Annotated in this window: 189 protein-coding genes, 6 tRNA genes and 2 pseudogenes; 113 read left to right on the forward strand and 84 right to left on the reverse strand. The window is 44.5% G+C overall.

Annotation, left to right across the window (positions count from 1 at the left end; translation table 11 throughout):
* Window positions 1-716 precede the first annotated feature (716 nt).
* From ACYQ4O_RS01120 to ACYQ4O_RS01130, 3 genes are all read right to left on the reverse strand, one after another.
* Complete coding sequence (locus ACYQ4O_RS01120) at window positions 717-866, reverse strand: hypothetical protein (protein ID WP_460174466.1); 150 nt, start codon at window positions 864-866, stop codon at window positions 717-719.
* Window positions 867-1,206: 340 nt separating this feature from the next.
* On the reverse strand, window positions 1,207-1,515 hold the full coding sequence (locus tag ACYQ4O_RS01125; protein WP_460174467.1) for a hypothetical protein: 309 nt from the start codon (window positions 1,513-1,515) through the stop codon (window positions 1,207-1,209).
* Window positions 1,516-1,771: 256 nt separating this feature from the next.
* Window positions 1,772-2,104: a hypothetical protein gene (locus ACYQ4O_RS01130; protein WP_460174468.1), complete on the reverse strand. Its 333-nt coding sequence runs from the start codon at window positions 2,102-2,104 to the stop codon at window positions 1,772-1,774.
* A 547-nt stretch (window positions 2,105-2,651) separates the two neighbouring features.
* On the opposite strand from ACYQ4O_RS01130, the gene ACYQ4O_RS01135 reads away from it, so the two are divergent.
* From ACYQ4O_RS01135 to ACYQ4O_RS01270, 28 genes are all read left to right on the forward strand, one after another.
* Window positions 2,652-2,882 carry a hypothetical protein gene (locus ACYQ4O_RS01135; protein ID WP_460174469.1) on the forward strand — a complete coding sequence of 77 codons (231 nt, stop codon included), beginning with the start codon at window positions 2,652-2,654 and terminating at the stop codon, window positions 2,880-2,882.
* 660 nt (window positions 2,883-3,542) lie between these two features.
* Window positions 3,543-4,016: a Panacea domain-containing protein gene (locus ACYQ4O_RS01140; RefSeq protein ID WP_460174470.1), complete on the forward strand. Its 474-nt coding sequence runs from the start codon at window positions 3,543-3,545 to the stop codon at window positions 4,014-4,016.
* A complete protein-coding gene (locus ACYQ4O_RS01145) occupies window positions 3,997-4,317 on the forward strand; it encodes a hypothetical protein (protein ID WP_460174471.1) in 321 nt (106 codons plus the stop codon). Before ACYQ4O_RS01140 ends, ACYQ4O_RS01145 begins: the two co-directional genes overlap by 20 nt.
* Before the next feature lie 17 nt (window positions 4,318-4,334).
* Complete coding sequence (locus ACYQ4O_RS01150; protein ID WP_460174472.1) at window positions 4,335-4,613, forward strand: hypothetical protein; 279 nt, start codon at window positions 4,335-4,337, stop codon at window positions 4,611-4,613.
* A gap of 149 nt (window positions 4,614-4,762) precedes the next feature.
* Window positions 4,763-5,080, forward strand: a complete 318-nt coding sequence (locus ACYQ4O_RS01155; RefSeq protein ID WP_460174473.1) for a hypothetical protein — start codon at window positions 4,763-4,765, stop codon at window positions 5,078-5,080.
* Window positions 5,081-5,328: 248 nt separating this feature from the next.
* Window positions 5,329-5,742, forward strand: a complete 414-nt coding sequence (locus ACYQ4O_RS01160; protein ID WP_460174474.1) for a DUF2513 domain-containing protein — start codon at window positions 5,329-5,331, stop codon at window positions 5,740-5,742.
* A gap of 1 nt (window position 5,743) precedes the next feature.
* A complete protein-coding gene (locus ACYQ4O_RS01165; protein ID WP_460174475.1) occupies window positions 5,744-5,980 on the forward strand; it encodes a hypothetical protein in 237 nt (78 codons plus the stop codon).
* Between the two features lie 256 nt (window positions 5,981-6,236).
* The gene (locus tag ACYQ4O_RS01170; protein WP_460174476.1) at window positions 6,237-7,196 is read left to right on the forward strand and encodes a Rha family transcriptional regulator; all 960 of its coding nucleotides are present in this window, start codon (window positions 6,237-6,239) and stop codon (window positions 7,194-7,196) included.
* Between the two features lie 109 nt (window positions 7,197-7,305).
* Complete coding sequence (locus tag ACYQ4O_RS01175; protein ID WP_460174477.1) at window positions 7,306-7,515, forward strand: hypothetical protein; 210 nt, start codon at window positions 7,306-7,308, stop codon at window positions 7,513-7,515.
* A gap of 11 nt (window positions 7,516-7,526) precedes the next feature.
* Complete coding sequence (locus ACYQ4O_RS01180) at window positions 7,527-7,787, forward strand: hypothetical protein (RefSeq protein WP_460174478.1); 261 nt, start codon at window positions 7,527-7,529, stop codon at window positions 7,785-7,787.
* Between the two features lie 61 nt (window positions 7,788-7,848).
* Window positions 7,849-8,514 (forward strand): DEAD/DEAH box helicase family protein, encoded by a 666-nt coding sequence (locus ACYQ4O_RS01185; RefSeq protein ID WP_460174479.1) that lies wholly within the window; start codon window positions 7,849-7,851, stop codon window positions 8,512-8,514.
* Window positions 8,515-8,554: 40 nt separating this feature from the next.
* On the forward strand, window positions 8,555-9,277 hold the full coding sequence (locus ACYQ4O_RS01190) for a hypothetical protein (RefSeq protein ID WP_460174480.1): 723 nt from the start codon (window positions 8,555-8,557) through the stop codon (window positions 9,275-9,277).
* A gap of 52 nt (window positions 9,278-9,329) precedes the next feature.
* Window positions 9,330-9,812, forward strand: coding sequence for a siphovirus Gp157 family protein (locus tag ACYQ4O_RS01195; RefSeq protein WP_460174481.1), 483 nt, complete (start codon window positions 9,330-9,332; stop codon window positions 9,810-9,812).
* A 43-nt stretch (window positions 9,813-9,855) separates the two neighbouring features.
* Complete coding sequence (locus ACYQ4O_RS01200) at window positions 9,856-10,581, forward strand: hypothetical protein (protein WP_460174482.1); 726 nt, start codon at window positions 9,856-9,858, stop codon at window positions 10,579-10,581.
* 2 nt (window positions 10,582-10,583) lie between these two features.
* Window positions 10,584-10,982 carry a DNA cytosine methyltransferase gene (locus ACYQ4O_RS01205; RefSeq protein ID WP_460174483.1) on the forward strand — a complete coding sequence of 133 codons (399 nt, stop codon included), beginning with the start codon at window positions 10,584-10,586 and terminating at the stop codon, window positions 10,980-10,982.
* Window positions 10,983-11,124: 142 nt separating this feature from the next.
* Window positions 11,125-11,691: a DNA cytosine methyltransferase gene (locus tag ACYQ4O_RS01210; RefSeq protein WP_460174484.1), complete on the forward strand. Its 567-nt coding sequence runs from the start codon at window positions 11,125-11,127 to the stop codon at window positions 11,689-11,691.
* The gene (locus ACYQ4O_RS01215; protein ID WP_460174485.1) at window positions 11,672-12,115 is read left to right on the forward strand and encodes a hypothetical protein; all 444 of its coding nucleotides are present in this window, start codon (window positions 11,672-11,674) and stop codon (window positions 12,113-12,115) included. Before ACYQ4O_RS01210 ends, ACYQ4O_RS01215 begins: the two co-directional genes overlap by 20 nt.
* Entirely contained in the window at window positions 12,116-12,427 is a 312-nt protein-coding gene (locus tag ACYQ4O_RS01220; protein WP_460174486.1) for a hypothetical protein, read from the forward strand.
* A gap of 36 nt (window positions 12,428-12,463) precedes the next feature.
* A complete protein-coding gene (locus ACYQ4O_RS01225) occupies window positions 12,464-12,742 on the forward strand; it encodes a hypothetical protein (RefSeq protein WP_217983822.1) in 279 nt (92 codons plus the stop codon).
* The gene (locus tag ACYQ4O_RS01230) at window positions 12,732-13,019 is read left to right on the forward strand and encodes a hypothetical protein (protein ID WP_460174487.1); all 288 of its coding nucleotides are present in this window, start codon (window positions 12,732-12,734) and stop codon (window positions 13,017-13,019) included. Before ACYQ4O_RS01225 ends, ACYQ4O_RS01230 begins: the two co-directional genes overlap by 11 nt.
* A gap of 39 nt (window positions 13,020-13,058) precedes the next feature.
* On the forward strand, window positions 13,059-13,532 hold the full coding sequence (locus ACYQ4O_RS01235) for a hypothetical protein (RefSeq protein ID WP_460174488.1): 474 nt from the start codon (window positions 13,059-13,061) through the stop codon (window positions 13,530-13,532).
* Entirely contained in the window at window positions 13,529-13,984 is a 456-nt protein-coding gene (locus ACYQ4O_RS01240; RefSeq protein ID WP_460174489.1) for a hypothetical protein, read from the forward strand. The genes ACYQ4O_RS01235 and ACYQ4O_RS01240 overlap by 4 nt, the downstream gene beginning before the upstream one ends.
* Complete coding sequence (locus ACYQ4O_RS01245) at window positions 13,985-14,137, forward strand: hypothetical protein (protein WP_460174490.1); 153 nt, start codon at window positions 13,985-13,987, stop codon at window positions 14,135-14,137. It abuts the gene before it with no gap.
* A 132-nt stretch (window positions 14,138-14,269) separates the two neighbouring features.
* Window positions 14,270-14,530: a hypothetical protein gene (locus tag ACYQ4O_RS01250; RefSeq protein ID WP_460174491.1), complete on the forward strand. Its 261-nt coding sequence runs from the start codon at window positions 14,270-14,272 to the stop codon at window positions 14,528-14,530.
* Window positions 14,523-14,888, forward strand: a complete 366-nt coding sequence (locus ACYQ4O_RS01255) for a nucleoside triphosphate pyrophosphohydrolase family protein (RefSeq protein WP_460174492.1) — start codon at window positions 14,523-14,525, stop codon at window positions 14,886-14,888. Before ACYQ4O_RS01250 ends, ACYQ4O_RS01255 begins: the two co-directional genes overlap by 8 nt.
* A complete protein-coding gene (locus tag ACYQ4O_RS01260; RefSeq protein ID WP_460174493.1) occupies window positions 14,878-15,372 on the forward strand; it encodes a DUF3310 domain-containing protein in 495 nt (164 codons plus the stop codon). The genes ACYQ4O_RS01255 and ACYQ4O_RS01260 overlap by 11 nt, the downstream gene beginning before the upstream one ends.
* A gap of 42 nt (window positions 15,373-15,414) precedes the next feature.
* Entirely contained in the window at window positions 15,415-15,711 is a 297-nt protein-coding gene (locus ACYQ4O_RS01265; protein WP_460174494.1) for a hypothetical protein, read from the forward strand.
* 80 nt (window positions 15,712-15,791) lie between these two features.
* Window positions 15,792-16,061 (forward strand): helix-turn-helix transcriptional regulator, encoded by a 270-nt coding sequence (locus ACYQ4O_RS01270; protein WP_460174495.1) that lies wholly within the window; start codon window positions 15,792-15,794, stop codon window positions 16,059-16,061.
* Here the strand turns inward: ACYQ4O_RS01270 and ACYQ4O_RS01275 are convergent.
* The 4 genes from ACYQ4O_RS01275 to ACYQ4O_RS01290 form a co-directional block, all read right to left on the reverse strand.
* Window positions 16,058-17,125 (reverse strand): tyrosine-type recombinase/integrase, encoded by a 1,068-nt coding sequence (locus tag ACYQ4O_RS01275; protein ID WP_460174496.1) that lies wholly within the window; start codon window positions 17,123-17,125, stop codon window positions 16,058-16,060. The two genes, ACYQ4O_RS01270 and ACYQ4O_RS01275, sit on opposite strands and share 4 nt — an antisense overlap.
* A gap of 143 nt (window positions 17,126-17,268) precedes the next feature.
* Window positions 17,269-17,343, reverse strand: a tRNA-Val gene (locus tag ACYQ4O_RS01280).
* A gap of 45 nt (window positions 17,344-17,388) precedes the next feature.
* Window positions 17,389-17,862, reverse strand: coding sequence for a ribonuclease HI (rnhA, locus tag ACYQ4O_RS01285; RefSeq protein WP_460174497.1), 474 nt, complete (start codon window positions 17,860-17,862; stop codon window positions 17,389-17,391).
* Window position 17,863: 1 nt separating this feature from the next.
* Complete coding sequence (locus ACYQ4O_RS01290) at window positions 17,864-18,649, reverse strand: class I SAM-dependent methyltransferase (protein WP_308512839.1); 786 nt, start codon at window positions 18,647-18,649, stop codon at window positions 17,864-17,866.
* A gap of 103 nt (window positions 18,650-18,752) precedes the next feature.
* Between ACYQ4O_RS01290 and ACYQ4O_RS01295 the strand changes: the two genes are divergently transcribed.
* The 7 genes from ACYQ4O_RS01295 to ACYQ4O_RS01325 all read left to right on the forward strand — a co-directional run bounded on the left by ACYQ4O_RS01295 (window position 18,753) and on the right by ACYQ4O_RS01325 (window position 27,128).
* Window positions 18,753-20,462: a lytic transglycosylase gene (locus tag ACYQ4O_RS01295; protein WP_308512838.1), complete on the forward strand. Its 1,710-nt coding sequence runs from the start codon at window positions 18,753-18,755 to the stop codon at window positions 20,460-20,462.
* Between the two features lie 79 nt (window positions 20,463-20,541).
* Complete coding sequence (locus tag ACYQ4O_RS01300) at window positions 20,542-21,330, forward strand: enoyl-ACP reductase FabI (protein ID WP_460174498.1); 789 nt, start codon at window positions 20,542-20,544, stop codon at window positions 21,328-21,330.
* Window position 21,331: 1 nt separating this feature from the next.
* On the forward strand, window positions 21,332-21,724 hold the full coding sequence (locus tag ACYQ4O_RS01305; protein ID WP_308512836.1) for a DUF423 domain-containing protein: 393 nt from the start codon (window positions 21,332-21,334) through the stop codon (window positions 21,722-21,724).
* Between the two features lie 11 nt (window positions 21,725-21,735).
* The gene (locus ACYQ4O_RS01310; protein WP_308512835.1) at window positions 21,736-22,431 is read left to right on the forward strand and encodes a hypothetical protein; all 696 of its coding nucleotides are present in this window, start codon (window positions 21,736-21,738) and stop codon (window positions 22,429-22,431) included.
* Window positions 22,412-23,329, forward strand: a complete 918-nt coding sequence (locus tag ACYQ4O_RS01315; protein ID WP_308512834.1) for an NAD(+)/NADH kinase — start codon at window positions 22,412-22,414, stop codon at window positions 23,327-23,329. The genes ACYQ4O_RS01310 and ACYQ4O_RS01315 overlap by 20 nt, the downstream gene beginning before the upstream one ends.
* Complete coding sequence (recN, locus tag ACYQ4O_RS01320; RefSeq protein WP_460174499.1) at window positions 23,326-24,984, forward strand: DNA repair protein RecN; 1,659 nt, start codon at window positions 23,326-23,328, stop codon at window positions 24,982-24,984. Before ACYQ4O_RS01315 ends, recN begins: the two co-directional genes overlap by 4 nt.
* A gap of 344 nt (window positions 24,985-25,328) precedes the next feature.
* Complete coding sequence (locus ACYQ4O_RS01325; protein WP_460174500.1) at window positions 25,329-27,128, forward strand: C69 family dipeptidase; 1,800 nt, start codon at window positions 25,329-25,331, stop codon at window positions 27,126-27,128.
* A 456-nt stretch (window positions 27,129-27,584) separates the two neighbouring features.
* Here ACYQ4O_RS01325 and fur read toward each other — a convergent pair whose 3' ends face one another.
* Window positions 27,585-28,043, reverse strand: coding sequence for a ferric iron uptake transcriptional regulator (gene fur / locus ACYQ4O_RS01330; RefSeq protein WP_460174501.1), 459 nt, complete (start codon window positions 28,041-28,043; stop codon window positions 27,585-27,587).
* Window positions 28,044-28,115: 72 nt separating this feature from the next.
* On the opposite strand from fur, the gene ACYQ4O_RS01335 reads away from it, so the two are divergent.
* From ACYQ4O_RS01335 to ACYQ4O_RS01355, 5 genes are all read left to right on the forward strand, one after another.
* Window positions 28,116-28,631, forward strand: a complete 516-nt coding sequence (locus tag ACYQ4O_RS01335; protein WP_460174502.1) for an outer membrane protein assembly factor BamE — start codon at window positions 28,116-28,118, stop codon at window positions 28,629-28,631.
* Window positions 28,631-29,437, forward strand: coding sequence for a 4-hydroxy-tetrahydrodipicolinate reductase (gene dapB, locus ACYQ4O_RS01340; RefSeq protein ID WP_460174503.1), 807 nt, complete (start codon window positions 28,631-28,633; stop codon window positions 29,435-29,437). The genes ACYQ4O_RS01335 and dapB overlap by 1 nt, the downstream gene beginning before the upstream one ends.
* 50 nt (window positions 29,438-29,487) lie before the next feature.
* Complete coding sequence (locus ACYQ4O_RS01345) at window positions 29,488-29,685, forward strand: hypothetical protein (RefSeq protein WP_308512828.1); 198 nt, start codon at window positions 29,488-29,490, stop codon at window positions 29,683-29,685.
* A complete protein-coding gene (locus ACYQ4O_RS01350; protein WP_460174504.1) occupies window positions 29,682-29,987 on the forward strand; it encodes a hypothetical protein in 306 nt (101 codons plus the stop codon). The genes ACYQ4O_RS01345 and ACYQ4O_RS01350 overlap by 4 nt, the downstream gene beginning before the upstream one ends.
* A 311-nt stretch (window positions 29,988-30,298) precedes the next feature.
* The gene (locus ACYQ4O_RS01355) at window positions 30,299-31,300 is read left to right on the forward strand and encodes a 2Fe-2S iron-sulfur cluster-binding protein (protein ID WP_460174505.1); all 1,002 of its coding nucleotides are present in this window, start codon (window positions 30,299-30,301) and stop codon (window positions 31,298-31,300) included.
* Here the strand turns inward: ACYQ4O_RS01355 and lgt are convergent.
* From lgt to mdcA, 7 genes are all read right to left on the reverse strand, one after another.
* Entirely contained in the window at window positions 31,297-32,091 is a 795-nt protein-coding gene (gene lgt, locus ACYQ4O_RS01360) for a prolipoprotein diacylglyceryl transferase (protein ID WP_460174506.1), read from the reverse strand. The genes ACYQ4O_RS01355 and lgt overlap by 4 nt on opposite strands.
* Window positions 32,092-32,105: 14 nt before the next feature.
* A complete protein-coding gene (sbcB, locus tag ACYQ4O_RS01365) occupies window positions 32,106-33,575 on the reverse strand; it encodes an exodeoxyribonuclease I (RefSeq protein ID WP_308512824.1) in 1,470 nt (489 codons plus the stop codon).
* A 213-nt stretch (window positions 33,576-33,788) separates the two neighbouring features.
* Window positions 33,789-34,580, reverse strand: a complete 792-nt coding sequence (gene mdcE / locus ACYQ4O_RS01370) for a biotin-independent malonate decarboxylase subunit gamma (RefSeq protein WP_460174507.1) — start codon at window positions 34,578-34,580, stop codon at window positions 33,789-33,791.
* On the reverse strand, window positions 34,573-35,424 hold the full coding sequence (locus ACYQ4O_RS01375) for a biotin-independent malonate decarboxylase subunit beta (protein ID WP_460174508.1): 852 nt from the start codon (window positions 35,422-35,424) through the stop codon (window positions 34,573-34,575). Before ACYQ4O_RS01375 ends, mdcE begins: the two co-directional genes overlap by 8 nt.
* Complete coding sequence (mdcC, locus tag ACYQ4O_RS01380) at window positions 35,405-35,710, reverse strand: malonate decarboxylase acyl carrier protein (protein ID WP_460174509.1); 306 nt, start codon at window positions 35,708-35,710, stop codon at window positions 35,405-35,407. The genes ACYQ4O_RS01375 and mdcC overlap by 20 nt, the downstream gene beginning before the upstream one ends.
* A 10-nt stretch (window positions 35,711-35,720) precedes the next feature.
* Window positions 35,721-36,563: a triphosphoribosyl-dephospho-CoA synthase gene (locus tag ACYQ4O_RS01385; RefSeq protein ID WP_460174510.1), complete on the reverse strand. Its 843-nt coding sequence runs from the start codon at window positions 36,561-36,563 to the stop codon at window positions 35,721-35,723.
* Entirely contained in the window at window positions 36,563-38,215 is a 1,653-nt protein-coding gene (mdcA, locus tag ACYQ4O_RS01390; RefSeq protein WP_277040335.1) for a malonate decarboxylase subunit alpha, read from the reverse strand. Before mdcA ends, ACYQ4O_RS01385 begins: the two co-directional genes overlap by 1 nt.
* A 202-nt stretch (window positions 38,216-38,417) precedes the next feature.
* Here mdcA and ACYQ4O_RS01395 point away from each other — a divergent pair, with 202 nt between their 5' ends.
* Together ACYQ4O_RS01395 and ACYQ4O_RS01400 are read left to right on the forward strand one after the other, a co-directional pair.
* Window positions 38,418-39,080 (forward strand): malonate decarboxylase holo-ACP synthase, encoded by a 663-nt coding sequence (locus ACYQ4O_RS01395; RefSeq protein ID WP_460174511.1) that lies wholly within the window; start codon window positions 38,418-38,420, stop codon window positions 39,078-39,080.
* Between the two features lie 4 nt (window positions 39,081-39,084).
* A complete protein-coding gene (locus ACYQ4O_RS01400) occupies window positions 39,085-39,987 on the forward strand; it encodes an ACP S-malonyltransferase (protein ID WP_460174512.1) in 903 nt (300 codons plus the stop codon).
* Window positions 39,988-39,990: 3 nt separating this feature from the next.
* On the opposite strand, the gene ACYQ4O_RS01405 is transcribed toward ACYQ4O_RS01400, so the two are convergent.
* Window positions 39,991-40,938, reverse strand: a complete 948-nt coding sequence (locus ACYQ4O_RS01405) for a LysR family transcriptional regulator (RefSeq protein ID WP_304702799.1) — start codon at window positions 40,936-40,938, stop codon at window positions 39,991-39,993.
* A 262-nt stretch (window positions 40,939-41,200) separates the two neighbouring features.
* On the opposite strand from ACYQ4O_RS01405, the gene ACYQ4O_RS01410 reads away from it, so the two are divergent.
* The 3 genes from ACYQ4O_RS01410 to thiE all read left to right on the forward strand — a co-directional run bounded on the left by ACYQ4O_RS01410 (window position 41,201) and on the right by thiE (window position 43,543).
* Window positions 41,201-42,016 carry a sulfite exporter TauE/SafE family protein gene (locus ACYQ4O_RS01410; protein ID WP_308512818.1) on the forward strand — a complete coding sequence of 272 codons (816 nt, stop codon included), beginning with the start codon at window positions 41,201-41,203 and terminating at the stop codon, window positions 42,014-42,016.
* Window positions 42,017-42,120: 104 nt separating this feature from the next.
* The gene (thiM, locus tag ACYQ4O_RS01415) at window positions 42,121-42,915 is read left to right on the forward strand and encodes a hydroxyethylthiazole kinase (protein ID WP_460174513.1); all 795 of its coding nucleotides are present in this window, start codon (window positions 42,121-42,123) and stop codon (window positions 42,913-42,915) included.
* A complete protein-coding gene (thiE, locus tag ACYQ4O_RS01420) occupies window positions 42,908-43,543 on the forward strand; it encodes a thiamine phosphate synthase (protein WP_460174514.1) in 636 nt (211 codons plus the stop codon). The genes thiM and thiE overlap by 8 nt, the downstream gene beginning before the upstream one ends.
* On the opposite strand, the gene ACYQ4O_RS01425 is transcribed toward thiE, so the two are convergent.
* Complete coding sequence (locus ACYQ4O_RS01425; RefSeq protein WP_308512815.1) at window positions 43,540-43,890, reverse strand: hypothetical protein; 351 nt, start codon at window positions 43,888-43,890, stop codon at window positions 43,540-43,542. The genes thiE and ACYQ4O_RS01425 overlap by 4 nt on opposite strands.
* 189 nt (window positions 43,891-44,079) lie before the next feature.
* Between ACYQ4O_RS01425 and ACYQ4O_RS01430 the strand changes: the two genes are divergently transcribed.
* From ACYQ4O_RS01430 to murI, 8 genes are all read left to right on the forward strand, one after another.
* Window positions 44,080-45,000, forward strand: a complete 921-nt coding sequence (locus ACYQ4O_RS01430; RefSeq protein ID WP_460174515.1) for a hypothetical protein — start codon at window positions 44,080-44,082, stop codon at window positions 44,998-45,000.
* A 131-nt stretch (window positions 45,001-45,131) separates the two neighbouring features.
* The gene (locus tag ACYQ4O_RS01435) at window positions 45,132-46,025 is read left to right on the forward strand and encodes a phosphoribosylaminoimidazolesuccinocarboxamide synthase (protein ID WP_460174516.1); all 894 of its coding nucleotides are present in this window, start codon (window positions 45,132-45,134) and stop codon (window positions 46,023-46,025) included.
* A 62-nt stretch (window positions 46,026-46,087) separates the two neighbouring features.
* Entirely contained in the window at window positions 46,088-46,588 is a 501-nt protein-coding gene (purE, locus tag ACYQ4O_RS01440) for a 5-(carboxyamino)imidazole ribonucleotide mutase (protein WP_308512812.1), read from the forward strand.
* Window positions 46,589-46,596: 8 nt separating this feature from the next.
* Window positions 46,597-47,766 (forward strand): 5-(carboxyamino)imidazole ribonucleotide synthase, encoded by a 1,170-nt coding sequence (locus tag ACYQ4O_RS01445; protein WP_460174517.1) that lies wholly within the window; start codon window positions 46,597-46,599, stop codon window positions 47,764-47,766.
* A gap of 88 nt (window positions 47,767-47,854) precedes the next feature.
* On the forward strand, window positions 47,855-48,850 hold the full coding sequence (locus tag ACYQ4O_RS01450) for an L-threonylcarbamoyladenylate synthase (protein WP_460174518.1): 996 nt from the start codon (window positions 47,855-47,857) through the stop codon (window positions 48,848-48,850).
* A gap of 2 nt (window positions 48,851-48,852) precedes the next feature.
* Window positions 48,853-49,725: a pseudouridine synthase gene (locus ACYQ4O_RS01455; RefSeq protein ID WP_460174519.1), complete on the forward strand. Its 873-nt coding sequence runs from the start codon at window positions 48,853-48,855 to the stop codon at window positions 49,723-49,725.
* Window positions 49,703-50,605, forward strand: coding sequence for a DMT family transporter (locus tag ACYQ4O_RS01460; protein WP_308512808.1), 903 nt, complete (start codon window positions 49,703-49,705; stop codon window positions 50,603-50,605). Before ACYQ4O_RS01455 ends, ACYQ4O_RS01460 begins: the two co-directional genes overlap by 23 nt.
* Window positions 50,590-51,384 (forward strand): glutamate racemase, encoded by a 795-nt coding sequence (gene murI / locus ACYQ4O_RS01465; protein ID WP_460174520.1) that lies wholly within the window; start codon window positions 50,590-50,592, stop codon window positions 51,382-51,384. The genes ACYQ4O_RS01460 and murI overlap by 16 nt, the downstream gene beginning before the upstream one ends.
* Here the strand turns inward: murI and ACYQ4O_RS01470 are convergent.
* Entirely contained in the window at window positions 51,381-51,983 is a 603-nt protein-coding gene (locus tag ACYQ4O_RS01470; protein ID WP_460174521.1) for a cyclase family protein, read from the reverse strand. The two genes, murI and ACYQ4O_RS01470, sit on opposite strands and share 4 nt — an antisense overlap.
* A gap of 106 nt (window positions 51,984-52,089) precedes the next feature.
* Here ACYQ4O_RS01470 and ACYQ4O_RS01475 point away from each other — a divergent pair, with 106 nt between their 5' ends.
* The 5 genes from ACYQ4O_RS01475 (at window position 52,090) to purB (ending at window position 56,199) form a co-directional block, all read left to right on the forward strand.
* On the forward strand, window positions 52,090-52,650 hold the full coding sequence (locus tag ACYQ4O_RS01475) for a nitroreductase family protein (RefSeq protein ID WP_308512805.1): 561 nt from the start codon (window positions 52,090-52,092) through the stop codon (window positions 52,648-52,650).
* Window positions 52,651-52,687: 37 nt separating this feature from the next.
* Entirely contained in the window at window positions 52,688-53,296 is a 609-nt protein-coding gene (locus ACYQ4O_RS01480; protein WP_308512804.1) for a LemA family protein, read from the forward strand.
* The gene (locus ACYQ4O_RS01485; RefSeq protein ID WP_308512803.1) at window positions 53,274-54,254 is read left to right on the forward strand and encodes a TPM domain-containing protein; all 981 of its coding nucleotides are present in this window, start codon (window positions 53,274-53,276) and stop codon (window positions 54,252-54,254) included. Before ACYQ4O_RS01480 ends, ACYQ4O_RS01485 begins: the two co-directional genes overlap by 23 nt.
* The gene (locus tag ACYQ4O_RS01490; protein WP_460174522.1) at window positions 54,254-54,748 is read left to right on the forward strand and encodes a TPM domain-containing protein; all 495 of its coding nucleotides are present in this window, start codon (window positions 54,254-54,256) and stop codon (window positions 54,746-54,748) included. The genes ACYQ4O_RS01485 and ACYQ4O_RS01490 overlap by 1 nt, the downstream gene beginning before the upstream one ends.
* An 86-nt stretch (window positions 54,749-54,834) precedes the next feature.
* Window positions 54,835-56,199: an adenylosuccinate lyase gene (purB, locus tag ACYQ4O_RS01495; protein ID WP_460174523.1), complete on the forward strand. Its 1,365-nt coding sequence runs from the start codon at window positions 54,835-54,837 to the stop codon at window positions 56,197-56,199.
* A gap of 125 nt (window positions 56,200-56,324) precedes the next feature.
* Here the strand turns inward: purB and ACYQ4O_RS01500 are convergent, their stop codons facing one another.
* The 4 genes from ACYQ4O_RS01500 to tsaE all read right to left on the reverse strand — a co-directional run bounded on the left by ACYQ4O_RS01500 (window position 56,325) and on the right by tsaE (window position 59,772).
* Complete coding sequence (locus ACYQ4O_RS01500) at window positions 56,325-56,720, reverse strand: diacylglycerol kinase (RefSeq protein WP_460174524.1); 396 nt, start codon at window positions 56,718-56,720, stop codon at window positions 56,325-56,327.
* 3 nt (window positions 56,721-56,723) lie between these two features.
* Window positions 56,724-57,791 (reverse strand): class II fructose-bisphosphate aldolase, encoded by a 1,068-nt coding sequence (gene fba / locus ACYQ4O_RS01505; protein ID WP_282195894.1) that lies wholly within the window; start codon window positions 57,789-57,791, stop codon window positions 56,724-56,726.
* 59 nt (window positions 57,792-57,850) lie between these two features.
* Window positions 57,851-59,206, reverse strand: coding sequence for an N-acetylmuramoyl-L-alanine amidase (locus ACYQ4O_RS01510; protein WP_460174525.1), 1,356 nt, complete (start codon window positions 59,204-59,206; stop codon window positions 57,851-57,853).
* Window positions 59,207-59,280: 74 nt separating this feature from the next.
* Complete coding sequence (gene tsaE / locus ACYQ4O_RS01515) at window positions 59,281-59,772, reverse strand: tRNA (adenosine(37)-N6)-threonylcarbamoyltransferase complex ATPase subunit type 1 TsaE (RefSeq protein WP_460174526.1); 492 nt, start codon at window positions 59,770-59,772, stop codon at window positions 59,281-59,283.
* 244 nt (window positions 59,773-60,016) lie between these two features.
* On the opposite strand from tsaE, the gene ACYQ4O_RS01520 reads away from it, so the two are divergent.
* Window positions 60,017-60,092 (forward strand) — tRNA-Thr (locus tag ACYQ4O_RS01520).
* A gap of 443 nt (window positions 60,093-60,535) precedes the next feature.
* Here the strand turns inward: ACYQ4O_RS01520 and ACYQ4O_RS01525 are convergent.
* Window positions 60,536-60,910: a hypothetical protein gene (locus ACYQ4O_RS01525; protein WP_460174527.1), complete on the reverse strand. Its 375-nt coding sequence runs from the start codon at window positions 60,908-60,910 to the stop codon at window positions 60,536-60,538.
* A gap of 278 nt (window positions 60,911-61,188) precedes the next feature.
* Here ACYQ4O_RS01525 and ACYQ4O_RS01530 point away from each other — a divergent pair, with 278 nt between their 5' ends.
* Window positions 61,189-61,374: a hypothetical protein gene (locus tag ACYQ4O_RS01530; protein ID WP_460174528.1), complete on the forward strand. Its 186-nt coding sequence runs from the start codon at window positions 61,189-61,191 to the stop codon at window positions 61,372-61,374.
* 422 nt (window positions 61,375-61,796) lie between these two features.
* On the forward strand, window positions 61,797-62,045 hold the full coding sequence (locus ACYQ4O_RS01535) for a hypothetical protein (protein WP_460174529.1): 249 nt from the start codon (window positions 61,797-61,799) through the stop codon (window positions 62,043-62,045).
* Between the two features lie 429 nt (window positions 62,046-62,474).
* Here ACYQ4O_RS01535 and ACYQ4O_RS01540 read toward each other — a convergent pair.
* Window positions 62,475-62,559, reverse strand: a tRNA-Leu gene (locus ACYQ4O_RS01540).
* A 174-nt stretch (window positions 62,560-62,733) separates the two neighbouring features.
* Here ACYQ4O_RS01540 and ACYQ4O_RS01545 point away from each other — a divergent pair.
* Window positions 62,734-63,597, forward strand: coding sequence for an ion channel (locus ACYQ4O_RS01545; protein ID WP_308512791.1), 864 nt, complete (start codon window positions 62,734-62,736; stop codon window positions 63,595-63,597).
* A 43-nt stretch (window positions 63,598-63,640) separates the two neighbouring features.
* Here the strand turns inward: ACYQ4O_RS01545 and ACYQ4O_RS01550 are convergent, their stop codons facing one another.
* On the reverse strand, window positions 63,641-64,129 hold the full coding sequence (locus ACYQ4O_RS01550) for a GNAT family N-acetyltransferase (protein WP_460174530.1): 489 nt from the start codon (window positions 64,127-64,129) through the stop codon (window positions 63,641-63,643).
* A gap of 165 nt (window positions 64,130-64,294) precedes the next feature.
* Between ACYQ4O_RS01550 and ACYQ4O_RS01555 the strand changes: the two genes are divergently transcribed.
* A complete protein-coding gene (locus ACYQ4O_RS01555) occupies window positions 64,295-64,972 on the forward strand; it encodes a DUF6710 family protein (RefSeq protein WP_308512789.1) in 678 nt (225 codons plus the stop codon).
* A 226-nt stretch (window positions 64,973-65,198) separates the two neighbouring features.
* Here the strand turns inward: ACYQ4O_RS01555 and ACYQ4O_RS01560 are convergent, their stop codons facing one another.
* Window positions 65,199-67,640, reverse strand: coding sequence for a DNA translocase FtsK (locus tag ACYQ4O_RS01560; protein WP_308512788.1), 2,442 nt, complete (start codon window positions 67,638-67,640; stop codon window positions 65,199-65,201).
* A 93-nt stretch (window positions 67,641-67,733) separates the two neighbouring features.
* Here ACYQ4O_RS01560 and trxB point away from each other — a divergent pair, with 93 nt between their 5' ends.
* Both trxB and ACYQ4O_RS01570 read left to right on the forward strand, forming a co-directional pair.
* On the forward strand, window positions 67,734-68,696 hold the full coding sequence (gene trxB / locus ACYQ4O_RS01565) for a thioredoxin-disulfide reductase (protein ID WP_308512787.1): 963 nt from the start codon (window positions 67,734-67,736) through the stop codon (window positions 68,694-68,696).
* 7 nt (window positions 68,697-68,703) lie between these two features.
* Window positions 68,704-69,348: a Smr/MutS family protein gene (locus ACYQ4O_RS01570; protein ID WP_308512786.1), complete on the forward strand. Its 645-nt coding sequence runs from the start codon at window positions 68,704-68,706 to the stop codon at window positions 69,346-69,348.
* A 45-nt stretch (window positions 69,349-69,393) separates the two neighbouring features.
* Here ACYQ4O_RS01570 and ACYQ4O_RS01575 read toward each other — a convergent pair whose 3' ends face one another.
* The 5 genes from ACYQ4O_RS01575 to ACYQ4O_RS01595 all read right to left on the reverse strand — a co-directional run bounded on the left by ACYQ4O_RS01575 (window position 69,394) and on the right by ACYQ4O_RS01595 (window position 74,513).
* On the reverse strand, window positions 69,394-69,732 hold the full coding sequence (locus ACYQ4O_RS01575) for a P-II family nitrogen regulator (protein WP_066590876.1): 339 nt from the start codon (window positions 69,730-69,732) through the stop codon (window positions 69,394-69,396).
* Between the two features lie 26 nt (window positions 69,733-69,758).
* Window positions 69,759-71,375: an NAD+ synthase gene (locus ACYQ4O_RS01580; protein ID WP_460174531.1), complete on the reverse strand. Its 1,617-nt coding sequence runs from the start codon at window positions 71,373-71,375 to the stop codon at window positions 69,759-69,761.
* A 75-nt stretch (window positions 71,376-71,450) separates the two neighbouring features.
* Window positions 71,451-72,203, reverse strand: a complete 753-nt coding sequence (locus ACYQ4O_RS01585; RefSeq protein ID WP_308512784.1) for a uroporphyrinogen-III synthase — start codon at window positions 72,201-72,203, stop codon at window positions 71,451-71,453.
* Window positions 72,204-72,480: 277 nt separating this feature from the next.
* Window positions 72,481-73,413 (reverse strand): hydroxymethylbilane synthase, encoded by a 933-nt coding sequence (gene hemC, locus ACYQ4O_RS01590; RefSeq protein WP_308512783.1) that lies wholly within the window; start codon window positions 73,411-73,413, stop codon window positions 72,481-72,483.
* Between the two features lie 134 nt (window positions 73,414-73,547).
* Window positions 73,548-74,513 carry a manganese-dependent inorganic pyrophosphatase gene (locus ACYQ4O_RS01595; protein WP_308512782.1) on the reverse strand — a complete coding sequence of 322 codons (966 nt, stop codon included), beginning with the start codon at window positions 74,511-74,513 and terminating at the stop codon, window positions 73,548-73,550.
* Window positions 74,514-74,995: 482 nt separating this feature from the next.
* Between ACYQ4O_RS01595 and ACYQ4O_RS01600 the strand changes: the two genes are divergently transcribed.
* From ACYQ4O_RS01600 to ACYQ4O_RS01610, 3 genes are read left to right on the forward strand one after another with little or no spacing between them, the layout of a single operon-like run.
* The gene (locus ACYQ4O_RS01600; protein ID WP_308512781.1) at window positions 74,996-75,955 is read left to right on the forward strand and encodes a DUF362 domain-containing protein; all 960 of its coding nucleotides are present in this window, start codon (window positions 74,996-74,998) and stop codon (window positions 75,953-75,955) included.
* A gap of 32 nt (window positions 75,956-75,987) precedes the next feature.
* Window positions 75,988-76,314 (forward strand): flavodoxin, encoded by a 327-nt coding sequence (locus ACYQ4O_RS01605; protein ID WP_460174532.1) that lies wholly within the window; start codon window positions 75,988-75,990, stop codon window positions 76,312-76,314.
* 21 nt (window positions 76,315-76,335) lie between these two features.
* Window positions 76,336-76,566, forward strand: coding sequence for a hypothetical protein (locus tag ACYQ4O_RS01610; RefSeq protein ID WP_460174533.1), 231 nt, complete (start codon window positions 76,336-76,338; stop codon window positions 76,564-76,566).
* Window positions 76,567-76,667: 101 nt separating this feature from the next.
* Here ACYQ4O_RS01610 and ACYQ4O_RS01615 read toward each other — a convergent pair.
* The 5 genes from ACYQ4O_RS01615 to rpsU form a co-directional block, all read right to left on the reverse strand.
* Window positions 76,668-76,744: transfer RNA gene (locus ACYQ4O_RS01615), tRNA-Ile, on the reverse strand.
* Window positions 76,745-76,980: 236 nt separating this feature from the next.
* The gene (gene rpoD, locus ACYQ4O_RS01620; RefSeq protein WP_308512779.1) at window positions 76,981-79,482 is read right to left on the reverse strand and encodes an RNA polymerase sigma factor RpoD; all 2,502 of its coding nucleotides are present in this window, start codon (window positions 79,480-79,482) and stop codon (window positions 76,981-76,983) included.
* 271 nt (window positions 79,483-79,753) lie between these two features.
* A complete protein-coding gene (gene dnaG, locus ACYQ4O_RS01625) occupies window positions 79,754-81,682 on the reverse strand; it encodes a DNA primase (protein WP_308512778.1) in 1,929 nt (642 codons plus the stop codon).
* 69 nt (window positions 81,683-81,751) lie between these two features.
* Window positions 81,752-82,198, reverse strand: coding sequence for a GatB/YqeY domain-containing protein (locus ACYQ4O_RS01630; protein ID WP_066590867.1), 447 nt, complete (start codon window positions 82,196-82,198; stop codon window positions 81,752-81,754).
* Between the two features lie 20 nt (window positions 82,199-82,218).
* A complete protein-coding gene (gene rpsU / locus ACYQ4O_RS01635; RefSeq protein ID WP_008811706.1) occupies window positions 82,219-82,431 on the reverse strand; it encodes a 30S ribosomal protein S21 in 213 nt (70 codons plus the stop codon).
* A gap of 247 nt (window positions 82,432-82,678) precedes the next feature.
* Between rpsU and tsaD the strand changes: the two genes are divergently transcribed.
* A complete protein-coding gene (gene tsaD, locus ACYQ4O_RS01640) occupies window positions 82,679-83,695 on the forward strand; it encodes a tRNA (adenosine(37)-N6)-threonylcarbamoyltransferase complex transferase subunit TsaD (RefSeq protein WP_308512777.1) in 1,017 nt (338 codons plus the stop codon).
* Here tsaD and ybaK read toward each other — a convergent pair whose 3' ends face one another.
* From ybaK to ACYQ4O_RS01655, 3 genes are all read right to left on the reverse strand, one after another.
* A complete protein-coding gene (gene ybaK, locus ACYQ4O_RS01645) occupies window positions 83,696-84,187 on the reverse strand; it encodes a Cys-tRNA(Pro) deacylase (RefSeq protein WP_308512776.1) in 492 nt (163 codons plus the stop codon).
* A 70-nt stretch (window positions 84,188-84,257) separates the two neighbouring features.
* Window positions 84,258-85,217 (reverse strand): 4-hydroxy-3-methylbut-2-enyl diphosphate reductase, encoded by a 960-nt coding sequence (gene ispH, locus ACYQ4O_RS01650; protein WP_308512775.1) that lies wholly within the window; start codon window positions 85,215-85,217, stop codon window positions 84,258-84,260.
* A gap of 551 nt (window positions 85,218-85,768) precedes the next feature.
* Complete coding sequence (locus ACYQ4O_RS01655; RefSeq protein WP_460174589.1) at window positions 85,769-86,032, reverse strand: hypothetical protein; 264 nt, start codon at window positions 86,030-86,032, stop codon at window positions 85,769-85,771.
* Here ACYQ4O_RS01655 and ACYQ4O_RS01660 point away from each other — a divergent pair.
* The 7 genes and pseudogenes from ACYQ4O_RS01660 to rpmG form a co-directional block, all read left to right on the forward strand.
* A pseudogene (locus tag ACYQ4O_RS01660) lies at window positions 86,025-86,393 on the forward strand (PhnD/SsuA/transferrin family substrate-binding protein); the annotation flags it as partial. The gene ACYQ4O_RS01655 and the pseudogene ACYQ4O_RS01660 overlap by 8 nt on opposite strands.
* A gap of 261 nt (window positions 86,394-86,654) precedes the next feature.
* Window positions 86,655-87,479, forward strand: coding sequence for a sensor histidine kinase (locus tag ACYQ4O_RS01665; protein ID WP_460174586.1), 825 nt, complete (start codon window positions 86,655-86,657; stop codon window positions 87,477-87,479).
* Complete coding sequence (locus tag ACYQ4O_RS01670; RefSeq protein WP_460174534.1) at window positions 87,466-88,077, forward strand: response regulator transcription factor; 612 nt, start codon at window positions 87,466-87,468, stop codon at window positions 88,075-88,077. Before ACYQ4O_RS01665 ends, ACYQ4O_RS01670 begins: the two co-directional genes overlap by 14 nt.
* Window positions 88,074-89,564, forward strand: coding sequence for an FAD-dependent oxidoreductase (locus ACYQ4O_RS01675; RefSeq protein WP_460174535.1), 1,491 nt, complete (start codon window positions 88,074-88,076; stop codon window positions 89,562-89,564). Before ACYQ4O_RS01670 ends, ACYQ4O_RS01675 begins: the two co-directional genes overlap by 4 nt.
* 96 nt (window positions 89,565-89,660) lie before the next feature.
* Complete coding sequence (locus tag ACYQ4O_RS01680) at window positions 89,661-91,184, forward strand: FAD-dependent oxidoreductase (RefSeq protein WP_460174536.1); 1,524 nt, start codon at window positions 89,661-89,663, stop codon at window positions 91,182-91,184.
* A 305-nt stretch (window positions 91,185-91,489) separates the two neighbouring features.
* The gene (rpmB, locus tag ACYQ4O_RS01685; RefSeq protein WP_066590859.1) at window positions 91,490-91,723 is read left to right on the forward strand and encodes a 50S ribosomal protein L28; all 234 of its coding nucleotides are present in this window, start codon (window positions 91,490-91,492) and stop codon (window positions 91,721-91,723) included.
* Between the two features lie 15 nt (window positions 91,724-91,738).
* Window positions 91,739-91,906, forward strand: coding sequence for a 50S ribosomal protein L33 (gene rpmG / locus ACYQ4O_RS01690; RefSeq protein ID WP_066590853.1), 168 nt, complete (start codon window positions 91,739-91,741; stop codon window positions 91,904-91,906).
* A 101-nt stretch (window positions 91,907-92,007) separates the two neighbouring features.
* Here the strand turns inward: rpmG and ACYQ4O_RS01695 are convergent, their stop codons facing one another.
* Together ACYQ4O_RS01695 and purN are read right to left on the reverse strand one after the other, a co-directional pair.
* On the reverse strand, window positions 92,008-93,573 hold the full coding sequence (locus tag ACYQ4O_RS01695; RefSeq protein ID WP_460174537.1) for an RsmB/NOP family class I SAM-dependent RNA methyltransferase: 1,566 nt from the start codon (window positions 93,571-93,573) through the stop codon (window positions 92,008-92,010).
* A gap of 7 nt (window positions 93,574-93,580) precedes the next feature.
* The gene (gene purN / locus ACYQ4O_RS01700) at window positions 93,581-94,225 is read right to left on the reverse strand and encodes a phosphoribosylglycinamide formyltransferase (protein WP_460174538.1); all 645 of its coding nucleotides are present in this window, start codon (window positions 94,223-94,225) and stop codon (window positions 93,581-93,583) included.
* Between the two features lie 217 nt (window positions 94,226-94,442).
* Between purN and ACYQ4O_RS01705 the strand changes: the two genes are divergently transcribed.
* The 5 genes from ACYQ4O_RS01705 to dut are packed head-to-tail and all read left to right on the forward strand — an operon-like array spanning window position 94,443 to window position 100,464.
* Complete coding sequence (locus ACYQ4O_RS01705; RefSeq protein ID WP_460174539.1) at window positions 94,443-95,387, forward strand: bifunctional riboflavin kinase/FAD synthetase; 945 nt, start codon at window positions 94,443-94,445, stop codon at window positions 95,385-95,387.
* A gap of 42 nt (window positions 95,388-95,429) precedes the next feature.
* On the forward strand, window positions 95,430-98,300 hold the full coding sequence (gene ileS, locus ACYQ4O_RS01710) for an isoleucine--tRNA ligase (RefSeq protein ID WP_460174540.1): 2,871 nt from the start codon (window positions 95,430-95,432) through the stop codon (window positions 98,298-98,300).
* Window positions 98,301-98,303: 3 nt separating this feature from the next.
* Window positions 98,304-98,798 (forward strand): signal peptidase II, encoded by a 495-nt coding sequence (gene lspA, locus ACYQ4O_RS01715; RefSeq protein ID WP_308512766.1) that lies wholly within the window; start codon window positions 98,304-98,306, stop codon window positions 98,796-98,798.
* Between the two features lie 18 nt (window positions 98,799-98,816).
* Window positions 98,817-100,034: a bifunctional phosphopantothenoylcysteine decarboxylase/phosphopantothenate--cysteine ligase CoaBC gene (coaBC, locus tag ACYQ4O_RS01720; protein WP_308512765.1), complete on the forward strand. Its 1,218-nt coding sequence runs from the start codon at window positions 98,817-98,819 to the stop codon at window positions 100,032-100,034.
* On the forward strand, window positions 100,018-100,464 hold the full coding sequence (gene dut / locus ACYQ4O_RS01725) for a dUTP diphosphatase (RefSeq protein ID WP_460174541.1): 447 nt from the start codon (window positions 100,018-100,020) through the stop codon (window positions 100,462-100,464). Before coaBC ends, dut begins: the two co-directional genes overlap by 17 nt.
* A 46-nt stretch (window positions 100,465-100,510) precedes the next feature.
* On the opposite strand, the gene ACYQ4O_RS01730 is transcribed toward dut, so the two are convergent.
* Window positions 100,511-102,823, reverse strand: coding sequence for an AAA family ATPase (locus ACYQ4O_RS01730; RefSeq protein WP_460174542.1), 2,313 nt, complete (start codon window positions 102,821-102,823; stop codon window positions 100,511-100,513).
* Window positions 102,816-103,130, reverse strand: a complete 315-nt coding sequence (locus ACYQ4O_RS01735; protein WP_460174543.1) for an ATP-dependent Clp protease adaptor ClpS — start codon at window positions 103,128-103,130, stop codon at window positions 102,816-102,818. The genes ACYQ4O_RS01730 and ACYQ4O_RS01735 overlap by 8 nt, the downstream gene beginning before the upstream one ends.
* Window positions 103,131-103,524: 394 nt before the next feature.
* On the opposite strand from ACYQ4O_RS01735, the gene ACYQ4O_RS01740 reads away from it, so the two are divergent.
* On the forward strand, window positions 103,525-103,728 hold the full coding sequence (locus ACYQ4O_RS01740; RefSeq protein ID WP_308512762.1) for a cold-shock protein: 204 nt from the start codon (window positions 103,525-103,527) through the stop codon (window positions 103,726-103,728).
* Window positions 103,729-103,778: 50 nt separating this feature from the next.
* Entirely contained in the window at window positions 103,779-104,192 is a 414-nt protein-coding gene (locus tag ACYQ4O_RS01745; protein WP_308512761.1) for a DUF192 domain-containing protein, read from the forward strand.
* A 47-nt stretch (window positions 104,193-104,239) separates the two neighbouring features.
* Here the strand turns inward: ACYQ4O_RS01745 and ACYQ4O_RS01750 are convergent, their stop codons facing one another.
* Together ACYQ4O_RS01750 and xseA are read right to left on the reverse strand one after the other, a co-directional pair.
* Window positions 104,240-104,824 (reverse strand): superoxide dismutase, encoded by a 585-nt coding sequence (locus ACYQ4O_RS01750; protein WP_308512760.1) that lies wholly within the window; start codon window positions 104,822-104,824, stop codon window positions 104,240-104,242.
* A 47-nt stretch (window positions 104,825-104,871) separates the two neighbouring features.
* On the reverse strand, window positions 104,872-106,704 hold the full coding sequence (gene xseA / locus ACYQ4O_RS01755; protein WP_460174544.1) for an exodeoxyribonuclease VII large subunit: 1,833 nt from the start codon (window positions 106,702-106,704) through the stop codon (window positions 104,872-104,874).
* Window positions 106,705-107,141: 437 nt separating this feature from the next.
* On the opposite strand from xseA, the gene lpxK reads away from it, so the two are divergent.
* From lpxK to galE, 5 genes are all read left to right on the forward strand, one after another.
* Window positions 107,142-108,182 (forward strand): tetraacyldisaccharide 4'-kinase, encoded by a 1,041-nt coding sequence (gene lpxK, locus ACYQ4O_RS01760; protein ID WP_460174545.1) that lies wholly within the window; start codon window positions 107,142-107,144, stop codon window positions 108,180-108,182.
* Window positions 108,182-108,373 (forward strand): Trm112 family protein, encoded by a 192-nt coding sequence (locus tag ACYQ4O_RS01765; protein WP_066590826.1) that lies wholly within the window; start codon window positions 108,182-108,184, stop codon window positions 108,371-108,373. The genes lpxK and ACYQ4O_RS01765 overlap by 1 nt, the downstream gene beginning before the upstream one ends.
* On the forward strand, window positions 108,370-109,128 hold the full coding sequence (gene kdsB, locus ACYQ4O_RS01770; RefSeq protein WP_460174546.1) for a 3-deoxy-manno-octulosonate cytidylyltransferase: 759 nt from the start codon (window positions 108,370-108,372) through the stop codon (window positions 109,126-109,128). Before ACYQ4O_RS01765 ends, kdsB begins: the two co-directional genes overlap by 4 nt.
* Before the next feature lie 80 nt (window positions 109,129-109,208).
* A complete protein-coding gene (adk, locus tag ACYQ4O_RS01775; protein WP_277036426.1) occupies window positions 109,209-109,862 on the forward strand; it encodes an adenylate kinase in 654 nt (217 codons plus the stop codon).
* 54 nt (window positions 109,863-109,916) lie between these two features.
* Window positions 109,917-110,936 carry a UDP-glucose 4-epimerase GalE gene (gene galE / locus ACYQ4O_RS01780; RefSeq protein WP_308512756.1) on the forward strand — a complete coding sequence of 340 codons (1,020 nt, stop codon included), beginning with the start codon at window positions 109,917-109,919 and terminating at the stop codon, window positions 110,934-110,936.
* A 68-nt stretch (window positions 110,937-111,004) separates the two neighbouring features.
* Here the strand turns inward: galE and alaS are convergent, their stop codons facing one another.
* On the reverse strand, window positions 111,005-113,632 hold the full coding sequence (gene alaS, locus ACYQ4O_RS01785) for an alanine--tRNA ligase (RefSeq protein ID WP_460174547.1): 2,628 nt from the start codon (window positions 113,630-113,632) through the stop codon (window positions 111,005-111,007).
* A gap of 159 nt (window positions 113,633-113,791) precedes the next feature.
* A complete protein-coding gene (gene hemN / locus ACYQ4O_RS01790; protein WP_308512754.1) occupies window positions 113,792-115,192 on the reverse strand; it encodes an oxygen-independent coproporphyrinogen III oxidase in 1,401 nt (466 codons plus the stop codon).
* Between the two features lie 123 nt (window positions 115,193-115,315).
* Between hemN and ACYQ4O_RS01795 the strand changes: the two genes are divergently transcribed.
* The 9 genes from ACYQ4O_RS01795 to ACYQ4O_RS01835 all read left to right on the forward strand — a co-directional run bounded on the left by ACYQ4O_RS01795 (window position 115,316) and on the right by ACYQ4O_RS01835 (window position 127,006).
* Window positions 115,316-116,050: a helix-turn-helix domain-containing protein gene (locus tag ACYQ4O_RS01795; RefSeq protein WP_308512753.1), complete on the forward strand. Its 735-nt coding sequence runs from the start codon at window positions 115,316-115,318 to the stop codon at window positions 116,048-116,050.
* Between the two features lie 252 nt (window positions 116,051-116,302).
* On the forward strand, window positions 116,303-117,232 hold the full coding sequence (locus ACYQ4O_RS01800) for a Bug family tripartite tricarboxylate transporter substrate binding protein (protein WP_460174587.1): 930 nt from the start codon (window positions 116,303-116,305) through the stop codon (window positions 117,230-117,232).
* A gap of 48 nt (window positions 117,233-117,280) precedes the next feature.
* Complete coding sequence (locus ACYQ4O_RS01805; protein ID WP_460174548.1) at window positions 117,281-117,745, forward strand: tripartite tricarboxylate transporter TctB family protein; 465 nt, start codon at window positions 117,281-117,283, stop codon at window positions 117,743-117,745.
* Between the two features lie 9 nt (window positions 117,746-117,754).
* On the forward strand, window positions 117,755-119,263 hold the full coding sequence (locus ACYQ4O_RS01810) for a tripartite tricarboxylate transporter permease (RefSeq protein WP_460174549.1): 1,509 nt from the start codon (window positions 117,755-117,757) through the stop codon (window positions 119,261-119,263).
* A 148-nt stretch (window positions 119,264-119,411) separates the two neighbouring features.
* Window positions 119,412-121,496 (forward strand): glutamine--tRNA ligase, encoded by a 2,085-nt coding sequence (locus ACYQ4O_RS01815; protein ID WP_460174550.1) that lies wholly within the window; start codon window positions 119,412-119,414, stop codon window positions 121,494-121,496.
* Between the two features lie 110 nt (window positions 121,497-121,606).
* Window positions 121,607-122,209: a thioredoxin fold domain-containing protein gene (locus ACYQ4O_RS01820; protein WP_460174551.1), complete on the forward strand. Its 603-nt coding sequence runs from the start codon at window positions 121,607-121,609 to the stop codon at window positions 122,207-122,209.
* Between the two features lie 274 nt (window positions 122,210-122,483).
* On the forward strand, window positions 122,484-122,930 hold the full coding sequence (locus ACYQ4O_RS01825) for a DUF3597 domain-containing protein (protein WP_308512747.1): 447 nt from the start codon (window positions 122,484-122,486) through the stop codon (window positions 122,928-122,930).
* 53 nt (window positions 122,931-122,983) lie between these two features.
* Window positions 122,984-123,271, forward strand: coding sequence for a lysine transporter (locus tag ACYQ4O_RS01830; protein ID WP_308512746.1), 288 nt, complete (start codon window positions 122,984-122,986; stop codon window positions 123,269-123,271).
* Between the two features lie 180 nt (window positions 123,272-123,451).
* Window positions 123,452-127,006 (forward strand): sbcc family protein, encoded by a 3,555-nt coding sequence (locus ACYQ4O_RS01835; protein WP_460174552.1) that lies wholly within the window; start codon window positions 123,452-123,454, stop codon window positions 127,004-127,006.
* Here the strand turns inward: ACYQ4O_RS01835 and ACYQ4O_RS01840 are convergent.
* The 6 genes from ACYQ4O_RS01840 to ACYQ4O_RS01865 are packed head-to-tail and all read right to left on the reverse strand — an operon-like array spanning window position 127,003 to window position 132,301.
* The gene (locus ACYQ4O_RS01840) at window positions 127,003-127,647 is read right to left on the reverse strand and encodes a YigZ family protein (RefSeq protein WP_460174553.1); all 645 of its coding nucleotides are present in this window, start codon (window positions 127,645-127,647) and stop codon (window positions 127,003-127,005) included. The two genes, ACYQ4O_RS01835 and ACYQ4O_RS01840, sit on opposite strands and share 4 nt — an antisense overlap.
* A gap of 10 nt (window positions 127,648-127,657) precedes the next feature.
* Window positions 127,658-128,569, reverse strand: a complete 912-nt coding sequence (locus ACYQ4O_RS01845) for a M14 family metallopeptidase (RefSeq protein WP_460174554.1) — start codon at window positions 128,567-128,569, stop codon at window positions 127,658-127,660.
* A 20-nt stretch (window positions 128,570-128,589) separates the two neighbouring features.
* A complete protein-coding gene (locus ACYQ4O_RS01850; RefSeq protein WP_460174555.1) occupies window positions 128,590-129,537 on the reverse strand; it encodes a M14 family metallopeptidase in 948 nt (315 codons plus the stop codon).
* A gap of 4 nt (window positions 129,538-129,541) precedes the next feature.
* Window positions 129,542-130,312, reverse strand: a complete 771-nt coding sequence (locus tag ACYQ4O_RS01855) for a transglutaminase family protein (RefSeq protein WP_460174556.1) — start codon at window positions 130,310-130,312, stop codon at window positions 129,542-129,544.
* 13 nt (window positions 130,313-130,325) lie between these two features.
* The gene (locus tag ACYQ4O_RS01860) at window positions 130,326-131,003 is read right to left on the reverse strand and encodes an alpha-E domain-containing protein (protein WP_460174557.1); all 678 of its coding nucleotides are present in this window, start codon (window positions 131,001-131,003) and stop codon (window positions 130,326-130,328) included.
* A complete protein-coding gene (locus ACYQ4O_RS01865) occupies window positions 130,985-132,301 on the reverse strand; it encodes a circularly permuted type 2 ATP-grasp protein (RefSeq protein ID WP_460174558.1) in 1,317 nt (438 codons plus the stop codon). Before ACYQ4O_RS01865 ends, ACYQ4O_RS01860 begins: the two co-directional genes overlap by 19 nt.
* 246 nt (window positions 132,302-132,547) lie before the next feature.
* On the opposite strand from ACYQ4O_RS01865, the gene ACYQ4O_RS01870 reads away from it, so the two are divergent.
* Window positions 132,548-132,634: transfer RNA gene (locus ACYQ4O_RS01870), tRNA-Leu, on the forward strand.
* Between the two features lie 302 nt (window positions 132,635-132,936).
* On the opposite strand, the gene ACYQ4O_RS01875 is transcribed toward ACYQ4O_RS01870, so the two are convergent.
* Window positions 132,937-133,131 carry a hypothetical protein gene (locus ACYQ4O_RS01875; protein ID WP_460174559.1) on the reverse strand — a complete coding sequence of 65 codons (195 nt, stop codon included), beginning with the start codon at window positions 133,129-133,131 and terminating at the stop codon, window positions 132,937-132,939.
* A 327-nt stretch (window positions 133,132-133,458) separates the two neighbouring features.
* Here ACYQ4O_RS01875 and ACYQ4O_RS01880 point away from each other — a divergent pair, with 327 nt between their 5' ends.
* The 4 genes from ACYQ4O_RS01880 to ACYQ4O_RS01895 all read left to right on the forward strand — a co-directional run bounded on the left by ACYQ4O_RS01880 (window position 133,459) and on the right by ACYQ4O_RS01895 (window position 137,673).
* Window positions 133,459-134,688, forward strand: a complete 1,230-nt coding sequence (locus tag ACYQ4O_RS01880) for a M20 metallopeptidase family protein (RefSeq protein ID WP_460174560.1) — start codon at window positions 133,459-133,461, stop codon at window positions 134,686-134,688.
* A 66-nt stretch (window positions 134,689-134,754) separates the two neighbouring features.
* A complete protein-coding gene (locus tag ACYQ4O_RS01885) occupies window positions 134,755-136,023 on the forward strand; it encodes an amidohydrolase (RefSeq protein WP_460174561.1) in 1,269 nt (422 codons plus the stop codon).
* A 40-nt stretch (window positions 136,024-136,063) separates the two neighbouring features.
* A complete protein-coding gene (gene dinB, locus ACYQ4O_RS01890; protein WP_460174562.1) occupies window positions 136,064-137,176 on the forward strand; it encodes a DNA polymerase IV in 1,113 nt (370 codons plus the stop codon).
* Between the two features lie 269 nt (window positions 137,177-137,445).
* Window positions 137,446-137,673 carry an AbrB/MazE/SpoVT family DNA-binding domain-containing protein gene (locus ACYQ4O_RS01895; protein WP_308512732.1) on the forward strand — a complete coding sequence of 76 codons (228 nt, stop codon included), beginning with the start codon at window positions 137,446-137,448 and terminating at the stop codon, window positions 137,671-137,673.
* A 92-nt stretch (window positions 137,674-137,765) separates the two neighbouring features.
* On the opposite strand, the gene clpB is transcribed toward ACYQ4O_RS01895, so the two are convergent.
* From clpB to ACYQ4O_RS02035, 28 genes are all read right to left on the reverse strand, one after another.
* On the reverse strand, window positions 137,766-140,357 hold the full coding sequence (gene clpB / locus ACYQ4O_RS01900; protein ID WP_460174563.1) for an ATP-dependent chaperone ClpB: 2,592 nt from the start codon (window positions 140,355-140,357) through the stop codon (window positions 137,766-137,768).
* Window positions 140,358-140,670: 313 nt separating this feature from the next.
* A complete protein-coding gene (gene moaE, locus ACYQ4O_RS01905; protein WP_460174564.1) occupies window positions 140,671-141,126 on the reverse strand; it encodes a molybdopterin synthase catalytic subunit MoaE in 456 nt (151 codons plus the stop codon).
* A 14-nt stretch (window positions 141,127-141,140) separates the two neighbouring features.
* Entirely contained in the window at window positions 141,141-142,334 is a 1,194-nt protein-coding gene (locus tag ACYQ4O_RS01910; RefSeq protein ID WP_460174565.1) for a molybdopterin molybdotransferase MoeA, read from the reverse strand.
* Window positions 142,335-142,850, reverse strand: a complete 516-nt coding sequence (gene mobB / locus ACYQ4O_RS01915; protein WP_460174566.1) for a molybdopterin-guanine dinucleotide biosynthesis protein B — start codon at window positions 142,848-142,850, stop codon at window positions 142,335-142,337.
* Between the two features lie 81 nt (window positions 142,851-142,931).
* On the reverse strand, window positions 142,932-143,468 hold the full coding sequence (locus ACYQ4O_RS01920; RefSeq protein WP_308512727.1) for a phosphoribosyltransferase: 537 nt from the start codon (window positions 143,466-143,468) through the stop codon (window positions 142,932-142,934).
* A gap of 42 nt (window positions 143,469-143,510) precedes the next feature.
* Window positions 143,511-144,806 (reverse strand): adenylosuccinate synthase, encoded by a 1,296-nt coding sequence (locus tag ACYQ4O_RS01925; RefSeq protein WP_460174567.1) that lies wholly within the window; start codon window positions 144,804-144,806, stop codon window positions 143,511-143,513.
* Between the two features lie 12 nt (window positions 144,807-144,818).
* Window positions 144,819-145,982, reverse strand: a complete 1,164-nt coding sequence (locus ACYQ4O_RS01930) for an ATP phosphoribosyltransferase regulatory subunit (protein ID WP_066590672.1) — start codon at window positions 145,980-145,982, stop codon at window positions 144,819-144,821.
* A gap of 10 nt (window positions 145,983-145,992) precedes the next feature.
* On the reverse strand, window positions 145,993-146,181 hold the full coding sequence (locus ACYQ4O_RS01935; protein ID WP_066590670.1) for a DUF2065 domain-containing protein: 189 nt from the start codon (window positions 146,179-146,181) through the stop codon (window positions 145,993-145,995).
* Window positions 146,182-146,199: 18 nt separating this feature from the next.
* Window positions 146,200-147,078: a protease modulator HflC gene (gene hflC / locus ACYQ4O_RS01940; RefSeq protein WP_308512724.1), complete on the reverse strand. Its 879-nt coding sequence runs from the start codon at window positions 147,076-147,078 to the stop codon at window positions 146,200-146,202.
* A 16-nt stretch (window positions 147,079-147,094) separates the two neighbouring features.
* Window positions 147,095-148,591 (reverse strand): FtsH protease activity modulator HflK, encoded by a 1,497-nt coding sequence (hflK, locus tag ACYQ4O_RS01945; RefSeq protein ID WP_460174568.1) that lies wholly within the window; start codon window positions 148,589-148,591, stop codon window positions 147,095-147,097.
* A 123-nt stretch (window positions 148,592-148,714) separates the two neighbouring features.
* Complete coding sequence (gene hflX, locus ACYQ4O_RS01950; RefSeq protein ID WP_460174569.1) at window positions 148,715-149,872, reverse strand: GTPase HflX; 1,158 nt, start codon at window positions 149,870-149,872, stop codon at window positions 148,715-148,717.
* A complete protein-coding gene (gene hfq / locus ACYQ4O_RS01955; RefSeq protein WP_066590654.1) occupies window positions 149,873-150,109 on the reverse strand; it encodes an RNA chaperone Hfq in 237 nt (78 codons plus the stop codon).
* Between the two features lie 87 nt (window positions 150,110-150,196).
* Window positions 150,197-151,528, reverse strand: a complete 1,332-nt coding sequence (gene der, locus ACYQ4O_RS01960) for a ribosome biogenesis GTPase Der (protein ID WP_308512721.1) — start codon at window positions 151,526-151,528, stop codon at window positions 150,197-150,199.
* Between the two features lie 5 nt (window positions 151,529-151,533).
* Window positions 151,534-152,649 (reverse strand): outer membrane protein assembly factor BamB, encoded by a 1,116-nt coding sequence (gene bamB / locus ACYQ4O_RS01965; RefSeq protein ID WP_460174570.1) that lies wholly within the window; start codon window positions 152,647-152,649, stop codon window positions 151,534-151,536.
* 12 nt (window positions 152,650-152,661) lie between these two features.
* A complete protein-coding gene (locus ACYQ4O_RS01970; protein WP_460174571.1) occupies window positions 152,662-153,288 on the reverse strand; it encodes a YfgM family protein in 627 nt (208 codons plus the stop codon).
* Window positions 153,289-153,303: 15 nt separating this feature from the next.
* On the reverse strand, window positions 153,304-154,587 hold the full coding sequence (hisS, locus tag ACYQ4O_RS01975; protein WP_460174572.1) for a histidine--tRNA ligase: 1,284 nt from the start codon (window positions 154,585-154,587) through the stop codon (window positions 153,304-153,306).
* 2 nt (window positions 154,588-154,589) lie between these two features.
* Complete coding sequence (gene ispG / locus ACYQ4O_RS01980; protein WP_460174573.1) at window positions 154,590-155,819, reverse strand: flavodoxin-dependent (E)-4-hydroxy-3-methylbut-2-enyl-diphosphate synthase; 1,230 nt, start codon at window positions 155,817-155,819, stop codon at window positions 154,590-154,592.
* Window positions 155,820-155,825: 6 nt separating this feature from the next.
* Window positions 155,826-157,022 (reverse strand): RodZ domain-containing protein, encoded by a 1,197-nt coding sequence (locus ACYQ4O_RS01985; protein WP_460174574.1) that lies wholly within the window; start codon window positions 157,020-157,022, stop codon window positions 155,826-155,828.
* A gap of 17 nt (window positions 157,023-157,039) precedes the next feature.
* Entirely contained in the window at window positions 157,040-158,185 is a 1,146-nt protein-coding gene (gene rlmN / locus ACYQ4O_RS01990) for a dual-specificity RNA methyltransferase RlmN (protein ID WP_308512715.1), read from the reverse strand.
* A gap of 11 nt (window positions 158,186-158,196) precedes the next feature.
* Window positions 158,197-158,622 (reverse strand): nucleoside-diphosphate kinase, encoded by a 426-nt coding sequence (gene ndk / locus ACYQ4O_RS01995; protein ID WP_066590642.1) that lies wholly within the window; start codon window positions 158,620-158,622, stop codon window positions 158,197-158,199.
* Window positions 158,623-158,882: 260 nt separating this feature from the next.
* A complete protein-coding gene (locus tag ACYQ4O_RS02000; RefSeq protein ID WP_460174575.1) occupies window positions 158,883-159,407 on the reverse strand; it encodes a hypothetical protein in 525 nt (174 codons plus the stop codon).
* A 12-nt stretch (window positions 159,408-159,419) separates the two neighbouring features.
* Complete coding sequence (locus tag ACYQ4O_RS02005; protein WP_066590640.1) at window positions 159,420-160,022, reverse strand: hypothetical protein; 603 nt, start codon at window positions 160,020-160,022, stop codon at window positions 159,420-159,422.
* Between the two features lie 49 nt (window positions 160,023-160,071).
* Complete coding sequence (locus ACYQ4O_RS02010) at window positions 160,072-160,632, reverse strand: hypothetical protein (RefSeq protein WP_460174576.1); 561 nt, start codon at window positions 160,630-160,632, stop codon at window positions 160,072-160,074.
* Between the two features lie 22 nt (window positions 160,633-160,654).
* Entirely contained in the window at window positions 160,655-162,109 is a 1,455-nt protein-coding gene (gene rlmD, locus ACYQ4O_RS02015; protein WP_460174577.1) for a 23S rRNA (uracil(1939)-C(5))-methyltransferase RlmD, read from the reverse strand.
* Between the two features lie 210 nt (window positions 162,110-162,319).
* Window positions 162,320-163,072, reverse strand: coding sequence for a LysM peptidoglycan-binding domain-containing M23 family metallopeptidase (locus ACYQ4O_RS02020; protein WP_308512711.1), 753 nt, complete (start codon window positions 163,070-163,072; stop codon window positions 162,320-162,322).
* Between the two features lie 89 nt (window positions 163,073-163,161).
* Window positions 163,162-163,911 (reverse strand): 5'/3'-nucleotidase SurE, encoded by a 750-nt coding sequence (surE, locus tag ACYQ4O_RS02025; protein WP_460174578.1) that lies wholly within the window; start codon window positions 163,909-163,911, stop codon window positions 163,162-163,164.
* Window positions 163,912-164,236: 325 nt separating this feature from the next.
* Complete coding sequence (locus ACYQ4O_RS02030; RefSeq protein ID WP_460174579.1) at window positions 164,237-164,407, reverse strand: hypothetical protein; 171 nt, start codon at window positions 164,405-164,407, stop codon at window positions 164,237-164,239.
* Between the two features lie 103 nt (window positions 164,408-164,510).
* Window positions 164,511-165,287 carry a radical SAM protein gene (locus ACYQ4O_RS02035; RefSeq protein ID WP_460174580.1) on the reverse strand — a complete coding sequence of 259 codons (777 nt, stop codon included), beginning with the start codon at window positions 165,285-165,287 and terminating at the stop codon, window positions 164,511-164,513.
* A gap of 116 nt (window positions 165,288-165,403) precedes the next feature.
* Between ACYQ4O_RS02035 and ACYQ4O_RS02040 the strand changes: the two genes are divergently transcribed.
* Window positions 165,404-165,778 (forward strand): DUF4186 domain-containing protein, encoded by a 375-nt coding sequence (locus ACYQ4O_RS02040; RefSeq protein ID WP_460174581.1) that lies wholly within the window; start codon window positions 165,404-165,406, stop codon window positions 165,776-165,778.
* A 28-nt stretch (window positions 165,779-165,806) separates the two neighbouring features.
* Here ACYQ4O_RS02040 and ACYQ4O_RS02045 read toward each other — a convergent pair whose 3' ends face one another.
* Window positions 165,807-166,232 (reverse strand): hypothetical protein, encoded by a 426-nt coding sequence (locus tag ACYQ4O_RS02045; RefSeq protein ID WP_460174582.1) that lies wholly within the window; start codon window positions 166,230-166,232, stop codon window positions 165,807-165,809.
* A gap of 270 nt (window positions 166,233-166,502) precedes the next feature.
* On the opposite strand from ACYQ4O_RS02045, the gene thrS reads away from it, so the two are divergent.
* The 9 genes from thrS (at window position 166,503) to ACYQ4O_RS02090 (ending at window position 174,207) form a co-directional block, all read left to right on the forward strand.
* Window positions 166,503-168,425: a threonine--tRNA ligase gene (gene thrS, locus ACYQ4O_RS02050; RefSeq protein WP_460174583.1), complete on the forward strand. Its 1,923-nt coding sequence runs from the start codon at window positions 166,503-166,505 to the stop codon at window positions 168,423-168,425.
* Window positions 168,426-168,441: 16 nt separating this feature from the next.
* Window positions 168,442-168,963 (forward strand): translation initiation factor IF-3, encoded by a 522-nt coding sequence (infC, locus tag ACYQ4O_RS02055; RefSeq protein ID WP_084081390.1) that lies wholly within the window; start codon window positions 168,442-168,444, stop codon window positions 168,961-168,963.
* A gap of 209 nt (window positions 168,964-169,172) precedes the next feature.
* On the forward strand, window positions 169,173-169,370 hold the full coding sequence (gene rpmI, locus ACYQ4O_RS02060) for a 50S ribosomal protein L35 (RefSeq protein ID WP_066590622.1): 198 nt from the start codon (window positions 169,173-169,175) through the stop codon (window positions 169,368-169,370).
* A gap of 15 nt (window positions 169,371-169,385) precedes the next feature.
* Entirely contained in the window at window positions 169,386-169,742 is a 357-nt protein-coding gene (gene rplT / locus ACYQ4O_RS02065) for a 50S ribosomal protein L20 (protein ID WP_066590620.1), read from the forward strand.
* A gap of 116 nt (window positions 169,743-169,858) precedes the next feature.
* On the forward strand, window positions 169,859-170,875 hold the full coding sequence (gene pheS, locus ACYQ4O_RS02070) for a phenylalanine--tRNA ligase subunit alpha (protein ID WP_066590618.1): 1,017 nt from the start codon (window positions 169,859-169,861) through the stop codon (window positions 170,873-170,875).
* A 17-nt stretch (window positions 170,876-170,892) separates the two neighbouring features.
* On the forward strand, window positions 170,893-173,310 hold the full coding sequence (gene pheT / locus ACYQ4O_RS02075) for a phenylalanine--tRNA ligase subunit beta (protein WP_460174584.1): 2,418 nt from the start codon (window positions 170,893-170,895) through the stop codon (window positions 173,308-173,310).
* Between the two features lie 18 nt (window positions 173,311-173,328).
* Window positions 173,329-173,703 (forward strand): integration host factor subunit alpha, encoded by a 375-nt coding sequence (locus ACYQ4O_RS02080; protein WP_084081389.1) that lies wholly within the window; start codon window positions 173,329-173,331, stop codon window positions 173,701-173,703.
* Between the two features lie 4 nt (window positions 173,704-173,707).
* The gene (locus ACYQ4O_RS02085) at window positions 173,708-174,103 is read left to right on the forward strand and encodes a MerR family transcriptional regulator (protein ID WP_460174585.1); all 396 of its coding nucleotides are present in this window, start codon (window positions 173,708-173,710) and stop codon (window positions 174,101-174,103) included.
* A 27-nt stretch (window positions 174,104-174,130) separates the two neighbouring features.
* A tRNA-Pro gene (locus tag ACYQ4O_RS02090) sits at window positions 174,131-174,207 on the forward strand.
* A gap of 129 nt (window positions 174,208-174,336) precedes the next feature.
* On the opposite strand, the pseudogene tnpA reads toward ACYQ4O_RS02090, so the two are convergent.
* A pseudogene (gene tnpA / locus ACYQ4O_RS02095) lies at window positions 174,337-174,770 on the reverse strand (IS200/IS605 family transposase); the annotation flags it as partial.
* A 53-nt stretch (window positions 174,771-174,823) separates the two neighbouring features.
* Here tnpA and ACYQ4O_RS02100 point away from each other — a divergent pair.
* Window positions 174,824-174,913, forward strand: a 90-nt coding sequence (locus ACYQ4O_RS02100; RefSeq protein ID WP_460174588.1) for a helix-turn-helix domain-containing protein, incomplete at its 3' end; no start/stop codon positions are given.

The following is a 174,913-nucleotide window of genomic DNA, read 5'->3' on the forward strand; positions in this document are numbered from 1 at the left end:
GGGCAAAACCCTTATATTTCTTTTTTAATAACATATACGACCCCGTTACTTTCCAAGAAATAATTAACGCTAGGTGGTAACCCTAAATCTTTCTTAACAAAACCGCTTATTCAAGCGGTTATTTTTTTGCCTGTTACAAATTAAATTAGGTTTTCCTAAATTAAATATTCAATTTACCGAATTTTTACCTTATAATTTGCCTTATAGAAATTAAGGAAAACCTAATTTAAATAATTATCCGATTACAACAATTCGGGGTTACTGAACAGACTAAGGTAACGCAGGCGAACCAAACGGGTTGGAAGCCGGAAGCGAAAAATCCCAAAACGCCGATTGCGGGCGTGCCGAAACGATAATAAGGAATAGGCAGTTGCGAAGTATGTTAATGACCACAACGAATTTCAAAGCAATTGATTCATAGCGATATAGAAGAACGTTATTGAGCCTAAAAAATTAGCTAGACGCTCAGAGAGAGAAGAAAGTTAGTTTTTATCTGCTAGGCAAGAGTAGGAAGGCAGACGGTTACTAGTTACGATAAAAGCTAGTTGAGTTAATACGCACTTGCAAGAGCAAGAATAGTGCGTTAATCAAAGCTCGTTGGAAACTGATTGTTTTTTAACTGAATTAATTCTTGAATTTTTATCTCCTCTTTGGAACCGAGGGGGTCGATGTTTTCAGCGAGCTTTGATTAAACTTGAGTCTCATCCCTAATTAATTTAGGCTTCATCGTCGCAGAAAGATGAGTACATGTTACGCGGCAGCTGGTCGCTAGCGTAATGGGCAGGCATAGCCGTTTGACCAGTTAATCTTTCCTGACCGCTCGGAAAGACGAGCATTTTAATTAAAGCCAGTTGAACTGTTTCCATTCTAGAAATAGTTGAAATATGTAATCAGCTGGCTTCAATTATTTATAGCCTCAGCCGTAATTTTTTACGTGGCTATCTGTCGCAGAATGTTGAGTACATGTGGCACCCATGGCGCGTTGGAGAAATCAAGGTACTACAAACCTAGTCGCGTTTGAGAAGTAGTGACGCCTCGGAATAGACGAGGATTAACCATTTTACGCATATCAGTAAAATGGTGGGTTAATCAGTATCTCACTAGGGTTGACTGGAGCTTGTATGAAAGAAATTATGCATGATAGCGATTGCGCCGTTCACAATGAGCCAGCATATCCAGCCGGCCCATGTGACTGTGGGGCTGAAGCTAGAGCGAAGCGTCAATACGTGAAAATGATGTATCAGATGGGAAATATCCGGGCAAGGAGATGCAAGAATATCGTTCGCCTAAAGATACTTCATTCATTTCTGAAAGCAAGAAATTCCTCCATACGGGCGTTCTACCTGAATCTGTTTTGCCTTCTATTTGGTAGGCACGAACGGCAAGATTTCCTTCGTTGGTCAGTCCGAGTAAGGCGCATACAACGACTCTATCCAGACTCTGATAGTTAAAGGAGACGTACCGTCTTTCTTTTATCGCTCTTACTAACAGACAATGAATATCGGTTACAGACAAAATTTTCCTCCTTGAAATTGAGATTTAGAACACTTCAATTTTAAGAGGTGACACCTCGGAAAGACGGGGATTTTTATTTTGGAGCTGAGAATGCCAGAGATAAGCGCAAAAGAGTATCAGGATTATCTGAATTACTCCGTAAAAAAGAAGAAAGAATTGATTGAAAGCAAGGTAAGGAGGTTAGGCAACAATTGCATCGCTCCTTACCTTATTGAGAATCTGATAAAAGATCTTGAGGAGTTAAAGGAATGTCTTGTTAAGGCCGATTCGCTTCGGACGGACCGTGATTTGAGGCGTTGTTGTTCTCTTTGTATATTTCAAACCCGCTGTGAAAAAAATCGGACAAACTCGAGATGGCTAGAGAGGAGCACCCGCACGGAATCCTTCTCTGACTGTAGTATTCAAAAACTAGATCTTCCAGCTGGTCTAGGACATCAAAGTTGAAGCATACAGTTCTAACAAATTCTCTTGTACCTTCCTCTGTATTTGGGTCTTTGGCATAATCGGCCTGTTCTAGTTTTAAGGTTCCAGATTGGAGCATGGCTAAGAGGATTTTTCTTATTTCCTCTCGACTTATTAACTCTTTCATAAATTTCTCCTAAAAGTAAGACTCAGAAACTTAATTTTAGAAGGATGACGCCTCGGAAAGACGGGGGCTTTAGCTTTTTTTCTTCCCTGACCTTAAGACTTGTTTTAGGGGAATATGAAGGGATGTTTTTTTTAGCATTAAAGGTCTAGAAACAGTTTCTTTGCGCTGCAGTGGAAGCCGTCAGAACTGGTTACTGTAAGGTTAGCTGGTTCTCTCAGGAGAGCGACTAAAACAATGAAGTACACGTTTTAGCCTAACGTGAAGTACAAGGCAGTTGCACTAGAAACCCGCAAGAAAGCGACTTGCTTGGAAGAGACTGTGAAGAAAGCGCCATTTCTCATTACCAATTTAGGAGTCGGTTAGTGGGAATAAGGAAAAACGAGGAAAGCCGACACGATAAGCAGGTAAGACGTAAAAAATCTTACCTGCGTTATCAATTCAGATTAACAAATTAAAGGGCATTCCTTCCAAAACTATTGAGGCTTGTTTTTGGACGTGCAAAAAACGGAGTGCCCTTCAGTTTGTTTTCAATTCACCGGAGAAAATCATGAGCAATAACACAGATATGTCTTATCGAAGCCAAGGCCAATTCGATGCCCGTTTAGATGTTGTTTTGGACAGCTTGAGAGTTGCAATTTTTTATGCAAAGTACAGCGTAAAAAAAGAAGGGGTCGAGTTGATTCCTCAATCGGATATAGATGATCTGGAATACATGCAAACAAAGTTAAAAGCAATACAGGATAGGTCCTTTGTCCATTTCTTAGATCAAGATGATTAAACCTTTCCCTCCGGCGTTTCAGTTGAGTTTCAGTTGAAGGATGTAAGTTTGTAGATTTGAACCTTAACTCTGCGGGAATAATTGGAGCTCGAGTCAAAAATGAGAAGTAAAAAGCTCCAATCGCAAGTCCTACCTTCTTTCTTTTGCACAAACTGGGCAAGAACCTTGTTGAGGAGATAAGGGTTTTCCTTTAATATTCGCACCGTGCGTGGCAGTAACGCACTCCATATAGGCCTCTCGGTGGGCCAAAGCACCGAGCCATATTTTCTCCGCTTGCCCTCCTCGTGAGGGCGTTTCTTCTCCTCCAAAACTAAAGCCTCCCTCTGCTATAAGCTTAATTAACCGAGGTGAGTTCATTTTTGCAAGGAGCTAACTATTGTTTCTGTCATACTTAGCAGTAGTACTTCACATTTTAGTGATATTGCTTGAATGATTAATTCCACACATCAAACGGGCCATATTTGTAAAGAGTTTTACTTATTTTTCCTTTATTTTCTTTAATTTTCTATGTGTTTCGGGTTATCCTAAACAATGGAATTAGCATTTTGATAACTAAAACTACACAAAAATAAAGGCAAGATTTAACTTTAGGATGCGCAAAAGTACTAATAAGAGTGCGTAGATGCATGTGCACCCAAGGAAACTTTAAAGGAGAAAGAAATGGCAGAGTTCGACAGCAAGGATGTCATGGCTTACATCCTCACAAAGTGCGAAAACGAAAATATTTTTGTAAATTTGACGAAGCTCGAAAAGCTTTTGTATTGTTGTTATGGAGCGATTCTTGCTAAATATGATGCTCGTTTAACCTCTGAACATCCTCAGGCATGGCCTTATGGTCCGGTGTTTCCTCAGACGTTTATTGCTTTTCGCAATGGAGAAATAACTGCCGGACAAGACAATAGTTTTCGCCAAAACTGTCCGCCAGAGTGGTTGAGTCTGATAGATGAGGTTATTGCCGTATTTGGTAAATATAAAGCTAGCCAACTAAGTGCTTGGTCTCACAAAGAAGGATCTCCTTGGTACAAAGCTTCATCCGGGGGCCGCGTTATGCAAGCTCCTTTGGATGACTTCCAAATAAGGCAATATTTCAGGGAGAACGTACTAGAAGAACCAAATGAATCAACTAAAAATTAATCCAGTTTCTGAGCCAGAAAACAAAGACAATCAAGATCCTGATAGAGATAACTACGAAAGTATTAAAAAATCACACAAGAGAACCGAATGGAGTTGTTTGCATTGGATAAAGATAATTGGGATGTTTTTGGTCGTGGGTGTAGCTATTGCAGTGGTAGTTATTTACTTTTTTCACTTATTAGCTCCAAGCGAGTGGTGTTGGTTGGAAATTGATAGGTTAGAAGCATTGAAGAGCCACTCATTATCTATTGTATCTGGGTTAGTAGTTGGCTTGGCCACCACATTTATTCACGAGCTGTAAGAAAGGGAAGTTCTAAGATGAAAAAAATAATTTTATTTTTAGCATTATTGGCTCTGAATGGTTGTGCTACTGTAAATACCTATGAAGTTTTTCAAGTATTGGACGATGGGAATGCTTTAGCGAGAGAGTGCGAACCATTTGGATCGCTCTGTTTAGGCAAAATAGTGCTCCTTACTCGAAGGGAGTCGTCCTTTTACGATGGACTTAAAGTAAAAATTCAAAATCCAACTATAGAAGGAACTTTTCGTTATGAATCACGAGATCATTTAACAAGAACAGTTCCAGTTTTACACTGAAATTCCTACTTTGACGATAAAAAATTCTTAACTTTGACTAGCACTTGGCTTCACAGCTCAAAGTCTGACAGTAGAAATTGTGATCCTTCTTATATATCTGTCGATGAAAACTAATTTTGTCATCATAAAAAAATAACATTAAGCATTTTATGAAAAAAGAAGCAAAATATTTCGAAATCTACAAGAGCAAGACTGATCGTTTAAGAGTTACGAACATTAGTACTACAGCTGGTGGAAATATTAAAAAGCCGTACAAGAATAATTACTCAATCTTCGTTGAGATTGCAACGAAAAAGAAGAAAACTGAAAAAGCTTACTGCATCAATTTTAATGAAAAGCAGTTTTTCAACTTTCTAGCGGATCTCGTTGATCTTTATGACTGCATGCATAAAAAAACATTGAAACTAAAGAAGGTGTACAGATTTCTAGAAAATTGTCGCAAAAAGAATAAAAAGGAATATAAATGAACGGAGTTTGGATTGTATTCACAATTTTTTGTGTTGCGGTTTCGGCCTTCGGCTTCTATTTGGCCTATTCCTTGAAACATAAATAAGACGGAATTTCTTTTTGATAGCCTGCTACGTGCGGGCTTTATTTTTGCCCTTTACAAATCGTCATGAAAGTAGCTATACTATCCCTGTCTGGAAACAGACGCGGGATTGCAGTCCAGTGGTTTAGATAGTCGCGAGAGCGGCTTTTTTCGTATCTGCTTCTGATGAGAAGAAATATTAAAACTTTAGTTTCTACACTGAGAGCTCTTGAAAATGGAAAAATCAGAGCATTTATCTCAGACGTTGAAAATGAAGGGGTAAATACACAATATCGACTTTTTCATTTACTCCTTCTAAAAGAAGCTGGCTATTGTTCTGGTCTAGATGTCAAAGTCACGTCAGAAGGATTTGAACCTGAGTATTGGCAACCACGTTTAACCAACAAAGGTTGTGATTTTCTTGATATGACAAGAGCTCCAAAACTCTTCAATAAAGTTAAGGAAATTGTTCAAAAGAGTGGAGTTCCTCTTACGACGTTTACCATGCAACAGATAGTTCATGAAAGTATTGAAGCATTGCTTTGGGAATATAGTAAGGAAAGATTAAAGGAAAAAGAAAGTTTTAAGAGGGGAAAATAAAATGAGTAAAGAAGGGCTTCCCACACACGTCATTACAGACGCACAATTTAAGGTATTGATAAAAATGGCGTCTTTTCAATCAAAAATAATGGCTCATATTCCGCCGGAGGTGAGAGAGAAAGCATTTAAAGATGCCATTCAATCTGGAGAACTTAAGATTGAAGAGGTGCCTACTCCCGAAGAACTAACTTCTCTAAATGAAAGTTTGGGCTGGTTTACAAGTTCAACTCCAAATTAATTTTTGTACCTCAAGAGACGCTTCACGGCGTCTTTTTTATTTTCATGAAATGTTTTATACTGTTCGCAAGTGCTGAAAACACTTGTGATAAGCGGTAGAAATCCGCCCCGTTAGCTTGCGGGATTTTTTATGCCGAGCGTGCAGAGAATACAAGACCCGCAAGGGGAATAATCTCGCCTGACTTATCACAGGTTTTCAGCACTCGGCTCCCTCTGAAAAAGGGATTAATTGAAAATATTTGATAAGGGGATAGTCTATGACTACTCAAAATCCATGCGCAATTGCGCCCGTTGTTTCTATCGTAAACAACTCCGTTACAGCACTTTCTACAGATATTGCAAAATTCTTTGGGAAACGTCACGACAATGTTGTACGTGATATTGAGAATCTTCTTAGCAAATTGCCAGCCTCCCGAGTCCTCAATTTTGAGGAGACGAAGATAGAGATAGCAACTAACCTAGAAAATATCGCTTCTAAGTTAATCAAAGCCTACAGAATGACCAGAGACGGTTTTACTCTACTGGTGATGGGCTGGACTGGAGAAAGAGCGCTCCAATTCAAACTGGCTTGGTTGGACGCTTTTAATGCGATGGAAAAGCAGTTGTACGAAAGAAACGTACAGCAGACAACAGAACAAGACAACTCATTAATCACCAGCGAACAGCAGTACGAAATCTCAAGTCACGTAATGCGCAAAACTCATGCGTTGTTTGGCAATCGCAACTACAGTGCAGTTTACCGAGCACTAAAGAGAAGGTTTCGCATTCCTCGCTATACCTGCTTGCTTAACCGGGATTACGAAACGGCTTTGAAGTTTATCGACAGTCTGACAAAGGATGATTTCAATGTGCCGGATGTTTCAGAAGAAAGCGAACCGGCTACTCCTGTAGTTCTGGCCAAGAATGCCAAATTTGTGACTCAAGCTTGCAAGTTCTCGTTCAATGCTTTTTCAACTTGCGAAAAGTCATTGACAACTGTTCCGGCTATTCCTGCCATTCCGGCTCCAGCTTCGTATTCAATTACGGAGTCTGAGATGAAAGCTATCAAGGCGATGGTGTATTACTTCGATGACTTGTTTAAGCCCCTCATCAAGTGGGCTGAGCACGAAGCCTTTAAACAGAATCATCCTCTAGCTAGTCGATTCTATGACGTGTGGCATGAACCGCAATGGTTCCTAGGCCGGATGAAGCGAATTATCGAGCGTAACAACGCTTAAATCAATTTCCAACTAGCCCGCTTTACCTCCGGTAAGCAAATCTCAACTGAACCTCTTGAGGAGGTACAGCGGGCCTTCTATTACTCAATGAACGCTTAGGAGCTTAATCATGTTATTAGGCGGTTTATCTATTTTGATTGTTTCTTTAGTCGTTTTCTGCTGGATTACAAAGCCTGTAACGGCTTACAAACTTGCATTAAGGGAATGGCAAGAAACGCCTTCTGATGAGCGTGTGGGCATTGTTTTATGCGGTTTAGCCGTGACAATTTTCTTCATTGTTATCCGCTGCGCTCCGAGCGTTTACCAATACTTTAAATAACGGTGGTAACAATGGCTTATCAAGATTTAAGCAAGTTTGAGGCTCGCTGGTTAGAACCGCCGGACGATACCGAAGAGGAAATTGAACTTGAGCGGTTCATTGAGGAATACACCGATCCACTTTATGAAGAATTGCTAGATACAGCAGAAAAGGAAGGACGGGAATTAACCGCCGAAACCGAAACTTATTTTTTAAGCAAATGGGCACGTGAAGCCGAAAAGTTATTCCGAGAACGATTACAGCTTGAAAAATCGTTTTTGCTTGGTGCCTAACCAAACCTTCAAAAATCTTCAAAAACCTTCAATTTTTATCAACATTTTTTAGGAGTTCGTTATGTCGTATGCCACCTTAATCATCGGCGAAAGCGGAACAGGTAAAACCTGCTCGCTTAGGAATTTAGACCCCGGCAAAACGTTGTTGATTCAACCAACCCGCAAACCTTTGCCATTCCGAAATACAGAGTGGAAAGAAAGATTAAGCGCAAAATCTGGAGGCAATATTTTTGTTACCTCCGACTCAAACAAGATTATTAGAGCTATGTTTAAATCAACCGCTGAAATAATCATTGTTGATGATTGGCAGTACATTCTTGCCAATCAGTTTATGGCAAGACGAACTGAAAAATCTTACGATAAGTTCTCGGACATTGGCGGTGCGGGTTTTGATATTGCCAAAGCAGCTAGTGAGTTAGCACCTCACAAACGTGTTTACATTCTGGCGCATTCGAATACTGATGAATTCGGTAAGACTCGTATTAAAACCCTTGGGAAATTGCTAGACGATAAAATCGTTATCGAGGGTATGTTTACCACCGTTTTACGTACTCATGTAGAAAACAATGAGTACTTTTTTAGTACACATAACAACGGACATGACACCGTAAAAAGTCCGTTAGGTATGTTTTCCAGCGACCTAATACCAAACGATTTAGCAGAAGTCGATAAGACTATCTGCAATTATTACCAGATTGAATTACCTCCTACTTTTACTAATTTTTAACTCTTTTACTATCTTTTAATTGTTTTAATTGGAGAGAATTATGATTACCAATTTCAAGTTAAACGTTGCCAATGCCAAGGCCGTTGGCGATACTGGTTACATTAGCAAATCCGGCCCTTACACTGGTGTAATCAAGTTAGCAAGACTTTACGACACTGCAAACGGTGCGACTATGTTAGTTCTTGAGTTCGTTACTGACGGCTCAGAACACGCCACAATCAGTATGCCCTTAACGAAGATTAACGGTGAAGAAACATTCAACCGCAAAATTGTTGACTCTTTGATGACGGTTCTAAAGGTTAGAGAAATGAATGTAACACAAGGACAGTATCTTGACCAAAAAGAAAACGTTATGAAACCGGGATACTTGCTAACTGATCTCATGAATAAACCCGTAGGTTTATTATTGAGGAACGAGCCGGAAGAATACGAAGATAGACAAACAAGAGCTATTAAAGTAGCTAACAGAATGAATCTTCTTACTCCATTTGATCCGCAGACTATGCAGACAGCGAAAGAGATTCTTGAAAAGAGAAAAGCCACTTATGTAGAGAGTAAAGCGGCAACATTAAAAGACAAAGAAGTTAAGAAGTTTGTTCCTAACAACTACTCAGCAGGTTTTGAAAGACCTCCTCAGGCTCCAATGAGTCAAAGTGGTTATCAACAAGCACCGCAAAGCTATCAACAACCGGCACAAGGCTATCAGCAACCGCAACAATCAGCCCCGGCCATGTATGGCAGTGAAGAAGATATCCCTTTCTAAACTCTGATAACTAACACATAGTGATAGAGCTAATAACTCTATCGCTTTTTTTATGAAACTTTATGAAATATCACATGAGTACCGCAAAGCACTTGAGGCGGTGCAGGTTGATGAAGATACCGGAGAGATTCTAGGACTGGATCAACTCCAGTTAACCGGAGAGGAAGCCAAGGAAAAAATCTGTGCTGCCTTTTGCGTAATTAAGGAAATTGAAGCAGACATTAGCTCATTGAGAGACCATTTAGCCAATATCTCAAGACGAAAAAAATCCTTAGAGAACAAACAAGAACGGCTTAAATCTTTCGTTATGGAGGCCATGGCCGGGCTTGGAGTTGAAAAAGTCAAAAATACTGTTATTTCTGGATACCTGCGTAAGTCCGAAGTAATCGTTGTTGATGACATTAAAGAAATTCCAGAGGGCTATTTGAAGATTGAATACAACCCGGACAAAGCATTAATTAAAGACGCTTTAAAACGAGGTTTGAATATTCAAGGTACGCACCTTGAAGCTAATCAATCCTTGATTATTAGATAACAAGAACCCCCGTATTACGGGGTTTTAATGTGAGTAAGCAAACATGAGGAAAAAAGATCCGCTAATTACTCAGCAAGAGTTAGATTCAAGACTTGTGAACTTGTTTCTTTTACAAAAAAATAAAAAAATAGATGGAATACCGAAAGTTAGTTTCTTAGGCGGTTCGAATATGGTTGTTTCCATATCTCGAAAAAATTGTTTCCCGGTTAATATCAGCATAGGAAGTAAATGGTTTCGGTTAGGACTATATACCTCCGAAGAACTGGAAACTAATCCACGGATCAAGCTAGATTTCCCCCAAACTGCATATGTAACTTTTCAAGATTTAAAAACAATTTACGAAGAAGTTCAAAAGTTGAAAGTTGAATACGGACTATTAAGTACTGTACTTGTTGCGCAATATTACGATCAGCTTCCTAAGAATTTCACATTAACTCTTGACTACATAAAAGAAATATTTAGTAGTTGCACAATGCAGACTTGGAAACAAAAGCCTAAGACTTTACTAAATAAATTAATAAACATACCAAAAGAAGAAAAACCTCAAATACCGCCCAAAAAAGCAAAATTTATTGAAGTTAAAGAGGACAAAGAAGTGAAGCTAACCGAACAAGAACTTAACCAGCAGATTAATTTAGAACCGGAAAAACGTTCTAAGAAAGAGATTGAAGAAGAGCTTGAAGATTTAGACATTCAAATGCGACTCCTAAGTCTTGAAAAGCAACAAATCATGTTGCAACAGAGAATAAATAAACTTAAACGGGCGTAAAAATGAAATTTGGCTCAGTCTGTAGCGGAATAGAAGCTGCCTCCGTTGCTTTTAATCCTCTTGGCTGGAAGGCCGTATGGTTCTCTGAAATAGAAAAATTCCCAAGCGCAGTACTAAAAGAGCGGTTTCCAGATATTCCAAATTTAGGAGACCTTAGGAAACTACCAACACTCATTAAAACAGGTGCAATAGAAGCACCTGAATTTTTATGTGGTGGTACACCTTGCCAAGCCTTCTCAGTTGCCGGACTTAGAAAATCCTTAAATGATGACCGTGGCAATTTGTCCTTAACTTTTTGTGAGTTAGCAGATGAAATACAAACAGTTAGACTTATTCAACACTTACCCCCCCCCAATTATCCTATGGGAAAATGTCCCCGGAGTGCTCAGCACAAGAGATAACGCATTCGGATGTTTGCTGGCTGGATTATGTGGATCAGACATTCCCATTGCAATATCGTACAAGCGATGGCCGGACGCTGGTATTGTTATCGGACAAAAACGAACGGTTGCATGGCGAGTATTCAACTCTAAATATTTCGGAGTGCCCCAACAACGTAAGAGAATCTTTCTTATCGCAAGTTCTAGAAAAGAACTTAATCCCGCAAAAGTACTTTTTGAGTATACGGGCATGTGCCGGGATTTTGGCAAGAGCGCACAAGAGGAAGAAAGTATTACCTCCTTTATTGAGGGAAGTTTTGGAGGATACAGTCAATCAGAATCAGCCGGAACATTAAGAGCCTCGGGCGGCACTAACGGGGGTGGTTCGGAAACACTGATAATAGACACTAGCCATGCGAATGAAGTTATCCGAGAAACTAAAAACATAGTCCCAACATTAAAAGCACGAATGGGAACGGGCGGGAATAACGTACCTATGCTTATAGATAACAAAAGACTTAGGAAACTAACACCGCTGGAATGCGAACGGTTGCAAGGTTTCCCGGACAACTGGACACAAATAGCCTACAGAGGAAAAGCAGCCGCAGATTGTCCAGATTCACCAAGATATAAGGCCATAGGAAACTCTTGGGCGGTTCCTGTTGCGAGGTGGATCGGAGAAAGAATACAACACGCATTAAGGAGTAGAAATGAAAACCACGGTCAGTAAAACAGGCTACACAAGTTTTAATTGCAATCTCTTGTTTGATGATCCATTTGGAGATTTGACTATTGAACAAGTAAAAGACTTAGATCTAATTTTCGGCGGACTGATTGAAGAGATTTATCTTTTTAACAGTAAATGTTATTCACTTGATGATTTGCTAGCAGATTATTCAATACGTTTAGACATTGACGGTTTCGGTACGGATGATTATTACTTGTTTGCTATTCCAGATGAATTAAATGGGTGTTCGATTGTTCGCTATTTTCTTTTAAACGCAGAATTTGGGTTTGGGGATTTTTATGTTTACGGAGGGAAAGAAGTGTATCCAGCTTACAATTTCAAGAATGGCGTTCTATCCTTTTCTGCAGAGAATCTTGAAAAGATAAATAAAGAAAGAAGTTCATGCTCCAAAAAGGAGAACGAATAAATGAAGCTCGAATTTACCCCCGAGTACTTAGAAGAATTAGAAAAGTTTAGAAAAAAGTACTCGGTAAGCAAAAAATTACTTCTCCAGAGAATAGATGAAGCACTTGAAAAAGCGGATGAATTTGATATTTCGTATGCTTTAGAAAATGGCCTTTTTACTTGTGATTCTTCCGAGTATGAAGCAGCAGAAGTTGATGATGAAGGCGCAGGTTTTCAAATGTTTGTTACCTTCAATTGTCTATATAGAAGTAACTGCACCAATTGGGAACAGTACTTCACGCATAGGTTAAAAGAGTTTAAAGATAAAGAATAACAGCCCCGCTAAGGGTTTTTTTATTGGGTAAAAAATATGAAAGAACAAGGTGCATCTGGAATGCTTCCCGCTTCGCCGTTTGACCCGGATGTTAAGTGGCAAGACGGAGACAAGCTATTTATTAGAGCTATTCAGGATGACGGTCATCATCTGAGCTGGCATGAATTCTATTTCAACAAGTTTCGTCATGAATGTAGCTGTGAACCTATCAGCAAGAAAGAACTAGAGGAGAAACTTTCCGAGCTTAGTAAAGTAAGCCATTCGGTTTACTGGGAACAACAAACCGATAATCGGAGGCTGTTTTATGATGAATAAAAAACTCAAACCAGAATTCGTTGCCTATCTCAAAAAATGCATTGAAGATCATTCAACGTCCAAAACTGACGAGCTCGATCGCAAGCAGATATTGAAGAGGTCAGTAAGAGAACTTGAACGAATGAAAAACGGGAATGAAGTATCAGAGTGCAGCTACGCTTATTTCAAAAAAGAAACGGACGACAAAGAGTTTTCTGCCTGCATCATCTTAAAAATCAAGGTTGATGTGCAGAGCTTCTGGATAGCTGCTATGCCGGAAGACTTTACGGAAAGATAAGACAACGCCCCGCAAGGGGCTTTTTTAATAGGTAACACTATGAAGTACAGAATTAAGAATGAAACATTGAAGAAAGCGATATTTGCTTTTTTCGATGAGGAGTCAGTAATGCAGAGCATTGCTGAACAAATGAACGATGGATCGAATTTCATCCAACTAACCAATCGTTCAGCCTCATGGAAAAACGCTTTTTTAAATAGAGAACTCTCAGATATTTGCAGTTTAGAAACAAGATTCTATTTCAATAAAACAGAGATTGAGACGGTTGCTGAGTTCAATCCCGGCCGATGGAATCCTTTTCCGGCTGTTCGTCCGCCAAAGTACAAGAATTATCTGGTTCAACTTTTGTACACAACCGGTGAGAGGATATTAGTCACAGCAAACTGGACGCCTCTAGGTTACTGGGTCCGTCACGCTGGCAAGCACGACCCGGATCCTGCTTATGCCGAGGATGGAGAGATCGTCGCATTCAGAGAGTTGCCTGATTTTTATGAATCGGAGAAGCAGGAATGAAATACAGAATTAAAAATGAAACATTAGCGAAATTAGTTTATTCGATCTTCGATGAAGAAGATGTTCAAAGTCAAATCGAAGAACAGATTGATGAAGATTGGTATAACGTTAAATTAAGTTCTTCTGATTTTGACAAAACTGAACTTTGTGCAACAAAAATGAACCCTGACTATGAAGATCTAAATGAGGATCATGGTTCGATTTCGATTTTCATTAGAAAAGAGGTAATTGAAAGAATACCAGAATACAAACCGGATAAATGGAATTTTTATCCTCAAATTAAACCTCCAAAAGAAGGTAGGCGGTATTTAATTCAACTGAGAGACGGTAATGAACCGTATTTCCAAATTGGGAATTGGGAAGAAGAAAATCCTTGGCATGGTGAATTTGTTTTTCGTGAACTTCCCGAACCTTATGTATATGTGGATTTAAAAGAAGAGGATATTTGGTAAATGAAATACAGATACAAATTTAAAAATCCTCGAATAGAAAAAGCGGTTTTTGCTTTATTTGATGAAAATTCGATTAAAGCAGCCATTGATAGGCAAATGAATAATGATTCAAACATTATTTCTTTAGCAAATTGTTGGCCAAAAGAAAAATGAACAAAAACGACACAAGAAAATCTTAAACAAGAAATTTTTCGATTAGCCAGTGCGAATGTTGCACCTCGAGAGATAGAACAGACCTTAGAGCTTCCGGCTTACAAGATTCATATTCAATTTCACAACGACCTTATGAGAGGTTATGTAGAAGCCTACAAAGCCGGATTACTGAATACGCTCGGAAACAAATCGGAAAAAACTAAAGAATTAGAAGAGAAACGTAAAAAATTACTTGCTATTAAACGAGAAAAAGAACGAGAACGATCCCGCAAATACAGGGCAAATCACCGGGAGAAGATAAGAGAAATGCAGAGGAAATATAAACAAAGAAAAGCAGCAGAGAAAAGAGAAGAAAACCAAAAAATTAAAGTAACCGGAGCAAAAAATGAATAAAGAGTTAGAGACAAAATTAAAAACAATTGCAGACCATTACGGCCTTGAAATTCAAAGCATTAAGTTATCGGAAGAAGCAGCTGAATTTTGTGCTTCGTTAATCAAGGTAGTTGGTTTTGATAGATTAAGTTTTGATGAATTTATTAAAGACGGGAAAAACGAAGGATATTTTGATCGTTTGTCAGATGAAGCAAGAGAAAAAATGGTAGAGGAGTTGGTAGACGTTATCGTTGTTGCTGAACAAGTCAAGTATTTGCTCGAAAAAGAACCTGAATTTAAAACAATCGAACGCTTAATGACCGAAAAAGTAAATAGACAATTAACCAGAATCGAACAGGAAAAAAATCATGGAAAATAAAAATAAAGAAGATTTAATCAATCATCCGGCACATTACGCAAATCACAAAATAGTGCTTGAGCCTATTGATGTTTTGGAAACATTGCCCTTTGGCATTGCCAATATTTTTAAGTACATTGTTAGAGCTAAAGATAAAGGGAATGAATTACAAGACTTGGAAAAATCGGCCTGGTATTTAGAACGCACGATAAAAACTTATACATATGAAAGATTAAATTACCTTTTATCTCCTTTGTATATTTTTAGATATTCGGAAAATTTACTTTTAAGAACTTTTGGAAATTTGCTTGTTAGGGGTTGTTGTCCGGCTGACGCATTAAATGAATTAAATACTGAAATACATACTAAGATATTCCTTCTTGAGTTTTTAAAAAACGAAATGGATAAGGAACCACCGAAAGAAAATACTCCCGAAGGAAGTAATCAAAATGAAGATTTAAAACAAGATGACAACGAAGAAAAAGAACAAGACATTAAGAACTAAACCCGCTAAATAAAGCGGGTAATTTTTTATCTGGATAAAGCAATGAAAACAATCATCTTGAATAATCAAACAAGAGTCTTAGTGCCTGATGACGCAATGGCAGTGCGTATCTATGTTGATACTATTGAGCCATACAGTCAAAAACGGTATGAGTCACTATCAAAGAAAGCTCAAAAGAAAATCTACTTTGGCAAAAACTCAAGACTAAGTGCAGACGCTAAGGCGAGCTTGAATCTAATAGTGAGATTCAACCGACCGCATGAAGATATGTATGTAGAGATTAAAGAATCCTGCGATTACAACCGAATCGGCAAACATTGGGGAACAAATAGTATCTAAACAAACATTAAACAAGCACTAAACAAAACCGAAACCCGTTAGAAAAAAAACGGGTTTTAATTTTTGTGGGAATTAAGAATATGACAATTGAAATTGACTATGAAAAACTGGCTGAATTAGTGGCCGGAGAAATTACTAAAGAGTTTCTTAACCGAGATGAAGTTTGTAAATTACTCGGTTACGGAAAACAATCAAGCGCATTTTCTCGTTTATTGATTCAAGATAAAACTTTCCCGAGACCGTTTGAACTTTTGGACTCGGGACGTAAGAAATGGTACAAAAAAGACGTTTTGGCGTGGATTGAAAGACTAAGAAATAACAGAGCAAAAATGGCTTTAGAAGTTAGTTAATCTAGCCGTTTAGCTATATTCTTCGCACTCTCTCTATAGTAACGTTGCAACATCTTTAAATTCTTGTGGCCTGTTTGTCTGGCAAGTGCCAAAACATCCAAACGAGGCGCACCAGTTTTTGGATCGGGTGAAGCTGCCCAAGTTGCAAATGTTGCACGTCCATCATGAAAATTTAAACCTTCTTTTAATAATCTTCCTTCGGAATCGAAAACAGGACTTAAACCTGCTCGATCTCTTATCTTACGAAACAAGACATCACGATTGTGTTCGTTCAATACGCCTCCAAATATTTTGGCGGATTTGTCTTGTTTCGCTTCAATCGCTAGATTCAACAATCTTAATGCGTCACTTGATAGTGCTACATCTCTCTTAGAAGCAGTTTTTGTGGCTTCTTTTGGGAGGTGTATCACCCTATCTTCTATCCAAGAAAATTCAATACTTAAAATCTCACCTGAGCGCATACCGGTACGGCAAGAAAAAATAAAAGCTAAGCCCACTAATTGCGTAGTATTAACCGGAGGACTTATGCCGTCCCAACCGCTAGAGATAATAATTGCTTGTTGTTCCTCCTCGCTAGCTACTCTTTCTCTATGTTCCGGAGGTTTAGGCAATTCAACACCTTTTGCCGGATTCTTTTCTAGAAAACCTTTTTTGACCGCATAATTTAAGGCGGCGGCGATAGAGGTAAATTCTCGAATAACAGTAGCGGGAGAAATTGTCCCGCCTGTTGGAGCTGGAGAAGCTAACCTTTCTTCTACTAATTTTTGAAAATGTTTTGTTGTCAAATCGCTTAATAATACTTTTGCTATCGGATAAGTCATTAAGCGATTAAGGCGTAAGGTTTCCGTTCGTGCACCACGTTTTTTAATTGTTTCTTTGTCTCTGTAATCTGCTAAGAGTGCTCCGAAAGTAATTGAACTCGCTTTGTCTTTTGGAGCGATTCCAATCGTTAACGAAAACTCTTTAGCTTCTTTTCTAGTTTTGAAATTTTTACTTTTACGTTTTTTGTCTTCATACCACTGAACTTGATATGTACCACACCATGTTTTTCGAATCGAGGCCATGTAAAACTTCCTAAGATATTTTTTTCTACTGCTATTGCTACTGCTTTTTTACTGCTATTTGTGCTGGATTGTGCTTAATTATGCAGAATTTTCTCTTGGAAAAATGATGAATGCTGGCTTTGGCTGTAGTATGCCTAAAAGTTTGGTGCGCGGTGTTGGTTTCGAACCAGCGACCCCTGCCGTGTGAAGGCAGTGCTCTACCCCTGAGCTAACCGCGCGAAGAAGTCAGGATTGTACACTAGAGAATTCGAATTTGGCGAATATTATTTTTTCGCTTTTTTCAAAGCCTCTTCGACACCTCGGTTAGCAAGCATATCTGCCATCTCATTGCCCTCAATGCCTGCATGACCTTTGACCCATTTCCACTCAATTTCATGTTCATGGGTTTCTCTCTCTAATTCTTTCCAGAGTTCCGCATTTTTTACCGGCTCTCCCGCTTTTGTTCTCCAGTTATTCTTTTTCCATCCGTGAATCCACATAGTGATTCCTTTCTGAACATACTGAGAATCGGTATGAAGAATAACTTTGCACGGCCTTTTCAAAAGCCTTAACGCTTCCGTCGGGGCGGTTAATTCCATTTGGTTGTTGGTGCAGCTGATGTTGCCGCCGCAAAGCTCTTTTGTAAAGACTCGAGTCTTTCCCTGCCACTTCAAAAAAGCGCCCCAGCCTCCCGGACCAGGATTCCCTTTGCTGGCACCGTCAGTCCAAATTTCAACCAGATCTTTTTCTTGTTCCATATTATTCCTTTACCGCCTGTTTGTTGCTTTTGACCCCGGCTTTAGCTCCCGCAAAAAAATAATTCTTCTTTAATACTTTTCCGACAAAAACACCGCTGTTAACGGTCTTCACTGCACTCAGAGCAAATAAAGAACCGCACTGCGGCCACCACCGGTCGCCGGCTTTTTCTATCCAAGCAGGGTGTCGAGCGCATTTATTCGTTTTATACCAACCATACCTTCCGAATGCTCCTCGGTCTACATTGAAAGACAAAAGCTGCAGCCAGTCCCTGATCTGAGGAACCGTCATAAAGTTACGCGCCGGCAAGAACTGAGGGAGACCGAATTTCTGCATACCGACTCTTAGTCCCCAAAGACTGGCTAAATTAAAGCCCGTCAAAATCACTCTTCCGCCCGGAATTAAAACACGGGCGGTTTCTCTGAGCACACTGTGAGGATCTTCGGCTAGTTCCAACGTATGAGGCAGCAAAACAAGATCAATAGACTCAGATTCAAACGGCAATGTTTCGGGTTGTAACCTCACTCTTGCCGAGGCTTCATCAGGAACATGAGTCAGATTTCTCATCTCTCTGTCCCCTGCTATCTTCAAGGCAATCCTGTTGTTGCGCAGGAAGTCGATGCTGGAAGCGCCGAGCTGCAGGGCATTGTACCCAAAACAGTCGGAGACCAATTTGTCAAATTCGTTCTGTTCCCAGGCCAAGCAATACTGGCCAAGGGATGTCCGATAAAAACTATCTAAATCGTATATCGCATCCATACCTGCTGGTCTGACTAGTCGGTTATTCAAAAACTTTGCGTAATTTCCATTAAAGTAATCGCTATTCTAATGTGAGTCGATTTAAATAAGAATGTTCTCCCGGTTTAAGCTAACCCTTCTTGCGTTGTCTTTTATGACGGCCGCCGTATGTCATGCCCAAGAGCCGAAGGTGCCTGACGTTATCGAGACCGCTGCGGCCCAAGACGACGATTTTTATACGGTATGGAGCCGCATCCGCGACGGGTTCAAGATACCCAACATGGACAACCCGGTCGTTAAAGAAAATCTCCAGAAATACTTGAAGCGGCCGGACTACATTCATCGAATGGCAAACCGCTCTTCTCAGTACCTCTACCACATCATCGAAGAAGTCGATGCCAGGGGAATGCCGACTGAAATCGCATTGCTTCCCTTTGTGGAAAGCGCTTTTGTCTCTAATGCAAAATCCCGAGCAAAGGCAGCCGGACTTTGGCAGTTCATGCCGGCCACCGGACGCCACTACGACTTAGACCAGTCTTTGTGGAAGGACGAACGTTATGACGTTCTTGAAAGCACGGGCGCGGCACTGACTTACTTGCAAAGATTGTATGACGAATTCGGCGATTGGCAGTTGGCGTTAGCCGCCTACAACTGGGGTGAGGGCAATATCCGCCGCCAGATTAAAAAGAATCAAGCCGCCGGAAAACCGACCGACTATATGTCGCTGAAAATGCCTGCAGAAACCAGAAACTACTATCCGAAACTGCAGGCGATTAAAGAAATCGTGATGAATCCCGACAAATACGGGATCAAACTGCCGGTCATCTATAACGAACCTTCTTTCATTCAGATCTTCAAAGAGCAGGATATCGACGTTAAAAAAGCTGCTCATCTGGCGGGAATGAAAGAACAGGAATTCACGGAACTGAATCCTTCTTTCAACCGTCCCGTCATCGTAGCTTCTCACCACCATTCTATGCTGGTGCCCTCAGACAAGATCGATACCTTCGTTGAGAACTTGGTAGCCTTCCGTACTTCCGGAAAACCGCTTTCCAGTTGGACCACTTACCGAGTAGGCCCGAACGAGAGCTTAGCTGCGATTGCTCAAAAAGCTCACATGACCGAAGCCGAGCTGCGAGAAGCTAACCAGATTCCTGCGGGACGACGAGTTAAGCCCGGTTCTCTCCTTTTAGTCAGCCGTGCAATCGGCATTGGAGATGCTGAGGACATCTCTTCGGATACCATCGGTGCAACTTTTAGTTTGGCACAGGACTACCGAAGAGTCTCCTACCGTGTCCGTAAAGGCGATACTTTGGCCCGTGTTGCTAAACGTCTCGGCGTAAGTCCGACAGCGATCGTTAAGAGCAATAAACTGAAGTCAAGAAGATTGAGGGTTGGTCAAACATTGGTTGTCAATGTACCGATCAGAAATCGTCAAATGGCTGAACACCAACCGTCAAAACCGGTAGAATCCGCCTCTTCGACTTCAAACACTTCACGTTTTTATGTTGTCCGCAGAGGCGACACACTCTATAGTATTGCCTCGAGGTTCGGAGTGCCGGTTTCTGCCGTAAAAGCTGCGAATAATCTTACAAGTAATAATCTTTCTGTAGGCACGCGCTTGGCCATCAACCAGGAAGGTACCCCGACGAAACGAAATGTTGTTCTGGAAAAACTTCCTCCTTCCGTGAAGAAGACTGTGGCGCAACGGCCTTTGAGCAACCAGACTTATCACAAGGTCAGAAAGGGAGATACGCTGTTTTCCATTGCAAGCTCAGCCAATATCTCGGTAAACCGGTTGAAAGCTTTAAACAACTTGCGTTCCAACAATTTAACTATTGGACAAAAATTAAGACTTAAGTAGACTGTGCTAATAACTTTCATACCAAGACTGCAAAAGTCGCTTAATATCTAACAATTGGTTTTATTTATCTTTTCCGACTATGACTTTATTAAAAGACAAAAAGATTCTTCTTACCGGCGTCCTTTCAAACCGTTCTATTGCCTACGGTATTGCTAAGGCCTGCCATAGAGAAGGAGCCCAATTAGCTTTCACTTATCAGAATGAAAGATTTTTGGACAGAATCACAGAATTTGCCAAAGAATTTGACAGCGACATCGTGATTCCGCTTGATGTGGCAGAAGACAGTCAATTGGAGCAGATGGCAGCGACCCTCAAAGAAAAATGGGGTTATATCGACGGTGCTGTTCACTCAATCGGTTTTGCACCACGCGAAGCCATTCAGGGAGATTTCTTAGACGGTTTATCCAGAGAATCCTTCAAAATTGCCTTAGATATCTCTGCTTATTCTTTCCCGGCGATGGCTAAAGCTCTTCTGCCGTTAATGGAAGGCCGCTCTTCTTCCCTGCTTGCTTTAACTTATATCGGCAGTGAAAGAGTTGTTCCTAACTACAACACCATGGGCGTTGCCAAAGCTGCTCTTGAAGCCTCTACCCGTTATTTAGCCGCTTCTTTGGGACCGAAAGGCATTCGTGCCAACGCAATCTCTTCGGGCCCGATTAAAACATTAGCTGCCAGCGGCATTAAAGATTTCGGCAAGCTTCTCAAAGAAATGGAACACATTGCTCCGCTCAAGAGAACCGTCACTATCGATGAAGTTGGCAATGCAGCAGCATTCCTCCTCTCAGACTATGCTTCGGGCATTACCGGCGATGTCCTCTATGTAGATGCCGGCTTCCATGCTATCGGCGTTGCGGTTGCTGGAGAATAATATGAAACATTTTTGGTCATTCATCGGCGCTTTAATGCTGGCTTCCGGAGTCGCTCTCGGAGCTTACGGAGCACACGGACTGCATAACGTCGTTACGGTGCAGCGCTCTATCGATGCATTTGAATATGCCGTGCTTTATCAATTAATCAGCGGCCTTGGCTTTTTTGCTATTGCTTGGGGCCTCAATCACTTCAGAGAAGGCCTTGTTAACCTGGCAGGACTTTGCCTTTTGATTGGTTCTTTAGGCTTTTCCGTTAGCCTTTACCTTCTCGTCCTGATTGAGTGGCGTCCTTTCCCATTGATTACGCCAATCAGCGGCGGATTCATGATTGCGGCTTGGGTAATTTTTGCCATTGCCTCTCTGACTAGCCATCCAAGAAGAAGTATTTTTTAATTAGGCACTAAATGTCTGCTCTGCTGCCTCCGCCCATTATTTACGTTGCTGACTATACGGTCCCGGTACCGGAAGATGTCTCTCACAAGTATTTAACCCTTGATGTCGTTGAATATTCAGAGCTGCTTCCGGAAGAAGAGTCAAAGGCGTTCTTGTGGAGCAGACTTATACTTCAATCTGTCACCCAACAATTTCAGCCCTCAATGGGCCGAACTCTAAAGGTTGTTGAGAATTACACGAATTCTCTAACCCTTGAAGGCGGTTTCTACAACTATTGTTCCATCGACATCAGAGAAAAATATGTAGCTCTTGCTCTGTCGATTCTTCCGATCAATATTTGCCTGACTTTATTTAAAGATACGCATTTTTGGGAAGAGCTCAGCACAGTCCGTTTTCCGCCGATTTTCCTTAATTGGATTGAAAGACAGCCTGATCCTCGCCTCGCTTTCAGCCAATTGTGGGCGGCAAAAATTTGTCTCTTTAAGAGAAATGATCCTACGATCCGATTGACGATTAGTCCAGAAGACACTCTCATGGTTGAAGGCGCTTGCGCATCTCTCCATGAATCCCTCTCTTTTTGGCAAGTAGATAACTGGCTTGCCACTGTTCAGGGTCCGGCTCTAAACTCTGTACTGACTGAGATTAGAACACCTGAAAAGACGATTGGATTACTGAAAGGCACATACGTTGAAGCAAGTATTGAATAGCGGTTCCGCAGAAGAACAAGTCACAGAATTTAAAAAAGTTGCTATTTTCAGCCGCAGAGGAAAGGTTCTTGTTGAACCAATGAAAAAATTGGCTGAAATCTTTACGAAAACCGGAAGAGAAGTTCTTCTGGAGCATGAAGCTGCCGAAGTTTTAGGATTTGAAAAAGGCTACACGCTCCCGGAAATCGGAAAACTCGCAGATTTAGCCGTAATCTTAGGCGGAGACGGCACTATGCTCGGCATCTGCAGAAAACTTGTCTCTTACCGAGTTCCGGTCATCGGCATCAATGCAGGACACTTAGGTTTCATCACCGACATCTGCTTTGACAACATGGAGTCAGAAATCAAGGAAGTCCTGGACGGTCATTACTTCATTGACTCGCGTATTTTCTTGAAAGCCGATCAGGTTCGCGACGGAAAGACTATTTATTCCGGAATAGCTTTAAATGAAATCTGTGTCAGCCGTGGAATTTCCGGCGGTATGATTGATTTTTCCGTTGCTGTCAACAAACTGCAATTAAGCGCGCAGCGTGCAGACGGCATTATCTTCTCAACACCGACCGGCTCTACGGCTTATGCATTAAGCGTCGGAGGCCCTCTGATTGCCCCTACCGTGCCCTGCATTCTGATGATTTCAGTTGCTCCGCATACTTTGAGCAATCGTCCTTTGATTCTCGCTCAAGAATCTTTAATTGAGCTGGATATTCTTGACATCCGAGATGCCGGCCTCTACTACGACATGCAGGACTTCACCGAGGTTAAAGTCGGAGATAAAATCGTCATCAAACCTTACGAGCATCCGCTCCATATTTTGCATCCCAGATCTCATAATTTCTTCGATACAATTAACAGAAAATTACACTGGAATTTGATGCCGACCACGCGCACGCCGTCATGATTACCTCTCTGAATATAAGAAATTTTGTAATTGTCGAACATTTAGAACTTGAACTTCCCATGGGGTTCACTGCCTTAACAGGGCAAACAGGAGCTGGAAAATCTATTTTGATAGATGCATTACAGCTCCTTTTCGGTGCTCGTTCGGACACTGAATTCATTCGTCAAGGATGCGATAAAAGCGATCTTTCGGCCTCTTTCTCTGTTTCTCCGGAAATTAAAGAATGGTTGGATGACAGAGAACTCGATAACGGTGAAGAAGAATTAATTATTCGCCGCACTTTAGATATTTCCGGCAAAAGCAGAGCATGGATTAACGGTTATCCTTCCACGCTGGCTCAGCTCAAAGATTTGAGCAGTCTGCTGGTACTTATCCATGGTCAGCATGCTCACCAATCGCTCTTAAGACGCGGTGCTCAGCTTCAAATGCTTGACGGCTACTGCAAGCTCGGCCCCAAACTTTTCGAGATAGGCCGTGCTTGGGATGCACTTTCTACTGCCCAAGCAAAGTTAAGAAAAGCCAAAGAAGAAGCTTCTTTGAATGCCGAACGGCTGGAAAGAATCCGCTGGTTCTTGGAAGACATGAAAGACCTTGGTCCTTCCAAAAATGAATGGGCTTCGATTAATGAAGAACACACACGTCTGTCTAGAGCAACAGATATTTTGGAAGCTTGTCAGAGCAGCCGAGGACTGTTGACTGAAGAAGACTCCAGCGTCCTCAGTATGATTGACACGGCCTTAGACAGGCTCAGTGATGTTATCGACACTGATCAAAAACTGGAAAAGATTTACAACGCTCTGACAGATGCCCGAGAAATTGTTGATTCTGCGTCAGACGATATTGAACATTATCTTTCCCGCACAGACTTTGACGAATCCAGATTTGCAGAATTAGATACACGTCTTTCCGACTACATCAGAATGGCTTCCAAATACCATCTGGAACCGGAACAACTTTACAACGAATACATAACAGCTAAAAAGAAAGCTCATGAATTCGAAGAACTCGGTGATTTAACCGCTCTGGAACAAAAGGTTAAGGAAGCCAAAGAAATCTATGACGCCTTGGCTGCGGAACTTTCAAAATGCCGTAAAAAAGGTGCGCAAAGCATGGAAAGGCAGATTACAAAAGCCATGCAGACGCTGGCAATGGAAGGCGGTAAATTCGAGATTTCCGTACAAAACACGGAACATCCCGGTCCTAGCGGAACGGACTCCGTTGAATTTTTAGTAGCCGGCCATGCCGGGGTTGCTCCGCGTCCTTTAATTAAAGTTGCTTCCGGCGGCGAACTTGCTCGAATCAGCTTAGCGATTGCAGTTACTGACTCCAGTACAGCAACCGTTGATACTTTGATTTTTGACGAGGTTGACACCGGCATAGGCGGAGCGGTCGCAGAAACCGTAGGAAGACTGCTGAAGTCTCTGGGTTCCCATCAACAAGTATTGTGCGTGACGCACCTTTCCCAAGTTGCAGGATGCGCAGAGAATCATTTCAGGATTGAAAAAGTTCAATCAGATAAGGACAAAGCACCTACTTCTCGTATTACTTTGCTGACTCCGGAAGAAAGAGTCGAAGAAATATCCCGAATGATGGGTGGATTGAAGATTACGGAAGTGACCCGAGAACACGCGAAAGAAATGCTTCATCAAGGATAATTAACTGATTTTTCTGTTCTTTTGCAGTAAAAAGTAATGATGAGTGCCGGTTTGAAGATTCTTCAGCCGGCTTCTTTCTTTTTAGGCATTTCCTGTTCTCGTCATTTCCAAGCGAAGAAAAGACAAAACCCAGAATCAAACAATTTTTAGACTATCCAATTCTACTTTCGGCATATCTGATATTTGGTCGAAAGGCAATATATTTCTCGGAGTCGATTTTTCCTTCCAAATTTTCTCGAGAAGCGGTAGGATGAGCGTGTGAATGGAGGATAGAAAATAGGAATCCTTCGCTCATTGGGAATCAAAGAATTTCCATCAAATCACTTCAATCTCAAGGAGGAACTATGTTTTCAAAGACTTTAGTCTCAGTTGCGATTGCATCAGCAGCTATTGCCTTCGGCGCTAATGCTCTCGCCTGCTCTACTATCATCGTCGGAAAAGACGTTAGTAAAACCGGGACCGTGATTATCGGGCATAACGAAGACAACGGCGGTCGAATCATCGCTCAGCAGCATTGGGTACCGGCTCAAACTCATAAAGCCGGCGAGATGATTAAGTTCGAAAAATCTGCCGCTGAAATTCCTCAGGCAGAAAAAACTCTCGGCTTCTATTGGACTCAAACCTTTTCTCCGACAGGAGCTTCTTTCTCGGACGGGTTTGTCAATGAAAAAGGCGTAACTATCGTTTCCAATGCTTGCTCTCAAATCTTCCCGGAAAACAAAGAAAAAGTTAAAGACGGCGGTGTCGGCTACGGCATTCGAAGAATTATGGCTGAAAGAGCAACAACAGCCAGAGAAGCTATCAAGATTGCCACTGACTTGCTCGATAAATACGGCTACTTTTCCAATGGACGTACTTACACCATTGCTGATCCTAACGAAGTGTGGCAATTGGCTATCCACCAAGGCAACAAATGGGTCGCACGCAAAGTCAAAGACAATGAAGTTGTCTACATCCCGAACAATTTCATGATGAACAAAGTCGACGTCACGGACAAAGACGGCGTCATGGTGTCTCCGGGCTTAGTTGAAAAAGCCATCAAAGACGGCAAATACAAACCAGCCGTGGAAGGCCAATGGACAGACTTCAATTTCCGTGAGGCCTATCAGCCTGCGAAGCTGAGAGAAGCCCAATACAATTTCTCCAGAAATCAGATCGCTTGGAAGAAAATCACAGGAAAGACGTTCAACTCCGCTGATGAGTTCCCCTATAGCGTAGTGCCGACCAAGAAGTTCGGTGTTGAAGACGTTAAGAAGATTCTTCGTGCCGATTCCAAAGAAGACGGAAAAGCCGGAGAGTGGTACCACGAAAAAGGCTTCGGAATTTCCAGACCGACGACTCACGAATCCGTTGTGTATGTCATGGACTCAAATCCTCTTTTCATCCAGGCATACAAAACGTTAGCCAGACCAAGCGAAACACCGTATGTTCCGCTTTATCCGGTAGCAAAACCGGCTCAGGCGACAGCCTTCTTGACTTGGGATGAAGCGACAAAACAGCATTTCAATGCCAAACCGGAAAGCTTCAACTACAATCCGGATTGGCCTGTCTGGTCCTTCATCAATACTTCCAATGCTGTCGAATACATTCATCCTGCCTATGAAAAGAATATGAAGCAGGTCCGTTCTTTAGAGAAAGAACTCGGCAAAACAGTTGCAAAAGAATTAGAGACAGCAAAAGAGTTGGCCAAGATTTCTCCTCAAAAGGCACAGGAATGGCTTCATGCTAAGAATGTTGAAAAATTTGAGAAAGCCCAGCAAGCCATGCAGGAAGCTTTCGAAAAGCTTTCTCCTCATGACGTCTTAGTCCTCGCGGATTCAATCAATTCAAAAGGTGATGAAAACGTAACTATTGCGCTGCTTGGCGATAAGAAGCTCAAGGTTAAAGATGTTAATCTTGCCAAGACTGTTGCTGGTCCGGGACGTTCTTCCGTTGGCGGCAAAGTCAGCTTAACTTCTCTGGCAAAGCCGACTTCTTCCGAAATCAAAGATGTTAACGGTGACGGCGTTGAAGATATCGTCTTTACTTTCACAGCTAAAGATGTAGCCAAAGATATGCTTCCAGGCGCTGTTTACGACGTGTGGCTTTATTCCGAAGCCAAAAACAAACCTATTGCAGGTTTTGGCACAGCTATGATTAAGTAATCAAGCTCATTTCTTTGCGGCTCATTGTTTTGCACGATGAGCCGCTTCCAGAGTATTTTTCTTAATATATCTGTTACTCCAGTTCAAACAGTATTTGATTATCTCCTCTTCTACAGGAGACAAAGTAGTACTCTTTTGTTCATAATCTTCCTCAAGACTGAGGCGAACTCTTTCGTGTTCATCCAAATGAACCTCCAGATCATATTTTCTAATCTTAAGTTTATTTCCTAGCCGACCGGAAGAATTTCTGAGCATTATCAGATCTTTTCCTGAGAGTTCACATTCCGTTGTGCTCTAGGCTCGCACGTTGAAAGGTCAGCAACTGTTTTCCTGAAAGCTGAACTCTTTTGATGTGAAGATATGCAGTTTCAAAAAATTGGAGGAGCGTGAGAAGACAACTCTCCTCGCCCCGCCCCTCTAATCTTTCTGCAAATCAAAGAATGTTATTTTGACTTTTTACTTGGCCTCTTTCTTCTGGCAGTCTGAACATAGTCCGTACAGAGCCATAGAGTGATGCACTAAACTGAAACCGTGTTTCTTGCTAATCTCTTTTTGCTTCTCTTCAATCTCCGGATCCACAAACTCTTCGACTTTGCCGCAGCTGACGCAAATCAAATGATCGTGGTGATGATTGTCGTTAAGCTCAAATAAAGCGTTGTCTTTATCAAAAGTACGGCGTACAAGAATGCCTGCAGTTTCAAACTGTGCCAGTACGCGGTACACCGTTGCTAAGCCGACATCTTCGCCTTCTTGAACGAGAGTACGGAAAACCTCCTCCGCGCTCATATGGCGTTTCTTACCGGAGTCTGCGTTCTTAATAAAAAGATCTAAAATTTTTAATCTTGGCCCGGTCGCCTTCAATCCTAGATCTTTAAGATCAAAGGGATTTGCCGGATTGAATGTTTTCTTTATCATTTAGCCTTTCCATTTCTATCCTTAGTTAGCTATCATACAGCCTGTTACTATATTGTCCATTAAATTCAACTCATGAAACGATTTTTTGCAGTTGCGGCTATCTCATCCGTATGTTTAATTAGCGGTTGCTCTACTGACAGCCTTCCAGGTTATTTGAAACCATACCGCCCTGACGTTCATCAGGGAAACGTGGTGACTAGCGAAATGCTCGAGTCTCTTCATGAGGGTATGACTAAAAATCAGGTAATTTTTCTTCTCGGTACACCGACCCTGATAAGTTCTTTCCACAAAAATGAATGGGACTACATCTATTACCTGAATCCGCGAATCGGAGAAACTCAGATCCGTAAACTTCAGGTCTATTTCGATGATGATGGAAGAGTCGAAAGCTTCAAGGCCGATAAAATGCCGGACGAAACAGACGCTGATCTCATGATCTTGGGCGAAAGAGCCCGCGAAAGCTCCATCAAGCGCAACGAGGACATGAAAAAAGAAAAAGAGGCTGCCGCCGACTCCTCTGCACAGGCTCAACCAGTAATCCAAGAACAAGATTCATCAGTCTCCTCCACTGATAAGGAAGCTCAATAATGATTAAAACCGCAATCTCAGGGGCCAGCGGCAAAATGGGCAAAATGCTCATCGAAGCGGTCATGAATAATCCCGAATTCGAACTTGTCGCTGCATTGGATCATGCCGGCTCCTCTTCTATCGGACAGGATGCCGCTGCTTTCTTAGGAAAAGAAAGCAACGTAAAAGTCACCGCTGATACAGCTTGCCTTAAAGCCTCCGGAGCTCAAGTTCTGATTGACTTCACCCGACCTGAAGGAACCGTCGGTTATCTCAAAGTCTGCGGTGAGGACAAAATAGCAATGGTTATCGGTACCACGGGTTTTTCTGCTGAACAGAAAAATCTGATCGATGAAACCGCTAAAGTCATCCCAATCGCTTTTGCCCCGAACATGAGCACCGGAGTAAATGTTACTTTCAAATTCCTTGCTGAAGCAGCTAAGCTCATGCCGGATTACGATTGTGAAATCGTGGAAATGCATCACAGCCGTAAGGTGGACGCTCCTAGCGGTACAGCCGTTGAAATGGGCCGTGTAATCGCTGAAGCCCGCGGGCAGAAACTTGAAGATGTTGCAGAATGGGCTCGTCACGGACACACCGGTCCCCGCGTTAAAGGTTCCATCGGATTTGCCGTTCTTCGCGGCGGCGATGTCGTAGGCGACCACCGCGTTATCTTTGCCGGTAAAGGTGAGAGAATCGAAATCGCTCACCTTTCCGCTTCCCGTGAAGGCTACGCTCAAGGAGCTTTAAAAGCCGCAGCATTTTTAATCGGCAAGCACAACGGCCTCTACAACATGGCCGACGTTCTTGGCTTAAAGGATAACTAATCCTGATGGTTTCTGATACGGTCCGGAAACTGGAGGAGGCGGTCCACCAAATGGCAATCCGCCTCCAACAGCTGCAGCTGGAAAACCAAAGACTGTTTGAAAAAGCTGCAAGACAGAGTATCGAAATTCAAAAACAAAATGATGAGATAGTCTCGCTGCGGGAAAAGATCGATATCGCAGTACAGGATATCAACGCCAACATTAAGAAGATCGATTCCATCATTGAGTCAGCCAAGAAAACCTCATGACTTCCGTACCTAAAACATTCAATATCCAAGGCGTCCAGCTCGCACTGCAGCTGGAGCCGGAAGATCTGCCCTTAATCGAAAAAGCTGTCAACGAAATTAATCAGGCAGTTCGAAATGTAAATCAAGGTAAAGACCTCGTCCTCACTCCCAATAAGCAAACTCGCATCTTGCTTTACGCCATTCTTCAGCTCATTTATTCAAGGGATTCAACGCCTGCAGCCGTGCCCCCGGATGTTGAAAAGAAGCTGGAATCGCTGCTGGTTTTCTGCCAGGATACTCTTAAGCGTTCCCAGTCATACTGAAACCAAAAGTTATCAAAAGCTCAATTAGAGGCTTCATCTATTTACTTCTAAAAGTTTCACTCATACAATACATCCATCCCCTGCGGAATACGATTAGCGACTGGTTGTTCTTTGAACCAATACTAAATCGTATGGATGCTAACTTGGCTTCCTCTCTGTTGAGCGGCACGCGCTGCTGCTCCTAAGACTAGTCAGAGGCGTCCACCCTGAACCTTCGGTTCAGGACACAAGTCGGACGGTTCAAGCGGGGGACCTAACAAACGCTTTGGTATAATCCAGAGCGTTTATTTTTTGCATGATAAGTGACTAGTATGTCTCATAAAATTCAAATTGCAGATTCCAATATTATTTTTGCGGCCGAAGATGGAGAAACCGTCAGCCAGGCTGCTGAAAAAAATGGAGTCTTACTGACTTTAGGCTGCAGAATGGGTGCTTGCGGTGCTTGCAAGAGCAAATTGTGCACCGGCGAAGTCAGCTACTCAAAAACGCCTCTTGCCCTGACTGAAGAAGATAAGAAAAACGGCATGATTCTTCTTTGTACCGCGGTCCCGGCAACTGACCTTGTAATCGAAGCTAAAAACGCCAGAAGAACAAAGAAATCAGCAAAACAGTTCGATGTAAAAATTGTCAAGATCGTTAAGGTGAGCGACGATATCCTGAGCATGACCATTGAACGCGTTGACGGTCAGAAATTCGACTTTGAGGCCGGTCAGGTCATCAATATTCTTTTGCCCAACGGCGATTCCAGAAGCTACTCTTTTGCCTCTCCGGCTGTTCAGCAAACTACAGCTGACCTTTACATTCGTCATGTCAGCAACGGCTTATTCACAGGACTTCTCTTCAACGGTGCCGTCAAGGAAGACAACGTCCTGAAAGCAGAAGCACCGTTCGGAACTTTCACTTTTAATACTCCGAAAGATAAGAAAGCCGTCTTCTTAGTAACAGGCACAGGAATTGCTCCGGTAATGAGCATTCTTCGTACACTTAAAGCTAACGATGACTTGGAAGGCAGAGATATTTCTCTCTTCTGGGGTGTTCGTCACGCCAAGGATTTGGCATTCTTATCTGAACTGGAATCTTTAGCAGAAAGCTATCCGGCCTTTAAGTTCTATCCGGTCGTCTCCAAAGATGAAAACTGGCCCGGACTCAAGGGCAGAATCACCAAGCACGCTGCTGAAATTATCGGCGACTTCACTGACTGCGATGCTTATTTGTGCGGAAGCACACCGATGGTTAACTCCGTCACTGACTACTTGTTTGTCAGATGCGGCCTCAAAGAAGACCGCACCTTCTCTGATGCTTTCGGCGGTTAAGCCTTCTCTTTCTTAAGGTAGGCATAGGCCATCAAACCGATGCCGGCAGCAATCAAAGGAATACACAGCCACTGTCCTCTCGACAAGGACAGTGCCTGCAGTCCGAGATAGCTGTCGGGTTCTCTGAAGAACTCAACGATAAATCTGCCAACCCCATAAACCAGGAAAAACAGCCCGGAAACAGCGCCTCTCGGCCTTGGTTTAATCGAATAAATCCAAACAATCAAAAATAAAATCAAGCCTTCAGCGGTAGCCTCATAGAGCTGCGAAGGATGACGCGGAATGTTGTCTTCTGCTTGAGGAAAAATCATCGCTAACGGAAAATTCGGATCCGCAGCCCTTCCCCACAATTCCCCGTTGATGAAGTTTCCTAAACGACCGAAGAAAAAACCCAGCGGAACCAGCGGTGCAACAAAATCTCCGACAGTCAAAGGAGACTTCTTTTTGCTCCAGGCAAAATAACAGATAGCTAAAATCACGCCGATAAAACCGCCGTGTGCACTCATGCCGCCTTGCCAGACCGCAAAAATTTGCAGCGGATGACTGAAGTAGTATTCCGGCTGATAAAAAAGAACGAACCCCAGTCGTCCGCCGAGAATGACGCCGATCATTCCAAGAAATAACAGGTCTTCCAGGTTTTCTTTGGTAATGTCTCGCCAAGCCTGGCGGCTTCTATAGAGACCGAGGGTATAAAAAAGCGCAAATCCGATAAGGTACATCAAACCGTACCAATGAATGCCGAATGAGCCGATATGGAAGGCAATAGGATCAAATTCTGGGTGCACTAACATCGCGGATTGTTCCTTTACTGTAAATCTTCTTGAAGACCTTCTCCGTACTCTCTCAGTTCCTCAATGAGTTCCATATTGACGTTGGGTCTTTCAGCAAGTTCATCAAGAAGTTTGAAATACTCTTCAAAGGTTCGGCTGCCGTTTGCCCCGCGAATCAAATGCTGAGATTTATATAAATACCAATCCGCAGAATCCTGCTCGGTCATCGCTTCCGGATAATTCCTGGAAATAAAGCGGCGGATTAACTTATCCATGCCTTTGTACTGAAAATCTTTGGTTAAAGATTTCTCGGACAATTCAAACTCATTCATTGCTCTGAGCTCATCAAGAACTCTTCTGTCTTGATCGCCGACAAAACCGCCGGAATAAAGTGCCGTTTCAATATCTTCATCCTTCGGTTGAGTTCCTTCGAAATGTTCCCGACGAATTTCGTTGAGCTTCAAATAAAGATTGCTGACAAAACTTTTATCCATCTCTTTTAAGAATTTTGTTCTCTCTGCCAGTTCTGTTCGGCTTATGCCGAACATCTGTTCAAATTCGTTTTTATAGAAGGGAGAGGCTTTGACGACAAAAGGATATTTATTGGCTGAGAGGCTCACAAACGGAAGAGGCTTTTTGCCCGCTTCCCTATCTTCTGCAGTTAAATTCGTTCTGGCTTCTAAATCTGAATCTTTAAGCTGCGGCAGTTCAGCCGGATCGGCAGTTAAATCCCAGCATAAATATTCTTTGCCTGATTTCAGAATCGGGAAAAGCAAACGCAGGTTCTTTGTCGCGGGAATGGAATAATCGGCGACAGCTAAGAGGGCGGTCTGAGAGTCCAGCAATTTCTGCACATTCTCTTTATTAGACAAACTGACGGCGTAATCCCAAAACTTCGGCTCCGTATCTTTAATCTTCTTGGCCAGTAAAGCCGTTGCCCGCGCATCAGACAAAGCATCGTGAGCATGGTCGTGGACTAAGCCGTTTGCCTTGGTCAGCTCTTCGAGCTTCATCGAAACGGAACCGTTTTCTTTATGCGGCCAATTCAAGGTTCCCGGTTTAAAGGCATAAAGCGCTTTAATCACGGTAAACATATCCATTCTGGCGCGTCCTTCTCCGAACTCCCTGTCATACGGGTTGATGAGATTTCTCCAGAACATGAATCTGCTGACTTCATCATCAAACTTTAAATTGTTATAGCCGAGAACAATAGAATTCGGTTCTTTAAACTCTTTATAAATTTTGTTGGCAAAAACAGCCTCGGGCTCGCCTTCCGTTAGACACATAAGAGGCGTAATCCCCGTTAAAAGACACGCTTCCGGGTGCGGAAGATAGTCATCGGCAGGAGAACAGTAAATCAGCATATCCTTGCTTTTGCGGCGGAAGTTTGCGTCCGTCCTGAAACCGCCGAACTGCGCAGGCCGGTCCCGTTTCTTATCGGTACCGAAAGTTTCGTAGTCGTACCAATAAAAAGTTACGTCTGATGCTGTGCCTTCCTGGGCCATTTATTTCTCCACTTTCCGCGCAACTCAGGTGTCCGTCCTTATGCGCGTCTATTGCTGTTTTTCGATATCAAATAGAAGATTTTAACGTCAAAATGAAATTTTGATTAAGAGAAGAAAAGAGTGATCTCATTTCGCCGCATTGTTAATATGCAAAAAAACACTCAGCCTCAAAAAGAAATGACTGAGTGTTCTAGCTAAGAAAGAAAGGATTTTTTACCAAGCTTCTTTGACTAAGCGTCTGACTTCTGATGTTGCTTTACGGTTCGGACTGCCCAAGCGATTTCTGAGATCACGCGGACTTTCTTTAGCCTTCTGAATGGCAGCTGCAATTTCGTCTGCTGCCTGTTTAACATCTGCTTCACTCGGATCGTCAGCAGACGAAACCTTGAGAAGTTTTTCCAAGAGACCTAATTCCGCATAGTGCTTAATGTCATAGGCCATCGGAGGAACCTTGGCGGCAAATTTATCAAGTTCGGCTACGCTGCGCAGTGTAATTCTGGCGGCGGATTCTTTTCCCATCGCATGAATTAAAACTTTAGGATCGTCTAAGGCCAAAATACGGTTGGCTTGGTAGCCGTGAGCTAAGAAGGCCCCTGACATCGCTTTTCCTACGATCAAGGAAACAATCGGATGACCGGCCTCACGCGCCTTGGCATAAGCCGCCACCGAGCCGGCTAAAGCCTGATGAATACCGAAGGCCTCTTCTCTTCTGCCGTAAGCCTGGCTGGTTACGTCAACAATAGCAACGATTGGACGCTTTTCTGCCTTATCAGCATCTTCCTTAACGATGGTGCTGATGGTTTTAGCCAAAGTCCAGCCTTCTAAAAGTCCAACTTCTCCGGTTCTTGCACGAGGATAATGATTATTCGAATCAGGGACGACGGCGACATAAATCACACCGTCCTGTTCTACTGCCTTGACGGAATCTATCAAAGGAAGGAATGGGACGCCGGCCGGCGCAAGCTTCTCTAACCAAACGGCACCGCGGGTTTTTGCATTAGTCATGTTTAAATCCTCCTTCATAGAGTTTTTCGGCGGTTCCCGGCTGAGCTTGCTCAGCAGTGTCATAGGCAGAAAGTTTTTCTAAGAAATAATCAATACATCCGGTCCTGAAATGTTCAGGAACGCCCTTTTCTGCACATTCTTCAACGGCCTTTCTGATTTCCGGAACATCATCTTTAACTAATTTGTCCACAAAGCCGCATCTGGATCTGACTTCACCGCCAGTCATCTGCCAAATAAACGGTTTGTCTTTAGAGTTGTACTCACGGATGCCGGCTTCCTGCTCAATTACCTGAGGGCCGTTTAAACCAAGACGAGCTTCTTTGGTCACCACAAGGTAGCTGCACAATGCGGCTGCAATAGACATACCGCCGAAGCATCCGACGGTGCCGGCTATAACGCCGATAACCGGTGTAACTTCTCTTGCTCTGACAATTGCAGCATGAATATCTGCGATGGAGGCCAGACCTAAGTTGGCTTCCTGCAGACGTACTCCGCCGGTCTCTAGGCACAGCACCACGGTAGTCGGTTTGCCTGCCAAGCAGTCTTCTGCTGCTAAGTCAATGGCCGCCGCCATTTTTGCGCCCGAGACTTCGCCCATGCTTCCGCCCTGGAAAGAGCCTTCGATAGCAACGACAACGGCGTTCTTGCCCTGTATTGTTCCCTTAGCAATGACCATGCCGTCATCTGATTGAGGAACGATCCCTTGCGGTTCCAACCACGGAGATTCCACGCCGTCAAAGGGTCCGAGAATTTCACGGAATGAACCGGAATCTAAAATGGCTTTAGCTCTTTGACGAGCGCCTAATTCAATAAAACTCTCTTTGTTATGCATGTTCGGCCTCATCTAAAACTTGTTCAACTCTTAAGCGCACAACTCCGGGAGATGCTCCGAAATCGTTAATCCGCATGCGGCCTGCAGGCAGCGAATTGAATTGTTGGATGCGGGAAAATAATGCCTTCCAGCGTTCTGCACTGTTATCTACAGAACTCTTAATAATCACGGTCAAAGTATCGCCGTCAGAAGATTCAAACACTACTTCCAGATCGCCCGAACTCACTACGCCGTTTTGTAATTGGACGTTCTTATCCAATGTCTTCGGCGCCTGAAGGGTTAAGGTAACTTTTTCCATAATAGTCGACCTAATTAATCCTAATTGAACTAAATTTATCTATAAACAATGTGGTAGCCAGCAGATCCGCGGCGCCTCCGGGAGAGACTCTCCGCGCTCTGCTCCAGACATCAAGTTCTTCCAGTATTCTTTCTCCGTCTTTACTTTCAAAGCCTCCGGCCTGAAGAAACTCACGGCTCTTTTTCTGCAGCCCTCGTAGAGCTTCCATTCCTCCCCGGTAGGCAACGCAAGTGTCATTAAGAGAAGCCGTCAAAGCCAGCAGGCTGTTGATTCTGGCGCTTTCTTCCGAACAGCCTCTCTTGCGAGAATGATGAAGCATCGGTAAGGAAGCATAGACAATATGAGGGAAACCTCCCTGAGCTTCTTCTTTTGCTCCCGTCAAACCATGAAGCTGCTTAACCGTTTGACCGTGTGTCGGTTTATGAGAGGATGCCTTTCTGTCTTCGGTGGAGGCCAATTTGGCAATGTCTTGGAAGAATCGTCTCTTTGACGTATTCATCTGATGCGATGCCAGAACGGAACTGCAAAGTCCTAACGACCAGATTGCTCCTTTGTGCGTATTCACGCCTCCGGTCACAGAAAGCATCTGGGCTTCCGCCTCTCTGCCGATAAGGCCAATCTCTTCTCGAAGAACCGCATCAACTTCCCTTCCCCAAGAGACTTTTGCCATCTCCAGGAAGAAGGGTTCGAGACACTGAGCGGACCTCTCCATCAAGGTCAAATCCATATCGGAATGGCTGCCGCTGCTTCTCCTGTCTACTAATCCGGGCTTAGGGGCCAAGAACGCTTCTTCTATCAAAGCTAAAGAAGCATTTGCAGCCAGAAAGTGAAGATCAGAGAAGGAAGAATTCATTACCAGCTCCGGAATTTTGCCGGTGGTTCATACAAACCGCCGGACCACTCAACCAAATCAGCAATGCTCTTGGCTGCAAGCATGGAGCGGGTAGCTCTAGACTTATCGATTCCCAAATCAGATGGGAAGGCCACCTTACCGGACTGACGCAGTTTTTCGACATCCTTCGGGTTTGCTCTGAGACCGATATCGGTAATGCCTGCGACTGCTGCAATCATCTTTTTCCTCTCTTCCATGGAATCAGCCATGTACAGATAAGCGATTCCTTCTTCTGTCAGAAGATGAGTGACGTCATCAGCGTAAATCATGATCGGGGCAAGAGGCATTCCGGCGTCCTTAGCAACCTGAACGGCTTCCAAGTTTTCGACGAATGTCGGTTTAGCCTTAGCCTGGAATGTTTCAACCATCTGAACAACCAGCTTGTGGCCGCGGGCAGTTGGACTTGGTTCTTTGATCATGTCAAGCCATGCTTTTGTGGCATGCCGTCTTCCGTGAGGATCGTGGCCCATGTTCGGAGCTCCGCCGAAACCCGATAAGCGTCCCTTGGTAACGGTAGAGGAGTTGCCTTCAGCATCAATCTGCAGAGTGGAGCCGATAAACATGTCGGCTGCATATTGGCCGGCCATTTGGCAGAAAGCTCTGTTAGAACGCATACTTCCGTCAGCGCCGGTAAAGAATACATCCGGGCGTGCAGCCATGTATTTTTCCATGCCGAGCTCACCGCCGAATGAGTGAACGCTTTCAACCCAGCCGCTTTCAATAGCCGGGATTAGCGTCGGATGCGGATTCAAGCACCAGTTTTTGCAAATCTTGCCTCTAAGACCCAGTTCTTCACCGTAAGTAGGAAGAAGAAGTTCAATAGCTGCCGTATTAAAACCGATACCATGGTTCAAAGACTGAACCATGTGGCGCCCATAGATCCCCTTCAAGGCCATCATCCCCATCAAAACATGTTGGTTCTTAATCTGGCGTGGATCGCGGGTAAACAACGGTTCAATAAAGAAGGGCTTATCGCTCTTCACGATTAAATCAACCCAAGAACCTGGAATATCAACGCGTCTCAAATCTTTGGGATCGTCAACAATCTCATTGACCTGGGCAATCACGATACCGTCATGGAAAGCTGCGGCTTCGAGCAGTGCCGGAGTGTCTTCCGTGCTCGGACCGGTGTAGAGATTACCTTCTCTGTCTGCTGCATAAGCAGCAACCAATACAACGTCGGGGATGAGATCGACGTAGAGACGGGAATAAAGTTCGATATAAGTATGAACGGCACCGATTTCCAATGCACCGTCTTCAAGAAGCTGTGAAGTTCTAAGGCTTTGTGCGCCGGAGTAGGAAAAATCTAACTTTCTGGCGATGCCTTTTTCAAACACGTCCAAATGTTCCGGAAGACTCATGCTAGGGATAATCATGTGCAGATCATGGACTTTATCCGGATTGACTTCGCACAAAGATCTGGCGAGAAAATCTGCCTGTTTCTGATTATTACCTTCAAGAACGACCTTGTTGCCTGGTTCAATAACGGCCTCTAAGGCTGCAACGATATTTTCAGTTGGAATAACCTTACCGTCTTGTTTTAAGCGGGACAGCCGCTCTTTTTTCAAGCGGCGGCGTTTGTCCCAAATTTTAGGCTCTGAGCCAAACTGCATTTATTGCTCCTTTGGGAATGTGATTGCTTTTCTAAATTATGAAAATTCAGGCTGCCTCTTTCAATAAGTATTCACGTCACTTCATTAACTTTAATTTAATGAAATTTTTGATTCAAAACCCTTTTAATTCATCTTAACCATATGTATTTAAAAAATTATCGAGATTAACTTTCGTTTCAATAACCGTTTCACTTTATTTATTTTGAATCTGACCGTTTTCTCAGACTCCTTTATCATTGACGGCATGAACCTCAAAGCTTTTCTTCCGCACGATCTTCTTTTTCTGCGTCCGCAGACTCTTCTGCCGGATGATGCACCCGCCTGGGCGCAAGATTCGATAAAAGAAGGTCTTCCATGCGTTGTCAGACGAGACTTCTTCTCATTAGAAAAAATTCCGGTCGGTTTCCGAGGAACGCAGAGACGTCAACGATACGGTAGTTTTATTTCAAGTCAGGATGTCTTAAAGAAATTCTCTCCGGAAGACGCAGTTGCACTTCTATCATCGACCGACCTTCAGTCTTCCCAGATCGACTATTTAAAGGAATTCTCAGAATTGATTCAAGCAAATGAAGAACTAAAAAATTCAGTGAAATGGGGAGTTTCAGGTTCTTTCGGTTTTTCTTTAGCAGTCGGAAGGCAATATTTTCGAGACACAAGCGATATTGATTTAGTTGTCAGAGCCAATAATGAAGAAGAGCTGAAGTGTTTAGCTTCGTTGAAATCTTGGATTCTGACGCCCAAATTCCAACTTGATATTCAGATTCAAACTTCTAAAGGCGGATTCTCTTATAAAGAGTGGCTTAAATCGAAGAAGGTTCTTCTTAAAACAAATACCGGTCCGCTCTTAACCGATAATCCTTGGTGATCTTATGCGTAAAATCCTCTTCTCTTTTCCAGGTCAAGGTTCTCAGTATCCCGGCATGCTAGACGGGATTGCAAACCGTGATTTCTACGAAGATCTCTGCGTCCGAACCTTGAACAAAAGCTTGGACGAACTCACAACCGAAGATGCGCTCCAACACAATGCCAATGTTCAGGCTGCCCTGCTTATTTGCGGCGTCAGTTGGGCCAATGACTTCATTCAAAAAGGTCTAAAACCGTCTTTTACTGCAGGACTGTCCATCGGCGCCTTTCCCGCCGCCGTGATAGCAGGTGCTTTGCCGATACAAACCGCGCTAAAAATGGTTTATAGAAGAGGAACCCTGATGCAGGAAGCCTATCCAACCGGATACGGTTTGACTGCCGTCGTCGGATTGACTTTAGGAACGGTTGAGCAAATTTGTACTGATACCGGGTGCTTCATCGCCAATTACAACGCAGAAGATCAAATCGTTATCGCGGGCAGCGATGAAAACATGAGCAATGCCTCTGCAAGCGCCCTAAAAGCAGGGGCAGTCAAATGCGTACGCATTAAGATTACGGTCCCCTCACACTGTGAACTCCTTAACGGCGCCGCAAACGCCTTAGCAGAAGAATTCTCCAAGGTAGAGCTATCCAGACCCCGCATTACTTACATCAGCTGCTCTACCGGCCGGGCGATTTTTGATCCTGCAAAACTCAAAGAAGACCTTCTCTTTAATATGTGCCGCCGAACCCAATGGCATGAAGCGATGGTCAGTGTTTTCCAAAGAGGCTGCAATGTTGCAATTGAAATGCCTCCCGGAGAAACGTTGACAGGACTAACTAAAAAAGCTTTCTTGGAAAGTTTATGCGTCAGCGCCCAAACCATGGGTGTGGAAGAAATCTTCGACCAGCTCGAATTTATGCAGTAAGGCCTATTTGTTTCTTAGACTTCGCGCAAACATTCTTCCTTCGGCTACCAAGGCCAAGATATTCGGCTCATGCTGTCTGCTGCGCTTAAACACCATTGTGATGGATTGACTTCTGCGGCATGGAGGCTGAAGCGGAATAAATTTAACGGTATCCGGATAAACTGCAGCCATTCTTCCGGGAAGAATGGAAACCCCCACGCCTGCGTTTACTAAACTCAATGCAGAGAAAATGTCCTTAACTTCGGTTATGTGTTTAGGAGCAATATCAGCCTTCTTAAACAGCTGTCGAAAATCTTCATACGTGGCAAAGCCCGGTGCCAAAGTGATGAACCGTTCGTTTTCAAAGGCAGACAAAGGAACCGCCTCTTGAGTGTGGATTTTCATCCAGGCAGGAGTGGCGAGAAATAGTTCATCAACAAAAAGGGGCAGGATTTCAAAATGACTTGGCAAATCACTTTGCTCATCTAAAGCAATGACAATGAGGTCAAGCTCGTTTCTGTCAAGCTTAGACAACAGCTTCTCATTTGAACCCATCGTTAATTCAAATTCAATTCCCGGGCGGCGCAATTTCGAAGCATTAATCAAATGCGGAAGTGTACGGATAGTAAGAGAATATAAAGTTCCTACTTTCACCAAGGGACTGCCGACGCCGCCCGCAATTTTTGTGAGTTCAACCGCATGGGTCAAATGATCGATTACTTCTTGGCAATGAGATTGAAAAAGCTTGGCCGTCTCCAAAGGACGCAGGAGCCGTCCGCGGTGAGAAAACAGTGGACAGCCCAAACCGTCTTCCAGAGAATGAAGTGCACGATGAATACTGACCGAACTCATATTTAAAGCTTCAGCTGTTTTTCCCAAATTACCCGTCTCCATGAAAGACAAAAAGATCTCTATCTTCCTTAAGGTAATTTCTTCGTTTAACCGAAAACCTTCAAAGTAGTCTTTATCCATCTATACCTTCCAAATTTATCAATCGCGAAGCTGCGCCGACACACCGGCACAGCAAAAGCCGGTTTCGAGTTCCTGATTTTTCAAAAATTCACCCGCTCCAAGAAGAGGTGATAGCACTTCGAAGGCAAAGAGGAAATCCGATTTTTCCCGAATCTTGTCCTTTCAGTCCTGTAATCATCGGTATCTAAGCGTTATATTCCCGATTTGTTTTCTATTACTAAAACTTTCCCAAGACACAAGTTACACAAGAAAAGAGGTTCAAGTGGAATTACAAACAATTGCGCTCCTCGCTGCACTAGGATGCTGCACCGGATTTTTAGCAGGCCTTTTAGGAATCGGAGGCGGAATGATTATGACGCCTTTCTTGATCATGCTCATCCCTGCTTCGCTCATTCCCCAAGATCATATTGTTCATGTTGCCATCGCTACTTCCTTGGCAACCATCACTTTTACTTCACTTTCCTCAGTTAGGGCTCACCATAAAAGAGGAGCTGTTCTTTGGAATGTAGTTGCATCCGTTGCACCGGGAATTTTGCTTGGCGCTCTCCTTGGTGCGCAAATTGCCAGCCTGCTTTCTACATTTTGGATCTCTCTGATTTTCAGCTGCTTCGTCGGTTTTTCTGCTTTCAAGATGTTCATGAATAAGCGTCCGAAAGCTGACAGAGAACTTCCCGGAAATATCGGCCGCATATTTGTCGGTACCATTATCGGTATCCTTTCGGCCTTAGTGGGTGCCGGCGGCGGCTTCATTTCCGTCCCCTGGATGATTTGGTGCAATGTCAAAATGCACAATGCTGTGGCAACCAGCGCCGCTTTAGGATTTCCAATCGCTTTATTCGGTACCATGGGCTACATCATCAGCGGATGGAACGTCCAAGGACTTCCGCAATGGCCTGTTGATATTGGCTATATCTGCATCCCGGCTTTATTCGCTTTAGCTATCCCCAGCGTCCTTTTCGCACCTCTCGGAGCAAAGGTCGCCCACTCTATCGACGTGAAGCCTCTCAAAAAATGCTTTGCCTGCCTGCTTTGCTGCCTTTGCGTTTATATGCTTAGACAAGCCTATTTGGCCTGGTAAAAGTTTTCTGCCTACCTAATTGAAGCACCCTGTTGCTCGGTTTCGTTTTTTATTAAAAACTTAGCCTTAAACTTGGTGCTTTATTATTTAATCTGCTAAAAGTAATGACCGCTGTCCAGTTCATTCCCGGCTCTTCAGTAGCTGAATATTTGAGTCTCCTTAGAAGAAAGAATCCTTTGATTCATTGTGTGACCAATGAAGTAGTCCAAGAAATTACCGCAAATGTTTTGTTAGCTGCGGGCGCTTCTCCTGCTATGGTTGTCGGAGAAGGCGAAGCTGAAGACTTTGTCGGCATCTGCGATGGTCTGTCCATCAATGTCGGAACGCCGTTTTCAATGCGCGTCCAAATCATGAAAGCCGCCGCCCGAAAAGCCAGAGAATTAGGAAAACCATGGGTCTTGGATCCGGTAGCTGCGGGGTCTCTCGTTTGGCGTGACAAAATCATCTTTGAATTGATGAGAACCGGTCCTGACGTAATTCGCGGCAACGCTTCTGAAATCAAATTTCTCGCCGGTCAAGGCTCAGGCGGAAAAGGCGTAGATAGTACAGACTCTTCTGATTCCGCCGTTCAGGCTGCCGTCGAATTGGCCGAACACTATTCTTCTATTGTGGTCGTCACGGGCAAAACAGACTATATCACTGACGGCACTTCCACCTATTCAGCTGAAGGTGGGAACCCCTTGATTACGAAGGTTGTCGGCACGGGGTGCTCTCTGTCCACTTTAATTGCCGCTTTCATCAGCAGCACGGATAACAAGCTTGAAGCTGCAGCCGCCTGCTGCGCCTATGTTAAAAAGGCTTCCGAAAAAGCTGCGGCTGACTCTCACGGCCCCGGTTCTTTCCATGTCGCCTACCTGGACGCCCTGTACAACTTAAAACCGGAAGACTTTAATGCCTAATCCAATCGATCTGTCTTTATATCTGGTTTTGGATGCCAATCTGTGTCCGACACCGGAACAGATGGTTGAAACCGCCTTAGAGGCTGTTCGCGGTGGTGCCACCGTCGTCCAGCTGCGTGCCCCCGAATGGAAAAAACGCAAACAGCTTGATGCCGCTCTTCTGTTAAAGAAGGCCCTTTGCGGAACAGGTGTGCCTTTAATCATTGACGACCATCTCGATATCGCTTTAATTTGCCGAGCCGACGGTGTTCATGTGGGTCAAGCAGATTTGCCTGTGAATGAAGTAAGAAGGCTGATGGGAAAAAATGTCATCATCGGTCTTTCCGTCGGCAGCCAAGAAGAAATGCAGACGGTAACCGAGGATGTTGACTATTTGGGCATCGGTCCGGTTTTTGCGACGGCCACTAAAAAGGACGCCGGCAAAGCTATCGGGCTCCAAGAGCTCAAGGCACTCAAAAAGCAAACTTCCTTACCGGTAGTGGCTATCGGCGGAATTAATGCGTCTAACGCTAAAGAGACGATGCTGACCGGCGTAGACGGTATCGCTGTCGTCTCTGCTATCTGCGGAGCAGCTTCTCCCTACGAAGCTAGCAAAAAGCTTCGGGAAGAAATCAAAGACGGTGATTAATTAGATTTCTTCTTGTTCTGATTTCTGTTGATGAACTTCATCGCGCCGAAACAGACAAGAAGAATGGCTATCCAGCAGCCGATAAACTGAAAAGTCAGCCGAATGCTGGCTTTTCTTGCTTGAGTTTGAACAAACAGCCCGTAAGAAGCTTTTGCTTGCTCTAAAGTCGGAGAACAAAACAAAGGATTTTCATCGGAAAAAGGAGCCGCGGTATAACCGGCAGGTTCTTTTGCAGTCGAGGTTAAACCTTTTTTCTGACAGAAGGCTTCCAAGGACGGAAAGTCTTGTTTGACGGCATATTCCCAGTTGGCTTGCCCCAGTTCTTCTCCTTCTCCGTACGAATTCATAGAGTTGTACAAACTCCAGGAGGCCACGGCCAGGAAAGAAATCAAAAACCAAATTTGCCAGCGGAAAACCATTGAAAAGACCTTTAACAAAAAACGATTCGGAGTGTTCTTTTTGAGAGTCGAACTTCGAAGCTTCAGCCAAGAACGTGTACTCTTCTCTTATCCGATTAATAAAAAGGAAATTTTATTATGTATCAGAAGACTTTGCTTGCAGTGCTTGCAGCCGCTGCACTTTCTTCAGTTCAGGCCCAAACCGCTTCCGATGCGCCGGCAGCAGTCCAAAATGCTCCTGCTGCAGAAAGCTTCGGCCAGAAAGCAACCTCTTTCTTTGATTCCATAACGGATACCGTAAAGGATTGGGCAGATAAAACCCCGGGAGAAGTCGACAAGTATTCTCAGGAATTGAAAGAGAAGTGGCCCGGCATCAAAGACCAATTTAAAGAAAAATGGCAGCAGGGACTTGAGAAAGGCGGCGAAGCTAAAGACCAAGTCACCAAATGGATGAACGATACTTTCAGTAAAGAAAGAATGGATAAGGCGGAAGCTTGGATTAACAACTTCAAGGCCGGTACCGAAGAAAAAGTTATCGATCCGCTCGTCCCCTACCTCCTCTCCATGCGTTATCCAAACCCGATGGACGAATGGCAGGCCGGTTACCGCAAGATGGTCAATGTCCAAGTCAAAGGCTTGGAAACACCTTTGACCCTCCAGCTTCCGATTTCATGGGATGTCAGCCAAGATCTGAATGCTAACGGAACCACGCTAATGACATGGAGAAGCGAATCCGGCGACGGCCCATACGCAGTCTCTCTGATCAGCACTCCGGAGGGCGCAACCGTTGACAGCATTATGGCTGGTTTGGAAAAAGACAAACCGGGCCTCACGGCAAAGAAATTGGAAAATTCTCAGATTAAATATCTGGAGTATCCTGTGACTTCCGAGTCTAAAAACGCCGTGACCTACTATGCCGTTCCTCTCGAAGGCAAAACGATTTTGTTAGCCGCCGAAATCACCAAGAAGTCAGGACAAACCGAGCTGCAGCTTCAGGAAGCCATGCAGAAAGCTCAACCTTTCTTTGCCCTTCTGGTCCAAAGCGCTTTTGTAAAATAGCAGTAATCTGTCGGAAAAGTACGGAAATTTAAAGCTTTGAGCTGGTTATAGACGAGTTGGTTTAATTAAAATGTGCACCAAAGACGGTGCACTTTTTTTACCGTCATTTTCAATTCCACCGAGGACTTTAAATGGCCGAAATTGTTAAAACCTCTATTAAATCTCTCCCCTTAGTCTATAGAGGAAAAGTTAGAGACAGCTACGCTGTCGGAGAAGACAAACTTTTGATCGTAGCCAGCGACAGAATCTCTGCTTTCGACGTGATTCTTGACGACCCTATTCCTAACAAAGGAAAAATTCTCACGGGATTAACGGACTTCTGGTTCAAAGAATTGGACGGTATCGTTCCTAACCATTTGACAGGTATTGATCCTGAATCTGTGGTTGCTCCTGAAGAAAGAGACCAGGTTAAAGGACGTGCCGTTGTCGCTAAGAGACTCAAACCAATCCTCGTTGAATGCGTCGCCCGCGGCTATTTGGCAGGCAGCGGCTGGAAAGAATATCAGCAAAACGGTACAGTCTGCGGTGTTAAGCTTCCCGCAGGCTTAAAGCAAAGCGAAAAACTTCCTGAACCAATCTTTACTCCGGCAGCTAAAGCAGAAGCAGGCCATCACGACGAAAACGTCTCCTATGAACAAGTCGTTGAATTGGTCGGTCCGGAAATTGCCGAAAAAATCCGTGACTATACTTTGAAGCTTTATAAGAAAGCCGCTGATTACGCTGCCACTAAAGGCATCATCATTGCCGATACAAAATTCGAATTCGGCTTGGACGAAAACGGCACAGTTGTCTTGATGGACGAAATTCTCACTCCCGACAGCTCCAGATTCTGGCCAGCTGATCAATATAAAGTCGGTCAGTCTGAACCAAGCTTCGACAAGCAGTTCATCCGTGATTGGCTTGAAACTCAGCCGTGGAACAAGAAAGCCCCGGCTCCGAGAGCCCCGGCCGAAATTCTTCAAAAGACCAGCGAAAAATATGAAGAAGCCTTGAAGCGCTTAACAGGCAAAGGCGTAGAAGCTTAATTTAGAATCTCGAAGACAAGGCGCACTCGTGCGCCTTCGTCGCTATCTAGAGGAAAAAATTCATGTCAGAAAAAATTGAATCTCCGGTGGTAGGCGTTTTGATGGGTTCCAACTCCGACTGGGAAGTCATGGGCAACGCCGTCGAAATGCTGAAAAATTTCAATGTGCCTTTCGAAGCAAAGGTTGTTTCCGCACACCGTATGCCCGATGAAATGTTCAAATATGCCGAAACTGCCAGAGAACGCGGCATTAAAGTCATCATCGCCGGTGCCGGCGGTGCAGCTCACTTGCCCGGAATGCTCGCCGCTAAAACAACGCTTCCGGTTCTCGGTGTTCCCGTCCCTTCCCGTTATTTAAAGGGCGTCGACTCTTTGTACTCTATCGTCCAAATGCCTAAAGGCGTTCCTGTCGGCACATTTGCTATCGGCGAGGCCGGTGCAGCCAACGCAGCTCTTTTTGCCGTAGAGATTCTCGGCACAACTTGCCCGGGATTGGCCGAAAAGCTTGCAGAATTCCGCAAAGCACAAAACGCCAAAGCCCGTGCAATGGAACTTCCCGCTTAAGGATCGTTATGAGTCATGAACCAATTTTGCCGGGCGCCTGGCTCGGCCTTCTTGGAGGCGGCCAGCTAGGGCGCATGTTCGCACAGGCTGCCGCTACGCTTGGGTACAGAGTCTGCGTTTTGGAAAAAGATCCGCACGCACCGGCCGCAGCCGTCAGTGAAATGCACCTCTGCGCTGCTTACACGGATCGCTCAGCCTTGGAAAAATTAGGAGAGAAATGTCTTTCCGTCACGACTGAGTTTGAAAACGTTCCGGCCGATAGCTTAGAAATCCTAGCTGAGATGACGCAGGTTTCACCTGCTGCCAAGGCTGTTTCCATCACTCAAGATCGCTTGGACGAAAAGTCTTTCTTGAGTTCCATCGGCGCGCCCGTCGCTCCTCACTGCTTAATTGCATCTGCTCAGGATATTGAAAACGTCGATGAAAACCTTTTCCCGGGTATTCTGAAAACAGCCCGCTTGGGCTATGACGGCAAAGGTCAAGTCCGCGTCAAAAATAAAGCCGAATTGAGTGAAGCATTCAATACCCTCGGTAAAGTTAAATGCGTACTCGAGAAAATGCTTCCTCTCTGGAGAGAAGTATCCGTGATTTCAGCCCGCAACGCCATGGGCGAAGCAACAACCTTCCCGGTTTCGGAGAACGAACATCGTGACGGTATCTTGGCAGTATCCATCATGCCGGCAAGAATCAGCCAAGAACAAGCAGACAAGGCTCGTTCTATCGCTAAACACATTGTCAATAGTCTTGACTATGTCGGTGTTCTTTGCGTTGAATTTTTTATTCTCGAAAACGGCGAAATCATTGTTAATGAATTAGCGCCTCGTCCTCACAACTCCGGCCACGCCACTATCGAAGGCTGTATCAGCAGTCAATATGACCAGCAGGTTCGGGCCATGACAAATATGCCTTTGGGCGATACCACCCAAATTCAATATACCGTCATGCTTAACATCCTCGGCAATCTGTGGTTTAAGGCCGACGGCAATAAGTTTGAGCCGGATTGGGATAAGGTCTTAGCCTTCCCTCATGCCAAACTGCACTTATACGGCAAATTAGATGCGAGAAAAGGCAGAAAGATGGGACACATTACTTGTGTAGGCTCCACTCCCGAAGAAGCAATGAAGTGCGCTCTTCAGGTCTGCGATGCGATCGGTCTTCCAAAGCCTGAACACATATAGTTTAATGCTCTCAAATCAAACGGCCGGTGAACTTAACCGGCCGTTTGAACATTAAAATTAGCCATTCTGATTTTGTACATAACCGGATATGCTCGATAACGATCTGCTTCAAAAAGCAATAAAAATTTTGGACAACGGAGGCCTCGTCGGCATTCCGACGGAAACTGTTTACGGTTTGGCTGCGGATGCTGAGAATCCAGAGGCAGTAGAGTCCATCTATAAAGCAAAAAATCGGCCGTCCAATCATCCTTTGATTGTTCATTTAGCCAACGCCAAGGCGATTCCTCGTTGGGTCAGCGACTTTAACGAAGATGCAAAAAAGTTAACGGATGCCTTCTGGCCCGGTCCTTTGACAATCATTCTAAAAAAATCAGATGTTGCTAAAGACTTTGTAACCGGAGGACAGGACACGGTAGCTTTACGTTGTCCCTCTCACCCGATTGCTCACCGCCTCTTGGAAATCTTTGACAGGGGACAAGGGAAAGGATTGGCTGCTCCGAGTGCTAACTCTTTCGGACGGATCAGCCCTTCCACTGCTCAGCACGTTCGCGATGATTTAGGTGAGAAGCCTGAAGGCAAGGTTGACCTTATCATCGATGGCGGTCCGTGCGAGGTGGGCATTGAATCCACTATTCTGGATCTTTCCGGCGATACCCCGAGAATCTTGCGGGAAGGAGCGATTGACTCTGACCAGATCTCCTCTGTTATCGGCAAGCCTGTCATGCACGGCACCGTGTACAACTCTCCGAGAGTCTCAGGAACTTTAAAGAGCCACTACGCTCCGAAGCACAAGATGGAAATGGTCTCAGCCGAAGATTTGCCCGGTAAGACTCAATTTCTGGCAAGACAATTCAAAACATTTGGGTTAATTGCACCGGAAAAAATTGCCCATCGATTTAAACCGATATCGGAAAAAACATTTGCCTACTGTTCCGTACCGGAACTTTCTGCTCATCTTTATCAATGGATGCATGACCTGGATAAAGAAGATATTGACAGAATTTTTGTTGTTCCCCCTGAGTATTCTCCGTCCTCGGCAGGCGTTTTGGATCGTCTGACAAGAGCTTCGGCTAAAAAGGAATAATTATGTCTGAACAAGAGAATTCCCCCGGCGCCGGCATGGTTCGTCTCTCTAAGAGAATGGGAGAACTCGGCATTTGCTCACGCCGTGAAGCAGATTCTTGGATTGAAAAAGGCTGGGTAAGCGTCGACGGCGTCAAAATCACTGAGCTCGGCACCAAAATACGTCCTGATCAAAAAATAACTATCAATAATGCGGCAAAAACCGAACAGGCCGAAAAAGTCACTATCCTGCTTAATAAACCGCTCGGTTATGTCAGCGGACAAGCAGAAGACGGCTATGAGCCGGCGAAGGTCTTGATTACTGATGAAAATCATTGGTCGGAAGATCCGGTAAAAAAAGTCTTTAAACCTTTCCAAAGAAAAGGTTTAGTACCCGCAGGACGTTTGGATATCAATTCCACAGGACTTCTCGTTCTCACGCAGGACGGCAGAGTTGCTAAAAAGCTCATCGGCGAAGAAAGCAATGTAGACAAAGAATACATTGTGCGGGTCACTCCGGCGGACGGCACTTCTAATGCTGACTTCCCGGAAGAAAAGCTTCAGCTCTTGAACTTCGGACTTGAAATTGACGGTAAAAAACTTCTTCGTGCCAAAGTCGAATGGATTAATGACAATCAGCTTCGATTTGTCCTGCGCGAAGGCAGAAACCGCCAGATTCGTAAGATGTGCGAAGCCGTAGGCTTGAAAGTTCTTCAATTAAAGCGAGTCCGAATCGGCGGCATCAATCTTGGAAAACTGCCCGTCGGTAAATGGCGTTATCTGCAGGAAAACGAATCTTTCGAAGCTTCCTCTCATCACAAAAAAACAAGTTTTTCTTATTCAAAAAAATCTATAAGTCCCAAGAGAAACGTAAATGGAAATAGGAAAAAGTCTTAAACATATTTCGCCGGAATGGGGGCTCGTCTCCGTCTGCTTTCTTTGGGGCAGCTCCTTCATTCTTATTGCTACAGCCCTGGAAAGCATTTCTCCGGGGCTTTTAGTCACGTCTAGATTTATCTTAGGAGCTTTGCTCACGGCTCTCATCATGGGCAAAGAATTAAAAAACATTACCCGGGTAGACTGGATGGGCGGACTCTGGGCCGGCACCTGCATCTTCTTCGGATATTTTCTTCAGACGGTCGGCCTTCAAACAATTCCGAGCTCTATCTCGGCCTTTCTAACCGCTCTGTATGTGCCTTTTGTCCCTTTGCTGCAGTTAATTCTGTTCAGAAAAGTTCCTGAATTAACGGTTGGCCTTGGTATCGCCGTTGCTTTCGGGGGGATGCTGCTGATTCTTGACCCAACGAAACTTTCTTTTTCCGGGAGTTTCGGCGAATGGCTGACGATTGCCTCGGCTTTGGCTTGCGCTTTAGAAATTATTGTTATCGGAAAATTCGCAACTCAATGCAATCCAAAAGCCTTTTGTTTAACTCAGCTGACCGTGGTAGCAGCCTGGAGCACAGCTTATACCATTGCGTTTGAAGACATTTATGTCAATTGGAATCCGACTTTGATTGTCTGCATAGCCATTCTGGCCGGAATGATTGCTTTCAATCAAATCGTTATCAACTGGGCTCAAAAGACAGTCTCCCCGACAAAGGCCGTCCTCATTTATACGTTAGAACCTGTGTTTGCCGGGATTATCGGTTGGCTCGTCGGAGAGAAAATCGGACTGATGGCAGCCTTCGGCGGCGTCCTAGTGGTAGCCAGTGTCATTATCAGCTCTTGGCTGCCCAGATATATTCAAGAGAGGAAACTTGCGTGCAAAAAGGAATAATTGGTATTTTTGACTCCGGGTTGGGAGGTCTCTCAATTGCCCGAGAAGTTCGCACAATTCTGCCTTCCGAGAATATCCTCTATGTTGGAGATTGCGGAAATGCCCCTTACGGAGATAAAACCGAAGCCTTTGTAATTGAAAGGGTTCTCAAGATTTCGGACTTTTTCCTCAAACATAATGCCAAAGCCATCGTCGTGGCCTGCAATACCGCAACAGCTGCCGCTATAGATATCCTCAGAACAAAAGTGTCTATTCCCGTAATTGGCGTAGAACCGGCTTTAAAGCCTGCCGTTCTGAACACTAAGACCGGAGCGGTTGGGGTCATGGCAACAACGCGAACAATTTCCAGCAAACGTTATCAAAAATTATTAAATACCTACAACCCGGACAATAAAGTCAAAGTAGTCTCCATGAAATGTTCCGGGTTGATGAATTGCGTCGAAAACGGCGCTTGGGACGCTCCTGAAACCATTGAATTAATCGAGAAGTACACAAAGCCTATCAAAGAGGCCAACGCTGACTTTACGGTTCTGGGATGCACTCACTATCCGTTTCTAAAAAAACAAATCTCCAAGGCTTTGGGACCGAATGTGACGGTCTACGACCCCAGCCCGGCCGTGGCTAAGCAAGTCTTACACCAACTGGAAAAACAAGGCAGCTTGGAACTCGGAAAACAAGGAACGGAAAGATTTTTGATTACGAGTTTGACTCCTAAAACTCAGCAGATTATCTCTCTGCTCTGGGGCAAACCCGTTTCAGCAGAGAATTTGGAAATCTAGTTTTTAGCTATTTTTTTTATAAGGTAAGCACGAACCGGAGACGCTTCGGCCTTGAGCCATTTAATCGGAGCAGCACTCAGAAAGTAAACTCCCGGTTCGACCTTATCAAGTACCAGGTTTTCCAAAGCGCAAAGGCCGTGACTTAATGCAAATCGATGATTAGGAAAGTCATGGCTTTTTTCGTCATCAATAGACGGAGTGCTGGTACCGATCAAAACAAATTTTTCTTCAACCAAAAGCTCAACGACTTCCTCTGCAATTCCTTGTTCCTTGTCTTCAAACTTGAAAAGAATCCTTCCGCAAGCTTTGTATTTCTGAAACACTGCCCATGCCTCCAAGGACTTTGCGTTCAGCGCGAATTCAGAAGCCGCCACGATACAGTCACCGACAAAGGTCGATAAAGGAACCTTTCCGATACCGTTTTGTGAGCAAGAAAAATGCATCGGAGAATCGACATGAGTTCCAACGTGCGGAGTGACTTTGATTTCTGAAGTTTTAACTTCGTCATTGCAGATCCATTGCAAAGTTAACGGCGTATCTCCGTAATAGGCCGGCGTGTTCTCGTCAACCGCTTGAGAAATGTCAATAATCTCACTCATACTCATCTTTTATTAGTTCAATGTTATTGCCCGACTTTGGGCCCATTTCTTACCAAGCCCTTCGCAGGCATTATGCTTAAAGCTTCAGTATATAAGGAGAAAAGGCATGGCAGAAGCAACACCGCTGTGGCAAAAATTAGCTCAACGTCATTCCATCGGAGCAAAATATCTGACCGATCCGGTCCCGTCAGAAAAGGATTATTCAGAAGCAATTAGCGCAGCAATAGCAGCTCCGAACCATTTACGGGATAACCAATGCCGGATGGTACTAATCAATGATAGAGAAAAGCTGGCTGACTTTTTTGAAGCCGGAGCTATCCAAAGCGGGGCAACGCAGGAAGAAGCATTAAAAGCCCGCTCAAAAGCTGTAAAAGCCCCTGCTCTTCTGGCAATGATCGTCAAAATTGAAGAAAACAATTCACGAGTCCCGGTCTACGAACAATGGATGACCGCCGGTGCATTCCTAATGCAATTTATGGATGTTCTTGAAAACAAAGGATTCGGATTAAAAGTTGTCAGCGGTTCGAGCACGGAGTATCCGGACGTTGTCAAAGCTCTTTGTAAAAAGGATGAAAAAGTTGCCTGCTGGATTATGATCGGTACCTCAACACAAGTGCCGGAAGGAGCAAAACGGGCTAATCCTGCTGATTTCTTCTCGGCCTATTAACTAGAATTTGTAAATAAACCTTCTTAGAGTCTTAGCTATGAAACGACTAATACTTTTATTCGCCAGCTTGGTGCTCTCTTGCTCTCTTTTGTCCGGCTGCGGATATAACGAACTGCAGTCCATGGATGAATCGGTAAATGCAGCATGGAGTGAAGTTATCAACCAATATCAGAGAAGAACTGATCTGATTCCTAATGTCGTGAACTCCGTTAAAGGTGAAGCAGATTTCGAAAAATCTACTTTGACTCAAGTAATTAACGCCAGAGCAAAAGCGACCTCCATTCAAGCAACACCTGAACTGCTGAATAATCCGGAAGCTTTCCAAAAGTTCACACAGGCTCAAGGCGAAATCGGCAATGCTCTTTCTCGATTACTCGTTACTGTTGAACGCTACCCGACCCTTCAGTCCAACAAAGCATTCCAGGAATTGAGAGTCCAATTGGAAGGCTGTGAAAACCGTATTGCTATTGCCCGCAACAACTACATTAAGACGGTTCAGACTTACAACACTTGGATCCGCCAGTTCCCGCAGCTGATTTGGGTAAAAATCTTAGGTTATAAGCAGAAACCGCAGTACAAGGTAGCTGATGAAGCAGCTGTAACAACTCCTCCGGTGGTCGATTTTGGAACAAGTACTCAAAAATAACTTCAGCCGTTGGTTCCTAGGTCTTTTCCTGGGACTAACGCTGCTGTTCGGCTCTTTGGCACAGGCAAACCTATTGCCGGTGCCGAAGTTTGATTACGTCACGGATACCGCGGATCTATTTACAGAACAGCAGAAACAGGCTTTAGAAACCAAGCTTCAAGACTTTGAGAAGAAAGTCGGGAGCCAGATTTGTGTCATTGTGGTTCCTTCTACGAACGGAGAACCTATTGAGGACTACGCTCATCGAGTGGGAGCTGAATGGAAACCGGGCAGAAAAGGTGTGGGCGACGGCCTGCTGTTTGTTGTTGCTCTCAATGACCATAGAGTCAGAATTGACGTCATGAGGGCTCTTGAAGGGGCAATCCCGGATGTCACTGCCTACAGAATCCTGCAGGAAGCTGTGCTGCCTGCATTTGCAGCCAACAACTACTATGAAGGCATCAATAAAGGTCTTGATCTCATCTTTAAAAAGATTGAAGGCGAAGATCTTCCTCCTCCTACAGCTAAAAATCCCGGCTCGCAGTCCGTTTTTGAAATGGAAGGCGATCCTCTTTGGGATCAGCCCTGGGTAGCCATAATATTCATCGGGTTTGTAGCTACGATGATGATGCGTCAGCTCCTCGGCAGAAAATCCGCTCCGGTAGCAGGTGTCCTCGTAGGAGCTTTTGGAACCTTTGTCATGCAGTCCATTGTCGCCGGCATCATAATCGGTGTGATCGTGATGGTTGCTAGTCTGCTCATCCCAACTTCTGTTCTGGAAGCGGGTGCACGACGAACTGCCAGAATGAATAATAGAACCAACCGCAGATTTAGAAATTCCGGCGGGTTCGGAGGATTCGGAGGCGGATTTGGCGGCGGCTTCGGTGACGGAGGATTCGGCGGAGGCGGTTTCGGAGGCGGTCCGTCTTCCGGAGGCGGCGGAGATTCAGCCGGCGGCGGCGCTAGCGGAGGTTGGTAATGACAATTCTACGTACCCTTAAACATTGGGCCCTTTCTCCGATTCCGGTGAAATATTCTTTCCCGGAAGAAGCTTTGGGAGAGATTACGCAATGCATTGAAAAAGCAGAAACCACGACCTCCGCAGAGTTTGAGGTCATTATTGAAAGAAGCCTTCCGTTAGATATCTTGAAATCCAACTCCGTCGCTCACACTCGAGCCGAACAACTCTTTGCTCAGTATCGAGTTTGGGATACGGAAGACAACAATGGAGTATTGATTTACTTAAATCTCTCCGACCACGCGATTGAATTGGTTTTAGATAGAGCTGCGGCGCGCTTATTTACGCAACAGCAGCTCGATGTCATCGTTCATAAAATGAGCGAGATGTTCCAGCAAAAATTATTTGCAAAAGGAATTTGCGAAGCCATAACCGAACTGGCAAAAGTTCTATCAGCGCATTTCCCGAATAAACCGGTAAATGATCCTTTGCCGAACAATCCAATTCTCCTCTAAATCTTTTTGTTGCCAAGCCAGTCTTCTGCCGACTGGCTTGTTTTTTTCTAGAATATGACATCTTTTAATGTTTTCTGGAAAACAACATGGAAATTTCCTCTTTGATGGCCTTGTCTCCTCTTGACGGCCGCTACGCTAAGCAAACTGAAGTTCTTCGTGATATCTTTTCTGAATTCGCTTTAATGCGCGCCCGCGTTACTGTTGAAATTGAATGGATTATTGCCTTATCCGAATTCAAACTCCCCGAATTAAAAGAACTCTCAGCAGAGAACAAAGAATACTTAAGAAGCCTTGTTTCTAATTTCTCTTTGAGCGACTGTGAAGATATCAAGAAAATCGAAGCAACTACTAACCACGACGTTAAAGCCGTAGAGTATTGGATCAAGGGCAAAATGGAAAAGAACGCAGAACTGGCTGCCGCCAGCGAATTCGTTCATTTCGGATGCACTTCTGAAGATATCAATAACACATCGCACGCCTTGATGCTGTCTTCCGGCCGTCAAGTCATCTGCTCTTATCTTCAGGCAATTACAGACAAATTAAAGACATTTGCTCACGACTGGGCTTCCGTCTCTATGTTGTCCAGAACTCACGGACAGCACGCCAGCCCGACAACCGTCGGCAAAGAAATGGCCAACGTTGCCTTCAGACTGGAAAGAGCCATCAACAGCATTGAAAAAGTTCACTTGCTGGCCAAGATGAACGGCGCCGTCGGCAACTTCAATGCTCATTACATCGCCTATCCGGACAAAGATTGGCCAGCTTTTGCTCAAGACGTCATCACCAACAAGCTCAATCTTGAATACAACAAGTACACCATTCAGATTGAACCTCATGACTACATGGCTCAATTGTTCGATGCCATCGTCTGCGCAAACACTATTTTGATCGACTTAGACAGAGACATCTGGGGCTATATCTCCTTGAACTACTTCAAACAGCAGTTGAAAGAAGGCGAAGTCGGCTCCTCCACAATGCCGCATAAGGTCAATCCGATTGACTTCGAAAATTCCGAAGGCAACCTCGGTATGGCTAATGCATTCTTGACTTTCTTAGCTCAGAAATTACCGATCTCTCGTTGGCAGAGAGACTTAACTGACTCCACAGTCCTCAGAAACATGGGTGTTGCCTTCGGTTATTGCGTTGTCGGCTACACTGCTCTAACAAGAGGCATGGGCAAGCTTCAGCTTAATGAGCAGGCCGTCTCCGCTGACTTGGATAACTCTTGGGAAGTTTTAGCTGAAGCTATTCAAACAGTGATGAGACGCTATGGAGTTCCTCATCCATACGAACAGCTCAAAGCTTTGACCAGAGGCAAAGGCATTACGCCGGAATCGTTGCATGAATTCATCGCCAAGCTCGATATCCCTGAAGATGCGAAGCAGAACCTTCAGAAACTGACTCCTCATACATACATCGGTATCGCTGATGTATTAGCAAAAGAAATTTAATTTTCAATAGAGGTATCAACGGCAGCCGAGGCTGCCGTTTATTTTTTGATTCGTTAAAAATCCGACCTCGCGAAACAACAAGAGGAGCCCGAAAGCTCCTCTCGACTGTTCTTCCTAAGGAAGAATCACAAAAAGTTGTGTACTAATATGCTAACCCAGACAATCGCACAAAGAATAAGTGCCAACAGGACGGCCAAACTTCCTAAATCTTTGGCTTTGCCGGAGAGCGGATGAATTTCAGTACCAAATCTGTCAACCACGGCTTCAATTGCTGAATTTAAAACTTCCGTAATAAGGACAATAAACACGGAGGCAATCAGAAAGATCTTCTCCAAATAATCAATCGGCAGAATGGCTGCGGTTGGAACCATCACACAGGCCAAAATGATTTCCTGTCTCAAAGCTTCTTCACTTTTCCAACCTGCGACTAAGCCTTGTTTGGAGTACTTGGTTGCATTGATAAGTCGGGTAATGCCCGACTTACCTTTTAAATCAGATGCGTTTTTAGGCTGATTATCCATTTATTAGAAATTAACTTTCTGTTTTAACACGCCTTCAGAATAAAGCTTTGCCATTTCCGGCAACGGCAACGGTTTAATCTTGGAAGCCTGACCTTCGCAGCCGAAAGCAAGATAGCGGGACTTGCACATATCTACGGATGCCTGCTTAGCAACTTTCAAATAAGCGCGCGGGTCAAATGCTTCCGGATTTTCTACGAAGTACTTACGGATAGCAGCTGTCATTGCTAAGCGAATATCCGTGTCGATGTTGACCTTGCGGACACCGTACTTGATAGCTTCAACAATTTCTTCGACCGGAACGCCGTATGTTGTCTTAAACTGACCGCCGTACTTTCTGATTTCTTCAAGATATTCTTGAGGAACGGAAGAAGAACCATGCATCACTAAGTGAGTATTCGGGATTCTGGCGTGAATTTCTTTGACGCGTTGAATGGAGAGAATATCTCCTGTCGGCTTACGGGTGAACTTGTAGGCGCCGTGGCTTGTACCGATAGCGATGGCCAAAGCGTCAACCTGAGTCTGTTCAACGAATTCAGCTGCTTGGTCCGGATCAGTCAAGAGCTGGTCTTTAGTCATTGTAGCGTCTGTTCCGTGACCGTCTTCTTTGTCGCCTTTCATAGTTTCCAAAGAACCTAAGCAGCCAAGCTCGCCTTCCACGGAAACACCGACCTTATGAGCCATGTCAACAACAGTCTTAGTGACATCGACGTTATAGTCAAAAGTCGAAATGGTCTTGCCGTCGCTCATCAAAGAACCGTCCATCATGACGGAAGAGAAACCGAGATTAATAGCACCTTCGCAGACCTTAGGACTTTGGCCGTGATCTTGATGCATACAGACAGGGATTTCCGGATAAGTTTCAATTGCGGCCTTGATAAGGTGTTCAAGGAATCTTTCTCCGGCATACTTTCTGGCACCTGCAGAAGCCTGCATGATAACAGGAGCATTGACTTCGCTGGCGGCCTGCATAATTGCTTGAACCTGCTCAAGATTGTTGACATTGAATGCAGGAATACCGTAATTATTTTCAGCTGCGTGATCTAACAATTGGCGCAACGAGACGAGAGCCATACTTATCTCCAACTCTAAAAGAAAATGATCGTTTGATTGTAAACTAAAACATCCTTAGCTTAAGACAAAGTTCCCGAACGTCCGAAACCTTTCAAAATTCCGTTTCCGATAGCGCAAGCAACCTTCCTCTGGAAAGCGCGTGTTCTGAGCTTCTGCTCTTCCTGCGGATTAGAAATGAAGGCGGTTTCCACCAGGACCGAAGGAATATCAGGAGCCTTCAGCACGGCAAAATTAGCCTGCTCAACACGGGACTTATGCAGAGTATTAATCTTGGCAATTTCAGTCAGGATTTTTTTACCGTAGGCCAAACTGTCAGATACCTGTGCGGTGAAAGACATATCCAACAAAATCTTTGCAATCTGCTTATCGTGACGTGTGACATTGACGCCTCCGATAAGGTCAGCGTTGTTCTGGTTGCGGGCAAGCCATTTATTTTGAGTTGAAACACGTCCGCGGGTGTCTAAAGCAAAAATGGAGGATCCCCTTGCAGTGGGCTTCACCCAAGCGTCCGCATGAACGGAAACAAAGAAATCTGCTTTGGCTGCTCTAGCTTTTTGAACTCTTCTGTTCAACGGCACGAAGTAGTCGCGATCTCGGGTAAGCATAGCTTTGAAGCCTTGAACTTTGTTTAATTCAGCCACTAGGATGCGGGAAATAGACAAAACCACTTCTTTTTCTTTCGTACGGTAACGCTTTCCAACTGCGCCAGGATCCTCACCGCCGTGGCCCGGATCGACCATTACGACTAGAACTCTCTCTCTGCCTCTGCGTTGAGTTGTCTTGGGTTGTTCTTTCTTGGGCTGTTTAGTTACAGGAGCCTTCGAAGATTTCGGCTTTTCCTTAGACGGCTGTTCCGTGTAACCCAGATCGCCGGGTTTCATGGGCACGATATTGCCTGAAGTAATACCGGCAATTAAATCACCGATAGAATCCTGCTCTGCTTCCGCGCGGTTTTCTTCCATTCTCTGCTGCCCTTCGGCAACCTGAGCAAGGATTCTTCCGATGGCATCCGGTTCGCTTTCCTCCTTACGGATAAGCGCCATAATCGGATCCTTTTCGACTGCCGGGTAAAGGTCAAAAACGAGTCGGTACTTGTATTCTCCAAAAGGTTTCAAAGAGAACACCTGCGGATCAACATCCTGCTTGAAATTAATAACCAACTGGACTGTCTTCGAACTGTACTGAGAGGCTGTAATCCCGGAAATATAGGGATCATTCGGCTGCTGCTTGCTCACTAAGTTTTTCAGCTTAGTCGTCAGAGTCAGTCCTTCAATAAGGACGACCATTTTCACTGATGAACCGTTGCGAACCATGGTGTACTTAAAAGGGATTGGTACATCATGTTCAAGCGTAATACGCGTGTATTCAGGAGATGGCCAAATTCGAAGGTCAACGAGCTGAGCTGCCTTTGCCATGGAAATAGGCAAAAAAGAAAACAAAATCAGACCGCCGACCTCATTTACTAGTGTTCTTCGACTTATTCCACTCATTATTTAATTTTTGCTAGAAGGTTTTGACCAACTTCACTACATGCAGAAATTTTGACCTCTCTGGTCTGCTCGTCTGCTCCCTGGGTGATGTCGATTTCAACATCTGCTTCCGGAACGAAAGGTTCTGCTTTAGAAGTCCATTCTGATATTGTTACTTGTCCGGGACCATAGTTTTCACGGAATCCGGCATCTTCAAATTCTTCTGGTGTCTCGAATCTATAGAAATCAAAATGATTAAGAGTAAACGCCTCAAGTTTATAAATTTCCAATAAAGAAAATGTAGGACTTTTCACTCTTCTTTGATAACCCAGGCCCCGCAAAATAGCTCGAGTCAAGGTAGTCTTCCCTGCTCCTAGATCTCCGTTTAATCGTATGGTCAGACCTTTTTCTTTAATCAGATCTGTCAGGCTGTCTAAACCTCTGGCTAGATCTTGCCCAAGCAGTTCCATTTCATGTTCATTGGAGAGATTTTTTAAAAGAGGCGCACACATAATTAACTACAGATTGGACATCGTTTCACAATGATAATAGTTAGAAAAACTTCCTTCTTAAGAATTACAATTTTTTAAGTTTTTTTAGAAGCCTGTATCGGCAAATGGAAAAGAGTGAGCTTTTTGCGACGTGGATTTACACTTTTGGTCAGTTCTTCATACAGATTAAAAATAAAGAAGATTTCCTTCGTATTTTTTATTTGCCAATGGAAAAATTCCTACGATATAATTATTCTTCTTTGGCGCCGGTGTAGCTCAGTTGGTAGAGCAGCGCATTCGTAATGCGAAGGTCGGAGGTTCAAGTCCCCTCTCCGGCACCAAAAACACTCCACACTCATCACTAGGCAATTTCTAACTCACCTCTATAATTCAAGGCAGGTTACGCATATAACCATATTTAATCAATACTGGCGTATTAATTACTTGTGGTTTTCTGCACAGAATTTAATAGCAGAAATAAGTCTAAAGTAGTGATAACTCTTCTTAGAAACTAACCCATAATTTGTTAGGATTGTGCCAATAGTACCCCGGACACCTCTCTGCGATGTGCAACAGCTGGGGTCTTTCTATTTTTCCTAATACCATATGGGACTAAAAAATTTAATAAGCCCGAAGAAACATGGGGAATAGATTAGGATATCTTGTTTCTTTTCCTCCTGATCGGCAACGCAATTGTATGGGATTTTCTTTTGACTTTATGCAAGATGATCTTTTTCGACCGATCAACCGATTAACTTTAAACTTTGTCCGTCTTTTTTGCTATTTATTTGTGATTCTGTCGGCAGAATTTAACGGCCCTTGTAGCTCTTTCGGGAGCATCTTGACATCTGACTCCAAACGCGAGACGTCGATCACGCTCTCGATCGGCATCGCTTTTGGTCTTTCGTTCAAGCTTTGAGAGCTGACAGCGCATCCGGTCAAGTTTACTCCGGCGAGCAGACGCATCATCGCGAAGCTGAGCCAGAGCAACAAAGTCGCTTGCCAGCTTGGTTTTAAATTCCTGAATCATGGCATTGAGTGCTGATATTTCAAGATTGAAATGTTTAACTTCCTCGGAATTTTCCCCATTAGCTAAACCTAGCCAGTAGGCAAAAATAGGAGCGACAATAACTGTTCCGGATTTAATCAAGTTAAGCATTCCGGAGTATTCTTATGTTAAGGGACACTCAAAATTTTGTTTGGGAGACGATTTAGACAGCTAAAGGCTAAGTAAATTTTCATTTTTTGCCGCCCCTTGAGAGAGCGCCTGTATATCACCTAATGCCATGCGGATATTGCTAAACGCTTTTTTTAAAACTATTGGCAAATTTGCTCCCTGCCTCCGCCCCGATCGTGAAGGTTACCTCGTATTTGTAACCCTTTTTTCATTTACCTGTGACTATGTGTTTGTTAAAATGAAGGAAAAGGAGGGCGCTAATGTTCTGTCCAATTGTCCCGACACCAGAAGAACAGCAAAGAATGGATGAGGGCGCGCGTAAGTTTGACGAAGAATTCAAGGTAAACCATCCTTTCCTATCGACTTTTGTCGGTCTGGTTTCAGTTCTCGCCCAGCTTGCATTTTGGATCACCGGACTGTTTATCGTTATCTTTTTCCTTTTCTGAATTCCGGAATCTTTTTTTCATTTCTTTTTCAATTTGCTTCCGGAGGTCCGTCATGACAGAGCCTCATCCAAACATCTCAAGACATATTCCTCTACTCTGAGACGCCCACGCCTGTAACAGCTGAAGCTAGAGCGTACGGATAGTCCATTAAGAAACATTTCTGACTTTGAGTTTTCTTTTGTTGTACTTCCATGTTTGCTTGGTCTGCTTCTGAGAAGCATAAAGCGAGAAAAAATATATGGCTGCCGCCGCGTCGCGCCCCGTGGGCTGCTTCTATCGGGATAGCTCTTATTTCGGTACCGACTTCGGCTTTATAGCCCGAGTCCTCAAAGTACCGGAAAGTGTTTTTTCCCTGAAAAGGATCAGAAACGACAAAAGCCCGGGTAGGATCCGAGCCTGCGTCTAACTAATGAGGTATCGAGATGGTGACTACACTTTTATCCTCGTGGGAGATTATGCCGCAGCTTGTGATAGTTTGGAACGGTTATTTAAAAATTGATACCGTTTTGGCTATCGCGGTCTTGTTATGCTTAGTCCGCAGACGTCGTACTGATGGGCCAGTTATCCGCAAAAAACTGGCTCTGTACGCGTTATTCCAAAATATCGAGGAAAGGTTACCCCGTATTTTCATCAAGAATTCTTCCCACTGTTTCGCTGCTTATGCGTTTTAAAACGCAGCCACCCCATTTTTTTATACCTGAGAACTTAAGAAGATTTTTGGGTTTTCTGAACTAATCATGGAAGAAGTTCATTTAAAAGGGTTTGAAAAAGCATAGGGTGAGTTACATTAGATATAGAAATTTATCTATAGAAACAAAGACATATCTTCAAAAAAAAACGGCTAAAGCCGGCTCTGGATAAGGGGGTTGAGCGATCCGGCTAAAAGATTTTGGGAGATAGATCAAACTTAGTAAAGTTCAGGATAAAACTCTCTCTAAAAATTATTTTTAGTACTGCTATTCCTACTGCTTTTCTACTGCTTTTCTACTGCTTTTCTACTGCTTTTCTACTGCTTTTTGCGCAGGATTATGCAGAATGATGCCTAATTTTTTCTTGGAAGGGCTTGATTTACAGGCTTGTGTGAGATATGCGTAAAGGTTTGGTGCCCGGGGAGAGACTCGAACTCTCACGCTTGTTGGGCGAGGGATTTTGAATCCCTTGTGTCTACCATTTCACCACCCGGGCAACGATTCGAGAATTCTATCAACGTAAAATTAAAATTGCAACTTATTTGGCCATTTTTATATTTTTTGTTGCAAAAACACAACTTCCCGTTTAAGTCACATCAGAGACCCGCTTTTTTTTCCCTTTGTTATTCTGTCCATAGTTAGTGCTCAAGGGACTCTAGGCTTCGAGGATATGGCAATTAATTGGACTAAATTTGAAGAAAAAAGATTGAACTTTCAGGGTGTCCTGAGGATCTTCATCCTAATTTTGTCTCTGATTCTCATTGGCTCCATCTCTTACGATACCTTTGAGTTCAACGACCCCTTCTATGCAAGCCCAATCTATATGGAAATTCAGTTTTGGGTTTGTATTTTTTTCCTCATTGACTTGAGTATTGAGTTCTTTCTAACTAAACATAAGGGCCGCTATCTTTTTCGATACATCTTACTTTTCTTGGTATGTATTCCGTATCTGACCGTCTTCTCATGCTTTAACTGGCAGATCCCAAGCGAATTATCTTATGTTTTTAGATTTATTCCTCTTATCCGCAGCGTTTATGCCTTAGTAATCGTTGTTGGATGGTTTACTTTCAGCAGAACATCAACAATCTTCGTCACTTACTTAGTAATTCTCGTGACTTGCGTATATCTGGGAAGTCTTGTGTTTTATGTTTGTGAAGTAAATATTAACCCTCTTGTCAAAAACTTTAGCGACGCTCTTTGGTGGGCAACGATGGAAGCAGTCACCGTCGGTTCCAATATTCAGGCTGTAACCCCTATTGGAAAAATTCTCTCGGTTTTTGAAGCAGTCTTCGGAATGCTGATGATCCCGATGTTCACCGTCTACGTAACCAATATCGTCGGTACGTTCCAAAAAGTCACAACCGATGTCTCCGGTGAGGCTTATGTCAAACAGCTTGAGTCCACCCCATCTCAGTCTGACTCTAACCAAAAGACTGACGACAAGCACAAAGACGATAAGGCAGATAAAGATAAGGCAAACTCAGACCCGACAAAAGATAAAAAAGACACTAGTGGAGAAACGTCAAAAAATTAAGCTCACTGCCATATAGGAAAGTGAGCATGAAAGTCAAAGGTAACTATCTGGAAAATACCAAACGCATCTGATACCACTTGTCTCCGCCGTGGGTAGAAACTGAAACGCCTTCATCAACAAAGTCAAAACGAGAATAAAAGTCTCTGAGTTTGTCCTTACATGTCAAAATAACGCCGGTCTTTCCCCTCTTCTTCGTATCCTCTAAAACTTTTTCCATAATTCTAGAAGCAATCTTTTGATGACGGAAAGCAGGATCTGTGACCACGCTGAACAATAAAAGCCATTTGCCGTCCGGATTATGAAAAGAAGTATCCGCAAACATATCGTCCACTAATATTTCCTGATCAGAAACTAAGCCGCATATAAAACCTTTAGTTGAACCATCCTCTTCCATCAGCCAAAAATAATCCGGATACACGGCGACTCTGGAACGGATTCTTTCCTCTGAAGCTGCTTCGGCTGCGGGGTAGGATGCGCCTTCAATCCTGGCAAGTTCCGGAACATCATTGATAGTTGCGTGACGAATAGGCATTATTTCCCTCATTTACACATTCTTTAAAAAGTGAGGGAAATTATAGAGTACGCAAAATAGTTACAACCGGTTTCGTATTGTTCACCAGTCTGCAACACTGACGCCTGCTGATTTGTCGAGTTCTTGGAATGACATTTATACTTGCTGAGAATAAAGAGGTTTTGAATGTTTCAGAAGATTTGGCAAAAAATTGGAGAACCCCAGGAGAAAAAAGCTTTCGATAGCGTTCTGAGGACCATCAATACCATTTGTATGGATAAAAATGGAGATGCCCGTCGGGAAGCTCTTTTAGACTTTCAAAAAATTTTGCTCCGGCCGGTTCAGAATTTGACTGTTCGGTCCTGCTACCTTTTTGAAGATTCTGCAGAGTCCGTTCCGTTCGATTTCAATACCACATTCGGTTTGAGTCAGACTATTTTGGAAGAAAACGGTGCCAAACTCTGCACTCCTTCTGATTCTTTATCTCTGCAAACTTGTGCCGATTTGCTGTTCTTCTTGCCGCATCCAAGCTTAAATTTGCTGAAAATGCTTGGTGAAATCGGCAAAGACAACAGACCGCTTGGAAGTTTTCAGCAAACGGAAAAACAATCTATTCTCTGGATCGAGCCTTTAAATATCGGTTTTGCAGTTGGTGAAACATTGCCAATCTGTATTTCTGAATTAAACGAAAACGCTTCTCTGCGCCCTCAGGAAGTCCTCGATATCCAATCTTGCCTGGAAAAAATTCGCTTTAACGGAGCTCACTGGATCGACGAAAACAATGATGTCCTAGGTAAGCCGGTTTTTCCGGAATTCGGTTGGATTTGGGAGATCCATAGAAAAAGCTTGTTCGAATTCCAATGAGCATTAACAAGGAACCGGCACAAAGTTCGCTTGAACTCCATGAGAGCCGTCGATTCCTTCTTTACGTATTCAGTAATCGAGCGCACTCAAAAAAATCGACGGACTTAATGGTAAACAGAGAGCCCAAAGCTCTCTGCCTTCCGTGAGAAAGCCGTCTCCAGCAAAGACGGCTGCCAAGATTCATTTCAACTTTTTCTTCTCAAGCCTTCAGAGCATCTTATAAAAACTACTCTCGGCCTCTGAGAATCGAACGTTTTCCGGTACTTGTAGGTTTGGATACGATACCGGCTTCTTCCATCGCTTCGATAAGCTTAGCCGCGCGGTTATAGCCGACACCCAGCTTTCTCTGAAGATAAGAAATCGAGGCTTTGCCGTCCTCTAGGACAATCTGCACGGCCTGATCGTAGAAAGGATCCCCTTCGCCTCCGGGCGGTCTTGCCGCAATTTCATCCTCAGGCATTCCTTCTTCTTCCGGAGCATCTGTCACGCCGTCGGTATATTCAGGTTCTCTCTGAGCTTTGATGAAGCTTGTTACAGCATCGATTTCTTTATCTGTTACATTCGCACCGTGCACTCTCTGAAGCGGCGTACTTGGATTCATGTAGAACATATCGCCGCGGCCTAACAGTTCCTCGGCACCCGGTTCGCCGAGAATTGTCATAGAGTCATAGCGGTTAGAAACCTGGAAGCTAATGCGCGACGGACAGTTCGTTTTAATAATCGGCGTAACAATGTCAGTACTCGGTCTTTGAGTAGCCAAAATCAAATGCATGCCCGCAGCCCTGGCCTTCTGGGTCAAACGCATAATAGAACCTTCAACCTGCTTGCCGTTAGTCATCAACAAGTCAGCCAACTCATCGATGATAATGACGATGTAGTGCAGTTTCTTCAGAGGCTCAGGCTGCTCAGGTGTCAGGCTGAACGGATTGGGAATAAATGTACCGTCCTCTTTTGCCTGATCAATCTTTTCATTAAAGCTTGCAAAATTTCTTACGCCCACTGCCTTCATAAGCTTGTAACGCTTGTCCATCTCACGGACGGCCCAGTCCAGAGCGTGGGCAGCCTGGATCATGTCAGTAATAACCGGTGTAAGAAGATGCGGAATCTTTTCGTACGGCGCAAATTCAACTTCTTTCGGATCGATCAAAATCAGTTTCAGCTCATCCGGCGTATTCTTAAACAGCATCGACAGAATCATGGCATTGATGCCGACGGATTTACCGGAACCTGTAGTACCGGCAACAAGCAAGTGTGGAGCTTTGCCCAGATCAATAGTGACCGGGTCACCTTGTACGTTCTTACCCAAGGCTAATGTTAAGTTTGATTTTCCAAGCTTAAAGGTGTTGCTGCCGATAATTTCACTAAGATAAATCATCTGCACGGCGCCGGGTGGATTCGGAACTTCCAAACCCAGACAGTCGACTTCACGCAAGTTCTCAATAACACGGATGCTCGGCTGTCCCAATCCTCGAGCCAAGTCCTTAGAGACCTTAACGAAACGGCTTGACTGGATGCCGACACCGGGCTGCACCTTGAAGCGCGTAATGACAGGGCCTCGCATCGCAGATAACACTTTGGCTTTAATCTTGTAAGTAGCCAAGATATGTTCAATTCTGTCAGAGGTAAACGTAACTTCTTCCTCGCTGATTTGCGGGCGATCGTAGGGCGGCACTTCCAGCAAATTGGAAGTCGGAAGAACAAAGTCTTCTTTTTGTTCTTGTTCGGGAGGAACCTGACCAGCCAGCAACGCGTCAGTATTTGGAGTCTCTTCAAACTCGAGTTTTGTTTGTTCGGGCTCAGGAGGAATTGGTTCAGTAACGGAGTGATGAGTAATGATGATCGGGTCTTTTTTAATCTCTCTAATAGAACTGCGTTCCACCTTATTAGGAATTGTAGGAACAGGGACTTTACGAGGTGCCAATTTCTCGGCCGGAGCGGTCTCACGGCTGTGACTGAGTTTTTCCTCTCTGAGTTTGCGCTGAGCAATCCCCTCCTCTTCGTCCTCTTTTGTCTCTTGTGTCTTTCTAAACCGCATCAAGACAGATTCGCATCCTTTTCCGATACCTTCCATCAGCTCTATCCAAGAAAAATTGAAGAAGATTCCGAAACTCAGTACGACTAAAACGGCTGCGATAATTGTGCTGATATTAAGGCCCACTGCAGTTAAAAGAGCGGTCCCGATGGCACTTCCGATTGCACCCCCTGAAGTACCCGGCAAATCAGAAGAAAAAGAATGAAGCCTTAAAAAAAAGAGAGTGCTGCTCGCGACGATAAGCAGAAAAAAAGCAATAACTCGCAAGCCGTTGGGATACTTATACGGATAAATGCCGTTAAAAAACATCTGTCCGGAACGAATCAAGGTAAAAAGAGCCCCGGCAACAAGCAGCCAAGCCGACCAGCCGAATAGCAAATACAACAAATCTGCAACCCAAGCGCCGACTACTCCGAAAACGTTGCTGATTCGAGAAAAACTGTTGGCCATGGAAAATCCCGGATCCATACCGCTGAAGGTGGCCAAAGACAGCGTAAGAAAAACTGTTCCTACAAGTGACAGAATAAACAGGACGGAACCGAAAATTTTCGAAACATTTGAGGGTTCGTCTTTACCTTTACGGCGAAAAACCTCAATGCCTGAAGGCGGGAAACTCTGACTTATCGAATTACTCATTGCGTGCTACCTGCTGTCTGTCCATTTATTATTTCTATCGACAGTACTTATAATCTCGTTCCTATAAAGTTTACATCTTAAAGGAACAAATCAATGTCCACCATTGTTGAACACTCCAAAGTATTAGTTCTCGGTTCAGGTCCTGCCGGTTATACCGCTGCTATTTACGCTGCCAGAGCCAATTTGAAACCTACTCTCATTACAGGTATGGAACAGGGTGGCCAATTAATGACCACCACAGAAGTTGATAACTGGCCCGGAGATCCTGCAGGAGTTATGGGACCGGCCCTCATGCAAAGAATGCTTGAGCAAGCAGAAAGATTTGAAACAAAGATTGTTTTTGATGAAATTCACACTGCTCACCTCAACGAAACTCCGATCCGTTTATCCGGCAATAATGGTGATTACACTTGCGACGCCCTCATTATTGCAACCGGCGCCAGCGCTAAATACTTAGGTCTTCCAAGCGAAGAAACTTTCAAAGGCAAAGGCGTTTCTGCTTGCGCAACATGCGATGGCTTCTTCTACAAAAACCAGGAAGTTGCTATTGTCGGAGGCGGCGACTCTGCTATTAAAGAAGCCATTTATTTGTCCGGTATCGCTTCCAAGGTTCACATGATCCACCGCCGCGATAAGTATCGTGCCGAACCGATCATGGTCGACAGATTGAAGAAAGTAGCCGCTGAAGGCAAGATCGTCCTCCACGAGTTCTGCACTCTCGATGAAATTTTGGGCGATGCTACAGGAGTTACTGCCGTCCGCATCAAGAATGTTCAGACCGGCCAGACTGAAGATATTCCGGTTATGGGTGTCTTTATCGCCATCGGTCATAAACCAAACACTGACTTGTTCGAAGGCCAATTAGAACTTCAAAACGGCTACATCGTTACTAAGGGCACTGCTACTAAGACTTCTCAGGCCACTAGCGTTCCTGGCGTCTTTGCTGCCGGCGACGTGCAAGACCAGACATACAGACAGGCTATTACTTCCGCAGCTTCCGGCTGCATGGCTGCCCTTGATGCCTTAAACTTCCTGGAATCTAACGGAAAGGCATAAAACAACGATGAAAGGTAAAGATCTATCGTCCCTTCTTTCACTGAAGGACGAATTGAAGAAGCAGGCTGAAGAAAGAGAACGGCTGCGTCTCGAAGAAGAAAAACGTAAGAAAGAACGCCATGCACAGCAAGTGTTCTTTGAAAAGGAAATGTCAAAGTTAGGTGTTTCCAAACAGACTTACGCTAAAAACTTAGCAGACATTAATCGTCCGAAGCCTGCTCCTTTACCTTTACAGACTCACAAGGATAATCAGGCAGTGCTTGAAGACTCTTTGTCAGATCAAATCGGTATTGAACATCTTTTAGCCAGCGACGATCGGATTTCTTATTACCAGAAAGGCGTGGCTCCGAATGTCCCGAAGCTTCTTCACCAAGGCAAATGGTCCATAAAAGGTTCTCTTGACCTTCATGGCTATACCTCGGATGAGGCCAAACAGCTTTTAGTTTTATTTCTGAATGAGCAAAGAAAGGCCGGCCATCGAGCCGTTCGGATCATTCATGGAAAAGGCTTCGGTTCTGTTGGAAGAAAACCTGTCTTGAAAGAGAAAGTTCCCGTCTGGCTCGTTCAGAAAAAAGAGGTTTTGGCTTTTGTGCAAGCCCCTGAACATGACGGAGGTGAAGGTGCGCTGCTTGTCTTGCTGTCCGCACCTTAATTCGTGAAAGATATTGAAAAGTCCGCGAGATGCGGACTTTTTCTTTTAGATAGCGGCGTTTCCTGTTTCGCCTGTTCTGATGCGGATAACTTCTTCAACCGGCATCACAAAAATCTTGCCGTCGCCAATCTTGTTTGTACGGGCGGCCTTCATAATAGCGTCAATAGCTAAATCCACAAGAGCGTCATCCACTACGCACTCAATCTTCATTTTTGGAAGGAAATCAACTACGTATTCTGCACCGCGGTAAAGCTCAGTATGACCTTTTTGTCTTCCGAAACCTTTAACTTCCGATACTGTCATCCCTTGAACGCCAATCTCTGCAAGGCTTTCACGTACTTCATCAAGTTTAAAAGGCTTAATAATGGCTACTACCTGTTTCACTGTGGACTCCTATTTGATTTCTAAAGTTATTCTTCATATTTATTGGTGATGGGATATCTCCAATCTCTCCCAAAAGCCATACCTGTCATTTTAGGACCAATTGGGCCTTGACGACGCTTATATTCGGCTCTTTTCACCATCCTAATAATCTTTTTAACGGTTTCTTCTTCAAATCCTTGCTGAACGATCTCCTGAAGAGCCTTCTTCTCTTCCAGATAAAGCTTTAAAACCGCATCTAATGTCGGATAATCGGGAAGACTATCTTGATCCTTTTGGTTTTCTCTGAGTTCAGCCGAAGGGGCTCTCGTAAGAATGTTCTCGGGAAATACCGGGTTCGGAGAAACCTTATTGATCCAATGGCAAATGGCATAGACCTCCGTTTTGTAGACGTCTTTAATCACGGAGAAGCCGCCTGCCAAATCACCATATAGTGTTGAGTATCCTACGGCCATTTCACTCTTATTGCCCGTTGAAGCAAGCATTAAACCTTTTTTATTTGAGATGGCCATTAAAATAACGGCTCTAATACGAGCTTGAAGGTTCTCTTCGGTCAAGTCTCTGCCGTATCCCTTGAACTCCTCTTTTAGAGCGTTTTCAAAAGCCAAGTACATTGGTTCGACGGAAATAACGGAGTACTTAACTCCTAAGCGGGAAGCTAATTCAGCGGCATCCGTCTTGCTCATATCCGAAGTAAATTTGGACGGCATCATTACGGCTTCAACCTTATCGGCACCAACCGCATCTACCGCAATTTTCAGGACCAAAGCCGAGTCAATTCCTCCTGACAGCCCTAAAACAACACCCTTGAAGGAGTTATTCTCTATATAAGATTTAAAGCTCAAGACCAAGCCGGAATACAGATCAGCGATTCCTTGAGAAATCTCAAAGGAGGAGGTTTCTAAGAGTCCTCCGTGCTCGGCTTCCGCAAGCATAGAGGACGCTTCAAAGCCGGACATTTCTCTGCCCTTACCGTCTTTGGCACGGGTAAAGGAGAAACCGTCGAAGATAATTTCATCCTGGGCACCGCATGCATTGACATATACGGCATCCATCCCTTGAGCGCAGACATTCTTTTCTACGCATTCAATTCTTTGCTCCCTTTTGTATTTCTCAAACGGAGAAGCATTGAGGATCAAAAGGACTTCACTTCCGCCTTTCTTTGCCAACGCCGGAGCTTCCGCATGCCAAATATCTTCACAGATATTGACTCCGAACCTGGTTCCATTTACATCAAACACGAGAGGTTCGCTGTTTTTTCCTGCGGTAAAGTATCTTCTTTCGTCAAAAACACCGTAGTTAGGTAAATTGCGTTTTTTATAGCAGCCTAATAATTGTCCGTTCTTGATGAGGAAAGCTTCATTGAAGATTTTTTCTCCTTCCTGAACCGGAAGACCAACTAAAAGATGAATATTCGGAAATTCTTTTGAGCTCTCCACTAATTGTTGAGCTGTCTCAAAACAAGAAAGGAGAAAGCTCTTATGGAAAATGAGATCTTCCGGAGGATAGCCGCATAACGATAACTCTGGGGTTACAACGATATCGCAGTCTTTATGCGATAGACAAAAACTAAGAATTTTGTTTTTATTTCCTTCAAAGTCTCCCAAGACGGAGTTCATTTGAAACAATGCAATGGAAGTTTTCATCTTTTCTTATCCAAAAGAATATCCGTTTATTTTAGAGACTGAGCCTTCTTCTCAGGATTTTTTAGTTGGAATCTTTCAAGAAGCTGTATCTGCAATAAGCTGAACAATATTATCTTTAGCTGAATCATAAATCGTGATTTTCTCAGCACCCAGGCTCTTAAGGCGTTCGGCAATCCGATGGTGAATTGTAAAATAGACTGCCTTTTTTAAAGAGTCCACAAATTCTTGTCCCAAGTTTTCCCATAAATGATTGACTGCATCCGTACTGGTAACCAAAACAATAAGAGCATCCGATGGAGAAACTTTTGCTTTTTCCGAGACTGAAAGTTGAAAAGGAACCCGTTCATAAATAACCGCCTTACTTACTGAGACTCCTCTTTTCTGTAAAGCTTCGTAGAGATATTCTCGGCCGGTTTGTCCCCGAACTATCACGACCCTTTCAGGCAAACCCATAGCCTCGAATACTTCGAACAGCCTTTCACTGCCGCTCACGTCGACGCTTCCAGACGGAAAAATTACGGGTTTAATAGGTTTATAAAGTGCTTCGATTTTCTTAGCTGTGGGCTCTCCAACAGCCGCAAATTGAGAATCCTTAGGCAAATTTGGAAGTTGGTCATACAGGAATTGAGCCGCCGTCGGACTAACGACGACAAGGACAGCTCCTAAGTCTGCCTCTTTGAGAATAGTTTTCGTGTCAGGAGCGTCAGGCTTACGAAAAGAAAAAGCAGGCCAAACTAATAGCGCATCTTTTGGCAAACCAGCCTTTTCCAGCTGTTTAGAAATCTCTTTTGAAGCATTTCCAGGTTTAGTCAAAATAACTTTCTTCATCGAGAATCTCCCAAAACAACTTCTAAGTCAATCGGATAATCGAGGATCTAGGTCAGCTTGTCTTTCGGTATCGGAATGCTGATCCTGTTTCAGCGCTCTGCCTGCTTTTAATACACAACGGAACTTCCTTGGAGAGAAAGCATACAGAAAAGCCGACTTTAGAAAACTTTGAGAACAGCTCAGGCAAGTTCAGAACTTGGAAACTGAAATGTTCTCAATTCTTTAGAACAGGAAAGAACTTTTCTTCCTTCTATCAATCGAGAAGGAAAAAACAATTTTATTTTTCTTCTAAAACTTCTTTCAAAAGTTCTTCAGCACCATTTTCTCTAAGGATGCGCAGTGCTTTCTGAGCATTCTTTTCCGGTTCATTTGCCGGACCGAAGACATCGGCCTTTATGTGTTCTCCGGTCTTGTGATTGCCCACCAAAGCGCGTAGGTGCATTTGGTCTCCATCGATTGTTGCATAGGCAGCCAAAGGAACCTGGCAAGAACCGCCCAAGGCGCGAGAAACTTCTCTCTCAGCTCTGGTGCAAAGACGTGTTTCTTCGTTGTTAAGGAAGGATATCAATTCAGCAGTTTCCTTATCCCCTTTTCGGATTTCAATGCCGATAGCACCTTGTCCGGGAGAAGGTAAAGACAATGGAGCAGGAATAATTGTCTTAATTCTGTCAGTCATGCCAAGGCGCTTGAGACCTGCCGTTGCCATAACAAGAGCATCAAATTCGCCGTTATCAAGTTTGGCAAGTCTAGTGCCCACATTTCCTCTGATAGTTTTAACTTTCAAGTGAGGAAATCTAGCACGAAGTATCAGCTCTCTTCTCAAACTGGCTGTGCCGACAACGGCGTTGTAAGGCATCTCTTCAAGGCTGTTATATTTCGAGGAAACAAATGCATCTCTCGGATCTTCCCTTTTAAGAACGGCTCCGAGTTCAAATTCTTCCGGAAGTACCATCGGTACGTCTTTCAAACTATGAACGGCAAGATCTGCCTTTTTCTCAAGCATTGCGACTTCAAGTTCTTTAACAAAGAGACCTTTGCCTCCGATCTTGGAAAGTGTCACATCGAGGATTTTGTCTCCTTTTGTGGTGATGCCTAATAATTCAACATCCAGATCAGGATATTTTTCTTTGAGGAGTGATTGAACAAACTTGGTCTGCCAAAGAGCCAATGGGCTCTCTCTAGTAGCAATAACGCATTTTTTTGAAGTCATATTTCTTTTCTCTATCAAAGTTGACCAAGTCTAGCCAACCGATTTTAACTACTGCTTAATCTTTTTCGAAGATTGACAACATTTCCGCTCTTCGAAAAAGACCTGCACGGAGGCAGGCCTTAAGCTAGAAATGATTAAGCGAATTTTTTCTGCAATGGTGGAACAATCTGTTTCTTACGGCTCAAAACACCATCCATCCACATATCAGCATCTGCGCCTAAAGTTTCTGCGATGGAAGCAGCGTCAGGTCCGACAACCATTAATCTGGAACCTTTCTTGAGAATGTCAGTGATGACCAAAACAACGTCATCTCTTCCTTCTTCTTTAGCCTTGTCCATTTCTTCAATGAGTTTAGCTTTAAGTTCAGGAGTAACCATATCTTCAGCAATGAGTTCCAACTGACCGATGCCAATCTTCTTTTCACCCATTTCGAAATCTTTGAAATCGCGGTTAAGAAGTGCCTTTGGAGTGTCATTGAGATTGCTCTTTGCCTTGAACATTTCCATGCCAAGAGCTTCAATATCTTCAACTTCAGCAATCTTAGCCAACTCTTCAACAACTTTTTTGTCCAATGGAGTAGCTGTCGGGCTGTTAAAAATCAAAGTATCGGAAAGAATGGCGCACAACATTGCACCGGCGATGTTCTTTGGAAGCTCAACTCCATAGAAGTCATGCATGACTTTGAGGATAGTGTTGGATGATCCAACCGGCCAAATCCAGCATTCCAAAGGAGAATCGGAACTTACATCACCAAGTTTATGATGGTCAACGATTCCAAGAAGTCTTCCTTCTTTGAAGTCTTCAGGAGCTTGTTTGAGGTCTGCGTAGTCAACCAAGAAGAAATCTTTGCCTGCAACGCTGGAAATAACTTCAGGAGCTTCTAAATTAAACTTTTCTAATACGAAAGCTGTTTCAGGAGCTGGTTTTCCTTGAGCAACCGGCTTGACATCATAGCCTCTGCCTTTGTAAAGATTAGCAGCAGCAATTGCACCGACGATTGAATCTGTATCGGGGTTCTTGTGGCCTAATACGTAGATAGGACCATTTTCACTTTGAATAGGGGCTGTAAAAGCTCCGGGAAATTTAGTTAATTCTGACATTGATTTTTCCAAATTTATAGGTGTCTTATAAAGGCAGACAATCTAAAAATTTTAGCAGAATTGGATATTTAGTTGAACAAAGGAAACGGCTCTGACGGCTCTTCTAATTAAGGTTACTGCTCATGAAATCAAGGAATCAAGAAAGTGTGTAAGCGAAAGTTCTTTCAAGCTCAAAACAAGCTCGTCCTTTAGCCTTCTGCTAGGACAGTTATTTATGCGTTTTAGGTATGAATGCTTATGAAAACAAATCATTGGATATTTTTCTCACGGTTCCATAAGATAAGTCCAAACAAGGACTGAAGATTTCATCTTCTTTCAAATGATTTGAATTCAGTTTGGAGATAAAACGGTAATTCAGCAATCCTTCCTTCAGCTGCCTACTGTTTCACTATCCTCGTTAGGAAAATCTTCAACTTTTGAATAGAAGAGACGCAACCTTTTTCATTTCCTTGAGGCTAAATCATTTTGGAAGGACGAATGTCATGAAAGAAAACCAGGGAATATCGCGTAGAACTTTACTCTTAGCCACTTGCACTCTCCCTATCTTAGAAAGGTCAGTATTTGCCGCAGATACTTCACATTCAAATACTCAAGACTTGCCTGTTGTGTACTTTGCAAAAAATGTCAGCTCAAACAACTTCATCGACATTTATGACCGATTAAGAAAGGATGCCGGAATTCCTGACCGTGGGGGCCTTACAGGAATCAAGCTTCACGGTGATGATGTCGACAATAATCGAGAACTATGGAAAGCGCTCCAAAAGCATATTCCTAACAGTAAGTTCGTAGAGTGCAACTATGCTTCTCTTTATCCGTCGGGAAGAGGCAATACCCCTGGAAATATTCGAGCCATTACTTCCCAAGGCATATCTCCTACTCAGCTTGATATCCTTGACCGTAACAGTGAATTTACTTTCGTTCCAATTGATGGCGGTAAAGAGCTGAAAGAGATCTCAGTTCCAACAGCACTTTTGAAAGAATACGGTTGCGTAGCCGTCACGGCTAACTTTAGGATTCCTAGCTTCGCCGGATTCTCCGGAGCATGCAAGAACGTAGGTATTGGTCTTGCAAGCGGAGAAGGAAAGACTCAAGTTCACAGTCATAGCGTTCAGCGCGATCCGGGCTTTTTTAGGAGGTTAGCGGATGCCTCCAAAGGCATTCATGATGCGATGGGGAACCGTCTTCTTTTCATCAATGTGTTATCCGACATTTCAGTACAACCTCTGGAAGGAACAAAGGTCAACAACGGCTCTCTTGGCATAGTTGGTTCATTAGACCTTCTGGCGGCAGATCAGGCAGCTGTCGATCTCATTTACGGGCTAGAACCGGAAAAATATGACCGGTACTCAACAAAAGTCAAAATCGACAGAGGATTCCTCCAGCTGGAATACTTATCTTCAATTGGAGCAGGAAACAGAAAATATCTCGTTAAAGAAATCTAATTTTTTTACTCTTATGACTGTGAGATTAATCTATGAAAAAATTATTAATTACCGCATTGTTAGGTTTAAGTACGGCTGTCTCTTATGCCGAAGCCAAAACTTTGATGATCTTCTATAGTTTCAGCGGAAATATTGAAAAGATTGCCGAAACTGTTAAGGCTGAAACAGGAGCTGATCTGGTTAAGGTCGAACCAATGCAAAAAGGACTTAATTATGCCGCCAATAACTATTCACTCGGAAGTGATTTAATCGATAGAATTCGTCGAAATCCAAATGATTCAAAATCCTATCCTCCCATTGAACCTACAAAAATAGATTTTTCTTCCTATGAATTCATCATTATAGGAACGCCTCTCTGATGGAGTCAGATGGCAGCGCCTATGCAAACTTTTTTATATAACAATGCCAATGAGTTGGAAGGAAAAAAGTTGGGACTTATTGTCTCGAGTGCCAGCAGCGGAATATCCGGAGTTGAACGCGATGCTCACCGACTGATTCCAAAAGGTGACTTTCTTCCACGCAGTTTGTGGATCCACTCCTCTCAAACATCGTCAGCTCCCAGGCTCATTTCAAATTGGCTCAAAGAAGTCGGATATACAGAAAAGAAGTAGATCGAAACCGAGATTCTCACAAAATTTACGACTTTTTTTCTTATTGCCTTTTCTACTGAGTGATATTCAGGAGTGATGATGAATGGAGAAAAGTGGGAGAGTGGTGGCCCCAACTGGACTTGAACCAGTGACCAATCGATTATGAGTCGACTGCTCTAACCAACTGAGCTATGGGGCCTGAGAAAAGTTGATCTTTTCTCGAAAGAGCGTGAATTTTATCAGAAGTCACCGATTCATTCAAATCCAACATTCTGACTGATGGACTGACTATGGGTAACATTTGAGTGAATCTTTCCGACCTGTCTGTCAGAAAAATTCGACCTCCTCTTCTTGACTGCCTAAGTAATACTCGAACCGCCGGCAACAAAAAACCGAGAGTTTGATGTCTCGGTTTTTTGTATTTAAGAACAATGATTATGAATCACTGCCGCCTTCTAAGAAGCTCTTGAGCTTTTCAGCGCGGCTTGGGTGACGAAGCTTGCGAAGTGCTTTAGCTTCAATCTGACGAATTCTTTCACGAGTAACGTCAAACTGTCTGCCGACTTCTTCGAGAGTGTGGTCAGTATTCATTTCAATACCGAAACGCATTCTCAAAACCTTGGCTTCTCTCGGAGTCAAAGAATCCAAAACCTCTTTGGTGATTTCCTGAAGGCTGGAATGCTGAGCTGCTTCGGCAGGTGCAACAGTTCCAACGTCTTCAATGAAATCGCCAAGATGTGAATCCTCGTCATCACCAATCGGAGTTTCCATAGAAATTGGTTCCTTGGCGATCTTAAGGATCTTGCGGATCTTATCTTCCGGCATATCCATCTTCTCAGCCAGTACTGACGGATCCGGCTCAACCCCGGTTTCCTGCAGAATCTGGCGGGAAATTCTGTTCATCTTGTTGATGGTCTCAATCATATGAACAGGAATACGAATGGTTCTAGCCTGATCGGCGATGGAACGTGTAATAGCCTGGCGAATCCACCATGTGGCATAGGTAGAGAACTTATATCCGCGGCGGTATTCGAACTTGTCCACAGCCTTCATCAAACCGACGTTGCCTTCCTGAATCAAGTCCAAGAACTGAAGACCTCTATTGGTGTACTTCTTAGCAATAGAAATAACCAATCTAAGGTTAGCTTCTGTCATCTCTCTCTTGGCCTTTCTGGCTTTTGCTTCGCCGGTGGCCATTTGATTGTAGACATCCTTGAGATCCTTCAAAGGAAGGGTAACTTGGTTCTGAACGGTAGCCAGCTGAGACTGCAGCTGCTGGATTTCCGGAAGATTGCGCTGCAGCACTGAAGCATAAGGCTTACCGGAATTGGCTTCCGCGGTCGTCCATTCCAACTGAGTTTCTTTGCTGAAGAAGTTGTCAAGGAAGTAGTCTCTCGGCATCTTGGCTCTGTTAACCATGATGTCGTAAATACGAGATTCAACCTTCCTTACCCCTTCAACCTGTGTCTTCAGAAGAGTGCACAAACGCTCAACGGTGTTGGCTGTAAAACGTAAGGTAAGAAGTTCTTCCTGGATTTCATTCTGAGCTTTGATGTAAGCTTCGGAGCGATATCCGTCTTTCTGATAGGCTTCTTTAAGCTTCTCATACAAAGCGGTGCAGTGGTCCAGCTTTTCGAGAACTCGTGTCTTGAGTTCGTCAAGCTGACCTGCAGTCATACCGGAAGCACCGATATCGGTACTTTCGTCATCGTCTTCAGGCTGATTGATTACTTCATCATCAAGACCGTCAACCAAACCGTCTACGATCTCGTCAATCTGAATCTGACCGTCACGAACCTTTTGTCCGATTTCAAGAATTTCCGCAATGGTAGTCGGGCAGCCGGAAATCGCATGAACCATGTGCTTGAGACCATCCTCAATTCTCTTTGCGATTTCAATTTCGCCCTCACGAGTCAGCAATTCAACGGAACCCATTTCTCTCATGTAGAGACGGACCGGGTCAGTTGTTCTGCCGAATTCCGGGTCAACGGTAGCCAATGCAGCTTCTGCTTCTTCTTCAGCAGCATCGTCCGTTGCTGTCGGAACAGAATCTCCGATCAACAAATCATCAGCAGTCGGTGCCTGTTCGTAAACCTGAATACCCAAGTCAGCCAGAGTGGAAACAATCTGGTCAATCTGTTCCGGTTCAACAATATTTTCCGGCATGTGGTCATTGACTTCAGAGTAAGTCAAATAACCTCTTTCTTTACCCATGCGGATAAGTGCACGAAGCTTGTTGAGTCTGTTTTCCTTACTGTCTTCGTCATGATGACTGAAGCTTCTGGAAATAGCCTCTTTCATGGCTTTGTCTTTTGCACCTTTTCCACGGCCGCGGCGTGATGTTGGAGGCACGTAAGCTTCTGCAATCGCAACCTCTTCATCATAGGCGTCATCATCGGCTTCTCCAACTAAATCGTCTTCGTTGGATTTGGAAGCTCTTGATGTCTTAGAAGCTTTGGCAGAATCAGCTTTCGGCTTTCTGCCCCGTGTGGATTTTTTAACTACCGGCTCTTCAGCGGCTTCAACATCCTCTGCAGGCGATTCCTCCTTAACAGCTTTCTTGCGTCCGCGTGTGGACTTCTTCTCGGCTGCTTCTGCAGGAGCTGCCTCAGCTGTCTTTACTGCCGGCTTGCGGCCGCGAGTCTTCTTTGGAGCTGCTTCTGCAGCTGTCTCAGGTGCTGTTGTAGTTTCGGCTTCAGCAGTTTTTACTGCTCTCTTACGGGTAGACTTAGCTGGTGTTGCTTCAACTGCTGCTGCGGTCTCTTCTTCCTTAACGGCTTTTTTAGTGGTTCTTCTTTTAGGTTTAGTTTCTGCAGCTGCTGCGGTTTTTACGGCCTTTGCAGCCTCAACTTTCTCTGCGTTGTCTTCAGCTGCTTTTGTTGTAGTTGATTTTGTTGTAGTTGATTTAGTAGAAGTAGATTTTTTGGCAGTCGCCATTCTTTCACCTTCAATTTGACTAATTGTCTTTGCATAACAAGTTTCTTTTCTAAACGAACACTTGCAGCAATACCTTAATTCCATTCTTTGTCAAAGCTAATACGCATACCTGCTGCCTTTCTCGGCCTTTACTGCTTTGCTCAAGAACTTCCTTAAGGGTTAAAATGCCTCCGATCTTTCGCGATCTCCTGGGCGACAATACTCAGAGATTACCTCTGAAACTTCTAATTATATCACAAACAAGAATTCATTTAGTAACAAAATATTTCTACTATTGCAAATCCTTGCTGATCTTTTTCGTTAAATCTTGGATTTGCGCTTTAAGAAGCTTGGCTTTGTTTTGATAAACCCTCAAAAGATCCTTATCCTCTTCCGTCAATTCCCCGGAGAGCAAGTTCTTCTTTTCTTCCTCTATGTGTTCTAACTCAAATTTATAAAATATTGTTTGAGTCTCTTTTTCAGCCGCAAAATAATTGGTGCCCAAATCTCTTCCGCGGATTAATTCTTCCTGAATCATTTCTTTGCCTTCTTCCAGCGAAACAATCGTCAGAATCAAAGATCTTGCGGCTTCAACCGTCTCTTCAAATTGAGGAGATAACGGATCCGGGATTGAAATCAAAGAGTTTTGAATTGAATAGCCGTCTTCGCTCTCCTTGAAAATAATCGCTATGAGACTGAGAATGGTTTGAGCCGTCTCATTTTCTATAGTAGAAAACAATTCTGTCGCTGCTTTTTCATAAAGCACTGCCAGCTGAGGAAAGAGAACAAAATTTCTCAGTACCGTTCTCAGAAGACGGTTCTTTTCCGGCGCTACTCTTCTTTTTTGAAATCCGTAGTTCGAGTGGGCTGCATTTTGAGGAATCCAAGGCTGGAAACCTCCTCCTCGAAACCTTCTTTCCGGGGCCGCAGCTGCCGCAGGCAAAGAAACTCCCAGCTGTGCAGCAAGAACTCGTACATCATTGACGCCCGCGGCCTTGGCGATATTACTCAGAACCGCACTGCGGTACAAAGAATTAGATATCGAACGAACCAGGGGCGCGGCTGCCGATAAAAACTCACTCTTATCTTCCGGAACTTTCAGATCAAGCCCCTCGGAGAGGTTATCAATTAGATACGACGATAACGGCTGGGCCTGAGAAAGCAATTTCTCAAATTCGGGAGCCCCGTAATTTTTGACATAGCTGTCCGGATCCTCTCCTTCGGGAAGAAACAAAAAGGACGCTTTCTGCGCTTCTTTAAGTAAAGGCAGAGTCAGTTCCATTGCTCTTCGGGCCGCCTTTCTTCCGGCATTATCGCCGTCAAAAGAAAAAATAATATGATCCGTTACCTTCAGCAGTCTTTCGACATGCTCCGAGCGAATAGCCGTTCCAAGTGGAGCACAAGCTTCTTTGAATCCGGCCTGAGAAAGTTGAATGACGTCCATTTGGCCCTCAACCACAATCGCACGATTCTTTTCTCGAATAAAGCGCTGAGCCTCGTACAGACCAAAAACTTCACTTCCTTTTTTAAAAATAGGAGTCTCACCGGTATTGATGTACTTCGGCTCTTCGCCCGTCATGGTACGGGCACTGAAAGCAATAACTTGTCCCCGCACATTGCGGATCGGGAACATCAGCCGATTACGGAAAAAATCGTACGGTTCGTTGCCGTTCTTTCCTTCTCTTTGCAGACCTGCTTCGATTAAATATTTAGTATTGGCCGAGCCAAAGATTTCCGAAAGATTGCGCCAGTTGTCAGGAGCAAATCCAATTCCGAATTTTTCAATAGTTTCCGCCGTCAATCCGCGGTCAGTTATGTATTTAAGAGCTGATGGGTTGGTTTGAAGCTTCGAGCGGTAATACTCTTGAGCTTTACCCATGAGATCCACTAAGCGAGGAGCTTCCGGATTTCTCTTTACCGGATTACCTTCATAGCGGACTTGCAAACCGTTTTCTTGAGCAAGTTTCTCAACGGCCGAGGTAAAGTCCAAGCCCTCGTACTTCATCAGGAATGAAATTGCATTCCCGTGTTCTCCGCAACCGAAGCAGTGATAGAACTGTTTCTGCCTGCTGACGGAAAAGCTGGAGGTTTTTTCGTTATGAAAAGGACAGCATGCCCATCCGTTCTCGCCTTTTACTTTGAGAGTAATTCGGCGATTAATCGTATCAAAGATATCTACTCTTTCAAGCAAATCTTTTATAAACGATTGAGCAATGAACACGGTGCGTCCTCTGAAAGAAAAGCCTCGAAGGCGTTACCCAACGAGGCTTGTATAGGTGTAAGAAAGAAACTACTGAGCTAATTTCGCTTTGACTAAAGCGCTTACTTTACCCATATCAGCTTTTCCAGCTACTTTAGGTTTAATTAAGCCAATTGCCTTTCCCATGGCAGCCATACCGCTGAGTCCGTTTTCTTTGAGCACTTCATCAACAACAGCAGCGATCTCTTCATCGCTCATCTGCTTAGGAAGATAAGCACTTAAAACTTCAATCTCAAAGGCTTCCTTATCTGCCAAATCATCTCTGCCGCCGGCTCTGTATTGCTCAACAGAATCACGTCTTTGTTTGATAAGTTTAGCGATAATTTGTTGGATAGCTGCATCATCAGCAACGATGCGTTCGTCAACTTCTTTCTGCTTAATAGCAGCCATCAGAAGACGGATCGTACTAAGACGTGCTGCTTCATGAGCACGCATAGCAGCTTTCATATCAGCTGTAATTTGATCTTTTAAACTCATCGTAGATCTGCGAAAAAAGATTAGTAAAGCTTCTTAGGAAGCATCATGCTGCGGAGACGCTTGTAGTGACGCTTGATAGCAGCGGCTTTTTTGCGCTTGCGTTCTGCAGTTGGCTTTTCATAAAACTCACGGGCGCGGAGCTCTGTGAGCAAGCCGCTCTTTTCAATAGTGCGCTTGAAGCGGCGGAGAGCAACTTCAAACGGTTCGTTTTCTTTAACGCGAATAGTGGGCATCTAGCACCTAAACTAAAATTAATTAACTAAAAAGTGTACTTGTTTGAGTCAACTATAGAAATTCAAACTGACTTCTATATGACTCGAAAGTTTGCAATTGTAATCCAAATTCAGAATTTTTTCCTTTGATTCTTTTGAGAATATGTATTTTTTATGTAACGAAGAAGAAATTCACCTTTTGAGATTATTCTGTTCCTTGGACTTTCTTAGAAGATTAGAATTGACTCTCTTCTTATAAGGCAAAAACATGATTATTTTAGGAATTGAATCCAGCTGTGATGAAACCGGGGTAGCGCTTTATGATTCCGAAAAAGGACTGCTCGGCGCAGCTCTTCACTCACAAATTGATATGCACAAACTCTATGGAGGTGTCGTTCCCGAACTCGCCAGCCGTGACCATATCAGACGAATCATTCCTTTGCTTGATCAAGTTCTTGCCGAAGCTAACATCTCCAAAAAAGATATTGACGCAGTCGCGGTAACCGAAGGACCGGGACTTGCGGGTGCTCTTTTGGTGGGAACCTCCGTAGGTTATGCTATCGGTTTGGCGTTAAACATCCCCGTCATCGGGGTCCACCATATGGAAGGGCATCTTTACTCTTGTCTGCTCGCCGGAGAAGATCTTAAATTCCCATTTATTGCCCTGCTCGTCTCGGGAGGACACACCCAAATTATGAAGGTTGCTTCTCCCGGTAAATATGAACTGCTTGGCGAAACATTAGATGATGCCGTCGGGGAGGCATTCGATAAAACCGCTCAGGCGCTTGGAGAATGCTATCCGGGAGGCCCAGCCGTGTCTCGCTTTGCGGAACAAGGGACTCCGGGTGCCATTAACCTTCCGCGACCCCTGCTTCATGCCGACAACCTTGATTTCAGTTTTTCCGGCTTAAAAACCGCAGTCATGAATACCATTAGATTGGCTGAAGATCCATCAGCTCAATCCTTTAAAAATGACCTTGCCAGAGCTTTTGTTGATTCCGTCACTGAAGTTCTCGTCAAGAAAACCGTTAAAGCTCTTAAGAAAACCGGCTATAAGTCTTTAGTCGTTGCGGGCGGCGTCAGTGCAAACAAACAACTGCGCGAAGGATTAATTAAAGCCTGTAAGAAAATCGGCGTTAAGGTCTACTTTCCTCCTCTGGCTTTATGCACGGATAACGGCGCCATGATTGCAGCTGCAGCCGCAAGTCATCTTCAAAACATCAAAACCCTCCCGAAGGAGGGCTTCTCAATTAAACCGAAGTGGCAGCTTGAAGGTTTCCAATGATTACTTCGGATTGGCGCAATTGACCGGCGTTGCGCCTAAAGCATCCACCAAAATCTTCGGATCGAGTTTGACGTTGAATCCTCTTCTGCCGCCGTTGATGTAAATGAAGGGCAAGCTGAGAATGCTTTCCTCTACATAGATCGGCATATTCTTCTTCGTTCCGAAGGGAGAGGTTCCTCCGACCTGGTAACCGGAATTTCTTTGGGCAACTTCGGGTTTGCAGGGCTGAATATGCTTTTTACCGATTTCTCGAGCTAGATTCTTTGTCGAGACTTCACAGTCTCCATGCATCAAAACTACTAACGGTTTTTCGTGTTCATCCTGCATGATTAAGGTCTTGACGACATTATGCTCATCTACTCCGAAACATTGTGCCGCTTGGCTAGTGCCGCCATGTTCGACGTATTCGTAAATACCTTCTTCATAAGGAACTTTCTTTGCTTTAAGCCAAGCCGTAGCAGGAGTCTCAGAAACTGTTTTCTTTTTAGTCATGTTGAACTCTTGATTTGGAGAATGTTTTTTAAACCGTGAACTTATTCCTTTTCGCTTCTTTTACGCCAAATTACACCTTATTTTGAGATTTTGCTTCCTCAAGATCTTTTTTCCATAGGCCTTTGGGAAGCGGGAATTCTACGTTCTCCTCTACGCCTTCCATTGCGATTACTTCACAAGGTTCAAATTCTTTGAGTCTTTCAATAATTTCTTCAACCAAAATCTCCGGAGCACTTGCACCGGCTGTAATTCCGATACTTTCTACACCTTTAAGCCAACCCGGATCAATCTCAGAAGCGTCATCAAGCAAATAAGCCTTGGTGCCTACCCCTTCGGCTACTTCACGCAAGCGATTGGAGTTCGAACTTGTTTTGCTTCCTACAACTAAAATCAGATCAGAACGCTTAGCCAGTTCTTTTACGGCATCTTGACGGTTCTGAGTGGCATAGCATATATCCGCTTTCTTGGGCTCTAGCACCTTTGGATATTTCCTCTTCAACGCATTAATAACAACTTTAGAATCGTCGCAGGAAATAGTAGTCTGACTGACATAGGCAACTTTCTCAGGATTCTTGAGTTGAAGGTTTTCGACTTGTTCGGCTGATTCCACTACTTCGACATGTTGATCAACCTGACCTACGGTTCCTTCCACTTCCGGATGGCCAACGTGGCCGATCATAATGATTTCATAACCGGCTTTATGCATTTTTGAGACTTCTGCATGAACCTTTCTTACTAAGGGACAAGTGGCATCGTAGATAACTAAATCTCGAGAAGCTGCCTTTTCCGCTACCTTTTTTGGAACTCCGTGGGCAGAAAAAATTAAAACGGAGCCATCGGGTACTTCGTCAATTTCATTGACAAAAATCGAGCCCTTTTGCTTTAGAGCATTAACGACATATTTGTTATGAACGATCTCATGGCGTACATAAATAGGAGCCCCATGGACTTCAAGTGCTCTTTCAACAATTTCTATGGCCCTTTCTACTCCGGCACAAAATCCGCGTGGCTGAGCTAGTATTATCTTCATTGGTCTCTCCGAGTGAATCCTCGATTTTAGTCCAGACACGGTAATCTTAAATTTTTATGGCTACTGTAAGTATGTAACATGTCTTCTTATGACAGTCTTTTCCATCTAGTTGCATAGAAATTTTAAATAGTGAACTCTTTTTCGATCTTCATTAATGAGCAAACGTACGATGAAAAGTTCATTAATCACTTATTTGTTTTAGTAAGCTTCCTTGTGCTGTTGGTATTTTCTTCTAATTCCACTTAAATTGACGACCTTTTCAGCTTTTAGTTTTTTCTTTTAAAGCCGTTCTAAACCTTTACTCTCTTTAGAAATAAATTGACAGAGCATCTTTCCCATAGAAAATATGGAATGAATCAAGCCCCATAGAAATAGCATGGCGAACATTTTGCAGAAAAAGACGAAAACAAAAACCGCCCTCCTCTTTAAAATTAAATCATGTGCCTCTTTTCTAGAATTTTCTAAATGAGAATTTTGCTTGTGCTTTTTCTTTCCTTACCTCTTTTAGCAAGGGGAGAGAGTTCTATCCGCATAGGTCTAGTTGATTACTTTCATTCTGGTCTTTCATCCTCTTTTACACTAGCAACAGTGGAAAGCTTACGAAAGGCTTTTGCTCCTAGAAAAGTTGAAGTAGAAAACGCCCCTGATTCCGAGATTCTGAGTTCTGGTTTATCAGAAAAGTTTGATTTTTTAATTGCACCGCCGTCTTTTTCACTTTCGAAACCAGAGATAAAAGAACGAAGGATTGCCGTTAAAACAAAAGCAGGAAAGACAGAAAAGCACGGTCTTTCCGTTGGCGGTTTAGCTATTACCAAGAAAGATAGAAATGACATTGAGGATTGGAAAAGCTTAAAAGGAAAGATTGTTGCAACAACATTACCCACGGACTTGGGAGCTTGGCTCGCGGTGATCGGAGAAATTAAAAGAGAAAATGGAGTTGAAGATCCTTATAAATTCTTTAAAGAGGTCAAGTTTCTCCAACACGATACACCTAATGTATTAAACACACTTTTAAATGACAAGGCCGATGTTGGATTCATAAATATTTGCCGTTTAGAGGAAGCTGAAAGCGTCGGACTTATACCTGCAGGAAGATTCAAGCCGGTGGGAAAATTAAAAAATACGGAATCTGCTTGTCTCAGGTCAACCGAATTATTTCCAGGCCTTACACTTCTAGCTACTCTAAAGTGTACCCAGGAAGATGCAAAGATTGCAGCTAAAGCCGTTCTCTCAATGCCAGAGGTCGAAGGATATGAATGGTCTAATCTATCTGACTTTACTTCTTTGGATGATCTATTGAAAACTCTAGAAATAGGACCATATTCCTATCTTCGAGATCAAGGAATACGAGGTTTATGGAAAAACTACAAAAATTGGTTCATAAGTGGTCTCGTTCTTCTGTGCCTCCTTTTACTTAACGAGAGAAGATTGCAGAAGATGGTTGAGAAAAAAACAAAAGAAGTTCGAGACCTGAGCCAAGAAAAAATCAAATTACATCAAAATCTGATGGAAACTAGAGAAAGAGTCAACATTCTCGAACACAACAATGTTGTGTCGGGGCTATCTCGTTTGGTCGCTCACGAACTCAAACAACCCTTAACAGTTTGCGCTAATCATATGGCAGTGCTGAAATTACGATTAAATGAACTTTTAAATGAAGACGAACAAAGTGCCGATTCAATTGAAGCACAAGAAAATGCACTGAAAAGAATATCCACAATTGTTGACAGAGTTCGAAACTATGCAAAAAATGAGGCGCTTCCACATGGCGTTTTCAAACTAAATGACATCGTTAGAGGAGCCGTTCAAGATTTCCAAGATGACCATGCGGAAAATCCTGCCTCAATTAAATTGGAATTCTTTACAGAAGCAGACGTCGTTTGTTCGGATATTGAAATTCGTTTAATGTTTTTGAATCTGATTAAAAATGCCGTTACAGCATCGACTCAAGAAGGCAAAGGCTCTGATGTGGTAATTAGGATTGAAAACAATAATATAGAAAGAGATCCAAAAGTAGAGGTTCACGTAACAAACGCAGGAAAAATCCTAGATGATTCTTTTCTTCAGCTCTTAAATTCCTCTATGCCCTCCCTTCCTTCCTCTTCAGGAGGATTAGGATTAGGAGTTTCTTTGATCAAATCTATTGCGGAAAATAATAATGCTGCCGTTGTATATAAAAAAATAGATACTGGAGGCATCAAAGTGATCATCACTTTCGAGGTTGCTTCAATTGACGAGGTTCAAAGAAATGACAAAAACTAACTCAATAAGAATAATTCTTGTAGACGATGACAAAGAAGTGAGATCCAGTGTAGCTGCCTATTTAAGAACCCTTAATTGGGAAGTAAAAGAATTTGCAAGCGCAGAAATGTTTTTACACGCCGGATCATGGGATTCCCCTGGCTGTATGGTGGTGGATCTCACAATGCCAGGGATGGATGGCCTCCAATTACAAAAAGTCCTCCGCCAGAGAGGTTGTAGGTTGCCGATAATTTTTCTTTCAGGGACAGGAACAATTCCCAAAGTGGTTCAGGCCATGTCCGCAGGGGCCGAGACTTTTTTGGAAAAACCTGTCGATCCAAATACTCTTAGAGAATCCATTGTTCAAGCTGTGGCCAAGAGTTTATCTCCCACGCAAAAAAGCCGTGAAGAGGACGAAATAAAGAAAAAGTTTTTATTGCTTACAGAAAGAGAAAAAGAAGTAGCCTTGTTAGTTAGTCAAGGAGTACTGAACAAAAACATTGCGGACAAATTGAACGTCTCTTTGAACACCGTTAAAACACATAGATCGAACTGTTTTGCAAAATTAGGAGTAAAGACAGCTGTTGAGTTAACTCATTTATTGATGAAATTGAAATGAAGCGTCGTAGTTTTAATGGACTATTTCTGTCACCGGCGATACTTGAATTTTCATTGTCTAACTCTGCCTTCTCGAGAGAGGTACCAATTAAAAAGCAGAGATCAGAGGCCGTTCATGCAGATTTACCTGATGAAGTTTCACTTATTGTCGCGGGAACTGGAGGAGCAGGTCTTTGCGCTGCCATATCAGCGGCAGAAAACGGAATTAGAGATTTGATTGTTATTGATAAGGCACCCATTGTCGGAGGCCATACAATTACAAGTACTGGAACGGTAGCTGCGGTTTGGCCAGAATTACAGAAAAAGCAATTAATAGAAGACTCTCCGGAATTAATGTTTTCTCAAATAATGGCCATAGGTAAGAACAATAATGCACAGCTTGTGAAAACCTTAACGGAACAAAGCGGTTCGGCTCTAGAGTGGATGAGAACGTTAGGGGTTAAATGGAGACCAAAAGTCGGGGCAATTTATGGTTGTCCTCATATTCGGGGCTTCAAAAGTTTAAATCCAAAGAGCGGATACGATTACGTTATGGCTCCTCTAAGAAAGTTAAAAGAGAAAAATGTACCGATCTATCTGGAGACCTCTCTTAAAGATTTTATTATCGGAAAAGATGAAAGACTGGAAAGTGTTTTGATTGAACAAAATACTCCCGAAGGCAAGCTCCTCAAACAAGTTAGAGCAAAAGCTTTGGTCATAGCTACCGGAGGTTTTACAGCTAATGCCGAATTACTGGCTAAATATGCCCCTGGCCAAACCGAAGGGATGATTTCTAATTTTAACCCCCTTGGAAATTTATATGACGGAGCTACAGGCGATGCAATCACAATTGCTGAGAAACACAATATTGCTCTATCCCATATGGATTCAATTCAGTGCATTCCAAATGTCGGAGGAAGAACGATTTTGGAGTCCGGCTGGGATATCTTCGTTGACCCCAGAGGAAAAAGGTTTGTAAGGGAGGGATGCTCGTGGCAGGAGCTCCGAAAAGCTGTTCAGAAAATACCTGAGAAGTATTATTGGGTTATCACCCCTCAGCATGGGGAAGAAACTGAGAATATTGAATACAAACTTTTGACGGGCTTATTGAAAGTTGTTAACGACTATAAAGAATTAGCTCAAGAACTTAACGTTCAGTTAGAAGAAATTCGAAAAACTATAGATAGATACAATAGAGCTGTGACAGGGGAAGTTGATGATGAAATAGAAATAGCTCAGAATGCCAGAATTCTCCCGCCTCCTCCATATTATGTAGGAAAAGAACAACTTGGTATTCATTCAACACTTGGAGGAATCACGATAAATAATCACTCTCAGGTTTTGTCCAAATCCGGAAAACCTATACCAGGACTCTACGCATGCGGTGAAGTAGTTGGAGGACTCCATGGAGAGGATAAGGTTGCGGGAACAGAAATGACAGGAAACTTTGTTTTTGGACGGATTGCAGGACGTGAAGCTGCAGAATATCTACTGACTTACAAGCGATAAAAATCAACTCTCTGTCTCACCCGCTGAGGTGAGGTAAAAAAAACAGGAAAGTTCAGAATACTTCTTGAGTTAAATGACTTAACCAAGGAGAAAAAAATGTCTCAACTTTCAAGGCGTAGCTTTATTTCAACATCTGCAGTTTTTATTGGCACTGCTTTAACAACAAAAAAAACCTTAGCTGCCACAGCACCCACAAAATGGAGTGATACTTGTGATGTGCTTGTACTTGGAGGGGGCGCAGCAGGAATGGCCGCTGCAGTTTCAGCAAAAGAAGCCGGAGCAGGCAAAGTCATAGTTGTAGAAAAGAATCCCACTTTATTCTTAAACTCAACAACTTATTCTATGGGACAATTCAGCGCATCTGGATCCCGAGTTATGAAGGACAATGGAGTTAAAGATCCTGGAGCAAAAGTCTTTGCAGAGGAGATCATGAAAGGAGGACATCAAAAGAATGATCCACTTCTGGTCAAAATTTATGCGGAACACTCTGGTGAAACCATCGATTGGTTAAGTGGAATGGGTTTACCATTCCGCCTTATGCCCAACCCTGCCTATGGTGTTTTAAGAACTCACGACCTAGGAGTCCCCCAGACGGGAGCTCGTCACATTGAAGCTCTGAAAAAACGTGCGGATGCTTTAGGAATTCAAATCGTTACCTCTTGCCCCGCCAAAGAGCTCATTACTAATGAAGATAGAAGCGAAGTCCTAGGAGCTGAATGTATCAAAGATAAGAAACCGTTTTTCATTAAGACTACCAAAGGAGTGATCATTGCCACTGGTGGTTTTATGAGTAATGGAAAACTAGTTGATAACTATCTGCCGGACTTTAAAGGTGCCTTGAGTTGTGCCGGTCCATCTGCGCAGGGAGACGGCCTGAGAATGGCTCAGAAGATCGGTGCTCAAACACAGTTCATGGGTAATGGAGCGGTATACTGCTATGGGGTGCCAGTCGACAAAGAAAAACGCCGTGGATTAATTTTCCGTGGCCACATTATGAATATATACGGCTCTATTTCTGTCGGACCCGATGGAAAGCGTTTTGTACGGGACGAACTAGGTGCTACTACAGCAGGAATTGCAGCCTCACGCAAAGGCTACGACAAAACATTTGTTATAGCAACTGAGGCCCAACTAAAGAGCTTCATGGACAAAGACAAGACTCAAGTTATTGGGTGGAGCCAGGAACGGTTCAATAAAGAACTTGAAGAAAATAAAATCTTTGCGAAAAAGGCAGACACCATTGCGGAATTGGCTGATAAATTAGGCATTAACAAAGCAAACTTGCTAAAGACTATCTCTGACTACAATGGTTACGTCAAAACAGGCAAAGATTTAGAGTTTGACAGAAAAGCACTAAAAGGAGGTTTCGAAAAAGGCCCCTTCTACGGCTTCAAAGCTCAGTATGTTGCAATGGCAAACCTTGGTGGACTCAAACCAGGCGAATCCCTAGAAATTGTTGACGTCTATGACAAACCAATTAAACATCTTTACGCAGTGGGTGAAGCTTTAGGGGGTGTCCACGGTGACTCTTATCTAAGCGGTAATAGCATTGGAGCTTCTTTAACAATAGGTCGTTATATCGGGAAATTAATTGCTAAAAACAAACCAATCAACCAATAAGTAGTTTTTCTTCTTTCACTAGGGACATCCGTATGATGTCCCTTTGTTTTAGAAAATATAAATAATATAAAAAGTTATTCAAAAGAGACTTTTACTAAAAACAACCGTTTCATTTGCAACATGATATTTCCGAAAGTTTCCAGAGTCTGGCAGAGCGAGGACTCCCGGACTTTAGAAATTTTTTCCCGAAGTTATGCAAAGTGAAAGAAAACAACGTATAATTTGGTGTTTTAGTCCCTAGCCTTTTCACTTTCTGAATTTGCTGAGGGTAAGTTTTAAACAATTTTATTTCTGGAGAGTTAGCGATGGCACGAGTGTGTCAAGTCACCGGCAAAGCTCCAATGGTCGGCAACAATGTTTCGCACGCAAACAACAAAACAAAGCGTCGCTTCATGCCCAATTTGCAATATCGCCGTTTTTGGGTTGAAAGCGAAAACCGCTGGGTTCGTTTGCGCGTGACCAATGCAGCCCTGCGTACAATTGACAAGAACGGCATTGATGCTGTTTTAGCGGACCTTCGCGCCCGCGGCGAAATCTAATCTAAGGAGTTCACCATGGCGAAAGGTATTCGTGAAAAAATCAAATTGGTATCCAGCGCTGGAACCGGCCACTTCTATACAACCACTAAGAACAAACGTAATCAAAGTGGCAAAATGGAAATGAGCAAATACGACCCTGTTGCTCGCAAGCACGTGGTCTACAAAGAAACTAAGTTGAAGTAATTCAGCTAAGATTCTTAGCAGAAAACCGAAGCCTCCGCTTCGGTTTTTTGTTGTCCGGAGAACAAGAGGCAAAATCGCTGCCCCTGCTCTTCCTTCCTGTCCTACCTCGCAGCCTCTGTTGCCTCTTCAGCTTTCACCTCGACCGGCTTTTCAGCTTCTGCATTTTCCGGAGTATTTTGGGTCAAACGTTTGCTTGGCTTTTCTGATCTTTTCTTCTGAAGTACCGCACCGAAGAAACCATCAGTCTTATTCAAGTGCGGAAGCATCACAAAATATTCTCCGAAGCGTTCCTTCTGATAAGGATTGATTTCTACTCCCTGCTTCTGAAGAATATCAAAAGCATCAAGCAGCTCAAAATCTTCATTCTCTTTCAGGAACTCTTCAATTACGTCCTGATTCTCCCGCTTCAAAATGGAACAGGTGGAATAAACCAAACGACCGCCCGGTTTCAGCATTTTTGCTGCACTGCGCAAGACCGACTTTTGAATATCGTTAATTCTGTTCAGTTCTTCTTCGCCAAATCTCCATTTCAGATCAGGATTCCTTCTGTAGGTTCCGGTTCCAGAGCATGGAGCATCGACAAGAACGCGATCCATCTTGCCGTAAAGACGTTTGATATGCTTGTCATGTTCATCGCGAATGACGACCGGATAAATATTGCTCAATCCGGCTCTTCTCATACGCGGAGCAAGACCGTTCAGACGCTTCTCATTAACATCAAAAGCATAGATTCGGCCCGAACTCTTCATAAGGGCGCCCAAAGCCAGCGTTTTACCGCCGGCACCGGCACAGAAGTCGCAAATCATTTCGCCGCGTTTAGGCTGCATCAGGCGAGCAATCAGTTGACTGCCTTCATCCTGCACGTCAACCTTGCCTTCTTTGTAAATAGGCCATTGAGTCAGAGCAGGCTTAGTAAAGAGACGGACGCAGTCAGGACTGTATATACCCTTTTCTGCTTTGACGCCGTGCTCTTCCAATTCCAGAATAACTTCATCCGGCGTACTCTTAAGGCTATTAACGCGCAAATCCAAAGGAGCGCCTTCCTGCATGGCTTCAAACAAAGCCTTATGGTCGGTGTACTGTACCACCGCCAAGTCATACAGCCATTTCGGCACTTCAGCTTGAATCTCTTTCGGAGCATCAGAACTCTTAGGAGCAAGCATGTTCTTCAGAGTTTCTTTTTCTTTGCCTAAAATCTGATCATGGATGGCATCTAACCCATGCTGCAGAGCCAACGCAACCAAACCGGTCAAACGCGGTGCTTTGTCAGGTCTTACCGGGTCCATCCTCCAAGTGATCATAGAAAGATGACGCATGGTGTAATAGATGCCTTCGGCAATAAGCGTTCTTTCTCTCGGACCTAAATGCCGTGCATTCTTAAAGTAAATGCTCATCAGAACATCGGCTGGCCCGTCAAGCTTCAAAATAGTTCTTAAAGCTTTGCCCAGTTCATCAACCACTAAAGAAGTGATGCGGACTTGTCCGGGATGCTGCTTCAGCATTCTCGGATTCGGAGCCTTAGTTTTGTCATGCGTTTGACGCTCTTCCGGAGTCATCTTCGCCCAACGTTCTTTCGCCGCTTTTTGTCTGTCAGTTAATTTGCGTTTAGGTGCATCCTGACGCTTATAGCCGGGCTTTCTGGCTGATCTTGGTTTTTCTGTTGCCATTTTTAACTTAGAAAATTGCTAATTGCTCACTGGATTCAAGATCCATCTTAACTGTACCTTCTTCCAGTCGTACTTTTTGACAGGCTACCAGGCGGATTGCCCTTGGGTAGAGAATGTGCTCTTTTTTGAGTACTCTTTCAGCCAGTTTGTCAGGGGTATCTCCTGCTAAAACAGGAACGGCAGCCTGTCCGACTATTTCACCGCCGTCCAGCACATCGGAAACAAAATGTACCGTCACTCCGTGGATGCGGACGCCCGCTTCCAGCGCTCTTTCATGGGTATGCAGACCGGGGAAAGACGGCAGTAGTGCGGGATGAATGTTGAGAATTCTTCCCGGATACTGACGGACAAAATACGGTGTTAAAACTCGCATAAATCCGGCAAGAACAACCAACTCTCCGTGGAATGCTTCAATTTTCTTGACCAGATCTCTCTCGAAGCTTTCTCTGTCTTCATACTTCTTATGATCAACTACTGCGGTCGGAATGCCGACGCTTTGAGCGAATTCCAAACCAGCGGCTTCAGGGCGGTTGGAGATAACGCCGACAATGCGAATACCCCAAATCTCAGCCCATTTTTCTTTTACGCTTGTTTCATAAACTGCTTTAAAGTTGCTTCCGCGCCCGGAAATGAGAACGACGATGTTTTTCATAAAATTGAACACTGATATTAGAAAGGCCTGTGGCCTTTGATAAGGTAATCTAATCGAGTATACACAATAAGAGGTTCTGAAACTCTGGCTCAAAATTGATGCATTCCTATTTCCTAGGAAACTTCTTGTTAGAAAAGTTTCTTACATTCAAAAATGAGAATCCAAATCGATGCTGGCATAATTGATCGTTACAGTTATTTTTTGAGATTTGAGGAAAATGAAAGTTTTTCGGGGACTGCCAAAACCAGAAGATAGATTGGACTGTGCCGTGGCCATCGGCAACTTTGACGGTGTACATCTCGGCCATCAGGCTTTAATTCGGGAAGTAGTTGAGGCTGCACACGCCAGACTGTTATGCCCGGCTATTCTGACTTTTGAACCTCATCCTCGGGAATTTTTTAATCCGGCTGCCGCCCCCGCAAGAATCTTAAGCCTTCACGATAAAGTGGAGGCACTGAAGGGAAGCGGGATCGAAAGGGTCTACATTCTTAAATTCGATGAAAAGCTGGCTTCCTTAAGTCCGTATGACTTCGTTAAAGACCTGCTAGTACAAGGTCTGCACGCTCGTTGGGTCACCGTGGGAGAAAACTTTCACTTCGGTGCTAAGAGAGCGGGAGATTTCCATACCCTGGAAGATCTGGGAAAAGAATTTCATTTTGAAGTTCATCCTATGCCCATGATTTATCACGGGGAGGCGGCAATTTCCAGCTCCCGCATTCGTCAAGCCTTAGCCAGAGGCGACATTGCTTCGGCAAACTATATGCTTGGACGCCATTACAGCCTTTCCGGAAAAGTTCTTCACGGAAAACAGTTAGGCCGCAAGCTCGGCTTTCCAACGATTAATCAAAGAATTCTTCCTCCGTACTCCAAAGCACGCCCGGCAATCACCGGTGTCTACGCCGTAAAAGCTCACGGCATTGCTCCGCGCCCGATTGAAGGCGTTGCTTGTATCGGAAAAAGACCGACCGTCGATGATCACGGTGAGTATTTACTCGAAACTCACTTATTTAATTTCCATGAAGACCTATATGACAAGATTGTCAATGTAGAATTCTTTGCGAAGATCCGAGATGAGAAGAAATTCAATTCTCTCGAAGAGTTGCGGGCAGCTATTGCAGATGACCAGAAAAAGGCAAAGCAAATTTTAGGCTTGTCCGTTTAGTTTTTTTATTAACCTTGAAGAGCCCGAGGGGGCCAAGGAATTATGTCAAAAGCAAATAAACAGAATTCGGATGCGGCCGAAGTAAAAAAATTTCCGTTAAATCTTCCTGACACTGAATTTCCGATGAGAGGCAATTTGCCTAAGCGTGAGCCAGAATTCATTAAGGAATGGGAAGCCAAGGATGTTTACGGAAAAATCAGAGCAGCACGCAAAGGTGCGCCTAAATTTCTTCTCCACGACGGCCCTCCCTATGCAAACGGCAACATTCACGTCGGACACGCTGTCAATAAAGTTCTAAAGGACATCATCTGCAAAACCCGTACACTCCAGGGTTTTGATGCTCCTTACGTCCCGGGTTGGGACTGCCATGGCATGCCGATCGAAATTCAAATTGAAAAGACTTACGGCAAGAATCTTCCTAAAGAAGAAATCATGGCTAAATGCCGCGCTTACGCCAAAGAACAAATTAAGAATCAAATGGCAGGCTTCAAGCGCCTCGGCGTTCTCGGCGATTGGTCAGATCCATATCTGACCATGCGCCCGAAAACTGAAGCAGAAGAAATTCGCGCTCTCGGTATTATTTTGGAAAAAGGTTACGTCTACCGTGGTCTTAAACCCGTTAACTGGTGCTTCGATTGCAAGAGTGCTTTAGCTGAAGCTGAAGTTGAATACGCGGACAGAAGCAGCCCCGCCATTGACGTTGCTTTCCCCTTGGCCGATGAAGACAAAGCCAGAGCCGAAGAGCTTTTCAATGTCAAATTGACCAAGCCGACTGCAACCGTAATCTGGACAACCACTCCTTGGACAATCCCGGCCAACCAGGCTTTGAACTTCAGCCCGGAGTTGGACTATGTTGTTGTTGAAACTCCGCATAGAAACTTCATCCTTGCTGAAGGCCTGTATGAAGATGCTCTCAAACGTTATGGCTTAGAAGGAAAAGTTATCGGTAAAGCAAAAGGCTCCGATCTTTATCACCTTCGTTTCAAACATCCTCTTGCCGGTCTCGACAAAGGCTATGACAGATTTTCTCCTGTCATCATCGCCGATTACGTTGACGCAACAGCCGGTACCGGTATCGTTCACAGTGCTCCTGCATACGGTGTAGACGACTACGTCTCCTGTAAGAAGGACGGCTTAACCAACGACGAGATTCTCAATCCCGTTCAGGCAGACGGTGTTTATGCCTCTTGGCTTCCGATGTTTGCCGGATTAAATATTTGGAAAGCTCAGCCGAAAATTTTGGATGCATTGACTGTTGCGGGCAACCTCCTCAATCACGAGACTATCAGCCACAGCTATATGCACTGCTGGCGTCATAAGACACCGCTGATTTACAGAGCAACTAACCAGTGGTTTATCAGAATGGATGAACCGGTCGCTGACTCTGAGGGCGTCTGCAAGCCTGTTGAAAAAGAACCTGTTCTTCGCAAAGTCGCATTAGAAGCTGTTGAAGCCACGACTTTCTATCCTGAATGGGGCGAAGTCAGACTCCACAACATGATCGCCAACCGTCCTGACTGGTGTATCTCCAGACAGAGAACCTGGGGTGTTCCTCTGCCCTTCTTGATCAATAAAGAAACCGGCAAACTTCACCCGGACACACTGAAAATCTTGAGAGACGTTGCAGACAAAGTTGAACAAGGCGGCATCGAAGTTTGGACGCAGTTGAAAGTCTCCGACCTCATCGATAAAGATGTTGATTTGTATGAAAAATCCACTGATACGTTAGATGTTTGGTTTGATTCCGGAACCACTCATATGACTGTCATGAGAGGCTCTCACGCTGACAAGCTCGGCTATCCTGCAGACTTGTACCTCGAAGGAAGCGACCAGCACAGAGGGTGGTTCCACTCTTCTCTTCTGACCGGCTGCGCCATCGATAAGAGAGCTCCGTACAAAGCTTTGCTCACACACGGCTTTACCGTAGACGAAGAAGGCCGCAAGATGAGCAAATCTTTAGGCAACGTCATTCTGCCTTCCGAAATTGCCGATAAATACGGTGCTGAAATTATCCGTTTGTGGGTCGGCAGCTCCGATTACACCGGTGAAATTTCTCTCGGTCAGACAATTCTGAAAGGTACCGTAGATTCCTACCGTCGCTTCAGAAATACCATCCGCTTCCTCTTGGCCAACACCAACGACTTTGATATTGAAAAAGACGCCGTTCCGGTTGAAGAGTTAGCAGAACTGGATAGATGGGCTATCGCAAGAACTCAACAGCTTCAAGACGAAGTTTTGACTAAGTACGATGCTTATGATTTCCATATGGTTTCCTCCATGCTGCAGCTCTTTGCAAGCGATGATTTGGGCGGTTTCTATTTGGATATTCTCAAGGATCGTCTGTACACAACAGCTGCCGATTCAAAGGCTCGTCGTTCCGCTCAGACAGCATTGTGGTATCTGACCAATGCCTTCTTGAAGATGATTGCTCCGATTCTTTCCTTCACTGCTGAAGAGGCATATTCCTTCTTCAACCCGAAGAGCTCCGGAACCATCTTCACGGAAAAATTCGAAGCCCTTCCTGTCATCAGCGAATCCGTTGAACTGCTCAACAAATGGGCTGTCATCCGCGCTATCCGCTCTGATGTCCAGAAAGAAATTGAAGTTCTCAGAGCTGAAGGCAAAGTCGGTTCCTCATTACAAGCAGCTGTGGAACTGAAGGTACCGCAAACCGAATACGATATCCTCCAGACTTTAGGCGACGAACTTCGCTACGTCTTCATCACAAGTTCCGCAAAACTTGTCGGTGTCTCTGACAAACGCGAAATTATCGTTAAGCCGATGACCGAAAAGAAATGCGAACGCTGCTGGCAATACGTTGAAAGCGTCGGAAAAGACCAGAACTATCCGACACTGTGCTGCCGCTGCGTAGGCAATTTGTTCGGTGTTCCTGAAGAACGTAAATTTGCTTAATTGATGGCTTCAAAAAAAACTAATAATTGGAACTGGACCGCGGTATTCCTGTGGTCCCTCTTTGCTGCACTGCTTATCGGACTTGATCAATGGACCAAGTACTGGATTCAGCATCGGATGATTGTCGGTGACTCAGAAAGAGTCACTGACTTCTTCAATCTCGTCGTTGCTTACAACACCGGTGCAGCATTCTCTTTTCTTGCAGATGCCGGCGGATGGCAGCAGCCGATTTTCTTGGTGCTAGCCCTTGTTATTTCCGTCGTCATTCTGTGTCTTATTGCTAAAAACAGTTCGAAACCCGTTTTGTGCTTCGGACTGTCTCTCGTTTTAGCCGGTGCCATTGGAAATGCCTACGACCGCATGAATTTAGGTTATGTCGTCGATTTTCTGGACTTCCATGCATTTAACTATCATTGGCCCGCATTTAACGTTGCTGACATTTGTATTTGCGTCGGCGCTTTCATTGTCATTATTTGGGAATTTTTCCGTTCCAAGTAATCTTTCTAAGGATGTCGTATGCACATTCTAAAAGGCAAAAAAATACTTCTGGGCATTACCGGAAGCATTGCTGCTTATAAAGCGTGTGAGCTCATCCGTCTGCTTGTCAAAAATCAGGCGGAAGTTCAGGTAGTGCTTACGGAGGCCGCCTCCCATTTCGTCGGTGAAGCCACCTTCGAGGCTCTTACCCGAAGAAAAGTTGCCAAAAATATGTGGGACCCTTCCAACAGCACAATCGCTCATATCGATCTTGTTGATTGGGCTGATCTCATCGTAGTAGCCCCGGCAACCGCCAACTTCATTGCAAAACTTCGGAACGGCATTTGCGATGATCTTCTCAGTTCTTTATGTGCAGCCCGCAAGACACCGATAATCATTGCTCCGGCAATGAATGCTTTTATGTGGAACAACCCGGCAAATCTAGAGAACGTCGAAAAGCTTCAAAGCTGGCCCGATGTTTCGTTCTCGGGTCCTGAAGCCGGCATTCAAGCTTGCGGAGATAACGGCAAAGGAAGACTCAAAGAGCCGGCAGACATCGCTGAGGACATTAGCCGGGCTTTTTATCCTAAGCTTCTGTCGGGTAAAAAAGTATTGATTACGGCAGGACCGACTTTTGAAGCGCTCGATCCGGTCCGAGGAATTACCAATTCCTCCAGCGGAAAACAAGGCTACAGCATTGCATCTGCCTGCAGCCGTTACGGGGCAGATGTTTTACTGGTATCAGGACCGGTGCACCAACAGACGCCTGCAGGAGCAGAACGATTTAACGTCACGAGTGCCGAAGAGATGAAAAATTGCGTTATGCAGCTCTTAGATAAGGAAAAACCGGACGTTTTCATTTCAGTTGCCGCCGTAGCGGATTATCGCCCGGCTCACTTTTCTGATAAGAAAATCAAAAAAGAAAACTCTTCGGATTCCTACACTCTGGAACTGACAAAGAATCCGGATATCCTTTCCTTAGTTGGCCATTTAGAAAACAAGCCCCTTTGCATCGGCTTTGCGGCCGAAACCAATGATGTCATCGAAAACGGCCAGCTTAAGCTTCAGAGAAAAGGCGCAGATTTAATTGTCGCCAATCCTGCCAATGCGATTAATTCTGACTCCAATGACGCCGTGTTCATTACAAAGGACGGCCTAAAAACACTCGGGCCCGGAAGCAAAGAAGCATTAGCCGACACACTTGTATTAGAAATCAACAGACTCTTGAAGGACAGAAACTGTGAACGTTCAAATTAAATACTTAGATCCGCGGGCAAAAGAATTCAAACCCTCCTACGGAACACCCGGATCTGCCGGAGTTGACTTAAGAGCCATGATTGATAAACCTATTGTGGTCGAACCGGGAGAAACTTATCTCATCGGCACGGGAATCAGCATCTATCTGCGGGATCCAAACTATGCTGCGCTTGTTCTTCCGCGCTCAGGTCTCGGCCATAAGCACGGAATCGTTCTCGGCAATTTAGTCGGCTTGATTGACTCCGATTACCAAGGCGAACTGAAAGTCTCCTGCTGGAATCGTTCGAGTGAAGCTTTTACCGTTCAGCCTCTTGACAGAATTGCACAAATGATTATTGTGCCCGTTGTTCACGCTCAATTCGAAGAGGTTGAAGAGTTCCAACAAACCGAACGAGGAACAGGAGGTTTCGGTTCCTCCGGAATTGGTTAATTTCTCTGCAAGAAAGCCGCATTCAGCGGCTTTCTGCTTATTCTTACTACTTATTGTGCGGAACTTCTGCGGGCAACTCTTGAGCTGAATCGGCCGTTTCAGCTTTTGGAATAATCGGAGCCGGCTCGATATCTAAAATCACTTTCTCCTGAGCATCCAATCCAATTTTGACCTTTCCACCTCGGCTTAGCTGACCGAAAAGCAGTTCATCGGCCAATGCTTTTCTCACCGTATTCTGAATCAAGCGGGACATCGGACGAGCTCCCATCTTCGGATCAAACCCTTTCTTAGCCAAGAACTCTTTAAGCTCTTCCGTAAATGTCGCCTCCACTTTTTTCATGTGAAGCTGGGTTTCAATTTCCAGGAGGAATTTATCAACCACTTTTCTAATTTCGTTTGTTCCCAGTGCTTTAAAGGAAACAATCGCATCCAAGCGGTTGCGAAATTCAGGCGTAAAGGTCTTATTAATCTCAATCTGCTCATCGCCGTAATGCGTTGAGTTAAGAAAACCGATGGAGGATTTGCTCAAATCTCTGGCCCCGGCATTAGTCGTCAAGATCAAAATAACGTTTCTAAAGTCTGCTGTTTTACCGTTGTTGTCCGTCAATGCGCCGTGATCCATCACCTGTAGAAGGATGTTGTAAATATCCGGATGAGCTTTTTCAATTTCATCTAGCAGCAGAACGGAATGCGGATGCTTGCCGATTTCTTCAGTCAATAATCCGCCTTGATCAAAGCCGACGTATCCCGGAGGCGCACCAATCAAGCGCGACACGGAGAATTTCTCCATGTACTCACTCATATCAAAACGTATCAGCTTAACCCCCATGGCTGAGGCTAGCTGTTTTGCTAATTCCGTTTTACCGACGCCTGTAGGCCCGGCAAACAAGAAAGCACCAATTGGCCTATCTGTCTTGCCAAGACCGCTCCTAGAGAGTTTTATCGCGTCTGAAATAGCGTCAATAGCCGGATCCTGACCGTAAATTACATTCTTCAATGTTTGAGCCAAAGTCTTCAATCGATTCTTGTCGTCCGAAGAAACGGTCTGGGGAGGCACCCTCGCCATCTTTGTAATGACTTCCTCAATATCCGCCTTGGTAACAATATTGCTCTTGCCGTCCGAATGCAATCTTTTTCTTGCACCGGCTTCATCGATAACATCGATGGCCTTATCAGGAAGTTTTTTATCGGAGATAAAGCGGTCGGAAAGTTCAACTGCTGCAACAATGGCTGAGTCTTTGTAAACCACACTGTGATGTTCCTCAAACTTGCCGCTCAAACCCTTAAGAATTTCAATTGTTTCCTTGACGGTCGGTTCAGTCACATCAATCTTCTGGAAACGTCTCATCAGGGCGGAGTCTTTGCTGAAAATTTTTCTGAGATCGTCGTAGGTTGTAGCCCCGACGACTCGCAGAGTACCCTTTGCCAGATGGGGCTTCATCATGGTTGCGGCATCTGATGCACTGCCCTCGGTAGTACCGGCCCCTAAAATCTGATGAATTTCATCAATGAAGAGAATGGTCTTCGGCTTGGATTCAACTTCCTTAATAAGGTTCTTCATTCTTTCTTCGAAGTCGCCGCGATAATGAGCGCCGGCAAGCATTGAGCCGACATCCACGGAATAAACTTCGAAGTCTGATAAGAATTTAGGAACTTCTCCTTTTACGATCTTGTAAGCGAGTCCTTCGCCGATTGCAGTCTTACCGACACCGGCCTCACCGACAAGAATAGGATTATTCTTCCTTCTTCTTGCCAGAACCTGGATAACTCTTTCAATTTCTTCGCTTCGGCCGATCAATGGATCAATGCGGCCTTCTTTAACCTCATTGTTTAAGTTCAACGCATAGGTGTCTAAAGCGGATTTTCGTCTTTTACTTTCTCTCGCATCTTCCTCGGCCTCTTGTGCTCCGAATTCTTCACTCTCGGCCAAGATGGTTTCGATGTATTCGGCAAGAACGTTTCTATCGATACCGTGCTGATTAAGAAGGTAGACCGCTTCGCAGTCCTTTTCCGCCAGCAAAGCATCGAGCAGATCTAAGCTGTCGACTTCTTCTCGGTTTTCCGACTGTGCTTGAATAATGGCACGCTGCAAAACTCGTGAGTACCCGACGGTCACGTCCGGATTCTTATCCTTAGCAAGTTTATTTTGCTCAGCTATCTCTTTTGAAATAACCAGGTTAATCTCGTTTTCGAGTTCGTGAGTATCAACTTCTTGTTCTTCCAAGAACTCCTCGACCTCTCCTCCCTGCAGAAGTCCCCATAGCAAATACTCTAGAGTCAGATACTCAACTCCATCGCTTCTTCCTCGAAGGAAGACAATCATCATTAATTTTTGAACTTCTTTACTTAAACTACTCATTTTCTTCTATGGTTATCTTAAGCGGATAGCCTTCAGCTCTTGCCATTTCACGGGATTTCATCATTTTTGTTTCGGCTAAATCCTTGCTGTAAATCCCTGCAACACCGCGCCCTTCTTCATGCACTTTCAGCATGATCGTCATCGCGTCTTCCGTTGATTTTCCGAATACCTCTTTCAGGAGCATTACAACAAACTCCATTGTCGTTACATCGTCGTTATGGAGAATGACACTCCATCTATTCGGTCTCTTATAAGGCTTAAACTTCGGTTTTACCCTTGTTGACGATCCAGTTTGCGAGCAAGACATATCACTAATTTTTGTGGTTAGATAACAACAATTAAATGCGGACAAACCGCCAAAATACTTTTTCCTTGTCCGAACCCAACTATCAGACAATTTTGACTAAATAACCTCAGAGTAAGGGTTACAAAGCATTTTTTTCTGTAATAAAGATATGCGCTTGTCCCAACTCATCTTGTCAATGATACTTTGTCCTCGTTGACAATTCTCCCGTATACATTAAAAATCTAGTTACTGTCAGTCTTTTCTCACAGACAGTAAGGCAGTACCGCAGTAGTAGTCAGGTTTCAGCAAAAGGTCGTACCGGTTGTGAAAATCCAGCTTAACGAACTGTCAAAAACACATTCAGTGGCGGGTGAGCACCAGAGACAACGCCGTTAAATTTTTGGAGATATAAAAAATGGCAACAGGAACCGTAAAATGGTTTAACGACGTAAAAGGCTACGGATTCATCACTCCCGATGACGGCGGTGAAGATCTCTTCGCTCATTTCTCTGCAATCAAGATGGACGGCTTCAAGACCCTCAAAGAAGGTCAGAAAGTTACCTATGATGTGAAAGTCGGTGAAAAAGGCAAACAAGCTGACAACATCAAACTGGTTTAATTCGAAATCTTAGCTATAAAAACTCGGCTCAGACCGAGTTTTTCTTTTCCATGAAATACTGCTGCCGCATTCTCTTAGCTCTGCTCCTCCCGATGGCCGTTAATGCCGCGGAACTAAAAGAGATTCAAATCAATCAAAAAATCATTCAAGTGGAAATTGCTGACACTGACCAAGAAAGAGAAATCGGCCTGATGTACCGCAAGAAACTTCCAGCTGAAAATGGAATGCTCTTTAAATTCGACTATGCCATGCCGGTCTGCATGTGGATGAAAAACACCTACATTCCGCTCTCGGTCGCTTTTATTGACAGCAACGGGACAATAATCAATATCGAAAAAATGCACCCCCTGACAGAGAATATTCACTGCAGCAAAAGAGCAGCGAAATACGCTCTTGAAATGAATCAAGGCTGGTTCGAAAAAAACAACATAAAGAAAGGCGACAAAGTCGCCTCCCTTAAATAAAACCGCAGGCTCCTCGCCTGCGGTTTTCTCTCATCCAATCAATTCAATTATTGAAGATTCTTTTCTACGAATTCCCAGTTAACGAGATGTTCGAGGAATGTTGTAACGAACTGGGCTCTGACATTGTAGTAGTCCAGATAGTAAGCATGTTCCCAAACGTCGCAAACCATCAAAGGCTTAGATGGAGAGGAAATCGGGGAGCCTGCATTGCTGGTGTTAAGAATGTCTAAAGTACCGTTTTCTGTTTGAATCAGCCATGTCCAGCCGGAACCGAAATTGCCGGCAGCACTCTTAATGAACTGTTCTTTGAATGCATCATAGTTTTCCCACTTAGCCTCGATCGCAGCTAAAACTCGGCCGGTAGGAACTCCGCCGCCGTTAGGAGTTAAGCTGTTCCAGAAGAAAGTGTGGTTCCAATTTTGAGATGCGTTATTGAAAATTGGACCCTGTTGAGTAGTACGGATAATCTCCTCTAAAGGCATTGATTCATAGTCTGTACCAGCAATCAATGTGTTGAGTGTGTCAACGTAGCCTTTATGATGTTTTCCATAGTGATAGCTCAGAGTCTTTTCGCTCATGTAAGGCTCGAGAGCATTCATCGCAAAAGGAAGAGGAGGAAGTGTAAATGCCATTTGGGGTCTCCTAGTGTTTATTATTTCTTGCGGTATTATGCATAGTTTTAAGTGTTTTTGCTAGTGATCCTCTCAACTCGAGCATTAATGGTTCGATCATAGAAAATCACTTGAATCTCTTGGCCTTCCTGCAGCTCTTCACCCCTTCTGACAACCTCATTTTTACGCTTAACAATAGCGTATCCGAGTTGTAGCATTTTGTTAGGATCCAGTCCTGAAAGTTTCGTCTCCAGATTAATTAAACTATTCCGCCTTACCGTCAGTTTCATTTGGCCATAAGCGCGCATTGACTCGGCGGCGATTTTTATCGAATCATTCTTCAAAACCGGCCTTTGTTTGCGCAGACTCTGCAGACTGCCGAGAAGCCTTTGTCTCTGGAAAACAACCTCGCTGAAAAACCCCTTAAACAGGGTCAAAATATATTGTCTGGTTTCTTTTTTTCCTTCAGCAATCCTTGCATCCGGAGTTTCCAATCGATAAAGTGCCGGAGTTTTTAGCTGAATAAAGAATCCTTCTCTCTGCACTTTAATCTTTTCTAATAGATGATGGAGATCTTTGGATCTGTCCTGAAACTGAACCTTATTTTTAAAACCGCAAATCTCGTAAAACAGTTTTTGACTTTGACGCCCTCTATGGTCTTGGAAATTCTTTGCGAGTCCTTGTGCTAAAAAAGCCAGTTTGTCTTTGTAGCCCGCCAACAGAATATCCAAAGGCGGAAGTTCAATTTTCAGCTGACGTTCCCTTGAAGCCAAACTTTGATTGACTAAATTAGAGATACGAACCAAACAGGAAGAATATTGAGAGGCTTTCGGCACAAAAGAAATCCTCCCCATACTATGAAGCTTTTTCTGCAAATTTGTCTGTGAAGAAAATAAAAAATTGCTTGCGCTTCCTTTAAAGCCCAGAAGATCTTTTTTAAAACGATCCGAGTAATAGTTCAGAAAAACATCGGGAGACTCAAAAAGTCTGGAGGCATAAGCCGTCTGGTTTTCAGAACGGCTCAAAAAGTTCTCTATGTCTTTGTAAAGAGTCCGGCACAGTTTCTCCACACGCAGAAGAAGCTCTTCTTTTGGGGCTGCCGCAGCCACAGCGGCCGCCGTAGGATTTGGAGCCCAGATATCAGCGGCAAAGTCTGCAATGGTCTGATCACTGTCATGGCCGATACCGGTGATCACCGGAATACTGCACTGACGGATGGCTCTGGCGACCTTCTCTTCGTTAAAGCACCATAAGTCTTCTATGGAACCTCCGCCGCGAACAAGAAGCAAAACATCAACTTCCTTTCTTTCTGATGCAATTCGAAGCGAGCGAACTATACCTTCGGCTGCCGCCGCACCCTGTACAAAGGTCGGATAAACAATGATGTCAACGTATGGTGAATATCTTTTTAGCCGAGTAAGGACATCTTTTAAAGCTGCGGTTTGAAGCCCTGTAACGACTCCTACAGTTCTCGGTGCCAGAGGAACCGGCCGTTTCAGCTCACGCTGGAAAAGTCCCTCGTCAGACAGCTTCTTCTTTAATGCAAGAAATTTTTCAAAGAGTTCTCCTTGTCCGCTTCTGACCATTCGGCGCACTTCCAGAGACAATTTTCCGGTTTTACCGTAGAGGCTCAGATTGCCTCCGACTTTAACCTTATCGCCGATAGCCGGACTAAAAGTTACGGCATAATTTTTAGAGGCGAACATCATGCAGTTTAAAACTGCCTCTTCATCCTTGATAGCAAAATACCAATGCCCGCTCGCACGGTTATTATTAAAAGAAGAGATTTCCCCTTCGACAAGAAGAGTCCTCATCGACTTAACCGTCCAATCAATTTTCTGAACCGCTTCCGAGACGGTCATAATTCTCGGATCTTTTACTGTATTTACTATCTCACTCAATCTTCACTCCTTGATGCATGAATATTAAGCCAATTATTTTTTTGTTCGTGAACAAAGAACATATTGAGCCGTTATTTTTTACCCTTATCCACATAATCCACAAAGTTATCCACAATTTTATTCACCACCGTTGAGAATGCCGATGAGTTTATGTAACTTATTGAATTTAAATATAATTTTTGAATTAACAAAGGTGAAAAAGCTAAAAAATCCTTTTAAATTCAAAATAGTTATGCACACTTTCCAGAAGTTATCCACAAAGTTATTAACAATGAAAAGGTTGGAAGCAGGAGGTTATTTTTCTCTTACTCATTGATTTCACGTCTCTTCGTTTTTTTGAGTCATCTCAAACATTTTTTGTTCACAAAATTCGGAAATTAAGTTGAACGAAAAAAATAAAGTGTTTTCTCTTTTACAATTAATTTTTTTGACTCTTAATGACTTCAATGAAAGTTCAACTTGAATCTTTCCTACATAAACAATGGGATCGCCGAGGATTAATTTCCTGGCTCCTTTTACCGTTTTCCGCCGTTTTTATGGGTGCGGCGAAATACAGAAAAAACAAGACCGTTCCTGTGAAAATCAGAGTTCCGGTTGTTGTGGTAGGAAATATTTATGTCGGAGGTACAGGAAAAACACCGGTCACGATTGCATTAGTCAAAGAACTTCAGGAGAGAGGATGGAACCCCGGTGTAATCTCCCGCGGCTACAAAGGCAAAACCGATTCCCCTAAAGAAGTTTTAACAACCAGTGATCCGGATATTGTCGGAGACGAACCTCTTCTTATAAAAAAATCCACGAACGTTCCGACTTTTGTTTCTAAAAAGAGAGTTGCCGCTGCCGAAGCTCTGCTGAAAGCCTATCCTGAGGTCGATATTCTTATTAGTGACGACGGGCTGCAGCATTATGAACTTCAGCGTGACTTTGAAATTGCAGTTATCGGAGCCCGGGGCTTAGGCAACGGATGGGTTCTCCCTTCAGGCCCTCTAAGAGAGCCGCCTTCCCGTCTTAATGATGTTGATGCTCTGGTCCTTAACGCAACGGAAGACGTGATTTCTTCCACAACTCCGAGATATGTGGCAACCAGCGGATTTACCAACGCCATTCAATACGCAACCGGTGAAGTCATTTCTTTGGATACATTAAGCAAGATCCAAAGAAAGAAGCAATACTCAGCGGCAGCAGTGGCTGGCATCGCCGTGCCGAAAAGATTCTTCTCCATGCTCAGAGCTCACGGTTTGGAAGTGGTAGGCATTCCGCTTCCGGATCATTACGATTACGACAAAAATCCCTTTAAGGACATCAACGCTGATCTCATCTTCATTACAGAGAAAGACGCGGTTAAATGCAGAAAGCACGAAGACATTAAAAGAGACACTAGAATCTACGTCGTGCCTTTAGAAATAGTTTTAGATAAGTTCTTAATAGATTTCATTGAAGAAAAACTTTCTTCTTTGAAACCAGAGAAAAAAGCATAATGGATCCGAAATTAACACAAATACTTGTTTGTCCTTTCTGTAAGGGCCCTCTTTTGTACGATAAAGAAAAGAAAGAACTGTTTTGCAAACGCGATAAAAAAGCGTTCTCAGTTATCGATGAAATTCCCGACTTAGTGCCGGATGAAGCAAGAGATCTTTCCGATGAAGAGCTGGAGCAAAAACTGAAATGAGTTTTACCGTTATTATCCCGGCGCGACTGGCCAGCACAAGGCTTCCGAACAAGCCTCTGGCTTTAATCGACGGTATTCCAATGATTGTCAGAGTAGCTCAACAGGCTGCGAAGTCAGCAGCCTCGCGCGTCATTGTCGCCTGCGATGACCTGACGGTCCAAAAGGCGTGCGAAGAGCACGGCATCGAAGCACAATTGACCTCAAAAGACTGTGCCTGCGGTACCGATAGATTAAGCGAAGTGGTCAATAAACTTAATCTCGATGAAAACGAAATTATCGTCAATGTCCAGGGAGACGAGCCTCTTATTCCGGTTGACATCATTAATTTAGTTGCAGAAATTCTAAAAAAGGATGAAGGCTTGGCAATGGGAACGGCCGCCATTCGAATCCGTGATGCAGAAGAATTCTTCAATCCGAATGTTGTCAAAGTTGAGCTCAACCAGAAAAATGAAGCGCTGACTTTCAGTAGAGCCCCAATCCCTTGGAATCGAGATTTGTTTGCCAAATCCAAAGAATCCATTCCGGAAGATTTAGGACTGCGCCATGTCGGAATTTACAGCTATCGGGCTTCTTTCTTGAAGCAGTATCCGCACCTTTCTAAATCACCTTTAGAGACTTTCGAAAGTTTGGAACAACTACGTGCTCTTTGGCATGGTTACAAAATCGGTGTAGAAATCTTCAACCGTGAGATTCCTCCGGGAGTAGATACTTTTGAAGATTTAGAAAGAGTCCGGCTTTATTTCAGCAAGAAATAATGTCTCACACTAAATTATTTCTTCGATTCCTAATTTCTTTTAAAATTTAACTTTTATATTTCAATAAGTGGAGTTGTCAAATGCGTTTGATTCTTCTCGGAGCTCCAGGTGCAGGCAAAGGCACTCAAGCAGCTCTCATCACTGCCCACTATAACATTCCTCAAATTTCTACCGGTGATATGCTGCGTGCTGCTGTCAAAGCAGGTACTCCTTTGGGTTTAGCCGCTAAGAAAATTATGGATGCCGGCGAACTCGTAAGCGATGACATCATCATCGGCCTGGTTAAGGAACGCCTCCAGCAGCCTGACTGCAAGAACGGATTCCTCTTCGACGGTTTCCCACGCACAATTCCTCAGGCAGAAGCTCTGAAAGAAGCAGGCATTCCAATTGACTACGTTTTGGAAATCGCTGTACCCGATGAAGCCATTTTGGAAAGAATGAGCGGCAGACGCGTTCATCTTCCTTCCGGCAGAAGCTACCACATCAAGTTCAATCCTCCTAAAGTCGAAGGTAAGGACGATGTGACAGGTGAAGATTTGATTCAGAGAGACGACGATAAAGAAGAAACCGTTAAGAAGCGTCTTCAGGTTTATCACAACCAGACGGAAGCTTTGGTTGATTTTTATCAGAAGCTCGCTGCTGAAGGTCAATCTAACACTAAATACGTTAAAGTCGACGGTATCGGCGATGTGAAAGAAGTTAACCGCCGCATCATTGACGCGTTGAGTAAGTAATTCAGATCAGTTTCGGCCTTGCTCTTTGCAAGGCCTTATTTTTTGGATTTTGGAATGACTAAAAATATCCTTGTAACCGGAGGAACGGGATACATCGGATCCCACATGGTTGTCAGCCTGATTGAAGCCGGCTACAACCCGATTATTTTTGATAACTTCAGCAACAGCAAACCGACTGTTCTGGATCGCATCGAAAAAATTACCGGTAAGAGACCTGTTCTTATCGAAGGCGACATCCGCTTTGAGAGCGACTTAGACAAAGTTTTCACGGAGTACAAAATCGACTCCGTCATTAACTTCGCAGGAAAAAAAGCCGTCGGTGAATCCGAGTCCGATCCGCTTCTTTATTTTTCCTACAACGTCGAAGGCACTATCGTGCTTCTGCGCGTTATGAAAAAACACGGTGTCAAGGAATTTATCTTTTCCTCATCGGCCACCGTCTACGGCGATCCCGGCTATGATGAATTCGATGAATCCACTCCTCTGTCCCCGATCAACAATTACGGCCTGAGCAAGTGGATGATTGAAGAAGTTCTTAGAAAAACATTCAGAGCAGAACCCGATTGGTCAATTGCCATCCTGAGATACTTCAATCCGGTCGGTGCCCATGAAAGCGGACTCATCGGCGAAGATCCTAACGGCATTCCAAACAATCTTATGCCGTTTATTTCTCAAGTCGCCGTCGGCAAACGCGATCACTTAAATGTGTTCGGCAACGACTATCCCACTGCAGACGGCACCGGCTGCCGAGACTACATCCATGTAATGGACCTCGTAGACGGCCATTTACAAGCCCTGAAGGTACTTAATCATCAGCCTCAGCTGCTTACCGTTAACCTCGGAACCGGCAGCTCTACGAGCGTTTTAGAGCTTGTACGCGCCTTTGAAAAAGCAAGCGGCAAGAAAGTTCCTTACCAAATTTGCCCGCGCCGTGCAGGAGACAAAGCGGCCTACTGGACTAACCCCGCAAAAGCAAAGACAGTCCTAAACTGGCAAGCCAAGCGTGGTATTGAAGAAATGTGTGCCGACACTTGGCGTTGGCAGAGCATGAATCCTAACGGATACGAAGATTAATCCAACACACCTATTAAACAAAAACGCCGCGAATGCGGCGTTTTTGTTTAAGCACTAGACCTCGCGGACTAGGCTAATTTTTCAGAGATGAATTTCTTCACATCTGCAATTACTTTGCCCATGCTTTCCGGTGCGTTTCCGCCGCCTTGAGCAAAGTCAGGACGTCCGCCGCCTTTACCGCCGAGTTCTGCAGCAGTGAAAGCAACAACTTCACCGGCTTTGATCTTGCCGACGAGATCTTTAGTAACACCGACTGCTACGCTGGCTTTACCCTCGTCAGACTTGAGAAGAACGATAACGCCGGACTTCAATGTGTCTTTGAGTTTGTCGATGGAATCACGAAGAGCCTTGGTTTCAACGCCCTTCATTTCAACCACCAAGACCTTGGTTCCGTTCATCTCTTCGGCCTGGGAAGCGACGTTGGCAGAAGCACTCTGTGCAAGCTTGGTCTTGAGTGCAGCAAGTTCTTTTTCAAGAGCCTTAACATCAGCCAAGGTATCGTGAACTTTGCCTAAAACCTCTCCGACCGGAGCCTTAAATTCGGCAGCAACTTCTTCTAAAGACTTCTCTTGGGTCTGGGTAAATCTTAGGGCGTTCATGCCGGTAACAGCTTCTATTCTGCGGATACCTGCAGCCACAGCGGACTCGCTGACGATCTTGAACATGCCGATATCGCCTGTTCTCTGAACGTGAGTACCGCCGCAGAATTCGCAGCTTGAACCGATGTTGAGAACACGAACGACTTCGCCGTATTTTTCACCGAAGAGCATAACGGCTTCGGTCTTCTTAGCTTCATCGATCGGCATGACGCGAGTCATTGTCTGAGTGTTTCTCAGAATTTCTTTGTTGACGATATCTTCAACTTGGAAAATCTGTTCTTCAGTCATCGGACCGTTGTGAACGAAGTCAAATCTCGTTCTTTCGCCGTTGACCATAGAACCGCGCTGCTGGACATGAGAGCCAAGCACTTCTCTCAGTGCTTTATGCATCAAGTGAGTAACGGAGTGATTTCTTGCGGTAGCAGCTCGGATATCTTCGTTTACTGTACCTGTAAACAAATCGCCGAGCTTAACGCTGCCTTCTGCAACGTAACACATATGTCCGAAGACGTCTGCCTTAATCTTGAATGTATCGTCAACTTTCAGGATTGTGGTCTTGTTCTTGAACTGGCCTTGATCGCCGACTTGGCCGCCGCTTTCTGCGTAGAACGGAGTCTTGTCGAATACGACAACGACTTCATCGCCGGATTCTGCTTCATCAACGATTTCACCGTCCTTGTAAATAGCCTCAACCTTGCAGCCGTGAGCTGTCAAAGTTTCGTAGCCTAAGAAGTTAGTCGGAGCACCGGCGTAATCAAGACCTTGAGCCATCTTAAACTTGCCTTGTGAGCGGGCAAGTTCTCTTTGTTTGGCCATTGCAGCTTCAAAGCCTTCGATATCAACTGCAACGCCTCTTTCACGGCAGACGTCGGCTGTTAAATCAACCGGGAAACCGTAGGTGTCATGCAGTTTAAATGCAATGTCGCCGCCGAGAACTTTTTCTCCGTGTGCCAAAGCTTCATTAAGAATTTCAAGACCTTTGGCAAGTGTCTGGGAAAATCTAACCTCTTCCTGACGGAGAACTTCTTGAATACGCGGATTGTTCAGTTCCGGATACTGCTGTCCCATTTCCTTAGCAACAGCCTTTACCAGCGTATTGAAGAAAAGGGTGCGGGCACCGAGCTTAAAGCCGTGACGCATACCGCGGCGGGCAATACGGCGCAAAACATAGCTTCGGCCTTCATTGCCCGGAAGAATTCCGTCGGCAATAATGAAAGAACATGCACGGATGTGGTCGGCAATAACTTTCAAAGAAGGTGAGTTCGGATCAACGTTTTCTGCTCCTGCAGCTTCAACGGCTTCTTTAACGGCCTTCATTAAGTTCTGGAACAGATCAATTTCGTAGTTGGAATGAACGTGCTGCAAAACGGCGGAAATTCTTTCCAAGCCCATACCGGTATCGACGCTGGGTTTCGGAAGAAGATGCATTTCGCCTTTATCATCACGGTTGTACTGCATGAAAACCAAGTTCCAGATTTCGATGTATCTGTCGCCGTCTTCATCAGGACTTCCCGGAGGACCTCCGGCAACTTCTTCGCCGTGGTCATAGAAAATTTCAGAGCATGGACCGCACGGACCTGTGTCGCCCATCATCCAGAAATTGTCGGAAGCATATCTTGCGCCTTTGTTGTCGCCGATTCTTACGATTCTTTCTGCCGGAACACCGACCTCTTTATTCCAAATGTCATAGGCTTCATCATCCTCGGCATATACCGTGACCCAAAGCTTTTCTTCCGGAAGCATGAAATGCTTGGTCAAAAGCTCCCAAGCGTTTTTGATGGCGTCGCGCTTGAAGTAATCGCCGAAGCTGAAGTTACCCAACATTTCGAAGAATGTGTGGTGACGGGCTGTGTAGCCTACGTTCTCCAAGTCGTTGTGCTTGCCGCCGGCACGCACACACTTCTGAGAAGTAGTCGCACGTTTATAGGGACGCTTATCAAAACCTAAGAAAACATCCTTGAATTGATTCATGCCGGCATTGGTAAAGAGCAATGTCGGATCATCGCCAGGAACCACTGGGCTTGAAGCAACAATGGTGTGGCCTTTAGATTCCATGAACTTCAAAAAAGTTGAACGAATCTCTGAAGCTGTAAACATTTATTAATCTCAAAAATAAAAAGCCGGTTTTCCCAGCACAATAGACAAATTTTAACAGACCGCTTATTGAGTTAACTTTCAATTGGATTAGGAATATACGAGAAAAAAGCGGATCTAGCTTTCTAGTCCGCCTTTTTGTCAGAAATCCTGAAAAATCCTCTAAACGATCTTAGAGTATCTTCTTACTCTTTCGTCTTCTCTGAGATATCTGTCGAAGTTCATGGCTACCGCTCTGACTAACAGTTTTCCTTTCGGTGTCACGACGATGCGATCCGGATAAAGTTCAACCAAACCTTCATTGGCGAAATGCTGAAGGTTCTTCAATTCGAAAGCGAAGTACTCGTCAAACTTAACTTTGAATTTTTGTTCAATCTCTTCTTTTTGGACCATGAATTGGCACATCAAGTTCATGATGACCTGTGCTCTGAGTCTGTCGTCAGCATCAAGCATATAGCCGCGGATAGTAGCAAGCTGGCCGTTATTGATTCTTTCGTAATAAGTTGGAAGATCTCTGGCGTTAGCGGCATAGCAGCCGGAGACCTTGCTGATAGAAGAGACACCGAGGGCGACCATATCGCACTCCGGCTTAGTGGAATAGCCCTGGAAATTTCTCTGCAAAGTGCCATTTTCCTGCGCCTGCGCTAAAGGATCGGAGACTTTCGCAAAGTGGTCCATGCCGATATAGTGATAACCGTTAGAAGTCAAGCGGCGAATAGCATCAAGCATAATCGCAACCTTTTCCGGAGTGCTCGGCAAATCTTCAGCGTTGATTCGTCTTTGAGCCTTGAAGTGCTCAGGCAAATGGGCATAGTGATAAAGTGCAATGCGATCCGGAGAGAGCTCGAGAACCTTATCTAACGTCTTAGCAAAAGATTTTTCGCTTTGGAACGGAAGACCGTAAATCAGATCCATATTGATGGATTCAAAGCCGTTTGCTCTGGCGGCATCCATCGTAGCCTTGGTCATTTCAAAAGGCTGGACGCGGTTAACGGCAATCTGCACTCTGTCATCGAAATCTTGTTGACCGACACTCATTCTGTTAAAGCCGGCTTTTGCCAAAACCTCAACTTTTTCAGGGGCACAGCAGCGAGGATCAACTTCAATGGAAATTTCAGCGTCCTTTTCAAGCGGGAAACGGCTGGTAAGAGTTTCCATCACTTGAACGATTTCTTCATTATTCAGGAAGGTCGGAGAGCCCCCACCGAAGTGGAGTTGTTCAACCGTACCGATACCTGTTAGAGAATCTTTAATAAGATCACATTCTTTACCTAAAGTTTCGATGTACTGGGCAGAGCGGGAGTGATCTTTAGTAATCTCTTTGTTGCAGCCGCAGTAATAGCAAATATTGGAGCAGAACGGAATATGTACATACAAAGACAAAGCCGCATCAGGTGAAACCGTTCCGCGGTTTTTCAGCACTTCTTTGTAATCTTCCGGTCCGAACTCTTTTTTGAATCTGTCGGCTGTCGGATAAGAAGTGTATCGCGGGCCGGGAACGTCAAATCGCTGAAGAATATCGAGCTCCGGCAACTCAACGCTGTTCTGTTTTGTTTCTGACATATCAACTGTCCTTTGTAATGAGAATTACTTGTTTCTTATAGTCTGTAAATCTTTTATACTCGATCGAGTCGTCTTTCTTTAAGCCGTCTTACCCCGGCAAAACTCAATTCCAAGCTTGCAAATATGGGACTTAAAAATTTTAAACAATGCTCCTCCCCCTCCTGCGGCACCTGCGGGTTGAGAAACATTTGTCTTCCCAAAAAACTAGCTTCGGAAGAGCTGAAAGCATTTGAATTCATTATCCCTCATTCAAAAAAAGTCTTCAAAGGCGATAAGCTTTTCAGAAAAGCCGACTCATTTAAAAACCTTTACTGCATCAGGATTGGGTCTTTTAAAACCAGTGTAACTTCGCCGGAAGGAACCGAGCAGGTCACGGGGTTTTATATGCCCGGGGAAGTTCTGGGTCTGTGCGGCGTCTCCTCCAACAGCCACTATTGCGATGTGACGGCAATCGAGGATGCTGAGGTCTGCGTAATTCCTTATCAGAAATTCGAAGAATTCTGCAATAAAAACAGCCAATTAAACAAAAACTTCCTGCGCGTTCTAAGTGCTGAAGTCGTCCGCGGGCATAAAAATCTGCTCTCCCTCGGTTCTCTTCGCGCTGACGAAAAACTCGCATCTTTCTTACTTGACTTATCGCAGCGGTATGAAGCGAGAGGATACTCGAGAACCGAATTCGTTCTAAGAATGACAAGAGGAGAAATCGGCAGTTTCTTGGGCCTTAAACTCGAAACAGTCAGCCGCGTTTTATCCAAGTTCGCCGACTCAAATCTCATCGAAATTCATCAGAAGAGAGTCCATATTCTCAACCTCGCGGGTCTAAAGGCCATTCTCACTGAAGAATGCCGGTCAGAATGACTTTCCCTTAGCTCTCATCCTAGAAAATGTCTCTTAAGACATACTGAAACACATAGCCGGCCGGGATTACAGAATTTCCCGTATATTGCATTTTTCCTTCTTGTTTTGTAAGCATTTGATTCTTTGAGGCTAGAATTGTTATTGGAAACTGTCCTCGGACAACTTCATGACAATTATTCTAAGGAGAAGACTTTGACAAAATTATCTTTCACCAGACGAAGCCTTTGTGCCGCAGCCGTCAGTGCTGCTGCCATGGTAGCCCTTCCCTCAGTGTCCTGGGCCGATGATCCAATCCGCATTGTTGTTCCTTACCCTCCCGGAGGTCCTCTTGACGTAACGGCACGTGCTATTGCTGAAGAAGTCAGAGCTGATCTAGGAAACATCATCGTTGAAAACAAACCGGGCGCAGGTGGAAATATCGGCGTGGAATACGTCTCTAAACAAAAACCGGACGGAAAGATTTTTGTAATGGGCGCATTGGCAACACATGCCGTCAACCCCAACCTCTTCAGCAAGATTCCTTACGATCCGATCAAAGACTTCACACCGCTTACATTAGTTGCTCAGACACCAAACGTATTGGTTATTACTCCGGAATTCTCTCAAAAGACAGGCATCAAAGACCTCAAGGGCTTGATTGATTACGCCAAGAAAAATCCCGATGCTCTCAACTACGCTTCCGGCGGCAACGGATCTGCCGGTCATATGTCTGGAGAACTCTTAAAGAGCTCTTCCGGATTGAAGATCATGCACATCCCGTTTAAGGGCGCCGCTGCTGCACAAATGAGCGTGCTCTCCGGACAATGCGACTTAATTTTTGATAATCTTGCGTCTTCCGCCGCCAACATTAAAGCAGGAAAACTTATCCCGTTAGCCGTAACTACCCAGTTCCGCGCTCCGGAACTTCCTAACGTTCCGACAATGGCAGAAGCCGGTGTCCCGGGATTCGATATTTCAACTTGGTATGCTTTCTTCGGTCCGGCCAATATGGATAAGGCCATCCAAGATAGACTAAACCAAGCTTTAGTGAAGGCCATCAAGTCTCAAGCCATGGCTGTGAGATTCGAAAAAATGGGTGCGGTTGCTAAACCAGGCACCCCCGCTGAGCTAGACGCTTTTGTAAAAGCTGAATTGGCAAAATATAAGAAAATCGTCGAAGCAAGCGGTGCAAAAGTTGACTAGTTGTTTTTAGCTGTACATACGGGAGCTTAGCTCCCGTATTTTTAAAATATGATTAAAGATCAAAGAGATTTTTGGGCAGGCGTTTTATTTTCAGCCTTTGGTGCCTTTTTTTGTTTTTATGCGGTAGCTAATTACCCGCTCGGAACCGCCTCACGCATGGGTCCGGGTTACTTTCCCATGCTACTCGGCGGCTTTTTGCTGTTTCTCGGCGTGCTCATCAGTCTCAAATCTTTTTTCTTTCCTCCTCATGACGGCACCGGCATCGGGCCTTTCGACTGGCGTGTAGTTTTCGTCATCCTTGGTTCCGTATTAATTTTTGCTTTGCTTCTGCGCCCTGCCGGTTTAATTCCGGCCACGGCTGTGATGGTATTTATTTCTTCTTTTGCCAACCGAAGCTACAAAATTGTTCAAGGCATCGTACTTTCTATCATTCTAAGCATCGCAGTCTGGCTTATTTTCGTCCTCGGTTTAGATTTAACCGTGCCTATTTGGCCCTCCTTTTTGAGTAAGTAGGAGGCACAAATGGATTTATTAAATAATTTGGCACTTGGCTTCAGTACGGCCTTTTCTCTCACCAACCTGCTGTACTGCTTTATCGGCGTCACTCTCGGCACGCTCATTGGCGTACTTCCGGGGCTTGGTCCCGTGGCCACCTTGGCCATGCTTTTGCCAATCACCTATTCTCTCGATCCGACGGCAGCTCTCATTATGCTCGCCGGTATCTATTACGGCTCCCAGTACGGCGGTTCCACCACGGCCATCCTTGTTAACCTTCCCGGCGAGTCTGCCTCAGTCGTCACTTGCTTAGACGGCTATCAAATGGCCAGAAAAGGCAAAGCAGGCACAGCCTTAGGTCTTGCCGCTATCGGCTCTTTCATTGCCGGCTGTTTTGCTACCGTCTTGGTCGCCGCTTTCGCTCCTCCGCTGATAGAACTGGCTTTTAAGTTCGGGCCGGCAGAATATTTCAGTTTGATGGTTTTAGGCCTTGTAGGCGCTGTAGTTTTGGCTAACGGTTCCATATTAAAAGCCTTTGCCATGATCATTCTCGGTTTACTCCTCGGCATCATCGGTGCTGACGTCAACTCCGGGGCCTTCCGCTTTGACTTCGGAATCTCTGAGTTGCAGGACGGCATCGACTTTGTGGCGATTTCCATGGGCTTATTCGGCTTTACTGAAATCATAGTGAACCTGCAGAAAGGCGAAGCCAGAGAATCTTTGACGGAAAAAGTCGGCTCTATCTGGCCTTCTAAAAAAGAACTTTTAAAAGCCATGCCCTCTATCTCTCGCGGAACTTTGCTGGGTTCTTTCCTCGGCATTCTGCCGGGAGGAGGAGCGTTGTTGGCCTCTTTTGCTTCTTACTCGTTGGAAAAGAAACTCGGCGGTAAAAATGCACAACCTCCTTTCGGAGAAGGCAACATCAACGGTGTAGCCGGGCCCGAATCCGCCAATAATGCAGGGGCCCAAACCAGCTTTATTCCGATGCTTACCCTGGGTATTCCAAGCAATGCCACTATGGCATTGATGATCGGCGCTTTGATGATTCACAACATCACGCCGGGACCCCAGGTTATGTCGACGAACCCCACTCTCTTCTGGGGGCTTGTAGCCTCCATGTGGATTGGCAACCTGATGCTTGTCATATTAAATCTTCCTTTGATCGGCATCTGGGTTCAGCTTCTGAGAGTTCCTTACTCTTGGCTTTACCCTGCGATTCTGACTTTCTGCTGCATCGGCGTTTATTCCATCAACAACAATCCCTTCGATGTGTATATCACCATCATTTGCGGCGCTTTAGGCTATCTCTTCTACAAACTTCGCTGTGAACCTGCTCCACTGATTCTAGGATTTATTCTGGGCCCGATGATGGAAGAAAACCTCAGAAGAGCTCTGCTGTTATCCCGCGGAGATCCCACAACTTTCCTGACGCGTCCAATTTCATTGGTTCTGTTAATGATGGCGTTATTTTTGCTCCTGCTGGTACTACTGCCTGCCATTAACAAGACTCGGGAAGTCGCTTTCCAAGAAGATTAATCATCAATGCCGCCTCCGGGCGGCTTTTTTACGCCTTTTTCTGCATTGAAACGACGAATCTTTACTATTTCCCATCCCACGGCGATTAAGGCCATATAAAAGAAAGTAGAATAGAAAGACTAAGTTCCTTTATTTTTACAAAAAGAATATGTCCGATAAGAAACCTGCGGCTGGTAGCAGTCACATTACCAACTTTCTTAAAAATATAATCATTGATGACTTAGAGAAAGGCACCAACGATCCTAGACACTGGAGCGGTAAGCCGGGAACCTATACAGAGCAAATGGAAGGTCCCGTCGACGAAGCCAAGGTCAGACTCCGTTTTCCTCCGGAACCAAACGGTTATCTGCATATCGGACATGCCAAAAGCATTTGCTTGAACTTCGGACTTGCAAAAGAGTTCAAAGGCCGCTGCCATATGCGTTTTGACGATACGAACCCTGTAAAAGAAGATCAGGAATACGTTGATTCCATTCTTGGTTCCGTCAATTGGCTCGGGTTCAACTGGAAAGATGATAAGGAATGCAATTTCTACTTTGCTTCCGACTACTTCGACTACATGTACGAGATTGCCGAACATCTTATTAAGACCGGTGATGCCTACGTTGATGAGCAGTCCGCAGAGGAAATGAAAGAAAACCGCGGTTCTCTTCATGCCCCCGGCAAAAACTCTCCCTACCGTGACCGCCCTGTCGAAGAAAACTTGCGTTTATTCCGGGAAATGAGAGAGGGCAAACATCCCGAAGGAAGCATGGTTCTTCGCAGCAAAGTTGATATGGCCTCCCGAAACGTAAATTTGCGAGATCCGGCTATATATAGAATCCGCTTTGCAGACCATCACAGAACCGGTGACAAATGGTGCATCTATCCGATGTACACCTTTGCTCATCCTCTGGAAGACGTGCTCGAAAATATTACTCACTCTATCTGCACGCTGGAGTTCGAAGATCAGCGAGCCTTCTATAACTGGGCAACTGAGCGTTCAATTCCGGTTACCCGTGCTCCCTTATTTGCACTGGCCGTTGAGTTTTTAAGCGACCTTATTAATGCTCCGGAAGAAAAGAAAGAAAAATTCGTCAAAGCTGCCGTCAAATTCAAATGGAAGCTAGGTCAGAACAAAGAAGAGCAGGAAGTCCTTGCCCTTCTTAATCAGATTAAAGAAAAATTAGCAGCAGAACCTGCCGAATATGACGCGGTACTCGGCAGCGAAGTGATCGATAAAATTGCTAAGGCTCCGGAACACTTCACGCCGCTGCTTTCAGATGTCTTAAGCGCGGTTGTTAAACCTAACTATTTCCTCCTGCCGCATCAGTATGAATTCAATCGTCTGAATCTGACTTACGTGGTAATGAGTAAGAGAAAACTCATTGCCTTGGTAAAAGAAGGATTAGTTGACGGTTGGGACGACCCAAGAATGCCGACTTTAGTTGGATTGAGAAGACGCGGATACACCGCAGAAGCCATGCAGCTTTTCTGTGACCGTATCGGCGTGTCCAAACAGACCGGCGGCTGGATCGATTATTCCGTTCTCGAGGGCTGCCTCAGGGAAGTTCTTGATTCTTCCGCAGATAGAAGAATCGCTGTTCAGAAACCTCTGAAGCTCATCATTGACAATTATCCGGAAGAACAGATCGAGCAAATCGAAACACCCAACCATCCGCAGTATCCTGAACGCGGTTCCAGAACATTAGGCTTCTCCAAGGAATTATGGATTGAGGAGGACGACTTCTCTGAAAATCCGCCGAAGGGTTACCGCAGACTGACTTTGGCTACTGAAGAAAAGCCGGCAGCTCCTGTCAGACTCCGCCACGCTTACGTGATTGAAGCCACCCACGTTGACCGTGACGAAAACGGCAAGATTATTGCTGTTCACGCTAAATACTATCCGGAAACCAAGAGCGGTTCCGAAGGTGCAAATAACATCAAAACCAAAGCTGCTATTCACTGGCTTTCTCAGAAAGACTCTTTGCCTGCAGAGATCCGTCTCTACGACAGGCTCTTCTCCTTGGAACACCCGGACGAAGGCGGCAAAGATTTCCGCGAACTCCTTACACCGGACAGCAAGACCGTTCTGAAGTCTTACGTAGAAACTTCTTTGAAGAACGCCAAACCGGAAGACAAATTCCAGTTTGAAAGAAATGGATACTATGTTGCAGATCAAAAAGACTTTACACCTGACAATTTAGTGTTTAATTTATCAGTACCTCTTAAAGATAGTTTCAACAAAAAATAAATCTTCTTAGATGCACTTTTGGCCGCTTTCGAGCGGCCTTTTTATTAAGCTTTGGGAAAGATTTAAGCTCTATATTCCAAATTGAATATTTCTATTTTCTACGGTGCTTTATGAAAAACTTCTCTCGGCGCTCATTCCTTGCCGCATCAGCAGCCGTTGCAGCTGCCGCCCTTCCTGTAGCTTCTTTCGCCTCCCCGGCCAAAGTTCCCGTCATTTGGGATGGTCAAAAAATGTGGGATTCTTTCCTTAAAGACGGCACGGGCTTTTCTTCTCCGAACGGTGAAGGAAAACCTCTGGCATTAGTCGCTTTTGATACTCAATGCCCGGATTGCATGACGCTGCAAAAGAGAATTAAACCGCTTGAGAAATACATTCACGTTATTTACTATCCAATCTCTTATCTAAACATCCACTCTGAGCCGCAGGCAACAACTATCTTGACTAGCCCGGATCCTTACAAAGTTTTCGAGCAGCAGCATGAGCACTTCAAAGATCCTGACTTCCGCGGCATCCGTTACGACATTTCCAAGCTACCGGAAAACGTAAGAAATAAAGTTTGGACAAATACCAAGATTCATAGAAGAGTGGGTTGCAGAGCCGTTCCTTACGGCGTGTTCAAAACAACTGACGGCAAGTATCTGCCTTTTGATGAAAACCTGACCACAGCTGAATTAGCTAAACTGTTCGGCATCAAAGACTACAAAGAAGAATAAGAATCCATTCCTCGGGCGCCCCATGTCTGAGGTCGAAAAACGGCTGGAAAAGCTTTTGCTTTTCGGCCGTTTTTCATTTGTTCCTTCCCTTATTATGCCGATACTTACCGGCTGTTTCCTTAAGCAAAACAGAGACTGCTTGCTTCTCAGAAGAATATTTTCCTTATTATTCAAACTGTTCTTCAAGTATCTTGAAACGGGCACTGCTTCCCTTCCCGCAGGACCTTTTAACTTATTATGTTTCATAATATTTATTCATTTTTGAGGAGTAGTTATGAGTATCTTTGGCACAATCATGGAAAAACTTGGTTTCATGAAGAAGAAAGCTGCAGATGCTGTTCTTGGATCAGAAGCCCAGGCGGCAGAAGCTCCCGCTCCTACTTCTGATGCTGCCCCAGCACCGGCACAAGAACCGGCAGTTGTAGAAGCCGCAGCTGTTACAGAAACCCCGAATCAAGAAGTTGATGTTGTTGCAGTCTGCGAAGCATTAGCCGCCAAGAATCCGGAAAAATTAAACTGGAAGAGCTCCATTGTCGATTTGCTCAAATTATTAGGTCTTGACTCTTCTTTAGCCCACCGTAAAGCTCTTGCGGAAGAACTCAACTGCCCGAAAGACTTAATCGGCGGTGACTATTCTCAGATGAACGTTTGGCTTCATAAAGAAGTTATGAAACAGCTTGCCGAAAACGGCGGAAAAGTTCCTGACGATCTTAAGAACTAATCAATAAGTAACCTAAGGCTGTTTTCCCGGAAACAGCCTTTAGCTCTCAGCCTATGTTGTCTTACGTCTGTCTGCTTATTTTTCTCATCGGATCGGGTTTCCTTATCGGATACTCCGATTCTTCTTGGCTATGGGGAATCATTCCTACCCTAATAGGCGGTTTCTGGGGGAGTTTCAACAGCCGATTCGCCAAGCTGCTGCTCAATCCTCAGACCACTCCGACACAACGAGAAAAGCTTTTGGAAACAACACGTGTCCTCACCATCATGTGGACGTTTCTTTCCATTATCTTTGTTGCAATGGGTTACTCCTTTATCTATTTTTTAGAGCCTTCCCTCTGACCTCGGCAAAGAAGAATTTCAATCTAGCTATAATTAATTTTCGTTTTAGAAGTCAGGCTTTTTGGCCTCAAAGAAATGAAAATTTTATCTTTAAGATTTGAAAACCTCTCCCCTTTCTCCGGATCGTATTCAATAAATTTTGATTCGGCAGACTTTTCGCAATCTAAAACATTCTCTATTTTGGAAAAACAAGGCGGGTCAGGGAAAATTATTTTAGACGCCATTTCTCTAAGCCTCTTCGGAAAAACTTTTTTTGAGGAAGGAAAGACTTCGGAAATTTCGCTCTCCTCTGACAAAACCGGTCCTGCCGCCGCTGAAGTTACCTTTACATGCAGCGGCGTAAAGTACAACGCCTCTTGGAAGGCTGTGCCCACTGCCGCCGGTCATTCAATTTACCGAGAACTTCGAAACGAAAACAACGAGCTCGTAGATGACAATCTTCAAACAGTCTCTAATTCCGTATCTTCTCTCCTAGAACTTACACCGGAGGCTTTTAACAAACTCGTATTCCTGGATCTGAGAAATTTCTCTCCCCTCCTTGGAGGAGATCATGCAGCAAGAGAAAGTGCTTTATCCAAAGTATTCGGACAGTTCGGCTTGGACAACCTGCCGGTCTTGACTAAAGAAGTTGCAAAACAAAAAAGAATTGCAGCGGACGTTTCCCGCAGAATGCTCAATGCTTTTGAAATCCTTCCGCCGGAAAAAGAGAATCAGCTGACATCTCAACTGGCAAATCTGAAACAGTCGATAATGGCCTTAAAGAGCTCCATTAACGACAATGCTCAAGCCATTTCTTGGCTGCAGAAATTAGACTCCCTGAAAGAAGAGCTCCAAAGACTTCTCAAGGAAGAAAGCCTTCTTAAAGCAGATGTTGCTCGCTTTGATATAAAAAAACCGGTTCTTGAAAAAGCTGTCCGTGCTGAAAATTTAACTTCGGAATTTATTGCCGTTAAAAATTTGCGGGAGCTTGTCAGTAAACAAAAGAAAGCTTTCGACGAAGTCAAAACAAAGGTTTCTCATTGCAGCGAACGTGTTAAGAACGCACGGCAGAACCTTCAGGAAAAAGAAAAACTGCTTAGGAATGCCGAAGGAATCTATAACTCTAAACATGCCATAGCTCAAAAGGCATCGGAGCTAGGCCAGCAGGCTGCTCAATACAAATCTCTGGCAGAAAAAGGCCGTAACCTTCTGACCGACGAGTCGGAGAAGCTCAAAAATGCATCATCCGCATTGACCTCTTTCAAGGAAAGCTTGGCGCTGGAGAAAAACAAACAACAGCAGTTGGTAAAGAAAATTTCGGACTGCGGCGGAGATGAGAAGCTAAAGAACGAACTTTTTGATTACCAGAATAAAATCGAAGCCTTTGATTCCTATTCTTTTGAAAAAGAAGAGGTCGCCAAAGCCCAGAAATCCTATCAACGCGAGCTAGAAAAAGCCCGTTTGGATACGCAGGAGAATGAGTCTCTCCTTGCTGCGCTGAAAAAAGAAGAACTTGTCCTTCAAGGCGATATTGCGGCTAAAAACCGCCATATCAGCAAAGGACTCGGCAATCTTACGGAGGATACGCTGATTCAAGATCTGCAGGTCTACGACAAAAAATTAGAAGGACTCAGTTCTCTCGAAGTGCTCAATGAAGAACTTATCGACCATTTCGAAAGACTTAACGCAGAAAAAGAGACACTTAACAAAAATACATACGAAAGCAAAGTTGCTTCCGTAATTTTGAACGGTTCCATTCAAACTTATAAGGATAAGCAAGCCCTCGTTGCGGATTCGGAGACGATTTTACTTTTTCAGCAGAAAGTAAAGATTTTAGAGCCTCAAAGAAAAGAACTGGAAAACGGGAAACCGTGCCCGCTTTGCGGTGCGATTCATCATCCGTATGCCTCTTCCATCCCCTTCTCTTTCAATGCAGAAGAAAAGCTCAAAGAGGCAAAAGAAGAAGCCAGAAAGGCAGCATTGTCCCTGGCTGAAGCTCAAAACAAATACGATACGTTGTCTAAGGCTATCGAGAACTCCGGTCTTTTGATTCAACAGCTCAATGCTTCTGTTGAAGATCTTAAAAGCCGCATACTCGGCCTGTCCTCTCAACTGGAATTAAACGGTTTGAAGGAAAAGAAGCCGATTACTTGGACGCAAATCATCAAACAGAAAAAGACATTTATTGCGAACAAAAGAGAAGATCTCAGCAGCAAGATCGAACAGATTCAGACTTTCAAACAGGCAGGTTCCGAACTTTTAATTAAACTCGGCAAGGTCCAAGCAAGCATCAAAGAGCTGACTGAACGAACTGAAAAAAGAAAGATGGACATCATCGACATTTCTAATTTGCTTCAGCAAACAAATGTTCGGGAATCTCTGCTTACTTCTAAGCAAGAAGAGCTCTTTAAAGAACTGGAAAGATTCTATTTACGCTTCGGTATTAAGGTTTCTTCCATTGCTTCAATCAAACAGCAATTCGTCATCTTGGTTAAACGTAGAGAAACCTATGTGGATTCAACAAATGACCTGCAAATCGTTGAAGCTAAAATTGAAGAAATTTCTTTGAGCCAGCAAGAAAGCCAAAACGAAATCAATACGCTTAAAAACAAAATTTCAGCCATTGAAACTGAAATTGCACGCCACGACAGCGAAGAAAAGAAACTGCTCAAAGAAAAACAAGATCTTCTAGGAAGTTCTACTTCTCAAGAGTTCGAAGCGTCTGCCAGAGAAGAACTTGAACAAGTTCAGCTCGCCTATCGAGAAGCGGAGGAATTGTTTCATCAAAGAGAAGATGAATTTCAATCTGAAGAAAGCAACGGCTTGACAACAGAAAAGGTTTATCAAGACCTCGTTGAGACAATCGAGAAAAAGCAAGCCGAATTTGAAACCAAACTCAAGGAAGCAGGATTTGTTTCGGAAGCTCAATTTACTGCTTCAAAGATTACGGCACAGCAAAAAGAAGAACTTCAGAAGCAGAGCGATGATCTTACTGTCCGTTCTCAAGATCTTTACGGCAGAAAAGAAGCTTTAACGCAGGAAATCGATAGCCTCTCAGCACAGAATTTGACCTCTCAGTCTTTGTCTAAACTTCGTGAAAGCTTAGAGAAGAATGAAGCTGAACTCCAGGTTTCCCTACTCAGAGAAAGCGAAATTTCCGAGGAAATTGAACACAACCTCTACACAAAGCAAAGATACGAAAGAGAAAGCCAAGAACAAAGAAAGAGAGAAAACGAGAGCTTGCGCTGGGAGGACTTTTCCCTTCTGTTAGCCTCTCCTGCTAATAATCGAAATCACTCTTTCCTTTACCCGATTGCTTTTGACATTCTGCTCGACTTCTCGAACAAGCAGCTTGCTTTCTTGAATCCGAGATACAGCTTATCCATTGATCGTTCGGATCCTTTAAAACTTCTGCTTGTCGATGAATACAAGAGAGAACAGCCGGTCTCCTTTGAGAAAATGACATCGGAAGAAACTTATTTAGTGTCTTTGTCCTTATCTTTGGGCTTTACTCAAATGATTGGGCAGTTAAGAAACGCCGACCTTGTTTTTATCGGGAAATCAGCTATCTCCAGCGATGTTAGAAACCAACAGTATCTTTTAGCCGCGGTTTCTAAACTGAATCAGCAAGGAAAGATGGTAGGAATGTTCTCTGAGGATTTTGCTCTCAAGACCGCCGAGCCTCTGTCTATTGAATTTGACCTAAATTCAATACATCAAATTAAAGGTGCAGGAATCCGCACGAATCTGACCTAGTCAGCCGTTGGCTCTTCCTCCAACTCTATTAACACGGCCCCGGAAGTCATGTTAGTGAGCTTGGAGGAAAATTTTTCTATCTCCTGTTCGGGCATCTCTATCTCGAGCATGACGTCCATTCCGAACTCTTGGCACCTAATGGTCCCTCTGAATTCCGGAAGTGCCCGTAAAATTAAAGTAAGGAACTTGTGCTCCACCGTCACCTTGAGGGAGCGAACGATCACTTTTTCGCAAGTAGGAAGCGTCTCCAACGCTTGCCGAACGCTCGATTGATAGGCTTTAACAAGCCCTCCCGTGCCCAACAGCGTTCCTCCGAAGTAACGTGTTACCACCGCGGTTAGTTCGCCGATTTCGCAGTGTATTAACACCGTTAGCATAGGCTTGCCGGCCGTCCCGTGAGGCTCTCCGTCATCGCTGGCGCCGATTTGCGCGGTAGATCCTGCTGCGCTTGCATTAAAGGCCCAGCAGTTATGAGTGGCATCCGCGAACTCTTGTCTGATTTTTTCAATAAACCGCTTGGCTTCTTCCGGCGTCTTCGTGTGAGCAACCGAGGTGATGAACCTGCTTTTCTTTATGATTTGTTCTGTTCTATGAAAAGTTCCCGGAGCTAAATCCGGGACTTGATACGTATCTGCCGTCATTCAAAAAATCTCAACGATGAAGTTTAGGCACAATCATAAAGATTTCTTCATGTTCCATCACGAGCGGTTCAGATTTGCGGTAGAAGAGAATGCCGTCCTCCTCGGCTCTAACTGAACTCAAAACCTCCCCGGTCTGAGCATCTGTGATTTGTGCAAGCTCCTGACCGGCTAAGACCTCATCAAACACATCTACTTTCGGCAAGAAGATTCCGGGTGCTTCGGCGCGCACGGTTTTTAATTCTTCTTCGTAGAAAATCGTGGATTCAAAACCGCCGTAGATACTGTAATCAATGATGCCCATTCTTGATAAAAATCGCAGAATGGATGCGACTTCAAGCTCAGAGTCTTTGACATTGACTTTATCCGTGTAACGGGAAATCAAAGAAAAAGTTTTGGTATCCCAAACCTGCCAGTTAAAGTTAAGAGTCGTTGTATCGAAAGGAATCGGTTTTCTAAAGACGATAAACGGCAGCCCGAAGAGCTGCGCTTCTCCGGCCTCTTGGTATGGTGTCTTGACAATGCGCAGATGAGTGACGTAATCACCTGATATATAGCAGGAAGACAAATGAATGCCGTATTTATAGCCTTGAATTTTTTCGAATAAACCCGCAGCGATTCGTTGAGTTGTCTCGCCTCGGTTGTATCCGGGAAACATGCGGTTAATGTCGGAATTATCCATCGCCCAGAATCTCTTCCCGATGTTGACGGAATAAGTATTTGCTGTCGGAACGACGGTCACACCGTAATTTCTTCTGAAAAGTCCCTGCTCTTCAATTCTTTTCAGCCTTTTAACCAATGCTGCAGCGGTATACATCTGCTGAATTTCATTACCGCGCAAATTTCCGATCACACAAACGGTTTTCCCGGTTTCGCCGAAATGATAGGCCTTAATTTCAAAAGGCTCCCGGTAAGTAGAATTCATTCGAAACAGAATTTCTTCTCTCATTTTTGTTCCTCCAGAATTCTGGCGATAAGCGAGCCTTCGTTAACAATCGGATATTCTCTTAGGGTAAATAAAAGCCCTTTTACAGCAGAGACGCATTCTTCTTTAACCTTCCCTTCAAACGGGTCAAGAATACGGCCGATTATTTCGCCCGGAACCACCTGAGAACTATGGCGTGTAGTAGGAACAAAAACGCCGGAAGTCTCTGCATTAATAAATGATACGGAGCGGTCAGCAGAAACGATCGGCTTACGGACCGGATCCACAGGACCGGTCCACATTCCTTCATTTTTGAGAAGATTCAAAATTCCGTTGACTAATCTTTCGCAGTAATCGACGGTAATCCTCATTCCTACGCCTGCTTCAACGACAAGGGTTTTGACTCCGATTGAATTTAAGCTGTATGCCAAGGTCGACTCAAGAACCGTAGAAGCTTGATGAATCCAAACAAAATCCACATCAAGCATTTCGGCGTATTCAACCAAATCTTCGGCAGAATTAATATTGACCCGAACCTGCGGAATTTCGCGTAGGAAAAGATTGCTCGCGTGAATATCAATTGCAAAATCGGAGGTGCTGAACTCCTTAATAAGTTCACTAGCGATCCATTCTTCGACAGCTCCGTTAGCATTGCCCGGAAAGATACGGTTCATATCCAAATCAAAGAAGGGAACTCCGCGCTGCAAAGTATCGACACCCATTGGATTTAAAGCCGGGTATACGTCCACAATACCATTGAGGCATTCCGGATGCTCTTGCAAACGGCGATTTAATTCGTAGCAAATGTATTGACCTTCCAGCTCATCCCCATGAATTCCGGAAACAACGCAGAGCCTTTTCAACCCTTCAAGGTTGTGTGGCTTAAGTCCTTTCGGAAGATGTCTGTTCTTCTTGATAACCAGTCTTTCTCCGACCGGAAGACTCAATGACAAAACTTCTTCTATCATTTTATTAAAGCTCGACCAATCCTGACTTAGTAAGCATGACTTGTGCTCCCCCGCCAAGGAACACTCCTTTCTCCAGAGAACAGGAAGAAAAATCAATTCCCTGAGAAATCTTCATATAACGATCGTTGCAAATTGTATTGTGTGTAGGATCAACGCCCACCCAGTACTCACCATTAAAGTATTCTACCCAAGCGTGAGTTGCGCCCTCTCCTTGCAGCAGACCTGCGATATACCGGCATGGGACACCCTGAGCACGCAAAACGCTAAGCAAAATATGAGAATAGTCTTGACAGACTCCCTCACCGATTTCCCAGGCCTCTGATGCCGTCGTGGAAGTTGTGGTAACTCCTTTTTGATACCTGAAGTCGCAGGAAATTCTTGAAACCCAATAATCCGTCACCTGATCAGCCGAACCTGTTGTCTTAAATTCCAAGAAGTACTCGGCCAGCGCTCCCTCTAACCGAGTGAGCGGAGTATGAGATAAATAGTAAGGGGCAGGCTCTGAATAGTCTTTCTTTGAAACATCAATCAGGACCTCACCCGTCGAACAAAAAGTGAAGGAGTCATGTCCGTGTTCTAGGTAACCTTGATGGACTAAATTACCGAAAGCGTCTTTATAGACTCCCAGTCCGCAAGCAGGCGAGCAAGAGAGACTGACTCGCATCGGCTCTTGTGAAGGTACTACCAAAGGAGAAGCCCGCAGCAAAAACGTATGGTTATTGACGGGCTCTTCAAACCTCAAGTCTGTTTTTAAAGAATAAAGAAATTTCTTCATTAAAAAGCCTCTTTTAAGGTTCTACAAGTTCTCCAATTAAACTCAGCGCTTGAAGACGAGAAATGTCATCACCTTTCTGGGATTCAATCAGATAGGTTAAGGCCTCAAGCTTGTCTTTGTTAATATTAATTCCCGATCCCTCCAAACGACGGATCAGTTTACCTAGAGTTATTTCCAACTCTTCCCAATCGGCTCCGAGACGCAGCTGCATATCAAGCCTTTCTAAATATCTTCCGGCTTTAATTAAGCTGCGTTTGTGCTTGGTTCCGACTTTTTCGTCGAGGATACCCCAAAAGGCCAGCAAATAATCAACTACCTGCTGGTTTAATAAAGCGTAGGCGCCCGTTTTTGCACCTTCTTCCATTAAGTCCAAGGACATCTGGATGTAGGAAAGAGCGGGCGTTGAGATGATGTTTCTCAGCACTAAACCGTTGTCGTACGCTCTGGAGAGATTACTGTACAAAGAATCCGGATTATTTTTATCCCACTGATAGTGAGTAATAAAATCCATATCATCCGCGTACACGTTCGGGATATTTAGCCTATCGCAAAATTGCTTATAAGCAGAGCTGTCTGAATCTAATAAGACGTCATAGAGCTCTTCGAGATAATGTAAGGTCAAGCAGACTCTTTCGACATAACGTCCGAGCCAGAATAAATGATCACCTTGTTCTACCGAGACATAACCCATGTGTCTTTAAAGCCTCCGCCTTGAGAAGAGTTAACTACGAAAGAATCCGGCACTCGAGAGAATCTTGTCAGACCGCAGTGCCAAACATCTGTTTTATCTGCTGAAGAAACCACGTAGGCTCTTAAGTCAGCTTTTCTTGGAACGGTTGTTTCACCGTCAAGAACAGGAAGATCAATAAAGTTAATCACTTCCTGGAGGATGAACCTTCTCGGTTCGTCTTGGATTTTTTGACGCCACTCTGCGAGCGTCGCTTCATCCATATCTTTTCCGAAGAGAACGCCATATCCGCCTGCTTCAGCAACATCTTTGATAACCAGCTTATGAATGTTATCCAAGCAGTATTCCATGTCTTCCTTATACATTGGAAGATATGTCGGCGCATTATGCAGGATCGGCTTTTCGTTCAGATAGTATTCAATCATTTTAGGAACAAAGTAATATGTTCCCTTATCGTCAGCCACGCCGTTGCCCGGTGCGTTGACAATCGCAAGATTACCTGCAAGATATGCGCTCATGATTCCCGGAACACCAATCAAAGATTCAGGATTGAATGTCAGTGGATCGAGGTATTCATCGGAAATACGGCGGTAAATTGCACCGACTAATGCTCTTCCGCCCTGCTGGGTACGGATATAAAGCTTATTTTCCTCCACGAACAAGTCATTCGGCATCACCAGAGGAAAACCTGTCACCTCGGCCAAGTAGCTGTGCTCAAAGAAAGCTGAGTTATACCGCCCCGGTGTAAGAATGACATTCAAACCGCCCGGATTGACGCTTTGCATGCTGTGAGCCAAGAGTCTGCCGTAGTCGGCGTTGTTGTCCACCTTATTATGTTTAAAGGTTTCCGGGCTAGCTCTGCGTGAAAGCTTCCTTGCAATTAAAGGGTAGGATGCGCCGGAAGGGATGCGAAGATTGTCTTCAAGAATGAACCATTCTCCGCTGTCGGCCTGCACGAGGTCGATACCCGAAATATGAGAGAATACTCCGGCCGGGGGGACAAAATTATCGCATTCCGGCAGAAAACCGCTTGAAGAGAAAACGAAATTGTCCGGGACTACACCGTCTTTGATAATTTTTTTATCAGTGTAGATATCTTTTAGAAAAGCATTTAGAGCGTTTACACGCTGCTTCAAGCCTTGTTCGAGGATTTCAAATTCCTCCGCTGAAATTACTCTTGGAACCGGATCGAAGGGAAATAACTGTTCGATAAATTCATTATTTTTATAGATACCGAACTTCACTCCGTAACGGGCCAGGAGACGATTAATTGCCTGAGCATTGGCAACTAAAGATTCCATTATTTGACCTCCTAGGATTGATGATTGGTTTGCACCGATAAAGGAAGTGAACCTAAATCGGAAAGATCTTGGTTCAGCTTTTATATTAGGACTATTTAAGAACCAATCTTTTAATCTTAACAACAAAATATAATTACAAAGCTAGTAGTTTCCCCCACCCCTTAATTACCACAGAATTAAGAAATTTACGCAAAAAAGACTTGTCAAAGAATCCAAAAATAGGATAGAATTTGACTTCTGTTGAGTGGCCCGATGGTGAAATTGGTAGACACAAGGGACTTAAAATCCCTCGGCGATTTAGCTGTGCCGGTTCAAGTCCGGCTCGGGCCACCACAAAACTTCTCCTCTTTTCCTGCAAATCTGCAAAAAAATCCATATAAATAAAGCGAAAGAGCCCCTGTTCTGTCGGACTTTTCGGCCATTTTCGTTTTTTTAATCTAAGAGTTAAAAAAACTTACATAAAAGGTTGGAAAACAGTCGGAAAGGCACTGCCTATCAAATTTACTCAGAATCATCTCGAATTGTTCAAAGGCACTGGCGTCACGGAATGGATGAGTGAGCCAATTGTTGATAGGTTTAAGAAAAGTTCTGCTGTAGCTGAACGCTATATACAAGTAAAAAATAAATGTTCATCCTTACGGACAAAAGAACAGCCAGTAAACCATAAAGCATAGCCAGAGAAGAAAAAAGCCTCCCACAAATAAAACATAGAGGAAATCACAAAGAAGCGACAAAAATGGATGTTCTGCTCTGAACATTTCATCGAATTTGCGATTTGCACGATCCATCTTCTCTAACTCTTCAGGCGACGGCGGAAGTCCCACACACATGATGATTGCTCCTAATAATTCATTTTATTTTAGCTTTTTCGCCAAGCTCTCCCGTCCTACAGGCCCTGATTAGAGGCGGTTTGTTTCACCTTGATTTTGTACATATTTTTCTAAATTCTCGAATGTAAACGGAAGATACATTTCAAATAATAACTAAACATCTGCGCTCGTAAAACTGATACCTCTCACTGAAATCCTAGTGGATATTTGCCTTCTCATTTACCTCCCCGGCTCCAAAGAAAACATTCCATTAATTGCCTTCGAGCTTTATCATTAGAAGATCAACGGTTAAAAATCTCATCCGTTTATTTTATTTGGGTGTTATAAATGTCAAACCAGATTTACGATTCTTCCATCTTCCAAGAAATAAAGAAACAACAACAAGAACTGACCTCTTATAGACGTCGAATCCATTCTCAGCCGGAAATCGGTTTTGAAACCTCTAATACCGTCCAGGCAATCAAAGAATTTCTCAATGCTAAAAATATTTCCTCCGTTGATACTGAAGTATCTCCGGGAAGTCTTATCGCCGTTATAGACGGAAACCGCCCAGGCCCTACTATTGCTTTGCGCGCAGACATTGATGCTCTTCCATTGCAGGATGCAAGCACAAACGCATGGAAAAGCCAAATTGCTGAAAGATGTCACGCTTGCGGCCATGACGGACATCAAACGTGGTTATTGGCAGCTGCCGATTATCTCCACTCTCACAACGATTTTCCTGGAAGAGTGGTTTGTATTTTCCAAGCCGCCGAAGAATCGGTTTCCGGTGCCAAGAGCGTAGTTGAGTCCGGAATTTTTCAAAAATATGATATCCAAGAAGTCTACGGTGCACATAACGAGCCTTTCTTGGATTTAGGAAGCATAGGCTTTAAAACCGGCGCTCTAATGGCTTCTGCCGATTACTTCAAAATTTCTCTGTTCGGCAAAGGAACTCATGGCGCACGCCCTCATCTTGGAATTGATACTTTCCCGGCAGTAACCGAAATTTATCAGGCTCTTCAAACCATCGTTTCCCGCAATGTCGATCCTTTGGAATCTATTGTCCTGTCAGTCTGCTCTGTAGTTTCCGGAAACGGTACTTCTTATAACATCATCCCGGCTAAATCTGAAATGGTTGGTACCGTCAGAACCTTTTCTCCGGCTGTAAGAGACTTTGCGGAAAAGCGTTTGCATGAAATCGTCAAAGGCATTTCTTATGCCCATAACTTGGAATTCGAGGTTTCGTATAACAGACTGACGGGACCTGTGATTAACGATAAAGAATGTACTGAATTTGCCGTTAAGACTGCTGAAGAGCTTCTTGGAAAAGAAAATGTGCTTCCGGCTTTAAGTCCGACAATGATTAGTGAAGACTTCAGCGAATATGAGGAAGTTGTACCGGGAACAATGTTCTTAATCGGTGTCAGAGATAAAGAACATACTCAGCCCCTTCATCATCCTTCTTATGACTTCAACGATGAGGTAATCCCGCTGGCCGCTGCCTTCTTCATTGAATTAACCGTAAAAAGACTCGCCTATCTTGCAACAAAAGAAGATAAGACTAGAAGAAATTAATCATCTTCTTTAGACTTATCGAATTCCTTAATCTTTCTTAAAACTATTAAGTGAGGAGAACTCTAAATGTATAGCTTAAATGACATGGTTGCCCTAAGAAGAGAAATCCACTCTTTCCCGGAACCCGGTTGGTGTGAATTTGTCACAACGTCAAAAATCGTTGAAAGACTTAAAGCTATGGGTGTCGAACCGCTGGTCGGCAAACAAATCATCAATCCTGAATTCATCGCAGGCAGAAATCCTGCTGCGGTTCAAGCCGCACTTGCTGCAGCACAAGCTAAAGGAGTCTCTCAAGAACTTTTAGACAAAATGGAAGGTTATACCGGTGCTGTTGCCGTATTCAAAACAGGACGTCCGGGACCTGTCATTGCAGTTAGATTCGACATCGACTGTGTTGAAGTTACTGAAGCTCAAGAGCCTCAGCATAGACCTTTCGCTGAAGGATGGAGCAGCCAGAATCCGGGCAGAATGCATTCCTGCGGTCATGACGGCCATCTGACAATGGGAGTTGGCCTTTGCAGCTGGATTTCAGAGAACCTGGACAAACTTTGCGGAACAATCAAAGTACTCTTCCAGCCGGCAGAAGAAGGCGTCCGCGGTGCCAGACCAATCGCTGAAAGCGGCGTCCTGGACGATGTTGATTTCTTATTCGGCAACCACCTCGGCCTTGGTGTTGATACCGGAATTATCTCTGCCGTCCCTGGCGAATTCCTCGCTACAACAAAACTGGATGCTACTTTCACAGGCGTTGCTGCTCACGCCGGTGCCAACCCGGAAAAAGGCAAGAATGCTCTGTTGGCAGCAGCTACCGCTGCTCTCGCTATTCATGCTCTTCCAAGACCGATCGGTCCGGTATCTGCTTTGAATGTAGGTACTCTAAGAGCCGGAGAAGGTAGAAACGTTCTGCCTCCTAATGCTTTCATGCAGCTGGAAGTCAGAGGAGAATCCGAAGAAGTTAACGCTTTGATGAGAGAAGAAGCTATTCGCCGCCTGCAAGGCGCAGCAGATATGTACGGCTGCGAATTGAAAATCGACAAGGCCGGCGAAGCCACTGAATTTAATCCTGATCCTGAAGCCATCGCCATCGCTGAAGAAGCTGCTGTTAAAACTGTCGGTGCTGAAAATGTCCAGCATCTGGATCTCAAGCTTGGCAGCGAAGATGCCACAATTCTCCTGCGCAGAGTCCAGTCTCACGGCGGCAAGGGGACATTCATCGTGTTCGGTTCTACTATAAAAGCCGGCCACCACCAGCGCCTCTTCGACTTCGACGAAGAAGTTCTTTCCATTGCTGTTAATTTCTACAAGAACCTGTTAACCAAAACTAACGGCATCTAATCCCGGAAAGGACTGAGAAAAAGCGGCATCCTCGTTAAATATGAAGAAGTCTTCGGATACGAAAATCGATCCTTACTCACCGGTTTGGAACAAGTACAGAAAGATTCTTCACATTGACTTGGATGCCTTTTTTGCGTCCGTAGAACAGCGAGATAATCCTTCTCTTGTAGGTCTGCCGATTGCCGTAGGCCTTAATAAAGCACGAGGAGTCGTTGCTTCCTGCAGCTACGAAGCCAGAAAATTCGGTGTTCACTCGGCACAGCCTTCTCATCTCGCTGCCAAACTTTGCCCTAACCTTATCTTTGTTGAAGGCCGGATGGAAGCCTACAAGGAGGCCTCTGAAAATATTCTCGAGATATTTCGCAGATACACCGAACTGATAGAACCGGTCTCCATTGACGAAGCTTTCTTAGATGTCACGCAGAACCGGTTGGGCCTTCGTTTCGGCGTTGACTGTGCAAAAGCAATTAAAAAAGATATCAGAAAAGAAGTTGGCCTCGTAGCCTCTGCCGGTGTCTCCTACAACAAGTTCTTGGCTAAGATTGCAAGCGATTGGAAAAAACCCGACGGCTTATTCGTTATTCATCCTGCTAAAGCACAGGATTTCATCGACAAGCTCCCCGTTAAAGCTATATGGGGTGTAGGACCTGTCACTCAGAAAAAAATGGAGTCTCTGGATATTCACACCTGTTCGGATCTCAGAAAACAATCCTTATTTTTTCTAACCGAACACTTTGGTAAAGCCGGTCTTAGCTATTACAACTATGCCCGCGGAATCGATGATCGTCCCCTTAGAGTCAATCGTATCCGCAAACAAGTCAGCGCTGAAATCACGTTCTCCAAAGACCTTTCCGACCTGTCCGACATACAGGAAGGAATTTCCAGAGTCGTCTGTCAGCTCAAGGAAAGAATGACCAGACGCCGGTTCAGAGGTTTCTCACTGACATTAAAAGTGAGGATGAGTGACTTCAAAACATTTTCCCGTTCTCACACCTTCGACCACATCTTAGAGGACCCTCAAGAAATTTATGAAGAGTCCTTAGAGTTGCTCTCTAAACTCGATTTGAGCAAAAAAGTTCGATTAATTGGAATAGGCATCGGCTCTCCTCTGGAAGTTGAGCAAGAGGAGCTTCTGCCATTCTTGGAGTTCTGACGCTCAACGTTTTATCCGTAGCACACCTCAAAATCCAAACGACCCACCCTTGACAAAATACCTTTTTAATCGAAAAAAGCTATCACTCAAATTGGTACTTTTATTTATTCATATTCGGGGATATCCCTTAATATCAAGACAGGTAAAGGAGAAATACAAGATTCAGCATTAGTAATTTAACTTTGTCTTTCTCTCCTCTCTCAGCCCGAGAGACACCCTACCTTCTAGCCGTTTAGGTTGAGGTAGTTACCAAAATCAAGGAGGGCGTTATGTCTAACTCTTTTGCCGCTACGTCGTTAGTATGGGTCAATGGACAGGTAACGATTCCTAAATACGTATTAGACGTTCTCGGTGTTCATAGCGGTCACCATGAAAGTGTGACATTCATTATTGAAGGCGATACGGTCCGTCTCGTTAATTCTGCCGTTTTCTCCATGCAGCATTTGCAAAACAGCTTGAAAGCCGGAGATCCGGATAACGAAAAAGAAAGCGCCTAGCTTACTGAACCATCTCAAAGAAAAACCAGCGAAATTTCGCTGGTTTTTCTTTGATTAGGATCGGGAGGATGGTCCTCCCGAGCATCTAACACCTATACGGCTTTCTTTGAAAAGATAAATTTGCCGTCCTGGTAGTCGACATCTACGATATCGCCCGGAGCGTATTGTCCCTTCAGAAGGTTGATAGCAATCTTGTTTTCCAAGTATTCCTGAACAGCTCTTCTTAACGGACGTGCGCCGAATAACGGATCAAAGCCAACCTTACCGATTTCATCCAATGCCGCATCGCTGACTTCAAGACCGATATTCTGAGCTTCCATACGTTTAGCCAGTTTGCGGATCTGAATTCTTGCGATTTCTCTAATGGCTTTTTCATCAAGGGCATTAAAGACAACGATTTCATCAATTCTGTTGATAAATTCAGGTCTGAAATGTTTCTTGACTTGTTCCATCACGGCTTCTTTGATTTCAACCGGATCTTCGCCTTGGCGGTTCATGATTTCCTGAGAACCAAGGTTTGAAGTCATGACGATAACGGTATTCTTGAAGTCAACCGTCCTGCCTTGACCGTCTGTCATTCTGCCGTCATCAAGGGCCTGCAGAAGAATATTGAAGACATCCGGATGCGCCTTTTCTACTTCATCGAGAAGAATAACGCTGTATGGTTTTCTTCTGACGGCTTCTGTCAAATAGCCGCCCTCTTCATAGCCTACATATCCCGGAGGCGCACCAATCAAACGAGCAACGGAATGCTTCTCCATAAACTCACTCATATCGATACGAATCATTGCCTCATCGGTATCAAAGAGGAATTCTGCTAAAGCTTTCGTCAATTCTGTCTTGCCAACACCTGTCGGTCCTAAGAACAAGAATGAACCGTACGGTCTGTTCGGATCAGCCAAACCGGCACGAGAACGCAGAATAGCGTCGACAACCTTCTGTACTGCTTCTTTTTGACCAACGACTCTCTTGCCGATATGTTCGGCCATATCAAGCAATTTCTGTCTTTCGCCTTCCATCATCTTGGAAACAGGAATTCCGGTGGCACGAGAAACAACGTCAGCAATTTCTTCTGCACCAACCTGAGTCCTCAGAAGTTTAGGCTTTTCTTCATAAGCCTTATGTTCTGCGTCTTCCTCTTTAAGCAGACGTTTTTCAAGTTCGGGAAGCTGTCCGTACTGGATAGAAGCCAATTCTTCGTACTTGCCTTGACGGCGGAGTTCTTCCATCTTGGTCTTCAATTTGTCGATTTCGTCTCTGATGTTCTGAGAGCCGAGAGCGGCACTCTTTTCCGCTTTCCAAATTTCTTCCAAGTCAGAGTATTCGCGGCCGAGCTTTTGAATTTCTTCTTCAAGAGCTTCCAAGCGCTTCAAGCTTGCTTCGTCCTTTTCTTTCTTGACGGCTTCTCTTTCAATCTTCAGCTGAATCAGTCTGCGGTCAAGTTTGTCAAGTTCTTCCGGCTTTGAGTCAATTTCCATCTTGATGCGGGCAGCTGCCTCATCAATCAAGTCAATGGCTTTATCCGGAAGGAATCTGTCTGTGATGTAGCGAGCTGAAAGTTCTGCGGCTGCAACAATAGCCGGGTCGGTAATTTCTACGCCATGGTGAACTTCATATTTTTCCTGCAAACCGCGGAGAATAGCGATGGTATCTTCAACGCTTGGCTCATCAACGATAACCTTCTGGAATCTTCTTTCCAAAGCGGGATCTTTTTCAATGTATTTACGGTATTCGTCAAGGGTTGTTGCACCGATAACATGCAGTTCGCCTCTCGACAGAGCCGGTTTAAGCATATTGCCGGCATCCATAGCGCCGTCTGTCTTCCCGGCGCCGACTACGGTGTGAATTTCATCGATGAAGAGAATAATGCGGCCCTCTTCGGCTACAACTTCCTTCAGAAGAGCTTTGAGTCTTTCTTCGAATTCACCGCGGTACTTTGCACCGGCTAGTAAACCAGCCATATCCAAGCTCAGAACTTTCTTATGACGTAAGGTATCGGGAACTTCTCCGTTGACGATACGCTGAGCAAGTCCTTCGACAACTGCTGTTTTACCAACGCCCGGTTCGCCGATTAAAACAGGATTATTCTTACTTCTGCGCTGCAGAATCTGCATGGCGCGGCGGATCTCATCATCTCTGCCGATGACAGGATCAAGCTTGCCGTTTCGAGCTCTTTCTGTTAAATCAACCGTGTATTTCTTTAGAGCTTCACGGTTGTTTTCAGCATCAGGGTTGTCCACTTTCTCTCCTCCTCGCATAGCCATGATTGCATTTTCCAAAGCTGGTTTGGTCAATCCAGCCTCACGTGCAATGCGGCCGGCTGCGCATTTGCTGTCACATAAAACTAATAAAAATAGATCGGTGGATAAATACTCATCGCCAAGACGCTGGCCTTCTTTATCCATTTCGTTCAGAACAGTCATGAGTTCACGGCTGACCTGCACATTATTTGCCGCTCCCGAAACCTCGGGAATCTTGTTTATTTCCTTGTCGACAAGCTTCCTGAGCTCCCCAACTCGAACGCCGGCTCTTTCAAGCAAGCTCTTTCCGGTTCCTTCAGTGTCCTCTAAGACAGCTTTCAGAACGTGGACGGGATCAATGTACTGCTGAGAATGATCGGCAGCCATGGTCTGGGCTTGCCCCAGAAGCTCTTGAAAGCGCGTTGTAAATTTATCTTGACGCATATGTTTGTTAAGACTCCCTTCCCTTATTAAAAGGAAATACGGACATTCCGCTTTTACTAAATTTCATTGTCAACATTTCCGAGAGTAAAGTGTTCTTTAAACCCTTATTTTGAGCAATTTAAGTCTAAATTTTTACGTCGCTAACTAAATATTATTTCAACAGAGTCACTCTATTCATGAATGAGAAAATTCCAGAAAAATATTTGGCCCGTCACGGAATTCGCTATTAATTTTGAAGTGAAAGAAATGGCAGAACTCCAAATAAATAAGCCTCGGTATTCCGAGGCGTAATAGACGATGGTACAGAAGTCTTCTATTTACAAAGATTCCACTTACTCATCGCTTCATCGTCGCTTTCTCTGGCATCAACCCATTTGCCTTTGCCGTCGATGGTTTCTTTCTTCCAGAAAGGAGCTTCCGTTTTGAGGTAGTCAATGATGAACTCACAGGCATCAAAGCATTCCCCTCTATGGCCGCCCGAGACTCCGACAAAAACGATCTGGTCGTTAATCTCTAAATCCCCAACCCGGTGGATGACTGTCGCATCTTGAATATTCCAGCGTTCTTGAGCTTCTTTCACAATCTTGGTTAAAGACTTTTCAGTCATGCCGGGATAATGTTCAAGAGACATTTTTTCAATCGTACAACCCTCATTAATGTCTCTGACATTTCCCACGAACATCACGACTGCCCCGGCATGCGGATTGGCTTTGAGCTCGGCATATTCTTTTTGAATATCAAAATCTTCTGTTTGAACGGAAATTTTCACGGCAATTCCCTCTCTTAAAGACTGAACCCACTGAATGGAATGTAGCGAACCAAATCTCCTTTCTTCAGGTCGGCATTTGCAGGAATGTCAGCCAGACCGTCGGCCCACAGACACGAAGTCAAAACAGCGGAGTTCTGGGTTCTGTAAGCTTCTAACGCACCGTTCTCATTACGGCGTACACGAATGAACTCTCTGCGAGAACCGCCCTTCCAGTCAAAATCAATCGGCAAGTTGTACGACTTCACCTCAACCTCTCTTCTGCCTGACAGTTTGAGAATCAAAGGCTGGGCAAAAATCAAGAATGTCACTAAAGAAGAAACCGGGTTTCCGGGTAACCCTAAGAAAGGAACACCGTTTACCTCGCCTTTAGCAACCGGTTTCCCGGGCTTAACGGCAATCTTCCACATATCGATATGGCCTAAAGCCTCAACCACGGGCTTAATGTAATCGGCCTCTCCAACGCTCATACCGCCGCTGGTTAATATCAAATCCGATTTGCGGCTTGCTTTTCTAAAAGCATTCAAAGTTGCCTCGTAGCTGTCCGGAACGTTGCCATAATCAACCACATCGCACCCTAGCTGATGCAGAAGACCTCTTAAAACAAATCGATTAGAGTTGTAGATACCGCCTTCAACTAAAGGTTCTCCGGGCATCGACAGTTCGTCACCGGTGAAAAATAAAGAAACTTTAATCGGACGATAGCACTGAACGGTAGAAGTACCTACACTAGCGGCAACGCCTAAAGCGGCAGGAGTCAAACGATCGCCTGCTTTCAGAATGACGTCGCCGATTTCAATATCGCAGCCGGCTTTTCTGATCCAAGCGCCAACCTTCGGAACTTTTTCGAACTTAACGGTGCCTTCTGCGGTTTCAGTTGCTTCTTCCTGCGGAATGACGGCGTCGGCACCAACCGGAATCGGAGCCCCTGTGAAGATTCTTGCTACCGATCCTTCCTTAAGAGGTTTGCCCATATGTCCCGCATAAATCTTTTCTGAGACTGGAAATTCAAGTTTTCCGTCAGCAAAATCAGAAACTCTGACAGCATAACCGTCCATTTGAGAATTATCTAAAGGAGGAACTTGAATGGGAGAAACGACAGGAGCCGCTAAAATCTTACCGGCACTGTAAAGCGTGACGACTTCTTCCGTCTCTGCTTCAGGCTGAACATTTCGTAGGATCTCTTCCAGGGCTTCTTCAACAGTGAGCATTTAAAACCTCGATTTCAAATTCAATTTATCCGCAATAAAACGTGCAATAAGACGAGGATTATTCAAGTTAATAACCGGGATCTCACATCCTGCAATAGAGTCCACGTCCGTCAGTACAGCCTGTATTCCTCTATCTTGGGTATAGATAGCCGGCTCCTCCTTAACTCCGGGTCTCCACACCTCCAGGCGTAAATCTGCATCGTCTTCTTTTTTAAATCCTTCTACCAGAACTAAGTCGCAAGGATCTAGCTTCGACACAAGTTTTTTGAGCGTAGCAGGTTTCAGGGGAGTTCTCCTCATCATAGCCCAGCCCGAGTCATTTTTGACTATTACCTGCTCGGCTCCCGCCGCTTGAAATCGATACGAATCTTTTCCGGGCTTATCGACTTGAATGTCGTGATGGGCACTCTTTATAGCCGCTACATCAAATCCGGCATTGCAGAAAATTGTCACCAACTGTTCCACCAATGTCGTCTTGCCGCTGCCTGAGTACCCGACAAAATCAATAACCTTCATTATTTTTTCTCTTAAATGAAAAGAACTGCGGAAAATTTAGAAGGACTAAATCTTGCCGCAGTTTTTTAGTGGTTGACTCTCTTACGGAGCGGGTTTCAGTAAGTTGTAGTCTTTGACTCTTCCTTCCAATTGGCCCAGACGCATCGTGTCATACACTTCAAACGGCTGGTGAATCCAAGGATTATCTTCAAGGAACTGAACATAGTAGTCAGGTTTAACTTGAGAGCATTTCTTCCACCAAAGAACAGCCGTTCTCACTTCAGTGATAGCAGGAACTCTGGTTTTAAGATGCTCTGTAACTTTCTTGAAAGTTAGGCCAGAGTCCACCAAGTCATCGACCAATAAGACTTTTCCTTTCAAGGAGTCCGGACGACTTGAAGCAATATATTGACCAATATCAAGCTCACCTTGAACTGTACCGGCAGCTTCCCGGTAGGAGCTGGTTGCCAAAATGTTCAAAGGCATGTCGAAGATTCTTGAAAGAATATCGCCGGGTCTAAGGCCACCTCTAGATAAACAAAGAAGAGAATCGAACTTCCAGCCGCTGTCGTTGACGACATAGGCCAAAGTCTCAATCAGCTTATGATACTCATCCCAAGATACATGAAGATCTTTCATCTAAGTTCCCATAGGCCCTTTCGGGCCCTTTATATTAAAAATTTATTCCGCAAAGGGGTTCTTTAAAAGGATTGTATTCTCACGGTCAGGACCTGTGGATACAACGGCAATTGGTACGCCTGCTACCTGAGAGAGTCTATCCAAATAACGGCGTGCGTTCAATGGAAGATCGTCCCAGTTTGTAATACCAAATGTCGATTCTTCCCAACCAGGAAAATCTTCGTAAATCGGCTTACATTCAGCAACAGCATCTGCTCCGACCGGCATTACTTCTAAGCGCTGACCTTTGTATTCATAGCCGACGCCCAAACGAACTGTCTTGAAGCCGTCCAAAACGTCAAGCTTCATCACGGCCAAACCGGAAAGACCGTTCCATTCTGCAGAACGTCTTAAAGCAGCCCCGTCGAACCAGCCGCAGCGGCGCGGACGACCTGTCACTGCACCGAATTCATTTCCTTTTTCACGAAGCTTCTTACCGTCGTCATCGAAAAGCTCTGTTGGGAACGGACCTTCTCCAACACGTGTGCAGTAGGCTTTGGTAATACCCAAAACATAATTGAGTTTTTGCGGACCGACACCGGCGCCCGGACTTGCTGAACCGGCAACTGTGTTGCTCGAAGTAACATATGGATAAGTACCATGGTCAATATCGAGCATAGTGCCTTGAGCTCCTTCAAATAAGAACTGTTCTCCGGCTCTCATCTTTTGGTTAAGAGTGTGAGAAACGTCAGCAATTTTAGAAGTGATTCTCGGGGCAAGAGCCAAAGTATCGGAAATAATCTGTTCAACGTCTACAGGATTTGCTTTGTAGAAATCAACTAAGAGGAAGTTAATGAGCTTGCAGTTTCTGCGGACTTTTTCAGCAAAAAGTTCCGGATCAAGAAGATCGCTGACGTGAACGGCACGGCGCGCAATTTTATCCTCGTAAGCAGGCCCGATTCCTCGGCCGGTAGTGCCAATCTTCTTATCGCCCAAGGAAGCTTCGCGGGCATGATCAAGGGCGACATGATAAGGAAGAATCAGCGGGCAGTGGCCGGAAACAAAAATTCTGTCTTCTGCTTTAACACCGTTGGCTTCCAGTTCATCGATTTCAGCCAGGAGAGCCTGCGGACTGACAACGGCACCGTTGCCGATATAGCAGTTAACGTGAGGATGCATGATGCCGGACGGAATAAGACGCAAAATTGTCTTCTTGCCGTTAATAACCAAAGTGTGGCCGGCATTATGGCCGCCGTTGAAACGTACAACCCCCTGAACACTTTCTGTCAGCCAGTCTACAATCTTGCCTTTACCCTCATCACCCCATTGGGCACCGACAACTACTACGTTTTTAGCCATACCTGATATCTCCTATTTTGTATATCGGCGAACGACCTTCCATTCACCGTCCTCTTTGATTAACTCTTCATCCAGTCTGAAGGACTCTTCAAGACTCTCAATTCTGTCTTCAGGAAGAATCTGAACAACGATTCTGTCCTCTTCTCTTAATTTTCTAATCGCTTCGTTTAAAGCCTTGTCCCCATCGTCCCAAGGAGCCATTACGGCATAAGGTCTCTTTGTAGGAAGAACTTGGGCAATCTCACGCAAATATAACGTAAATCCGACTGCGGGACGATTGCGTCCGAATTTAGCCCCAATGCTGTCGTAGCGTCCTCCTCTGAGGACTGCCTGATACCGCTGAGGGATAGTGACGCCGAAAGTAATGCCGGTCAAGTATTGATAACCGTGAACGTCGGAAAAATCAAAGCTCAGCTTATCGGCAATGCAGCGGTCTGCGATCCACTTAAGCTGTTCGATAGTTTGAAGAATCAGCGGATAATCGCTGAATTCTTTTTCAATTTCGTCCAGAACCTCGATCCCGCCGAACATACGCATAATTTTTCTTAATGCGTCAATCGTTGAATCTTCAATGACACCGGATAATTCTTCGAGAGCACTGCGGTCTTTATGTTTCAATGCATAAAGAATCTTCGGCATAACCTTTTCACAGTTCGGATCTCTTTCGACAATGGCTTTAACAACAAAAACGTGGCCGATATCCAAATGAATATCTTTAAGACCAAAAGCCTTCAAACACTCCAATGCGAGGTTCAGAACCTCGATATCACTGGCACTTGATGTGGATCCGAACAGCTCCACACCGGCTACATACGGTTGTCTGGAAGCTACGGGATGAAGAGGTCGGGCATGAAGAAGGGAACCGGCATAGCTTAAACGGCTAATTCCTTCTCTATTCAAAATATGAGCATCGATACGAGCAATTTGCGGCGTCATATCAGCGCGGAACCCAAGCATTTTGCCTGATGACTGATCGACGATCTTAAAGGTTCTCAAATCTAAATCGTTTCCGGTTCCGGTCAAGAGTGAGTCTACATACTCAATCATTGGAGGTTTAACCATCTCACATCCGTGAGACTTCGTCAGCTTCAGAAATGTCTCTCTTAATCTTTCTATTTCTCTCGCTTCCCGGGGAAGCATGTCGGCGATATTCTCTGGCAATAACCAAACTGACATATATTCCTTTCTAAAACAACTCAACTGACCAAACGACAGCCAAACCTAAGACTACACCGACAAAGGCAACTGTTCTGATTTTTTTACTAGAAATTGAGCTCAACTCAAGAAGGTACTTTTTCCACGCATCCGGAGCCAACAATGGAAAAAGTCCTTCCAGCACTAAGCAAAAACCTATGGCACAAAGAAGGACTTTCATTTTTATGAATTTGTTAAATTAATTCTTCTCGCCTTTGGAGTTTTTCAAATAATCGAAAAATTCACTGGAGGGATCGACTACCATCATATCCGTGGGTTTAGAGAAAGAAGAACGGTAGGCATCGAGAGAGCGATAGAATTTTGCAAATTCAGGATCTCTGCCGAATGCGTTAGCATAAACTTCGTTAGCTTTAGCATCGCCCGAACCTTTGATTTGCTGAGCATCTTTATAGGCATCAGCCAAAATAACGGTTCTCTGACGGTCGGCATCAGCCTTAATTTTTTCGGCCTCAGCAGCACCCTTTGAACGTTCTTCGCTGGCTACTCTTTTACGTTCTGCTTCCATACGGCGGTAAACAGATTCTGAAATTTCTGGCGTAAAGTCCACTCTCTTAAGGCGAACGTCAACCACTTCAATTCCTAAACCTTCCACTCTCTTTTGAAGAGCCTCGGAAATTTCTGCCATGGCTTTGGCTCTGTCGCGAGAAGTAATGTCGTTAACCGTTCTTCTGTTGACGGCCTGGTTTAGAACGTCTCTCATCAAAGATGAAACGCGGTCTTCCGCGGCTCTTTCACTGCCCTGAAAAGAAACCCAGTACAAGCGAGGATTGTTGATACGCCACTTGACGTAAGAATCAATCATCAAGTTCTTTTTTTCACTGGTCTGAACCAAATCAGCCGTCGGGGTATCAATCGTCAAAATACGATTGTCCAAGTAAACCACATTCTGCAGAGGAGAAGGAAGCTTAAAGTGCAGGCCCGGTTTAGAAATCACTTCTTTTAATTCACCAAGCATGAATACGAGTGCATATTCACGTTCGTTAACGGTATAAAGACAAGTTTTGGCAAAAAAACCGCAAACAACACAAACTAAAAATAAGGTTACTACTTTTCTCATGTTCTCTTTCTTCCTCTTATCTCATTGTCCTGGAAAGAGGACGGGAAACGTAATTAGCAATTGGAGCTGCTTCAACCGAAGGCTGAGGCTGAGCCTCTCTTGCTGTAGAAGAAGTTTCTGCAGCAGCAGGAGCAGCAACGACAGAGTTCTGAGCAGATCCTGCTTGCTGAACCAATTTATCTAACGGAAGATAAAGCAAATTATTGGAGCTCTTGCTGTCCACAAGAATCTTCTTCGTATTGTTAAGCACCTGCTGCATCGTATCCACATACATACGATCGCGTGTTACCTTCGGGGCTTTTTCATACTGACTGAGCACTTGATCAAAACGTGAAGCGTCACCCTCTGCCTGAGAAACAACACGAGACTTATAAGCTTCTGCTTCCTGACGCAATCTTTCAGCCAAACCCTTTGCCTTTGGAATCACGTCGTTAGCGTAAGCTTCACCTTCATTGATTTGACGTTCGCGATCCTGACCGGCCTTAACAGCATCGTTAAAGGCTGCCTGAACTTGTTCCGGCGGCTGTGCATTCTGAATAGCAACGGAAAGAATCTGAATACCGCTATGATAGCGATCCAGCATTTCCTGCATCAGCTTCTTAACCTCCTCGGCAATTTCCTGCTTGCTTTCAAATAAAACACTGTCCATTTTCTTTCTGCCTACGACTTCACGCATGGCAGATTCAGCAGTCTGGATAACCGATCCCATCGGATCGCGTGTACGGAAAAGAAACTCTTCGGCTCCGGGACCGTCTTTAATGCGGTACTGAACGTTAAACATTACGTCTACGATGTTTTCGTCATCAGTCAGCATTAAAGCTTCTTTCAAACGGAGGGTTGTACCTTTCATACCGATTTCAGCTTTTCTGACGGAACTAACGTCAACAAGTTCCACATCCTGAATGGGATAAGGAAGGTGCCATCTGAAACCGGCATTCGTAGTTTCAGTGTACTTGCCGAAGGTCGTAACCACGCCTCGCTGACCTTCAGGAACGATGTAGAAGCCGGAGGACAACCAAGCGCCGGCAGCAATCAGCAACGCCGCCAAAGCAAAGCCATAGCCGGCTCCGGAAGCAGACTGAGGCATTCTGGTGCCGGGGAATCCAAATCCGCCGTCATTGCCGCCGTTTCCGCCATTAGTGCCGTGGCCGCCTTGGTCTGCTTGGAAAGGATGATCCTTTCTCGGAGGCGGCTCATTGGAGTCATCATCCGAATCGTTCCAGTCAAAATTCACGCCGTTTTGACCTCGATCTTGGGGACGCTTGGATTTTTGACCTAAGATTCCGGAGAGCTTGTCGTTAAAATCTTTCCAAAGCTCTTCGATATCATTTTCCTGTCCGAGTGCCTGCTTGAATTTTTTTTCTTCTCTTTTATCTTCAATAGGACGACGAAGTTCAGGCTCTTTAAAGCCGTCTTCTTCAGTGTCGGTGGAATTCGAAGTATTTTTTGTTTCTTCTTTCTTTGGTTCTTTATCAGAACTATCTCGGCCCCAGTGGGGGTCATTCAAAGACATCTCTTTGAGTCCTTATAAAAAATAAGTTATTAATAGAATTCTAGAGGCAAAATTTTATCATTACTGAAAAAATCCGCTTGCAACAGATTGATTCTTTTAATTTGCTGTTACAAGAAGATACATTTATGGCTCAAACTCTTTAAGCCAATCTTCGTCATCTTCCTCTTCCGGCTCTTCTTCAGTATTGGCAATCTTAGCGATAGCCTGCCTCAATAAATCAATCCCGGCTCCAGTCACTGCGCTCAAAGCAACTGCTTTCGGACGTTCTTTATCATCAAAAGTAAGGAAAGGATCATTGCTTTCTTTGTCTATTTTGTTATAGACCATCAGCTGAGAAACTTTATCCGCACCGATTTCTTTAAGAACTTTATTGACCTCGGCAATTTGTTCTTCCCGGGCCGGACTGGAAGAATCCACTACATGCAAAAGCAAATCTGCTTGAGCTGCTTCGTCCAAGGTAGATTTGAACGCCTCAATTAATTGGTGAGGCAAACCTCGGATAAATCCAACTGTATCGCTGAGAACCACTTCCGTATTTTCATCAACGAAACATCTTCTTGCCGTCGGATCCAACGTAGCAAACAACTGGTCAGCCGCATAGACCTCGCCTCTTGTTAGACGATTAAACAGCGTAGATTTTCCCGCATTGGTATAGCCCACTAAAGCAACAGTCAGAATCTGACCTCTTTGTCTTGACTTTCTTTGGGTATTGCGCTGTTTTTCAAGCTTCTTGAGCTGCTCTTTGAGGGCTTTAATTCTAACGCCGATCATTCTTCGGTCAAGTTCAATCTGCTTTTCTCCAGGGCCTCCGGTTTTTGATAAACCGCCTCTCTGTCTTTCCAAGTGAGTCCAGCCGCGAACCAATCGGGTAGACAAATGCGTCAGACGCGCAAGTTCAACCTGCAGGCGCCCCTCTTTTGTTTTAGCTCTCTGACGAAAAATCTCAAGAATCAGACTTGTGCGATCAAGTACAGCAAGTTTTGTCGTGGTTTCGATATTTCTTTGCTGTGCGGGAGAAAGGACAACGTCGAAAATTAAAATGGTGCTTCCGGAATCTCTGGCAAGCTGCGCCACTTCCTCAATCTTCCCGCTGCCAAGAAAGGTTTTCGGATCAGGCTTCTCTCTTTTTGCTTCCGTGATCCCTTGAACATCATAGCCGCAGGAACGAGCTAATTCAGTCAGTTCTTCTGCGGCATCTTTGTGAATTTGGCGGGCCAGCGTTACCACTACGAGCCAAACTTTTTGGGGGCCGTCAGCCCCCTTCTCATACTGAAAATCCACTTATTCGGCTTCTGTCTGTTCACCGGCAAGCGGCACTGCTCTAGCCGGAACAATAGTACTAATCGCGTGTTTATAGACCATTTGAGTAACGGTATTTCTCAAAAGAACGACATACTGGTCAAATGATTCGACTTGTCCTTGTAGTTTAATGCCGTTGACCAAGTAAATTGAAACGGGAATTTTTCCTTTGCGAAGACTGTTTAAGAACGGGTCTTGTAATAATTGCCCCTTTGTCATATTTATTTTCTCCGTGTGTGCAATGCACAAAATAAAAAGAATGCTATAAAAGATTGTAGGAGAGAAGCTTTCTACATATTTACTATATTAATCGTTTTGAGCGTAAGGATTCTTGTTTGTTCTTAATTCAATGCGTAAAGGCGTGCCTTTAAGATTGAATTTTTCTCTAAAAAACCCTTCCAAGTACCGTTTGTAGCTTTCCGGCACATCCTGCAATGCATTTCCATGAATTACGATCACCGGCGGATTCATGCCCCCTTGGTGAGCATAACGCATCTTAGGACGGCCTCCGCGGGCTCTCGGTGGCAGCTGCCGCGTGGTTGCCTCAATCAACGCACGTGTCAGCTTCGGTGTAGAGAGTTTAACGAAAGCTGCTGCATGAGCTTCATTAACGGCAGTCAGAAGATTACCTAAGCCCCTCTTATATAAAGCAGAGATGTAAAGACTCTTGGCCCACTTCAAAAAGTGAATCTTGTGCTCAAATTCTTCCTTGACTCGTGTTCTTTCATATTCACCGATGTCATCCCATTTATTAATAGCAATGACTAGAGCACGGCCGCTTTCAAGAATATAACCGGCAATGTTGGCATCTTGTTCCGAGATACCGGCTTTTGCGTCAAGAAGCAACACGACAACGTTCGATTTTTCAATCGCTTGCAGCGTCTTAATGACGGAGAATTTTTCGATTGCCTCGAAAACTTTCCCTTTGCGTCTCAAACCTGCTGTATCGATAAGAATGTAATCCTTATCTTTGTACTGGAATTCAACTTCAATAGCATCGCGGGTTGTCCCGGGCATATCGAACGCAATAAGTCTTTCTTCTCCGATGAGAGCATTAATTAACGTTGATTTTCCTGCATTTGGTCTGCCGGCAATAGCGACTCTGATTTTGTGCGCAAAGTCGCCGTCTTTCTCGATTTCTTTTTCAGTCGGATACTTTTCCAATGCCATATCGACCAAGGCGCGTACGCCCTCGCCGTGAGCTGCGGAAATCGGATACGGCTCACCTAAGGCAAGCTCATAGAATTCGGATTTCACAACCTCTGACATGCCCTCGGCTTTGTTGACGACAAGATAGGTCGGCTTGCCGCTTTCTCTTAAGCTTTGCGCAATTCGCTGATCCTGCGGGGTTAGGCCGGATCTTCCGTCTACTAGGAAGAAAATAATATCAGACTCTTCGACAGCCAGCTGAGCTTGGTTGGTCATCTCTTTGACGATGCCCTCAGTCTTAATCGGTTCAAAACCGCCGGTATCGACAACAATAAAAGGTTTCTCGCCGACTCGGCCTTCACCGTAATGGCGATCTCTGGTTAAACCGGGAAAATCGGCGACTAAAGCGTCCCTAGATCTTGTGAGGCGGTTAAATAAAGTTGACTTGCCGACATTCGGGCGGCCAACCAATGCAACAACAGGCAGCATAATTGTTATCTCGTAGCTAAGTAAGCTACATCTCCTTTACTTGTCTGGAAAATCGCACCGGCACTAAAACTTTGTGCCTTAGTAACGATTGGCCCGCTTAAACGAGTTCTGGCTATTTCTTCGCCTGTTCTCGGTGACAAAAGGTGAACGTAACCTTCATTATCACCGACGGCAACGGTTCCCGGCATAATGACAGGAGCACTGAGTCCGCGGTAAGTCATGGTTTTATTTTCCCAGCGAAGCTCTCCGCTTTCACGATAGTAGGCTCTGACAACACCTGTGACATCAACCACATAGACGTTGTCTTCGTCAACTGCCGGACCTGCAATGGCATCGACATTCTGTGTCCACATCATCTGTCCGTTCGTGCTGTTAATGCAAGTTACGGCACCCTGATAAGCGGCTGCACAAAGCATATCAGCGTTTAATACAGGGGCACCAACCACATCAATCAAGCGTTCGACTTCCGTTATTCCTTTGGCTTGGGCTACCGGGAATTCAAAAACAGGACGTCCGTTATTGACGTCTAAAATAACCACGTTTCCGTTAGGCTGACCAACAAATAAGAAGTTATCACGTGCAGTCATGGAAATGGGTACACGAACAGTCAAAGCGGGCTGATTTCTCTGGAAAGTCCACTGCTGTTCCCCGGAAGAGGCCTCAAAAGCGGAGACTCTCATATCTTTAGTTCTAACAATAACCAAACCGTTGGTGATGACGGGAGGTCCGGCAAGTTCACTGGTCAGTTTGCTCTTCCAGTCCTCTTTTCCTTCTGCATTTAAAACAATCAATTCACCGTTTTCCAATCCCACGGCGGTGTTATACCCGTCAGTTCCTACTCCTCCTACAACCGGAGAATCAAAAGAAACAGTCCACTCTTTGTTCCCGGTTCTGGCATCTAAGCGGGCTAATTCTTTGCCGCCCGCAACCCAGACGGATTCGTCAAAAAGACCGGGGACTAAGAATCCGTCAGCGTTCGGCATGCTGACTGACCAAACTTCGGAGACATTGATAGCGGGCGTAAACGATACCAATTCCGCCGGTTCATGCTTGGGAGAGGAACATCCGACTAAAACAGCTGCCAGTGCGGCTGCTGCCAGGGTCAAGGAAAATTTTTTCATGTTTTATTCTCTTTATAAAGCCTGAAGCTTAATTTCAATAATCTTGGCTAACGGATTTGTAGTGGTGCAAGCTCTTAAAGCTTCCGTCCAGCATTCTTTTGCTTTTTCTTTATTGCCCATGGCAATGTAAGCATCGCCCTTTCTATCTTCGACTAATGCTTTTTCAGCATCCGGATTTTTAATTGAATTCAAAAGATTTAAAGCCTGCTCGAAAGAACCTTGGTCAATGTAAATACCTGCTAGGCGAACAGCTGCGACAGTCTGCAATTCAGGATAATCTTTGGAGTCAATAACCCATTGAAGATCTTTGATAGCTTCACTGGCTTTATTGTGTTGTTCTGCAGTATAAGCCGCCAATAAAGCACCCATACCGGCAAATGCTGTCCCAGCGTAGTCCTCCTGAAGCTTCAGAGCTATATTTTGAACTCTCTGCTGATCCTTATTGTTATTGGCTTGAATCATCAAGCTGTAAAGAGAGCCGGCATCGGCAGACTGCTTCATCTGATACCACTGCCAGCCACGCATACCGGCAGCAGCCAAGCAGGCAACCGTGACAATAGTGAGAATTAAAGTCCCCCACTTCTCCCACCAGGCTTTAATTTCGGATAGGGACTCTTGCTCTTCTAAATCATATGCCATATTTGACCTTTCTCTTTATCGAGTTTGTTCAGCTAAATATTCAACAGCCTGTTCTACAGTCATCTTTAACTGCTGGCCGTAATCTTTCAAGTTTTCGCGCAGCGGCTTGATAGAAACCATCTTCTCTTGTGTTTCGCTTTCGCCGATTATGACAGCAAAATCAGCACCGGATGCATTGGCCCTCTTCATCTGGTTTGCAAACTTAGCGGAGCCGGAATGAAGGATCGTGCTGACTTGCTTATTTCTGAGAGCTTCTGCGGTACGCAAAGCAAACAGGAAGGAGTCTTCGCCGCTCCAAGCAACGTAAACTGAGCATTCTTTATAAGACGGAGCGATGCCCTCTTCTTTCATCAATTCGATAATTCTTTCAATGCCCATTGCAAAACCACATGCCGGCGTTTCTTTTCCGCCGAGCATACCGATTAACGGATCGTAACGGCCGCCTCCGCATACGGTGCTCTGGGCTCCAAGCTTATCAGTAACCCATTCAAAAACCGTCAAGTTGTAGTAATCCAAACCTCTGACTAGGCGAGGATTGATGCGGTAGTCAATTCCTTCGGCTTCTAAAATATCCGTGAGTCTCTTAAGAAATGCTTTGGACTCTTCGCCAAGACTGTCCATTAACTTCGGCGCATTCTCAACCAGGTCCTGCATTGCCGGGTTCTTTGTATCGAGAATCCTTAAAGGGTTGGTATAAAGCCTTCTCTGAGCTTCTTCATCCAAGATTTCCTTGTGAGCTTCGAAGTACTTAATTAAAGTTTCACGGTAGACCTGCCTTTCTGCAAACTGTCCGAGACAGTTCAATTCCAGCCAGACATTCTTAATGCCAAGCTTGTCCCAAACTCTTTTTACGAGCAAGAGCTGTTCGGCATCCACATCAGGGCCTTTGAAGCCAAGAGCCTCCAAACCAAACTGATGGAACTGGCGCAAACGGCCTCTCTGGGGACGTTCATGTCTGAACATCGGGCCCATATACCAAAGACGGCGAGGTGCATCATAAAGCAAATTATGTTCAATACAGGCACGGACCACGGAAGCGGTATTTTCCGGTCTCATCGTCAATTCATCGCCGTTCAGAGAATCAACAAAGGAGTACATCTCTTTTTCAACAATATCAGTAACCTCACCGATACCGCGCTTAAATAAACGGGTTTGTTCAAGAATCGGAGTTCTGATCTGCATATAGCCGTATTCTTGGGCAGCTTCAACTACGGCTTTTGTGAACTTATCCCAATAAGGAGTGTCCTCCGGGAGCATGTCAGCCATGCCCTTGATTGCTTGTATTTTATCTTTTGCCATTTTTAATCCTGATTTGTCCCAAACTTTGTTTGGACATAATTATCTATTAATTTTTTGAAATCAGAAGCCATTTGCTCTCCCTTTAAAGAGCAAACTTTCTTGCCGTCGATATAGACAGGAGAAACCGGAGCTTCTCCGCTGCCGGGCAGCGAGATGCCGATGTTGGCATGCCGGCTTTCTCCCGGACCATTGACAACGCATCCCATTACAGCGACTGTCATGTTTTCAACACCGGGATACTTTCCTCTCCACTTGGGCATTTGCTGCTTCAAATAGCTCTGTGTCTCTTTTGCCAGCTCTTGGAAAAGTACGCTGCTCGTTCTACCGCAGCCGGGACAAGAAACAACCTTCGGCTCAAAATTTCTCAACCCTAAGGACTGAACAATCTCACAGGCCAAATCGACTTCCGCAGAACGCTTTTGACCGGGTTCCGGCGTCAGAGAAACGCGGATCGTATCACCGATTCCTTGGGCTAAGAGAATAGAAAGAGCCGCCGTTGAGGATACAGTGCCCTTCAAACCCATTCCGGCCTCTGTCAAACCAAGATGCAAGGAGTAAGGACAAAGTCTATCGAGCTTCTGGTAGATATCGACTAATTCACGAACACCGCTGACCTTAGCGGAAATTGCAATTTGCTCCTCCGGCATGCCGAGACGAACCGCTTCATCAGCACTATCGATCGCACTTTTGACAAGAGCTCTGCGGAGAATTTCTCCCGAATTTTCCGGATTTGGCTGACGGTTATTTTCTTCCATCATTTTGGCCAGAAGATTCTGATCCAGCGATCCCCAGTTAACTCCTATGCGGATCGGCTTGTCATATTTGATCGCCAAATCAATCAGCGTTTTAAAGTTTTGTTCGTGCTTATCGCCCTTGCCGACATTTCCCGGGTTGATTCGGAACTTCGAAAGGGAACGGGCACATTCCGGATAATCGCTTAGAAGCTTATGGCCGTTGTAATGAAAATCTCCTACCAAAGGAACGAAATATCCGGCTGCATCCAGCTTTTGACGAATAAGAGGAACTGCCTGAGCAGCGGCGGGCGTGTTGACAGTAATTCTAACCAACTGACTGCCTGCATCGGCAAGCTCCATAATTTGCTTGACAGTACCGTCTACGTCCGCGGTTTCGGTATTGGTCATTGATTGAATAACAACTGGGCTGCCTCCCCCGAGCAGAACCACGTTATTGGCCCATTTAACTGTCATGGGCCCGTTTTTTGTTTTTGTCATTTCAAATTATTTAGCAGTGAACACCTGAAAAGATACAGAGCCCGATCTGGAAGAGCTTGCTAAGTCAACCGGGTTGGCGTTAAGTGAGACTTTTGCGCGGAACTTGTTGCCGACAGTCACTCGGAAAGGCAGAGGATGTTTAAATTCCTTAGTTTCCCCCTGCTTAAGAGTAGTGTTGTCGACAAGTTTGCCGTTAACGTAGATACCGAACCAGCAGTCACCGTCAGTGGCACTGAATTTAATATTTACAGGTTGTGTGCTGGAAGCTCTCGGAAGCGTAGTGGACCAACCGTTTTCGTTCTGAACCAATTTCAAAGTAACAGGAGCGGCCGGTTCAGGAACAACCGGTGTATTCTTGGCTTCTTCTACCTTCTTTTGAGCTTCGAGCTGCTGGTTATGTTCTGCCATAACTTTTGCTTCAAGGGCACGCTCCTCCGGAGTCTTGCCGACCTGAGTTATAGGCTTGCCGTCAGGAGTCTGGGAAGGAACCGCTGTTGAACTGTCAGTTGCTGCGCCGGGAGCACTGGTCTCAGCTTTAGCAGAAATCGTTTCTTGCTTAGGAGCCGGCTTAGATTCTTCTGCAGCAACCGGCTTTTGTTCTTCAGCTTTCTTCTTGTTTGCGTCAGTTGTGGGACTTTTTTCGTCGGCAGCGGACTTGGATGTGTCCGCATTAGCTTCAACTGCCGGCTTATCCGGTGAGTTCATAAAGTTCAGAGAAGACTTAACTTCCTGAAGATTAAAACTCGGATTCATGTAACGCCATCCCATATAGGCAACGATAGCAACCACAATTAAGAAAATAATCCAGCCGATCCCTTTGCCTTTTCCGTTTTTAGTTGTTTCTTCTTGGTAAGGACGCAGCCCGGAGGTTGTTTTACGAATCAAAGCCTTTTGATCTCTGTCTTCTGAAGTTAAGGAATTGCTGAAGAGATCGACTATCTTAGCTTCATCCAGGCCAAGCAAACGAGCGTAGCTTCTTAGGTGGGCTCTTGTATAAACCACGGAGGCAAAAGCTGAAGGATCGCCCTCTTCAAGACCAATGATCTGTTTAGCGGACAGTCTAAGCTGCGAGGCGACCTGTTCAACAGAAAGGCCCTTAGACTCGCGAGCCTCTGTCAACAGTTTTCCGTATTCAGGTACATTTGACTGAGTAGCGGCTTTTTGTTCTGGTTCTTGCTGCTCTAATTCATTTTGTTCAGTCATTTAAATCTCCAGCCCATTTACTGTGGTTTCGTTATTTCTTTAATTAATATTTGTCTCTGTGCGCGCTTCTCAGCCAATTTAGTCCTGTCTTTAATTTCACCGGCTAATTGACCGCAGGCGGCATCGATATCATCTCCTCGAACTTTTCTTACGGTACAGACAATTCCTGCATCGTTAAGAATTGAGGAGAATGCCTTCACGTTTTCCTCCGAGCTTCTCTCAAGACCGGAGCCCGGGAAAGGATTGAAGGGAATTAAGTTAAATTTGCAAGGTACCTTTTCAACAAGTTTTACTAACTCTTTAGCTTGTTTTGAAGAGTCGTTAACTCCTCCGATCATGATGTATTCAAAAGTGATGAAATCTCTCGGAGCGACTTTAAGGTATCTTTGGCAAGCTGCCAATAAATCTTCAATAGGATGCTTTTTGTTAACCGGCATGATCTTGTCGCGCAATTCATTGTTAGGAGCGTGCAAGCTCACAGCAAGCGCAACAGGGCATCTTTCTGCAAGTTTATCGATTTGACGAACCAGTCCGGAGGTTGAAACGGTCACTCGGCGCCGGGATAAGCCGTAAGCATGATCGTCAAGCATCAAATTAAGTGCAGGAACGACGGCATCTAAATTTTGGAGCGGCTCCCCCATGCCCATTAAGACAACATTGGAGATAACTCTCTCATTTTCATCCTTGATGCCGCGAGACTGTCTGAGGGTATGTTCGGCATGCCAAAGCTGACCGATAATCTCGGCAGTCGTTAGGTTTCGATTGAAACCTTGTTTGCCGGTTGAACAGAACAAACAGTTCATTGCACATCCGGCCTGCGTAGAAATGCACAAGGTGCCTCGATTGGATTCAGGAATAAATACCATTTCAACGGCGTTGCCGTTTCCGACATCGACGAGCCATTTGCGTGTTTCATCAGCAGAAATTTTATCGCGCAAAATCTCAGGGCCTTTGATTTCAGCAATCTGACTGAGTTTGGCCCTGAAAGATTTGGCGAGGTCAGTCATTTCATCAAAAGTCTTAGCTCCTCTCCGGTGAATCCATCTTTCAAGCTGGACAGCCCGGAACGGCTTCTCACCTAAAGAAGCGCAAAACTGTTTCAGGCCCTCTTGATCGAGTCCTAAAAGGTTTGTTTTGGGTTTATTTTCTGAAGTGACTGACATTATTCCCTCAATTAGCGAGAATAAACATTCATCTGTGGGAAGAAGAATGCGATTTCAACAGCGGCTGTTTCAGGGCTGTCAGAGCCATGAACGGCGTTAGCGTCGATACTTTGAGCGAAGTCAGCGCGGATAGTGCCCTTAGCGGCTTTCTTCGGATCTGTGGCGCCCATCAATTCACGATTTTTCATGATGGCGTTTTCGCCTTCAAGAACCTGAACCTGAACAGGACCGGAAACCATGAAATCAACGAGGTCTTTGAAGAAAGGTCTTTCTTTGTGAACTGCATAGAAAGCTTCGGCCTCCTGACGGGACAACCATTTCATCTTGGAAGCGACAATCTTAAGACCGTTGCTTTCGAATCTTGTGTAAATTTGACCAATAACGTTTTTAGCTACTGCATCAGGTTTAATAATAGAAAGTGTGCGTTCTACAGCCATTTCTTACTCTATAAAATATTAAAAAATCAAAAACCTTCGACCTCTTGGGTCTCCGGAAGCATAAACCTTCTCTAGGAGAAGAAAATCTTGCCACTATTGACAATTATTCGATTTTATCACGCACAAAATAACGCAATTTCACATCAGTCGCATTTAGAGAAAAAGCAAACATTTGGAACAAGTTTGTCAGGCTCTCATCCTTAAATGGACTCTGTCATGATCGTTTTTCAATTCGGCCTCAGTTTCTTCGCCAACCTGCCTTAGGAATGCCTCGTTTTTTTGAACTGAAAGACGGAATATAGAAAAACAGCAAGATTAATTAAAGCAAATGCAATCAAGGCAAGCAGGGAATAAGAGGTCACAGACGCAAAAGACAAAGGCCAGACTAGCTTGGGTGCTTCTAAAAGACACAAGGCTGCTCCTGCAGCGTTGATACAAAACCACATGGTCAAGGTCTTCATTGCGGATCCCTGGGGATTGTTTTGAAAAAGAAGATAAATGAGGTAGACGGCCATCATTTCGCACAGTATCGAGATTGTGCCGACTGCCTTAACGTACCCCCAGCTGTTAAGTACGGTTCTTGGATAACCTTCTGTAAAGAAAAATATTTTTGCGAAGAAACAAATCAAAAGAAGCGGATTGACAATAAGTGTCAAAGCAGCTGCAAAATTCAGATACCTCTGTTTACTCGGGAACCTCTGTCGCAGGAAATAAGCAATGAACACCAAGAGGAGCAAAGCTCCTCCGATGACAACATAGTCATTTGAATCAAAGTGCAGAAGCATCAAACAGACTTACTAAGACGGGTAGAACTTAGCTACTTCCGGACAGAATCTGATATACGCAGTAATTCCCAAAAGAATTGCGATATAGACTGAGATATACAAAGCACAGTTATAGACGATAGGCTCACCAAGTTTGCCTAAGAAGAGGAAGGGGAGAATACTGGCTGCGCAGACTGTCATTAGTGCGGAACACCACATAAAACGGATGGCGCGAAACAGACTTCTTCTATTATGACGCACATACAGCATCCAAGCTGCCATGACGCTTTGAACCACGCTAACCAAAAGGAAGGCCCCGCAAACTAGTAGAAAGACTTGATCTAGAGAAGCCTTTCTGTGAAGAGATCCCGCTTGCATCGTTACTTGTTGAACGATGTGAGGACGCTCCCCGGCGATCCCTTCAAACATGGTATTCCATACGAAAGGCAGAGATTCCTGTGCAATTCCGACATTGATTAGGGGAAGAATGAGAAATAAAAAAACGATGCAAAAAGCCAGGCCCCACAAAGGAATTCCCCGGCCCTTGGTTTTAATGACATAAGCGGGGAACCAGACACAAAAACCTAAAGCAAATATCAACGCAAACCAATACTCAAAAACACCGCTTTCTTCCATTATTCCTCCATTTTTTAAGATCTATTATCGGACATCTTTTGTTAGATTTCTAGTGAAAACGTGCATCAGTCAAGCTATATGACCAGTAGACTTCTCTAGATTTATCGGAAAAAACAAAATAAACTCCTGAGAAAAATAAAGTGATAAGAAGCTCAAAAACGAAGAAGGTATTCGCCAGGTTCATATCAACTGAACCTCCATAAAAAAAGGAGGGCACGCCGAATAGACCAAGCAGGCTCAATGCGACGCTCAGGCACATAAAACCTAAGATATTTATTCCGATCTTTTTTCCTCTGCCTTGAATCAGCTGAATGACCACAACTAACGATGCGGCCACCGAACCTAAAGTAAAGGCCCATGCAGCAGAAGAGAACTCAACCACGTGCGGAAGCCCCCATGCGGCACCCATTTCTACCACTTGTTGGATTTCAAGGTAATTATTGCTTAGGATCAGCACGGGTAAGAAGAGAGAAAAGATAGAACACAAAATCGCAGATCCCCACGACAAACTCTTAACTATCCATTTAAAGAAAATTGCAGGTACAAAAATAACCGCGGCAAAAAAAGCTAATGTCTGGACGATAGCCTGGATCAAAACTGTAGTGTGCACAATCTTCCCGTCTTATTTCTTACTACTCGGAAGGATTTCCTTCATTATCTGGTTTGCTTTCTTCCTCGGCTGATTCTTCCACCTTCTCAGCTTTCTTTATTTTGCAAAGCTCAAGCTCCTCAGACGATCCTCTTTCAAACAATGCAATGCTCTCAACATGTCCGGTGTGCGGGAACATATTCATGATTCCGGCTGCTTTCAACACCCAGCCGCCCTCGTTAACGAGGATATTGCAATCTCGGGCAAGTGTTGCAGGACTGCAGGAGACATACACAATTCGTTCCGGCCGCTCCGAAGTCTCAGCCAAAGAAGTGCATAATGCTTGAGCACCGTCACGCGGAGGATCTATCAGCACCTTATCGATGCCTCCCATTTCCTTCCACAAGGCTGTCCAATCTTCTAACGTCCAAGTAAATAAATTGCGCTCTCTGAAGGAAGCTTTATCAGCAAGCCCGTTAGCGACCGCACTGGCTTCAGCCCTCTTAACAAGCTGTTCACTACCCTCAATACCAAATACCTTCGCAGACTTTGTAGCAATCGGCAAAGTAAAGTTGCCGAGACCGCAGAAGAAGTCAGCAACTTTGTCTGTTGTCCGGAGTTTGAGTAAACGAAGTGCACGGGTAATCATGACGTCATTTAACGCATGATTAACTTGTGTGAAATCTGTAGGCTTAAAGACCGTTGTAACGCCGGTTTCAGAATGCACAAGCTTCAGATTATTAAGGTTTTCCGGATCCATTGGAAAAACAGTATCCGGACCTTTCGGCTGATACCAGAATTCGACACCATACTGTCTCTGAAAATCTCTGAGCTTTGTTTCATCTTCCTGCGAAGGTGTCTCCAAAACTCTCAGCACTAAGGCAGTGTGTTCACCGGCAACAGCAATTTCAATCTGAGGAATTTTCTGACGAAGTTTCAAAGAACTAATGAGATCGCGCAAAGGTACCAGCAAATCACTTACTTTTTTAGGAAGGATTTTGCAGGATTTCATGTCAGCGATAAAACTTGAGCGTTTTTCGTGGAAACCAACCAAAACCGTATTCTTTTTTAGAACATCTTTGACGGACAAACGTGCTCGATGACGATAATGCCATTCCGGTCCGAAGATCGGCGGAAGAATACGCAGCGGTTTGACTCGGCCGATATGCTTTAAGGAATCCATGAGGACTTTCTGTTTGACAGCTACTTGAGCGCGTGGCTCTAAATGCTGCATAGCACACCCGCCGCAGCTACCGTCAGCCATGCCGAAGTACGGACATCCGGGGGCAACACGCAAAGAAGACTCTTTAAAAATCTGAGTAGCAATACCGCTCTCAAAGTCCTGTTTGTTGCGTATTCTTTCGTACTCAACCTCCTCTCCGGGAAGAGCTCCTTCAATAAAGACTACCTTCCCTTCCCGTCGGGAGACACCTCGGCCTTCCTGATCTAATGAATCCACGGTGACAATAAATTTGTCACGAACTTTTTGCTTTTTCATAGCACTCTCCGAAAATCGCCTCTAATCTATTCGGGATAGGAAGCAGAGGATTCGAGTAATAACTGTAACTGTCTTCACTAAAAACCAAACGGTAATACTTATTCAATATTCCGTCCAGCAGGATAATCTTACCGACTTTCCGTTCCACAGAAAATCGGTTTACGGAGGGCTATGTCCCTCCGTTTTTGTTTGAAACAAAGCGTTGCTTGATTATTTGGTAGGAAGCATTTCTACCGGGTTCAGCGGCTTGCCCAGCTTACGAATTTCAAAATGGACTCTCGGAGCTTCTGAATCGGTCTTTCCGATAGTTGCAATCTTCTGCCCCTTCTTAACCATATTTCCTTGTGCCACTTGAATATTCTTGAGATGACAGTAGGCAGTAACGTAAGTGGAATTATGCTGAACAATGACCAAATTTCCTAAATTTGTCATGTTGCCAACGACAATGACCTTACCGTCAGCAGAGGCAACGACTGAATCTCCCTCCTTGCCGGAGATGTCCACACCCTTATTATTAGGGCCGAAACTCTTAACGATACTTCCCTGTGCCGGCCACATAAATGTTCCGGAAGTTGAAGCCGTTGTAGTTGTCTTTGCTACAGGTTCAGATTTTGCAACCTCCGCCTGGCTTTGTTTGACCACCGGCGCAGCAGTTGTAGTTGCAGAAGCTTTCTCAGCTGCCTGAATCTGAGCTATCGCAGAAGAAGAGGAATTGACTGAGAGTCGAATACGCTGTCCAACTCTTAGCTGATTCGGATTTGTCATTCCGTTTTCTCTGGCTACCGCCTTCGGATCGACACCGTAACGACGGGCAACAGAATACAAAGTGTCTCCGGGTTGAACGGTATAGACCGTGGTAGAGGTAGGTCCTTCCACAATAGGCGCCTGAGATTTTCCAGAGAATGAGCAGCCTGAAATAATCAAAACCATTGCTACTGGCGCAAACAACTTACGGAACTTCATTTAATTACCTTCTTGGAACCTGGGCAGACATAAACGATAATGGTACCAAATTTATCCATTTTCGATCATCTAAAAAGCGGGTGAAATTACTACTTATTTTTATTCCACCAGGTGCGAATCTCTTCCAATTGGGAATAATCAGTCATATCCATATGAAGCGGAGTCATACTGACGTAGCCATGATCGACGGCCCAGAAATCTGTGCCGTACACATTATCCTTTGCATCCCCGGCCGGCCCCATCCAATAGATCTTTTCTCCTCTCGGATTAATTTGTTCAACCACAGGCTGGGCTGAATGACGTCGCCCAAGCCTTGTGACAATAACTCCCGACAACTCTTCAAAATACATGTTAGGAATATTCACATTCAGCAAAAACGGGGCTTTCAAAGGATTCTTGATGTAATCTCCGACGATGATCTCAGCAACGCGCACGGCGCTGTCTAAGTATGACCACCCGCTCTTTACCTGAGAGAAGGCAAATGACGGGCAACCGAATAAGTATCCCTCCATGGCGGCGGCAACGGTCCCCGAATATAGGGTGTCATCTCCCATATTCTGACCGCAGTTAATACCGCTCAATACTAAGTCAGGCTTTTCTGGCAGCAGACCGGTCATAGCAATATGCACACAGTCGCTAGGAGTGCCGGTAACAAAATAAAGATTTTCCTGAAGCTGCTGAATACGCAAAGGCAAATGAAGCGTCAACGAATTGCTTGCCCCGCTTTGATTTCTTTCAGGTGCAACGATCGTTACTTTTCCAAATTTCTTCATTGCTCGGGCCAATTCTTGAATTCCCGGAGCCAGATATCCGTCATCGTTCGAAATAAGAATATGCATTTTTATGTTCTTCTTTGGAAATTAGAGCCATTGCAAACTTTCTTTGTCAGTTAACTTCGGACAACTATGTTCCGTAAAAAAGACAAAGTATTGACGTTGGATTCACAAGCTAATTAGGAAAAATAAGCCGGTTATTATTGCTTTCCGCTCGGAATTCAAGATGAGAACGGCTCCGCATTTTCTCATGAGAAAGAATTTTCTCAGATTTTTTATCCTCTTGGATAGAACAAGAGCGGCGGTTACTCGAAGCCGGTTATTATTGTTTCCAGCCGTAAACAAAAAACCGCAGATTCTCTTTCCGCGGTTTTTTCGTCTGTCCTTAAAGTTAGGCTGCTGCCGGCTTATGCATCTGTGGCTGAGCTTTGGAAGCACTACTTAACGCTTCTTTGCCCTTCTCCTTCAACATTTCAGAGCCCTTACGGCTTGCTAATGCGATTAATTGAAGCGATGCACCAGCTAAGACCAAACTTTTCTTGGTGGGCAGTGTCTGTGGCATTTTGTTTCCTAATCGATGTTAATGATTTCATTCTATGAATCGATTGTGACAGCTAAATGACACAGAAAAAGACCGCCTCGTTTCTTACAATTTATTAGCAAATTCAATAGGAAACACTTACTCGAAAACCCTCATTTTTTAATCTTTGCCCGATTTCGTCCATTTTTTCCTTCGGTATTTTTTCCAAATCGGGTGCGGGCGTTTCGCGAGCAAGTGTATAAATCATGACTTCTTTCGGCTGAATTTCTTTGAGTGCCGAGATCCAGGGGACAATAAATTCTTCCGTTGTATTGTCTATTTCTTTTCCCTGTGTTCTTCCCTTGAGGAAAATTGTTTGTATGATCAGCTCTCCGTTGAACCTCTTGAGATTCTCGATCGTCTTCTTCAAGTCATACGAAGAATTCGGACGGTCCACCATTTTGATGAACTCCTCATTGACGGTGTCCAACTTCAGAATATTGTTGTCAACTCTTTTCAATGCTCTAAATACGTGCGGTTTTGCAATGAAGGTAGAGTTGCTCAAAACTGAAATCTTAGCCTTCGGGAAGTATTTGTCTCTTAGTTCGATTACATCTCCAACGATTTCTTCAAAGTCAGGGTGACTTGTCGGCTCTCCATTGCCTGCAAAGGTAAAGACATCGGGAGTAACGCCTTCTTCGGTAAGCTGTATTAGTTTTTTCTCAAGAACCGACTTCACTTTTTCTCGGGAAGGCAGCTTTGTATTTTCTCTATTGTCTTTATTAAAACCGCACTCACAATAGATACAGTCAAAAGAACAGAGCTTTCCGCCCTCCGGGAGCAAATTCAGACCTAGTGAGGTCCCTAGCCTTCTGGAGTGGATAGGCCCAAAAACCGGAGAGGGGAAGTTAATACAAGCCATTGAGATTACCTTTTTCTACAATTTCCAATATGTCTTGCCTACGGCAAAGTTAGTATTCTAGTTCCAACTCTTCTTTCTAATGTATGTATACCGATCTCGATAATCTTTTCCAAAAATTGGCACGCTCGAAATTCAGAAGCAAATTTCGGCTCAATTACGATGATCGGTTATTTGCAGAAATGAAAGGACAGGAGGTTTTGCGTCAGCATGCTCATGATTTAATTATCAAACGGCTGGCTCCCGAAGAACCTCTAAAGGACGGCAAACAAACACCGGTCAAAGGGCATCCGGTTTTCGTTGCTCAGCATGCAACAGGATGCTGTTGCCGGGGCTGCCTTCTGAAATGGCACGACATCCCAAAACATAGAGAATTATCTGACGAAGAAGTTGAGTACATCGTCAAAGTTCTTCTGGAGTGGATAGCAAGAGATTTGCAAAAAGAGCCTCGCAAAAGAAGAATCAAAAAAGGAGAGACTCTTCCGCTTCTTTAGCCTCCCCTTTTTTCAAACACTTGAGTAATTAATTGTCTAATTGCTCCAGCATCGCATCAATCTTTTTAATGCAATCTTTCTTCCAGAACTTATGCTGTTCTCTCACAGGCTTTCCGCCGAGAGCCTTGCAGTAAGCTGTTAAAGCCTTTTCAAGCTTGTCACTCTTTTCGGGGCCTTCCACACCAAAAATGTTATTAATGCGGTTTGCAGCGATAATGGCGCGGTCATTGCTCTTGCGGCCTTTGCCGTAGCCGAGCCAACGAGCCGGTCCGAAATGAAGCTCACCGTCCCAGTGATAAACTACAAACACGACACCTCTTTTTACGATATCGAGTCTGTCTTTCTTCGGAAGCTCTTCTAAAGCACGGATATTGCGGGCCAAACCCTTACGGCCGGTAACAAGATTCTTTTCTCCGTTGACCTTTGCATGAGCTTTTTGATTTGCCAAATCCATAATTTTCCTCTTCACGTTTTTCTACGATGGTGACCAGAGTAGACCTCACAATTGTGAGTGGGGGTTCTTGCGTACCAAATGAGGTATATAGCGCTTTGCGGTGCACACCAATTCGTAAGCAAAAAAGACAAAAAAAACAAAAACTCCTAGTTGCTCAACGGTTAAGATAAGTCTTTTGGCTTAGAATCGATAAAATGTGCGGAAAGCGCTTCCCTGTAATACGAATAAATTCAAGCGCGTTCCAGACTAATAACTACGGAGATTTTTTGAATGATTTCAATTACATTGCCTGACGGCTCTAAGAAAGAGTTTGAAGGTCCGGTAACTGTTAAAGAGGTTGCCGCATCACTTGGCGCAGGCTTAGCTAAAGCTGCGATCGCCGGTAAAGTAAACGGTAAGTTAGTTGACACAAGCTACCCAATTACAGAAGACGCAACACTTTCTATTGTCACAGATAAAGATCCGGAAGGTTTGGACATCATTCGCCACTCCACATCTCACTTGATGGCTCAGGCGGTAAAGGAAATCTTCCCGGGCTCACAAGTCACAATCGGACCGGTTATCGAAAACGGCTTTTACTACGACTTCTCTCTCCCCCGTCCTTTGACCATGGAAGATCTTCCTGTCATCGAAAAGAAGATGGACGAATTAGTGAAGAAAGATCTTCCCATCGTCCGCGAAGAAATGGAAAGAGACAAAGCTGTCGAATTTTTCAAGTCCATCGGTGAGGATTACAAAGCAGAAATTATTGCTTCAATCCCAACTAATGAAGCGATTTCTCTCTATCGTCAGGGTGACTATGTTGACCTTTGCCGCGGCCCTCACGTACCGAGCACAGGCCGTTTGAAAGTTCACAAACTTATGAAGATTGCAGGTGCCTATTGGAGAGGCGACAGCAACAACGAAATGCTTCAGCGTATTTACGGTACAGCATGGGCCAAGAAAGACGATCAGGCCAACTATCTGCATATGCTTGAAGAAGCAGAAAAACGCGACCACCGCCGCTTAGGTAAGGAATTGGATCTTTTCCACTTCCAAGAAGAAGCTCCGGGTCTCATTTTCTGGCACTCCAAGGGCTGGGCTCTTTGGCAGCAAGTTGAACAGTATATGCGCAACGTCTACCAAGAAAACGGCTACATGGAAGTCAAGGCTCCTCAGCTCTTAGACAGATCTCTTTGGGAACGTTCCGGCCACTGGGATAAGTATCAGGACAATATGTTCACAACTAAGTCCGAAAACCGCTACTACGCTCTCAAACCGATGAATTGCCCGGGCCATATCCAGCTGTTCAACAACACCGTTCGCTCCTATCGCGATTTGCCTCTCCGCTATGGTGAGTTCGGGGCTTGCCACCGCAACGAACCCTCAGGTTCTTTGCACGGTTTGATGCGTGTCCGCGGCTTTACTCAGGACGACGGTCATATTTTCTGTACTGAAGATCAGATTCTTGACGAATGCATCGCCTACAGCGATCTCGTTAAAAAGGTCTATGCAGACTTCGGTTTCCATGACATTTCTTACAAAGTAGCTACTCGTCCTGCAAAGAGAATCGGCGACGACGCCAGCTGGGATAAGGCCGAAAAAGCTTTGATGACTGCTCTGGATCAGGCAGGCATTAAGTTCGACATTCTCGAAGGCGAAGGCGCTTTCTACGGTCCTAAGATTGAATACCACCTTAGAGACTCTTTAGGCAGATCTTGGCAGTGCGGAACAATCCAGGTCGACTTCCAGATGCCGGGCAGACTCGGTGCTGAATATGTGACAGAGGACAATGAGCACAAAGTCCCTGTTATGCTTCACCGTGCTATTTTGGGCAGTATGGAGCGCTTCATCGGCATGCTGATTGAGCACTATGCCGGTTTGCTTCCGACATGGCTTGCCCCGGTTCAGGTCGGTATCGCCAACATTACCGATGAGCAGGCTGATTACGCAAAAGAACTGGTAGAAACCTTCAGAAAAGCCGGCATCAGATCTGAAGCAGATTTGCGCAATAACAAGATTACATATAAGATTCGCGAACTTAGCCTTCAAAAACTTCCCTATATTGTTGTTGTGGGAGCCAAAGAAAAGGCTGAAGGTAAAGTCTCAGTCCGGGCACGCGGCGGTAAAGACCTGGGCGTAATGACTACCGAAGAATTTATTAAACTTGTCCAGAAAGACGTTGAAGAACGCCGTAACAGACAAAATGATTAACTAACCGGAGACAAAAATAGCTCAAGAACGCACGCACCGGATCAATGGCGAGATCCGTGTTCCTGAAGTACGCTTGACCGGGGTTGACGGTAACATGATTGGTATCGTCAAAACCTCTCAGGCATTAGCCATGGCAGAAGAGGCAGGTGTTGACCTGGTTGAAGTCGCGCATAATGCACGTCCTCCCGTTTGTCGCTTGATGGATTACGGCAAGTTCCGTTATCAAGAGCAAAAGAAGGCACAAGAAGCCAAAGCCAAGCAGAAAGTTATTCAGGTCAAAGAAGTTAAGTTCCGTCCTCAGACAGATGAAAATGACTTCCAGACTAAGCTTAGAGCTTTGCAGCGCTTTATCGGAGACGGCAACAAGGCCAAAGTCACTCTTAGATACCGCGGCCGTGAAATGGCTCATCAAGAGTTCGGAAACGACCTTCTTAACCGCGTAAAGGAAGAGTTGGCAGACATTGCACAGGTCGAGTCTTTTCCAAAATTAGAAGGCCGTCAGATGATTATGGTTCTTGCTCCGAAGAAAAAGAAGTAAGAATTGACCGGAGAGCAGGGTTTCTGCTCTCCTTAGTTTTTGAAAATAACAATTGTTACTAGGAACATTAATTTTTCCTTGTAAATTGTTGTTTTTTTAGTGTATCATTGCGCCCTGTTCTGAATAGGGACAATAAGTGAAATCAGGCTAAAAAGATTTCTCCGTCGGAGAGACGCCTGCAATCATCAAATAATAAGGATCTCGGCAAAATGCCAAAGATGAAAAGCAAAAAGGCAGCTACCAAGCGCTTCAAAGTACGCTCTGGCGGCTCCATCAAACGTGCCCACGCAACAAAGCGTCATATTCTCACAAAACGCACGACAAAGAACAAACGTCATTTGCGCGGTATGGTAACCATCAATGAGTCGGATGTTAAAGAAATCCGCCGCATGATGCCTTACGCTTAATAGAAGGAGAATAGAATGCCTCGAGTAAAACGTGGTGTAACGGCTAGAGCCCGTCATAAAAAAGTTTTTGCATTGTCGAAGGGATTTTCTCTCCGTCGCAACAATGTCTATCGTGTAGCCAAACAGGCTGTCATGAAAGCCGGTCAGTATGCTTATCGTGACCGCCGCAACAAGAAGCGCGTATTCCGCCGCTTGTGGATTGCACGTATTAATGCTGGTTCAAGAGCTAACGGATTGAGCTACAGCAAGTTCATGAACGGTTTGAAGAAAGCCGGCATTGAGCTTGACCGTAAGGTTCTCTCTAACATGGCTATTTTCGACAAAGAAGGTTTTGCTGCTATTGTTGAAAAGGCCAAGGCTAGTCTCGCCTAATACAGCAACTGTATAAAATTTTTCGGCTTAGTCCGAAATCTGTCCTAGCAAAGGCCTGGTGAATTTATCTTCTCCAGGCTTTTCTTTTTTTCAAGTTAACTTTTTGTGTTCAAAAGATGGAAGACCTCAATCAAATAGTTGAATCTGCCAAGCAAGCATTCCAAGAAGCCCAAACGACCGCTTCTTTGGAAGACGCTAAGGCAAAGTTTCTCGGCAAGAACGGTCAATTAACTGAGCTTCTCAAAGGAATGGGCAAACTCTCTCACGAAGAAAAAAGAGAAAGAGGAGCAGCCATCAACAAGACGAAGCAGGCTGTAGAAGCACTTCTCAATCAAAGAAGAGAAGAACTTGCAGCTGCCCAATTAGAAAAGAGACTCTCTGCCGAAGCAATCGACATCACACTTCCGGGTCGCACACAGGGGATCGGCGGTATTCATCCTGTAATGAAGACCTGGATGAGAGTAGAGGAAATCTTTAGAACCATCGGTTTTGAAGTTGCTGACGGTCCTGAGATTGAAACCGACTGGTATACCTTTACCGCCCTGAACAATCCTCCAAACCATCCGGCACGCAGCATGCAGGATACGTTCTACGTTGACATGATTGACGAAACAGGCAAACAGATGCCTTTGCGTCCTCATACTTCTCCTATGCAAGTCCGTTATGCCCGCCAGAACAAGCCGCCAATTAAGGTTATTGCTCCGGGAAGAACATACCGCGTTGACTCAGATGCCACTCACTCTCCGATGTTCCATCAGGTTGAAGGACTTTGGATCGAAGAAAACATCAGCTTTGCTGATCTCAAGGGCGTTTACGTAGATTTCCTTCGCCGTTTCTTTGAAACCGAAGATCTTATTGTCAGATTCCGTCCGAGCTACTTCCCCTTTACAGAACCTAGCGCTGAAGTCGACATGATGTTCACAAGCGGCCCAAGAAAAGGCAAATGGCTTGAAATCAGCGGTGCCGGCGAAGTTCATCCGAATGTTGTCAGAAACTTCGGTCTTGACCCCGAAAAATACATTGGCTTTGCTTTCGGCTCCGGCTTAGAAAGACTGACAATGCTCCGCTACGGCATTGACGACTTAAGACTTTTCTTTGAAGGCGACCTCAGATTCCTTCAGCAATTTAACTAACGTCCAGAGGAAAAAGAATGCTATTTTCAGAAGAATGGCTGCGCCATTACATTAATCCTGATCTTGACAGCAAACAGTTATGTGAAAAATTAACCATGGGCGGGTTGGAAGTTGAAGGGATGGATTCCATTGCGCCTGAATTTCACGGTGTTGTCGTTGCTCAAGTTTTAACCGTCGATCAGCATCCTAACGCAGATAAGCTCCACGTCTGTACAGTAGACACTGGCAAAGGTGAGCCAATCCAAATCGTCTGCGGAGCCCCCAACGTCGCGCCCGGGGTCAAAGTCCCATGTGCACTTGACGGCGCTGTATTGCCGGGTAATTTCAAGATTAAGAAATCCAAACTTCGCGGTGAAGTCAGCAACGGTATGCTTTGTTCCTCCCGCGAGCTGGGAATTGATGAAGATCACAAGGGTCTTTGGATCCTTCCGGCAGATGCTCCTGTCGGCGAAGATATTCGCAAGTACGCCCATCTGGACGGCAAGAAGATTGAAATTAAGCTGACTCCGAACAGAGGCGACGCTCTCAGCATTCTCGGCATTGCACGCGATTTACGCGCCATGACCGGTGCTGAAATGACAACTCCGGATTTCTCTCCGGTTGAACCGACTTGCCATTGCACCAAAGAAGTTAAGGTTGAAGCACCCGAGCTCTGCGGCCGCTTCTCCGGCCGTATTATCGCCGGATTAAATGCCAAGGCACCTACTCCGCAATGGATGAAGGACCGTCTTGAAAGATCGGGTCAGCGATCTATCTCGGCCTTAGTTGACATCTCCAACTATGTCATGTTGGAGCTCGGCCGTCCGACTCACTTCTTTGACCTGGACAAAATCAACGGACCACTCGTTGTCCGTTGGGGCAAGGAAGGTGAAAAAGCCGAACTTCTAAACGGAAAGACCGTTGACATCGACCCCTATTTCGGTGTAATTGCTGACGACAACGGCGTTGAAGCCATTGCCGGCATCATGGGCGGAGAAGGCACTTCCATCTCCCTCGATACCAAAAACATTTTTGTTGAAGCTGCTTTCTGGTGGCCAACTTCAATTCAGGGCAGATGCAGAAAATTAAACTTCTCTACCGATGCCGCTTATAGATTCGAACGAGGCGTTGATTTTGCAAGCAATCCTGAACATTTGGAATACATCACAAAGCTGGTAGTGGAAATTTGCGGCACGCCCGAAACGAAGATCGGACCTGTCGTCGATCAAGTCGTTGCATTGCCTGAGACCAAGCAAGTTAAGATGCGTGCTGACCGCTGCCGTAAAGTCATCGGCATTGATATTACCGATGACCAGATGGAACAGTGCCTGAAAAATCTTAACTTCCCGTATGTGAAAGAAGACGGCGTCTTCACCGTGACAGCTCCTTCTTATCGCTTCGATATTGAAATTGAAGAAGATTTAATTGAAGAAGTTGCCCGCTTGATCGGCTATGAAGCTCTTCCTGAAATTCCTCCGCTTGCACGCATTCAAATGAAGGAACAGCCGGAAGACACCCGTACTCGTCATCAGCTCCGCAGCAAACTTGCAGGCTTAGGCTTCCAAGAATTGATTAACTACTCTTTCGTTGAAGACAAGGCTGATGCCCTCTTTACTGAAAAAGAAGACGTCATCAAGGTGTTAAACCCGATCGCAAGCCAAATGAATGTCATGCGCACTCAGATGATCTCCGGGTTAATTGACAATCTAGTTTTCAACTTAAACCGCAAGGCAGAAAGAGTCAATATCTTCGAATACGGTCGCGTATTCTGGAAGAATGATGAAATCAAAGGTTCCGACTCTTCCGTACAAGGCGTTGAGCAGCCGGTTCACTTTGCCGCTCTTTCTTACGGGGCTGCCGTTCCGGCTCAATGGGGTCAGGAAAAGCGCTTGGTTGACTTCTACGACTTAAAAGGCGTTCTGGAAGTCTTTGCTTTCCCGCTGAAGCTTCGTTTTGAAGCGTACAAACATCCAGCTCTTCATCCGGGACGTACTGCAAAAGTTATGCTTGACGGTGAACAGATTGGTTTTATTGGTGAAATTCATCCGAAGATTCTTCAGCAGTACAATTTACCGCATGCTCCTGTCGTCTTTGAGGTAGATGCCACTGCCTTGATGCAGACTGATGTTCCGAGCTATAAAGGTATTCCGAAACAACAGCCGATTTTAAGAGACTTGGCCGTTTGGGTTGATGATAAGGTTCCTGTTCAGGACTTGCTTGATGCCGTTAAGAAAGCATCTAAGACCGACCCAAGACTTCTTTCGTTGGCCTCTTTCGACTTGTTTGATGTGTACAAGCCGAAAAAAGAAGACACCGAAATGCAAGGCAAGAAGAGTTTAGCTTTCGCTATTAAACTGCAAGCTAAACAAGAAGCTCTTGAAGAGAATGAAATTGAGGAAGCCGTTGCCGCTTTAGTAGAAACTTTAGAAGCAAAAGGCGCTTCTCTCAGAAAATAATATTTTTAGAGGACAACAATGACAGAAATTTACGATAGCGAGGATCTCGCTACCTTTTCTACCGGTCTTGGACCCGATGAAACCCTGACTAAAGCGCATTTAGCCGAGCTTCTGACCCAAGAATTCGGTTATTCCAAAAGACAGTCAAGAAACATTGTCGATCTCTTTTTTGATCAGCTCCGCGCCTGCTTGGAAAGAGGCGAATCAATCAAGCTCTCAGGCTTCGGAAGCTTTCAATTAAGAGACAAGCCGGAAAGACCGGGAAGAAATCCCAAGACCGGTAAAGAAATTGCCATTACCGCCCGCAGAGTTGTGACTTTCCATACAAGTCCGAAATTAAGGGACATGGTGGAAGCTAACAGCGAGCTTATCGAGAGCAAATTAGCTAAGTAAGACTATGGCAAAGCTCTCGGAGTTACCGCGCATACCACCGGAAAAGAAATTTTTCAAAATTTCCGAAGCGGTAACTCTTTGCGGCGTCCGTCAAGATGTTCTTCGGTTTTGGGAATCTGAAATCCCTGCTCTTCGGCCTATTCGAAGAGGAAATCAAAGAAGGTACCGGCCTCAAGACATTTTACTGGTCCGTAAAATCCGGGAGCTAAGATACGGCAAAGGCCTCTCTATTGAAGGTGTTATTTCTGAGCTGAAAAAAGAGAAAGAGGGAGTTCCGGAGGAGCTTGCTCCGCTCGCCGCTCCTCCCGTTTCTCAAATGCTTTCAAAAGAAATGATTCGTGAGCTTCAAGAAATTTCTTCTAACTTAAAAGAGACTGCGGAGTTTTTGCGCAACAAGTGATTTTGGTGTAATATTCGCTTTCTCAGTCGGGGCGTGGCGCAGCCTGGTAGCGCACTTGCATGGGGTGCAAGGGGTCGCGAGTTCGAATCCCGCCGCCCCGACCATTTAATTTCAATAGGTTACTGCCTTGTAACCTTCCTTTCTTTTCTTTTTTATTTCTCCCAGAGTTATTAAAATCTTCTCGTCAGTCCGATTACGGATATAAGAGAGTTATTCATTTATTTTTACCTCGCTTAGCTCATGCGCAGGGAAACCTCCGTCCGAAAGGGCGGAGATGAGAGGCGTTTCGTTTTACCTTGATCTTGTACATATTTTTCTAAAGTCTCTGTCGTGACTCCTCCTGCCGATGCCGCAAAGTATGACGTTGACCAAAAAGAGCCACGGCTACTGAAAGTTCTTAACTCCGGAAATCTCTCTAGAGTAATCTTCGAAGAGTTAGCTTTTAAAAATCCTACGAGATTTGAAACTGAAATTTGCGGAGGCATTTGCAGCAGCAAGTGAATATGGTCTGCCTCTCCGTTAACTTCAAGTACGAAGCAGCCTTTTGATTCTGCCAATGAAGCCAAAATTCCTCTGAGCTCGGCCAATACCGGCTCAGACATTTTCTTTCTTCGATATTTTGTTGTGAATATCAAATGCACCACAAGATTGTGACCGAGTGTCTTTTTTACAGAAGGGGTAACTGATCTGTCATACAATTAAAGTAGATAAGGAAATGAGATGTTGCAGGCTACGAAAGTTCGGCTGTACCCGACTAAAGAACAAAAGGAATTTTTATCCGGCCAATTCGGAGCTGTGCGCTTTTGTTTC

Source organism: Turicimonas sp. TL08 (assembly GCF_054660695.1).

Coding starts and splice junctions, on each gene's coding strand:
- ACYQ4O_RS01120 (WP_460174466.1), bottom strand. CDS start 866: ATGGAAACAGTTCAACTGGCTTTAATTAAAATGCTCGTCTTTCCGAGC.
- ACYQ4O_RS01130 (WP_460174468.1), bottom strand. CDS start 2,104: ATGAAAGAGTTAATAAGTCGAGAGGAAATAAGAAAAATCCTCTTAGCC.
- ACYQ4O_RS01135 (WP_460174469.1), top strand. CDS start 2,652: ATGAGCAATAACACAGATATGTCTTATCGAAGCCAAGGCCAATTCGAT.
- ACYQ4O_RS01140 (WP_460174470.1), top strand. CDS start 3,543: ATGGCAGAGTTCGACAGCAAGGATGTCATGGCTTACATCCTCACAAAG.
- ACYQ4O_RS01145 (WP_460174471.1), top strand. CDS start 3,997: ATGAATCAACTAAAAATTAATCCAGTTTCTGAGCCAGAAAACAAAGAC.
- ACYQ4O_RS01150 (WP_460174472.1), top strand. CDS start 4,335: ATGAAAAAAATAATTTTATTTTTAGCATTATTGGCTCTGAATGGTTGT.
- ACYQ4O_RS01155 (WP_460174473.1), top strand. CDS start 4,763: ATGAAAAAAGAAGCAAAATATTTCGAAATCTACAAGAGCAAGACTGAT.
- ACYQ4O_RS01160 (WP_460174474.1), top strand. CDS start 5,329: ATGAGAAGAAATATTAAAACTTTAGTTTCTACACTGAGAGCTCTTGAA.
- ACYQ4O_RS01165 (WP_460174475.1), top strand. CDS start 5,744: ATGAGTAAAGAAGGGCTTCCCACACACGTCATTACAGACGCACAATTT.
- ACYQ4O_RS01170 (WP_460174476.1), top strand. CDS start 6,237: ATGACTACTCAAAATCCATGCGCAATTGCGCCCGTTGTTTCTATCGTA.
- ACYQ4O_RS01175 (WP_460174477.1), top strand. CDS start 7,306: ATGTTATTAGGCGGTTTATCTATTTTGATTGTTTCTTTAGTCGTTTTC.
- ACYQ4O_RS01180 (WP_460174478.1), top strand. CDS start 7,527: ATGGCTTATCAAGATTTAAGCAAGTTTGAGGCTCGCTGGTTAGAACCG.
- ACYQ4O_RS01185 (WP_460174479.1), top strand. CDS start 7,849: ATGTCGTATGCCACCTTAATCATCGGCGAAAGCGGAACAGGTAAAACC.
- ACYQ4O_RS01190 (WP_460174480.1), top strand. CDS start 8,555: ATGATTACCAATTTCAAGTTAAACGTTGCCAATGCCAAGGCCGTTGGC.
- ACYQ4O_RS01195 (WP_460174481.1), top strand. CDS start 9,330: ATGAAACTTTATGAAATATCACATGAGTACCGCAAAGCACTTGAGGCG.
- ACYQ4O_RS01200 (WP_460174482.1), top strand. CDS start 9,856: ATGAGGAAAAAAGATCCGCTAATTACTCAGCAAGAGTTAGATTCAAGA.
- ACYQ4O_RS01205 (WP_460174483.1), top strand. CDS start 10,584: ATGAAATTTGGCTCAGTCTGTAGCGGAATAGAAGCTGCCTCCGTTGCT.
- ACYQ4O_RS01215 (WP_460174485.1), top strand. CDS start 11,672: ATGAAAACCACGGTCAGTAAAACAGGCTACACAAGTTTTAATTGCAAT.
- ACYQ4O_RS01220 (WP_460174486.1), top strand. CDS start 12,116: ATGAAGCTCGAATTTACCCCCGAGTACTTAGAAGAATTAGAAAAGTTT.
- ACYQ4O_RS01225 (WP_217983822.1), top strand. CDS start 12,464: ATGAAAGAACAAGGTGCATCTGGAATGCTTCCCGCTTCGCCGTTTGAC.
- ACYQ4O_RS01230 (WP_460174487.1), top strand. CDS start 12,732: ATGATGAATAAAAAACTCAAACCAGAATTCGTTGCCTATCTCAAAAAA.
- ACYQ4O_RS01235 (WP_460174488.1), top strand. CDS start 13,059: ATGAAGTACAGAATTAAGAATGAAACATTGAAGAAAGCGATATTTGCT.
- ACYQ4O_RS01240 (WP_460174489.1), top strand. CDS start 13,529: ATGAAATACAGAATTAAAAATGAAACATTAGCGAAATTAGTTTATTCG.
- ACYQ4O_RS01245 (WP_460174490.1), top strand. CDS start 13,985: ATGAAATACAGATACAAATTTAAAAATCCTCGAATAGAAAAAGCGGTT.
- ACYQ4O_RS01250 (WP_460174491.1), top strand. CDS start 14,270: ATGAGAGGTTATGTAGAAGCCTACAAAGCCGGATTACTGAATACGCTC.
- ACYQ4O_RS01255 (WP_460174492.1), top strand. CDS start 14,523: ATGAATAAAGAGTTAGAGACAAAATTAAAAACAATTGCAGACCATTAC.
- ACYQ4O_RS01260 (WP_460174493.1), top strand. CDS start 14,878: ATGGAAAATAAAAATAAAGAAGATTTAATCAATCATCCGGCACATTAC.
- ACYQ4O_RS01265 (WP_460174494.1), top strand. CDS start 15,415: ATGAAAACAATCATCTTGAATAATCAAACAAGAGTCTTAGTGCCTGAT.
- ACYQ4O_RS01270 (WP_460174495.1), top strand. CDS start 15,792: ATGACAATTGAAATTGACTATGAAAAACTGGCTGAATTAGTGGCCGGA.
- ACYQ4O_RS01275 (WP_460174496.1), bottom strand. CDS start 17,125: ATGGCCTCGATTCGAAAAACATGGTGTGGTACATATCAAGTTCAGTGG.
- rnhA (WP_460174497.1), bottom strand. CDS start 17,862: ATGGAACAAGAAAAAGATCTGGTTGAAATTTGGACTGACGGTGCCAGC.
- ACYQ4O_RS01295 (WP_308512838.1), top strand. CDS start 18,753: ATGACGGCCGCCGTATGTCATGCCCAAGAGCCGAAGGTGCCTGACGTT.
- ACYQ4O_RS01300 (WP_460174498.1), top strand. CDS start 20,542: ATGACTTTATTAAAAGACAAAAAGATTCTTCTTACCGGCGTCCTTTCA.
- ACYQ4O_RS01305 (WP_308512836.1), top strand. CDS start 21,332: ATGAAACATTTTTGGTCATTCATCGGCGCTTTAATGCTGGCTTCCGGA.
- ACYQ4O_RS01310 (WP_308512835.1), top strand. CDS start 21,736: ATGTCTGCTCTGCTGCCTCCGCCCATTATTTACGTTGCTGACTATACG.
- recN (WP_460174499.1), top strand. CDS start 23,326: ATGATTACCTCTCTGAATATAAGAAATTTTGTAATTGTCGAACATTTA.
- ACYQ4O_RS01325 (WP_460174500.1), top strand. CDS start 25,329: ATGTTTTCAAAGACTTTAGTCTCAGTTGCGATTGCATCAGCAGCTATT.
- fur (WP_460174501.1), bottom strand. CDS start 28,043: ATGATAAAGAAAACATTCAATCCGGCAAATCCCTTTGATCTTAAAGAT.
- ACYQ4O_RS01335 (WP_460174502.1), top strand. CDS start 28,116: ATGAAACGATTTTTTGCAGTTGCGGCTATCTCATCCGTATGTTTAATT.
- dapB (WP_460174503.1), top strand. CDS start 28,631: ATGATTAAAACCGCAATCTCAGGGGCCAGCGGCAAAATGGGCAAAATG.
- ACYQ4O_RS01345 (WP_308512828.1), top strand. CDS start 29,488: ATGGCAATCCGCCTCCAACAGCTGCAGCTGGAAAACCAAAGACTGTTT.
- ACYQ4O_RS01350 (WP_460174504.1), top strand. CDS start 29,682: ATGACTTCCGTACCTAAAACATTCAATATCCAAGGCGTCCAGCTCGCA.
- ACYQ4O_RS01355 (WP_460174505.1), top strand. CDS start 30,299: ATGTCTCATAAAATTCAAATTGCAGATTCCAATATTATTTTTGCGGCC.
- lgt (WP_460174506.1), bottom strand. CDS start 32,091: ATGTTAGTGCACCCAGAATTTGATCCTATTGCCTTCCATATCGGCTCA.
- sbcB (WP_308512824.1), bottom strand. CDS start 33,575: ATGGCCCAGGAAGGCACAGCATCAGACGTAACTTTTTATTGGTACGAC.
- mdcE (WP_460174507.1), bottom strand. CDS start 34,580: ATGACTAATGCAAAAACCCGCGGTGCCGTTTGGTTAGAGAAGCTTGCG.
- ACYQ4O_RS01375 (WP_460174508.1), bottom strand. CDS start 35,424: ATGAGGCCGAACATGCATAACAAAGAGAGTTTTATTGAATTAGGCGCT.
- mdcC (WP_460174509.1), bottom strand. CDS start 35,710: ATGGAAAAAGTTACCTTAACCCTTCAGGCGCCGAAGACATTGGATAAG.
- ACYQ4O_RS01385 (WP_460174510.1), bottom strand. CDS start 36,563: ATGAATTCTTCCTTCTCTGATCTTCACTTTCTGGCTGCAAATGCTTCT.
- mdcA (WP_277040335.1), bottom strand. CDS start 38,215: ATGCAGTTTGGCTCAGAGCCTAAAATTTGGGACAAACGCCGCCGCTTG.
- ACYQ4O_RS01400 (WP_460174512.1), top strand. CDS start 39,085: ATGCGTAAAATCCTCTTCTCTTTTCCAGGTCAAGGTTCTCAGTATCCC.
- ACYQ4O_RS01405 (WP_304702799.1), bottom strand. CDS start 40,938: ATGGATAAAGACTACTTTGAAGGTTTTCGGTTAAACGAAGAAATTACC.
- thiM (WP_460174513.1), top strand. CDS start 42,121: ATGACCGCTGTCCAGTTCATTCCCGGCTCTTCAGTAGCTGAATATTTG.
- thiE (WP_460174514.1), top strand. CDS start 42,908: ATGCCTAATCCAATCGATCTGTCTTTATATCTGGTTTTGGATGCCAAT.
- ACYQ4O_RS01425 (WP_308512815.1), bottom strand. CDS start 43,890: ATGAATTCGTACGGAGAAGGAGAAGAACTGGGGCAAGCCAACTGGGAA.
- ACYQ4O_RS01430 (WP_460174515.1), top strand. CDS start 44,080: ATGTATCAGAAGACTTTGCTTGCAGTGCTTGCAGCCGCTGCACTTTCT.
- ACYQ4O_RS01435 (WP_460174516.1), top strand. CDS start 45,132: ATGGCCGAAATTGTTAAAACCTCTATTAAATCTCTCCCCTTAGTCTAT.
- purE (WP_308512812.1), top strand. CDS start 46,088: ATGTCAGAAAAAATTGAATCTCCGGTGGTAGGCGTTTTGATGGGTTCC.
- ACYQ4O_RS01445 (WP_460174517.1), top strand. CDS start 46,597: ATGAGTCATGAACCAATTTTGCCGGGCGCCTGGCTCGGCCTTCTTGGA.
- ACYQ4O_RS01450 (WP_460174518.1), top strand. CDS start 47,855: ATGCTCGATAACGATCTGCTTCAAAAAGCAATAAAAATTTTGGACAAC.
- ACYQ4O_RS01455 (WP_460174519.1), top strand. CDS start 48,853: ATGTCTGAACAAGAGAATTCCCCCGGCGCCGGCATGGTTCGTCTCTCT.
- ACYQ4O_RS01460 (WP_308512808.1), top strand. CDS start 49,703: ATGGAAATAGGAAAAAGTCTTAAACATATTTCGCCGGAATGGGGGCTC.
- ACYQ4O_RS01470 (WP_460174521.1), bottom strand. CDS start 51,983: ATGAGTGAGATTATTGACATTTCTCAAGCGGTTGACGAGAACACGCCG.
- ACYQ4O_RS01475 (WP_308512805.1), top strand. CDS start 52,090: ATGGCAGAAGCAACACCGCTGTGGCAAAAATTAGCTCAACGTCATTCC.
- ACYQ4O_RS01480 (WP_308512804.1), top strand. CDS start 52,688: ATGAAACGACTAATACTTTTATTCGCCAGCTTGGTGCTCTCTTGCTCT.
- ACYQ4O_RS01490 (WP_460174522.1), top strand. CDS start 54,254: ATGACAATTCTACGTACCCTTAAACATTGGGCCCTTTCTCCGATTCCG.
- purB (WP_460174523.1), top strand. CDS start 54,835: ATGGAAATTTCCTCTTTGATGGCCTTGTCTCCTCTTGACGGCCGCTAC.
- ACYQ4O_RS01500 (WP_460174524.1), bottom strand. CDS start 56,720: ATGGATAATCAGCCTAAAAACGCATCTGATTTAAAAGGTAAGTCGGGC.
- fba (WP_282195894.1), bottom strand. CDS start 57,791: ATGGCTCTCGTCTCGTTGCGCCAATTGTTAGATCACGCAGCTGAAAAT.
- ACYQ4O_RS01510 (WP_460174525.1), bottom strand. CDS start 59,206: ATGGCAAAGGCAGCTCAGCTCGTTGACCTTCGAATTTGGCCATCTCCT.
- tsaE (WP_460174526.1), bottom strand. CDS start 59,772: ATGTGTGCGCCTCTTTTAAAAAATCTCTCCAATGAACATGAAATGGAA.
- ACYQ4O_RS01525 (WP_460174527.1), bottom strand. CDS start 60,910: ATGCTTAACTTGATTAAATCCGGAACAGTTATTGTCGCTCCTATTTTT.
- ACYQ4O_RS01530 (WP_460174528.1), top strand. CDS start 61,189: ATGTTCTGTCCAATTGTCCCGACACCAGAAGAACAGCAAAGAATGGAT.
- ACYQ4O_RS01535 (WP_460174529.1), top strand. CDS start 61,797: ATGGTGACTACACTTTTATCCTCGTGGGAGATTATGCCGCAGCTTGTG.
- ACYQ4O_RS01545 (WP_308512791.1), top strand. CDS start 62,734: ATGGCAATTAATTGGACTAAATTTGAAGAAAAAAGATTGAACTTTCAG.
- ACYQ4O_RS01550 (WP_460174530.1), bottom strand. CDS start 64,129: ATGCCTATTCGTCACGCAACTATCAATGATGTTCCGGAACTTGCCAGG.
- ACYQ4O_RS01555 (WP_308512789.1), top strand. CDS start 64,295: ATGTTTCAGAAGATTTGGCAAAAAATTGGAGAACCCCAGGAGAAAAAA.
- ACYQ4O_RS01560 (WP_308512788.1), bottom strand. CDS start 67,640: ATGAGTAATTCGATAAGTCAGAGTTTCCCGCCTTCAGGCATTGAGGTT.
- trxB (WP_308512787.1), top strand. CDS start 67,734: ATGTCCACCATTGTTGAACACTCCAAAGTATTAGTTCTCGGTTCAGGT.
- ACYQ4O_RS01570 (WP_308512786.1), top strand. CDS start 68,704: ATGAAAGGTAAAGATCTATCGTCCCTTCTTTCACTGAAGGACGAATTG.
- ACYQ4O_RS01580 (WP_460174531.1), bottom strand. CDS start 71,375: ATGAAAACTTCCATTGCATTGTTTCAAATGAACTCCGTCTTGGGAGAC.
- ACYQ4O_RS01585 (WP_308512784.1), bottom strand. CDS start 72,203: ATGAAGAAAGTTATTTTGACTAAACCTGGAAATGCTTCAAAAGAGATT.
- hemC (WP_308512783.1), bottom strand. CDS start 73,413: ATGACTTCAAAAAAATGCGTTATTGCTACTAGAGAGAGCCCATTGGCT.
- ACYQ4O_RS01595 (WP_308512782.1), bottom strand. CDS start 74,513: ATGTCAGAATTAACTAAATTTCCCGGAGCTTTTACAGCCCCTATTCAA.
- ACYQ4O_RS01600 (WP_308512781.1), top strand. CDS start 74,996: ATGAAAGAAAACCAGGGAATATCGCGTAGAACTTTACTCTTAGCCACT.
- ACYQ4O_RS01605 (WP_460174532.1), top strand. CDS start 75,988: ATGAAAAAATTATTAATTACCGCATTGTTAGGTTTAAGTACGGCTGTC.
- ACYQ4O_RS01610 (WP_460174533.1), top strand. CDS start 76,336: ATGCAAACTTTTTTATATAACAATGCCAATGAGTTGGAAGGAAAAAAG.
- rpoD (WP_308512779.1), bottom strand. CDS start 79,482: ATGGCGACTGCCAAAAAATCTACTTCTACTAAATCAACTACAACAAAA.
- ACYQ4O_RS01630 (WP_066590867.1), bottom strand. CDS start 82,198: ATGAGTTTAAAAGATCAAATTACAGCTGATATGAAAGCTGCTATGCGT.
- rpsU (WP_008811706.1), bottom strand. CDS start 82,431: ATGCCCACTATTCGCGTTAAAGAAAACGAACCGTTTGAAGTTGCTCTC.
- tsaD (WP_308512777.1), top strand. CDS start 82,679: ATGATTATTTTAGGAATTGAATCCAGCTGTGATGAAACCGGGGTAGCG.
- ybaK (WP_308512776.1), bottom strand. CDS start 84,187: ATGACTAAAAAGAAAACAGTTTCTGAGACTCCTGCTACGGCTTGGCTT.
- ispH (WP_308512775.1), bottom strand. CDS start 85,217: ATGAAGATAATACTAGCTCAGCCACGCGGATTTTGTGCCGGAGTAGAA.
- ACYQ4O_RS01665 (WP_460174586.1), top strand. CDS start 86,655: ATGGTTGAGAAAAAAACAAAAGAAGTTCGAGACCTGAGCCAAGAAAAA.
- ACYQ4O_RS01670 (WP_460174534.1), top strand. CDS start 87,466: ATGACAAAAACTAACTCAATAAGAATAATTCTTGTAGACGATGACAAA.
- ACYQ4O_RS01675 (WP_460174535.1), top strand. CDS start 88,074: ATGAAGCGTCGTAGTTTTAATGGACTATTTCTGTCACCGGCGATACTT.
- ACYQ4O_RS01680 (WP_460174536.1), top strand. CDS start 89,661: ATGTCTCAACTTTCAAGGCGTAGCTTTATTTCAACATCTGCAGTTTTT.
- rpmB (WP_066590859.1), top strand. CDS start 91,490: ATGGCACGAGTGTGTCAAGTCACCGGCAAAGCTCCAATGGTCGGCAAC.
- rpmG (WP_066590853.1), top strand. CDS start 91,739: ATGGCGAAAGGTATTCGTGAAAAAATCAAATTGGTATCCAGCGCTGGA.
- ACYQ4O_RS01695 (WP_460174537.1), bottom strand. CDS start 93,573: ATGGCAACAGAAAAACCAAGATCAGCCAGAAAGCCCGGCTATAAGCGT.
- purN (WP_460174538.1), bottom strand. CDS start 94,225: ATGAAAAACATCGTCGTTCTCATTTCCGGGCGCGGAAGCAACTTTAAA.
- ACYQ4O_RS01705 (WP_460174539.1), top strand. CDS start 94,443: ATGAAAGTTTTTCGGGGACTGCCAAAACCAGAAGATAGATTGGACTGT.
- ileS (WP_460174540.1), top strand. CDS start 95,430: ATGTCAAAAGCAAATAAACAGAATTCGGATGCGGCCGAAGTAAAAAAA.
- lspA (WP_308512766.1), top strand. CDS start 98,304: ATGGCTTCAAAAAAAACTAATAATTGGAACTGGACCGCGGTATTCCTG.
- coaBC (WP_308512765.1), top strand. CDS start 98,817: ATGCACATTCTAAAAGGCAAAAAAATACTTCTGGGCATTACCGGAAGC.
- ACYQ4O_RS01730 (WP_460174542.1), bottom strand. CDS start 102,823: ATGAGTAGTTTAAGTAAAGAAGTTCAAAAATTAATGATGATTGTCTTC.
- ACYQ4O_RS01735 (WP_460174543.1), bottom strand. CDS start 103,130: ATGTCTTGCTCGCAAACTGGATCGTCAACAAGGGTAAAACCGAAGTTT.
- ACYQ4O_RS01740 (WP_308512762.1), top strand. CDS start 103,525: ATGGCAACAGGAACCGTAAAATGGTTTAACGACGTAAAAGGCTACGGA.
- ACYQ4O_RS01745 (WP_308512761.1), top strand. CDS start 103,779: ATGAAATACTGCTGCCGCATTCTCTTAGCTCTGCTCCTCCCGATGGCC.
- ACYQ4O_RS01750 (WP_308512760.1), bottom strand. CDS start 104,824: ATGGCATTTACACTTCCTCCTCTTCCTTTTGCGATGAATGCTCTCGAG.
- lpxK (WP_460174545.1), top strand. CDS start 107,142: ATGACTTCAATGAAAGTTCAACTTGAATCTTTCCTACATAAACAATGG.
- ACYQ4O_RS01765 (WP_066590826.1), top strand. CDS start 108,182: ATGGATCCGAAATTAACACAAATACTTGTTTGTCCTTTCTGTAAGGGC.
- kdsB (WP_460174546.1), top strand. CDS start 108,370: ATGAGTTTTACCGTTATTATCCCGGCGCGACTGGCCAGCACAAGGCTT.
- adk (WP_277036426.1), top strand. CDS start 109,209: ATGCGTTTGATTCTTCTCGGAGCTCCAGGTGCAGGCAAAGGCACTCAA.
- galE (WP_308512756.1), top strand. CDS start 109,917: ATGACTAAAAATATCCTTGTAACCGGAGGAACGGGATACATCGGATCC.
- alaS (WP_460174547.1), bottom strand. CDS start 113,632: ATGTTTACAGCTTCAGAGATTCGTTCAACTTTTTTGAAGTTCATGGAA.
- hemN (WP_308512754.1), bottom strand. CDS start 115,192: ATGTCAGAAACAAAACAGAACAGCGTTGAGTTGCCGGAGCTCGATATT.
- ACYQ4O_RS01795 (WP_308512753.1), top strand. CDS start 115,316: ATGGGACTTAAAAATTTTAAACAATGCTCCTCCCCCTCCTGCGGCACC.
- ACYQ4O_RS01800 (WP_460174587.1), top strand. CDS start 116,303: ATGGTAGCCCTTCCCTCAGTGTCCTGGGCCGATGATCCAATCCGCATT.
- ACYQ4O_RS01805 (WP_460174548.1), top strand. CDS start 117,281: ATGATTAAAGATCAAAGAGATTTTTGGGCAGGCGTTTTATTTTCAGCC.
- ACYQ4O_RS01810 (WP_460174549.1), top strand. CDS start 117,755: ATGGATTTATTAAATAATTTGGCACTTGGCTTCAGTACGGCCTTTTCT.
- ACYQ4O_RS01815 (WP_460174550.1), top strand. CDS start 119,412: ATGTCCGATAAGAAACCTGCGGCTGGTAGCAGTCACATTACCAACTTT.
- ACYQ4O_RS01820 (WP_460174551.1), top strand. CDS start 121,607: ATGAAAAACTTCTCTCGGCGCTCATTCCTTGCCGCATCAGCAGCCGTT.
- ACYQ4O_RS01825 (WP_308512747.1), top strand. CDS start 122,484: ATGAGTATCTTTGGCACAATCATGGAAAAACTTGGTTTCATGAAGAAG.
- ACYQ4O_RS01830 (WP_308512746.1), top strand. CDS start 122,984: ATGTTGTCTTACGTCTGTCTGCTTATTTTTCTCATCGGATCGGGTTTC.
- ACYQ4O_RS01840 (WP_460174553.1), bottom strand. CDS start 127,647: ATGACGGCAGATACGTATCAAGTCCCGGATTTAGCTCCGGGAACTTTT.
- ACYQ4O_RS01845 (WP_460174554.1), bottom strand. CDS start 128,569: ATGAATTCTACTTACCGGGAGCCTTTTGAAATTAAGGCCTATCATTTC.
- ACYQ4O_RS01850 (WP_460174555.1), bottom strand. CDS start 129,537: ATGATAGAAGAAGTTTTGTCATTGAGTCTTCCGGTCGGAGAAAGACTG.
- ACYQ4O_RS01855 (WP_460174556.1), bottom strand. CDS start 130,312: ATGAAGAAATTTCTTTATTCTTTAAAAACAGACTTGAGGTTTGAAGAG.
- ACYQ4O_RS01860 (WP_460174557.1), bottom strand. CDS start 131,003: ATGGGTTATGTCTCGGTAGAACAAGGTGATCATTTATTCTGGCTCGGA.
- ACYQ4O_RS01865 (WP_460174558.1), bottom strand. CDS start 132,301: ATGGAATCTTTAGTTGCCAATGCTCAGGCAATTAATCGTCTCCTGGCC.
- ACYQ4O_RS01875 (WP_460174559.1), bottom strand. CDS start 133,131: ATGTGTGTGGGACTTCCGCCGTCGCCTGAAGAGTTAGAGAAGATGGAT.
- ACYQ4O_RS01880 (WP_460174560.1), top strand. CDS start 133,459: ATGTCAAACCAGATTTACGATTCTTCCATCTTCCAAGAAATAAAGAAA.
- ACYQ4O_RS01885 (WP_460174561.1), top strand. CDS start 134,755: ATGTATAGCTTAAATGACATGGTTGCCCTAAGAAGAGAAATCCACTCT.
- dinB (WP_460174562.1), top strand. CDS start 136,064: ATGAAGAAGTCTTCGGATACGAAAATCGATCCTTACTCACCGGTTTGG.
- ACYQ4O_RS01895 (WP_308512732.1), top strand. CDS start 137,446: ATGTCTAACTCTTTTGCCGCTACGTCGTTAGTATGGGTCAATGGACAG.
- clpB (WP_460174563.1), bottom strand. CDS start 140,357: ATGCGTCAAGATAAATTTACAACGCGCTTTCAAGAGCTTCTGGGGCAA.
- ACYQ4O_RS01910 (WP_460174565.1), bottom strand. CDS start 142,334: ATGCTCACTGTTGAAGAAGCCCTGGAAGAGATCCTACGAAATGTTCAG.
- mobB (WP_460174566.1), bottom strand. CDS start 142,850: ATGAAGGTTATTGATTTTGTCGGGTACTCAGGCAGCGGCAAGACGACA.
- ACYQ4O_RS01920 (WP_308512727.1), bottom strand. CDS start 143,468: ATGAAAGATCTTCATGTATCTTGGGATGAGTATCATAAGCTGATTGAG.
- ACYQ4O_RS01925 (WP_460174567.1), bottom strand. CDS start 144,806: ATGGCTAAAAACGTAGTAGTTGTCGGTGCCCAATGGGGTGATGAGGGT.
- ACYQ4O_RS01930 (WP_066590672.1), bottom strand. CDS start 145,982: ATGTCAGTTTGGTTATTGCCAGAGAATATCGCCGACATGCTTCCCCGG.
- ACYQ4O_RS01935 (WP_066590670.1), bottom strand. CDS start 146,181: ATGAAAGTCCTTCTTTGTGCCATAGGTTTTTGCTTAGTGCTGGAAGGA.
- hflC (WP_308512724.1), bottom strand. CDS start 147,078: ATGAGAAAAGTAGTAACCTTATTTTTAGTTTGTGTTGTTTGCGGTTTT.
- hflK (WP_460174568.1), bottom strand. CDS start 148,591: ATGTCTTTGAATGACCCCCACTGGGGCCGAGATAGTTCTGATAAAGAA.
- hfq (WP_066590654.1), bottom strand. CDS start 150,109: ATGACAAAGGGGCAATTATTACAAGACCCGTTCTTAAACAGTCTTCGC.
- der (WP_308512721.1), bottom strand. CDS start 151,528: ATGCTGCCTGTTGTTGCATTGGTTGGCCGCCCGAATGTCGGCAAGTCA.
- bamB (WP_460174570.1), bottom strand. CDS start 152,649: ATGAAAAAATTTTCCTTGACCCTGGCAGCAGCCGCACTGGCAGCTGTT.
- ACYQ4O_RS01970 (WP_460174571.1), bottom strand. CDS start 153,288: ATGGCATATGATTTAGAAGAGCAAGAGTCCCTATCCGAAATTAAAGCC.
- hisS (WP_460174572.1), bottom strand. CDS start 154,587: ATGGCAAAAGATAAAATACAAGCAATCAAGGGCATGGCTGACATGCTC.
- ispG (WP_460174573.1), bottom strand. CDS start 155,819: ATGACAAAAACAAAAAACGGGCCCATGACAGTTAAATGGGCCAATAAC.
- ACYQ4O_RS01985 (WP_460174574.1), bottom strand. CDS start 157,022: ATGACTGAACAAAATGAATTAGAGCAGCAAGAACCAGAACAAAAAGCC.
- rlmN (WP_308512715.1), bottom strand. CDS start 158,185: ATGTCAGTCACTTCAGAAAATAAACCCAAAACAAACCTTTTAGGACTC.
- ndk (WP_066590642.1), bottom strand. CDS start 158,622: ATGGCTGTAGAACGCACACTTTCTATTATTAAACCTGATGCAGTAGCT.
- ACYQ4O_RS02000 (WP_460174575.1), bottom strand. CDS start 159,407: ATGCTTCTGCACTTTGATTCAAATGACTATGTTGTCATCGGAGGAGCT.
- ACYQ4O_RS02005 (WP_066590640.1), bottom strand. CDS start 160,022: ATGGAAGAAAGCGGTGTTTTTGAGTATTGGTTTGCGTTGATATTTGCT.
- rlmD (WP_460174577.1), bottom strand. CDS start 162,109: ATGAAAAAGCAAAAAGTTCGTGACAAATTTATTGTCACCGTGGATTCA.
- ACYQ4O_RS02020 (WP_308512711.1), bottom strand. CDS start 163,072: ATGAAGTTCCGTAAGTTGTTTGCGCCAGTAGCAATGGTTTTGATTATT.
- surE (WP_460174578.1), bottom strand. CDS start 163,911: ATGCATATTCTTATTTCGAACGATGACGGATATCTGGCTCCGGGAATT.
- ACYQ4O_RS02030 (WP_460174579.1), bottom strand. CDS start 164,407: ATGCCACAGACACTGCCCACCAAGAAAAGTTTGGTCTTAGCTGGTGCA.
- ACYQ4O_RS02035 (WP_460174580.1), bottom strand. CDS start 165,287: ATGGCTTGTATTAACTTCCCCTCTCCGGTTTTTGGGCCTATCCACTCC.
- ACYQ4O_RS02045 (WP_460174582.1), bottom strand. CDS start 166,232: ATGGATTTGGCAAATCAAAAAGCTCATGCAAAGGTCAACGGAGAAAAG.
- thrS (WP_460174583.1), top strand. CDS start 166,503: ATGATTTCAATTACATTGCCTGACGGCTCTAAGAAAGAGTTTGAAGGT.
- rpmI (WP_066590622.1), top strand. CDS start 169,173: ATGCCAAAGATGAAAAGCAAAAAGGCAGCTACCAAGCGCTTCAAAGTA.
- rplT (WP_066590620.1), top strand. CDS start 169,386: ATGCCTCGAGTAAAACGTGGTGTAACGGCTAGAGCCCGTCATAAAAAA.
- pheS (WP_066590618.1), top strand. CDS start 169,859: ATGGAAGACCTCAATCAAATAGTTGAATCTGCCAAGCAAGCATTCCAA.
- pheT (WP_460174584.1), top strand. CDS start 170,893: ATGCTATTTTCAGAAGAATGGCTGCGCCATTACATTAATCCTGATCTT.
- ACYQ4O_RS02080 (WP_084081389.1), top strand. CDS start 173,329: ATGACAGAAATTTACGATAGCGAGGATCTCGCTACCTTTTCTACCGGT.
- ACYQ4O_RS02085 (WP_460174585.1), top strand. CDS start 173,708: ATGGCAAAGCTCTCGGAGTTACCGCGCATACCACCGGAAAAGAAATTT.